Origin of the sequence: Paenibacillus sp. DP01, assembly GCF_044784315.1 — a bacterium.
Classification (GTDB): domain Bacteria; phylum Bacillota; class Bacilli; order Paenibacillales; family Paenibacillaceae; genus Paenibacillus; species Paenibacillus polymyxa.
Genome location: NZ_CP173059.1, coordinates 1,579,384 through 1,810,069, shown reverse-complemented (window position 1 = coordinate 1,810,069; position 230,686 = coordinate 1,579,384). Strand labels below are relative to the sequence as shown.

Below are 230,686 nucleotides of genomic sequence, written 5' to 3'. Positions count from 1 at the left end.
CAAGGCGCTGTCCAGCCCAGCGGGCAATTTCACCCACACATACATCCCACCAGATGGAATATGATACGTCACATCTTTCCAAAACGGACGCTTGAGCAGCTCTAAGAGTAATTGGAGCCGAGTTGAATATTCCTTGTTCAACATTGCCAAGTGCTCATGCCATTGAAAACGCGAATTGGTCAGCAATTGGAACAGCAGCCGTTGGTTCATCGTACTGGATTGCACGTCAGCCAGCTGCTTCAAGGCGTACATCCCTTCGATCAGCGGCGCAGGACCAGCCGCCCAGCCAGTTCGCAGTGCAGGGGCAACTGTTTTATTAAATGAACCGATATATAGCACTTGACCGCCCTGACCCGCATGATCCAGTGCGAATAGTGAGGGATAAGCCTCTGCAAACTTTCGGCTCTGGGCATGTGGACTCTTATCATGGGTTTCGTGTTTTTGCTTAAAATGCAATTCACCGTAAGAATCGTCCTCAACGACCAACACCTCATGACGCCTACAGAGGTCCAAAATTTCCTGCCGTCTAGCCGCGCTCCATAAGGCGCCTGTCGGATTCGTAAACGTTGGCGTAGCAAAAAAAAGCTTGGGGCGATAACGGATCATTAAAGCTTCAAGCTTATCGGGAATAACGCCCTCCCCATCCGATTCTACAGGAACGACCTGCGCCCCTTGCATAGATAGTACCTGTAAACACCCAGGGGATGTCGGGTTCTCGACCAATACCGGATCACGTTCATCCACCATCAGCCTTACGATCAAGTCAATGGCCTGCTGGCTGCCTGTGGTGAGAAGAATTTGACCTGGCGGTACTCTTACTCCTTTACGCTGCTCCCACTCTCCCGCAAGCCATGCCCGCAACGGAAAATAGCCCTCCGGTTCACCATACTGGAGGGCGTCAGGGCCGGAGCCAAACACATCATGAGCTGCTTCTTCCAACAGTTTCACCGGAAACAGCTCTTGTGCAGGCAATTCTTCAGCCAAAGATATAAAGGAATGTCTTCTCGCATTTTCCCGGATATGACGCACTGGAGAAGCCAACATCGCAGCCGTTCGTGAAGCAAAGGAATATTGCATGAACATCCTCCTTCTCCTGAAAAATAGTCATGATCTCCGGGCTGACACGTCAAGCATATAACTGCTTCATCTGACGCGCATATAAGGCATAACGTTCAATCGCCTGCGCCCGGCTGGACACACCTAATTTCGCATAAATTTTACGTAAATAATTATCAATGGAGCGCCGGCTAACTTCGATCTCGATAGCAATTTTGTCATATGTAATTCCTTGTACAATACGTTCCATAATAAAAACTTCGGTTTGCGTCAATTCGTCAAAAGGCTCAGAAGCCATTAACGGCATAAACGGCCAGTTTCCACAACGAATCCAATCCATTGGTAATGAAGCAAATCCTTCGCGCAAACCGTTGATCAGGTGAATTAACTGGCTCGGTGATGCCTGCTTGGATAGCATTCCATTTGCGCCAAGCGAGATTAACTGCTGGAACAACGTAATATTGTCCTCATCCGTCATAATAACAATATGGCTGTCCGGAGACAAGACCCGCATTTGTGTCAAAAACGGTTCCGCCGTTCCCTCAGGCAATCTATAGTCCATTAAAATAATTTCCGGGCGAATGGAGCAAACCAGCTCCAGGCCTTCTGTGCCGGAGGAAGACATCCCTCTCACAAGCAAATCCTGCTGGTCTTCCAAAATAAGCTTTGTTCCCAGCATACTTGTAGGATGGATATCTATGATGACCACCTGCCATACTTTTCTCATATCTAAACCTCCTGATTTACAAAAAAATACATATTTAGCGAAAGTAATCACAAAACTAGAGAGTGCTTATGTAGAAATTGCGTAAATGTGAACGTATAGGAAGCGAAAACGATTTAAGGAAATTGTATCCTAGGACTTCCTTCCGATGCAATCTCTTTTTCCAATATTTTTATATGACTATTTCGCTTTTGCGAAATAAATAGGCCCATGATAGAATTGGTACTGCAAATAAAGACTGGAAATTTGAATTTACACGGGAGTTGAAAATCACATGCAAGCTTCACCTGAACGTCCTCCTGCCGAAGCCCGGCGGAGCAATTCAAGAAAGGGGTTGCCCGTAAAGACTTTTCTGCTATTTTGGTTTCTTCTTATTATACTAGGTGCTCTCGCAACCTATCTGTATAGCAATCACTTAAAGCAGCAAATGCTAAACGAAATGCAAACCCATACAGACCAACAAATTCAAGTACTCAAATCTGACTATGAAAAGCAATTGACTGCACTTTCCAAGGAAGTTAGCGGATTGCAGGGCAAGGTTCAGTCCTTCAACGAACTACTGACCTTTACAAAGGATAATGCCAATAACAAGACCGATAATAGCAATAAACTGTATACTCAATTAAATGAAGTCAAGCAGCAGCTCAATACACTTCAGAAAAAAATGGACTTGCTAAAATGAATGTAGATGCAAAGCTAGTAAACCGGTTCTTTATGTTGGCCCTTGCTCCTTTTATCGGTTTGTTAGGGTCTATTTTGTTAGTGCATCCCCCTTTGAGCTTTCCTGAATCTACATCTCCGAATCTGCAAAAAGCCGAAATTACTCTACAAACGCAATCAGTAGGCAAGCAGCTTGATGAAGCCAAGCAAACAGCAACGTATACCTTATCTACGATTCGCCGGACGTCTGAGCTCTACAAACAAACGACCCAAACGATGAATCAGCTTGTCGTGACTGCCTCTGCGCAGTCCAAGCGACCCGCGGTTATCTATAATCGGCGCATCACTGCCAAACTGGGGGTTCCCTACTACCAGGTAGATAGCAACCGGATTACCATTGAATTGTTTAAAGTAAACCCGGGAATTTATCACGGATACGCTATGAAAGTCAAACTTAAAGATCCTACGGCAATGAAAATGTCTTTGGGAAATGACAAATTGGGTGGCTCAGAGACGACCATGCGTGCAGTCTTGAGACACGGAGCCATTGCAGGCATCAACGCAGGCGGCTTTGCCGATGGAGATGGCAAACGCTATCCATTAAGCACTACTGTCTTGAACGGCCGCTATCTTACTGGCTTTCAGTCGAGTTTTAAGGACTTGTCATTCGTCGGATTGAGTAACGACGGCAAGCTTATTGGGGGCAAATTTTACAATCAAAGTGCTCTTGACAGCTTAAAACCTGCCTTTGGAGCTACCTTTGTTCCCGTTCTGTTGCAAAGGGGACAAAAAGTGCCTATTCCTGACAAATGGAAAGTCTCTCCCAAGCGGGCTCCACGTACAGTCATTGGCAACTATAAAGATGATCAGTTGCTCATTATTGTCGTAGACGGCTACAATGAAAGCGGGGGTTCAGGTGCAACGCTCGAAGAACTCCAAGGGAAGATGTTCAATCTGGGAGTTCAAGATGCTTATAATTTGGACGGCGGCGGTTCATCGTCCCTTATACTAAACGGCCGAATCGTAAACAAACCGTCAGATGGTAATTTGCGTCCAGTCCCTACTCATTTTTTGTTCTATAAATAGTTAGGTGTAGTGTAGTTTACCATCCAATTAAATATATGCTGTTCAGGCATAGCTCTATCCGAAAAAAAGCATCACGAACGAATGTCGTGATGCTTTTGCCTCATTTAGGAGGAGTACTGTGTCATTTCTGTCAGGCATTGAGCACAAATATAACGTTCTTTGAAATCGTTCACTTGTTCTATTGAGCCGCAGAATACACATTTTGGACGATAACGCTCCAAAATAATATGGTCGCCCTGAACCAAAATTTCGACAGGATCTCCCTCATTCATTTGATATCTTTTACGCAATGACTTAGGCAGAACTATTCTCCCCAACTGATCAACTTTACGTACCACACCGGCAGGTTTCATCGTGATCGTACACCTCTCCTATTGAGTATTAGCTTGCAATTTTCTTTCCAGGCGAAAAACTAGGTACAAAGACACTATTCTTTATGTAGTATTCGCTGTCTTTTTGTCGAATCCTGCTGATCACAGGAAATTTTATTACATTTTTTCATAAAATCATGAACCATATCAAAGTATGGTACAGAATGTCTATAATATTTTTATCGACCGGAAAGCCAATTATCATTAGCCTTCACAGAGAATTTCCGCAAATTTATGACCATATATCCTTTATTTAAGCTCTACTGTCATGTACTTTCGAGCAATAATAGTGCAACTTTTATCAGCAACTAAGGTCCTGGTTCTTTATTCGCATTTATACTTGGTCGATTGATGTTCTTTACGATAAACCTGGAAAATCCAATTGTCTCAGCGCTTCATATACGATAATCGCAGCGGAATTCGACAAGTTTAGAGATCTTACTTTATCTGACATAGGCATCTTGATACATGTATCAGGATTAGCAGCTAACAGTTCAGGAGGCAAACCTTTCGTTTCTTTACCAAACACCAAAAAGTCTCCATCCTGAAATTCAATATCACTATACTGCTGTTTTGCCTTTGTTGTCGCATAAAAAAAGCGACCTTCTTGATATTTCTCTTGTACTTCAGCAAAAGAATCGTGATACTCAATGTGAACAGCATACCAATAATCAAGCCCAGCCCGTTTTAACGTAGCATCATCGGTACGGAAGCCCAGTGGCTTAACCAGATGCAGATGAGTTCCGGTTGCTGCACACGTTCTGGCAATATTCCCTGTGTTAGCTGGAATTTCCGGCTCGACAAGCACAATATGTAATGGCATCAGTTTTTCGTTCCTTTCATTATTAAATTCATTAGACAAATAACCTAAAGTCTAACTAAAATGTGTATACTGAAAACATACACTTTCTTCATTTTAACAAAATCAGAGGGATATAGACATCAAACGACAAAAAAATATCAATTTCCCTACACCACTAAAAGCCTTCCCCTATACACATTCAGGGAAGGCTTTATTTTTACTTTTTCGATATCAAATATCGTGTATCGAAATATATGTCTGTATAATCAACTGTTACGTTGCTTAAATCCATCCATAAACTCGGCTAATGCTTGACAGTTCTCCAGTGGAACCGCATTGTAGATTGAGGCGCGAAGCCCTCCTACACTGCGATGCCCCTTCAATCCGATGAAACCCGCTTGTTCGGATTCTTTAATAAATTGTTTTTCCAGATCCTCATTCGCAAGGCGGAAGGTTACGTTCATAATAGAACGATCAGCGCTGTCCACACAACCACGATAGAAGCCTTCGCTTCTGTCAATACGGTCGTATAGCAGATCAGCTTTCTGCTGATTCACACGCTCGATGCCTTCTAAACCGCCTTCATCCTGGATCCATTTGAGCACTTCATTCACCATGTATATGGCAAAGGATGGGGGAGTATTGTAGAGAGAGTTATTCTTTTCATAAGTACTGTAACGCAGCATCGTAGGAATATTGCCTGGTGAGGAAGCCAGTAGCTCTTCACGGGCAACCACGACCGTTACACCAGAAGGTCCCAGATTTTTTTGCGCACCAGCATAAATCAATCCAAATTGAGTAACATCAAAAGGCTTGCAAAAAATATCACTGGACATGTCCACAATCAGCGGTACGGAACCCGTATCCGGGAATTGCTTAAATTGTGTACCTTCAATCGTCTCATTGGACGTCATATGCACATATGCAGTATTCTCAGGCAAGTCCAAGGAATCCACATTCGGAAGACGCATGTATTTCTCATCAGCGGAGGAGGCGGCAATGTGAGCCTTGCCCAATAGCTTAGCTTCTTTATATGCCTTGTCCGACCAGCTGCCTGTCATTACATAGCTTCCGATCTGTCCTTCGCCTAAGAAATTTAAAGGCAGCATGGCAAACTGCGTGCTTGCGCCCCCTTGCAAGAACAACACCTTGTAGCCTTGTGGATTGCCCAGCAGAGATAGCAGACGTTCCTGCGCTTCATTATGGACAGATTCATACACGGCTCCACGGTGAGACATTTCCATGATGGACATCCCTGTCCCCTGGAAATCTACGAATTCAGCTTGTACACGTTCCAGTACTTTGAGCGGCAATGCCGCTGGTCCTGCATTAAAATTGTAGGCTCTCTTACTCAACAATTTCCCATCCCTTCTCTACTCTGGTGTGGATATTATCGCTATGATAGCAGTATTCATAAATGCGTTCAAGACTTGTATTAAAATGTTTCCGATTTCCTTTATGATGTGACAAAGCTGTGAATGTTAATATATTTAACATCTTCATTTTGTAGTATTTATCATAATGGTAAAAGGTCTCCGGCATAAGACCGGAGACCTATCTTGAACAACAACTATTCCCCGCAGGCTAATGAGTGTTATTCAAATCTGCTATGCTATCAGTGTAGTATTAGCAGTCAAAATACAAGCTGTATTCATGTGGATGAACACGGATGTTCACTGATTTAGCTTCAGAACGTTTGAACTCTACATAGTTATCGATAAAGTCCTTCGTAAATACGCCGCCTTCAGTCAGGAATTCGTAATCGGCTTCCAGAGCGTCCAGAGCTTCATCTAGTGTACCAGGTACACTGCGGATTTTGCCTTTTTCAGCGTCAGATAGCTCATAGATGTTAGTGTCGAGTGGACCATAGCCCAATTCGACTGGGTTCAGTTTGCGCTTGATGCCATCCAGACCCGCCATCAGCATTGCTGAGAAAGCAAGGTATGGGTTAGCTGTGGAGTCTGGTGTACGGAACTCGATTCGACAGCCTTTAGGCGTTACAGCCGCTACTGGAATACGTACAGCCGCAGAACGGTTACCTTTGGAGAATACCAGGTTAACCGGCGCTTCGTAGCCAGGAACGAGACGTTTGAACGAGTTGGTGCTTGGGTTGGTCAAAGCGATCAACGCAGGTGCATGGTACAGAATACCGCCAATGTAATGAAGAGCCATTTCGCTCAGATTAGCATAACCACCTTTTTCGTAGAACAAAGGAGTGTCGCCATCGAAAATAGATTGGTGAACGTGCATACCGCTTCCGTTGTCCCCGAAAATCGGTTTCGGCATGAATGTTGCCACTTTACCATATTGACGCGCTGTGTTGTGTACAATGTATTTATAAACGAGCAGGTTGTCTGCTGTTTTCTTGAGTGTATCAAAACGGAAGTTGATTTCCGCTTGGCCTGCCGTAGCCACCTCATGGTGATGGCGCTCAATTCTCAGACCTGCTTCTTCAAGCAAACGGCACATTTCACTACGAATGTCTTGCTGGGTGTCTACTGGTGCTACAGGTACATAGCCGCCCTTCACTCCCACTTTGAAGGCCAGGTTGCCGCCTTCTTCCTTACGGTTCGTGTTCCAAGCTGCTTCCTCGGAATCTACGAAGAAGGAGGAGCTGTTCATGCCACTTTCGTAGCGAACATCATCAAAGATGAAAAATTCAGATTCAGGTGCAAAGAATGCCGCTGTACCCACTCCTGCGGATTGCAGAAATTCCTCAGCTTTTTTGGCAATACCACGAGGATCACGGTCATATTTTTCGCCGTCTGGCGTAGCAATATCACACAGGATATTCAGTGTAGGATGCTGAGTGAAAGGGTCGATAAAAACCGCTTCTGGATCGGGCAGCATAACCATGTCGGATTCCTCAATGCCACGATAGCCGGGAATGGAAGAACCGTCGAAAGCAACACCGTTAACAAATGTTTCTTCATCTACTTCGGAAGCTGGCAATGAAATATGGTGAGCACGACCAGACAAATCTACAAAACGAAAATCTACCCACTCAATATTATTTTCCTGAATTGTTTTCAATACGTTTTCAACGGACATGTCTTCTTCCTCCCAATTTTTCCGAACATTAAGTCTTATACAACCCTGAAATGTTCATGATCGAATGTTTTTTTCTGTCGTCATTATAAATCTCAAACATGACACGGGTCAATAGCTATGTAAGGTATTTTTTAAACTAATGTTAGATATGCTTACGCCCTTGATAACATTTGAACAATACAAAAAGCCCGAAACATCGGGCTTTTAGGTGATTTTACTCTTATTTACTGCATTGCGGCAAAACTTTTATGCATTAATGTTAATAATTAGTTTTAAGATACAGCACTAGGTGTGTGGAATGTTTTCCCAATTGCAGGAGCCAACAATTCCAAATCTTTTAGTAAATCTGCAAATTGATCCGGGAATAGGGACTGTACACCATCACCCGTCATCGAGTTGTCAGGGTCTGTATGCATTTCAATAATTAAACCATCCGCTCCCGCTGCTACCGAAGCCTTCGTCATAGGAACAACCAGTTCACGTCTACCTGTGCCATGGCTAGGATCGGAAATGACCGGCAAATGGCTCAACTGCTGCAAAACAGGGATCGCGGACAAGTCGAGCGTATTTCTAGTGTAGGTTTCGAATGTACGGATACCGCGCTCACATAACATAACGTTCGGGTTGCCGCCTGCCAAGATGTACTCGGCAGCATTCAAAAACTCGTCATAAGTCGAGCTGAAACCTCGCTTGAGCAATACTGGCTTGCCGCAAGTACCCAGCTTGCGCAGCAAATCAAAGTTTTGCATATTACGTGTACCTACTTGCAGAATATCGGCGTATTCCGCGCAGATGTCTACGTATTCAGGTGTCATGACCTCTGTGATGGTCAAGAGATCGTGCTTCTGCCCCGCCTCAGCCATCATGATTAAACCTTCTACACCCGTTCCTTGGAAGCTGTATGGCCCTGTACGCGGCTTAAAGGCACCTCCACGAAGGACTTGCGCGCCTGCAGCTTTGACCAATCCGGCAATTTCATCGATCTGTGCGGCAGACTCAACAGCACATGGTCCCCCCATAACGACAAGCTCGCCGCCGCCGATATTTACACCTTTGATGGAGATCACCGTATTTTCCGGATGAAAATCACGGCTGGCCAATTTGTAGGACTTCGAAATTTTAACTACATTTTCTACACCCTTCATTTGGCGTAGATGTTCTGCCAGCTTCGGTTCTACGCTACCAATCAGTCCGATAATCGTACGATCCGATCCTCGGGATACATGAGCCTGCAATCCTTCTTTTTCAATCACTTCAACAATAGCTTGAATATGTTCTTCAGGTGTTTGAACACCAGCGATAACGATCATTTTTTTCTTCCTCTCTATAAACCATATTTTATTATCCACATAGAATAATATTATGACACTTAGACGCTTGTTCGCTTTTAAGCTTTTATCCGTTAAAGCAACTATACCTGTTTTAACTTGCCTCGTCAAGGCTTAATTATCCCGAATAGTTCTTTTTTTTGACTTAGTGAAGCTGATCTAATTGAATAATATCGGTACTTAAACAATTTGAAAAAAGCCGCTACCCGGATGTTTGTATCCGAATAACGGCTGTAATCAATGACATACTATTTCGTCGTTTTTGACTTTTCTCGTACAGGAGGCAGCAGTTTTTTCATATCAATGGTTCGCTGAATCTCCCATGTTTCCGGGTTATCCGCTTCATACTGTTCCAAATACGTAATGACCTCTTTGGTAATCAGCGTAGGTGTTGAAGCCCCGGAGGTCACAGCTACTTTGGCTACACCCTCAAGCCACTCCCTCTTCAGCTCCGTTATATCAGAAATACGATAAGCCGTAGTACCAGCTATTTCCTCTGACACCTGAGCCAATCGGTTGGAATTGTTGCTTCGCGGGTCACCGACCACGATTACCAGATCCGCCTGTCCTGCCTGCTCAGCTACCGCTTCCTGACGTACCTGTGTCGCCAAACAGATTTCATTGTGTATCTCGGCACCTGGGTACTTTTCTAGAAGCTTTTTCATTATGTGCTTGATGTCCCATTGACTCATGGTCGTCTGATTCGTAATGAGGATTTTGTCTGCTGACAGTGTAAGACTGTCAATCTCTTCTTCCTTTTCAATCAGATGAACATGGTCAGGAGCAATACCGATAGCTCCCTCTGGCTCTGGATGATTCTTTTTGCCAATATAAATAATCTGATAGCCTTCGGCAGACTTCTCCCGAATCAGATCATGTGTCTTCGTGACGTCAGGGCAGGTTGCGTCAACCGTAGTCAATCCCTTGTCTCGTGCCAGCTTGCGAACCTCTGGTGATACGCCATGAGCAGTGAAAATGACAGTACCACTCTCTACCTGGCTTAAAATCTCCATGCGGTTCGGTCCGTCCAATGTAATGATTCCTTCGTCTTCGAAGGAATTGGTGACATGACTGTTATGAACAATCATGCCTAGTATATAAATAGGCCGGGGTAAGTCCAAATTTCTGGCTGCCTGACGAGCCAATACCATGGCATCGACTACGCCGTAGCAGTAACCCCGGGGCGAAATTCTGAGTACCTCCAAAAATAGCCCCCACTTTCTTCGACACAGTATACAGCTCCAGTAACTGGACAGCTGCAGGCCTTTATGCCTCTACCGGCCAATTCTATGATGTAGTTCTCCTCCTATTATAGCCTATTCCAAAGGCGCGGAAAAGCTGACAGGAAGCCAAATGACAAAGGTTGTTCCTTCTCCTTGGCGCGTAACCACTTCCACAGACCCCTGATGTTCATCAATAATCCACTTGGCAATAGATAATCCCAAGCCAATTCCCTCCGTCACGCCGCGTGACTCATCTGCCCGGTAAAACCGGTCAAAAATAAAGGGAACCTCACTTTTGTCCATACCAATACCTGTATCACTGATCCGTAGCCCCACCTGACCCTGATAAACAATCGCATCAAATCGGACTGTGCCTTCAGGTGTATATTTAAAAGCATTATCAATGAAAATGAATAGCATTTGCTGCAAATAATCTTTGCTTCCGTCCATATAAATACCATTCAACAACGAAAAGTCGCCCACATTCCATTCGGCCGTTCGCTCCAAAAACTGAGCACGACGAGCAACCTCGTTTACGAGCGGCTCCAGCGCAACAGGCATCTTATCGAATGTTTTCCCCGTGTCCGCTCTTGCGAGTGACAACATATCGCTCACCAAGCGACTCATTCGCTTGCCTTCATCCGCCATGTCATTCAGCGCCTCCATGGAAAGCTCGCGAATCATGGCTTCATCCATATTCGGTCGCTCGCCCGGTTCGGTAGTCCACATTTTGAGCAGAAAATCAACGTTGCCACGAATCGTCGTCAAAGGTGTGCGCAGTTCATGGGAAGCATCGGCCACAAACCGGCGCTGCGCACCATATGCATCTTCAAGTTCCTTATAGAACACTTCTGTACGCCCCAGCATGTTGTTAACCGTCCCGATCAATTGTCCAATTTCATCTGGTGGTCCGTCATATTCAATCCGAACACTCAAATCATTACTCGATTGAATCTGATTGGCCCCCTCAATGACCTTAACCAGCGGCTTCATAGATTTACGAGCCAGGAAGAGACCAGAGGTCGCAGCAGCGAGTAAGGCAAATAGTGAACCGTACACAAGCACATTTTGTAACCTGTTCATAAGTCGGTCCTGAGAACCCGTGAATTGCCCTACCTGTAGCAGCCCGACCACCAAGCCCAACTCCTCGGATTTGATCGGCTGTTGAATAATCATAAAGGAATCACCATTTACGTTCACACGCCGAATTCCTTCATTTTGAACTGCTCCTGCCGCTGTAGACGGAACAGGGAAGGTGATACTGAGGTCTTTCATATTTTGGGTCGTTTTGGTTACACCGGACGTATAATTGTAAATTTGAACATAGAGCTGTGAGTCATCTATTCCACGCCCCTGCTCCAATCCCAAATCCAGATTAGGGACCTCAAACAATCCCCCTTTTATAATAAGGCGTAATTGCTTGTTAATCTGTGGCGCCTGAGTCATAAGCTGACTTTTCACTTCATTATATGTGTAGTAATATACTAGTCCGTAAATAGCCAGACCAAAAATGACAAGCACTATAGCCAAGATGCTCGAATACCAAGCTGTCAGCCGCCACCGAATAGACATATTACACATCACCTCTTAAAATATAGCCAGCTCCCCGAATGGTACGAATAAGCCGTTTGCCACCATCCTGCTCCGTTTTTTGTCGCAACATGGCAATATATACTTCCAGCACATTCGATTCTCCGCTATAGTCATAGCCCCAAATTTTATCCATAATCAGATCACGCGACAGAACGCGTTTTGGGTTTTGCATGAACAGATGGAGCAGTTCAAATTCTTTGGCCGTCAGTTCCAAGCGTTTGCCACCACGAACTACTTCACGTGATTCGTTATCCAGTTGTAAATCCTCGAAGGTAAGCCGATTCCCATTATTGTCCTGCTGTTCAGTTTTACGCCGCAAAAGCGCTCGTACGCGTGCCAGCAGCTCCTCCAGAGCAAACGGCTTCACGAGATAATCATCAGCCCCCAGGTCCAGACCCTTCACCCGGTTCTCCACCTCATCCTTGGCTGTAAGCATCAGGACAGGTACTGTGCTTCCCCCCTCCCGCATACGACGGCAAACCTCAAAACCATCGACCTGCGGCATCATTACATCGAGCACGACCAAATCAGGCTCAGCCGTTAGCATTTTATTTAATCCCTCTGCTCCATTGGCGGCTGTCAGCACTTCATATCCTTCAAAAGCCAGCCCTCTGCGCAGCATGGATACAATTTTTTCATCATCATCAATGATCAGAATAGTAGAGCGCATACACGATCAAACTCCTTTATCTCTTCTTCTTTTCCCTCTATTGTAGCAGGAGTAGACGCGTGTAGCATCTTGCCGCCGCATACAGCAAGAAACGGAAGGGTCGTCTTCCTTCCGTTTCTTACGTTCGTGTTCAATTCTAGAGTTGTTCTCTTACTGCTGAAGAGTCGAGCTAAAGTCATTTTTATTTCCTATTTTTAGTTGAATATCTTTTTTCTGACCGGCTCGTTCGATGTTAAGCGTAAGTGCTGTACCCACTTTTTGTTTTTGAATGAATTGAATTAACTCCTGTGATGTGCTATAAGGCGTGCCATTAGCTCCGATAATTACATCATAAGGACGTAGATCGGCCTGATATGCTGGTGATTTGTATATAATATCCCGAACAACCGAGCCTTCAGTCAGAGATGTACCCAATTCCTTGGCTACTTCAGGGCTCAAGTTCAACAGACTTGCACCAATGAAAGGTACAGGTTCTTTTGGAATAGGCTGGTTATTTTTCAGCTTATCGACGACTTCCAAAATCGTATTGGACGGAATTGCAAACCCGATCCCCTGTGCATCTGCACTAACAGCTACGTTCATACCGATAACCTGCCCTTGCAGATTTAACAACGGTCCGCCAGAGTTACCAGGATTAATGGAGGCATCCGTCTGAATGAGATGCTTGTATTGTGTCGGTTTTCCAGTTGACTCACTATTAATGGTGATGGTACGTTCTTTCGCGCTTAGCACACCGGCTGTTACCGAATGCTCAAAGCCTTCTGGGTTACCGATTGCAACCATCCACTCGCCGACTTTAGCGTTATCGGAGTCTCCCAAGGTTACGGTCGGGAAGTTATTTTTGCCTTCAATTTTAAGAACTGCCAAATCTAGATCTGCATTTTTGCCCAAAACTTTGGCTTCGTAAGGCTTGTTGGTTCCCTCTACTGTAACCTGTACCACACTCGCGCCTTCCACAACATGGTTGTTAGTCAGGACGTAACCCGATTTATCAAAAATAAAACCGGAACCAATACCCAGCGGAGTCAGCTGTCCACTGTTGCTGCCTTCATTTTCATTACTATTGCCGCTGCTGCCACTATCCCCATACTGGTTACCGAAAAAGTATTGATACAGCGGGTCATTGTAATAAGGGCTGCTTTGTCTGCCGCTTCCAGCACTAGATTGCTTGGCAAGTGTTTCAATTTTGACGACTGCCGGGCCAGCCTTGGCTACAACAGATTGAACATCAGCCGTACCTGAAGGCATCACAGCCGGAACTGCGCTTGGAGACGAGTTAGTGGTTCCCGAATTCGTCGTTTCTCCGCTTTCAGCTGCCGCCGAAGTCAACGCTGTCTCCGGTGTGAACATATTGGTTCGGTCAGCTGTATACATCAATACCGTAATGACCAGCATTCCGGCTAAAAAAGATAACAAAATCGTTTTTACCTGCGATTTGGGCTTATTCGGTTTAAATTGCCAGTTGCCGCTATTCCGACCAGAACCATCCTGTTGCTCAGGCATAGCACGTTGATAAGAGGAAGGAAGCGGTCTCACTGCCTGCGGTGGCGTAATCTCAACGTCCTCCACCGACTGCCCTTCCCTGCGTTGTCCGTCCGACTGCACTGAGGAGAAAGGGCCATAGGAATAGTAATATGAGGAACCATTTGAATCGTTTGGCCGAGTTGTTTTATCGTTATCAACCTGATCATTGTCGTTCCGGCGCCCGGAATTATTATTTTTAAATTCGTCCATTGTATATCTCCTCCCAAACCCTATGCTTCAAGGTGGTGTTGTTTAGCTGACTTTATTTTGCACTTTAAACCTTAATTCCACCTTAAAAAAAATTAAAAAGGAGATAAAACCTCAGACCTATTGTATCTAGCCACTTTTACTCAACACGAAATGCCCCGGAATTCAATCCGGAGCATTTCGTGTTGAGTATGCTTTTTATTTTGTGTTAAAGTTCTCGTCGAACTTTTCGTTCGGTGTTTGTGCATTGCTTTGAATTTTGCTGCGACTGGAGTTTTGAACTTTTTGCGCTACTGCACTTGTACCGCCTTGATCTGTTGCAAATTCTTCATCATACTTCTCATTTGGTGTTTGGAAGTTGTCTTGAATTTTATTTTGTTCAGACTGCTTCACCTTTTGAGAAACAACGCCTACCGTATCGTCCTGTGCAAATTCCGCTTTGAACTGATTTCCTGTGTTTGCCTTGAAGCCTTTGTTCATGAAAGAACTACCGCCTTGATTTGGCATATTCCTCGACCTCCCAGTATGGTTTGCGGGATAAGCTCATCCCGAAACATAGTATGTGAAGTCAGGAAAAACAATATTCAAGGATTATATGGAAGCATCCAGTGTCTCGGGCGGAATGGTCTTATGCGTTTCTATCGCCTTTTGCAGCGATTTTATCATTTTTTCGGTACACTTGCCGTTTCCTTTTTTTATGATTTGAACATCCACATCTTTCTTGCCCCATTCAGAATACACCTGCCGGATTGTTTTAAAATACAAGTCAATTTTATTGCCCTTAATCGCTGAACCTGTATCTGCTACAATCCCGTAACCGTAACCTGGAATGTACAATATGCTGCCCAAAGGAAACATCTTCGGATCAGCCGCAATCGTGGACAGTGTATTTTTGTCACGACGCACTTTTACACCGGAATACGTAATACCGTAACCGGGATGATTCGGCCGTTTGCCAGTGGATTCATACCCTGCTGTATAACCTGTTGCCGTGACTGTCATGGTCGTAATAACCTGCTCTTCGCGTGGAGCTATAACAGGTGCGGATTGCCATTTCTTATGCTGGACCGGTTCTTTGTGACCGTAAACCTCATTGCCGGATAATACCAGACAGATTGCGATTAACATGGTTCCCAAAACCCGTTTCCATACCAACATGGATCTCATAAAAAACCTCCCCTTGAGGCAAAGGCTTTCCAGAAATCCATGAGTTTATACGGACTATTAATTATTTTTGAACATCCTGCCCCGGATAAAGTCTGCTCAGCTTTACTTTGTCTTCAAAAATATGCAAGAGCGTCCGTACAATAGGGGTGTGCTCATCGTCTGTGTGCAATATAATGGAAGCAGGGGATATCGAAATAAGAGTGCTGACGATTCGATCCTCTACCTCCATCTCCAGTTCAATACCGGGCATTTCAACAATAATATCATCTGCATCAGGAGTCGGTATGGGCACCATGGCACTATCGAGAATGATAAAATCATGCCCGCCTTGGTGAAGTACATGCACGAGTGGAACTTTGCTCTCCTGAAAAAACACAAAATATTTAAGCAGCCCCATAAATTCTTCGTATTGCCGATCTGCCCAGAATTCTTCCATCGCATAGTCAACGATTTCTTCAAGCTCTTTTTTATACGCATGCAGTCTGAATTGAATAAGCCCTTCCAAATTGATTACACGAAGCTCCTTAAAGTCCTTTTCCAAGAGGGTGGTCAGCTTACCATGGCGCTTTAAACGTCCTCGGGGACCATCATCATTTAACAGTGAGCGAATCATGCTACGAATTTGTTCAACGTCCTCTTTCTCCAGCAACGAGCAGGCTTTGTTGAGAATATGATCGAGAATCCCCCACTCCCTGACTTCGATAATATAATCCGCTATTGCCGAAGACATGATGCTGTATACACAGGGAAGAAAGCTTTCAAACGCTGAATTGCTTTCAGTGCCCTTGCAGGTCCATGCCACTTTGTTGTCCAGCTGTCTGAAAGTGAATCGAAATCCGCGCCGTGACATATGTAGTCCCTTGGTTCTACTTTTGACCACTTCGTAAAAACGGTCGGTTTCTTGATCTCCGTCTGTATTGGTCCACACTGTAAACAGTTCCATTGGCTCACTCCTTTCGATCACTGCTTTCAGTATATGGCGGCCTCTGAAGGGTTATACGAAGTGAACGACTGGAAACAAAAAGACATATGCAAAAGAGGCTGATCAGGTTTCAAAGAGACGTTAAGCGTGTTATAAACAATTACCGTGATTAGGTAAAAACCGAAAGACGTTTGAATATTTAGGGCGGGGTATGTTAAGGTTATAGTGATATGAATTTTTCACAAGAGGGAGGAGATAAGATGTCAACGATGCTGAACATGCTGCGCACATTCATGATCGTCATATTGAGCCTCGTTCAGATTTTGTCCCTTCCTGTGACGTTTCACGCGGAAGATACCACTCAATCCCTTCAGTTTACTTCGGGATCTTCACTTATGCTTCATGCTGATGTTACTTCGTTAGAAACAGATTCTCACGGTCTGGAACATCATTCCAAACCAGCGGTGCGCAAATCCTCCCCATTACTGCATCTGGTGATCGCTGCGGCTAAATCACTTCCCTTTGTCATTCTGATAGCGCTTGTGCTGCTAATGAGCATTCCTAAGCTACGTCTGCCTTTTATTCCTGTCATCTGTAAGCTAAAGAAACAATTGTTTTTGTTCCCCATCAAATTTACCTCTAGTTATGTGGCTTAACCTCCTTTTAGCATGCATATCACCATATTTGCATGTCTCTTTGCTAACTTTTCCTATTCATCTACTGCGTAAAATTTAATTTTCCATTTTTATTTAAAATTTAATGCAATCTAATTTTTCATATGACTTCCAAAGTATGTGATTTATTTCCCATATCATTCACTTAAATAAACGTATTATACAGGAGGCTTTATAAATGGATATTCGAGAGTCTATTTTGCCAGGAATCGGAATTAAGTATCGAATTGATGCGGAGAGTGGCGACCGAATTGTCATTATTATTCATGATGATGGCAGACGTGAGCTATATCACTTTGATTACGAGGATCTGGAACAAAGCATTTCTATGACGACCCTGAATGATCAGGAAGCACGATTAGTAGCCTCCATCATCGGTGGTATGACTTATAAGCCCAAGCAGCTCGAAAGTGTAGAGATGACATTTGACGATTTTATTATCGAATGGTACAGAGTGGAATCCCACTATGCAAGTGTAGGCAAATCCATTGGGGAGCTCGATGTAAGGCAAAATTCGGGTGCCACGGTTATTGCCATTGTGGAGAAAAAGGGAAAAAAATATGTAAATCCTGGCCCTGAAGTGATTATTAGCGATGATGCCACTGTAGTTGTTGTTGGAGAACGTGACCAGCAGAAACGCTTTAAACAAATCCTTATGAACGGAAGCGGGTGATTGGATGGATCATCTGGTATTTGAGGTTGGATTGGCTATTGCTCTAATTGCTGCAGCGGGGCTGATATCCTCCAAACTGCGCTTCTCGGTCATCCCTTTTTATATTCTGATCGGAATGGCAGTTGGACCTCATGCGATGGAGCTATGGCATTTTGATTTTCGGTTTATCGAAAGCGCCCCGTTTATTGATTTTATGGGGAGAATCGGAGTGCTGTTTCTTCTCTTCTACCTAGGGCTGGAGTTCTCAGTAGGTCGGTTGATTAAATCAGGTCGTTCCATTGCTGTGGGCGGTACCATTTATATTGGCATCAATTTTACACTGGGGCTGGCTCTCGGCTTCCTGAGCGGCTTTCCTGTAGCCGAGACACTAGTTATTGCCGGAATTACGACAATATCATCCAGTGCGATTGCAGCCAAGGTGCTAGTCGATCTCAAGCGTACCGCTAATGCTGAAACAGAAATGATTTTAGGTATTATTATGTTTGAGGATGTTTTCCTCGCCGTCTACATCTCCATCCTCTCCGGATTGGTTCTTAGCGACTCTTCCTCGCTCGGGGGTGTACTGCTATCGGCACTCATCGCACTTGGCTTTATGCTTGCAGTTATTATTATCGGTCGAAAGGCCGTCCCTCTGCTAAATCGGATTCTCCGTATCCGCTCCAATGAGGTATTCGGCCTCGTTGTTTTTGGCTCACTGTTTCTGGTGGCTGGTTTTTCAGAAACGATCCATGTAGCAGAAGCTATTGGAGCCCTGCTGGTCGGTCTGGTACTGGCCGAAACGGAACACGCCAAACGGATTGAGCATTTAATTGTTCCTTTCCGCGATTTCTTTGGTGCCCTGTTCTTCTTCAGTTTCGGACTGTCCATTGATCCGCTGTCTCTAGGAGGTAACGCCATATGGCTTGCGCTGGCAGCAGTCCTTCTCACACTATTTGGTAACATTTGGGCGGGTATGCTGGCTGGGCGTACAGCGTCTCTATCTCCCAAAGCATCCGCAAATATCGGTTTGACTATTGTGGCGCGAGGCGAATTTTCGATCATCATGGCCAACTTGGGTAAAGAAGGCGGTTTGCTTGATATTGTTCAACCTTTTGCAGCCATCTATGTACTCATACTGGCCATTCTTGGACCGCTTCTGACAAAGCAGTCAAAGCCTATCTTTAATATGCTAAACAAAATATTCAAATTTAAGGACCCTCGCTTACGAAAGGAAGAAAGCAAATCGGCGTAACTGTAAAAGCTGGATACGACAATCCATAGGAGGGAAGGCTATGCCGCACGTTGTAAAACATGCCGAAACTTTATGAGGCGGCTTGTGAAGCCCGCTTCAGGAGATGCGAGCAGGTTCCCTGTCTTTTATACGATAATTGGCGGAATTACGGCATCCGTCGGTCTGGAATTGTTTTTACATCCGCATGATATGATCGCTGGAGGCGTTACGGGAATCTCCAGACTCATGTCGCTTTATACACAGGAGCATTTTGGGTCACTGCTATTTGTTTTGAACTTGCCACTAATGCTGCTGTATTCTTTGTCTACTCACAAACCCATGCTGCTTCGCGCACTCCCCGGCTTGTTTGCCTTTTCAGGCTCAGCCATCATTCTCTCGCCTTTTCCGGCAGTGAGTGGCCATCCGGTCGTATGTGCTTTGGGAGGCGGAATCTGTATTGGGCTTGGGGCAGCGCTGACAGCTCGTCACGGGGGGTTGCTTGATTCATTAGGACTCAGCGAATCTGACGATGGCCGTCCATCCACTTTGTTGCTAATTCATCGGAAAATTCCGTTAATACAGATCGTAATGTTGTGTAATGGCCTGCTGCTCATTACGGCTGGTTTTGTGTTAGGCTGGGAGCCAGCCCTCTATTCCGCCTTATCCTGTCTCGCTGCCTATGAAACGACTCGGCTGATGTTTACTGGTCTGAGACGCATGGTCTGTGTTGTCAGCAAAAAACAGCCAACTGTCGAAGATGCCATATATCGCAGGTTGCGTTTACACAGCACACCTATTGAAGGTTCTGCCGCCCAGATAAAGGGCAAGATTAAAAGCGAATCAGATAAAAAAGAACAAATGGTCATCATTTACAGTGTTCATCTTTTGGATTTGCAGCGCTTTAAGGCGGCCATCCAAATGGCAGACCCACAGGCTGAGATCATGTATATGAAGCGATGGGAAACGTAGCAAAGCCCAAATATATTAACCATAATAGAAAAAAGATTAAAGATATTGTAGTATTCACTCTTCCGCACAAAAACGCTTATCTTCACTATCCTTGTACATAGGATAGTGAAAGATAAGCGTTTTATAATGTACGATATTAGCTGATATTAATTTTGCATAATAAAGTCATGCTCAATACTGCTGGCACTGTCAAAAGTACGAATAATATCATAACGGGTATTGCGCTGTGCCGGAATGTGACCCGTCTCACGGATCAACTGTAAAATGGATTCGATGTTAACCTTATACGTTGCGCCTGCAGCGGAAACTACATTTTCCTCAATCATGGTGCTGCCAAAATCATCACAACCGTAGTACAGTGATTTTTTACCGATTTCCGGTCCCATCGTTACCCATGAAGACTGGATATGCTTGATGTTATCCAAAACAAGACGACTGATCGCTACAGTCTTCAAATATTCCTCTGGCGTCTGGCGTTCTTTCTTCAAATTCGTGTTGTCTGGTTGGAAGGTCCAAGGAATAAAGGCCAGAAATCCTTCAGAATTATATTTGTTTTCAATGCATTCGTCCTGAGCATCACGGACACGCAGCAAATGCAGCGCACGCTCCTCCATCAGCTCGCCAAATCCGATTACCATGGTAGCCGTTGTGTTCATCCCAACCTTGTGAGCTGTTTGCATGACATCCATCCAATCACGCCAGGAGCCTTTGAGACGGCTAATTTTGCGGCGTGTACGGTCATCCAAAATTTCTCCGCCTCCACCCGGCAGCGAATCCAATCCAGCTTCATGAATGGCTCGGATCGTTTCCTCCATGGATAGGCCGGATTTTTCCTTCATTTTGTGAATTTCAGCTGGTGAGAAGGAGTGCATTGTAATATCTGGAAAACGTTCCTTAATAGCTTTCAGCAAATCGGTATAATAGCTGAACGGTAGGTTTGGATTTACACCGCCTTGCATTAGGATTTCGGTGCCACCTACATCCTGCGTTTCCTTAATTTTTTGGAAAATCACCTCATCCGGCAAAACATAACCTTCATCGGAACCCGGTCTGCGGTAAAATGCGCAAAAGCGGCAGTATACGTCACACACGTTCGTATAGTTAATATTTCGTCCGATGACGAAGGTTTTTATGGGATCGGGATGCATGCGATTCATGACTTTATTCGCCGCATGACCTATTTTTTCAACCTCGTCTGATTCGAACAAAGCAACGGTATCCTCTAAATTCAGGCGTTCGCCGCGTAGGGCTTTATCTAAAATATGGTCGATTACACTCATGGTGTATCCTCCTTCGCTGTCACAGGGCGACGAAATGAAAGACAGGACTTATGAACGAGAATGCTTTCACAAACCTGCGTTCGAACCCTGCCGTAATGTATGTTCATGACTAGCCTTGTATGTTGTCTGTGCTATTTAGCATAGTAAAACCTAATGATAATACTAACATATCTTTTGGTAAGGAACCATACTTAGACTGAAAAGTGCCTTTTTTCACACTGTCTATCATGTCTTTCATATAGAAAACAGCAAGTCTCCTGAATACCGGAAACCTGCTGCTTAGGGCTGTACCTATTTGCTTCCTTCGTATAACGTTGAGATGCTATGGACGTGCTAACGTTCTAGCTCAGCGCCTCATCCAGATCACGGATCAGGTCATCAATGTCCTCCAGACCTACGGAGAAACGAAGTAGTCCGTCTGTAATCCCGCGCTCCAACCGTACACTTTGCGGCATAGCCGCATGTGACATCATTGCTGGGTACGACAAAATACTTTCCACAGCTCCCAGACTCACCGCCACAATGGGAATCCGTACGCGACTGAGAACCTCTTTGGCACGTTCACCCGAACCCACATCAAACGATATCACTGCACCATAACCGCTCGATTGACTCTCATGAATCACACGCCCTGGATGATTTTTCAGGCCCGGATAGTATACCGCTTCAATGTCATTGCGCTCGTTTAGCCAATTGGCAAGCTTAGCTGCACTTTTTTCGCTGTGAGCCATACGCGCCTCCAGTGTCTTCATACCACGCATGAGCAGCCAAGACTCTTGCGGTGCCAGCACAGTACCTAATCCATTCTGAAGCTGCTTGATTTGTCTCCCCAACGACTCGGTACGAGCTACCGCAAGCCCTGCCAGTACGTCGCTGTGTCCACCCAAAAACTTGGTCGCACTGTGCAATACAATATCGACTCCCTGCTCAATCGGACGTTGATAATAAGGTGTCATAAAAGTATTATCCAACAACGTCAAAAGTCCATTATCCCTAGCCCAAGAGGTTATTCCAGCTACATTGGTAATTTTGAGGGTCGGATTAGATGGGGTTTCCATATACACAGCCCTTGTATTTTCCTGCAACGCCTCTTTCACAAGGTTGAGATCCGTCATGTCAACGAAGGTCGTTTCGATATTCATCCGTTTCAAGATGGAGGTCAGCAGTCGATATGTTCCTCCATATACGTCCTCCGAAACAATGACATGATCACCAGCGGATAAGAGCATAAATGTAGTGGAGATAGCAGCCATACCTGATGCAAAGGCAAAACCACAAGCTCCACCTTCTAATAAGGCGATATAATCTTCCAATGCTTGTCGTGTCGGATTACCTGAACGGCTATAATCATGCTGTGGGGGATTAAAAATATCATGATGGTGAAAGGTCGAAGCTTGATAGATCGGGACACTCGATGCCCCTGTAACACTGTCAATTTCAGAGCCAAAATGCAGCAGCTTGGTTGCGAATTTCCGCCCTTTGTCCAGATCCTCTCCGATCTTCCTCGCATCCTCTATCATTGCTGCTCCCCTCCTTCTACTTCTTGACGTGCCGCTTCCAGTGCCGAACGCAAATCTTCAATCAGGTCATCTGTATGCTCGATACCTACGGAGAAACGAAGCAACCTGTCATCTACCCCGACTGCATCCCGAATTTCTGCCGGTATGTCCGCATGTGTCTGCACAGCAGGATAGGTCATTAGCGATTCCACACCGCCTAGACTTTCGGCAAACGCAATAAGCTTAATATGACGAAGCAAAGGCTCCACATAGCGAGCATCCTTTACTTTGAAAGAGAAAATACCCGTGTTTCCGCTGGATTGTTTATTTTGTATCTCACGACCTGGATGGCCCTCAAGCGCCGGGTAAAATACTTCCGCCACTGCTGGATGCGTCAGTAAATAATTAGACAACACCGTAGCATTATGCTCATGTCGATCCATACGTAGCGCTAACGTTTTCATCCCCTTCATCAACTGATAGCAGTCGCTTGGGGAAAGCACGGCCCCTATGGAATTGTGCAGGAAGGAAATTTCAGCTGACAGCTCTTTTCCTTTGCTTACAATCAACCCTGCCAGCACATCGTTGTGTCCGCCCAAATATTTGGTTGCGCTATGTACCACAATATCCGCACCAAGTTCCAATGGCCGCTGGAAATATGGTGTTAGCAGCGTATTATCTACAATAGTAAGCAACTCATGTTGTGATGCCCATGTAGCCACCGCTTGAATATCAGTAATCATCATTAACGGATTGGTAGGCGTTTCTATGAATACGGCTTTGGTATTCGGTCGACATGACTGTTGGAGTGCTTCGAGATCGTTTGTATCCACATAAGTTGCGGTCACACCAAATTTGGATAAAATACGCTCTAGCAAACGATAGGTCCCGCCATAAAGATCCAGCGATACAATGAGGTGGTCTCCCTGTCCAAACAAAGCAAATACCGTTTGCAGCGCTGCCATACCTGAGCTGCAAGCAAAGCCTGCATCACCAGATTCAAGTGCAGCAGCAGCCTCTTCCAGTACCTTTCGCGTGGGATTAATCGTCCGAATGTAATCAAACCCTGTGCTTTGACCCAGACGGGGATGGCGGAACGCCGTAGATTGGTAAATCGGGTAATTAACAGCCCCGGTTACTGGCTCCTCTACTGAACCGATTTGTGCCAATCTGCTTTCGATTCTCCACTGCTTATCACTCATATGAATCCTCCTGTTCACTTCCATAGTAGGTGCTATAACATATGCTGCAAAAATGGATGTCCAAGACTATACTGCTGCGCTACTGCAAGGTGGTACTGTATAAGGGTAAACTACAAGCCCATTTTTAAATCTGAGGTCCGATATCATAAGGTGTTTCTTGGTATACATAATAGTTAAGCCAATTTGAAAATAATAAATTGGCATGAGCCCGCCAGATCGAGGGCGGTATGCGTCCAGGATCATCATTAGGATAATAATTTTTGGGGACGTCAATATCCAGTCCTTTGGCTATATCGCGATCGTATTCCCATTTCAGCGAAAGTGGGTCATATTCAGAATGCCCTGTTACAAAAATTTGTTTACCATCAAGCGTGGCTACCAGGTACACTCCAGCTTCCTCGGATTCGGATAAAACTTCTAATTCGGCAATATGGTCAATATCTTCCCGCCGAACCTCGGTATGCCGAGAGTGGGGAGCATAAAACAGTTCATCAAAGCCGCGTAGCAGTTTCACTTTAGGTTTAATAACGGTGTGTGGGAATACCCCAAAGCATTTGGTATCGAGCCCGTATTTCGGAACATTGAAATGATGGTATAAGCCTGCCTGTGAGGCCCAACAGATATGCATGGTCGAAGTAACATTTGTTTTCGTCCACTCAAAGATTTGCCGGATCTCCTGCCAGTAGGTCACATCCTCAAACTCAAGTTGTTCTACGGGGGCTCCTGTAATAATCATGCCGTCAAAACGACTGTTCTTGATCTCATCAAACGTTTTATAAAACATGTTCAAATATTCTTGCGATGTATTTTTAGATACATGTGACTTCATATGCACCAACGTGACATCCACTTGTAACGGCGTATTGCCGACCAGACGCAACAGTTGGGTTTCCGTTGTTTCCTTCGTAGGCATCAAATTCAAAATGGCGATGCGCAACGGACGAATATCCTGATGATAAGCCAGGCTTTCGTCCATTACGAAAATATTTTCGCCCTCCAGTACTTCCTTAGCAGGCAGTGTATCTGGAATTTTAATCGGCATGTAAACTCACTCCTTGATCGGTAAGTTGTGCGAAAATCGTCTGGTAGAGATGCCGGGCATATAATAAAAAGACCTTTCTCGGTTAGAGAAAGGTCATATTTGTATCCATATGCGCCTCTCTCATCTGTCAGGGCTACGCTTCTTTGTACAAAGCGCGAGTCCTGCAAGAATTAGCACCGTGCGATAAAAATCGCCGGTTGCCGGGTATCATCGGGCTAGTCCCTCCACCTGCTCTTGATAAGATTTCGCTATATTCATTTTGGGTTCACAAAGTTCTTGTTGTTCACTTTAATGCATCGGCTGGGCTTCGTCAAGATGGACTTGTAAATTTGTGCCCTGCATTCACATTTTGTCTACCTTTTCCATAGGTTAAATCATATCCCCCCTTTCGCAGAAGCTCATATGACTGCTGTTGATTTAGCCCATGATTTTGCCCTTGAAAGGCCGTAGGCCGAGCGTTATACTATACAAGTGCTAATAGGCAAAAATACGGTGCAACAGTGTAGATTAGAGTGTTTTCTTCGATACTGTGGCAACCTAAAAAAGAACATATGTGAGGTGAATCCGGAATGGAAGGCGACCCGAGTCCGAATAGGCGGCGATCCCTGAACAACAGCATAGGAATGACTTCAGCTTGCCGAAAGACGGGACGCCAGGCTCCGCATGCTCCAAAAGCCTTCTGCTTTTGATGGTATGCACGCTTACCCGCACCGGCTAACTGGCTAACTGAGTCCATTCCTTATGCTTAAGGTAAACGTATTTCCGTTACGACGGAGCATAAGGAGTGACATATATGAAAATCCGTTTGGTTAACAACGGGGTTTTTACCCCTGTCGAAGAAATTGAAATGGCGCTCACTGCACCGGCAGAAGGCTTTTATTGGATTGATGCCGATGTCGAGGATCTGACAGTGCTTCAGCCCTTATTTTCTATGCATGATCTTGCAGTAGAAGACTGTTTGAGTGAAGAAGAACAGCGTCCAAAGATTGAAATTTATGAAAGCCATTATTTTATCGTTGTAAATAGTATTCGTTTTGATGATGAAGAAATATTTTTGCGTGCTTTGAACATTTTTCTCGGCCGCCATTTTATCATTACGGTGACCAAGCAGAAAATCAATGAGCTTCGTACTCTCAAGCCTATGCTGTGGGAGCAGGAAGTTAGCCAGCCTGACCGTTTTATGTATCTGTTGGTCGATTTGATCGTTGATAACTATTTTCTGGTTGGTGACCGGATTGAAGTTCGTATTGAAAAGCTGGAAGAAGACATTCTAATGCATACGAAAAAGTCGCACTTGAACGAAATCATCGGATTGCGCAGTGAGATTCTATGGCTAAAAAAAGTGCTCGGCCCGCAAAAGGAAGTCATCAATACCCTGAACAAACGGGATTTGCGGCTTATCGACGATCAACTACAAAAATATTTTAGCGACATTTATGAAAATGCTGTGAAAATTTCGGAGACTTTCGAAACTTATCGCGACTTGATGGGGAACCTTAGAGAAGCTTATCAGTCAAGTATCGCCAACCGTGCTAATGAAATCATGCGTGTGTTTACCGCCATTACAACCGTATTTATGCCGTTGACGGTCATTACCGGAATATATGGGATGAACTTTGATAATATGCCTGAGCTTCATACACGTTATGGTTATTTTGTCGTCATTGGGATTATGGTGGCACTAGGTGTCAGTATGTTCTGTATTTTCCGCAAGAAGGATTGGGTTTGAATTATTTGGTTTTCAAGCTTGGTCATCAAAAGCAGCAGCCGAGTCCTATGAGGAACTCGCTGCTGCTTTTTTATGTTGCACCTTATTTGTACTTTAGGACACTTTCAATCGTCTCTATATTATCCAACATGTCGGTCAGGTACCTCCTGATGGCGGAACCGTATACGAATCAGTCGCAGTCGCTCATAAATTTGATCCAGCCCTGCTTCCGTCGCTTTTTCTTCTCCATACACTTTTAGCATAATGGGCTTGAGCAGCGTATCTCCCAACTCTGCATAAGCAGACCAGATGGCTGCCTGCTCCTCCTCTGACACATGTGCCAATTCCTTGCGGATCAGCTTCTCCATATCCATTCCATCCCTATCCAAATGCTCCACAGCTTCAATCATTTCTCGACGGTGCAAGCCTGTCTTCATTCCGATATGCTCCAGTGAAAGACCGTCCGAAATGCCTTCGATAATCGCTCTAGTCAGGCTAAACTTATTCAGTTCCTGTCTGTACTGGTTTTCTTTTTGCTTGTACAGCCATGACAAAAAAACTTCTTCTTCAAGTGTCTCTGTTACCCAGTTCAGCGGAAAGGGCGTGGTCCGATCATTTTGTTTCGTTATAGCCAATAGCTCCGTCCCATATTGCGACACCTTACCCAGGCCCATACCAGGTAGTTCTAACAATTCTTCTTCGGTATGAGGAAGATAGACGCTGATGAGTCGAAGTAATCGATTCGTAGCGATAAAATAAGGTGCTTTTCGCTCAGTTGCTGCCTTTTGCCGTCTCCACATTGTTAATTGTTCATACACCTCATCACGCGGAAACAAATCACTATAGCAATACAGCTTTTGTAGCGTTTGTCCACGTCCTGATGATCCTTCTTGCTCATGAAAAACGCCATGAATTAGAGGCCTATAGCCCTCAGCCATCTTGAGTGCCAGCTCATGACGGTATACATGCAGTAATTCCTGCCACAAACTGCCTTCATACCAAAGGTCGTCTATACTTTCATCTGGGACATGATGTGTGCTCCAGCCTGCACTCCATCCCCCTTCATGTTGTCCGATCCATACCTGCGCAAAGTCCTCGCAGCCTTCTTCATTCTGTTTGGACAAGCGGTTTAAAAATACAATCTCCATGGTTCTTCCTCCCTCATAAGGTTAAAATGACTGACTCGCACAATACACAACGCAAAAAAAAGCACCTATCCTGCGTATTCGCAAGAAAGGTGCTTCCCTTTTTGATCCGTACTATGCTGTTGCCTATATGATAACCGGACCTTGGAGTACCGTCAACCATAAATTCTAAGAATTCAGCTTTTCCTTGGCCAAAGCCAGAGCACCGCACAATCCAGCATTGTCACCCAAGCCCGGAGATACGATATATTGCTCAATTTCTGTAGTCAGACTCGGATGCTGTACGTACCCATTTAAAAGTTGTTGAAGCTTGGTACGAATGAGCGGGAACAATTGATCCTGCTTCATTACTCCGCCGCCCATAATAATTTTTTGCGGTGACAGGATTAATACATAGCTCATTAAAGCCTGGGCCAGATAATGCGCCTCCATTTCCCAGGCCGGGTGATCCACAGAAAGCTCATGCCCTTTAACCTTCCATCTTTTTTCGAGTGCTGGCCCCGCTGCCAGTCCTTCCAGACAATCTCCATGATATGGACATGTGCCCTCATAGTGATCTTCTGGATGACGACGTACCAAAATATGTCCCATTTCCGGGTGGGATAATCCATGTACCAGCTTTCCGCCAACCAAAGCACCCGCTCCGATGCCTGTACCTATTGTAATATACAGACAGTTGTCCAATCCTTTAGCCGCACCCCAAATGGACTCACCCAGTGCTGCTCCATTCACATCCGTGTCAAACCCCATAGGTACATCGAAATGCTCCTTCAGTTTGCCAATCAGATTATAATTTCCCCAATGCGGCTTTGGCGTTGTTGTAATATAACCATATGTATCACTGCCTTCGATAGGATCAATCGGTCCGAATGAGCCTACACCCAGCGCTTCAATCCCCTTGCCTTCAAAAAATGCAATGACATTCTCCATGGTTTCTGCTGGAGTCGTTGTTGGAAAGCTTGCTCTTTCCAATACTTCTCCTCGTTCATTTCCAATTCCACATACAAATTTGGTACCGCCTGCCTCAATTGCTCCCAATACTGTCATAGCTGCTGTAATCCCCTCTCCATGATCTCTCTCCATTATATTCACCTGAAACGAGCCTAAGGTCAATCCCCTTATCACAATTGTATAAAATCCTTCACATGGTTATATACCTAAGCTGAGTTAGTTGTATACAAATAAGGACACTAACGCACCAAGCGCCAGTATCCCTATATAACTTAGTCCACCTGAAATGCACAGCACAAGCCTAACAGCTTCATTATGATCCGGTTGCGACACCCATCAACGTACACAAGCTCTTCATTTCAAGCTGCTCAAACTTATCGACAATTTGCACGTGATCCAGCGTCAACAGACAGCTGTCTAAAGCACACGCAACAGGCACATCACAGTGAATCTTAGCAAGTTTGCGTGAAAGATGCAGCATATCCAAATCACTCTCGATCTTTTTACGAACCGATGGAGTCAATTGATCCAGATTTTCCAGAATGCCTTCAATGGAGTCGTACTCCTGCACCAGCTTGAGGGCAGTTTTCTCACCGATTCCGCGTACTCCCGGGTAATTGTCACTTGCATCACCCATCAAGCCTTTGAGGTCGACCACTTGGCGCGGCTTAAGCCCTTTTTCTGACAGCAGGGTCTCCGGGGTATATACCATATAATTTCCATGCCCTTTTTTCATAATAATGACCCGTGTCCGCTCATCTACCAATTGAAGTAAATCATGATCTCCCGAGAGAATCATGACATCCATGTCCTCATTTTGCGAATAATGACGTGCGAGCGTACCGATACAATCATCCGCTTCAAAGCCTTCCGCCCCAATGTTGGGAATGCCGAGGCTGTCCGTCACTTCACGGATCAAAGTAAATTGAGGAATCAAATCATCTGGCGCGTCGGCACGGTTGCCCTTATACGCAGCAAAATGTTCCCCACGGAATGTCGTTCCACCCATATCCCAGCAGCAAATGACATGTGTAGGATTAAAGGTTTGAACTGCATCCCAAAAATATCGAATAAAACCATATATGGCGTTCGTTGGTACTCCAGCTTTTGTACGACGGATATAACCGTTTGCAGCGGTTGCATAATAAGCACGAAAAAGCAGGGCCATGCCGTCAACCAGCATTACGGATTGTTCATTGCGTTGTGTCACAGATTGTATTGCTCCCATTCATCATAATATTTAACCCTCACAGTATAACATAATGTGGGGGTAAATTGGGCTTTACTGAGCTCCCCATGTCCCCTCAAATGTTTCCTCTTTGAATCCTACGGTTACTTTATTCCCGTCAGTTACAATCGGGCGTTTAATTAATCTTCCATTCGAGGACAAAAGCGAAATTTGCTCTTCACGGCTCATGTTTCCAAGCTTATCTTTCAGCTTTAACTCTTTGTATACTTCACCGCTCGTATTGAAAAACTTTTTCAGTTCCAACCCGCTTTTTTTAATCAAGTCTTCCAATTCCTCCGGGCCGGGCGGTTGTTCAAAAATAGGAATCAGTTCCGTCTCATGCCCCTTGTTTTGCAGCCATTTCACTGCATTACGACAGGTGCTGCATTTAGAATACTGGTATACTTTCAGTTGGCTCATCGCTAGATTAACCTCCATTTGGTTTCAATCTTTGTTGAATATTTATTCTGGATATTGAGCCCTTAACAGCTCTTGCATTCCGATCATATCATCCGGTAGAGGAGCACAAAACATCATTCGCTCCCCGGTCACAGGATGCACCAAGGATAATTCTGAAGCATGCAGGGCTTGTCGAGGCATCTTGGCATCAAGCTGATCATATCGCTCACGTTGCACAGCGTCATCGGGTGTAATCCGGTACATTTTGTCTCCGATCAACGGGCATCCGATATATGTCATGTGAACCCGAATTTGGTGCGTACGTCCGGATTCCAATTTTAGACTGATGCGGCTTCCTTCGCTCCATACTTCCTCCAGCTTATATAGCGTAAGGGCAGGATAACCATCTGGAGTCACCATACGCAAATGCGGATTATCCGGGTTGCGGTCAATCGGTCCGTCCACCCTGCCTTCCTGCTGCTCAGGGCGCCCATGCACCAAAGCTGTATAGCGCTTGTCCACCGTTCCCGCAATCATCTGTTCGGAAATATGCTGGTGTACATACGGATTTTTAGCTACAACTAGCACGCCGGTCGTCTCCTGATCAAGACGATGAACAGGCCGAAACCGAAACAGCTCTCCCTTGGTCTGCCAATAATGCACAACCCCGTTCGCCAGCGTTCCTGTGTAATGACCGTGAGTCGGATGGACGATCATCCCCGCCGCCTTGTTCACTACTAACAGATGTTCATCCTCAAACAAAATCTCAAAAGGAATGGGTTCCGGTAAAATATCATCGGAACGCTCGCGCTCCATGCGGATCTCTACTCGATCCCCGGACTTCACCTTTACGCTGATATACACACGTATCCCGTTCAGCATGATCCCCTGTTCGGTCAGCTTGAGTTTGGATATGAGCTTGCGAGAAATGTTCATACGTTTTTGTAGAATGGTCTTCAGCAGCATGCCCTCCTCCTCAGGAGGGATCATATATACGATAGGTTCATAGTACAAGCTCATCACAAATTCCTGATTGCCTCCTTATTTGCGGAACACTTTTTTGCTGCGAACATATTCGACATCAGGTACACCCTGACGTACATTCGCAGTGCGAGCCACAACAAAGAAATAATCGGATAGGCGGTTCAAATACCGACGTACCGCAGGATTGATATCTGTGTGCTTACCTAGTGTAACAGCACGGCGTTCCGCACGTCGGCAAACCGTGCGGCAAACATGAAGCGTCGAAGATAATGTACTGCCTCCCGGGATAATAAAGCGTTCCACCTTCGGATTTTCCTCCTGGCATGCATCAATCCAGCCTTCCAGCCGCTCTGCCAGCTCGTCTTTGACCTTATATTTACTTTCACTGATTTTAACAAACGCCAAATCCGAGCCACAATCGAACAGCTCCTGCTGTATTTCTTCCAATTGAGTCCGAATGTCCGCAAACTTTTCCCCTTCGGCAAAGCTGATCGCTTGTCCTACAAAGCTGTTCAGCTCGTCAATGGTACCGTACGCCTCCACACGGTCGTCATCTTTAGACACTCGACCGCCGATCACAGAAGTTTGTCCTTCATCACCTGTTCTGGTATAAATCCCCATACTTTTTCATCCCCTTTATCATTCTGTGAGTGCTTTCAGCACCTTGATGGCTTCTTCCTTATTGCTTGTGCGTGGCGGTACGGTAGCAAATAATGTGTTTGAGTTATATTTTAGGTCCTTAAACATCTTCATCTGCTCCACCGGAATTCCGAACAAATGAGTTTCCTTGATGACATCCGTTCCTTCTTCCCCTTGCTCCTTTTTCTTAAATACGCCGCCTTCGAATACACCCCGGGCATATGTCTTCTTGTCAAAGGCATCATCTAAGGGTAGATTCGAACCATTTTGTCCATACAACTTCATGTCCTCTTCCGGCAAAAGAAACAAATCATGTTCTCCGGCCGCATATTCTACGACCAGCTTCTGCTGATTATACAGTGGGCTGACTGAAATCTCGATTGTCGGAGCCTGTTCGCCCAGCTTATCCTTAAGCTTTTGTGCCAGCTCGTCACGAATGACTGAAGCATCCCCTTTATCCATAATAAATATGGAGAAGCTGTCCTTGTCTCGCCCCCCACATCCAGCCAATAGTACAAGTGCTATGATTCCGATGATCCATGGCGATAGCCTTTTTAGCCCTGCTTTCATCTGTACGCCCCCTCTTCCATGCCACTAATATATCATAAGTTGTGAACGCAAAAAAAGAAGGCCCTGCGGCCTTCTTCGTAGCTATGGTGACTTCACACAGTTACACTCTGCATTCCGTACCGTACAGCTTCATGTATTCATTGATTTTCAAATCTAGTTTGCAGCTAATCTCGATGACAAGATCAGAGGTCAAGGACTGCTCTTCCTGAAACGTCCGCATCATCTCATTGCGCAGGAACAAAATTTCATCTTCCAGGGAAATGTCGTATCCTATTGAACTCGGCGAATTATATCCAACATATGACATGAGCACTCCTCCTGTAATTGAAAAATTGAACTTCCTGCTTCCGATTTCAAATTATAGCATAGAAATTTAGAAATAAAAGACTATTTTCTATGAATTACCCATAAAAAAATAAATTTAACCTTCTTTTTTCACTTTTTCTACAAAATGACCAATTCGATCCAAAGCTTCCGTCAGCTGAGTGACAGAAGTCGCGTATGAGCAACGAAGATACCCTTCGCCTCCCAAACCAAACACATTGCCCGGTACAGCCGCAACTTTGGCCTCTGCCAGTAGGCGCTGTGCAAATTCATCCGAGCTGAGGCCTGTGCTTTGAATACTCGGGAAAACGTAAAAAGCCCCTCTTGGCTCGTGGCATTCCAAACCAATGTCACGGAATCCCTCAACCATCAGACGACGACGCTGATTATAGGCTTCTACCATTCGATCTTTTTCACCCATACCATTTCGCAAGCCTTCCAAGGCTGCAACTTGGCCCATAGAGGGCGCACACATGACGGTGTACTGATGGATTTTGAGCATAGCAGCAATCAAATCAGGATGCCCGCAAGTATATCCAATACGCCAGCCAGTCATGGCGAAGGCTTTGGAAAAACCACTGACGAGAATCGTACGATCCATCATACCTGGTACCGAAGCAAAGCTGACGTGCTTATCGCCATAATTCAATTCGGCATATATCTCATCAGAGATGACGATCAAATCATGTTTTTCCACGATTTCCGCAATCGGAAGCCAATCTTCATAAGTCATCGTAGCACCGGTCGGGTTGCTCGGATAGCATAAAATTAGCACCTTGGATTTAGGTGTAATTTTGGCTTCCAGCGCCTCAGCCGTCAGCTTAAACTCGTCCTTGGCAAACGTTTCAATGCCGACCGGAATCCCGCCTCCAATCGAAGTGATTGGAGAATAGGAGATATAACACGGCTCAGGCACGAGAATTTCATCACCAGGTACAATTAAGGCGCGCAACGCAAGATCAATCGCCTCGCTACCTCCAACTGTTACGATAATCTCATTTTTAGGATCATAGCGGACGTCAAATTGCTCATTCAGATACTCACTAATCGCTTCACGTAGTTCTGGCGTTCCCGCATTAGATGTATAGCTGGTGAAGCCTCGCTCCAATGAATAGACACAGGCTTCCCGCATGTGCCAAGGGGTTGTAAAATCGGGTTCGCCTACCCCCAGGGTAATAATGTCCTTGTTTCCACCCACCAGGTCAAAAAACTTACGAATACCCGATGATGGGATCTCGCGTACCAATGGGGATAAATAAGAACTCATGGCTTTGTTGCTGTCGGTAAATGCTTCTGTTTTGAGATTCATCATGATCTTCCTTTACGGCGAAATCATCAGACGATTATCTTCCTCATGGTCCTCAAAGATAATTCCGTCCTGCTTGTATTTTTTAAGCGTAAAATTAGTCTTGGTAGACAAAACCGAGTCAATAGGCGACAGTTTCTCCGACACAAAATTAGCGACTTCACGGAGGTTTCGGCCCTCCACCTCTACCAGCAAGTCGTATGCTCCGGACATGAGATAAACAGATTTAACTTGCGGATACAAATAAATCCGTTCTGCAATCCCTTCAAATCCTCTTCCACGCTCAGGTGTAATCTGCACTTCGATCAAAGCGGTAACCTTTTCGTCGTCGACTTTGTCCCAATTGACTACAGCGGCGTATTTGACGATCACATGTTGGTCTTCAAGCTCTTTAATTGAGGTGCGTACATCCTGCTCGTCTACCCCCAGCATAGTAGCCAATAGAGTCGGTGTTCTTCTTGCATCTTCTTTTAACAATTCCAGCACTTTTAGTTTTAATTCATTCAGCTCTGTCATTCTACATAAGGCCTCCATCGAAAGAGATTACTATACATCATACAATACGCCCTTTAAACCTGCAAAGAAAAACCGTCCGCCCCGGTAAACCCGGCAGACGGACGGCTGTTATGGGAAATTGCTTCAAAAACGGAAAATCCCGTTTACATATAATAAGGGTTACTTTGGTGAGTAGACTGGCCTTGATGCATAGGCTGGCCATATGCTCTGGCGGATGATGACTTCTGCTGAATGAACTGTTGGCATTCCTGTTGGGTCTTGCGAGCTTCTTGAATCTGTTTGTCCAAATCAATGCGCAGTGCTTTCGTTGGGGCGGCGTACATATTGTTCTGGCTCATTAGATGATACAAATCACCTTGCATACGCAATGTATCATTCGTAAGGTCGGTGAACATCTGACGCACAGACGGACAATTGGATTCTGTCGTCGCTGTTGTGTACTCGCGTACTGTACGTTTCATATCAGCAAGAATGCTATAGAGCAAATCCTCTTCGGGCATAAATGACATATTGTTTTGTGAATACATCCTGTCAAACCTCCTTTTGTAGTAATTACTGCTGCGGTTGCATAGGAGCAAGCTGTTGATGTTGTTGAAGAGCATTGAAAAGTACATTCAAGTGGTGCTCATGAGTTTTCGCCAGTTGCAAACAGGCTTGTTGAATGGCAGGCTGCTGAATAGACGCCGCTGTTGCCGCACATTGTTTTAACAGGAGTTCCTCATTGGAAATGGAGTCAACGATGTACTCCAGTTCTTTGCCTGACAAGGGTTGCATGTTCATAGATTGCATAGTCTTTTTGTCCCTCCTTAAATGTTTTGTTGCACGCTGGTTATCTTGTCCGTTTGGCGAAATACTATGTACACATAAGAGATACTACATATTGCCTATGGGGAGTGCTATTTATATGGAATTAATAAGCGGGAATACGTATTGGCCGAGTACCTTGGAGCAAACGCTGGATTTTCCTCCTTTAGCTGAGGATATAAATTGTGATGTACTAATCATCGGCGGCGGGATGGGTGGATCCCTCTGCTCCCGGTTATTGGGAGAACGACAGGTCGACACTGTACTTATTGACAAGCGAAGGCTGGTACATGGAAGTTCTTCAGCCAATACTGGATTGCTGCAATATAGCAATGACAAGACTTTAACCTCTTTTATTAACACGTTTGGCGAGACCAACGGCGTACTGTTTTACCGTATGTGTAGAGATGCTCTGAATCAGCTAGATCAACTGGCTGCCACACTGGACAGAGACCCTTCCTTTATTCGCCGCAGCAGCCTGTACTACGCAAGTACTGCAGAGGATGTGCAGGTGCTGCAGGAAGAATATAAACAGTTAACCCGTTTTGGATTTCCAGTGGAATACTGGGATGAGCAACAGGTTGCTGCCCGATTTCCATTTCGAAAACCAGCAGCCTTGTATACGCACGAAGATGCCGAGGTTAATCCATTTTTGTTTGCCCAGGGACTGCTGCAATCTGCCAGCCGCCTCGGTGTTCGTTTATATGAGCATACAGAAGCTAAGCATTTTGAATTCAACGATAATGAGGTCGTTTGTCATACTAACGGTGGGATTATCCGAGCAAAAAAAGTCATTTTTGCAACAGGTTATGAAACACAAGAGATTAAAACAGATCGCGGAGCCGTGCTAGAAAGCTCTTATGCTATCGCCACCAATCCAATCGGAGATGCTCCCTTATGGCATGAGCAGTGTCTGATCTGGGAAACTGCTCGTCCTTATCTGTATATACGCTCAACACAGGAAGGACGTATTATTATCGGTGGTTTGGATGAGCCTGTACTGGACGCCAAGCAACGTGAAATCAGACTGTTACACCAACAGCACAAGCTGTTGCAAGCACTACAGGAGCATTTTCCCGGTGTCACATTTCAAATCGATTATGCTTGGGCGGCTGTATTCGGCTCTTCTCACGACGGCTTGCCGTATATTGGTCCACATCCGCGTTTTCCTAACTGCTACTTTTTGGAGGGTTACGGGGGAAATGGGACGGTTACGAGCATGGTGGCCGCACAGCTATTGGCTGATGAACTGACGGGCACACACCGACCTGAAATGGAGCTTTTTTCTCTGACCCGTCCCACCAAACCCTCGCCTGAGACTACAGAACCGATGATTTAAATGTGATACAAAAAGACCTCCTTTTCCTATATCAACGGATTTGGAGGCTCTTTTGTATTGAATTTTTCAATTATTCGGTTTGCTTGTGCAAGCGTCGTGCATGGGAATGAGACTTGCTTTGCTTCGTTTTTTGTTCCATTTTCAGCACACTTCGCATAAAAACCCATCCAATCACTGGCATTAATGCCAGCCCAATCAACAACCAGATCATCGCTGTAGGAGCCTTGCTGATACTTAGGACACCCAAGAAAATGAGTGTTCCTGTCAACCGACCTATCATTAAGCATAGTTCGCGCAGTACAACCAGTTCCACTCTCTGATTAGCATCTCCTTCACTCGTACCCATTAGATCAAAGCTCGCAGAGATCATAGGAATTAAATACAAGGGCATGAACAAAGCGGTGCCAATCCCCATAATCAGCAGCGTGCTATACTCCATACGCCACAATAATGGTAAAAGCGCGATCACCAACAGCACGGCACCCAACAACATACCAGCCGAGCGATAGTGTGGCTTGAGCCATTTTCCGACAGCCCAAAAGCTGAAAAATGAAACCCCCGATGTAATAAGTGAAAACTGTGCTAGCTTCCATTCCTGTTGAGTAACTACATACACGAGCAGCGTAATCAGGAAAGCAAACACTCCCTCACGGATGCCCTGTGTAACAAGTGATAACGACAACGGACGCCACATACTTCCTTTTTGCGACAATCGCTGCTTAGGCTCTTTCCAATTGTAATTTCCTGTCGGTTTACGCTTGCGAAGAAAGAAACTTAGCACCACTCCTACGACATAAAAGGCCAAAGAAATACTGAATATCACGCGATAACCCGCGTCATCCTCCATACGCGCAATAATCCAACCAGAGAGCCAAGGACCCACTATACCGGAAAACGAGCCCAGCAGACCCACCCATCCGTTAAAATGATCACGGCTTGCCTGATCCGTGACTTCGAAAAAGATGACATTAAACGCTAGCCAAAATAAACCTAAGGCTGCACCCAATAACATTCCGAGCGGCCATATGTAGTTTACAGCCTGCGGTCCTGTATACAACACGATGAGATAAAATAAGCCGGACAATGCGGTTCCCACGCGCAGGGCATTCATTTTATTATGTTCTTTGACCCACTTTCCAGCTACCCAGACCATAATTCCCAGCGCAATTTGTTGACTGACATTAAACCAGCCGATCATCGCGTAATCCTGCTTGCTTTTCCACAAATACACATTAAGAAATGTGCCGGACAATGCTGCTGCAAACACAAACAATCCATTCAAGCTTAATAGCAGAATGGATTGTCCGTTCAGGTTTGATTTCAATGCAGTTCCCCCTAACGGAAAAATCACCAATCAGCTTATTACGAGTCAGCTTGTTCAAAGATTTCTTTGATTTAACATGCCCGTATTGAGATGGGACCTATCCGGGGAATTGCCATTTAATTATTGGAAATACCGCTGAGCTTCTCCAGCATTCGCAGTCGGTCATTCTCTGACAAAGTCTGCTGAACATGGAAGCAGCTAGGACACACATAAACATTCAAGACGAACGGCAAGTCCAGAACAGGTTTGCCGAGCACCGGAGACATCGATGGTTCGAAGCCCTCTCTGGTTACGGTTTGTGAACCCGCATGCAGCATATACTCTCCACATTGGGAACATTCAAGAACCTCATCTTGTCTGTCGAGTAATTGTTCAGCACCTTGCTCATAAGCCATTAGATCCGCACCGCTTTCTTCGAATTTTTGTAAAGTATGCAGCACAGGCAGCTTATGAAGCTCATTATCCTGCAATAACGGTGCATCAGCTGGCTTTTCAGATACGATTTCATCCTCTGCCTCGTATAAAATATCCTGCTCCTCATCATCGCCGAGCTGAATACTTAATGTACGATAACCCTTGAGGTCTTCTTTTCCATGAGCGCCGAGCGCCGGACTTACAGAAACCGCATGATCGTGTGTCGCATCTTCATGCCCATCCGTATGTCTGTGAACAGATGGAGAAACAGACTCAGACTCCTCTTCGTCATCGGCTATGTCTGAGTATCCTTTCAGATCATTATGGCAATAAGGACACTCTTCTTCAGGTCCTAATTCTTCATCCCAAATAATTTCCATGTTACACCATGGACAAATAGTCATTTCCAAGCTTTATCATCCTTCCGTTCCGAAGCGTATACCAAGCTTTAGTATACAGGATGTGTCAAGTTACACTCGCACCAATCACATACGATAACGATATTGAAATAATCATAGAGAACAAGCCGACCGCACGGTTATCTTCTTTAATCTCTTGATCGATAGAAAATACCGGTGTCAGAAATTCAAAAAGAAAGTACGCCGCAAGTAGCAGTAAAAAACCAACGAATGACCAGATCATCGTATCATATACGCTGGATTTAGCCTCCATCGCAAAGCGGAGCACGTTGCAAATACCAAACATTTTCCCACCCGTTGCCATGGCTACCGAAACATTGCCTCGCTTGATCTCTTCCCAGCATTTATAACGGGTTACCAGCTCAAAGCAGGACAAAAATACAATCAACTCCAGCACCGCCACGGAGAAATAACCCAGCATCATCCCCAACGGATGTGATAGCAATTCATCAATCGCCATCTTCACCTCGTCCCTCCCGTTCTACCAAGCGTTCTCGGTCAGCAACCCATATCTATTCCAATTCAGCAACCGTTACACCCGTGCCGCCTTCATTGTAGTTACCGATACGGTAGCTTTTCACATGCTTATGCTTGCGAAGGTACTCCTGAATACCAGTTCTCAGGACCCCCGTACCTTTGCCGTGAATAATGTATACCTGACCCAGATTGGCTAAAAACGCTTCATCCATGAAGCGGTCCACTTCCATCAGCGCTTCCTCCACGTTTGCCCCCCGAAGGTCAAGTTCACTTCGCACGTTATCATCCCGTGTCCGCTTAACGCCAGTCACTGGCTTTTGGACCTTTGGAGTAGTCGTTGGGGCTGGTTGCAGCAGCTCCAGATCATCCAGACTGACCTTCATTTTCATGATACCCAGTTGAACGATAGCTTCCTTGCTGCCAGTTAGTTCAACCACATGGCCTTTTTTATTCAGACTGTGAACTGATACTTCATCGCCAGCCATGATGGAACGAGTACGCGGAGTCGCCGGACGTTTGACTGTACTTTTCTTACGTTGTTTCGGTTCTGCTTCATCCAGTTCTCTACGAGCTGCAATCAGCTTGTGCTCCTTCACCGAGGCTCCCTCTTCCTGAGCCAATTTACGCAAATCCGTAATGATTTTCTCTGCTTCACTACGAGCCTTATCCACGAGAACTCTTGCTTCGTCTTCGGCCTTTTCTAGCATACGGTCCCGTTGTGACTCCAGCTTATCTAGCTCGGTCTGATGACGTGTACGCAATACTTCCATTTCCTTACGCAGCTGCTCTGCTTTTTCCCGTTCTTGCTCAGCGGTCAAACGGTTCTGCTCCAGTGACGCAATCATGTGCTCGACGCGCTGGTCTTCTTCGGTTACCTCACCACGGGCATAGTCTAATATACGTCCTGGTAATCCCAATCGCTCGGCAATGGCAAAAGCGTTACTTCGCCCAGGTACACCAACCAGAAGGCGGTAAGTCGGGCTTAATGTAGCGACATCAAACTCCATACTTGCATTAATAATTCCTTTGCGCTCATAGGCATACGCCTTCAATTCACTATAGTGAGTCGTCGCCACCATGCGGCAACCCAGAGCATGTATATGCTCCAGAATAGATACAGCCAGGGCTGAACCTTCTGCCGGGTCCGTTCCTGCTCCCACTTCGTCAAGCAATACAAGACTTTTGGGTGTCATATTTTTCAAGATACTAATAATATTGGTCATGTGACTGGAAAATGTACTCAAGTTCTGCTCAATGCTCTGCTCGTCACCAATATCGGCATAGATTGCATCAAATACGCATAGCTGGCTTTCATCCTCAACAGGCACAAACAGTCCAGACATCGCCATCAAACTTAGCAGACCTATAGTTTTCAGGGTAACGGTTTTCCCCCCTGTGTTCGGTCCGGTAACGATAATGGAGGTGTACGAATTACCCAGTTCCACATCTATGGGAACGACCTGCTCCAACGGAATTAGAGGGTGTCTACCCTTTTTCAGCTTCAAGTACCCGCGATCATTCATTAAGGGAAGCGTTGCCTTCATTTCACGAGCGAGACGAGCTTTCGCAAAAATAAAATCAAGATTGCCTAAAATATCCACATCATACAGCAACATATCCGCTTGTTCTGCGACAAGTGCGGTCAGCTTTTGTAAAATGACTTCAATTTCACGCTCTTCTCTCAGCCTGGTTTCCCTCAGCTTGTTGTTCATGGTCACGATGGATTCTGGCTCGATAAACAAGGTTGCGCCAGACCCGGATTGATCGTGCACAATTCCGCCAAAATAAGAACGGTATTCTGCCTTGACCGGGATGACAAACCGATCTCCACGAATCGTAATCAACTGATCCTGAAGCATTTTGGACACAGTTGAGGAACGAATCATGGAATCCAGCTTTTCACGAATACGCACTTCACCGGAGCGCAGTTCCCGGCGAATTTGTGAAAGCTCTGTACTGGCAGAATCCAGTACCTCTGCATTTTCGTCAATACAGCCTTTAATGGAGTTTTCCAAACTTCTTTGTTCCGAAAGTTGCTCACTCCAATACAGCAATGTTTCAACCGGATTTTCCTCATGCAAACTTGTTACATACACCTGTATACGGCGTGCAGCTTGAACCGTTGTCCGAATACCATGTAACTCCTGCGGACTTAACGTTCCTCCAATACGGGCACGCTTCACCGTAGGAGTGATATCCACCACTCCGTTAAATGAAGGCACTCCTTTCAGCCGATCAGCAGCATAGGCCTCATCTGTACCTTTTAGCAATTTCTTGATATGCTCCAAATCATCGCTGGGCTGTAATCGAAGGGCTGTCTGTTGTCCCGTTGCCGTTTGGGCATAGTGACTTAGTTTATTTAGAATTTTTTGATATTCAAGGGTTTTAAAAATTTTAGAGTCCAACTTCACTGCTCCTTTCACTTATATCTATATTATACCGAAAGCAGCAAACTTACGCTATTTGCCAACTCTGCTTTACACATAAGAAAGCTCTTCATGCCACACACTAACCTTTGTCTAACCCTGTTAATTCAAAAAAACAAAGGAGGTTATTCCGTGAGCATTCTTGGGCACATTGTACGTTTCATCGTTGCCGCTCTGGTTCTGATGGTCGTAAGCTGGATCGTTCCCGGATTTAGTGTAGGCGGCTTTTGGAGTGCGCTGATCCTTGCCATTGTCATTGCCTTGATTGGCTATATCGTCGAGGCGATATTTGGTCGACGCGTTTCTCCATTTGGACGCGGTATCGTTGGTTTTCTAGTGAGCGCTCTGGTTATCTGGGTCGCTCAATATGTCGTGGCCCATGTTAGTGTTTCGATTATGGGCGCATTGCTCGCTGCATTGGTTATCGGGATTATCGATCTCTTCATTCCGGTATCGACACCATTTGAAGCCGGGCGCAAGGAAGGGAAATAATTTCGGCAAACACTTCCAGCATAGCTGTCCCGAAGCAGATTCATCTGCCAAAGGACAGCTTTTTGTCATTTATACTTCTTAGCGATACCATAAACAAACAATCCCCAGCCATGAGCAGCCGGGGATTGCCTTACATTTATAATCCGTATCTACTGATCCTGTTCGATAAGCTCAATCCATTCATTATACTCGGTTTGAAGCTTGGTGTATTCTTCCTTTAGTTGACGTAATTCTGTTGAAATCTTCTCTGCATTTTCTCGGTCTACGTCCTGTTGTACTTGTAGTAAACGAAGCTGATGAGCCGCCATTTCATATTTTTGACCTACTTCATCTAACTCAGACTGCAAGGCCATGCGTTCCTGCTCTATGGACTGCTGTTCTGCCTTTGCGGTGTTGGCAGCTTCAACCGCGGAACGAATCTCCTCCTGAAGCTGTTCTTTTTGTTCAATCGTTACCGCTATTTCCCGTTCCCAAGAAGCAAATTCTTCCTTGCGGGCAGCATCTTCAGCTTCCAAACGTTCCGCTTCAGCCTTCAACTGATCGTATTTAAGCTGCCATTCCACAGAGGCCTTCTCAGCACGTTCCAATTCACTTTGCCGGTCATGATTTTCCTGCTGGAGTTGCTTAATATGTTGCTCCAGCTGTCCAGCTCGGCTCTTCATGCTTCCATATTGCTCCTGAAGCGATTGATACGCCTTCGCACTCTCTTGCTCTCGGACTTGGGCTTTCTCAAGCTCGTCCTGAACACGAATCAGCTCAGGTGATAGCTCCTTGATTTTCGCTTCAAGTTGAACCAGCCGTTGCTGTTGTGAAGCATATTTATCATTAGCAGCCTCAACCTCAGCCACAGTCTGCTGTAGTTGTTCCTCTGTCGCTTCCTTCTGTTCACGCGCTTCCAGTAGGGAAAGCTCCAACTCATCGGCTGCCAACTGACGTTCTTCTGCAAGCTTCTTCCATGACTTCTCACTTTCAGCCAGCGTAGCCAGCTCGCTTTGCAGCTTGCGAGAAGATACATGAGCTTGCTCCAGCAGCTTCTGCATCCGGCGCTGCTCTTCCTCCAGCTTAGCCGCCTGCTGCTGCGTAGCCTTGGCTTCATTCACCAACTGATCATATCTGCTTTGCAGTTCTTCACGCGCAAGCGTATTTGCCTGCTCCCGCTCTTTTGCCGCCTGTTGCTGTGCTTGTAGCTGAGCCTCCAGCTCGGACTGTTGTTGCTCCAATGCTACAGCTTGCTCTCGAGCCTTCTCCAGACGAGAAGAAAGCTCTGCATTTCCTGCTTGTACTTGTTCTAATTGCTCCTGAAGCTCCTCCATCCGAATCTCCTGCTCCAGTGCAGCTTCTTCAGCACGTTTCTGTGCTTCCTCATGCTGGAGCTTTTCCTCATTTAGAGCCAATTCAGCCTGTTTACGTTCCTGCTCCAGCTGATCATTCAGCCCGGAGCACTTGATCTGCCATTCGCTTATCTTCTGGCTATGCTCTTGCTGCAAAGTAGATCGCAAATTGTCCAGCTCTATACGTTTTCGCTCCTGATGAGCCTTTTCCGCAGCGGAAAGCTTAGCTTCAGCCTGTTTAGCCGCTTCGGCTATTTCCTTCTTCAACTGCTCTTCTGTCTGCCGGACACGCGCATTTGCAGCCTCTTGCTGCTCTTTCAGCTTACGAGAAGCTTCTTGACGAGATTCCTCCAATTCACGCTTAGCTTGTTTTTGTGCATTTTCAAGTTCAGCCGCTTTTTTCTCCTGCTGTTCGAGCTTTGCCCTTAGTTCGGCAATTTCCTTGGCTGATGTAGATTCGGTCTCCACCAGTTTCTTCTGCGTCGTTTCTTTTTCTTCCCTCAATTGAACAAGGGCTTGGTGCATATCTGTATTTTTCTGCTGTTGTTCCCCTAGAGCCGTCTGGAGTTGGGCCAGATCTCCCCGGAGCTCCGCCCGTTCCGCTGCCAAGCGGTTCATATGGCTCTGAATCTCCTGAATTTGTACAGCTTCTTCAGCCATATGAACCGCAGCCAGCACGGCAATTCGGGGCATATCCAGACGCGAATGTGCTTGAGAAATGCTGTGCATACGTTCATCTACGTAATTAGCAACCTGCTTCATATAATCGCTATTGCTGCCGACAAGTTTATAAGAAGTACCGTAGATCTCTACAGTGACGCGAGTACGATCTGGTGTAGTCACAATTATGCCCTCCTTCAATACTACTGTATGTTGATTCTAAGGTGTGTCCGGTACTAGGGTAACCCGCCTTCCGTGAAGCGTTCAACCTTATTAGTCCGGCTTCCCCGCAGCGGGTGAATATCAGAGTAGAGAGCTTCTATGATGATAGGCCAAAAAGCCGTATCGAACCTCTGTCACTAAGATTCGATACGGCTTCCCGCATTTCCTGCTACTTTCTCAATTCCGCTCCAAAAGTTTGTTCTAGAGACGTAACGACAGGAGAATGCGCCGCATTAATCTCTTCATCCGTCAACGTATGCTCCCAATGACGATAGGTCAGGGAAATAGCCACGCTCTTCTTGTCTTCACCAAGCTTGCTGCCTGTAAATACATCAAACACCCGTGCATCCTGCAACAGTTCTCCGCCTGCAGCGTGAATAACACGAAGCAGTTCACCTGCCTCAACGTCTTTATTCACCACGAGGGCAATGTCACGTTCCACGGACGGGAAGCGAGCCAGCTCTCTGAACTGAATATGGGAGTTTGCATGCTCAACGAGCTGTTGCAACGCGATTTCAGCTACATACGTATCGTTCAGCCCATAGGACTGTTGCAGTTCAGGATGAATCTGCCCAACTGTACCGATCCGTTGGGAGTTTCCGTTCACATCCAGCCATACCGAAGCGGAACGTCCTGGGTGGTAGCTTTGCGGCTGGTCAGCCACATAGCGAATGCTGGCACTTAGTCCAAAATAGTCGAACACTGTTTCAAGCGCACCTTTAATATCAAAGAAGTCGACCTTTTCGGCTCCGATGTTCCATTGTTTTTCACGGCGCACTCCAGTCAGCAGCAGACTCAGCACTTGAATTTCCTGCGGCTGGCGGGTTAATGTTTGCTCTTCTGTATAGAATACAGTTCCCATCTCAAAAATCGCCAGATTATCTTGCTTCCGATTCATGTTGTACACCGCTGTATCCAGCATTTGCGGAATGATGCTTGTACGCAATACACTACGGTCTTCGCTCATAGGCATAGCCAAACGTACCGGATGGCTGCCTTCTGTCAGAGCATTAAATAAAGCTGTGCTTTGCGGATGCACAAAAGAGTAACTGATCGTCTCCTGCCAGCCACCAAGAGCCAGCAATCTGCGCAAGGAACGACGCAGGGACTGCGATGCCGTCAAAGCTCCTGGAGTTGTCGGTCCCTCAATCGGCGTGGTTGGGATATTGTCATAGCCATACAGACGTGCCACTTCTTCGATTAAGTCCACATCAATGGTAATATCTCCACGGCGTGTAGGTACTTCAACTTCCAGCACCCCTTGTTCTGCATCGCCACATCCAAAATGAAGTCTACCAAGAATCGTCTTCACCTCAAGCAGGGACAGTTCGGTTCCCAAATATCGGTTTATTTTATCTAGCGACAGCTTGATAATGTGGTTTTTAGCTTTTGCAGAAGCAGACTCTACGATGCCCTGGTGTACAGTGCCCCCTGCATAACGCTGAATCAGCGCAGCTGCACGATTTACAGCAGGTATAACAGCTCCTGGATCAACCTCTTTTTCAAAACGCAGACTTGCTTCCGAACGCAGTCCCAGTTGGCGGGATGTTTTACGAACGGTACCGCCGTCAAACTTCGCAGATTCCAACGCAATGCTAACCGTCGCATCCGTAACCTCAGAATTGGCTCCACCCATCACGCCTGCCAATGCAATCGGCTTTACACCGTCTGTGATCAACAGCATATGTGGTTCCAGCTTACGCTCCTGATCGTCAAGTGTAATCAAAGTTTCGCCTGTACGAGCAAGTCGCACCTCAATATTTCCATTTTCCAGCTTATCCGCATCAAAAGCATGCAACGGCTGACCATATTCCAGCATAACATAGTTCGTAATATCTACGATATTATTAATCGGACGAACACCTGCCGCCATCAGACGGTTTTGAATCCATAACGGTGAAGGGCCCACTTTAACACCTGTGATATAACGCGCTGCATAGTGTGTGCACAGTTCAGGAGTATCTACCTTAACGGACAAGTGATCTGCCGCAGCATCACTAATTTCCACCAGATCCTTAGCAGGGTCAGCGAGCGAAATGTCACGTCCTAGAATGGCACTTACTTCATATGCAGCTCCATGCATACTCAGGCAATCCGAGCGGTTGGGTGTCAAATCAAAATCCAGCACCTGATCATCCAGGGCAAGCAGCTTCGTAATTGGCGTACCAATTTCAGCATCCTCTGGCAGCACCAAAATGCCTTCCTGCAATTCTTTTGGCAATAGCTTATCATTCATGCCCAGTTCTTTGGCCGAGCAGATCATGCCCATGGACACAACACCACGCAGCTTGGCCTTTTTAATATGAAAATCTCCTGGTAGCTTTGCACCTACAACTGCAACAGGAACCTTTTGACCTGCATCCACGTTCTTGGCACCACACACAATTTGCAGGTCTTCTCCCTGACCCGCATCGACAATACACACATTCAGCTTATCCGCATCCGGGTGCTTTTCCTTGCTTTTGACATAGCCTACAACGACGCCAGTAATTCCTTGGTTACGATGTTCAACTTCATCAATTTCAATGCCCGAACGGGTGATTTTTTCTGCTAGCTCCTCCGCACTCACTTGATCCAGTGATACATACTCGGACAGCCACTCGAATGATACTTTCATATGGGTTCACTTCCCTTGATATAGTTGTTTATTGACGCGCAAACTGCTTCAAGAACGACAGATCGCTGTTATAAAAATGGCGAATATCGTCAATGCCGTATTTCAAAATGGCTATCCGTTCTACACCCATACCGAATGCAAAGCCACTGTACACCTCGGGATCAAAACCACCCATTTCCAGCACTTTCGGATGCACCATACCACAGCCCAAAATTTCAATCCACACGCGCTCGCCGTTTTTCTTCACAAAAGTCACGTCTACTTCAGCACTTGGCTCGGTGAACGGAAAGAAGCTTGGGCGCAAGCGGATTTCGGTCGATTCCCCGAACATTTCGCGTGCAAATTGCAGCAAGGTTCCTTTCAAATCACTCATACGAATGTCTTTTCCAATCACAAGGCCTTCAATTTGGTGGAATTGGAAGGAATGCGTTGCATCGTCATCATCACGTCGAAATACCGTACCCGGACAAATCACCTTAATAGGCGTTTCACCCTTCATCGCCTCCATCGCGCGAATCTGAACTGGTGACGTATGAGTACGCATCAACAGATCCTCGGTCAGGTAAAATGAATCCTGCATATCACGTGCCGGGTGGTTTTTAGGCAGATTCAATGCTTCGAAGTTATAATAATCGGTCTCTGCCTGTGGTCCCTCAGCCACTCGATATCCCATACCTGTAAAAATATCCTCGATTTGCTCGATCACTTTGTTAAGTGGGTGGAGCCCGCCTTGCGGCATTGCGCGTCCAGGCAACGTAACGTCGATTTTTTCTGCTTGCAGGCGCTCATTCGTTTCTGCTTTCGTGAACTCGTCCTGCTTACGGTTAACGACCTCTTCAATCGCCTCACGCACCTCATTGGCTACCTGGCCAACAACTGGGCGCTCTTCCGCACTCAGCTTGCCCATACCGCGCAAAATTTCGGTCAGTGCACCCTTTTTACCCGAATATTTAACTCGTAGATCAGCCAGCTCCTTGGGTGTTTCCACCTTCTCCAATACTTCCAGTGCTTCTTCCTTCAAGGCCAGCAAATGTTCCTTCATTTGGATGGTTTCGCTCATCGCCTGTTCAGTCCCCTTTCTTCATATCCAGCTTTTCAGACAACAAAAAAAGGTCTTTTCTCCCGAAAAGGGACGAAAAGACCGTGGTACCACCCTCGTTAGACAATGAAGTTCAGCTACCCGATGCATTGCCTTGTGGCAATCAGTACGGGTGATCATTCATGCTATGCATCATCATCTCGCTCTGCACGTTATAACGGTCGTGAACCGGTATCCCCTACTTGCACAACCGCCATTTACATGACGCTTGAGGTTCAAGGAACTGCTCCGGAGCGAACTTCAACAGCCCAATATTTGCAGAAACGCTCTCAATCCTACGGCGCTTCCTCCCTGTTCAATCGGACACTGCCTACTCTTCTCCATCAAGACATTTTCTAAATACGAACTATTGTTCATTATTATATGCAAACTACTGCACTTTGGCAAGCAGCGCCTATATTTCATTCCTTCAGATATCGGGATCATTCAACTGATCCAGCTTGTCACGAATGCGCCTGATATCGCTCAAGAGCTCCTCATTTGCTTCACTCGTCCCCGTCATTCCCATCAGTTCGGTAAGACGCAGCTGTAATCGTAGACGTTCCTCCCGCTCTCTCTGATCCTTTGGCTCTCGGATGCTTCTCCGTTCATCTTCTTGTTTTTCGTCGGCCGTCCCCTCGTAGATTTCATATCCGCCCCCCGGCTGCATATCGAGTAATCGAGTTGCCGTACAACGCACCAGCTCCCGGTCATGCGAGACGAGTACCAATGCCCCATCATATCGGCGTAAAGAGTCCTCTACAATTTCACGGGTTTCAATGTCAAAGTAATTCGTCGGTTCATCCAGCACCAGCAGATTGGCTCCACTAAAGTACAGACGCAGAAAGGCTACCCTGCATTTTTCTCCCATACTGAGCGTTCCGATCCTTTTGAATACATCCTCTTTGGCAAATAAAAAACAGCCCAGCACCGTTCTCGCTTCTGTTTGGGTCATGGTTGGGAGTGCAAGCAGACTGTCGAGCAACGTCTGATCCTCTGGAAGCTGCTCCAACTCCTGTGAAAAATACCCGATATTCAACTGTGGGTTGGCTGTGATTTTTCCCGTCTTCGGTTCAAGCTGACCTGTTAATAACCGAAGCAGCGTGGTTTTGCCAATTCCATTGGGCCCTCGAACAGCCAAACGATCCCCACGTGCAACGTTCAGATTTAGATTTTTCACGATGGCATGGTCGTCGTAGCTAAAGTCAACCTGCTCAGTACGCAGCAAATATTTAGCCTGAAACCCGCTGTCATTTAATTTCATGTGCAAAGACGGGGCTTCACGTGGTTGCTCTACCCTGTTAGCCTCCAGTCGCTCCAATTCCTTCTCCTTTGCATGATAACGGGAAATATTTTTTTTAGCCTTGGCCTTGTAAAAGCTCTGCGTAATGGCCATTTCAACCTTGGATGCGCTGCGATGCGCCTGATGAAACCATTCCCTGTAATTTCGAATCGTTTCCTCCAGCGCCTGTCTCGCCAGTTCCTGCTTCCGATAGCTCGCCTCCTGCTCTCGCAGTTCCCGCTCCTTCTGCGCTTTATATTCCTTATAACCACCTTTATAGCGCTCAATACCTGTGGATGTAAGCTCAACTATACTCGTAGCCAACTGATCCAAAAAGGCTCTGTCATGCGATACAAACAGCAGTGTTCCAGGATACGAGGACAGCCACTGCTCCAGCCAAAGCATACTTTCGGCATCCAAATGGTTGGTTGGCTCATCCAGTACCAGCAGCTTGGGTTGCCTGACCATCAGGCCAGCCAGTCGTACTCTCGTCTTCTGTCCGCCACTCAGATCACCATAAGCAATGGACCACGTCTGTGCAGGCATTCCCATTCGGGTGAGCGCCTTTTCCACCTCAGACTCCCAAGCAAAGCCTTGTAGGCGTTCGTATTCATCCATCAGCTCGCCGTAACGCTCCAGTTGCTGCTCCATATCCTTACCAGCGTCGGCTAGGTCAGCTTCCAGCTCTCCCATCGTTTGCTTGAGACGCCAATGCCTAGAGCTGGCCTGCTGTGCGGCCTCCAGTGCGGTTCGAGACCTATCCACTGTATCCTGCTGCTTCAGCCAGCCTCGCTCTTCCATGGGCAAATCATGTTCTACTTGACCGGAGGTTGGCGCTTCATCTCCCAGCAATATTCGTAATAACGTTGTTTTACCGGCTCCATTTCTCCCAAACAACGCGAGCCGTTCTCCTTCCGTCACATCCATCGACACATTCTCAAATATAGATGTCCCGTTCCATTCCTTGACTACATTGCGAACTCGCAAAATGGTTTTCATACCACGATCATCCTTTCCCAGCCCGGTTTTTACACCGGAAGCAATAAAAAAAGCCGCAGAAGGCTGCGGCTTGCATACAGGAAAATAGAATGACTGCTATGAATTATTTCAGAACTTATGCATATGAAAAATAACACCGCGAACGAAAAAAACAAATCCCGTTTCGGAAATATACGCATACGTCCCTACTTTCATTTCAGACACACTTCTCCCGTTGCAGCTTGCAGCCGCCTGCCAGTAACGTGCAGTTGAGTGGGAAAATCAGTGTGCTTACTTCATCGGACGTATGGTTACCTTCCTTTTTATGGGATACTTACTTGCAGTCAGTATAGCAGATCACAGTATTTTTGCAATACCAGTTTTATTTTCCAAATACCAACGTTGTATTGGACGAACCTGCATACTTAGTTACAAATTCTTTAGTATATTCAGGGGTTTGAACTTGATAACTGTAGTTCTTGCTCGGATTCCATCGGGTCACAGGCGATTTTTGGCTGGTGATGGCTGGAAAACTACCTACATCTTTAAATTCACCATTGGCTTTATCATCCAGAATACCGCCCTTTTCACTACCTTTTCCAAAATAATTATTTTCGGAATAAATTCGTGCATTGGTTGCTATTGTGTAAGCCAACTGAAAATTATTAATATAATTATTTTTTACATGGAAATATCCATATCTCATCAGACCTGGACCGCGTACAAGTAAGTTTTCAAAATAATTATTAGCAATTGTAATATGCGGCATGCCATCATAATTTTTATTGCTGTCATCTGGATAACCCAGAATAAGGCCATATTTATGATTAGCAAATTTGGAGTTGCTAATGGTTACATAATCAGCCAATTGCCCTATGTACAAAAGCTTGTCCAGATCCGAGCCATTTGCATTATAATTATGACCTGCAAAAGTAACATGATCAATCCAATAATTTGTGCCCGCAGTAAGATATAGCTGGATATCATCGTTACCATTAATGCTGGCGCTGTGCTCAAAAGTTAAATTTTGAAAGATCACATTTCCCGAGTTAGCTGTTGTTTTCAAATGAATATTGATTAGCTTATTTTGCGCATAAGAGCCGATTAGCGATTTGTTGGAACCAATATTGATCACGGTTTTAGAAGAAGCAGAAATATTCTTTTCGATGACCAGAATTTTAGGTGTTGAGTCCCCTAGCTGATTTTTCAATTCGTTTAGATTATTGATATAGATGACCTGACCATTTTTGCCCCCTGTTGTAGCAGGCTTTGAAGCTCCCGTTTCGCTTTTAGCCTGTCCAGCAAAACCAATCATGCCATTCGTCGACGTATTTGGGAAATCAGTCGCAGCGAACGTAGCACTTGCTGAAAAAGTAAAAAGCACAAAGGCTAAAGCTAAAAGAAAAGAGATTTTTCTCATCGCAGCTACACCATCCTTTTTTTATATTAAATTCCAATTACGAGACTATACTTTTTTCGCAAAATGGTAAATAGTTCTTTTTATCTGTTTATTTATAGCATATAAGAAAAATATTTAATATTGTATTATTTATCAGCGTGAAAATAGTTCGTAGGAACGCAAAAAGCCGGGATCCCCCATTGGTATCCCGGCTAAAATATATTCTTATTGCAAACAAAATAAAAACCCTTGAGTCACAAGGGTTTCGAAATTTTAAAAATCGTAAGCGGGTGATGGGAATCGAACCCACGCTATCAGCTTGGAAGGCTGAAGTTCTACCATTGAACTACACCCGCATTATATAACATCTTGATTCTTATGTATGACATGCACAAACCTTTGTCAACTAACTGAATCAGGATGGTATTTAGTATAACTTACCTTTTTGTAAAATGCAAGCATACTAGACGCCATCCTGAGCCAGCCAATTCACAGGTTTACGTAAAAACAATTTTTCAAAAACTTCTGCCGGAATGGGACGGCTAAAATAATACCCCTGACCTTCATGACAATCCTGCGCCTGCAAAAAATGAAGCTGCTCCTCATTCTCCACCCCTTCAGCCGTAACCTTCAGCTTTAAATGGTGAGCCATAGAGGCAATGGTAGATACAATGGCCGCATTTTTGCTGTCAACCAGTACCTCATTTACAAAGGACCGGTCAATTTTCAGACGATCAATCGGAAGATTTTTTAAATAATGCAATGAGCTATAACCCGTTCCAAAATCATCAATACTGATTGCAACACCAATAGCTTTTATTTTTTTCAACTGTTCAAAGGCCCGGTCCTTATCAAAAGTCATACTCTCGGTAATCTCCAGCTCTAAATAGCGTGCCTCCAGTCCCGTATCGGACAAAATGCCCCAAATGACATCAACCAGCTTTTTTTGCTGGAATTGGCGCATGGATAAATTGACCGAAATCGGAATCGATGGATACCCCAGCTCCTGCCACTGCTTATTTTGGAGACATGCCTCACGCAACACCCATTCCCCCAAGGGCACGATCAGGCCACTTTCTTCAGCTACTGGAATAAAATCACCCGGCATCACCATCCCGCGATGAGGATGATTCCAACGCACCAGCGCTTCCAAACTCGTTAGCTCGCCACTTTGCAGGTGGACACGTGGCTGATACACCAATGAAAATTCTTCATTTTCAAGCGCACGCCGCAAATCATTCTCCAACTGGAGTCTTTCATGCGCTCGCATCTGCATCGCACTAGCATACCGCTGAAAATTCACCCCTTGCTCCTTGGCACTATGTACAGCAGTATCCGCCTGTTGAATAAGTTGTTCGCTCTGATTCGCATCCGACGGGTACAAAGCTATGCCAACGCTCACCATCACATGATAAGACTCCCCATTAATATCAAACGGCTGATCGAACAGCTTCACCATATCATCAATACGATTTCTCATGACATCTGAATCTTCGTAGCCCATTAGAAGAAAGGCAAATTCATCTCCACCCATGCTAAAGACCGCTTCCCCTTCGCGGCAAAAATGCCCCAAGCGTTCGCCTACCGCATACAGCAAATAATTGCCTGCCGTATGCCCAAGCGAATCATTAATCGCTTTGAAACGATCAATATTTAGCACTAAAAGCGCTACTGTCTCATCAGATTTCAGTGAATTGCGCAATATTTTATCCAGGCGCTGGGAAAGACGACGGCGATTGGGAAGGCCTGTTATATCATCGTTATAAGCAATATGATTAAACTCAGATTCTGCCGCCTGTTTTTTCCGATAAGGAACCAGAACCATAAGCCGGACCAGACCGCTCAACAAATTATAAAATGCAATCACGTTAGTCAAAAGTCCTATAAGATGATTGATATCACTCATTTGCTCAGCAAATAAATAGAACAACTGGCTCACAACACACAGCCCAATCCCACGAACCATAAGCAACATGCCCAATTCCGCGGGGCGAACTTTCCGATATTTTCGTACTCCAAAAATAAATGTGAGTACCAGCAGTATCATGACAACCAGATTCAACGTCCAGCCCAGGTTACCTAATTCGTACCGTATACGTAGATCCGGTAAGCCTGCATCATATGCCTTAATAACTCCTAGAATCAGCAACGTGCAGCCTATCCCTGCCCACAAAGCCACTGTCTTGTATTCAGACTTCGTCTTTCTAAATGGAAGGGAACAAACGAATAAGAGCATGACCGAGGTAAAGGCACGATTTACAAACAGCAGCCACAACGAAATGCCCGGAGACAAAGCAAAGTCCGTCAGGCTTACGAAACTAAACGAAACGATATGAACAAGACAAAGCAGACCAGCCACCAAAAACGTTGGGGCAATAAGAAGTCTCTGCCAGGTTAACTGTTCCAGCAAAACGGACCAGGATTGATAAAAAATAGAAAAACAAATCGCCGCACAGGCAAATCCTATAATCGGATATAACAAGAAAAATACATTATAGGAGTATATTTTATTCAAAGTTACGTGAAATAACTGCACTAAGACAAATAAAACTATGGCGGCAATTCCAATGCCTATCGTTTTTTTTACTTCCAGCCGTATATTCATTCAGCCTCTTCAGCCCCCTGCATATCGGAGATTCCGATCATCTAAGACGTTTGACAGCTTTGGAAGCCGTTGTTTAAGTCTATAGTATCAAAAAAAATGTTGTATTCTGGTATATAATAGCATTTAATCTGTGAAAGGTGAATCATTTTTTTGTTCTATATTCATGAATTTATTTTCGCATTTATGCAAATGCACATGCTTACAGTACCAAAAAAGCGCATCATCTTTTCAGATCATGCGCTTCAGATGACATTTTTCAAATAGGTGATACCTATACCCCAACGCTGCACACCACAACAGAAATAGTATGTACAGGACCCCTCTGCGAAAATCTCATCATATTAGACTACAGGAAGTGTGATTTTAAATTGTGTACCGCTTCCATGTTTACTGTCTACATGAATGAAGCCTCCGTGATTTTTGATAATACGATAGCTCACAGCCAATCCCAAGCCGGTTCCACTTTCTTTTGTTGTAAAAAAAGGATCGAATAAACGCGCCAATGTATTGTGATCCATACCTAAGCCGTTATCCTCAATGCAAATGTGCACATAAGAGCCCTCAAGCACGGTATGGATATCAATGCATCCCTCTCGTTCCCCGCTGATGCTTTCAATGGCATCCATCGCATTTTTAATCATATTGAGGATAACCTGCTTAATCTGCTTCACGTCAATGGAAACCTTCATGAGTTCATCATTTTCATCCAGTGCGATCTGGCAGCCCTTCATCAACGCCTCGCTTTCTGTCAGCATCACTACTTCTTTCAACAGTCCCATCACAGATACTGCCGTTTTTTGCGGAGCCGAAGGCTTGGACGAATTTAAAAACTCGTAAATAATGTCGTTCGCACGATCAATTTCGGTTAAAATAATGCGGGCATACTCATCCCTGCCCAACTCCACCAAGTGCGGCCGAAGCAATTGAATAAAACCCCGGATTGCAGTAAGCGGGTTACGGATTTCATGGGCGATAGAGGCCGAAATACGTCCTAGCATCGCCAGCTTGTCGTTTTGATACGCCGTCTGCTCAATCTGCTTATAATCCGACACATCCTTTACACTAAACAAAAAATCGCCATCCATCTGATCACCGTAGGTCACTGTTATCAACCAATGCCGACCATACTCATCAATCAACTCATGATAGCGCTTTCTATGAAAGATAGTTTCTTTATAAATCCGCATGATTTTCTTCTTCTTAAACCGACTTAACTCAGGATGATGCAAAATTTGCATCAGGTTGCGACCCGCGAGCGAACTACGTGGTAGCTCCAGTAATCTCGCCATTTGCACGTTAATAAAGGTCAGTACCCCGTCACTGTCAAACAGCATGATACCACTATCCAGGTTCTCCAGTACATTTTCATACTTATTATTGGCGATCTGTGTGGAAGGGCAAGCTCCCACGGTATCAAGCAAGGCTTCTTGGAATTCACTGATCATGCCAGGCTTCCCCCTTGTATCGGAATGATAAACTGGCCGTATCGGACGTGTAATATTCTTGAAGAAGAGAAAGGGATCTATCGATCACCCTTCAAATGGTGTAAAAAACAGTTTCAATCAACTCCGACCATTTTTTTCGATTCGAGTCTTATTTTATGATAGACAAGATTAAGGATCACAGTCAATCGGAAAAAGTGTCGAATCCACATTTTTATCCTATTTTCTTTCGTCATAATATCTGCGCAACATTACAAAATAAAAAAATAAGTTAAAAATAAGCGCCCTACACACCAAAGAAGCTCTCCAGATTTGAGAGCTTCTTTGGTGTGTAGGATGTCAACTGCCGCTCTTATTATGTTGAAGCCGGGATCGTCTTTGACTCATAACAGCCAGTCTTCTCTTAAGCTCTCCCTGCCATTTCTCATCATTCATTTGTTTGGCTACCGTCAATAAATCCAGCGACATGTCAATTTGGCGCTTCACAATTTCAACTGCATCTTCACTCTCACGATTTACACAATTTTCAAATATCGTATCATCGTCTTCCATGACATAATCCTGAAAATCAATCTCGGATGCCCCATCTCCATGTGCATACTCAGCCAAAATTTCATACTCATTTTCGACTTTATAATGAACTTCAATGCGACGACATACCGGGCAAAACAGCAAAGGAACATTATGGACTTGGGTGCGGTAATGCTTCAGCGTTCCCTTGGTTCCTACCATGCTTGCTCCACAGCAATAACTCATCCGGGCTCAGCCTCCTCTGAACAAAACCTGTTCTGCCTTGTTTATCTTCTACAATACCTTATTCGCTTTCATCAGGCAAAATTCCTCCAGAACACAACAACATTTCCATAATTATTTGTTACTTCACTCTGTATTACATGATTCAGACAGGCTATTCCTATATCTCCGCTGCATAGCGCAGGCAAGCAAGCCCCCAACAACGGTAAAATAACCGCTTGTTGGGGGCTTGCTTGTTTAAGTTCAACTTGTAAAGCTAATATTACAGATTTTTATCGCCTGGTTTCCAGTTCATTGGGCACAAGCCACCGGATTGCAAAGCTTGCAGTACACGCAATGTTTCTTCTACACTGCGACCTACATCATTGTGGTTAACCACTTGATATTTCAGTTCGCCTTCTGGATCAATGATGAACAAGCCGCGCAATGCAACACCTTCTTCTTCGATCAGAACACCATAGTCGCTTGCTGTTTTTTTCGTGATGTCAGAAGCCAACGGGAAGTTCAGTTTGCCCAGACCGTTGTTTTCTTTAGCTGTGTTGATCCATGCTTTGTGGCTGTGCACGGAGTCTACACTGATACCCAAAATTTCAGTATCAAGCTCTTTGAATTGGTCAGCAGCATCGCTCAATGCCGTAATTTCTGTTGGGCATACAAACGTGAAATCCAGTGGATAGAAGAAAAATACGAGCCACTTGCCACGGTAATCGGAAAGTTTCACCGAGCCAAATTCTTGACCGTCTCCAGATACTGTTTCCAATGCAAAATCAGGTGCGGGTCTTCCTACCAATCTTTCTGCCATAATGTGAAATCCTCCTTTAAAATATGTAAGAAAAACACCAATTGTGCTTTCCTCAATCATCTGTATTGTAATAAACAACCTACTTGATAAATGTTATCATTCGCTGAAATCAAAGTCAATATTATAACCATTACTTTTTTATAATTATTTTAAACTAGCTTAAAAATTCACGATTTATTCACATTTGGAGTTTTCTGATACACAAGTAGCTCCTGATTGCTCAGGAGCTACGATGTTAATTATTTGCTGTAAAGTTATACTGTATAACCTCACTATATAATAGGAAGCTTTTTTTCAGAACAAGTACGTTTCCGGGGACTTTAGCGAATAGCTGCTGCGATCAAATCGCCCATTTGAGTTGTCGAGATCGCTTGTGATTTATCCACTGCGATATCTGCCGTACGGTGTCCTGCATCCAGTACCTCAGCTACCGCCTTCTCGATAGAGTCAGCTGCTTTCTCGTACCCAAAGGTGAGGCGGAACATCAAAGCAACGGACAAAATCGTTGCAATGGGGTTCGCCAGTCCCCGACCAGCAATATCAGGTGCTGAGCCGTGCACCGGCTCGTACAGACCGAAGCTGCCTTCTCCCAGTGATGCAGAGGAGAGCATACCGATGGACCCAGTCAGCATAGCTGCTTCATCACTAAGAATGTCACCAAACATATTTTCGGTTACAATGACGTCAAAACTGGATGGACGACGCAGCAATTGCATGGCACAGTTATCGACCAATACATGCTCAAGCTCGACATCTGGGTAATCTACAGCGACCCGGTTAACAACTTCACGCCATAGACGGGAAGTTTCCAGTACATTAGCCTTATCCACCGATGCGAGTTTTTTGCGACGTTTTTGTGCAATTTCGAAGGATTGACGAACAATACGCTCTACTTCTGTTACATTATATGCGCAAGTATCGACCGCTTCTTCACCCTGAGCACTCTCTCGTCTATACTTCTCACCGAAATAAATGCCGCCCGTCAGTTCGCGCACCACGATCAAGTCCGTTCCTTCCAGTACCTCTGGTTTCAAAGTAGATGCGTCCTTAAGACAATCGAAAACAACAGCAGGACGAAGATTTGAAAACAGACCAAGCTCTTTGCGAATACCGAGCAATCCGGTTTCAGGACGAAGCTCCTTAGGATTGTTGTCCCATTGTGGTCCTCCTACCGCTCCCAACAGCACGGCATCTGCAGATTGGCATACGGCCAGTGTTTCTTCCGGCAATGGAGTCCCTTTCTTATCAATGGCAATCCCGCCGAACAGCGCATGCTCTGTTTCAAATGAAAGGCCAAATACTTCTTCCGTACGTTTCAAAATTTTCTCTGCCTCTGCGACCACTTCAGGTCCGATTCCGTCTCCCGCTATTACTGCAATCTTTTTAACGTCTGCCATCACGTACACTCCTCTTGTTATACAGCCATACAGCCGTATTTCTCATACCTTCTTTGTAACATATAAAGCAGGGCTTTGACCAAGATATAGAATCTATCAATTCAATAGGCTCAGCCTATAAGCTGATTTTTTCATTAGAGAATAAGAAAACAGGACCGGTAACACCCGATCCTGTCTATATTCATTTCATAGGCTTGTATAAACTTAGGATTTATAATCTACGCGATTGCTGTAATTTTTACGCTTGTCGATCAAACCATTCAGTGCATCCACATAAGCTCGTGCACTTGCTTCCAAAATATCAGTGCTTACCCCGCGTCCCTGTACAGATATTCCGTTTTGAGTCAGCACCACATGTACTTCACCTAGAGCGTCCTTGCCATGGGTAACAGATTTGATGGAGTAATCAGAAAGTACAACACTCTCGCTGCTGGCTTGGTCAATCGCATTATAGATCGCATCAACTGAACCATTTCCTTCGGCTTCTGTCTCGATTACTTGACCTTCATCGTTAACCAGACGCACTTGTGCGGAAGGCGTAGCCTTGTTCCCATAAGTTACGAAAATGGTTTCCAGCTTGAAGACTTCAGGTGCATCGGCCAATTTTTCTTCCAGCAATGCCAAGATATCATCATCCGATACTTCCTTCTTCTTATCAGCCAAATCCTTGAACTGACCAAATGCACGATTCAGATCTTCTTCGTTCAATTCGTAGCCCAATTCGACCAAACGCTCACGGAAAGCATGACGCCCTGAATGTTTGCCCAGTACTAGCTTGCTTTCTTTCAGACCGATACTTTCCGGTGTCATAATTTCATAGGTCGTCTTTTCCTTCAGCATGCCGTCTTGGTGAATACCTGATTCGTGCGCAAAAGCGTTAGCACCCACGATCGCCTTGTTGCCCGGCACTACCATCCCCGTCAAACGGCTAACCAAACGGCTCGTACGTGCAATTTCAGACAGTTGCAGAGACGTTTTGGCCTGGAAAAATTCCTGTCTCGTCTCCAGTGCCATGGCGATTTCCTCAATGGCCGTGTTTCCAGCACGTTCACCGATACCGTTAATCGTTCCCTCAATCTGATCTGCACCGTTCAGGATGGCAGCAAGCGTATTCGCAGTAGCCATTCCCAAGTCATTGTGGCAATGTGCACTCAATTGAATCTTCTCCACATCAACCACATTTTGCTTGATATGTTTGAATATATTTCCGTATTCGTATGGTGTTAGGTAACCTACCGTATCTGGAATATTGACGACAGAAGCCCCTTCCTGTACAGCCATGGTGACCATTTCAACCACAAAATCAAGCTCCGTTCGCCCTGCATCCTCCAATGAAAACTCCACTTTTGGCAAATACTTCAATCCATAACGAATGGCTGCACGGGCCGTTTCCAGTACCTGTGCCTTCTCCATCCGCAGCTTATGCTGACGATGAATTGGAGAGGTTGCCAAAAAGATATGGATACACGGGTCCTGTGCTCCCTTAAGTGCCTCGCGAACCGCATCAATATCCTGTTCCCTTGCACGCGAAAGGCCAATAACAGTCGAATTTTTTACAGCTTTTGCTACTGCATTAACAGCCGCGAGATCACCCGGAGAAGCAGCTGGGAACCCAGCCTCCATACGATCGATTCCCAGCTTCTCCAACTGATGAGCGATCTCTACTTTCTCACGAGTATTCAAGTTCACGCCAGGTGACTGTTCTCCGTCTCTCAACGTTGTGTCAAATATATATATTTTGCGCAACCTAACGCACCTCCTCAGGATTTGGACCCTTAAATTACAATGCGGCTCACGCAATAAGCAGGGCCGCATTGTAATTAATATTTATAAATAATTCATATTGTCGAGCTTATAGTACAAAAGGTTATTACTTTTTGATCCAATGCATCATTTCACGCAATTGTCCGCCCACTACTTCAATCGGATGGTTAGCTTCATTACGACGAGTAGCCGTCAGGAATGCACGTCCAGATTGATTTTCAAGGATGAAGTCACGAGCAAATTTACCTTGTTGAATGTCAGTCAATACATCCTTCATGGCTTTCTTCGTATCTTCTGTTACCACACGTGGTCCAGTTACATAATCGCCATATTCTGCTGTATTACTGATGGAATCACGCATTGTTGCCAATCCACCTTCATACATCAGGTCAACGATCAGCTTAAGCTCATGCAAGCATTCGAAGTATGCCATCTCAGGAGCATAACCTGCCTCAGTCAATGTTTCAAAGCCCGCTTTTACGAGTGCGCTCACACCGCCACACAATACCGCCTGCTCACCGAACAGGTCCGTCTCCGTTTCTTCACGGAAGGAGGTTTCAATTACGCCTGCACGTGTACAGCCAATGCCTTTTGCGTAAGCAAGACCGATTTCTTTGGCTTGGCCTGTTGCGTCCTGTTCAATTGCGATCAATCCTGGTACACCAAACCCTTCCACATAGGTACGACGTACCATATGTCCTGGGGATTTTGGAGCAACCAGCAATACATCGCTATCTTTAGGAGCTACGATTTGTCCAAAATGAACATTGAAACCATGGGAGAACAAAAGTGCTGCGCCTTTTTTCAGGTTAGGTTCGATTTCATTTTTGTAGACAGAAGCTTGAGTTTCATCAGGCAACAAAATTTGAACCACATCTGCACGGCTTGTTGCATCAGCTACGTTCAGAACTTCAAAACCGTCGTTTCTTGCGACATCAGCTGATTTGCCTTCACGCAAACCAATAACAACATTTACACCACTGTCACGCAAGTTTTGTGCTTGAGCATGTCCTTGGCTACCATAACCAATTACGGCCACTGTTTTTCCTTTCAATACGCTGAGTTCTGCATCTTTTTCGTAGTACGTTGTAACTGCCATGGTTAATTTCCTCCTTTTAATTGGACCCTTCATAATGAGCGGGTACTCCAAGAGACTTCGCCTCATGATTGGTATCTAAAAATCTCTTCGAGCACCCGCTCTTATGCGGGCGGTTCTTTAATGATGTAATGCGCTATAAGCGGTAAATCGTTAAAGCTTTATATTATGCATTTCCACGTATCATAGCTGTAACCCCGGTTCGGGTCAACTCGCGAATACCGTAAGGCTTCAACAACTCGATCATCGCATCGATTTTTTCAGTATCGCCAATGACCTGAACAATCAAGCTTGTCGTTCCAACATCAATTACAGCTGCTCTGAACGTTTCTACCACGCCCATAATTTCTGGTCGCTGAGGCGGTTCAGCCTTTACCTTAATCATTGCCAATTCCCGAGCAACCATCGGCTTGGAACTGAGATCGATGACCTTGATCACATCAACCAGCTTGTAAAGCTGCTTTTCAATCTGCTCCAGGTTGTTCTCATCTCCTACAGTCACAATGACCATACGGGATAATCCAACTTCCTCCGATTGACCCACAGTTATGCTTTCAATGTTGAAGCCACGGCGACCAAACAGTCCAGATACACGTTGCAAAACGCCGGGATGATCATTTACCAGTACAGCAATGGTATTTTTTGTCGTCATTTTACTCGTCCCCCATCAGCATTTGATCAATTGTCGAACCTTGCGTCACCATCGGATATACATTCTCTTCCTTGCTGACTACAAACTCGACAACGACCGGTCCGGGTGTATCAAGCGCCTCCTGCCAAGCCCGACGTGCTTCTTCCTTATTCGTAGCACGCAGTCCTTTGACACCGTATGCTTCGGCCAGTTTCACAAAATCCGGGCTTCCAGCCAGGTCAATGTGACTGTACCGATTGTTATAGATCAATTCCTGCCATTGGCGAACCATTCCAAGTACCTGGTTGTTGATGATTACGATTTTGACCGGAATGTTATTGATTGCACAGATGGCTAATTCCTGCGAACACATCTGCATGCCGCCGTCTCCGTTAATCGATATTACCAATCTGTCAGGATTGGCCATCTGAGCGCCGATGGCAGAAGGGAAACCAAATCCCATCGTACCCAGTCCGCCAGAGGTAACCCATGAGCGTGGCTGATTAAATTTATAATACTGTGCTGCCCACATTTGATGCTGTCCTACGTCCGTCGTAACGATTGCTCCACCCTTGGTCGTTTTATCCAACAATTCGATAACCCATTGTGGCTTAAGCACCGTTTCAGAATCCTTATAAGAATAAGGCTTCTCTGCCTTCCATTGCTGAATTTGCGCTCTCCATGCATCAGCCAGGTCTGCGCGTTTCACATCCTGATTCAGCAATTCCAATACTGCTTTCACATCGCCTACGATTGGAATATCCGCGGCCACATTTTTTCCAATTTCCGCAGGGTCGATATCAATGTGTACGATCTTTGCCTGAGGAGCAAATCCATCCAACTTGCCTGTCACCCGATCATCAAAGCGGGCACCAATACAGATCAGCAAATCCGACTGTTGAATCGCCTGATTGGAAGTGTATGTTCCGTGCATTCCCGGCATCCCTGTCCAGAGCTCATGTCCACTTGGGAATCCTCCCAAACCAAGCAATGTTGTTGCAATCGGAATTTCCGTTTTACGAACAAATTCGTAAAGTGCTTCATGTCCACCGGAGTATACAACTCCTCCACCTGCCAGAATGAATGGACGTTCCGCTTCGGCGATAGCTTGAGTCAGCTTGTCTAGTTGAATTTTGTTGGGCAACACATTCGGGTTGTAACCCCGCATGGTCACAGGTTCCGTCTGTGGAACAAACAACGTCTGGGCTGCGGAGACATCCTTCGGAATATCAATCAGTACTGGTCCTTTTCTACCTGTATTGGCAATATGAAATGCCTCATGGATGATTCGCGGCAGATCCTCTACATCTCTCACCAGATAGCTGTGTTTCGTAATCGGCATTGTAATTCCCGTGATATCAGCTTCCTGGAAAGCATCTGTACCGATCAGGGAAGATACAACATTACCCGTGATGACCACCAACGGCACCGAATCCATATAAGCTGTCGCTATGCCAGTTACCAGGTTTGTCGCTCCAGGTCCGGAAGTCGCGATACAGACACCAACTTTACCGCTTGCCCGTGCATAACCATCTGCCGCATGAATAGCTCCCTGCTCATGACGAGTGAGGACATGCTTGAAATCCTTGAAGCCGTACATGGCATCATAGATATAAAGCACTGCACCACCTGGATATCCAAAGACACACTCTACTCCCTCCAGCAAAAGGCTACGGAGTAAAATTTCCGAACCTGTAATCATCTCAGGCTTCATCCACTTTTGACGTAATTCATCGGTTGACCTAAATTCAGGAATTTGTGCACTCATTGGTCATCCTCCTTTACAAAATTTACATACAGCTGACATTTGTAAAAACAAAAAAACCTTTCATCCCTAGAACAGACTTGCTGTTACTGAGGGACGAAAGGCTGTAGCTTCCGTGGTACCACCCGTGTTTGCCCGATATTTCGCAATATCGAACCTTGGCAGGTACAGAAATCACAAAGGATCTCCATATCTGGCGTCTGTAACGTAGACCGTACGATTTTCCCTAATAGGCGATTCGGCGCACCGTTAATATCATGGGGCCCGAATACTTTTCAGGAAAACAGCTCCAAGGTGAGCTCGTTAAAAAGGGATTTTGGTGAAGCTTGCAGCTAATGCCTCACTCTCTGAACAAAAGAGCCCTAATCACTTCGTCCTCTTCATTGCCGTTGTGTTCATGTCATTCTTTCAAATGTTTAGACACATTATATGTCCCCCATCTGGGATAGTCAATACCCAGATTTCATAAAAATTTATGTTTCTCTGCTTAAGCCCCTCTGAGCCGCACGCTTGTAAGAGGTACCCGCATATTATAAAAAAGACCGCACAGTGAGACTTTGTACTCCTCCAAAGCCATGACATATCTTGTTAAAAGGGTAAAAAAGGAGGCCCGTTTATGATTCGCAAACGATGCGCCCAAGATGACAACATGATCTTTCGTCTAATCGAGCAAGAGCTTGTCCCTCTATCGCATTTAAGTGCCCAAGAAATGGATCAAATACGTAAAGAATTACCCCGGCGCTTAAACCGGGGCATCACTTTTGTAGCTTGCAGACCGGATAATGCACAGGTTGTTGGCTTCATTCATGTTATGCTGCATGGAGAACTATTATACATTGATTTGATCGCAATTTCTTCGGCTCATCAAGGTAAAAGATACGGAAAAAAGTTGCTGGAGTATGCCGAGCAATACGGCCGACTGCGACGTTGCAAGCGGGCTAAAGTGATGGTGGACGAAGACAATGTGCGAGGGATCCATTTTTATCTACGCCATCAATACCACATGCTACGATATGTGGCTCTAAGCCGATGTCACGAACTCGAAAAGTCACTGTGAAAAGTATGGTTTTCAGGGTCGTGATTTTGTAAAACTAAAAAAAGTTAGGGTAAAAAGGATAGCCTACCCCTGGGTAGCCCCCGTCTGTGTACGGTCCATACTGTGGACCATATCCTGGCCCTCCATAGCCTGGTCCTCCATAACCTGGACCGTAGCCACCGTAGGCACCCACGTATGGAGCTGTGCCAATGGCAAGCAAATCAAAAAGCACCAGAGGAATAATCGCCTTCGTGTTTACTTTTTTCTTACGGTTTGGTTGGAGAATCAGTCGGTTACCTGAAATGCGAATCAGCTTGCCACTGACCCGGGAGCCATCCTTACGTGTAGCGAAGATGACTTTGCCGACAAGCTTCTCCACCTGCTTTCTGGTTACTGCCTGTTTCATCGTATTTCCTCCTTCTTTCTCAACGGATGGACAGATTGAACGGCTCCTTGATAGCTTACCACCACCACAAAATAGACTGGAGCTGACAGGGGCCGAGCGTCCGTCCAATCTGCATAGCACAGTCTATTCCATTCAAGCCATAAGCGTATGTTTAAATGCCTGCACAATGTAAAAAAATCTGGTACCTGCACATGCAGATACCAGATTTTCATATACACCAATATGTGTATTTAAAAACATTCAGTTGTCTATGAGTCATTAACGCTTGCTTGGATCATACAGTTGACCCAAAGCGGCCGGAGCGCGTGAACGTCCAACTGCCGCTACCAGCACAATAATTGTCAGGAGATACGGCAACATAAAAATAATTTCCTGGGGAATACTTTGCGACCATGCAAACAACTGCACATAGTTGCGAATTGCTTGTGAAAAACCGAAAAACACTGCCGCTCCAAAAGCACCGAGCGGATTCCATTTACCGAAAATCATAGCCGCAATAGCAATATAGCCCTGCCCTGAAACGGTATTATGTGAGAACATATTGGTTGTAGTCAAAGTGATCGTAGCTCCACCAATCCCAGCCAACGCACCACTAATCATAACACCGATATAACGAAGGCGATTGACCTTGATCCCCACGGTATCGGCTGCACCCGGATGCTCCCCTACTGAACGCAAACGCAAGCCAAACGGAGTTTTATACAAAGTAAAGTAGCCGATAATAACTAATAGAATAGCTAGATATGTCGTTGGATAGGCTTGGAAGAATGCTTTTCCTGCAATCGGAATATCCACAAGATAAGGAATGGATATCTCGTTAAAACCTTGAATTCGACCGGTGTCCCCATCACCCTCAAATAACAGCTTAACCATGTAAAGTGTACTACCTGCTGCCAAGAAGTTAATGACAATCCCGCTGATTACCTGATCAGCCTTGAATGTAATAGAGGCTACAGCATGAATTAGCGAAACCAGAATACCGAACACCGCAGCTGACAGCACACCTACCCAAGCCGCAGAGGTGCCACCTAATCCTGCTTGCTCAGCATAAAATCCGCCCACACCTGCCGCAAACGCGCCAAACACCATAAGACCTTCCAGTCCAAGATTCGTTACACCGGATTTTTCCGAAAAAACTCCGCCAAGAGACGCAAAAATAATCGCCGTCGCAAAAACGAGCGTTGTATGGATTAATTCACCAAGTGTTAACCAACTCATTTTACAACACCTTCTCTTTCTTCCGCTTGGAGTAGAGCGGCTTCACAACCCAACGCACAATACCTTGGGCCGCAATGAAGAAAATAATCGAGCCAATAACTACCCGGATAATTTCTGGCGGTACATCCGCGCTAAAGCTCATTCCCGCAGAACCATACGTGAGCGTTCCGAACAAAACAGAACCGAGCAACACACCGAACGGATTATTCATCCCGATCAAAGACACAGCGATACCGTCAAAGCCGGTTCCTGGTGATCCTGCCATGACAGATTGATAATGGAAAACCCCCAGCACCTCAAAGGCACCAGCCAATCCGGCAAAAACACCACTAATAAACATCGCTTTTATGATATTACGATTTACATTCATACCTGCATAGCGGGATGCATCCTGATTAAATCCGACAGCGCGAAGCTCATAGCCCTGCTTTGTTTTCCACATGAAAATATAGAAAAACACTGCCGCCAGCACAGCAATAACTGTGCCCCAATGAACCCGAGCATTCCCCATCATCTGGGACAGCCAATCAATGGAAATAGAAGCGGAAGGTTGGATATCCACAGAGCGATTTTCGCCTTCCATAAGTGCGAACTGATTAATTACCAAATTAGCCAAATACAGACCGATCCAGTTCATCATAATACATGTAATAACTTCGTTCACGCCTCGCTTGGCCTTCAAATAGCCAGCAATCGCAGCCCACAAGCCTCCGAAAACAGCTCCTGCGATCACAGCCAGCGGTGCATGAAGGATAGCAGGCAGCCCATGAAGTTTGATACCTACAATCGAAGCAGCTGTCATACCGACCAAAAACTGACCTTCGCCACCGATGTTAAACAACCCGGCACGAGCCGCAAAAGCAAATGCCAAGCCTGTTAAAATCAACGGTGTCATCTCACGGATCGCTTCGCCAAAATTGTAGGAATCTCCGTACACACGGCTAAACAAAGCGGAATAAGCCACAATAGGATCATACCCGCCAATCAACATCACGATAGCACCCAGAATGAGGCCTAGAATAATAGAGACCAGAGCCAGAACAAAGGAGTCTTTTGTGAATATTTTCAATAGGTTAGCCATTCTCTACTCCTTTCTTCACTGCACTTCCTGCCATCATTAGCCCCAGTTCCTGGTCATTCGTTTCTTCAGGCAGTACTTCCCCGACAATCTTACCCTCATAAATAACAGCAATTCGATCGGATACATTCATAATCTCGTCCAGCTCAAAAGAAATGAGCAGTACCGCTTTACCTTGATCCCGCTGAGCAATCAATTGTTTCTGGACAAATTCAATAGCTCCGACATCCAGCCCGCGTGTAGGCTGCGCCGCAATGAGAAGGTCTGGGTTTTTATCAATTTCACGCGCTATGATTGCCTTTTGCTGATTTCCACCAGATAGCGATCTTGCCTTGGTATGAATATCTGGTGTTCTAACATCAAACTTCTCAATAAGACTTTTTGCCTGTTTTTCTATAGCGTCCTTGTTCAAGAAGCCGTTTTTACTGTAAGGCGCCTGATAATACGTCTCCAGCACCATATTTTCACTCATGGAAAAATCGAGCACCAACCCATGCTTATGGCGATCCTCCGGTATATGTGAAACGCCTGCCTCTGAAATTTTGCGCGGTGGCTGATTTGCCAGTTCTGTTCCGAGCAAACGGATACTTCCACTATCCACCTTGCGCAAGCCTGTCAAAGCTTCTATTAGCTCACTCTGTCCATTGCCGTCTACTCCGGCAATCCCCAAAATCTCGCCGGCCTTGACCTGCAGGTTCAATTCATTCAGAACATGAATGCCATCCTTGTTTTTAGAAATTACTTTGTTCATTTCCAGTACAGTTTGTCCTGGTTGAGCAAGCTTCTTATCCACTTTAAAGGACACACGACGGCCCACCATTTTCTCCGCCAACTCATTTGGTGTTGTTTCAGATGTTTTGACCGTGTCAATAACTTTACCTCGGCGAATAATCGTAACCGTATCTGCAATTTGCATAATTTCTTTGAGTTTATGAGTGATAAGAATGATTGATTTGCCTTCAGCTACTAAGCGCTTCATAATGTCCAGCAACTCAGAGATTTCCTGTGGTGTCAGCACCGCTGTTGGCTCATCAAAAATTAGAATATCTGCACCGCGATAAAGCGTTTTGATAATTTCCACACGCTGTTGCATACCAACAGATATATCCTCAATTTTGGCATTCGGATTTACCTGAAGTCCGTATTGTTCAGACAACCGCTGTACTTCTGCGGCAGCCTTTTTATAATTGATTTTCAGACCCTTACGTGGCTCCGACCCAAGGACAATATTTTCGGTTACGGTAAACGGCTGTACGAGCTTAAAATGCTGATGCACCATGCCGATCCCCAGATCAATTGCATTATTTGGACTATCAATCTGTACGGGGTTCCCTCCCATTTCAATGGTCCCTTCATCCGGCTGATACAGTCCGAAAAGAATATTCATAAGCGTAGATTTGCCCGCGCCATTCTCACCCAAAAGGGCGTGAATTTCTCCTTTATGCAGCTTGATGCTGATGGAGTCGTTGGCAACGATGCCGGGGAATCGTTTTGTAATTTGCTTTAACTCAACGACGGGGGTCGCTGCATCCATGAGATCACCCTTATACACTTTATAGTATGTGCTCCAATGAGCTGATTTTGACCGTTATAATCTTATAACTCCAGACGTAAGAACAAGGCTAGTCTTATGAACCAGCCTTGTTGCCACCTTTATGTTCTTCACCTAACTTATTTCGAAGGAACTGTAATTTCGCCTTTAATGATTTTTTGCTTGTATTGTTCTACAAGATCAAGCACGTCTTTAGGAACGTTTTTCGTAGATGTATCTGCCAAACCAATTCCGTTATCCTTCAGAGCCAGTGTTTCGACACCGCCCTTAAACTTACCGTCAATTACTTCTTGGGATACGCGTTTTACTGCTTCATCTACGCGTTTTACCATCGACGTTAATGTTACTTCATCACCAAACTCAAGGGATTGGTCTTTATCTACGCCGATAACCCATACTTGCTGACCTTGCTGCTTACGTGCAAGTGCTTCGTTAAATACGCCTGTTCCTGATCCGCCAGCTGCATGGAAAATAATATCTGCACCATCGTTGTAGATCGTTGCTGCTGCAGCTTTACCTAAATCCGGCTTATCAAACGCACCCGTATAGTTCACAATCAGTTGTGCTTTTGGATTTACAGCCTTAATCCCTGCTTCAAACCCTTTTTCAAAACGTTTGATTAACGGGCTGTCTTGTCCACCCACAAAACCAATTTTGTTTGTTTTAGTAAGCTTACCAGCTACAACCCCTACCAGGAAGGAACCTTCATTTTCAGCAAATACAACCGATTTGACATTAGGCGCATCCACAACACTGTCAATGATCGCCAAATTTTTGTTCGGATTGTCTTTTGCTACTTGTCCAATCGCATTCGCCAGATTAAAACCGATACCCCAAGTCAGGTTAAAATCACCTTTAACGAATTGGTTCAGGTTAGGAATATAATCTTGGTCGGATTTACTTTGCAGGTATTTAACTTTAACGCCTGATTCTTTCTCAATAGCTTGAAGTGCCTCCCAAGCAGATTGGTTAAACGATTTGTCGTTTACTCCACCCACATCTGTAACCATGCCAAGTTGGACATTTGATGTTTTGGCAGAACCGCCTGCTTCTCCACCATTTGCGTTGGAAGCACCTTGATTTTTGTTACCGCAGCCTGCGAGAATGACCGAGATCGCCAGCAGCATAACCAAAGACATACTAAACAATTTCTTCATGCTGATACTGTTCCCCCTTAGTGTTAGATCCCTGGACTGTCTCTTTTCTTTAGAAAATGTATTTCATTTTCATGTCATTTACTGACGAGACAGATCGTACAGAAGACTTACTTTAGAGATTATACAATTATGATCGGCTAAAATCTAGACAATTAATAACCTTGGGTCAATTTTTTTTAGAATTCTAAAAATGTAAGCGTTACAAAGTTGAAAAAACCATACATTCTATCATCATACGTCATATTTATTCGTATTTTGAAGAAAATGAAGTCTTTTTTAATGTTAAGTATGTACAAAAAAAGGCGTCCCTACACAGCGTACTGCTCGGGACACCTTTGTTACCACTTTCGCGGTTTTCACGCCTTAATTAAGCGTTGATTTTGCCTTTAGCAACAGTTGCCAAAGAGTTGAATGCATTAATATCATTGACTGCAAGATCAGCCAAGATTTTACGGTTAATGTCTACACCAGCCAATTTCAGACCGTGCATCAATTTGCTGTAAGACAAACCATTCAAACGAGCTGCTGCGTTGATACGCACGATCCACAGTCTGCGGAAGTTACGTTTCGTCTGACGACGGTCACGGTATGCGTAAACAAGCGATTTCATTACCTGCTCGTTAGCTGTTTTAAAAATGCGGTGTTTGGAACCAAAATAACCTTTAGCAAGCTTCAATACTTTTTTATGACGACGACGAACGACGAATCCGCCCTTTACTCTTGCCATATCAAAAGACCTCCCAAATAATGTTTATACTTTATTTATTGCCGTGCTTATGCTATTTCAGGTTAGCAAGACCTTGTTTCAAACGTCTAACGTCCCCAGGTGCCATCTCAGGGTTAGTACCCAGAACGCGTTTTGCACGTTTGGATTTGTGGGAAAGCAAGTGGTTTCTGTAAGCTTTGTAACGCGTCACTTTACCAGTACCGGTAATTTTGAAGCGGCCTTTAAGGCTGCTATGTGTTTTCATTTTTGGCATTGAACTTCCTCCTTAATTTGTCATTGACTCTTTGGAGCCAATATCATAATCATGCTGCGTCCTTCGAGCTTGGGTTGGCGCTCCACGGTACAAAGATCAGCAACTTCCGTTTTCACACGTTCGAGAATTTTTTGACCCACATTAGCATGGGTAATTTCGCGACCACGGAAACGAACAGAGCATTTCACCTTGTCCCCTTCATTCAGGAACTTCACCACATTGCGAAACTTGGTTTGGTAGTCATGTTCCTCGATGTTGGAACGGAACCATACCTCTTTGATGTCAACGATCTTCTGGTTTTTACGGGCTTCCTTTTCTTTCTTTTGTTGCTCATAGCGGAATTTTCCGTAATCCATAATCCGACACACGGGCGGCTTCGCTTGAGGCGCCACGTTCACGAGATCCAAGTTTGCGTCAATCGCCATTTGCAAAGCTTCACGAGTCGGTTTAATCCCGATTTGTTCCCCGTTTGCACCAACTAGACGTACTTCTCTCACTCGAATCTCATCATTGATCATATGTTCCTTACTAATAACCCTCCACCTCCAGAACCTGTTATTGTTGTATTGTGTTTAAGCACAAAAAAGGGATGACGACTATGCAGCCGACATCCCTGTCTGATACTCAATTCATCATGAAAGTTCAATTCACAAATCATTGGATCATGACCAGCCGGCAATACCGGACAGGTGAGAAGTCGGTCCTTCTACTTGTTAATCCATACTTTTCAATTAACATACTCGAATATCATATCATGTTACTACTGAGTCGTCAACACTTTTATAAAAACAGTTGAAGCCCAGCCTCTGTAGGACACAAAGTTTTACTTTATCGTCCATTAACCTTGCTTGCTCTGAACCTCTTCCAGACGAACGACACGCGTATGCTGGGTGTGACTCCATTGCTTGTTGTTCTGTGTAAAGAACGCATAGAACGTAATCGGATACCACGAAATCAGATAGACCGGGAACAGCAGCAAGTACAAATATACTTTTTTGAACGTGACCTTTTCCAAGATCATCGCGATCAAAAAGGTAACAATATTCAGCCCCACAGCCACAAAACCGGTCCAAGCAGGGAATTGTACGTAGATATTTTCAATATTAGGTCCACCAAATAATGCAATATCTACCCACATCGCTACTGTCATCAAGAAGGTAAACAGTACGATATACACGTTTAGACCATAAAGAGCCATATCGAATTTAATCAGGCTTCTATGCTTGATACTCTGCCACAGCAACGGGAAGAAATAACGACGAGCAACCGTAAAGTGACCTTGCATCCAGCGCAGACGCTGTCTGGACGAAGCTTTGAACGTCAACGGCTTCTCATCATAAACCTTGGCATCGTAATTAAATCTTGGATATACGTTGCGTTGTGTACAACGCATAGTGAATTCCAAATCCTCTACCAGACTTGTTGCACCCCAGCCCATTTCCTTGAGCAGATTTGTTTCAAAGCACATGCCTGTACCACCGAGGAAATTAGCCATATTCAGGTTGTGACGTGACAACTGCCACAAACGGTTGATGTACCAATAAGATACCCCGTATGCGGCTGTGATCCAAGAGTCCTCAGGATTCTTAGTATCAATGTATCCCTGGATAACACGGGCGCCTGAGCACAAGTCATTGTTCATTTCGCTCAAGAAATTGGTATGCGCCAAATTGTCAGCATCAAACATGACAATGGCATCATATTGACGCGGCATAGCCCATAGCTCCTTGAGCATCCACTCAATAGCATAGCCTTTACCACGCAAATTCGGATTCGTACGTTCACATGCATTCATGCCGTGAGCACGAACGATGTCCGCTGTCTTATCTGTGCAGTTATCACAGATTACGAATACGTCGTACAGCTCCTTTGGATAGTCAAGCTGCTTGAGATTTTCCATCAATGCTCCGACAACTTGTTCTTCATTGTGGGCAGCGACTAAAATGGCAAATGATTTTTCTGGAGCCGCCTGCTCTTTCCTTTTCTTGCGAACCAATCCGAACAAGGAGAATGCAAACTGATAGACTGCGATCAACGCCAGTATAATCTGGAGCGTCACAAAAATAGCGTCTAACATGATCTCTTGTTACCCCCTTTTTATACCCCTTTAAAAATCTTGCGTTTGTCTGTTTTCTATCTGTGTAGCGCAAGTTGCGGCGCTTTGTGCGCCTTTTCTGTAGTTTTGACCCGACCCTTGCTTTCTTCTTTCGGCTCTGCGCAGCCCCCTTTTGGCTGACACAGGAATGCCATTACGATTTTCGTTGGTTTTCAATCTTTTGTCAAAGCCCCTAAACGGGTCTCAGCAGCAAAAAAACACGACAAATTCCCGTTTGAACCGAGAATGCGGCGCTGGACCTTTCATTCATGACGCTTAGGTCTTATTTTCATCCATTTGCTAACTTTTTATTTCTTTGGTCCCTCCTTTTTGTGGGCCAATTAGCAACCACTTCTAATCACTCTATCTTATTAGACGGATGAACGCAAAGAAAGTTATACAATACTGCTTATATTCCATTAACATTTTTGTGTAGAATTGAACCAGATAAGTGGTGATTCTTGAAATGAACAGCGTTTAAAAATATGATGAGAGCAAGAGAATAATTACTTAGATCTGATTCTGTCAAATGGATTCAAAATATTTGCCGACAGACCTGAACCGGCAACCGGAGGAAACCAAATGCAACGTCTAGTCGTAAAACTTGTAAATCTGGAGCAGCGATTGTTCAAATGGATCAACGGGCGCTTACACAACCGTTTTTTGAACTTTTGGCTGTACTATCTCACACATTTAGGCGGCGCTACCTTTACTATAGCCTCTACGCTTCTTATCTGGTGGCTCGCTCCGTATCCATGGAAAGATTCCGGCATGAAAGGAGCTATCGCTCTTGCGGTCAGTCACATCCCCGTGGCTATCGTTAAAAAGCTGTATCCGCGGATACGTCCGTACTTGGCGCTACCAGGTACGAATACATTTCGCAATCCCCTGTCGGATCATTCTTTTCCCTCAGGACACACGACCGCAATTTTTTCGGCTACCGTTCCTTTTATGCTGCAGTCACCCATGCTAGCACTGTTGCTGTTGCCAGTAGCGATAATTGTAGGTTTTTCTCGAATTTATCTGGGGCTTCACTATCCCACGGATGTACTTGCAGGAGCAGTCATCGGAACGTCTGCAGCAATAGGAACGGTTGCATTCTGGCCTTAAAGCCGATATGGTATGATTGAGAACATCCCAGCAGGAACAGGTGAAATGAGAGTGGCTAAAAAACGAGTGTTATTATTATCGGAAGGTTTCGGTGCCGGACATACTCAAGCTGCCTACGCGCTCTCAAGCAGCTTGCGGAAGCTTTCTCCGGATGTGCAGACAAGAGTGCTGGAGCTGGGGAGCTTTTTGAATCCGAGAATGGCCCCGCTCATTATTACAGCATACAAGAAGACTGTTGTATCGCAGCCTCGCCTAGTCGGATTGGTTTACCGTCATCAATACAAAAAATCATTAAACCGTCTTACAACGCTCGCTTTGCACCGTCTGTTCTACACACAGACCCGAAATATTCTTCGGCAGCTTCGTCCCGATTTGGTGGTATGTACTCACCCCATCCCAAGCGCGGTCATTTCACGTTTGAAGCGCTTAGGTCTACATGTCCCGCTGTGTACCGTCATAACAGACTACGATGCACATGGAACATGGATTAGTCCTGAGGTTGACCGGTACTTTGTATCTACGCCTGAAGTCATGCGTAAGCTGCGCGCGCGCGGAGTACCCGTATCAAAAATCCAGGTGACCGGCATTCCGGTGCATCCCAATTTTTGGGAACATCCAGGGCACGATGAAATCAGGGAACAATTTGGACTTAAACCCATCCCGACAGTACTTGTTATGGGCGGCGGCTGGGGCCTGATGAATGACGAATTTATACATCGTTCACTTACCGATTGGAGAGAAAAGATTCAATTTATTTTTTGTTTGGGGCATAATGATAAAATTCGTCGTAAAATGGAGCTAGATCCCCGGTTTAATCATCCAAATATTCATATTTTCGGATTCACACGGGAAATCGACAAATTAATGGAAGTATCGAATTTGCTCATTACCAAACCCGGCGGAATGACATGCACCGAGGGGTTGGCCAAAGGGATTCCGATGCTGTTTCACAAGCCTCTCCCTGGACAGGAGGAGGAAAATTGTCAGTATTTTACGGCTCAAGGCTTCGGAGAACCGATTACTTCGCTGGATGTTGTCGTTAAATGGATGAACCGGCTGCTATACGATTTTCCAGAAATCGTTCGCAAGCGACAGGAGCACATTCATAATATAGCGCGATATTATCCTCTTCAGAGCGCACAGAGTATTTTGGATATACTGGAACCAAACAGGGTGCTTTCCTAAAAGGAAGCACCCTGTCTTGTTTACTTTATTTATTTTGTCTGCTTTTACTTTCCGTATTTTTCAAGCCGTGTTTTTCCGTACTCTTCCAAAGCGTCTTTACCAATCAGCACCTCGACGCGATGAATATTCATACCTTTACCCATGAACTTTTGTTCATATTCCGTCATGACATGCTCCTCATTGATTCCATCACGATGAAGGTTTAACGAAATATTCGTCATTTGCAGACCGCTGTCAGCGAATGAATTCAGAGAAAACTCAAACAATGTCTCCGAATCTGTCTTAAAATGAATTTGTCCTCTGCTATTCAAAAGCTGACGATACTTGTCCAAAAAACGCGGATGCGTCAAACGACGGCGAGCATGCTTGGCTTTAGGCCAGGGATCGCTAAAATTCAGATAAATGCGTTCTACTTCCCCTGGTTCGAAAACATTCTCGATCTGTTCGATGTTTGCCAGTGCCAATTTGATATTGGGCGGTGTAACAACCTCTGAATCACTCCAGGCCAGGCGGGACTTTTCCGTAGCACGGCGAACCAGCTCATCATACATATCAAATCCGATATAGTTAACCTCTGGATTTCGGTAGCTCATTTGGCTTATAAATTGCCCTTTCCCCATACCAAATTCCACATGAATGGGGCGATCATTACCAAAAAGCTGCTGCCAATTCCCCTTATACTGTGATGGCTCCAAGATGACCAGATCTTTCTGTTCTTCCAGACTTTCACGTATTCCTTTTCTTCCGCGTAAACGCATGTTACTCCTCCATATGCTCTGTTATCAAGGAAAAAGGAATTCCACCCCCGCTTGAAGATACGGAAATGAAATTCCTTTTTCAATATATTTGGATTGGGGTCCAACTAGTTTAATTGTTCATAGTCTACCCCATCAGCAGGTGAAAAATCAATTGTCTTTTGGCAAGCGGCTCTGATTTTTTGACGTGCAGCCGTTCCAATCTGACGATCCTGCCCAAAACGGACACCAGTCAATGCTAACGCCTCATCAAAGGTTAACTCAACAGTAACTTTATCCATACGCGTCTTATCCTGCGTATTCATAAAAGATCACCTCACGGGTTATTTGTGATGGAACCGACGTGCACTTCCCCTAAAGCAGGCGATAGAAACAGCATAGCTGTCTCCCTGAAGAATAATCATTAGCGGCTGATAAGTTTTTATCTTCAGGATTAAAAACAGTCCTTTTATCATATGTCTGGTACCGCTTACAATATAACATATTGTGTAACCTTTTTCAATCCGGAAAGCGATAAAATCCGCACTTTTTAATGACTTTCTTGGTCAAGTGATTCCCATTTAAGATTGAATTTTGTTACAATAGGGTGATCGTAAAAAAAGGAGTCCTCCCATGAAAACAGATTTGTTGCCTGCTCCTCTCCTGTGGGGAGATAAACGGTTCCATACATGGAATTACGAAATGCGCGAGCAATTTCAAAATAAAGTGTTTAAAGTCATGCTAGATGCGGGTTTTACTTGTCCAAATCGCGATGGATCCATTGCCAAAGGGGGTTGTACCTTTTGTAGTGCACGCGGCTCAGGTGATTTTGCCGGACGTCGCCGCGATGATTTGGTCACCCAGTTCAATACGATTCGGGATCGCCAGCATTTAAAATGGCCCAATGCTAAATATATTGGCTATTTTCAAGCCTACACCAATACGTATGCCCCGGTTGAGGAACTACGAGAATATTTCGAGGTTATTTTGGAACAGCCCGGTGTTGTCGGTCTGTCCATCGCTACACGTCCCGATTGCCTGCCTGATGATGTAGTCGATTATCTAGCCGAGCTGAACGAACGCACGTACCTGTGGGTCGAAATGGGCCTGCAAACCGTTCATGAATCGACCTCTGAGCTGATTAATCGTGCTCATGATACTCAGTGCTATCTGGATGCTGTAGAAAAGCTACGTAAGCGGAATATCCGTGTGTGCGCCCATATCATTTATGGTCTACCGCAGGAGACGCATGAAATGATGCTCGATACAGGACGTGCAGTAGCTGCTATGGATGTGCAGGGCATCAAAATCCATCTCCTGCATCTCATGCGTAAAACGCCAATGGTCAAGCAGTACGAAGCCGGATTGCTACGCTTTCTGGAAAAGGACGAGTACATTAAGCTCATTGTAGATACCCTGGAGTTTTTACCCCCTGAAATGATCGTTCATCGGTTGACCGGAGATGCACCACGTGATTTACTGATGGGGCCCATGTGGTCGCTTAAAAAATGGGAAGTGCTCAACGGCATTGATAATGAACTAAAATCACGTGAAACGTGGCAGGGAAAATACTGGAGGAAGTCTTAAATGGGATTCCTGTCTGTTCTGAGCTATGCTCATCAATTAGTAGCTGCGCGGGTGCAGCCAGGCGATACTGCCGTAGACGCCACCGTCGGCACAGGAGCAGATACGTTGTTTCTGGCTAAAGCTGCTGGCAAACGAGGCCGCGTCTATGGCTTCGATATCCAGCAGGCAGCTTTGGATTACGCCCGTCGTCGGCTGGAAGAAGATACCTCCCCTTCATTAGCGGAAGTGTCACTATTGCTGCAAGGCCATGAGCACATGCGGGAGGCCGTTCCAGACCTGCTGCATGGTAAAGTGGCTGCGGCCATGTTTAACCTTGGCTACTTGCCGTCCGAAGGCGCCGATCTTACGGTCATCACACATACAGACAGCACGCTCGTCGCACTTGAAGCTGCCTTGCATTTGCTGCGCCCGCGCGGTATTTTGACTGCCGTATTATATCCAGGACACGCCGGAGGCAGGGAAGAAGCGGAAGCGGTCCTTCAATGGGCTTCTGCCCTCCCAGTCTCCAGCGGTCAAAGCATTATTTACCGTCAATTACAACGAGACGCTTCGCCTTACGTAGTCGCGGTTGAAAAGAAATAACGTCGGGTTGTTAAACTCGCATATTTGGTAATGAGCGACTTTCTTAGCCGCCTTACATATATTTTTAGCGCCATATGGGTCTATTCATCCTGGTCTATTGCCCAGCGGCACGTTTTGATTGCCTCATTCTGTTAGATCGTACTCATTACTCATTATGGAGGAGAGAAATCATGCTAAAGCCATACCCGCTGCAATTTCAACCTGAGTTCAAAGAGAGAGTTTGGGGTGGACGAGCCTTAGAACAATTTGGTCTGACCCCACCAGAAGGACATATTGGTGAAGGATGGATGATTGCTGATCATCCAAATGGAACAACAACGGTTATCAATGGCGAGCTGGCTGGAAAAGGACTGGATGAAATCCGCCAGACCTACGGACAGGATTGGCTTGGGGCAAAGGGCGTATCGAAAAAAGGCGGACGTTTTCCACTTTTGATCAAGCTACTGGATTGCAACGATGACTTATCCGTTCAGGTCCATCCGACGGATGATTACGCTGGACTTCCAGCTGGAGAATTAGGAAAAACCGAAATGTGGTACGTGCTTGATGCCAAGCCGGATGCCAAAATTATTTATGGTCTGACCGAAGGTGTAACCCGTGAAAGTCTGCGTACAGCTCTTGAAAGCGGAGATATCATGGGCAGTTTGCGTCAGGTTCCAGTTGAAGCAGGCGATACATTCTTCATCCCCGCTGGAACCGTGCATGCACTGTGTGCAGGTGTTGTGGTTGCTGAAATTCAGCAAAATTCGGATACAACCTATCGCTTATATGACTACAATCGCCCCGGTCTGGACGGCAAACCTCGTGAGTTGCACATCGAGGACTCCCTTAATGTAACTTCTTACGAAGGTGCAGGTGCAACAACGATGAAAACGGACGGCTTGCAGCCTGGAGAATGGCTCCAACTGGCATCCTGTGAGTATTTTGTTGTGGAAAAGGGTATCGTAGAGGGAAGTTGGACACTTTCTACAACGGAAGACAGCTTCACTATCCTTGTAATTTGCGAAGGCAGTGGAACCATAACATGGAACAATAATACGGAGTCTCTTTCCTGTAAAGCTGGAGATTGCTTTCTGCTCCCTGCCAATCTGGGCGGTTACACGCTGAATGACGGAATGACCGTACTTAGATCTTATCTTCCTTAAAGCTTAAAGGATGTGATGTCTAATCATGCGGGAATACACCTTCACCATCGCTGAAGATGACGGAACAGAGCTTTTTGCTTACCGATGGCTACCCGAGCAGAATGTTCCCGTCAAGGGAATCGTTCAAGTTTCGCATGGCATGTGTGAGACGTCCTACCGCTACATTCGGCTGGCCGAAAAACTTACCGCTTCTGGCTACGGTGTGTATGCCAACGATCATATCGGCCACGGACGCACAGCTGGTGATCCTGATAAGCTCGGTATGCCGGGAGCCGATGCATTCAATCGAATGGCAAAAGGCATGCTGGAGCTAGGCGAAATTGCGGCCAAGGAATTCCCTGATCAATCTCGTTTTTTACTGGGTCACAGCATGGGGTCCTTTTTAACCCAGAAAATTATGTATGATGATCAGCAGTCGTATCACGGGTTTATTTTATCAGGGACCAACGGACGACGTAGTCTGCTGAAACTCGGAGAGCAGGTTGCCCTGCTGCAAGCCAAACTGCAAGGAATGGATCATCGCAGCATGCTGCTCAACGCTATGGTCTTTGGCGGCTTTAACCGTGCCTTTCGTCCGGTGCGCACAGCGTTCGACTGGCTGTCCCGTGATCCTGAGGAAGTAGATCAGTTCGTGCACGACCCATTATGCGGAGCTATTTGCACGACAGGCTTTTTCCTCGATTTTTTCAGGCTTTTACAAGAAATCCACTGGCCTTCCTCGCTGCAAAACATTAATCCAAAACTGCCCGTTTATATTTTTGCCGGGGATCGTGATCCAGTGGGCTTGTTTGGAAAAGGTGTGTTGTCGCTAGTGGATATGTATCGAAGCCTGAAGCTTCAAGACGTGGAGTATCGCCTTTATCCTGACGGTCGCCATGAGATGTTGCATGAAACCAATCGTAACGAGGTAATGAGTGACATCGTGGACTGGCTCGACCGTCATATTAACACAGGAGCAACCTCTGTTTCGGTTTTGTCTGGAGCCTCCGAAGCGCCCTCTTTATCAGCTTCGCCCAAGTCATCATCCTAGTGAGGAATAAGCAAAAGAAACCTTTAAAGCACGATAAAAGTGGCTTTAAAGGTTTCTTTTGTATTCCTTTATATTTCATCAGAGCATCATTTTTAAGTTATTACCATGCATTTCGTTCTTTCAGGGAAGTAATATGAGCTATGTGATGTTTGCCATGCCAGGCATAGATGCCAATGTTTCGTTCCAGGTGGATCGTCTGGCCCGATTCAGGATGAATAAATGTTCGGTGTAGCTGATCTTCCCCTAACGAGCGTAACATGGTCACCCATCGTGCATGCAGTCCTTCCAGCAATTGCAACGAAGGTTCCAGTGGAAGCTCTCTGGCATCTGGTATTTCAGCCCAACGCCCTTCATCATAGGGTTTGATTGTCGGTGTATCCTCGGTCAGCGCCAGCTTAAAACGGATATAACTGTTCATATGGCTGTCTGCCAAATGATGAACAACCTGTCGAATTGTCCATCCTCCTTCGCGATAAGGCGTATTTAGTTGTTGCTCATTCAGTCCTTCGACCGCCTGACGCAGTTGTCCAGGCAATTCAGCAATGTCGTCGATCCATGTGATCAGCTGTTCTTCTGTAATGGTATCTGGAACCACGAACGGTCCAATCGGGTAGCGCAAGTCTTTGTCCAAAACAATTCCCGCCCTTCTCTATATCTGAATGTCTGCAATGCCTATAGCCTTATGTTAGTACTATGCAGGAAAAAAAGCAGACCCGCAAGAGTCTGCTTTTGTCATGCACGTACAGAGGAAATACACTCGCCTAATTTATTTTTATCCTTCCAGCAACAATGATTCGGGATCTTCCAGCAATTCTTTGACCGTTACCAGGAACCGGACCGCCTCGCTGCCATCAATAATACGGTGGTCATAGGACAAGGCGATATACATCATTGGACGATTTTCCATGCGTTCCTCGTCGATGGCAATCGGGCGAAGTTGGATTTTATGCATTCCCAAAATACCCACTTGCGGTGTATTCAGAATTGGCGTAGACAGCAGGGAACCGAAAATACCTCCATTGGTTATGGTAAAGGTTCCTCCTTGCAAGTCTGCCAGAGAAAGTGAATTGGAACGAGCTTTGCTAGCCAAATCGGCAATGCTCTTCTCAATTTCAGCAAAACCAAGACGATCCGCATCCCGGACAACGGGAACGACCAAACCTTCCTTAGCAGATACAGCAATCCCAATATCATAGTATTTTTTCAGTACGATATCATCGCCATTGATTTCTGCATTCACAGTAGGGAAGCGCTTGAGCGCGCCAACCACTGCCTTCGTAAAGAAGGACATAAAACCCAACCCTACATCGTGTTTCTCCTTAAACTTATCTTTACGGCGTTTACGCACATCAAGAATGGCGGTCATATCCACTTCATTAAAAGTAGTAAGCATGGCGGCTGTTTGCTGTGCTTCAACAAGACGCTTGGCAATCGTCGCTCTCCGACGGGACATCCGCTGCCGCTCCACAGGCTTGCTGTACTCTGTTTGAGCTGGAGACGGTGACACAGACTTGCTGGCAACGGGAGGCGCAGGTACAGATGCTGTACGTGATACTTCAGCACCATTATGCGTTTTTACGTCCTCCTGGAACACACGTCCAAGCGGGTCCTTTCCCTGTACCTGCTCCAGATTAATCCCGCGCTCACGCGCCAGCTTCCGGGCGGATGGTGATGCCGTCTGACCATTTCCGTCACTATTGGAGGGAACTGGCGGCGCAGACTTTTCTACTGCCTTACCGCTGCTTTCTACGGAAGTTGGTGAAGTTGCTACGGACGGCGCTTCAGGCGCTTGGGTCGCTGCGGCTTCTCCGGCACCGGTTGCTTCCGCGCCACTGCCGCTTCCGATCAAGCCAACAGCTTCACCGATAACCACAGTATCCCCCTCCTGACGAAGGATTTTCTGAACCACACCTGCTTCTTCCGCACTAATTTCCAGATTAACCTTATCCGTTTCCAGCTCCAGTAGAACATCTCCCTGTCCTACGGAATCTCCTTCCTTCACAAGCCATTTGGAGATTGTCCCTTCCGTGATGGATTCTCCCATTGCTGGCACTATAATGTCGCTCACAGCCGCTACCTCCCCAGTGTAATATTGTTTTTGGAATCCTGCTTCAACGCCGATTGAATAATTCGCTGTTGTTCTAGGCTGTGTACTTGCTGATAACCACTCGCCGGGCTGGAACGATCCGGTCTGCCTGCGTAGCGAATTTCCGCTCCCTGTGGCACAACCTCTCGCAGACGAGGCTCCATATAACTCCAGGCTCCCATATTTTTAGGTTCTTCCTGAGCCCATACGAACTCCTTAACATGTGGGAAGCGATTGAAAATATTCCGAATTTCCTCTGCCGGGAAAGGATAGAGCTGCTCCACACGAATAATATGCAAGTGCTCTTCTGCCTCATTCCCGTTCTTATCTTTCTCCAACGCTTCCTCCAGATCAATGGCAATCTTGCCACTACACAATACAATGCGCTCTACCCGATCTGGACGTGATCCCAGACCAGGTTGCTCCAACACAGGACGGAATGTTCCCTCACTGAATTCAGAAGCAGGCGAAGCAACACGATTGTTGCGAATCAGGCTCTTCGGCGACATCATCACCAGCGGGCGAGCTTCCTCACTTTCGCTTAATGCAGCCTGACGGCGCAGCAGATGAAAATACTGTGAGGCGCTACTCAAATTGGCGACAGTCCAGTTATTTTGTGCAGACAGCTGGAGGAAACGCTCCAGACGTGCACTCGTATGCTCAGGTCCTTGTCCTTCGCTACCATGCGGCAATAGCATCACCAGACTGGATTTCTGTCTCCATTTGGCACGACCAGCAGAAATGAATTGGTCGAAAATAACCTGCGCACAGTTGGCAAAATCGCCAAATTGCGCTTCCCAAATGACCAACGTTTCGGGAGAAAACACGTTATAGCCATACTCGAAGCCGAGGACTGACGCCTCAGACAATGGACTGTTATGAATACTGAACGAAGCACGCGCTTCCGGCAATGTATGCAGCGGGCAATGGGTACGCCCGGTTTCGGGCTCATGCAGCACAAGGTTACGGTGAGCAAAAGTAGCACGCTCCGCATCCTGACCTGTCATACGAATAGGCTTGCCGTCTGCTAGAATGGTGGCCAAAGCCAGCGTCTCTGCCAAGCTCCAATCTACCTTTTCACCCTCGTTCAGAGCTGTTTTTCTACGTTGTAAAATTCGTTCCAGCTTCGGATATACATGAAAAGCCTGTGGCCATTTGAGCAAGTTTTCATTGATTTGGCGCAGCTTTTTCAGTTCAACCGCAGTACGGACCGGAGAGCTCTGATTTTTTTTCCCCTTCACAGCTGTAAATTCAGGTTCCTCTTCTGGTTGATTCTTCACATGCTCATGTGCTTCCTTCAGTCGGTTTTGGACCTTCTCAATCAGAGCAGTACTAAATGCTTCATCAACTATGCCCTGCTTCATCAGCTTTTGAGCATACAATTTGCTAACCGTCGGATGATTCTTCACCTTACGATACACTAGTGGTTGTGTTGTTTCCGGATCATCGGATTCATTGTGACCATAACGACGGTAACCAATCAGATCAATCAGAAAATCCTTCTTGAAACGATTGCGGTATTCGCCAGCCATACGAGCCGCTGCAATACAAGCCTCGGGATTATCCGCGTTCACGTGTACAATCGGAATTTCGTAGCCCTTAGCCAGATCGCTGGCATAACGGGTCGAACGTGAATCAACACTCTCTGTCGTAAAACCCAGACGATTGTTCACAATAATATGCACTGTACCGCCATTACGGAAGCCACGCAAATTGGTGAAATTGAGTGATTCGGCTACGATACCTTCACCCGGAAACGCCGCATCACCGTGCATAATAATGGTAGCTGCCTTGCTGACATCCAGCTTCGGATAGCCTGCTTCACTGCGGTCTTCCTGCGCCGCGCGCGAAAAGCCTTGGACAACCGGATTGACATATTCTAGGTGACTTGGGTTGTTCGCCAACGTCAGACGGGCTTGCACAGCTTCCCCATCTTTTACAAAACGATCCGCGCCCAGATGATATTTTACATCCCCAGTCCAGCCGTAATTAATTCCCGTAGAACCTTCCGACGGAATCAGATCCTTATTCGGTGAGTGATGAAATTCAGAGAAAATTTTGCTGTAAGGCTTGCCCAGCACATGTGCCAATACATTCAGACGGCCGCGATGCGCCATCCCCATCAGGACATGACTTGCTCCTGCATTTGTGGTTAGACGAATAATCTCGTCGAGTACAGGGACAAGCACATCATTACCCTCGATGGAAAAACGCTTCTGTCCGACGAATGTTTTATGCAAGAACTCTTCGAACTGTTCTACTTCTACCAATCTGCCTAGCAATGACTTGCGTTCCTGTGTAGTGAGCGGCTTGGAGGACCAACCGGATTCAGCATAGCTATTCAACCAGCTACGTTCCTCCTCGTTATGAATATGACTAAATTCATAGGCAATCGGTCCTGTGTACGCTACACGTAGCCGTTGAATGGCTTCCCACCCGTTCAGTGTTCCCGCAGGAGCGTTATCCCATATTAAAGAGGCTGGAAAAGCCTTCAGGTCTTGTTCAGTTAAACCGTAAGATGCTGGATCAAGCAAACGTGTATCCTGCTCTGCATCCAGTCCCAGTGGGTCAATTTGGGCGGCCAAATGTCCGTATTCACGGATATTCCACACCATTTTGCCCGCTGTAACCGCTTTCTGTAATATGTTTGAATCAAGGTGCCCCAGAGCACTTGTAGGGGGGCCTTGCAACTTGTTGTCTATCATGGAAGCAGCCGAATATTCGGATTGTGGCGGCTCGCCCCATTGATCAAACAGCTCGCGGTAAGCCGGATCAACTGTTCCGGGGTCCGCTACATACTTTTCATACTGGTCCTGCACATAACCTAGATTAGGTCCGTAATACGTCTGCCAAGGTACCTGTCTGCTGCTCTCTTCCATTGTCATCTCGTTCCCTCCGTCAAATTTTGAAATTCATAGCTGGACGGAAATCATTTTCATTTTGATGTTTTGTTAAATCTTTAATTTGAGTAATTCACACTATGTTCACATTATATGAAATCCATCATCAAAAGTCGAATTTCACAGTGCTTATTTCTCTTCCATTGTATAAAGTTTTCTAGCTATGAGCATTTCCTTTTTCTCAACATATCCATGCGTAAATGAGATGAATCGGGTTGTTCTGTAATTCTGCAGCCTTGATCATTTAAAGATTAGAATGTGGTATAGAAGGATATCCTAATCAAAAAAAAGTTAACAACGCTTTCAGATCATACAACTTATCCGTAAGGCTTGTTATCGGTAATATGGGCAAAACCACAATGGAGACGATATTTAATTTCAGGAATCAAACACTTGGCAACTTAAATAACCAGCCACCGGATATCAACGGACGGCTGGTTATTTAAGTTATGTTGCTCTCATACTACGCCAAACGAGTTAAAAACAACTTTCCAGTCCAACCCACTATGATTATCGTTGACAGCAGAATAAAAATGGTAGATGGCCGTTACGATGCAAATTCAAACTTAAAGTGACATTAAAGTCACTTTTCTGTACAATTTTCCTACTTTTCACTATTATTTTACTTAGGCATCTAAAAACCGCTTTGAAAGCGAAAGGGATGGAACTGTGACTGGACTAAAACAAATACTCAGAAACAAGAATTATGTCAGGTTTTTTCTGGCAACCTTCGCCTCACAAATGGGGGGAATTATCGGGGTTACTGCATTCATGTTTTATTTGTTGAAACGGTTTACAAATCAGCCTTACTATGCAACACTTGCCGAGTTAATGTATTCGCTCCCGATGTTGGTAGTATTTCTCGTGGTTGGAGTGCTGGCAGATCGGATGGACAGACAAAAAATTGCTGTTAATTGTGACTGGATTAGCGCTTTTTTATCTTTATGCTTACTTATTTTTATTTGGGTCGATTCGATTCCTTTGGTATTTGCCCTTCTCTTCATCCGTAGTGCTGCCTCCAAATTTTTCTTCCCAGCCGAAAGTGCCATTATACAGGGGATATTAAACGAAGAAGATTACACCATTGCCGCAGGCCTCAATCAAATGATGGGGAGTCTTTTCATGTTATTTGGAGGAACTTTGGGGGCCGTCGTCTACTGGCACCTTGGAATTACTGGAGCCATCCTCATTGATGCTGTTTCTTTTATTGTGTCTGCACTGCTTATTCGTTCCTGCAAAATTCCCAAGGAAGTACGCCTTCCGAACGGGGCACATCAATTTAAACAATTAAAATTCAAACTTGTCATGATCGATTTTAAACAAGGGTTTCTTTACATATTACGTAACAGACTATTGCTTTGGTTGGTTTCAGGCTTTTTTATGTTCGGTATTTTAAATGGTGGCTTTAGCGTTTTACCGATGTTTATTCTTAAATATAAGCTAGCTCCAGGCAACTATGAGCAGTATATGGTTTGGACAGGTATTATTTTTGGGGCTGGTGTGTTACTTGGTACCCTAATCGCTTCGCTCATCTCCGCCAAGCTAAAGCTACACCAAATGATTGCAGCCGGAGTTCTGGTTGCCGGAATAGGTATGTGCATACTTGGATTTGTTAACCACCTCTATGCTTTTCTGATTATCAATTTTGTCATTGCACTGATCCTTCCGTTCATTAACATCGGCATAGGAGGATGGCTGCCTCGTATTGTAGATCCTCAAATGATGGGACGTGTGCAAGGTTTGATTAATCCGTTAATGATGCTGTCCCAGTCACTTACATTAGGTTTCATTGCTGTAAGCTTTCCTTCATTTATTTCAATTGAGCTTTTGTTTTTATTAGTTGGGGTCTGTACCGTTATGGTAGGCATATATTACACTATTGTGCTTCCCCGTTATGCTGATTACAGCACTTCTTCTAAGACCCTTCAGGAATCTCTATAGGTAAAATAAAAAGTCATAAATGGCAGCATTGAGGAATTGTTGATTTGCCACTTTTGCTTCCGAATCCCGTGCAGAAGTGGCTTCATCCTATCTCCCCTCAATACTTCACAAGTACATACATTTGTTGTCTACGACTAGCTCGTCAAAACCAAGTAGAGACAAAGACTGATAGAGTATGTAATAAACAAAAAAATGCCCGGCAGGTGCACTATCCGCACTAGCAGGACATTTGGATTATAATCGGAGTAGCGGGATTCGAACCCACGACCTCACCCACCCCAAGGGTGCGCGCTACCTAGCTGCGCTATACCCCGATGAAAAACCGCGGTGCATCAACGTTTTCTTTACGTTCGTCCAGCGGTCAACTACCGTATATTTCCTATTATAGCGGATAGGCGCGCACCCTTGCAATAATTAACCGCGCACACCTGCGCGATAATTCCCCACGGTTACACGAGTTTCCTATACACATACCGCCGCGCACCCTTGCGTAAATTTTTCCTTTGAATAACGCGCTGACATCCGGATATAATAGGAACACACGTTCTTAACACGGAGGCTCGCAACATGACTACGCAGATAACCGCAGAGGACCACGCACTCGTCCGTACATACTTATTATTACCGATGGTACTTACCGCTTTTGAACGCGACAAACGTATACTTTCCGAGTCAGCCGGATTACGCACGCCCGGCCCCTACGTAGAGGTCGTTGAACGGGCAATGAACGCAGTAAGCGCAGAACTAAAAGACATACGCGCCACTATGCGCAAACGCGGCGTTAAGGTATACGAAGAAACGCGGGATTCCGTCCAGGTAGTTGCGCTATATCAATGCCGTGGCTATCACGGACGCTTTATGATGCTCAACTCGTTCGTGGCGGCAGAGGCCGGAATACTAATGCGTAAATATCTCGGACTGGACACGCGCAAAGTAAACGCCGCTCGGAGTACGCTGCGGCCTTGAACGTACACAGAGTGTATAACGAAGAAAAAGCGCCTGCCTCCGAAGAGACAAGCGCTTAGTTTATCGTTATGTTAAATACAAGGCCGTAACGTAATAATCCGTACAAAAACCACAGGATGATTCCTCCGATTATGAAACCGGAAATTAGTCTTGCGTATAGCTTATCAAACGGAAACATGTCCCAAAAACTAGGGTCATCGTCTTCCTCTTCGGTCGCCTTGGCCGCTACTGCGGATTCTTGATCTTTCACACCAAATCTCCCCCGCCATCTCACGTTTACCTAAATAATACCATTGGACTAGTACGTTGTCACTAAAAGAAAAACGGACCCACTCACGCAATCTCCCGCGTAAATGAGTCCGCATATACTCGTATTACTTCGTTGTCTCTTCCGTCTTCTGCTCCGCTTTAAACGTCGAGTACACGCCTGTCCCGATCAACGCATACGAAACGATATCTACTCCGATCTGCCACGTTCCAAAATCCGGCGCAACTCCGTACTTTTCGAGGACTTGATACGCGAGGCCGACGACTGCTGCGATAAATAACGGATTAGTTAGACGTTGTTTCATTACGCTACACCTCCCTTCGTTTTAAATACGCCGGCACGGTCGAGTACGGTAATCATCCGATAGAAATCGTAAGAGCCGTCATTCGCGGTATCCAAAAGCCCGGCCGTCTTCGCGTTAACACACGCCTGCTCCGCCCATGCCGGCACCTTCGCGAGCTTATTCGTAGATTCCAGCGCAGTTACACGATCCTGCAACGCTCTAAAAGCGGCTTTCTCCTCCGTTGTCATCTCGTCATCATCCTCCGTTATATTCGTTTGAAGTGCGTCATTCTTCGCCATCGCTGCGTTAAGTTGCGTCTGGCTCGGGCGCTTGCCAGCGCGATAGTCTGCGGTTGATAATCCGAACGTCATTTCGAAATGCGGATAATCCTTAAATGAGCGCCAGTCTCCGCCCCAATTCCAACCGATCCGTTTTGCCTCCTCAACGACTTCGTCCCAGTCAGCAATGCCATCCCCGTCGCCGTCACGTTTCATATCCCACGATACGTTTTTCCCGTCCGGCAACAACAACGCAAAGTCGATCGCAACGCCAAAGTTGTGGTAACTGTAACCGCCGCGAGCATTCGTTACGATCTGACCCGGCTTGGTGCGACCTTGTGCGTAAAGTCCGTTCTGCTCGTCGATGGTGCGGAGCCCTTGCGTGATAACAATCGGAACTCCGCACGCGTAGGCAAAATCGATAAGCAACTCGGCCGCCTTGCGCTGTAGCTCGGACAGACCCGCGATTCGATTCGCTGACTTTGCGCGTACTTGCTCTAGCGCGAGTTTGTTCGCCATATTTACGTTAACCCTCCCGTTTAATTGCGGACTTGATATCGTTGACGTCAATCCGTAACGTCTCGTACTGGCCTGCAAGCGTTTCGAATTGCTGCGTAATGCCTTCCGCGAGTTTTAGCAAGCGGTCCTCCCGTTCCCGCGCTTCGGTATTGATGCGAAGTTCTCGCGCGGCTGCTTCGTCCTGGATACGAGATTCGCGCGCTTTGCCGTCGTCCTGGATGCGCCGGGATTCGCGTAGTTGATATAAAAAGAGCGCGACAAAAAGGACGGCGAAGATACCGTCCTTTAGTGCTGCGCTTATTAACGTTTGTTCCATCCGTTAGGCCTCCGTAACGAAAAAGCACGCCCCCGGATAGAGACGTGCTTAACGTATAGATTATAAAGATTTACTGAAAAAATCCGTAGCAACTTGCGTAGAAAACTCATGCGTTACACCACGCGGTGAGAGAAGAGATACGTTCCCTTCTACGCCTAATTGCGTATAGTGCTCTTTTATTTTAGCGTAAGAGACCTGTGCATCAGCGATAAGGAAGTGGTCCATCTCCCCGTTAACATATAGAGCCTTACGCGGTGCGATTAGATTACCAACGTCCCACATCTCACCTACGTTAAGGATGCCGCTAATGTTATTACAGATATCGTGAGTGCCGTCTGAGAACGTTTTTGCGTATGTGCCGAGATAGCCCTGAACGTACGCAGCGCTCACTCGATCGTCTAACGCAGCAACTAACATACTCAGAGCTCCGCCAGTAGATACGCCAGCAGTTCCAATTCGTTGTTTGTCTACGTATGGAACTTCGTTTACTGCTGCGCTCAGGTACAACGCGTCCGTAGTTATATCTCCGTACCACGAGCCGCCGTGCAAACGCGCTACTGCGTCAAGTACCAGGTGATCGCCCATCTTTGCAAGCTTGCCCATCCCTCTATTTTCCATCGCGTAAACGAGGTAACCATTTTTAGCAAGGCCTACTGCACCGGCATGTTGGTAAGACTCAGGCTTTGAAATAAGTTCTTCCATCTCACCGTGTCCAGAAAATACTAGGATTGTAGGATACTTATTATTTGTTTTAAAACCTTTCGGGTAGATTACTTCTCCAGGTATCTTTTCTCCATCAAAACTAGAAAAGGTTATATCTGTTACATCTAGTCCATCTACCTTTTTCTGTTCTCCGTTGATAATTTCCGGAGCATCCGGCAATTTTCCGTTATTCAAATGAATACCGTAAACAGATATAAGTTTCTGTTTAAATGTAGCCCCCTTATCAGCATAAGCAAAGGATGTAGTCATAATTAGGATCAGTGCCACCAACAAGAAACTTATCTTTCTGCGCAATATCAACTCAACGCCTTCCAAAAGGTATTTATTACTAGAGTACCCTCATCGCAGAAGACAAGTCAATGTAAAGTGAATACAAAATGTTCTCAAAACCCGTTGACGCAACAGCACTATCTATAAACGTAGCTGTTCGCATCTTGCCTGTGATTACATTGTCAGATAACGAAATGTTATCTAGTCTATTGGCTGCGTCGGTTACCAGATTAATCCCGATGCTATCTGCATTATTGAGCTTTATATGATTATTTTTAATGTTTGCGGTCAATATCGATGTATCTACGTCCTTCCCTATCGCATTTTGTCCTTTAGCAGTGTTCGCGCCAGTAATCACGTTACTTACTACATTTAAATTTTCAACAGTAGATTGATCATGCCCAAGTTGTAACACCAGTTCGGACATTGAGTTGATTTTGTTATTCTCTATAGTTATATTTTTTGGATTAGTTCCGTCAAGTAGCAACCCCCATATCCCTAGGTTTTTAGCTCGATCAACTTGGATTGTGGCCGTCCCATAGGTGTCTTGAAGATTATTACTGATAGAATCTCTCACGGTTATATTTCTCGAACCGCAAATGTCTACGAAATGTTGATCATGATTTAACGATTGGACACGCTCAATAAGTACATTATTCGCATGTCCCAACGCAATCAAGTCCCCGTAAGTCCTCGGCTTGGAGGTAACATCACCGTCTGTAATCGTGAAATTACGCAAGGTGATATTGCCGGCTGCTTTATATTCGCCTTTTGTGTCGTAACCCTTATTGACGAGAAGTATCCCGTTTTGCTTCCGTTCACTACTGAGCCTTTTGATGACGGTAGCACCCATACCGGAACCCTCGATTGTTACTCCCGCCGGAATTATAATACACGCCTTTTTATGGACGCTTTTAGCAAGACTTACTAGAAACGTACCTTTACCAAGAATAAGTTTACCGCCCCCAACCTTTCCTAAGTAGTCCAAAGCTGACTGTAAGGCTCGGGTCTGGTCTCTGCCATTACCGGTAGCACCAAACATAGCGGCTTTAACCACAAGATTCTTTCCTTTGTGCAATTTAGAACTATTACTAAAAGCACTAGCTGATGTAAAGGAAATTCCCATCGTTAAAATTAAAGCAACCATTACGCAAAACATGTGCATCTTAATGCGCATCATCTAACAACCTTCCCTTGTAATAGTAGATGTTAATACCTTACATATAATTGGGAAGTAAAGTCAATGATGCTGGTAAATTTACACTCCGATGCGCAACATTAAGTAGCCATTTGAACGTATAACGCCAGTATGGTTCGTAGGGTCTATTGCGATATTACATCCGTCCGCTCCTGTATTTATCGTAATAGTGTTTGCTACGCGCCCATTAGCATCATTTCCAAGTACGGTTTTGCTCAATGATATTCCTACTGTTTTTGTGGTAGACCCCTCAACCCAATAGGCTCCCCGTACCTCTTCCGTGTCTGTATTAAACGATGTAGGCGAGACGGGATTAAAAATAAAATCCCCTTTTTGTATATAAGCGGTTTGCGTTATTCCGCTTTTACGTATAGGGGATACGAACGTGTACGTCTTACCCGCTTGCACCGCCAATACGTGCCCCGTTGCCGAAAAACCGAGAGACTCGAAATTGACATACTGCACGTTGTTCGTTCCGTCGAGGCTCGGGGTGGACTCGTGGTAATGACCCTGCGTCGGGCTATCGTCGTAAACGTTATTTCCGGAAACCGTAGCTTGCAGGAAGTTTGAAACGTTAACGCCGCCGCGCTCCGAAATACCCCAACGATAGCCCGTACCGAGGACCATATTGCCGATAACCTTAGCCTTACAGTAAAGACTATTAGCTATTGCGGAATCCATTTCGATCTGAATACCGTAAAGCTGCGCGTCTTGTCGTGAGTTTGAGTCCGACATTATAACCTGGTTTGTACTGATGAGGATGTCTTTAAAAGAGTCCGCACGTATAATCTTAGCCTCCGCATAGTTCCCGCCTTGGCACGCGAACCTAACCGTATTGTTTACAATTGACGCGCTCACGCCGTTACTAACGCGGATAGCAGAGATATAATGTGTATTGACTGAATCCCTGATATCCATATCAACTGTGTTGTTGGTTATCAGTACGTTTCTAAAGTTTGCAAAGCTACTTGGCATGGTTGAGCTACCGACAAAGACAGCCGATCTCATCTTACCTGTGATAATATTGCTGGCTATCGAGATATTCTCAAATTTATTAGTAGGATCACCGACCAGGTAAACGCCAGCGCTATTGATATTATTGAGTTCGATTTGGTTGTCCTCGACATCCGCGGTGGATATGGATGTATCATCGTCGTTACCGATTGCAATCTGACCTTTATTCGTATTCGCGCAGACGATTATATTACCCACTACACTAATATCTTTTACGGTAGACGCGTCGTGCCCAAGTTGCAAAACCATGTCAGACAAGGATGTGATCTTGTTGTCAGATATCGCTATCTCTTCAGGGTTTGTATCATCCAATAGCAAGCCCCATATACCTAGATTTTTAGCTCGATCAACTTGGATTGTAGCTGTACCATAAGTATCTTGTTGGTTGTTACAAACGCAGTCTCGTATAGTCACGTTACGCGATCCGCAGATATCAACGAAGTGTTGATCGTGGTTCAGCGACTCTACACGCTCAATTAATACGTTATCCGTGTGTCCTAATGCGATTAAATCCCCATAAGTCCTCGGTGTTGCGGTGACAACCCCGTCAGTAATCGTAAAATTACGCAGTGTAATGTTACCCGCGGCCGTGTACCCGCCTTTGGTATCGTAGTTCTTATTTACGAGTAGTATACCGTCTTGTGTTCGCTCGCTCTCCAAGCGCTTGAGGATAGTGACGCCCATTCCGGAGCCTTCTATCGTTACGCCTGCCGGGATTACAATACAAGCCTTACTGTGCGTGCTTTTAGCGAGACTCAGTAGAAACGTACCAGCACCGAGGATGAGCTTCCCTCCGCCTACACTTTCCAGATAATTTAGCGCGTTCTGAATGGCTTGCGTTTGATCGGTCCCGTCCCCGTTAGCTCCGTACATATCTGACGTTACGACAAATCTCGTTACCTTGTCTAACTTGCCTTGAGTTGTACCTGCAAAGGCGTCTACTGCGCGCCAGTTTTCGTCCAGATACTTTTCTAAATCAAAATACGTTGTCGTTGGCGATGTACGGTCGATCTGATTTAATCCAAGATTCGGTGTCTTCTCGCTAGCCATCTTACGCGCCGCCCCCTAAGTATTTATCTTGTGTTGTATGTTCGTTTTCGTATATAGTCATCGCTTCGACTTCGGCAATAGTTAAGTAGCGGAGGTTGTACTCGATCGCCAAGTGAGCCGGGACGATATCACGAAGTGTAGCCTTCAATTCATTAATTTGACTTGGAAGGCCAAACACGCCAATAAACTTAATGATTACGGTATAGCGCGGAACGTCCGCAGATACCTCGACCTCACCGTTTGCATATGCGGCTGCTACATTTCGGATAAGTTCCGCAGTGACCTTGCCTGACCCACGCAATTTACCGCGCAAAACTTCACGTCGCTGTTCGTACGTCTTCGTTGTATCGGTAGGTACGCCGAACATAGTCTCCCATCGCGCTAGCCCCCACGTAGCTGTACCGATAAAAAACTGGTCCAATACGTCATATACTGCGGCGTCTATACGCGCTAGCCCATCAGCCTCACGATTTATTAGATTGCCGGCTAATAGCGATTCCTCGTAATACTTCGGGAGGTAATCGCGCATTGTACGTGCTATCTCGGTTGCTGTCCTCACGTGATCGACACCGTCCCTAATACGGCTACTTGGTCGCCAGATGTGATTATGTTACCAGTTCCGCCGTTAATCGTAAGATCCGTAAAGTCTAGTATCGGAGGGATATCAAGCAGTACGTTTGCAATTCGCGTAATGCGTACGATTGGGTCGCTGAAGGCGAGCGTAGAGAGGTACGTCCTTGTCCCGGCTTCTATTAACACGCGCACCTCGTCTAGCGTAGCCCCTGGTGCGATCTCTACGTTTGCCGAAATATTAATAGGTAGCTCAGTAGCGCCTACAACAGTAGTTATTGATCCGATCGGAGCCTGTCCCTCGCCCATACCGTCCTGAGTCGGGTCAATGTACTTTTGTGCTGCGGTGATTACGGCAGAGTCGGGCGAAGTTTTGTCGTCGCCGAGAAGTACTACCTTAACCGTCCCGGGTCCGTTCCCTATCGGATATATCTTAGCGTCGGAGACGCCCGGAACTTCAAGCGCCCACTGGCGATAGTGATTCGCGTTGCCAGATGTAATCGGTCGGCGGGCCCGCTCAAAGTATCTCTGCCTAAAGGCTTCGTCGCTCTCTTCGTCAACGCCGCCCTCGAAGTTAAGCACGTTAGACACTGCAACAATGCCAACTAAGTCTCCGACCATCGTATCTATAGCACCGATACTCACGTTACCACTGGCACCAGCCTCGAAGGCTTCCGCAGCAACAGACACGCCGGCGCCAACGATAGTCACATCCGCCTTTGTAACGAAATAAATGGGAACACCGACGCTTGTCGATGTGCTTGTTCCCTTTGGTACTACCGTACCCGCAGGTCCAGTAAACCGCAGTATCCCAGAAGCCTTTACTGCAATCTTCCGACTCATTCCGTAGTCGGCTGCGCGACGATCCAGATACATGCCGTAAGCAGTATCCGTAAATCCCACCTCTAACACCGTATCTAGTTCCGTATAAATTTTTGTCATCTCAATAGCCGGTGGACTCAATAAATCATTAGTCAGTGAGCCTTGCCGCTTGTCGATATCCTCCGGAGATGCGTCGAGCATTCGTTGTAGTATCGCGGCCTTCGTTTGATCCTCGTACATCTATAGCGTCACCTCCATCGGTATCGTCTCGGTATCTGTATCCACGTAAAAAGAGACGAACAAATCGCTCGCCTCCTGCGTAATTTCGAATCCATATACGTCGTCAATTCGGTCGTCGTAAATAAGTGCTTCGGTTATCACTCGAGGTATTTCTGTCTCAAGCAGTTCCATCGGAACATCCTGCCCGATCAAGTCTTCGAGCTCACATCCGTAGTCCTCATCGTAAATCGTAAAGTGAAAACGCGAGGTTAATATCGCTTTTAGGATAAACTGGCGAATTGCCTCGCGTCCGTCGATAATTCCGCCGACTACCCCGCTACCCAAATCTAGCGCATACGTCCGGCTCGGTTCTACGTCCGATTCGGTGACTACGTCTAAATCTTCGTCGAGATTGACGTCAACCTCCGGCAATGGACTAAGCGCCATCGGCCCCACCTCCTATTCGATCCAACACGATATAACGCTGACCTGCGCCAAACGACGCAACGGCCACGCGGTCGCCCGCCTTCAGCGTGTCATGAAACGTAATCTCGAATTCGCCCGATGTGAAGCCTCCGAAGTTGAACACGTCGCTGAACGCTTTCGAATTAACAGGCGCAGACGATTCGGTCTCCTTTGTTACGCGCGTATATCGGTTTAGTTCGAGCGTAGTCGGAGTCGTAGCTTTAACGGACACTTTCCGCGTATGTTCACGCAAATGTTCCGGTATAATTACGTCGCCTCCGTCGAGTTCAATCTTCATATTATCGACTTGTACGCGGAGAGCTGGCGGAGGAGCGAGGATTGTTGCGTATTCGATATCGACTTCAACGTTGTGTCCGAGTTGCTTAATGACGTCGCGGAATTGTGATACGCCGCCTCCGTCTATTCGTTCGATCATTTCTTCGCTCCTCCCCGTATCGATTCCATTTCAGAGACAACGTCTAAAACCTTCATCGGGCTGCCGCTACCGCTGTTATTTGCCTTTGAGGATTTTTTCTTCGCTTTCTTTTTCTTCTTCTTCGCTGCTTCTTTCTTCGGCTCTGATTCTTCGTACTCCAATTTCGGCAGGTCATCGGTTTTACTTAACGTAAGCGACATCGTGTGTATACCGTTTGTAAACGTATGAGTATCCGCATTTACGTAATAGCCGCCGACAATGTCCGTCATGCTCTCGAAGGCATAAACGGCAGTTCCCGCAACGACCTGCGTAATACCTAACGCATCTACCGACACGTCTTCGCCGACTTTACCGAGTTCCTTTAGTTTCGCTTTCGCAAGCTGCTGAATCTGCGAAGCGGTTGCGTCACTGTCCGCAGACTCTACGTGCTGCATCATTCCATATTTTTTAATCAACGCAGCGTCCTTCGCGGTAGACGTAATCGGCTTCTCATCCGTGCCGCCCTGCGCCTTGACCGCTGTCCGCATTTCCTCGATTGACTGAGACCGTCGAGCTGACGTAATGTTAACGCCATCCTCCAACATCCAGCGGACAATTTCGTCCTTTTTCTCACGCAAAAAAAGCTTACCCTCACGCGAGTAAACGATGAACTTACGGTTATTTTGCTTGCGTGTTTCCGTTAAGGCAGTCGTTATCATATCCCACAGCGACATATCACGGAGGATAAGCTTCGGGATAACGTAGCCCGTGTTTGCAACGGTACCGACCGGGATTCCGAACGATTTACAGAGCGAGGACACGATCGCGCCTGCGGTTTTACCTACGAACTTCTGCGTATCCACGTTTTTCGTCAAATACACATTTTCGTCATACGCTGTAATCGTCGTGTCACCTTTATCGTCGATATCGTACGTAAAAATAACGCCGCGGAAGAGACCAACATCGTCTACGTAAAAACGAAGTTCCTTCCCGAGCTCAAACGCAATCCTTTTGTCGTCCGCGTTCAGCGTATTGGAATACGAGATAGTCAGCGTACGGTGTGGCTGCGAGACGTCTCCGGACCATGTGGCGGATTTAACGAGCGGTTCGATCCAATACTTACCGTCGTACAACAATTTAATCTGCGCTGCGCCCGTTTCCATTACGGTATCACCAACTTCTGCCCCGGCTTGAGCACGTTAGGGTTCGGACCGATTGCGGACTTATTTTTCGCGTAAAGCTCACGCCAGCGGTCTCCGTCGCCGAGTACGTCCGCTCGTTGCGCGATCTTCCACAACGAGTCGCCCGCCTTGACCGTGTAGGAGTTCGCCTTTACGGTCGCGTTCGGACGCTTGGCTGAAGACGTGAGTTTCGGCATCGTCTTTGACGCAGCGCCCGTAAGCTTCTTGTTGTCCGATTTCTTCGCAATTTCGATAAATACGTGTTCCTTCAGCGACAGTGTATAGTAGATATCGCCAGGCTCACCGCCTCGCTCCTCGTATTCAAAACTTCGGATAGTGACCGCGAAATTAACGGAGGTCCCGGTGATAATAAACCGTGCGGGCTTGCCACTACGCATCCAACGTTCAATTATCGCTACGTACTCACGCGGCTCCTTGAGATTCGAATACGAACAGTAGCCGGCGTTGTAGTCACGCGGGAAAAACGATGAAAACGAGAACTCACGAAGGCGCTGATTGCCGATTATCGTGTACTCGCCGAGATTCGATATCTCTACGTCCTCATACCCGTGGGTCATCGTTGTTTTGATACTCTCGGGATTAACCGGGAGCCATAGGACTTCCGCGCCGTTATTGTACTTGAGCCAAAACTGCAAATCATCGCCTCCTATCTCGCAAGTTGTACCGCCAGTTGACGGGCTAGTTTATCGATATCCGCATCCTCGCGTATCGTAGTACCGTACATATTAATTACGACACCGCCATGTCCGCCTTTGCCGCGTTGCTGATCACGCCAGTCTGACGCTTCATGCTTCGTAAGGACCGCTTCGTCCTTGTGGAGACGTGCGGGCATTCCGTTGTACGGAACGGTATCAATACCGCTTGCGAACCCGGTTGCTCTGCGGAAATCCGCCCATAAACTTGTATCGTTAGGGTCGACTTTGCTCGACGGTGCTTTAAGCTCCGTAGGACCCTTAATTACTGGCGTGCCCTTCGGCGTGCTATTGAGTTGCGCATTATACTCCAGCAACCGCTCTCCGCCTGCTGCTCCGCTAACCTCACGCAATCCGGTCCGCAGGAAATCTATTGTTTTCTTAACCCACGGAGACGCCGCAATACCAAGCGCCACTGTAAGCCCAATCGGATTCGGCGCCTTCCCCGCAATAAATAAGCCGAGAATAAACGCAAATTCCGGGTTATTAACGATCGTACTCGCGAAGTTTTTACCGATAGCCATTGCGGATTCCTTACCGAACTGCGCGAACTTTTCGGACGCGCCTCCGTTCCACCATTCCGACAGCGTCTTCTTTACGTCGTCGAATACGAACGCAATTTTACTCTTAATATCGGGAAGCTTGTTAAACTCCGGATTGTTTATAAAATGCGTTTTTAGGTACGCCTTAGACGTATCAACCGCACGTTGAATGGCCGCCGTGATTCGCGGAGTATACTTAATCACAAGATTAGACATAGCGTCTGCAAGTTTAGCAATAATCGGCATTGTTGGCATCAAGGCTGAAATTTGCAATGTCTCTAGGGCTCCGGAAAATTGCTCCACACTTCCTGCTGCACCCTCCATCTTCTTCTTGGCAACTTGTAGCGCAGTGACATTCGCCATCTCTTGTTGGAACTTCTTAACGCCCGCTGCGCCCTCTTTGAAGAGGATGTTACCCGCGCGAATCGCATCGGACCCGAATATCTGATGCAAGTAGTATTGACGCTGTTCGTTCGTGAGTTTCCCGAATCGGTTCTTTAACAAGTCCGCTACTTGCGCTAGGTCTTTAATCTGGCCTTTATTATCGTAAAAAGCGGAATGTACGAGATTACTCGCTGTTAGGAACTTCTTCGTTTCTTTCGCAGCCTTAGACGTTCCGACCTTGAGCCCCGTCTGCGCTGCGACATACTTCTCAATGTCCTTCGTAACCGCCTGGACGGACGTGCCGGTCGACTTTATTCCCTTCTTGGACATAAACGCAAGAGCGTCCGTCGTGTTAACGGTCAAGAGGTTGAAGTCTTCGAACATACCGTACGCCTTGTCCGTCATTGGCACGAGGTTCGAAAGCATCGTTTTCAGCGATGTACCTGCGTCTGAACCTTTCAATCCGTTATTCGCGAACAAGCCTAGCGCTGTATTCGTATCCTTAAACGACTGCCCTACGCCGTCCGCAACGGAACCAACCGCGGCTAGTGAGTAACGTAAATCATGTACGTCCGTAGCTGAAGCGTTCGCAGTACCCGCCAAGATATCCGCAGCCTGCGCCGCAGTTAAGCCGTCTTTCTTAAACGAGTTAAGCGCGGTCGACATAATTTCCGCAGATTCCGCTAGGCCGAGTCCGCCGGCCGTCGCCAAGTTAAGCGCTGCGTTAAGACCGCCCGCTTGGACCTGCGCGGTGGACATGCCCGCCTTTAAAAGCTCTTCGATCCCTTGCGCGGCTTCGAGCGCGGAATATTTCGTTAATGCGCCTTGTTCGAGTGCGAGTTGTTGCATGGCCTTTGTTTGCTCGTCGGTCGCTCCGGTTAACGCCTGAATCGTCGACATCTGTGACTCGAAACTCATCGCTTTCTTTACGGAGTCAGCCGCAAACGCAATCCCCGTAGTTGCGACACCGAGTCCTGTCGCCGCTACACCGAACTTGAGCATTCCGCCCATCGCTCTACGGAGAGGACGAGACATGTCGTCGATAAGACGCAAGTGCCCGATTAAATCGAATGAAATCGGAATTACCTCCCTTCTGCGTTAGTTCTGCCGACCTTTCGCTTCCTTTTCGAGTTGCAGCATCATCGACGCGTACATAAACATCCGGTGTCTCCGGTTTTTTGCATAAACTTCGTCGGGCGGAATCCCGTGACGCTGAAAAATCTCGTGCAGCATGTACGCCTCGGGGTCGCCCGACTTAATTAGTTTTTTGCGTCTTGGATAAGCTCCGCGTCTCCTACGAAACCGGACAGCGCCAATACCGCCTGAATCAGACGTGCCTGTTCACCGGGTAGTAACGCTTTCTTCACGCAATCCGCTGCGTCGGACGCTTCGTAATGGTCTTTAAGCGCCTTATCGTTAAAATCCGGATCGGCTGCGCTCTTTACGATTAACAAGCGGTTAAGTAATGCGTCGTCTACAGAGCCGTCTTTGCCTGTGGTTGCCTGCGCGCGAGCCCGTTCGATCGCGTCCTCGTCCAGCGCCTTAATCGTGAAATGCGTCTTCAAACGCGGAATGTACACCTCTTCTTGCAAATCCGTCGTTGCTCCGAGTAACGCCTCAAGTCCTTTAGCCATCTATGCCAACCTCCGTTATTTTCGTAATTAAAAAGAGGCCCCGAAGGACCCCGTATGTTAAGCCGCGCGAATTTTATCCATAACCTCGTATCCGGAGAACAAGAACGTTAACTCCTGTTCGACGATCGAACCGACCTCGTAGTGAATAATCGGAATTTTATCGAATGTGACGTTTTTCAGCCGCACGCGATACGCACCGAACGATTCCGGATCGTCCAACTTAACGACAAGCTCCGTAGTAAATGCTGGACTCTTGTCGTCCGTAACCTGCGCCATTTTTTCGATCCATTCCGACGTCACCATGTAGCTACCGATTGAACCGGAGCCTTTGAGCGACACTACTTTATTTCCGGTCCAACGTGTACCGGCGAGCTTGACGTCCTCGAAGCCGATCTCGATATTCGCCTCACAAGAGTAAACGTTGGACATCCAGTTACCGTCCGCATCGTTCACCGCACCGTAAGCGCCAGAAATGACGCGTGTAGCATCTAGTACCATTTATTCTCACCGTCCTTAAACGTTTACTGTAATGAAGATGCGTTCCATACTGTCGACCTCAACGTAGCTGATCGCGAGAAATACCTGATCACCAACGGATGGGAAATTCGGATCAAGTCCGACCGCAGGCCCCGACAGTACGCCCGAAATCTCCAGCCGCTCCAGGTACGCTTTAATCGCAACCATCAACGTCGCTTGTCCGTCCGCGTTGTTGTTGAGCTTGCCGATGTAGTTGTCCTCAGCAGTCTTCGAAATGTCCGTAGAAATCGCCTGACGTGCGCGCATATTACGGACTTTTTGCTTCGACGTTACGAGCCCTTGTTTAACCTTGACTTTCGTCCCGTCGTTGACGAAAACGAACGAACCTGCCGTAAGCGCTGCGTCAAACTCCGTCTTGGTCAAACGCCGAGTAACGTCATCCGCCGGTACTTGCGCGTAAGTAGTCGAGCGATTAATCGCTGTACCCGCAATCAAACCGGCCACCCACGGAGCAAATGCAGACGAGTGGTACGTTTTACTACCGACGACTACGCCGCTAATCAAATTAACAATGTAGTTGTCCGCATTAAGTACGGACCGTGCGTTACCAAGCGCAGGATCGGCATCCGTAGCGGCATCACCGCCGATTACGGAGATAAAGTGCTTGCCTTCCGTCCGATTGCGGATTGTCCACGTTTTAGTCAACGCTTGCTCGTCCGCGTTAAACTCTCCGTCGAATACGAAAACGTTGAAATCACGTGCGTCGTATGCGTCTCGCATAGCGATGTAGTCCTCCGGCGCGGGTGTCTTCGGCAACGTATAGACGAGTACGTTTTTAGCACCGCCCTGCAACGCAAATAAGATCGACTGGATATTCGACGCTCCGAACAAATCAGATGCGGCTTTCTCCGTTTCGACCGTGTAGAACGTCTTAGCTGTCGCCTTTGCGCCGTAACTTAACAGCGGAATCGCGACCGTGCCGCGTGCGCCTCCGTTAATCTGCGCTGCGGCCGCTTCGACGTAGTTGATATAAAGACCCGGTTGAATAGGTAACGCAGTAGGGTCCCAGGAACCTCCGGCCATCTAAAAACCTCCTTTGGAAATAAAAAAGAGCGCCCATTTGGACGCCCTACACGTAACGAGGATGTATGTGATTGATCTTGTCGTACTGTCGTTGCGGCTTCATTTCGCGGACTGTCGTCTGTAAAACACCGACCGTCGCGTATATCTTGTTCTCCGTAAGAACCGGTTGCGCGAAGCCAAAGCCTTCGAATCGCATATGCACGTCAGGCAGTCCGCCCTCTGCGTAAATAGCCGCGCTCAGCTCGGACATGACCGGCATCGTCTCCTCCGGATACTTCGCGAAATGGATGACCTGATAATCGCGGTCAATCCGGTAATGCATCCCGGTTTCAAGCGTCCGGCCGTCACGCAAAAAGCGGACAACAAAAAGCCCCGGCGTAGGTTGCTCCGGGACTGTCTGCTTCTCGTATGTTGCGGTCGGGTATTTCCGCTTTATGAACGTCTCAATTGCTTCAATCTCGCTAATCAGCGCCATGTTACAGCCCCTTTCGCTTAATCGCGGCTTTGATCTCCGCCTCAATCTTACGTTGCCACTCGCGTTCGTTTTCCTCCGCCGGCTTATCCAGGAACCCCGGAACAGTGCCCGGCGTAGTTGGATTACGGAAGGAATCGCCGTGCTTTTTCGGATACACGTCGTTAAGATACGTAGCGTAATCGAATTTCCGCTTCCCCTTAACCTCGATTGCGGACGCACTAATTTCGCCGACCCACTTGTCGCCTTGTTTCGTAACGTCCGTTGAAATACTACGCCGCAACGTGCCTGTCTTTAGCGGAGCAATGTTCGTAGATTCTCGCCGCCACTCGTCCATAACGTCTTGTATTCCGGTCTTTGAACCGGAAGAAACTGCGTCTTCAAGTCGCGTACGATAACCCTTGAAGAACCGTCCGATAACGCGTTTAATAAACGGAGCCCCGCGTGTGGCGTCAAAATCAAGTCTGTTTACCGCCATCTATACGTTCACCTCCGTTATTAACGCCCTACCGGACAATCCCCGTTTAGGCTGGATCGCGATAGGCTTGCGTTTAATCGTCACGCCGAGTTCGTTCGTATACGTGATTTCGTCGTCGTACGATACGTCCGCCAGCTTGTCGATTAATATCGTCATGCTAGATACCGTCTCGTCTCCGAACTGATTCGTAACCGTCTTCGTCTGTTCGGATACACGTGCAGATACCGCTACTTCCGCTCCAGGCGATGTGTGACCCCATCCGCTACCTTTCGCAGCCTTCGTTATCGTTATTGTTTGCCGCATGGATACGAGTGGCACGTCACATCACCGTCCATTTCGCGGAGCGCTTCGATAGCTTCACGCCGTTTTCCGCGCCGATTAGGTCAAGCGCTGTTTGCGGGATAAACTTGCGTAGGTCATCGTAAGGCATTCCGGTCGAACCGTCTTTAAACGTGACGTTGAATACGCCAGTTAAGCCGAATGACGCTGTACCCTGGCGCTGAAGCCGCCCGGTATCGTTGTACAAAATCGAAAGTACATTCGCAAATTCGTAGGTCGCGGCGTCTGGAATGACGTATTTCGGATAAGCGATCGTGAGCGTTCGTCCTGCGACATTTAACATCCGTTGTTTTCTCGCGGCATCGCTCGCTTGCCAATCCTCTACGTCAAGACAGGACGCGTTAATGTACGCATCTGCCGCTAATATCGTAGTTGCCACGGTAACACCCCCGTTTATTCCTCGGAGGCTTCCGTCGTCTGCGCCTTCTTCGCGCGGGGCTTCTTCGGTTCCTCCGGTTCTTTCACGTCAATACGGCTAATCCACGTAGGCACTAACGCGTCCAAACGTGCAATCTCTCCGGCATCTTCGGTTACGTAAACGCCGCTTACGTCAAATTCAATACCATCAAGTGAGTACCGAGGACTTGCGTGATACTCCGCCATTATTTCGCCTCCAATGCCGCAATTCTAGCCGCAAGCTCTGCGAGGATACCCTGTACGTTTGTTGCGGTGCCTGGTGCGATTGCCGTAGCTGTTACAGCACTGGCCGCATGTGCGTGGTTGCCTGCCGCTGCGGTTGATGCGGAAGTACCGAGAGCTAGACTAGACGTTCCCGCCCCGATTGCCGTACGTGCTGCTGCCGCATCTGCTGCGGTCATAACGGACTTACCAACAGTACTTGCGTCCGAGATTTGTCCTGCGGTATGCGTGTGCGTTGCTGGAGCAAAGGTCGACGGCTTTCCGGTAATATCCGCCCATGCTACGGACGACGGTCCGCCACTACCTCCGGATTGAATAGATTGGATGATATCGCCCAATCCGATGTCATGCGCGGCCGGGCTAGTTAGATTTAGACGTTCTTTGTCGCGATCTGAAATCGCCATTTACGCAGTCACCTCCGTTAAAATTAAAGAGGAGCCGAAGCCCCTCCGATTAAGATACCGATGTGCTGATGTTGTCCAGGATAGCGATCTTCTCGCCTGCATTCTTGACGGTTACGCCGTACTCACCGCGAATCTGACGAGCAACGAAGTCAGCGCCTGGTACAGTAGCGTCCACGTCATGCAGCGCACGCCCATTCAGAGCGTCGATAGAGAGAATGTCGCGATCGAACAGCGCAATTTTATTTTTCGGGAAGTTCGGATCGACAATTACGGTCGCAACGGAGCCACCTACGATATCCGATACGAACGTTTGGATCTTATGACCGGTTGCGGTGTCTGTGCGCTCAGTGCGAATGGTGTCCGATGCGAATTTACTGATTTGGCGAGCACCCGCAGTATTAGTCAGGATCGTGTTGACCGATCCGCCACGCAAATAAACTTGTTCGGACAGGTCGTTAAGGAGCGCTGGGGTAATTTCCTTACCTTCCGCATTCTTCTTCGCTGCGCCTTTCTTATCAGCGAAATAGAGCAGGCCACCAGTTGTACGAGGCATACCAGGGGCACCGTCAATACGACGACCGTAAATCAACCAGTCATTCATTTCGCGTTGAATCTCTTTGAGGCGCAACTGCACTTGGTAGTTCAGCTCGTCCGTAACGTTATATGTCCGTACGTTTTGTTGCGTACCAGATACTTGCGCATAACGTTCGATGATCTGCGTTACGTTGTAATCAACATAGCGGTCGTGACCTTCATCTACGCCAGGCAAAGCGCCTTCCAACTGCGGGCGTGCTACGATTCTAATCTCGCCACCAGCGGTGATTGCCGCCGCATTTGTTCCGTCATAACCGCGGACTACGGTAATAACGTCACCAGCCACAGCAGTTACACGCATATACTCTTCGCCAGAAACTACGATCGCGTTGACGCGGAATTTGAGCCCGTCACCCTCGGCTACCGTGATCGATGTAGCGTCGGCTGCTGCAGCAGAAGCAGCAGTTGCGCGGTTAGAATTGAGGTTATCGGACATCCATTCGAACTTTGTCTGATACAGCGGATTGGAACCTAGCCCGATAAGACCGAGCAAGTTTGGCGCGTCGTCAATAATTAGCGAAATACCTGCTTCTAGCTGGCGTACTTGGTCCTGAAAATCGTAAGTTCTCAACATGTATAAATTTCCTCCTTAAATTTAGGAAAATAAAAAGCCTCGGATTTTCCGAAGCTTTAGCGTGTAAGTTTGTTAGATAATTCAATAACCTTTGCAAAGTCTCTAGCTCGTTTTGCCTCCGCGAGTTGCTGCTCAAGTGTGCGTGTCTCTTTGTCGTAGGGGTTTCCACCGGAAGGACCTCCGATCGGCGACGGTTCTTTTTTCGGTTGCTCAACGAGGAACGGTTTATTTTCGATCAACGCTTTTACTACGTCCTCAACGCCGTTGATACTTCCGTCATCTCCTACGGACGCAGAACTCAAGTCCGCTAAAACATACGCATCGTCGAGCGCATCAGGTCGGATATTTAGCTCGCGCGCCATCGTACGAAATTCAGCCTTGATAAGACGTTGATTAGCGGAGGTTAGCGCTTTGTCACGCTCAACTCTCGCGTCTTCGGCGGCTTTTAGCGCTGCCGCTTTCTCGGCTTCGAGCCGTTCTGTAACGGACATCTTCTCCTTCTCACGTTCTTCTTTCTCACGCTCGAAGTCAGACAGTTTCGTTTTTAGTTCATCGTAATCTGCGTACTTTTTGCGCTCACGAGCGATTCGATCCGCAATAACTTGGTCAAGCTCCTCCTGTGTAAAGGTCTTCGAAGGCGTCGGATCAATCGGCGGGTCCGGCGTTGGGTCTGGATCACCCTCCGCGAACAGCTGTAGATTTAGCGGATACTTAACGTTAGTGAATTTATTCATAATTCCTCCCGCGTTTAAGCGCCGCGTAGCGCATAGTATCCGTCAGTTTTAGGACGTATCGTAGGTCCGTAATTATTTCGGATTCCGCACGGGCATTAAGACGTGTCGGCAACGTGGATGAAATATCTCGCGCCGAGGTAAATCGCCGTAATACGGGTAATCGCCGGGGGCGTCCGGCGTAAGTTTTACAATCCGCCCCTCCCACTTACTGCAAGCGTCCTTTGCTCCGTGACTTGATATTTGCGCGTAATAAACACCACGACCGAGGGCCTCGTTTATCGTAGCCTGGCGCTGTGTTTCCGCCATTTTTGTACGGACGAGCATATCGACATAGGCTTCCGGCTTCCATCGGCGGCCTTTTGCGTCAATGATCCCGGTGTCGACCGCATCGCCGAGTAACTTTCGCATCCGGTCGAGCACGTCCCGCTGAAGCGTCGTGTTTCCGTTTATTCCTTGCGATAGGTTCGCGCGAAGCGACTCCGCAAGAGCCTGACGTATGGCCGCTTTCGTTTTACGGTCCATATTCGCAGTTACGGCGAGTACATCTGCGTGAGTATCGAGGATCGCAGCCGCCAACATATCGCGATTAGCCCGATTCAGCTTCGCTTTTTCAGCGGCCTCAAGCAGCGTTTTAGCAGCGCCAATGTCAATCAGCGCGCGCTTTACGCCATCCTGCGCAGCTTTCGTAAGGTTGTCCTTTACCCATTCCTTGGACTCCGCGTTCAGTTTCGCTAGAGCTTCGGACGCCTCTTTCGCGGCTGCTTCCGCCATCTTGCGGTTAACTCCTCGCGTAAATAAGCGACTGACGGCGGAGCCAATAGCCGAACGAGCACGCCGAAAAGCCCCGAGTAATTTAGACACGGGGCCGTCGTAATTCGGATCGTCCATTAGGCGTCACCGCCTGGGTCGTTAAATATCGAAGCGTCTACCGTTCCGGACACACGCTTCTCGTCTTCGTCAATCCTGCGCACAAGTTCGGATGCCTGCGCGTCATCAACCCCATCGAGGTCTTTGATTGCGTCAGTAACCGACCACGTAGGCTTACCGCCAGTGCGTAGGTTTGCAACCTCTGCCGCTTCCTTCTCGTCACGTGGAATCCCATCGCGCCAGGTAATCGTAGGGTACGTCGCTTCGTACGCTGTGAAGTCGTCGACGCCATCGTTGGCGTGGTTCTCCAGTTTCATCGCCTTCCATAACGCATTACGTAAACCCCGGTCAACATGCGCTCTAATGCGCTTTACCTTGGACAAAATCGGCATAAACCGGGCTTTAATCGCTCCAGCATCCGTATGCGACGTCCCTGTTCCGCCTTTATCTGAAGCGAGCGTCGTACCAAACAGCCATTGCGGTGTCTCGCTAATTTGGTAAACAAGTCCAAGAAGAATATCGAGCTCTTTAAACGCGCCCTCTAGTTGCGAATCCCACACCATGTAGCCGGGCGTTGCATCTTCCTTGGTCACGGGAATGTATCGTCCACCGCTGCGTACCGTCGCGTCGTCATCCTCCTGAAAATCGGGGCCATACGCAGTTGGGTCGCTGTGCTTCCAGAGGATATAGTCGATTTGGACGAGTCGATCGTTAATCGCGGCCAATACGCTCTCTAGCTTTTCTGTACCGCTCTCCCCGCGCCAATCTGCGTCCGTTGTCTTGTACGGAATATGCTCGACGAGCAGTTCCGGCATTCCGGTCGGTACAACGTCCTGTTTCCGTCCCGTCGGAACTTGCTCACCGATGTTATACGTTGGAATAGGCGCCCCCCATCGGTCATCGACGCCCCGTTCCGTAAGCTCATACCTTTCGTATACGATGTAGCCCGGTATATGACGCTCCACATTCAGGTACGGCGTCTCTGTAGTCGGGATTCCGGATAAGAACGACATGATTCGGCTACTATTTTCTATCTCCCACTCTACCCACGCGATATTCATAGCCTTAAACCGTTTTTTAGAGCCGCGCGAGAGCTCCGGAAATACAATCGAAGCGTCTACGGGTTCAATAATCGGCTCCAGCGGTGCGTCGGGCGCATCTAAACCGAGTTGAAGCGTCTCAGATACGTCAGCACGTTGTCCGTAGTACGTCTTTAGAAACGAATCGCCCCGAAAGCCTGCTCCGATTACAATCTCGTGAATCATCTGCGTTAGGTCGTTCTCTTCAACGATACGACTTAGCGCTGTTTGTTCGGGGGATTCCGGATCGTGTCCGGTCTCAAACGTAGGAGCCTCGCCGACCATCAAATCCGCGGGCTTCGTTAGCAACACGTCCATAAGATTAACCGCAATAAATAACGTTTTGAGCTGCGGCGCAAACGGCGTATCTTTTAGGAGTCCGGAGGCGCGATCGTATATCTCAACGTGGCGACCTTGGTAAATAGCCCGTCCGCGTTCATACTTCGCCAAGCGAGGAATCTCATAAACCGGCGGATATTGAGCTCCGGTGTAAAATAGTTTCGTTTCTTTTACGTCGTAAAACTCAGACATTGCGTTCCTCCTTTCCGTTACATCCATTTCGGCTTATTCCGAAGCTTCTTCCGTCCGGTCTTCGCAATACTTACGGCCATTTCGAGCGCATCCGGTAAGTCGTCATGTGACCCCGACCCGTACAGCTCGAATTGCTCAAGTAATAACGAATGTTTTCGCGTAAATTGAATAGCACCGCTCTCGATATCCGGGAGCAGCGCTTCTATACGGAGGTCTTTACGGGACCGTTGATGTATTTCCTTAACGCGAGTCTGTGCGGGATAGCCCGCAGCCCTTAACGCTTCCTTTAGCTTCTGGACGAAGAACTCCTGCGCCGCCTGCGCTTCAGCCGCGATTGCTGTCGGTTGGTACTTCAGCGTCTTATCGACAATTACACGCATAAACTCGTCCGGCTTAACTCGTTCCCCGTACGCATCAACTACGTACTTCGTACCGCTCTGTTTATGCCGCGCAATTGCAACGATCGCAGAATAGTCACCCCGAGTTTTACCCATCGCAAAGTCAATCCCGAGGTAAATATCGTAATCGGACGTGAAGAAGTCGCGATCCTCACGGTCCCAATATGTAAAGGACTCCGGATTGAAGATCATCGACTCCTCATCGACCGGGTTATTCATGTATTCCGTGTTGAACGCCTTCGTCCCGTTATCCCATTTCCACGTCATTAACTTCCATAGCGGCTGTGCTTCGGGCCAAAGTACGATAGATCCACGGTCCATTTCCTCGCGATTCATTTCGTACAGCGCTTTTGCATCCGCAGCTCGATTCGGATTGTCTCGATCGACGTAGACGAGACGGCACGCTTCCCATAGGTCCATACGCGCAGGCCATTCGATAACCGCGCGATAAACACGGCTCTTAAAGTCTGAACGCTTATACAGTACGTTAACTAGTAGCGCCTCATGATGAACCGTCGTTCCCATGTATACGAAGGCTGTACGCTTGCCTTTCGGATCACCGAGCGGTACGACGGTCTGTGCGAACCAGTCACGCATCTTCTGGCGGAGCTCCGGTGTGGCCGCGTTAGACTTGATGTCCTCCAAGTCGTCACATACGATCAAATCCGGACGGACACCGTTCCAGTTACGACCACGAAGCGCCTGGCCGGTAGATGCCGCTTCAACTTTCGTGAGCATTTTCGGTATTCCGCTGTCTGTCGGCTCCCACGCGATAAACTCCGAGCTGTTATCCTTCGGGTTCTCTTGTTGTTTCGGAGACAACAAAGGACCGAAATCCCTCCGCAGCTTCTCGTTATGCTTGAGCTGCATCGAAATCCAGTCCAGGTTGCCGCTTGATACTGCCGGCGTCTCCGATATGATAATTTCGTACTTACGTTTTCGGTAACAAATCTCACGAAGGGGAAACGCCTTGGAAAGATACGTAGATTTAGCGTGAGAGCGGGGCGCAGCGACCGCGACCTTGTCGTTTGTATTAACGTTAGATACATCGTCCATTATCACGGAGATTTCGCGGTGAAAATCAGGCGCCTCGTCTACGTCTGTTATGTCGAATCCGTCCCAATTGCCCGCGTTGCCCGGATTTTTAGCCTCGCTGAAGTATTCGAGAGCGAACGCAATCAAATCCGTTTCAGAATTGTGTATGGCCTCTAGTCTTTCCAGTTCGTCTTTTTTTGCTTTTATTGCAGTAGTGAGTTCTCCAGGGACAGCGGTATCCGTCGCCTTTAGCCTACTTAGCGTAGTTCGGGCCGTTTTACAAAAACCTCTTAACTCGTCCATCACTATCTGTCTTTCTTCCCTATAGAGCCATTTACCGTTAACCCAAGCGATAGATACCGCCTCCCCCTTTGTTTTGACGTGGATTTACCGTGAAATTAGCCCGTTTCGTACCTTACGAGTAGTCTCGTTAGGGCCGACGTGTTCAAAGGCTAATTTCACGTGATTTCTACGGGTTCGATTCGTACTTCATTCCGGAACGCGGGGCGCAAGCACTCACGCACCCACTTATCGTTATCATCGAGCGGTACAAACGACAGCAAGACGTTAGGGCGCATCCCGTAGTGGTTGAGGCCGCAAAATGCGTAGCCATAGTGATACGCCGAAATCCGAAGATCACTTGTAGCCAGTGGAAAAGCAGCGTTAAGGTCAGCGGCCTCTTCGCTCGTTTGCGTAATAACAACGATGAACTTGCGATCACCCATGCGTTAGCACCTCCGTAAAAATCAAAAGTTAATTTTGATACGCCGAAATTTCGTACACCAGATTCCGGGCCGCGCGAGGGGGCGCTTGGGGGTCCGGTCATCTTGCGTTGTATTAAAGCGTTAATCTTACTCAATTGAAGCGCAGACTCCCTTCTTCGTTCCCTAATCGTAAAGGTACCGATATACACCGGTATGCACGGACATGTTCACAAAACGCAGCTTTTGCGTATATGTCTGCGCCCGGAACCCGCGCCCTGCTTGCGTTCATTCACGCTGCATAAATCCACGTTATACATTGCATATACATTTCCAGCGCATAATACGGACAACCCGCGTTGTTATGCGGATTAGCCCCGTTACATACTGGAAGATTATACGTGTATTTCCCGTATCCCCTATCGCGTTTATGCACCGCTTATTCAGCGAACTAACGTTCGAAGCACGGTAGCCTATTCGTAGTGTAACGCGTTGTTACGGTGAAGCGTGCGGGCGTAAATCGGAAAGTTTCGGAGGGGGCTTGCGCCAGGAGCTTCGTGTAGGTAAAACACGCCCGATCCGAAAGTATCCGAAATAGCCTGCATGTGTTACTTCATATAATGCACCGCTATTCGCCCGCTTCGGGATCGTCGCCAAGCGCTTGTAATTGTAACAGCAGTTCGTCCACATTAATGTCCTCCGGACGCTTTGTAGTTACCTCGACACTCTCCGTAAGCATACCGCCCATTTGTAACGCGAGTTTAGCCATGGCCGCGTTACCATCTCGTATAGCAATGTCAACGAGCGAATCAACCAATTGTGGTAATTTATCGTCATTTACTCGCTTTACTTTACGTCTAAACTCCGCGTCAAACATTGGATTCTTTCGCCAATTCTCCAAAGTTCGTGCAGTAACCCCGCATAGCTTTGCGATCTCCTCATAGGTCTTTCCGCCTCTGTGCGGTTGTGACAGCCAGTCAATTGCTATGAGCTGCGCAGATGTTAATGTAATCGCCATCCCCTGCGTCCTCCCCTCGTTTGTTTTACGTGTTTTTAACGCAAATAACCGCATACCCTACGCTCAGGCAAGGCGTAGAGTAAAGCGGCTCATTTCACGTTATTTTACCGGGTATTTCAACGCTGTATATTCCGTAATCCTATCGACTCCAGAAGCGATATCAATCCGGTTAAGATTGTACGCATATACTCCGTTCTCGTACGTTTCATCGTAACCACCATCTGCGTTATGACTTACGAATACAAGCGTAGGAATTCCGTTGTTAAATACTAACGCAGGTTTACCGTCTACCTTCGTCCATATTGACCGTTCGATACTTACGCCCTCCTTCCGCTCACTGTACGTTCGCTTTACGCTAGATACCGTATTGTTCACGCTGATTCATAGTGAATCTACGAGAACTTAAAGGATACTGCGCGTCGCTTCGCTCCTTGCCGTCGCCTATCGGCTCCGAACGCGTATATAGATTATTGATTAATATACTTTTCTGCGTGATCCGCAAGGAACGAAGTGACGCAGCGCTTACCACGTAGTGTGTAAGATAAAGAGTTGCTCGACCCCTAAAACGGCTGAAACCCTTGGCGCTCTAAGGTGATCCCCGGTTTTGAACTATGCAGTATTTGATACCCTTTTGGCTCTAACTATGCAGTATTTGATACCCCCTAAAACGGAAGATCCTCGTCATCCCCGTCAAAAGCCGCTTCAGCAGCGCGTTTATTCTGCGCAAACTCGAACCGTACACTTTGCGTATACTCGTCATCGTCGAACTTCTTCCGGTACATAACGTCGGGATTCATGCGGATAACTACCGCACCAAACGCCTCAGAACGCATTACGAAACCATTCTTACTCAACTCACGCAAACCCCTGCGCGCAGTCTGTTCGTCAATCCCAATGATTCGCGCAAGTGACGCCTGCGTAATGTGATCGAGTATGTTTACATCTCTCTCGTCCGGATTCGTACAGAGGTAAAGCATTTCGTAGTGAACGTAAGGAATCATGCAATATAAAAGGCCCGCCGCCTGAACCGTTAAGTTCTTGACGTCGGACCTCGTTTTTGTTTGGTAAACTTTCGTAAAGGACTCGCCTTGTTTAAGCGCACGCCCGATCGAGTGATACTCCGAATCGACCGCGTATACTTTGCGTCTTCCCTCTTTGGCTTCCGTAAGAACTCCACACTTTGTCAGCGTTCCTAAAAGCGTCACAGTCCAGCGTGTAGCCTTTCCGATTGCTCTCGCTATCTCTGCGGAACCCATACGCCTACCTTCGTAATAAAGGTCGCCGCCTTTGTCCAGCCGCATGTACGGAAGCAGCTTCATAACCGCGCCTAGCTCATTTAGCGAAAGCATTGACGTAAGGTTGCGTACGCCGCCGTGATAGGACGTTACATAATGCTTCGTATTCCTCGAAGCTGCGTCTGCTCGCTGTGCGTATTCACGTTTCCTGGCGATATCCTCTTCGGATTCAACGCGGTAACCATCGACTGGAACCTCCTGGACCAAACGACCGTCATCGGTCAAATACGTTTTGATCTCGTTAGGCATCGGCGCGCACCGCCTTTTGCGCCGCTTCTAGTTCGCGTAATGCCTGCGTAGCCTTCTTTGCTTCGCGCTGGACCGCCTTCAATCCGGTTAGTGCTTCGGATACATCTACGTTAATTCGCGCGCTGATTTCGTTAGCCGCCATGTATACGTCATCCTTTCGTGTTCGCGTATTTACCGATGAGGCGTGCGGAGTGTACCCGCAACGTTCTACTTCCTCATAACGTATAGCCGCAAAACACCGTAAAAAACAACCAAATAACGCAAAAAGACGCAGGAAATCTGCACCAATTTGTCGAATTATTAGCGTAACCCAGTACGAAAGGACTACGTTATATGAAGAAGAATGGACGTTTTATGCGCACACTTACCGCGGATATTCATTTTTACACTGCGCAAATGGAAAGAAGTCGCATCGTTGTTTTTATTGAGAGCGAGATGATCGGCGGGGGTTTAATAAAGGAGATTACGCCTTACACCGTTACGATTAAGAACGAGCGCTTTATGCGTGAGAACTGTACGTTCAAGTATGCAAGTTAAACTAATGAGGGGGACTATCAATGATTTGCCCGAGCTGCACAACAAGCATCTTCTTTGATCCTATAAAAGAAATGGTCTTCGAAACATCTGGAGGTCATGGTAGAACATTCGAGGGAAGCTACTGTCCTGAGTGCAATGAGCTTATTGTAATTAGCTACACCGGCGAGCTTAAAATAAACCAAAACGGTGGCGGAACTTATATTATGCATTCAGGCGAAGAAGAGGCTATCGTCTTTCCTTTGAACAAAAATAGATATATCATCTCAAGCGACATACCAATTGAATATTCATCTGACTTTTCAGAGGCAATAAAGGTCCTCCAAATCAGCCCTAAAGCCAGTGCTGCACTCAGCAGAAGATGTCTTCAAAATTTCTTACACAATAAACTTAACATTAAAAAGAGTAGCCTTGCACTAGAGATAGATCAGTTTATCAAATCAGAAAAAGTTCCGAGCTATATACTTAATGCAGTAGATGCAATTCGAAATATAGGAAACTTCGCAGCCCACCCTCTAAAAGACACTCGAACGGGAGAAATAATTGATGTAGAGCCCGGCGAAGCCGAGTGGCTGCTTGAAGTATTAGAAATGTTATTCGACTTTTACTTTATATACCCTAGGAAGCTTGAAACTAGAAGAATAGAACTAAATGAAAAGCTGAAAGCCCTAGGAAAACCAATGATGAAGTAGATTAGATTATAAGATGAATTCCGTAAACACCGGTATCCGCAAGTTCCCTGCCTTAGTCCAGTTACGCATCTTTACGCGAGCCCTTATACGCGGCTCTACGTAAACAAACTCGCGATCCTCGTCGGTCTTTAACGGAGCCACAACGCCATAAAACGCCTTCTTGTGTGTTGGACTGGCTCCGTGCTCGATAATGCCGGCGGGACGCAGGTTACCGTGCTGATTAGGCACAGATACAAGCCATCCAAACTCTGCTTTACGATAACCCGTAATGTACACATCGGCATAGGACCAGTTAATGACCTTCTGCCAAGACGCTGATCGACGGCTGACATACGTACTCTCTTTACGTTTGGCGACCACGCCTTCCATACCGCGCGCTTCTATCTGCTCAAACAACGCCTCACCGGCGCCTTCAATATACGGAACAACCCCGAAACTAGGGCTAGTGAGCGTTAGACTAGCGAGTAAGGACTTTCGTTCCATAAGCGGAAGGCTCCGCAAGTCCTCGCCTTTAAAACTCAAGACATCAAAGACAACGAAAGTAGCCGGTAATTCAGCTACGAGCTTAGTAATCTTGTCCGCCTTCTTCGCCTGAAAGCGTGACATAACGGATTCAAAATCCGATACACCCGTTGTCGGATCAACGCACGCAATCTCACCGTCCAACACAATATCATGCGGAAATGTAACGCTAGCTATCTCCGGGTATTGGCCTGTGCAGTCGTTGTTATGGCGCGTGAATAAGCGTACAATTCCGTTCTGTTGCGAATATATTAAGCGGTGGCCGTCTATTTTCGGTTCGAAGATATAGCGCGAATCCGAAAAGGGAGCAGCCGCTGTTTCGAGTAACATCGGGGAGATAAACATAAAACCACCTCCCTCCGATTATAGCGCGTTGAGCAATCAGAAGAATCCGGTAAGTATTGGAGAGCGTACGAAAAAAGCCGGAATAGCTCCGGCCTAGTGCGATTTATAGTTATAATCGGCGTCTAGCACCGGTCTATGGTACTTCTCTTCCCCGCGCTTTCTTGCGGCTATGGCGTCTTCCTTACTGTCAAAGTAACCTAGATTAATCTGCTTTCCTTGAAACCCGATATGTGCCGTCCATTTATTCCGTTGCTCGTTATACCGAACGCCCTTTATTCCGCTCTTGTTGCCTTTGTGTAGACTGGCTATAAGAGCAGATTTTCGTGTGCCGTCAACGGTATCCGCTTTTATATGGTTGGCGACACCCTTGTCTCGTTTTTCAACGCGTTTGCAGCCGCAGCTTTTGTAATATCCGGCTCTCAAAGCTACTCCAGATACGTACGCCCTATCTCCACAGCTACATAAGCATTCCCATAGCCGGGTGCCGTTTTCGAGCTTCCTATCACTCAGTTGGATAACCGTAAGCTCTCCGAATTTTTTCCCGACCAGGTCTATACGTTTAGGCATACTAGGTTACCATTTCCATCTTCCCATCCGTTCACGTCATCCCCTGCGTCCAATGATTCGATAATATCGTCCATATTATCCAAGTCGGCGGGTGTTATTGTTGCGATTATCTCCCCGGACTGTACTACGTTAAATTCGTGCAAATCGTGATCAAACTCAACCTCTTCGACCGTATATCCTACTCGTTCCCATGTTCTCATCTTTAGATCCTCCATATGCCCGATACCTTTTAATATCCGCGGCGTTAAACCTCTGTTATTTGTTCCGAATCACTATAATCAATACTATAACCGAAGCGACCAGGGCTGCAATACTTATGACCCACGATACTAACTCCATACGATTACCTCCAATTCTTAATACGAGTTCGTGAGATTTATTTTATTTCACTCTTGTGTTATGATTGGGGATAGAAGGCGCTGTGTAAGCCGCCCTCTACCAAGGAATCGTTAACGTCTGCGCTGCCCGCGTCGTTTATTGATTCCTTTTTTCTTTTTGTTACGGCGATGTGTTTTCCAGATAGCAAGTGCTGTAGCCAGTTGTATGATTGCCGTAATCAGGTTTACCCAATCTTTCATAGTGCGTTTCTCCTTTCCGATGACTCTTTTAACGTGTCATCCTTATGTACTTATAATACCATGACTCGTTTAAGGTGTCAATAACTATTTGACACTTTTTTCGAGTCATTTTATACTGATGTCAGAGCTTCATTTTATTTCTCTCTAAGGAGGCGGGAAAATTGCTCATTCACTCGAATTTAAAGGCTATCGCAGACGATCGCGGTATAAAGGTACGACAAATCGCGCGTGATATCGACTACCGCTTCGAAAGTGTACGTACGATGTACAATGACGAAATGGAGCGTTATCCGCGCGATCTGCTCGCGAAATTATGCAGCTATTTGGACGTCGGCATCGACGAATTGCTCACGCTCCGGTAGACGGTCAAGAATACCAACACATTGCGTAAATTCTTCCGTTAGCTCTCCGCCTGTCTCGTTAAGATTATACGTTGTGACCGGACTAGGCGCAGTGTACCTCCGGTATCTGGCTGCGCGTAGCTTATTACGAATTTTAGCGTGCTCATCTACGAAAATAAGCTCCTTGATGCTACGCTTTCTGCGTTTAGGTACGCGGTAGTTACGTCCGTCTGCCCCGTATTCTTCCGCTACCTCTAACGGTACTTCGCGCTCCCGCCTCCGCTCAAACTGCCGCTCAGATAAAAACGGATATTCGTCATTACGTGCTTTCATCCGGTCGGTGTTCGTTAGTTCCTCGCGCAGAATGTAGTCAGTCAGGCGCTCAAGCTGTATTGTGTCGGGGTACTCTCCGTATCTCATAACGTAGCCCTCGGTGAGCGCGCTAACTGCCGCCATTCTCGCGTTCCGGTCTTCGATATCCTTCTTAATCAGCTCCGTAACCTCTTCCGCAAATTTCACTTTGTAGTCAATAATCATGCGCATTCCTCCGTATATTCGTCTTCGATCTCGATACCCTTATGAATGCGCAAGAACTCTGCACTTTCCTGTTCGTTTAGTAGCGGTATGAGGTTAGCCGCATCGTATTCCACTTCGACATCTCCGTAATCCCAACGCCGGTAAACTCCCGCAATCTTCTCCACAGCAGCATCGTACATTTTCGCTACGGCTTGCTGCGTAACCTTCATAACTGTCGCAGCTTGTTTTTGTGTAAGGTCGCGGCCAGACACCCATGCAACGACCTCCATTTGGGCATCGGTAAGACCGGCTGAATTAATTGCGCTGTGCAAGTCGATTAGGATATCGCTTGCCGCCGTATCGCCTCTAAATCTTGCGGAGCTGATCCGGTGACGGTCACGGAGGAGAGAACGCACCCCCGCCGCGTCGTTGAGTGCGTATTTTACCGCGTAGCTGCGGTCAGATTTTGCGATGTCTACTTTAACGTGTCCCATTCGATATACCTCCGTTTTAAGCCGATTTCTTCGGCTGTTTCCGTTTATCAACGCCCACGTCGTCAAATACGCACGGCTTCCATTCGATAACGTCCTCCAAGCGGTCAAGGACAGCCTCTTCCGTTTTCTCCGTTATAACTCCGAATCCGTTGAGTTCTTCGAGTAACTCTGCACGCGTATCCTCCGGCATCTCAGCGATCAAGACGCGGGCAAATCCGAGTTGAAACAGCATGGAACGGTACACCTTCGGAAACACTTCGCGAAGATACCGTAAGTAGCCTCGCCGTATCGGTATCGGACACGCCATACATCCCGTACGTGGCATAAACACGTTAAGTCCCTTTGCGACTAAGAACTCCGCAGTCACACGGTCAACGATGACGTCTTTTCCCGTGTAGGCGTCGTCAATGACGGCATTCATGTCGTAGATAGCGTTGTAAGGAAGATCGTGCTTACGGACGTAGTTCCATACGTCTTCTTGGCGGTTATTTCCGTAATTGAACGAGTCAGCAAGCGCAGTCCACCATAGGACCGGCCGACACACCCACGTCTTCCACGTATGAGACGAGTAGAAATAATCACCGTCACGGCGGGCGGACATCCAACGCTGACGAGACTCACCTGCGCGGACTCCGTTAAACATAATGTGCCAGCCGTTTTCCTTGATGGCTTTACGCATCGGCTTGTGTTTGAGCGATCCGCAGCACTTTTCGACTACAGGCTCCTTATTGCCCTCGTCGCCACTCCGATCACCCTTTCGCTTGAGCAGCGTATCTACTCCGTTTTCTTCGTATATCTTTCGAATCGTCGTATCCGGACGTGCCTCTACGAGATTAAGAGACCATTCTTCCGTTAATCGTTTTGCGTATAGGCGAGTTTGTGGGTATTCGTTAAGTGTGTTATTCCAAACGGTGTCGAACGAGATGCCAAGCTCCATCGACACGCGCCGAACGAGATGAAGAGTTAACAACGAATCGACGCCGAACGAGCACGATACAACCACCTTCAATGCGTCTCCGTATTCTTCGATTCCCTTGCGCAGTACCATACGTATGAGATTCAGTGCGCGCTCTTCTTTCCAATCGAGCGTAGCCGTTTTGTGCCACTCCTCCGCAGCCAAGACTGAGGTTTTCGGAAGCCGTGTGTTTACCGTAGTTAATGCGCTGTAATGTTCCAAACACTCGCCTCCCTTTTTCCGTAATGAGCGCAGCATCCAACGTACTTACGCTGCCTGTCCGCAAGTACGCCGAACCGCCGCTAACCTATTGTGAATTATTCATACGTTGATTTTTGCGAATACTAAGCCGCAGTTTCACGCGTGATTCCGAGTTCAGCCATCACGTACTCATTTTCGCAGTGTCCGATATGCGTCCTGTCTCCGTTGCTGTACGCTGTAAATTCATCGCCTGCGTAAATCTCGCCGCCACACCAAGCGCAGTAAGCGGAGATACGCGGTTCATCGCGTAGGCCTGGCGGCTGGAACCGATCCATCGACGTCATCCTCTCCGTCCTCCTTCCCGTAAACACTCCGCAGGGCAGCCGCATAACCAACCACATACCCTGCGTCATATCCACGTATATAACCGTTGTTAGCCGCTTCTTCTACCGCCTTACGTATGAGTTCGTTAATCATTCCGGCCACTCTCCGGACAAATACCCGACTATCTCGTCTATTTGCGCGTGAAGCTTGTCCAGGCTTCCGCTATTGTCTACGGTGAAGTCTGCTACATATCCGTCGAGCGCCGTTTCCGTACCATGCGCGAGGTCAGCGTAGTTAAACACGTCGCCGGATTTGATAGCGCGGTCGATGCGGACGGCGTCCGGAGCTTCTACGCGGATGAGTACGTAGCCGGCGGACTTGAGTGCGGCATACTCGTTTGGCTGCCTGCAATCGCTGACGACTGCGCGGAATGGACGAGCAGGAACGGAAAGTACGACCTCTCCGTTCGTTACGTACCCGTGTGCCCGCCGCAGATATTCCGGAATGCTGTCGCGGCTGCGCTCGATCGTTTCGAAACACTTCCGCACCCAAATGTCCGGATCACGCTCACGCATCGTCTGTCCGAACCATTGATAGAGTTCGCGCGGCTTCTCATCGGGCGCAGGCTCACCGAATAATTCGTGGGCATAACGCTTGAGTTCGCCACCGAATGCGAATTGCGTGTATCCGTAGTTATACGAAAGATAACGAGCTACTTCGTCCTTGCCGCTTCGGAGACGTCCGAGAAGTCCGATGTTAGGGAGCGTAGTCATTCGGCGGTCACCTCGCTTTCAGGACGCAATTCAAACGCGCTGATTACGTTATTCATGTTCGTCTGTGTCCGTGTAGTCGATGTCCCTTGCGTCAGATTGTCAACCCAGTACATTGACGCGTAAACTCCGCCTCCAGACGCGCCCGCCATCGCCTTCATAACGGTACTAAACCGAATTCGATCACCTACGCGCCAATCCCTAAACGTCTCTGCGCTTGTTTTACGGGTTATCGCGGTTATGACGAATACTTCGCTGTATAGTCGGATCATTACGCCGCCACCTCCTCGCGTGTATCGTCAATGACTTCAACGAAACGGATACTCTTGTAAATGCGTCCGTCTCGGCGGTTTGCTCGACTATGTTTAAAGAAAACGCCAGATGGCGAAGAATCTCCGTACGTAATCTTATCTACGTACCCCTTCACGCCCGCATAGATGCCCGAAGTAGAACGTACGGCATCGCCCTTTCGAACTTCCGTAGGCTGCGGTACGTTCAGGTACTCCGCAGGCACTTCGAGACCAAGCGCACGCCGTAGGCTTATTGCCTTACCGATGTGGGCGTTAAATACGTCACCCGACGCGCACTTTGCGATTCCGCGTGTAACATAGCCGTCGCAAGTACATCGGATGATTGCGACGACTGTCCGCTTGTTCAGGTTAACTACGAATTCTACCGTGTGTAACGGTTCGTAACTCATCGGTTGCTCTGTTAACGGCCAGAAGCTCACATCATCGTTCGGAATCGGCGTTCCTTTATACTTACGCAAATCCGCAACGTCAGCCTTCGCACGCTCAACAATATCGTCCCGGCGTTGTTGTCTCGCAGCATTTATGTTCTGCTGCGTAGTTCTGTGACGTGCGAGCGACGCGATAACCTCCGCAGGCGTCGCGGGTTGCGTCCTTGAATACGTTGTTGCCGCTTCCTTCAACGCAGCAACTCTCGCTTCGAGGTTGCGGACATCATGCGCAATACTCTCGTCCATGATATCGATATCTTCCTGTGCTACTCGTACGTCTATGCGCAGGCTCCGGACCGTTTCCTCTAGCGAATCCAATCGTAAGGCTAACGCACTGATCGTAGCTGCGGCTTGGTCTTGCGCGGACTGTTCGGATAGGAGAGGCGCGGTGGTTAGCGGTTCGAGTACGCGGTAGTCCCCGTCCAAAATGTACCAACCGTTAACAAGCGGGCGATCAGGCAAACGCGAATCTACGTCTCCAGCTTCGCCTATTTTGTGTCGGAAGGCACAACCGACTGACTTCGTTTTGTCCGAGCTGATGATGATTACACGTTCGCCCACCGTTGCCTTACGGTCGACCATACGGAGTCGTTCACCTGCGATTTGTACGACATTAGTCGGTTCGAGGACTGCGTATTCTTCGTCAAATACGTAGATATGCCCGTCTCCACCCCATCCTCCGGCCGTTTCGACCGTGTGTACTCCGACACATTCCGTGTTATAGACCGCCAGCACGTCGCCCTCTTTATAATCACCGAAAGATGCGATCGGGTTTACGATTTTAACCCGTTCACCCGTGGACGCTTTCCGATTGACTTCGCGATATTCGCGTTCGATGCCGCCGAGGGATACGTCGGGGAGTACAGTGATATTTGATAACATAAGATCACTCGCTTTCGTTAGTTGTAATAAAAGAACGAAGTTTGTCCGACATAGTAACTAAATAGAAAAGTATTGTTTGGAGGTAGCAATGAAGCCTGAAAAGGAAAGATTGGCATTAGAGAAACTAAAGGAATCAAAGCGGTACTATGCTAGGTTTAAAACAAAAGAGCTAGAACTACTGAAAGCAGGATACGAGGCAGATGAGGAAGACAATAAACAGACCGCAATAATAATTGCTCTAGTTACAATAGGTATTTCATTTATAAGCCTAGTGGCTAATCTCATGATGAAGGTTAATACGTATATCTTGCCTTTTGCTTTAGCGATTGTTTACATAATCGGAATAGCAGGGATTACTAACTTGGGCCGGATAGTGTCTATCCGGAATGTTGAAACAACGCGGACACGCAAGATAATCGACATTGTCCTAGCGGAGAGGGCCGCCGCCAAAGCCAAGCAGAACCCGCCTACTCCAACACCTTAACGCTAACCCGTTGCCGCCCGAATTTACGCGCTCTCCTTTCGGACGACACGAGCACGTCAATCTTACGCCCTTTAATCGCGCCGCCCGTATCTTCCGCAATCGCCTCGATAATGCGACCGTCAGCCGTACGGATAGTCAGTTGAGAACCTAACGGAACAACTCGCGGATCGACCGCTACGATACGCCTTCCTCGGTGCTTAACTGTGTGGCTGACATCGAGTCCCGTCGCGGTTACTCCGATGCATCCCTCGGAGCAAAACGCTGTATATGCGGTCGCCTCATACGTTGTCCACTCCGCTTCCACCTTCGTAGACTTGCCTGTTGCCTGCGAAGGTGTTTGCGTTACAGTGTCCGACATGTTAGGCGGTACGCCGTTTATTCCGCTCAACAACGTAGCTACTGCGATGATTACACTTAGCGAGACTACGCCACCTCCTTGAATTGCGCCTCAACTTGCGTGAGGATTGCGGCTTTCGCTTCGGCGGGCGTGAGTTTAACGAGTTGCGACTCAGTGTTCCACCAGTAAAAGTCCAATTCGTCGGAATCTAGCTCGGAATCTAGCACAGGTATGGTTTTAAATGGTAGTGAACTTTGATCATCAAACACGACTTTAACAATTTGCCCCGTAGCTACACGGCGCGCATAATCGCCGACCTTCAGCGTCTTCTCGTCCGCTAATTTCGCTTCAAGCTCCGCAATGGTCGCGGTAACCTTGGCGAGTTCTTCACGCTGGGCTGCAAGGAGGGTTTCGGTAGGAACTCCGCCTCTGAATACCACCAACCCATCGTAGTTTCGCTCGCTGAAATAAAAGACATCCTCGTCCACATCCAGTACGTATTCGTCTCCGTCCTCGTCAGCGTTAACTCCGTAAAACTCGTCAGCACGAAGGTAGTCCGATATGTCACCTCTAATCAGTACGATATCGCCCTTCCGAGCCCGCCCGTCTACTTTTACGTAGTCCTTTCCTTCGTAGCAAATTACGGTGCCGGCACTACCTACGCGCACTACTCCGCTTAATTCCGCCATTCTCCCACGCTCCTATTCGAATAAATTTACGTCAACCGTCTCGATAATACGCGAATCGTTCAAGTCGTTGACAAGCACGCCGTACTCGCGTGAATTGACGCCAACTGACGCCGTTAACGTATCCCCGTCGAGCCGGTCCGATCCGAGTCCTGCGATGATGACGCCGGCAATCTCACCGCGCCGAGCTGCGGCCGCCCAAGCTTCAAGTACGTCGGCGATTGCGTTCGGGAACGGGATGATTTCGGCTAATCGCGTTTCTTTTTCCGCCATGTTACGCCTCCTTTCGTCTTAGACCGCCACTGGCGCTTTAATTCCTTGATGTGGATCGTACCCTTCCAACGTAATGTCTTCGAAGGTGAACGAGTCAATATCCGTAATTTCAGGATTCAAGCGAAGCGTCGGCAAGGGTCGATAATCCCGCTCAAGTTGCGTTTTTACTTGCTCGATGTGGTTCGAGTAGATATGCGCATCACCTAACGTGTGAATGAACTCTCCTACGCCGAGCCCGGTTACTTGTGCAATCATGTGCGTTAATAACGCGTAACTTGCGATGTTGAACGGAACGCCGAGGAACACGTCTGCTGAACGTTGATATAGTTGACACGATAGGCGTCCGTTCGCTACGTAAAATTGAAACGCGAAGTGGCACGGGGGCAACGCCATTTGATCGAGTTCTCCGACGTTCCAGGCGTTAACGATTAAGCGTCGGCTATCTGGATTCGTACGGATTTGTTCGATTACGTTGGCGATTTGATCAACGGTTTGACCAGTAATGTATGTTGTGTCAAGCGCGTCGTCGTAATCAACATCGGCGATTTGCCAAGAGCGCCACTGCTGACCATAAACCGGACCAAGCTCGCCGTGCTCGTCCGCCCACTCGTCCCATATCGTTACGCCATTATCGCGTAGATACTGAACGTTAGTGTCGCCGCGTAGAAACCAAAGTAATTCGTGTATGACAGCCCGCCAGTGTACGCGTTTAGTCGTAATTAGCGGAAATCCTGCGGCGATATTAAAGCGCATTTGGTAGCCGAAAGTAGATAGCGTGCCCGTTCCGGTACGGTCCGTTTTCTCTACGCCATTTGATAGGATGTGTCGTAAGAGTTCGTGATACTGACGCAATTATTCGTCCTCCTTACCGTGGTAGTGCTTGTGTATCGTAATGAATCCGAAGTTGAATCCGTGAAAAATCAATGCGATCCCCGCAAGAAAAGCGAATATAGTTAACGCGGTTTCCATAGCGCACCTCCTAGCGTATAGCCTCGTGAATTACGTACGCCCAAAACAAAGCGCAGCCTGCGAGAACTGCTGTGCGGATGAATCCGATCGATGCTCGTTTCAATTAGCGGACACCTCCGCTGTAACCCCCGTATGTCCGAAGCCGCCTGTCCCACGCTCCGTTTCCGAAAGCTCCTCGTCCGTCTCGATGAGATTGACGTGAGGAATCGGGAGGATAAACGCCTGAGCTACACGGTCACCTTTACGGATGATGCATTCGCCACTGAGCAAATTAACCCCAACGGCCTCGCTCCCGTCAATAAACGTCGGCCATTCGTAATATTCGTCGATGGGCAACACGGTCTGGATGTTATCGAACATCATCGCAACCTCACCGCGATAGTCCGAATCAATCACGCCGATTCCGTTCGGTTGCCGCAGCTTCGTCTTCAGCGCAACCCCCGACCGCATCGCTACGATCATTACGTAACCTTCCGGAATTTCGAACGCGAGGCCGAGCGGAACTTTCTTCGTCTCGCCTGGCGCGATGATTACGTCCTCAACCGCTACAAGGTCGAAGGCGGCCGCGCCGGACGTTGCGTATTGCGGGATAACTGCGTCTGGATGTAGACGTTTGATTTTAACGTTCATTTACTCGTCCCCCTCGATTCCAACTGCTGCGAAAAATAAGATAACGATAAACAACGTCAGCACCGTACTGACCCGGTCCAACACGTAAGTCCCTGCGATGACTCTAACGAGGACACTCACCCAATACCCCGCACACAACCAACCAAATGTACGTAAAATCACTAGGCCGCAGCTCCTTCCGTAATAACGCTGTAGTCAACGTCGGTGTCGTCGATGACGGTTCCGTTACGTCCGTTCCACGAATGGAGCATTGCGCAATTTCTTAGATTGAAGTCCGCGGGGCTATCCGTAAGCTTACGCGTTTCACCGGATACGCATCTGATAAGCATGTTCGCTAACTTCTCCGTCGGTTTCGGCGCATCCGTATACTCGCTCGGTACCGCTAGGCCCAACGCGCGGCGGAGTGCGATCGCCTTGCCGATTTCTGCGTGGAATACGTCGTCAGGCGCGGCTTTTGCGATGCCTCTTGCGCGGACTGTCCCCGAGCTCCGACGCTTGATAACGGCTGTCACTACGCGTTTATCTCGATTTACGTGAAACTCTACGCGAGAGTACATCCCACGCTCTAACTCCGCTACGTCAGCGCGTGCCTTTTCGATAACGGCTGCGCGGGTTAATGCGGCCGGCTCCGTTTTGGTTACATCACCCAGAATTGCGCGGACCACATCGGCGTTGTCACGGATGAATTGCGTAAAGGCGTCTGAGATGTCCGGTGTATTTGTGGAAGCTACCGGCTCAAGTACGACGTATTCTTCGTGCCACACACCGCATCTGCGTCCGTTAATTTGGGCGAACACTCCGGATGTGCGTGTCTCTGTTACGCTACCTTCGTCGCCCTTTCCGTAGCCAATCGCAAGTTGCGGATTTACGATTTTAATACGTTCCCCTACGTTTGCCCCACGCTTAACCTCACGATAATTAACGTTTGCCATATTCCGAATCGCCTCCGTTTTAGTTTTGCGTTACTCGGCGGTCGCTTTTTCTGCGTAGCTGTTTCCGCCTTACACTTTATATAAGGACACGAATTTGCGGATTTGGGACATCGTAAATAAAAAAAAAACGGAGAAGCCCGTAGGCCCTCCGTTATGTACCCGTATGTCTAACGCGATCCCTTACCTCCGCTTGTTTTGCGCTGTTAAATCGCTGAGTATACGAACCCGTTAAATAGCCCGTAACGCGCCGAATACGTGACATCGGCACATCCGTTTCAGGCACGCCGCAAGACGGACACGTACTGCCGATAATCCCTTCGTAGCCGCACGCAGGACAGCGATCAATCGGATGGTTCACGCTGAAATAGCCGACGTCCTTAGCGAGCGCATATTGTACGATACGCATAAATGCCGCCGGGTTATTCCGTGCGTTCCCGTCGAGTTCTACGTAGGAGATCGCCCCTGCGTTACAAAGCACGTGGAATGGCGATTCTAGCTCGATTTTACGAGCAGCCGTGATCGGAAAATAAACGGGAATATGGAATGAGTTCGTATAGTAATCGCGATCGGTCACGCCTGGGATTTCGCCGAAGTCCCTACGATCCATCTTCGTAAACTTGCCGGCGAGGCCTTCCGCTGGCGTCGCGAATAGCGAGATGTTGAGGTCGTATTCTTCCGCAGCTTCGTCGCAGAAATATCGCATATGCTGAATAAGCGAAACAGCTCCGAGATGTACACCGTCGTCCTCTCCGTGGTGCTTTCCGTAGAGAGCCACTAAGCATTCCGCAAGTCCGATAAATCCGATCGAAAGCGTACCGTGCTTAATAAGTTCGCGGACTGGTTCGTCAGGACTTAGCGCCTTTCCGCCTTCCCATACGCCCTCGCGCATCATGAAATCGGAAGCCTTCGCAGGTTGTTGCGCTTGTATCTCGAAGCGGTGAAGAAGGCCGCGTAATGCAACGCCCAAACAACGGTCAAGCGCGTCCATAAAGCCGTCGAGGTCTGGCTCCGCGCGTTTTCCCGTAGCTATACCGTACTCAAGTCCGAGCCGTACGAGGTTAATCGTATTAAACGAGAGGTTACCCTTTCCGCTCTGATGATTGCGTCCGAACCGGTCAGCAATCGTACGCGTCCGACAACCCATCGTTGCAATAATCGTATTGGGATCACCGGCCTGATAATATTGCAGATTATATGGAGCGTCTACGTTGACGAAATTCGGATACATACGTTTGCTGGAACACTCGACCGCTTTGACAAATACGTCGTAATTCGGGTCGCCTGGCGCTTGGTTTACTCCGCACTTACACTGGAATATTTGCTGCGGGAATATCGGAGTTTCGCCTGCGCCCAGCCCGTTAATTGCCGCTTCCAGCAACGCGAATGATACGAGGCGGCCCTCGGTTGACGTACACATTCCGTAATTTAGCGACGTGAACGGAATCTGACCGCCAGCACGTGAGCTCATCGTATTGAGGTTGTGTATCAGCGACTCTGCCGCTTGATGCGTTTCGGCTTCCGTTTCACGGCGAGCGTATCCGTAAGAGGACGGAAACATTTCGGATAGGTCCGTGTTATCCAGGTACAACTCGCACTCCTCAACGTGCGCTTGTTCTCCGAAATAGTGCTGACCCTTTCGGAAGTGTTTCGCGAAAGACTTACGCACATATGGCGCGAGGTCCCAATCGATCTTATTGCCGGATACGCCACCGTATTGCGAGTTCTGCTGCGACTGAAATATGATCGCCACGAGCGCCATTGCAGACATAATGGAGTTAGGCGTACGTACTGATCCGTTGCCCGTATTAAACCCATTCGCGAGTAGTTGGTCAAACGGAATAAAGACGCAGTTTGTCGTACCTAACGCATATTGGTCGAGGTCATGAACGTAAACATAACCGCCGTCTATTGCGTCAACGAGTTCGCGCGGCATAACGTACTCACGCGCATACCATTTCGAATATTCCGAGCCGAACTTCGACATCTTCCCGCTGAAAGATTCCCCGTTTAAATTCGCATTCTCCCGCAGCAAATCCGTGTCCACTGCGGACAGTATCGTATCTCCTATCGTTTTGAGTTCGCTCAATTAATCGCCTCCCCTACGCAAAAGTCCGCATCTGTAAGCGGCACGATATTGACCGCCTTTTGGTATCCGTTTCCTTTTTTGCTGAAGAAATCGTGTATCTTCGTAGACGTGTCGATTCCGTTGAGTACAACCGGATTGATCTCCTCGTCAGGAAAATGCGTAGGTCGTCCGAGGTTCATAAGTGCGCGATTAAAGTTATAACGCAGGAACCGCAACACATCTTCCTCCAGCCCAATCGGTGCGTACAAGTCGACCGTATAGCCCGCCTCATTATCGTATAGACGGCGTAGCAACATCTCGACTTCGCGATCGAGCGCGGCCTGTGATTCTGGCGGAAGCTCTCCGTAAACTTCACGCGCTAACGTGCCGATATATTGACCGTGTACCGCCTCATCACGCATAATCAAGTCGATGATCTCGCCTGAAGCCGTCATCTTGCCATGGCCTGCGAGCAAGAGCGGATAATAAAAGCCGGAATAGAACAACGCAGACTCAAGGAACACGGAAGCCACCATCGCCATGTACAACGACTCGGGCGATTGGATATTCTGGTAGTAGCCGCTGATAATCGTACCTTTTCGCTGAATAAACGGGTTACTATCGGCCCACTCGAAGACTTTATCGGACTCCTCGGTGGATACGAGCGTTGCGAAAATGGAGCTATACGACTTGGCGTGAATATGTTCCATCGCGCCCATGATGCCGAGGACCGCCTTACGCTGCGGACTCTCTACGCGCTGCATAATAAGCGGCATTCCCTCCGCGCCTTGTTCCGTATCCAAAAACGTTAGGCCGCCGAGCACCTTTTTATATACGTCTTGCTCCGTGGGTGATAACGTAATCCAACTCATCTTATCGTCATCGAGCGGTATTTCGTGCTCGCGCCATATCTGCATAAAATTCTGATTCAAGAAGTCTTCCGTATATTCATCGTCCGGACGGTTCCAGTTTACCGCTTTAAGATTCGTCAAATTATCGTCTCCTCTCGTTTTAGACCGCGCAAGCCGTACATTCGGCAACGGACAGCAGCTTATTACGCGTATAGTACAGCGATTTAAGGCCACGTTTGTGTGCGTACAGATAGTAACGGACAAGCTCGTTAGTTGGCGTTTTGGAGTCCACGTAAAGTATCGTAGAAATGCCCTGGTCTACGTGTCGTTGAATCGTCGCAACCATGTCGATAATCCGATACTGATCCGTGTTAAACGCCGACGTGTAAGAAATCATATTCTCCCGTGTCAAGAACGGAGCCGGATAATACGTAGTCGAATTTGCGTACGTACGTGTTTCCATGACGTCACTTATCGGCAATACGCTGGATGTCGCGTTCTGGACGTATGAGATGGACTGCGTTGGTGCGATCGCCAATCTGTACGCGTGCCATAATCCGTACTGTTTTACGTCAGCAGCAAGGCGTTCCCAATCGTCAGGACTCGGCAACTCAATACCCGCGCTTACGAACAACCCCGCAACCTTTTCGAACTTCGGACGGAAGTCTTCTTCGAGATATTGCGTAAAGTACGAACCATTTGCATAGTCAGAGCGTTCGAATCCGTAGAACGTCTCACCGCGTTCCTTTGCGATCTGCATCGAACGTTCTAGCGAATAGAAGTTAACCGCAGCGAAGAAAGCATCCGCAAAGTCACGTCCGACCTCCGATTGGTACGATATGCGATTCTTAACGAGGAATCCGTGTAGGTTCATCGCGCCAAGCCCGACGCTATGCATACGTTCATTCGCCTTAACGATGCCCGGTGCGTTAGCGATCGAAGTCATATCGGATACAGATGTCAGCGAGTCCATCGCGGAATGCACGACACGACGCAGGTCTCCGGAAGCCATTGCGGTCACGACGTTGAGTGACGCGAGATTACACGAAATATCGAGGCCGATTTCGTCAGGCTGTCCGTAGTCATTAATGACCGACGTCTCTTGTAGCTGAAAAATCTCCGTACACAGGTTCGACATCTTAATCTGACCGAGCTCGCGTAACGGATGCGCCTGGTTCGCGTTATCCTTAAACATGAGATACGGATAACCCGACTCAAGCTGCGTTGTCGCAATCTTCGTAAGCATATCGCGTGCATTAAGCTCGCGTTTTTTGACGGCCGGATTTGCGACAAGTTCGTCGTACATTTCTGCGATGTTCATATCGTCTAAATGTGTACCATACGCTTTGAAAACGGTATGCGGCGCGAATACGTAATACGGTTCGTTTTTCTCCGCAAGCTCGATGAATTTGCTCGGAACGATAAGACCGATAGATAGTGTTTTGAGCCGTGACCGCTCGTCCGCGTTAATCTTTTTCGCGTCTAGTAGCTCCAGCACGTCCCATCCGAAAATGTTATAGTACACGGCACCGGAGCCTTTACGTTGGCCCATTTGGTCCGCGTAAGAGAACGCCATTTCGAGCTGCTTGGCGACCGGCACTACGCCCTTTGCGACGCCTTCCTCTTCCTTAATCGTTTCACCCCGTCCTCGTAGCTTCGAGAGATTTAGCGCAACGCCTCCGCCGATCTTCGAGAGTTGCATCGAAAGATTGTGCGCAAATCCGATCGCGTTTAGGCTGTCGTCAACTTCCGTAAGAAAGCACGATACCATTTCGCCGCGGCGTGCCTTACCCGCGTTAAGGAACGTAGGCGTTGCCGGTTGAACTCCGTTAATGTAACCCCACAGGAGCTCACGCGCCTTTTCGTAATCGCCCTGCGCCAAGTACAACGCAACAATCGCCAGGCGTTGCGGATACGTTTCGAGGTATGTCTGTTTATCGCGAGACTTAAGCGCGTAGTCACGGTAAAATTTCGTAGCTGCCATATATGATGCGTACGTAAGCCCGGCCGCGTCCACTTGGCGGTGAATTTCGGTAATCTGCTCCGACGTATACTGCGTGAGAACTTCCGGGTAGTAATAGCCCTCCGCAACCATATATCGGACACGCTCAATCGCGGAATCAAAACGCATGGACTTATCCGCTACCTCTCGAAGATATTCCGCTACAGCTTCGCGATCCTTTTCGAGTTGGTAAAATCCATCCTTCATCACGGTAACCTCGTTGTTCAATTCCACGTGTCTATACGTCAAGCGCGTCAACTCCTTCGATGAATTTCGCTGTGTCTGACGGCGTACCCGCGAGCTCGAATTTGCACACGATAGGTACGTCGTATTGCTTCGATATAATATCCGCTGCGGCTCCGTAATACGGACCAAAATTCCGGTTACCGGACGCAGCCACACCTCGTATAAGTCCGTTGTTACCCGCTAAGAACTGGCGTGTCTTCTCGGGAACCTCTCCGATTTTGTCCGTGTAAGTGACGAGGACAAACGGCTCAGACAGCCGTAAGCCCTCCGTAATTTTCACGTTACGATACGGCAGGCGATCAACGAATAGTTTAACGTTGCCCGTCCTGGATGCGTACGCTATTAGCATCGGTCAACCTCCGTTCTACTACTGCCAGCGCTGCCCGTGCCTCCGACAGTGCTTTCTCATACTCTGCGACATCCATTCGCTTGTACGCAAGCGCGTTGGTAAGCCTGCCGATCTGCTGGTGTAGGCTAAGTGCATAGCGTACGTAAACGTCCTCTTCATCCCGAGTCATGACAGCGCCACATCCGCATATTTGCGGATCAACGGGCGTATAACTCGTACAATTTCCTCGTCCGTCATTGCGTTTAACTCAGGTGTGTCCGTTAGTTCCTCGAACTTTGCGACTTCAGCTTCGGTAAGGACTTCCGACGGATCGCCTCCAAACTCTTGGAACGCTAAGGTCAATGCGCCGCAGATAATAAACGCGTGTAATTTTTCTCCAGTTAGTACGCTACTCATGCCGCAACCTCCTCCGTATCTATTAAGCCCTCACGTATCAAATAAGCCAGTGCCACCGCGCACGCGTCGCTATCATCGTAACCAGCCCGGAACGCGTAATCCTCTCCTAACCGTAGCAATCTTCGTACAGCCGCCGCCACTTCCGCCTTTTCTGCCTTTCCGTTACCCGTAACTAACCGCTTAACCGACGTCGGAGCCAGCGCAGGCTTTAAGTCAGCCGCCTGGTATCCGTAAGAATAAAGCGCACGATCCGCCGCAGCCCACGAGCTGAATATCGTTTGTGTAGCGCGTTTGTTTCGGCCGGCGGTAAAATCCTCGCGGACAACGTGGTCAAACGGCCGATATTCGCGTACAAATTGCGCTACGAACGACTCAACGATATAATTACGCACGGCATCCGGGTCGTCCGTAGATGTAGCAACGGAGGAACAAGCGACGAGGTACGGTTGCCTATTTCGTACCTCAATCGCAGCAATCCCGGGGCTTAGCGATAAGTCGAGCCCGAGCACACGTAACGGCTTAGGCCGCGTCGTCTTCGCCAATTCGCAACACCTCCGCTGATTTCTCGCGGATGAGTTCCGCCAACATCTCTAGCTGCTTCTCCGCGGTGTACGTCTTCTCAAGCCGCGCTCCGATATCGTACAACGTGTCCGCATCTGACTCGGGTAACAGTCCGCGTAAGTCTCCACCATGTTGGTCGTACGCTATCAGTAACGCAGAGATAACCAGGTACTCGCGTGTTTCATTCGTGGCTTCGACCTGTCTGCGCTCTTCTAGGCGTTTACGCGCTTCCTCTTTCTCTTGACGCGAGGCTTTGAATACTCCGCCATCCTTCGGTTTATCTTCAACGCTTCCGTCTACAAAGCCCGCTACGAAAGCCCAAATCGCGAGCAACGCGAAGAAGATACGCATCCACCAATCCGAGTCTTCCCCGAAGATTAACGCTAAAGCGAACAATCCACCGAGCAATACCGAGAACACCACACCTACGTACATAACTCCGTTACTGATTCTTCGCCCGTATTTCATTTACGCAGCCTCCTTCGTATGACTCTCCGTCATTTCCGCTCTAATCCGTATGATATCTGCCAACGCCTCGCTCGGTCCGCGCTTCTTCCAATCCGGCAATGACGAATGGTTCAGCGCGACTACCTTACGCTCCAACTTCGCAATTTCCGCCTCGGTGAGAGACAACGCGATCGTACGCTTGAAGTCGTTAAACGTCCACTTGTCGAGGTCGAGAGCTGGCGCGTCGCCCGTCTCGGCTGCGTGAACAATGCCCGCAAAATGGTCGAGTACGTCGTTACGCATCTCGTCCGTAATGTATAAGCCGAACGCCAAGATATCCGGGTTCTTCGCGAACTCATCTTCCGTCATATTCCACGACTTCTTCGAACCGTTGACGTAGAGGATCACGTAGTAGTCAACGCCGTACATCACCGAGTAACAGACGCACTGTTTAACGTGGTCCTCTTTCGGACCTTTTCGCGCAGAGAAACCTGACGTCATCGAATACGTTGTCTGTTTCGATTTGATTTCGAGACCGACGCGTAGCACTTCGCCATCCTCGGAAACGTAGAGCATAATACCGTCGCATGTTCCGTAGAGTGCGAACGTCTTCCCTCCGTGTCCAATCACGCGGCTAACCTTTGCGAAGTCCTCAAACATCGGCTCGCCCCGGTCGTTAAGTTCGAAAGCAAAACGCATGTTGCCGTGTTTCGCAGCGAAAAGAATATCGCGTTGGATTGTGTCTCCGATAGCCGTCCCGATGCGCGTCCATCGTCCCTGGTGCGCAGGCTGGCCCGTCTTCTCTTTCTTAGCCCCACGCATCTTTTCGTAGAGACCACGTGCATCCGCATTCGCCGACGATGGAGAGAAATACGGAATATCTCGCGGCGGCCATATCTTACGAGACTTGTCCGTTAGGAAATCCGCATACCACCGATGAATTTGTGCGTCGAGAGCATCGTCGTACACTTCGGGGCTCTTGTGCCAAGCGTTAAGGTGGAGCGTAAGGTCTTGCGCGATCTTATTTGCGAGTTGTTGCGACAGTTAAACCGCCTCCTTCGTTATTACCTTCCAGCCGTAAGCGGAGCCCTTCTTCGTTTCCTCTAGCGTACGGCTCGTCAATTGAGACCCGTTTATAAAATCAAATACATCGGACATATAAAGCGGATAACGCTGGCCGGATTGCGTATCCTCGACAATAAGTCCCGCGCTTGACCGCGAACTGAACCAGTCAACAATCGTGAAGTCACCGAAGACTTGGCGTTTGTCTCTCGTAGCCTTGCGACAGCGGCAACGGCAATCGTAGCAATATCCGCGTTCATACTCGTTGCCGCACGTTGGACATGCGTAGACGTTGATCTTTCCGTTAGCCACCTACGCAGCCCTCCCCGATACGTATCGGATTACCGTTACTTCCTGCGGAATGACTTCCTCGATGTTGACGGAAAAATCTCCGCCATCCTGCATTTCAGTTGCGGGAAGTTCACGCCACGACCTTTCCGTCATCTTGCGTAATGCGGTATACGTCCGTTTGATAGTTAGTCCATCGACCACCGTCTTCAAACGAAGAATCGACTCTCTCACTCGTATACCCTACCGGCTTGTAGCGGTCGAGGATCGCATCAACTTCCTCATGCGTCTCGTCCCACGCCTCACCCTCGTACTCGTTTCCGATCAATTCGCGCAGCTTCTCAATTACGTTTCCCATAATCACGCAGCCTCCTTCGTTTTTGGTTGGCAATTCCCGAAGTCCCAATCGCCCGCCCGTACCTCAATCATCCAACGGGGTTCAATCACCGTGTCACACTCAAGCGGACATGCGAACGTAACAGTATTCGTCATGATATCCGTATACAGTGCAACCGCATCCTCCGTAACATCCTCGTTCGGTACAGCGTGCTTCTGCTCGTCATGCAGCGTCAACGTAAATTCCCATCCGCGACCAAGCGTTAACTCGTAGTAACTGCGGATCATGCACAGTTTCAAAACGGCGGCACCACTACCCTGAATCCGATGGTTAAACGCAGCTCTCTCGTCGCGTCCAGTCAGGCGAATAAGTTGCCAGAACTCCGACCGCAGATTAGGCGATAACTTATACGACTTCTTACCGAGCTCCGGATCGTTCTTATCGCGGATGCCTGCGAGTCGCATAATCTCGCATAGACGGCGCCAGTTCTTCCGATACTCCGGAAAGCGGCGTTTCTGCCCCCACAACGTAGCCGTCCAGCCATGTTCACGTAGGTGTTCAAATGCCGCGTTAACCATCGTACTGAAGCCGGGCAGTATCTCATCGAACTTCGCATATGCACGCTTACCGGATTCCTCCGTAATACCGCGTTTGATCGCTGTTTTTACGAACTGATCCTCCGCCTGTCCGTACCCTTTCGCAAGAAACATGTCTTTCGTCAGCTTACGGTACGGAATCGGTGTGAGCCCGTCCTTGTACGCCTTTTCGAAACAAAGCTCACGGTCAACCTCGAACATGATAGATGCAAACTCTACATACGGATCGAGTCCTTTGCGATACATTTCCGCGAATATCTCATCGCCATGCTCAACCGCCATGATATGCGCTTGAAGTCTCGGCTCAATACTCGATAAGTCGCTACCGAGGAACGTGTGACCAGGCGGAGGAATGAACATCGTACGGACACGCTCGCCCTCTTTTGTTCGCGCCGGTATGTTTTGGATGTTGGTTCCTTTTGCGACGGACTTCTCCGCACATTCCACACGCATCCGCATCATGTCCAGATAGTTCTCGTCCGTGATCGGTTCGGTCTGCAACTCGTTAGGCTTCCCGCTGTATCCTTTTGAGGAATAGCGTCCGGTAGAAACGGTATCAAGCTGCGTATGCAAGCGCCCATCAACGTCTAGTGCTTCCGGTATCTTGTCGATATACGTGTTCAATAGCTTCTCGTAAGCAGACACATTAGCCAGCGGTTTGAGCGCTTCTTCCTCCTCAAAGTACCGATCGAGAACGTCTTTAGATACAGCGCGTGTCTTCGATTTATCCTTTACGATCTGCTTCGTACGGTCTTCGATACCGAGATAATCGTAAATTAAATAGCGCAGGTGATTGTCGTTGGTAAAAGAAAATTCCGTAACAAATGGCGGCGCGTATTCCGGCTCTGCTGGCGGCAAATCTTCCGCTTTAAGTTCCGCAAGCCTGGCGACGGCGTTCGTATACTTTTTTAACGTAGTCTTACCGGCCGCTTCACACTCAGTGATAATCGCACGTTGCTTCCGTTGTGCCTCTTGGTTACGCGCGATTTTCCTACGTTGTTTATCAACCCAATCCGTAATTTTCGATGCGTTTAACGTCCGATCCATTTTGCGTAAAAACTCCGGATCGGTTACGCCATATGCTGCGGTTACCTCTTCTTGAGCCTGCGCCAATTTCGGCCGCAATTCGTCACCCAACGCCTTGAGCCCGTCTAGGTCGATTACGAAACCAGTACGTTCGATTGCGACGTTGACCTCGGACAGATATTGTGTGATTTCGAAAAACGCTGTGGCGAGCTGGTCCGTTACGACGAGGTTATCTATCTGCCAACGCGTAAGCGCCCATCCTTTGAGTACGTCCTTAATCGCGTAGATGCCAACTACCTCGACCGGATGGATCATCGGAGACTCATTCCCGAAAAGGTCTTCGTATGTGAAATCGTCGATAGCAATTCCGATAGCCGATTTGTATTTCGTGAGCAACGGCTTCAGCGCGTATGTTGGCTCATGGTCGTTAAGTGTCCGCATTGCCTCCGCGGAATCGTATCGAACCCCCTGCGGCTTCAGACCGTCATTAAGCAACATCGCTAAGTCAAACGGCGCGTTATGAAACGATTTGATCTGCGAAGGCAACGACATAAACTTCGCGATTGCCCCGAGAGCCTTTGACCGCGTACATTGCTTCTCCCCCGTTAAATGTCCGTACGCTACGTAATAACCTTCGTTCAATAGCGGAAGCCATAACGAGTAGCCGCCGGTTAGGTCGATCATCTTGTCTAGTCCGGATGTCTCCGTATCCCATACGGTTAGTGACTGAGCGTCAGGAATCGTAATCCCACGCTCGGCCAATTTTCGTTTAATCAACGTATCGTTAAAGAGAACGAATACCTTACGGAACCACTCGTCGTCCTTCTGTAGCCGTACCTCTTCTCGAAGCCGTGCCATCATTCCGGGCAACTCCGCGTCATCCGTAATGATGTGGAAGTTATCCGGCTTCGTCCGTAACGTCTCCGCAATCCTTTCCGCCCTTTCCTGACGTTGCGCATCCGCCAAGATACGCTCGCCCGCTGCAACTACGTCAGCCTTCGTAATGGAGCCCCCGCCGGAGCGAAGTGTAATAGCGGACGAAGGATTGCCTGTTTCCCTCGTCAACACTACTTTTACCGCCTCGACCGCGTTACGTTCGCGCTCCGTCAAGGACATTGTGCTAATACGTTCGACTGCTTCGGCTGGCGTTTCCTCTGCGGCTTTCTTACGTTTGGCTGCGTCGGCTACACGCTCGGCTACGTCAGGGTCTGCGGTTGGCTGGCGGAGATTAAGCGTTAATTTAACGTCAGCCATAGTTGCGGCACCTCCTTACGCTGCGGCTTTCGCTTCTACCTCCGTAAGTTCCATCCGATCAAAGCGTTGTTCGACCGGAGTTACGAGTTTGACCGTCGCGAAATATGTTGTTCCGCCGTCGACATAAACGGAGGGAGCATCCGTACCGTCACCTTCGAAGACCTCTACGATTTGACCTACGCGTGTCTTCCCACCTAACGTATCCACAACCACCGCAAGGTCGCCCGCTTTAAACTCGTTTACTTTCCGTCCAATCGTCGCCCACTTCGCTGTTTCCGCGTCGACACGTTCGAGTTCGTCCTGCTTGTAATAGTGGTATGCACTTCTGTCAAGCAACGTTGATTTAAACGGATGATTGTCCTCGTCGTCTCGCACGACCTTCACGATAGATCTCATCGGAATGTCTTCTTTTGCAACGAGAGTACGCGCATATTCGCCAACTTTGAAACGTACGGACCCCGGTTGTGGCTGCGTCTTCTCTCCGTCAGTAACGAGGGTCAACTCGGACAGCAACGCATCCCAACGCGATTGTGCGGGAAATTCTACGCGAGCGGAATTTCCGTTAATACACGTCACCTTTCCGATAGCTCCGTTACTCACGCCGCCCCATCCGTACGCCGGTTTCTCGCCGTCCTTAATCGTAAGGCGAACGGTAGATCCGACTTCGATCGTGAGTTTAGCGAGCTGTTCCGGTTTTGCGTAGCCGTAAGGGATATCACCGCCTACAAGTTGAATGACAGCCCCGTGATCGTGCGGTTCGTAAAGTGGCGTATCAACTTCGTAAATCTCCCCGTTAGCATAACCGTTCAACGGATATTTCCCGCCACCGCTAATCAAACGTACCTTTTCGCCTTTTGCGAACTGGCTCCGCGGGTCTGGAGTCGTTTCAGCCGCAAGTTTACGTTTAGCATCTGCGACCTCTTCGTCGGTGGCGCGAACTACGTCACAGGCTACTTTCCAGCCTGCGATTTCTCCGTTAAGCTTGGCGAGTCGGTACGGAATTGAAGTCGAGTCGGTCTCGGCGATGACGTAGACCACTCCGGGATGAGTGCGACCGTTATCTCGAGTGACTTTCACGTGATCGCCGACCTTCAAGCGTTTTTGCGCAAGGAACTCCGCTTCGGTTGAGGGTTCGTATTCGCCCGGACCGAACCAGGACGCAATTCTATCCCGTCCGTCCGCGGTTTCGCCCTTATACGGAAGGTGCTCAGACTCGTCGTCCTTTACGATTTTTACGATCTCGCCGATTTTAAACTGATGGCCGCGACTCTCGCCCGTGATCTTAGCGTAATCACCAACGGTCAATCGCTTAGCTGCGGATTCCCTAGCACATACCGGCTCCAGCACCGCATATTCACACAGCGCTACCAATACCCTGTCCTCTGATTCAACTGTAACGCGTACATCACCGTCTCCGTCTGCGGAATCAACTACGAACTCGGCTCCGTTCTCGTAACGATCCTCCTGGGAGTCCTTACGCACAATACGGATGCGTTCTCCCGGCTCGGCCCAACGTTTTACCTCGCGATATTCTGCGGTCTCTGATACTTTCGCATACACTTCGAATCCCTCACCGCAAAGGTCGTGCTCGTCTCCGTCATTGTCTACGATTTGCGGGTCTCCGAATTCATCAATCCGTGTAACTTCGTAAAACGCGCCCGTCGTTACGTAGCTGGACTCGTCGTCCATATACCGAATGATGTCGCCAACTTGCGCGTCACGGTCAACCTTACGATACTTAACGCCGTTTACCTCTACGTCTACAGCCGGTACAGATACGTTCAATTTCGCCATTTATTCGGTCTCCTTTAGGGGCACGTTGGCCCGCGATTTATTTGGACTTACGTAAACTAAGCTACGAGTGCTAGCGTTGCTACTTCCGGTTCGGGTTCGTCGAGGTTTCGGTTCAGCGCGATAGACAGTTCGATCCAACGTTCGGACGCTTTCGCCTCGCTGCACCAGTATTCGCTCAGGCATCGGTTCTCGAACATGAACACGCGTGGAGTTTCGCCATCGACCGCCCATACGCCAACGATATAGTCAGCCTCGGATAAGTCGTACGTCGTACCGTTGCCTTTCTTCGCGTAGACTACGAGGTCAGCCACGCCGTCCCCGCGCTCACGATCCGAACGTCGGCGCACCGTTTTGACCTGAATCTTAACGTGGCGACCCGTAAGTGGCTCCGTCGCTAACACGTCGTAAGCCTCCGCTGTTTCCGCTGTATGGACGGTCCATCCGTTAGCTAACAGCGCAAGACGCGCCGCCAGCTCGGAGTATTTGCCGGTGATTTCCGTTTGATGTGCGATATTACTCACCTCCTTTCGTAGGTTAAAATGGCAGATCTTCTTCGCTGATGTCGACAGGCGCTTCCGTTTGTTGTGGCTCGGTCGGCGGAGTTTGTGCGGCTGCTCCGATAGACAAGCCCAAGCGCGAGATATCGAAGCCTGCCACTACGAGATTCTTAACCTGTTCGTCCTCGTCAGCTACGTACAGGCACGTTTCGAACGATTCCATATCGAACGGAGCATCCGCCAGCTTCTCGAAGTTCTTACGTTCCTCGTCCGTCAGGTCTTCGTCTGCGTCGATAATTGGAGACAATGCGACAACTGCGTTTGTACTCGTGCCTGTCTTCGATAATTCGAACGAGATCGTACCGAGCTTCTTCGCGTACTTTTCGATAACGGCTTTGAGCGTTTTTTCCTGCTTCGGACTCAAGTCGACTACGATGTCCTTGCCCGTCGTCAAATCGAAGAATGCACGCAGGAACCGTTGTTTGCCTCGATACAGATACGCTTCATCCGTAATCTTCTTGACTGCGTCCTCTCCCGCGCCGCTATCCTTCGCAGTCTTAGCATCGGCATACAGGAGTTCAGCCGCCTGATCCCACACCGTCGCACCGGATTCGATGTATCCGCGAGCGTTACGGACAGCTCCGTTTTTCGGCACAAACGTGTTTACCTTTTTGAACACGCTGTAACCGTAATACTCAGCTACGTCATTAACGGACTTGACTCCGACTTTGAACGTTGTACCGGACTTGAACGATACAATCGGACTCTCTTGCGCTCCTCCGTCATTGTTCGTAGCCGCCGCAGCCGCTTCGCCTTTACGTGTGAAAATGGACATTCAATCACGTTCCCTTCGGTTAGTTTTCGGATTTCAGATTAGCGTTGTTACACGCTTTATTCTTACGTCCGCTACACGGCATCATCGGCATAGCCTCACGTTGACACCGCGTAGCCGGCGTAAGAAATTCCGGCTTATATAAAGGAAGCGATTTTTCAAACGTAAGCAACAACGGACTTCATAAGGTTCGTTTTCTCGCGTTTAATCTCGAAAAGTTCACGCTCAAGATTTCGTAATTCCACGTCAATTTCGTTTACACGGGCGTTCATTTCTGCGATAACACGGTTGGATTCGGACTTGATGCAACGCAATTCTGCTTCCGCACGCTCGACCGCTAGTTCCGCTTTGCGGACGTTTATGCGTTTCGCTTCGCGTTTTTCCTTGCGTTCAGCGGCTTTAACTGCGCGTTGAATTAAGCGTTCAATCGGGTTGCGGATGACTTCGTTTGCCTTATGTTGCGGGTATAGCGTATAAACAGTAGATTCCGAGGGATGAACGATAAACACCGTACGCCGATACGCAAACATGCGACCAGGCTTGCCGTCTTCGTCGATAACGTGCTCGGATATCAGCGAAGACTTACGCAGCAAATCCATTACGTACATCGGAGCCTTCGCGCGTTCCACTCCGAAATGCTCAACGGCGCGGTCGCAAGCGTGCGGAGATACGAATATTTTTCCGATAAAATGCGTGCCGGCTTTCGGGTCAATTGCGATACTCATGCGATGCGAACCCCCTTTAACGTGGGTAGGCGAACATAGTCCGCAGGGTCTTCGTATGGAGCGGTCGATCCTTCGTAGTAAACGTGAGCATAACGCTCTGATATCGTATACTCGTTGTTAGACGCATATTTTTTATGCGATTTTTTACGTGTCATCGTAAGCACCTCCGGTTAATAACGTTGACAAGCGTTATCATCACTGGTAAAATGCTCATTGTGAGGTAAGCGAATTTCCAGTAAAAATACATACTCGCATAGTCAACCTTTTGTTTAGTTTGTTGACCATTGTGTTATAATGCATTTAGGGTTAGGTCGGGCCTCATGCCTGAAGCTCCGATCCCCCGAGAAGCACTCGACTGCCAAATCGAGTATAGCTTCGTGTCAATTAGCGCATGCCAGCGTTTTTTGACACTCCGATCTAAATCTTGTGATTGCCTTCCGGTGTGATTCTGGTTTTCCCCCAAGTTGCTTCGCCAAAAGCAATGCGGTGTCGGACTCACAGTATTCCGGTTCTGTCCAGGATTTCAAGATCGCCAATTTCCTTAGGTCACCGGCCGCCAAGCCGGTGATTCTTTCGTTAAGCATGATATTTCCGTCGACGATCGCCAAATCGTCTTTTATATCGTACTCCGCGTATCCCTCACTATCGGTATTTGCTACCAAAGGGATAACTACATTCTCTCGTGTTTTTATTAGGTGTCGTTTAACGGACCTTCCTAGTCTTCGTTTAATAAAGTTTACAATCAGTTGGGGTAAATCCCCCTTGTCAGGATCGAATCGTCTTACCGTGTCCTCGATTATCTCGAAGCACTCGTCCTCGAACCTGCTCTGACTTGTGAGCTTGTTTCTGTTGGCCTCGGACATCCTGTGAATTGTGTTTTGGAAATGAAACTTAATTTCCCACATCGAGGAGGTGTCTCCTGCCTTAGCTCTGATTGCTAAAGTATTCAGTTGTTCTTTATTCACCATTTATCAGCTCCTTGTTGGTTACATACTATATAAGGACATGAAAACTTAATATTGGGACATTGCCTAGATAATATTTTTAAAAAGTTTTAACGGAGGCATTTATGGCTGCTTATACGGTCACTAAATGCCTACTCGGTACCTTATTACGAACTGGTCCTAAGCCAATGAGCCAGGCTGAGTTATCGCGTCGCACGGGAATCAACAAAAGCCAGATAAGCGCATACGTAAATCAACGTTACGCTAACCCAATGGATCTGGCACACGCCCGTTCGATCGCATCGGCGTTAGAACTAACGTCTCCTTACGATCTCTACGAATGGTATGAAGAATTACCGAGTGGGCGCACGAGCGATTAAATCGTTCCGTGTGCTACTAATGAACGTGATTCACGTCCAACCGGTTCCTAATATTACATTATTCGACGCGATTTGCCAACGGGAAGTTGCACTCCGACGCAAAAACTCTCGCGTACCGCCCCCTCACATATCGCTCGCACCGTTTCCGCGTCCTGGATATCGTTAATATCCTTATGTTCGGGCGGTATCCTCACGTCATATAGCGCACAGCTTGAGGCCAGCCTTTCCCGTATTTGTGCTCGTAACGCACGGCCAGCACGGTCGTTATCTCCGCCGAGTAGCAATTCCTCAATCGGACTCTTCCGTATAATATCCGCCTTTTCCGCCGTAAACGACGAACCACCAACCGCAATCGCAGGCACTCCGCAGCTCCAGGCGTACAAACAGTCCGTCTCGCTCTCTACGAGTATAACTCGCTTAATCTTACGCTGATTTATGATATGGATACCGTAGACTAGCGATCGAATAGGCGCACCACCTTTACGATACCAGAACGTCTTATCTCTGACTTTTCTGTGCTTCAAATTCATTAAGCGTCCAGCAGCGTCGAACCAAGGAAACGTTACCGTTCGTGTATGTTGGTCGTAACCCGTTTGAAAAAGCGTTTGGATATCGTTTGTTATACGTCTATCAGATAGATACGTAGATGAAACCCGCTGATAATCGGCAAGTATTCCATTATCGAGCGGTTGTGGGCGTTTATTTACCGATGGGCCTTGAAGTCGCAGCGTTATGTAATCGGCCGGAGCGTCCCGACCGTCTTGGTGTAATAATTCGCGTGCTTCCTCCTCGGTTATGTTACGTAAAAATGCGACTAACTTGGCGGGCCCTCCCGATCGCCACTCCGGATCTTCCGCGCCTGGGTCAAACCAACATCCGTAATAAGGTCCGTCACGTAGATCGACGAAGAACGACGGAGTATCGTCCGTATCGCGGAATGGTGAACATGCGATGAATTTATCCGGCGTCCAGCGTGCGTTTACCCACTCGTGCTCTCCCATAACACTGAGAAAGTAGTCTGATGGCTTCGTATTAATCACCCCCGTTGTCCCAACTGATAATTCTACCTTGCTCGTCCCTATACTTTCTGTTTAGGCCTAACAGTTTTACCGTTTGAGCTTGGAGATCACTAAATGTTGACATCAACTTAAACAAAACCTCAAGCTGTTCCCGAGAAAAGTGGTCGCTAGTATCCAGGAGTCTTGAAATCTCCTCTACTAAATACGATGTCTCAACCTCTTTCTGAAGCTTATAGACCAATGGCAGGACAGTGTGAAACAGTCTACTCCTAGCTACTGCATACTCAATATCTTCTTCCGCCTCTTGGTCCTCATAGGTAGTTAGTGCGGCCTCAAATTCCGAAACATCTTTAGGGAATAACAACACGTTTCTAGGTGCTACTTGTTTCTTGATCACATGCTCACTTCTGGTTTTATCAAGATTCCAGAGTGAATTTTTAATAATGCTGTCCGAGAAGTTGATGCCTTTTGAAACCATCTCATCCCCAACCAGTTTAAAAAGTTCGACCTGCCGAAGACCTTCGGGATGCTTATCTAAAACCCTCACCGCAAGGTCCCGTACTTTGTCTTGAGTTGTCAGCTTAAGTTTCATGGGATAACACTCCTAAAGTTTTCTTTAAGTTTTCTTATAAGAAAGATTATAAATGCATGTTATCCCAGGCTTAATAAAAAGTCAACGTAAATTTTCCAACTCAAAATCCGGACACAAATTTCCCCGCATCCTCCACCGATTGAATCTCGCGTACGATCCCGTAATTCGGCAAGTACACGATTTCGACGCGCGCATCCTCGCCACCATTACGCCCCTTACCGAGCTCTATCACGCCTCGCCCTTCGTGGGCCAACGTATCGATACCGAACGTATTTGCAGCGTCTTCCAATACGGCTTTCGTCTTCTTGATCTCCGCACGCTTTGGCGGCTTCAACTCACGTACGCCATCGTCGCCTTTTTCGGACGGATTCTCGTCGGCTTGCGTAATTACGAGGATTACGCTCTTGGTGCGCCCAGCTAATAGACGTAACTTCTTGGATGTAGCTGCTGCATCGCCGCCCGCGGTTTTAGACGTGTTAGCCTCGTAATCCATATAGTAAATCGGATCGACGACTACCACACCCGCACCAGTTTCGAGAATATCCGCTTCCAGTTGGCGTACGGACTTATCGCGAAAATCCTCATCGTCCGTTGCTCGTAAGAGGATGCGTCCGGCTACTGATTCGTTTAGTTCACGGAGCCACTTGACAAGCCTTGCTTCGGACTCCTCAGGAAGTTTGCCCATCAATAGCGCTTTGTTGTCAAAGCCCGCCGCGTAATCAGCCCCATCAAAATTAGCATTGAACACGCCAGCCCTAGCGCTAAGGTACGAGTAGGCTCTCGCCAGCCACTCATACGCTGACATCTCTAGCGCCCACACGAGTACCGTTGCGCCTTGAATCGCCGCCTCTAACGCTTCAACCATGACGATAACGGATTTGCCCCGACCCGATCGAGCATAAAAAGTATAAAGATTTGACGAAAAATACCCGCCGATTTGCGTATTAATGTAAGGAAACGCGGATTTCCATATGCGAAAAGACTCACCGGATTTACGCGCTTGATACTCCGTTAGGAACTTCTCGAAGTCTAGTTTCACGTCCGTTGCCATTTGGTTACGAACGCTTGTTCTCATTGTAATGCCATCTGCTAATTCGCGCAAGTAATTCCCGAAATCATCAGGCGATTCTTCGCCAAATTTCTGCGCAAACTCCGACTCGTACTTACGTCCCGTCTCTACGTCTACATAGCCGTTAACTTTTTCGAGTATCATACGCCTTGCAGCCGCTTCTTTTATGCCTCGCGTAAGGTACTCGAAGCTATCCGTCACGCCCGGTATATACGTTATATCGGGACACTCTGCGGTTAACGTTGCGTAGGACGGGGCCTTACCTTCGTTTGAGTCGGCATATGCGAGTACGAAGTCATACGCTTGACGCCCTCCCGCTGTCGAGAAGTCTGTGCGGGCAATGCCGAAGCGAGTTAACGCTTTAACGTCGCCTGTATCGACAATCTTTGACAGTAGCTGCTCCTCATACACACTCATACCTACACCTCCTGTTTTACATCTAAATAACAAAGCGCGTCAAACACCAAATAGGACGATTTTACCATAATGTACTTTCGACATAACCGGAAAAGAGTACCACTTATTGGACGGATTTAGGAAATAAGTAGTTAAAATGCGAACAGATTTATGTCTATATTTGTCGAACAAAAGTGACATTTATGTGTCTATATTCTTAGCGCTCACTAATGCTCGTCTTTACGCCGTTTTACTCCGATTTCCGCTCCTTAATCCCCGTTTACTCCCGCCTACAAACGGAACCACTGCGCACATATCCCGAACACGATCCGCTAATCTTGCGTCAAACACCGTATTCAAGTCACCGATCGCGACGTTAGACGTATACACCGTCGGTAATCCGTTCGCCGTGCGGTAATTGACGATGCTGTGCAAATCCGCGCGGAACGCATCGGTTGCCGACCGTACGCCTATATCGTCCAAGACTACGAATGGCGTCACTTTGGCGCGCGATTCCATTGCGTAATACTCGGCGGCATGGCGTTCGGCAGTCTCGGCCGGAACATGACTACGGTTGAACCCGAGGAATAACGTTTGCCAAGCGTTAACATCGAGAAAGTATGCGCATCTTTCCAGAGGCTGCCTGTCCCGCTGGAGTGATCCGATATAATGGCGCACGATGTACTCGTGTAGTATTGCGCTTGCCGACGTAGTTTTTCCGGTGCCGGGAGATTCCGAATAGAGGTATAGCGATTTTATACGCTCTTCCGCAATATCGAATTGCCGCTTGAACGTATTAACGTACGCGTCCATAACCTTATAGGCCTCCGATTGATCCCCTCTTGCCGGAGAGTTTTGGAGCGTTACGCCCGCGTACTCTTTCGGTACGTCTGCCGCCGCAATCCGCCCACCCGCTCCGTTAAATCCGTGAACTGCGATCCAAGACGAACATAGGTTATTACAGCTTGGTCCGCCAGCCTGAGAGCAATGAGGCGAGAGTATGCATTTGTCTGCGTTAGACATTGCGTTCCTCCTTACGTAATTTATTATCTATCTATACATAGTTTTGTCAATCGGTGCTTTACAGCCAACTCGTAATTTCCTCCGCAGCCATCCCGCCATTAACTACGGTCTTCTCCGCTTTTTCCTTGAGCTGCCTGTCCGCAAGGATACGGGGAATTACCGTGTTTAGACGGTAGCTGATCGCGAACCCTGCCGTAAGTATCGGATAGTCCGATGTAGGCTTATATTCACGGAAGATTAACGTGAAAGCCTCGTGTAATACGTCTGCTCCGTGCTCTGTCAAAGCACGTTTAATTGCGCCCTGCTCGAAACCCCAGTTACGCATCGGTAGGTACGTTTCGACTCCGAAGTGCTCGCGGTTCAAATCGGCGAACATTGCGTGTACAGTTCGTACGTTCCACTGTGAGTGCGGTAATATGCGCCAGGCTGTACGGTCAATTTTACTCAATGACATGTATCCCTCTCCTTTCTTATGGTCTAAATAAGTGCAAGGAGTATTATAGCAACATTTCCTTTTTTTCGTAAAAGAAAAGGAAAAATAAAAGTTTCTGTCTACCGTCCCACATACGCATTATAATTTCACGTAGATGTTTTAGTAAAACCGTAAATTCGCCGATTTTTAGTATTGGTTAAGAGAGTAGTCTGATAAACTTTAATTGGTTTTTATGAACACAGGAATAGCATTTTTGAACACATTAAATAGACAAATGTACACAAAAATACACAAAACTCAGCCTATTGCAAATACTTAATTGATTATTTTTGATTTCCAATTAAGGCTATTAAGTCACTCATTCTCACTTATACTCTCGTTTTCTTACGATTTCATTTTTTCGTAAATATCGATCACTTTTCGCCCTACCCGTATACGCTCATTCCCGTTAACCTCTCGCATCAAATCCCGCCTATTCCGCCGTATCTGTCCCACGGATGGGAACACGCCTAGCTCCGTTAAAATCGTGGGCAAATAGCGGTTTTCCGTACGCAGAGTACGACAGCACTCCGTAGCGTCAACGCCGCCTATTATCACGGTAAAGTGACGGTAGAAATCGGTCTTCATGCGGACACATCCGAGAGGGCAAATCCCACGAATAATGCGCCTACCGATACGAGTACGCTATTTTCGCTCCCTACAACTACACAGACGAATATCGATAGTATAGATGCCGTTGTTAGCACCCTACCTGCGGTGTGTATTCGAATCACTCAGCGTTCACCCCGCTAACAGCTACACCGAGGGTGGTCAACGTGTAGTTAATTCCCGACGCAAATTCGGTTCCAAGTAGCTCGAAGTACGCCTCCCTAAGAATATCGTGTTTACGTTGCTCCTCCGTCAACTCACGTTCATAACCGTTGACTAAAGCGGCCATCAACGTATCATAAGAAATTGAGATCAACGCTGTGTAGTACGGGTTACCGATCCGCTCGCTACGCAATAGAATGCCACGATTACCCACGCCCTCCCCACGAAGCTCCTCAATCGCATCCGCAGTAGCTACAGGTATTACCGGCTTATTGACGTTTGACATTTATGTCGACCCCTTCCGTGTTTTTATTGTCTCGATACCATTCGAGGATATCGTCGACCGTTTCGAGCTTTCCGTTATTCATGTTTCGTTCAGCCTTTCGTTATAAATATCATAGCAAATAGCGTGCTGGAAATGGGTGGATAATTTGCGGGAAAAATGCGGGACAAATGCTGCCTAAATGATGAATTTGCTTCGATCCATACCAGCACTCCCTACGTAATATCAAGCGCATGAACGTTCTCAAACACGTACGCCTGCGAACCGTATTTACGCTGCGCCCACTCGCCCGCCTGTCCACGAGACTTAGCGTAAACAACCTCCTTGATTTCGGTTCCTACGTAAACTACGAACGTACCTGGTGCCATCGGTTTACCTACACGTATCATTTTCCCGTCTCCTTTACGTCAAATTAGCGCCTTTACTCGTTACCCTAGCGAATACCCTCGCCTAACCGTTACGCGCTTAATTTGACGGTAAATTGCGGGGATAATCCTGCGTTAACTGCGTCGGTAAGTTCCTGCGTAGTCTGCCGTAGGATTTCGCCGATTTCCATAAGGCTGGACGCATCTGATGCCGCGACAGTACGCATCCGAACCGAATCGAGCAGCGCAGTCAGGCCGCCGGAGGTTAACGGATAATAAGCCACGTCATCCCATCGTTCGCGGAGTTCCGGGACCGGTGCGCCCTCAACCGCTTTATAGCCGGGTGCCTTCGTAGGGTCGACGAGCTTACGTTGACTAACGATAAACTGCGTGCCGTCTGAGCGTAGTGCGTAATTAGCGGTTAGTTGTACGTTCATTTAGCGAAACACCTCCGATTGATTTGTGAGGAAACGTATACGCGTCGATTACACACGCGACGAGACCGAAGAAAGATAACGTTACGGATTATTTTCATACGCGATTACCTCCGTTTATAAATGCGTAATGATATAAGCTCGCGATTCACTTCGTTCATCCTCGCCGTCGACTGTCGTCTCCGACTTATTTTCATACGCGTATAGATATTAATAAGGTCTGATACGTCGCTAGGAATGAGGAACGAATGACGACGCGTAATGTTTATCTAGTTCTTAATGGCTTTTGTTAAAGGTGGTTATAGTTAGTGCCATGATTACCAAGTCAGTAATCTCCATGTCAGCAACCTTGTACTTGGGACTTATCAGCAGCACCGTAATTCCTTCTAATACGCTCTGTCTTGGCCCGATTGTAGGGTGGCTTAAATATTTTAATTGCGTAACTTTCATATATTTCTTGACACAAATGTCCTCAACGAAAAAACCTTTTACAGATTTAATTCTACTCGCTACCTGTCTTGTAGATTTTTCGTTACCAAGAAGGTGTATTGTTACGCGCTGATTTAGATTGACTGATCTCCCGATGTAAACAGGGCCTTCATCATTGTAGAGAAAATATACCCCCTCCCTTTTTCCACGGCAAGTGTGGTACGAGAATTTCATAGTATTTGTCAGTCTTGCTCTTGTCATTGCCTGCTGGGTCTACCTCTCCGACAACTGGTATATCAAAGTTAAAGTTTGGAAGCGTAATGTTGATCAACCTGGTTCCTCCTTTATCTGTTCTGCCTCAGCTTCGAAAATGGCGAGCTGGCTGATTGGCAGGACCGTATACCTCGTACTCTCCCACCGCCCGTTGTGCTTATCGCGTTTCCTAAGCGCCTGAATAACTGGTCTCCCTCGCCATCTATACGCAACTAAATTCTTCACGTATTTATTCGCCGTCTGTCGATTGACTCCGAGATACCTCGCGATCTGATCCTGCGTAGGGTAACAGTTGCCGGCCGCATCCATGAACGAAGCGATAACGCAGAGTGTCGTCCAATTTTGTGCGCCCATACTTGCGATGAGTCCGGCCTTTGCGGCGTCGACGTACATTTTAACGAAGATACGCGTTTCGGTGGCGCCTGATGTGATGGAATATTCCGTTTGGGTCTCTACGCTGACAAGGCGTTGTGTATCGGTCATGCTGCGCCCTCCCGTGGGATTAATTTACCGTTGTTAAACGATTTTTTCGAAGAGTTCTGCGCAATATTTCCGCTTAGGCGTTTGCCTGTTACGCCTAATTCTGCGAGTCGATGCATGAGTATTTCTTCGATACGATCGAACTCCGTATGGTTGATACGAATGAGTGGGATACCGTTAGCGAGACAATAGTCCGTTTTGATGCGGTCATTTCTCTGCGTCTCCGCGAATAACCTCTGAGCGTATGCCATACCCTTACCCGCAAAGTCAACCGGTCGAGTGTGCTGCTCTCCGTCGTACTCTATGGCGACAGCACCTACCCTAGAATAGACTGTAAAATCAAAAGGTAGGGGCAGTTTGTTGCGACATCCTTCGAAACGCTTCTGCATATCAAACGAACACCCAAGCGCAACCAGGCATTCACGAACCGCAACCTCACCTCTCGACTCTTGACAGTGAACACAACGACTGCCGCGAAGGATAGATATAGGAGTTACTTCGTATTCCTTCCCACACATAGTATGCCTAATCCGTATAGGCGTAAGACAGCCGAGGTATTCACCCACGACTACATATTCGTCGTCCACTAGCTCTTTGAGCTCGGTTTTAAATTTATCTGTGGTTTTCCGACGGAGATCTCCTGCCGACTTTGCCGTGCATTGTGGACAACGACTGCCGCGAAGGAAGTTGGTAGGAGTTACATGGTACCTATATCCACACTTTATGTGACACATAGTAATGTGCCTTCTGTTACTTAGGTAATCACTTTCGACCTCATACTCCCCGCCTACTATTTCTCTAACCTCGATCTTAAACTGTGCTGTCGTCTTTTTAGCGTTACCGCAGCAGTGAGGGCAGCGTTGGCCTCGTAAAAAGCAAGCAGGCCTCATGTTAAACTCTTTATTGCATCCTACGTGTAGATGTGAAACCGCAACGCCAGACACCACGTATGAACCCACCACAGCATACTCACCCGCCGTTGCCTCACTTACGTGTTTACTATATGACTCTGACGTCCAATGCCTTTTATTACCGATTTTCCTGCGGTCACGCCCACAGTTCGCACAGGCTGCGACTCTACCTTGGCCTCGAGCCCAAAACTCGGTCAACGCCTTTACCTCGCCACACTTCGTACACGCCTTCGCGTCAACCTCCGCACCGTCTAGGATTATCTTTACGATATCTACGCGCTTCCTTCTCGCCATGTCTCCGTCTCCTTTCCGCTTTGCTTCGTACACTTTATATAAGGACACGAATTATCGGATTTGGGACATCGACGCAAAAAAAAAATAACGCCCACCTCCGAAGAGATGAGCGTTGTATACTAACGTTTTCTTTTACGTTCCTTCTGTAACGGACCGATCACGTTATTCATGGGCGTAAACTGATCGTGTTTCTCCTTAATCGATTTATCCGATAAGTGTGTGTATTTCGCGACCATGCGCAGGTCCGAGTGCCCCATAATACCCGCTAGGTATCGTTCTGACCCGCCATTTTCAAGAAACATAGTTGCAGACGTATGCCGGAATAAGTGGGGATGTACACGCATCTTGAGTCCCGCTGCCTTTACGTAGCCTTTTAGCCGATCACGAAACCGGTCGTCACGAAGCGGACCTCCGTAATTCGTAAGAAATACGTACTCCGAGTCAAATTCTTCACATTCCTTCAGCAGCTCACGAATTAGTCTCGCAGTCCGTTGCTGTATTGGTACGGTTCTTCCACGTCGAGACTTAGTTATCAACTCGCTTAGGTATAGTACGCCCTCTTCTGTATCTACCTCCGTTTTCTTTAAGGTGAGAACTTCGTTTATCCGCATGAAGGAGTCGATCAATACATTAATGATAACGTAATCCCTGAACCCCGCATATGTCCGTTGGTCTGGTTGTGCAAGTATCTTCTTTAAATCTTCTGAGCTCATGATAGTTATATTTTTCTCTGGTTCCTTGACCTTCTTTATCTTTGCAGTCGGGTCGCGGTCAATATGACCTTCATCTTCCAAGAAACGGAACATTGTCCTTAACGACTTGAGCTTAGTATTAACAGTGACAGGCGAAAGCCCTATCGTCTTATCCCGCTCGTGTTTGTGCGGATGATTGTCAAACTTACGCTTGCTATGGAGTAAGTACGCGATATATGACCGTAATAAGTCTGGCGTTATCGCAGTCATCGACCGTTCAACGTTAACCTCATCCAGATAATCGCAGAGATAATTGTAACTTTCTTGATACATTTCCAACGTCCGTTTCGAGCGTCCTTCCGCTATTTTTGCGTGACAAAAAATGTCAAACAACTCGTCAAGGGACTTCGCTGACCCCCTCGTCTTCCTCTCGTTTTTATACCGTTTGCCTGTCCGATTATCCAAAACAAAAACGCCTCCTACCGTTAATTTATACGATAGAAGACGCAGACCCCTTGTAAAATTAGCCGCGCACACCTGCGCCCATTTCCGTCTCGTCCAGCGGTCAACAAACGTTGATATAACGCATACTTTACTACGTTAACGCGTTAGTTAGACCCCAAGGGTGCGCGCTACCTAGCTGCGCTATACCCCGATAAACCAGTGTATGTAAATCGTTGCTGTTATTTATCATTATAATATGGTGATAAAATGATGTAAAGGAATTATTTAGATTGATTGATAAAAAATATAACCTAAAATCTGAGATCACAGGAGCTAATCATGCAGAGCAAAAAAATAATCATTTCCGCAGTACTATTATTTTTTTTAGTACAATTAAGCATTCCTATGTGCTATACCTTTGCACAGGATGAACTTGTCATAGATCAAAAAACGAAAGAGAGACTAGCAGAGCAATATGGCTTGGAAGAACCTCAGCCACCTACATCTGAGCAACAGCAAAAAATATTATTCGGAGCTGATTGGGGATTTAGTTTTCCTGTTAGTGCTGTTGTGCAGGACTTAATTAGCTTAACTCACGACCCACTTATATTTATTAGTCATCAATTGATTCATTCGCTAAAATCATAAGCCTTTTTTCATATTTGGAAAATTCAATAATGTAAAACATTAGGATCATTTTTTTGTAGCAAGTTGCCTGCTGCCTGGAGTCATTTCATCCTTTTTTAAGAAGGTTTAATTCAATGGGGCCCCTACCATATAACCACAGCAGTTCATCGAATAAAAATGTCAGTCCATCCTTAGCGCGTAAGCGTTCGATAATCTCCGTGACAACTTGCATAACTTCCCCTTGTACACCCTCTGCCAGTTGCAAGCCTCCGCTCTCTCCATCCAGGTAAAGATGCGTATGATATGACTGCTCCACCTTCTTCACATGGCGCAAACACAGTATGCCATTTTCGAGGTAAAAGAAATATTGACAGTCATAAAGAACTCCTTCAAATATCTCATACATATGAGGGTAATCATACGGCCCCTGTACCATGGATACCCGCTCCAATTCTATTACCGATTCTGTCATACATCCTCGCTCCATTCCTTTGTTCAAAGTTTCTTATTTGCCAATAAGCTTTCTTTTACAGGTAGTTTTTCAAACTAGGCTGTTGAACGATAATTAATTGCTAATTGCAAAACCTTTTGATACGATAAGCATATTACTATGACGTTCACAAATAACATTTCAACAAACTAAATGCACATTACAGTGTTACTTTTGTTGTTTTCAGAATACATCCAACAGTGTTTATTGTCAATACTTTGATGTTTCTTTTTAACACTATAGAATGCATTAAGCTGGAGGAAAATATGATAAAGATTTATCTTTCCCGTATTATGGGTGAAAAACGGATAAATATTGCCGAGCTTTCCCGCATGACTGGATTACATAGAAACGGAATCACCAAACTTTACAACGAAGAAACAGACGGTGTGAAATTTGATACGCTGGATAAAATCTGTAAAGCTCTAGATTGCCATGTTCAAGATGTTATCGAGTATGTAGAGGATGATACAAATTAGTAAAATGGCACTTCTCTTGTTATGAGAAACTGTTTCAATTAGGTTTAGAACCTTGGCGTACTCCCTGGTGAACTGATCGAATACTTGCCAGAAGACGACGAAGAGAGCCGTTAACATGTTAAGGGCTCTCTGTTCTTTGTATAATATTTAAAATACTTTTTTACCGATCTTCCCACTCAATTAGATTTCACACCGTAATCCCTTTCTATAAGGTAATTTTAAATATATTTTTCCCACGTATGATAAATGTCCAATAAAGCATCAGGATTACGATCACCGTCTAAAACTCGATACATTTTATTCATTACGATCATGATCACATCCATATCCTTAGCTAAACCAATGTTAACAGGGCTATTTACACTAAAATAAGACTTTGGTTTCTGAATGTTCCTCTTCTAACTCCAAAGCACTTTTACTTTGAATCTGTACATCCCCTAGATACCATCCCCCAATATCTATGTGCAAAAAGGTGGTTGCATTAATTTATATTCCATTTCAAAATTCCCTTCTAGCTTTGCCATCTTAATTCGAAGAAAAATTCACGGTGACACCACCTGATACTAAGATCGTTAAAAGATCCATAAAATATTGCTGTGGTGAAAATCCATAACTTCTCTCTTCTTGATCCCATTCTTCCTCGAATCTTTCCAAGAAATAATGTGCGTTTTTCCAATGGATCGTGAACGGTCCTACTGCCCCAAAACCTCCACAGAGACAGTCCGATATACTGTCCAGGCTAAATCCATAGTACCCACCGGGCCCATTAATCGCTTCACCAAGTGCTATAAAAAATGTTGTAACATCAAATATGTATTCCCCGTCTAAGGTGTAGACTTCTCCTCGTTTATCCGGTCTGGCAAAATGATTAGATGCAGAATGTATTCTAGTCACATTTAGCCATCCAGACCGTTCTTCGTTAGAAAAGCCTTGCCATATATTATTTTCAAGCGACTGAGAGCACTTTAAGAACTCCCATAATCTTAATTCAACAGGAGAAGGCTTCGTTTCAAGTATACCGGTTAGTTCCAGATTGAAGTTTCCTTTATTGTAATTTAGTTTATGGATTATAAAGGATTCAGGTAGGTGATAATAATAGCTTCCAATCCCTTTTTCTTCGTCATTTAAAATCACAATGCACAAGTTGGATACAGATTGTTTTGTCTTTGCTATGTTTCTTATGAATTCCTCATTAAAGACAAATTGTTCAAAAATGACCTTTTCATACGTTTCGACCATAATATCACCCGTTAGCCCAACCACATCTTGACAATAACCAACTGTGAGCCCACTTTCATCATCCATGACAGCAAATCTCTGCCTCATTTTGTATCATATCTCCTCACAATAATTTTAAGGAATGTAGCATTTAAGGTATCATTTTTAGCTTCTTAGGTAGAATAATCAATTATTTTGAAGCCGATAAGGTTTAAAGTCCTCATGTAAAAAGCCCTAAAGACTCCAACAAAAAATCACGCTTATGTTTGTTTTTATGATCGGCCAGCTTTCTTCTTATCATTTGCCTACATAGTTCCTTTTGAGCCTCAGAGATTTTATCTTGCACGGTACTTATCAATTGATAGGATTGTCGCTTCAAAGGTATCATCCAGTAAATCTACCAGCGCCATAACATGAGTAGATACGTCAAAGAATCCTAGAGCATATAAAATTGTGCCTCTATTCCCCTTCGTCTTGGGATTTCTTAACAAGTCGAAAAGAGGCAACACCGCTTCATTGTCTCCTAGATCGGCTAACGTAACAGCGATTGCATTTCTCAGCAATATACTATCCGTCGTTACTAAATATCTCAATAATATTGGAGTGAATGTATGATCCTGCTTTTCACCCACATCCTCTATAATCCTTATCGCTTCCTTTAAATCTCCACTTTCTATGGCTTCTTCTAATCGCATTTTGTTCATAGTCCCCCGCCTTATTACAATATATAGAAACTATCCAACCTTATGCATTTCAACAATTTACATATGATAACAATCCTATATCTGTTTTGTATATAGCGAACATGTTCGAGATCCTAAAGAAATATCCACCCATTGATTTAAAATAAACAAAATGCTATATTGTCTATAAAATAATCATCATTTAATTGAGGTGTTTGCTAAAATGGACCATTCCGAACTATTCTGGAATGCTGGTATCGAAGAACTGAAGCGCGGATATATTCGCCAAGGGGAGCAGGTGGTTTGCCTGCTGGACGGACAACGATATGAACAAGGCATCATATATCAGGATCAAGGGGTATTTTATGACGCGGAGCGGTATATGCGTCTTCATATTGAGCGGACGTACGGTTCGGTCTTTGACTATTTGATCGGTCTGGACAAAAAGCTGACCGGACTGACGGATCACCAGAATCGGTTACTTCAGTTATTTTATCAAGGCATGGGTGATACGGACATTCAAAAGGAAACCGGAATCGGCAGCGCATCTACCATACGCAATCATCGCTTTGGTCTCAAGGAAAAAGAACGACAGGCCAAAGTATTTCTCACATTAATGGAACTGTTAAAGGAGAAAGACCATCACGCTCCCGCCATGGTAGAAGTACCCGTACGAGCACGGATGGTAGATGAACGCTACAACATTACGGAAGACGAGAGGCAAAAGGTACTCACGAAGTATTTTCCGAAGGGTACAGACGGGCGCCTAAAGACCTTTAAAATGCAAGAAAAGCACAAGCTGATTGTGCTGCGTGAAATTGCGGACCGTTTTGTGAAGGGACAAATATATCATGAGAAAGATATCAATGCGATTTTACAGGAAGTATATGACGATTATGTCACGGTGCGAAGATATATGATTGAATACGGTCTATTGGATCGCAAACCGGATGGCAGTGAATATTGGTTGAAGGAATCTTGAAGCTAGGCGCTTATAAAATCAGCATTTTGCATAATTCGATTCTCGACGCTCGTAGGTACAATATATAGACGAACTAAAGCGTTTCGATCTATACATTGCTGATTTGAAAACGCTCTTGGGATTTATGCAAAATGCTCAAATAGGAGGATTGGACAATGGATCGAAGAAAAGAACTAGTTCAGCAATACATGGAGATGAAGACAGAGGCAGGAATCTATTGTATTCGCAATACACGCAATGGGAAAATTTTTGTCGCTTCCACGCCGAATTTAAAGTCGCTGAATGGACGGCGTTTTGAGCTGCAAATGGGTGGATTTAAGAACAAACCACTACAACAGGAATGGAATGAATATGGCGAAGATTCGTTTGAATTTGAAGTGCTGGACGTTTTGAAGAAAAAAGATTCGGAATTCTTTGATGTCAAAGATGCATTGGCAAAGCTGGAGCAGACCTGGCTTGATCGACTCCAGCCTTACGGAGACAAAGGATATTTATAAACTTACTGCTTTACGGGAAACTCCGTCCGAAGATAGCCAAAAACAACAGCGTCAACAAACTGACCTTTTTCATAGAAGTAATCTCTCAGGTGACCCTCTTTAGTAAAGCCACTTTTGAGCAGCAGCCGTCTGGAGCCTTCGTTATCTGGATCAATGAAGGCTTCTATACGGTGAACCTGCGGCAATTGAAAGCCATAATCCACTACCGCTCTCAACGCTTCTGTCATCAGCCCTTGTTGCCAATATTCCGGCGCCAGCTCATAGCCAATTTCAATACGAGAGTGCTCCTTCTGCCAGTTATGAAATCCAATTGTACCCACCACCTGCTCAGGAGCTTCTTTTAACGTAATTCCCCAACGAAAACCCGCTTGCTTCTCGTATCTGGTTAGCATGGAACGAATAAATTTCTCAGCTTGCTCTACCTCCGTAAAACTTTCCAAATCATAATATTTTGTGACCTCATCTCTGGAAAAATAGGCAAATACATCCCTCGCGTCTCCTAATGTAAGCTGTCTTAAACGAAGCCGATCGGTTTCCAGAATCGGAAACGTTTCCATTGTCATCATTCATCTCCTCCTTCACATTCACAGAACCTACCTTGTCAACCACCAGCCGATCCCCACCATCAATCCATTGATGAAGAATAATGCGATACATGCTCTCCACTTGTTGATTTTACTTGTTTGAAAAAAGCCGGTTACCGTACTACGGCACATAAACAATGTAAACAATAAATTCCAAATAATACGCATACCATATTTAACGTAGTATAGAGCAGGGCTTAGCTGCACACCGCCTAACATTGGGGAGACATCGGGAATAAACAGAATTGCACACGCATAACGCATGGTCTCATATGTAAAATAAAATAATGCCAGCCACCAAGCCCACTTCTTACCGAACAACATACCAATACCGGCAGCCGTTCCTGCCAAGCCAAGCAACGCGATAAACCCTTGAAACATGCCTCTGCACATGCCTAATAACGTAGAAGCCTCATTTAGTGCATTGAGCGTCAATAGCTGTGTCACCAACAGCAGTGCTCCATTAAAAATTAGTAAAATAGCTGCAATGCTTACACCTAAAGGTCGTTCGAAAACCACGTTCGTTACATAATCTTCTACTTCTTTTTTCGTATACAAATCGGACACTTCTTCTACTCTCCTAACCCAATTATATACCTCCATTTTGCGGCGGGCATAATAACAGTGTGTTCTCGCCTCATTTCCATATATCGGCTTTTAGGAAAATATGGTTTAATCTTCCCTGAAAAATTCCGTTATCTATACAATAATTTATTATTCAGGGCAACTATGCTATCAAATTAACGTCATGGGAATCCCGATCATTAACAGAATCCCAAATAGAGTAATATCTATCCTTATACTACCATTCCAAGAGTGAATCTGACAAATGATTGATACTAGCACTTATGAATGTATACGCGTTATTTTCGTAGCTCTGTAACCTTTAGAGGACTCGATATACTCTACTTGATACCCCATTCGGGCATCCAAAAGCTCTTCCATGAATAGGAGACATGGACTGTAAATAAAGCTCCCTCCTGGCCGAATGGCTCTAAGCAATTCCATATATTTATGAGCGTACTCATGAATATTACCGTCTGTCTTCAGATGATGATGTATAAAATGATTGGAGAATGCCATATGTGAAACGATCGTTCCCCATGTACTTTCTTCATAAGTAGTCGCTAACCAATCTCCTCGGGTGATACAACCGTCTGTTTCAGCCAGCCGATCTGTTCCGTATGCCTCAATTCCATAGGCACGTAAATAAGTAACCAACCGTGCCTCTGATCCGCAGCCAACATCTAGAACAGGCTCTTGCAAACGAGCAATGTCCAATCCTAGCAGATTCGCTTGCAACTCCGGTGTATATTCCTCACAAGGTATCCAAAAGGTATATTCATTCTCTGCATACTTAGCGAACACTTCACGTCCATTGGTACGAATTAAAAAATCTCTCAAATGCCCATAATGCTGCTGGAGCAGTAAGTCCAGAGTTGCCCCTGCTATAGACTTCTTTTGGAACAGCTTTTCAATCCGGGTGAAGAATCGATCATACAGCTCCGCAAGCTCCCTCGCATGATCTGTGTGAAAATGTAGATACTGATTGGTATTTACAAACTGGGACAGTATTTGGGCCGCTACATCCTTCACAAAAACATGATATGTATGCTGGCGCTTCAAGCTTTTAAGCATGAGGATCAGTTCCGAGCTTCGCTGCGTCAGCCAGTACGTCATTTCCGTTGATGGTCCTAACAGAACAGAGCCCTCGCGCATATAAAATAAACTCCGATGCTGATTATGCAGGAGTTGACCGTTGATAAGATTATGAAGTTGAGCTACTGTCATACTACTTCCTCCTTAAAGTCCAGAACATTAAAGCCCCACCCAAGCCTAAGTCATGCTGGGTTTGGGTAGGGCCAGCTTATTTTCTGAGTATATCATTATGGAAATTCGGTGCTATTGCAGATTCTCCGTCTTTACATTTGAGGATAAAGGAATATTCAAGTCACGAACCCCTTGGGCTACCAAGCGGGCTATTTGCTCCGCACCATACTCCTGAAAATGTGTATCATCCTTCACGCCATCAGGAAATGCAGGAAACACACCTGGCTCCAAATGTAAAAACAGTGGAAGTGTTCCTTCCAGGCCTAGTGTATCATAGTAGGCTACACTCAATTGACTAAGATTGATCAGTGCTACCCCCGTCTCTGATGCTGTTTCCTTCATCGCCTGCACATATTCCGGGAAACTAATCCGAAACGAAGCACTTGCTGCATCATAATCGCGGCGGCCTACAGGAGTAATTAGCACAGGGATCGCACCGCGTTGGGTGGCTCCTTGGATGTACGTTTTCAAGTAAACTTTATAATCGGCAGGTGAAACATAACGCTCCTGATTATTGATCGCGGCATCATTATGCCCAAACTGTATGAACAGATAATCTCCTGGACGGATATTCCGTAAAATATCATCTAACCGCCCTTGAACCAAAAAAGTCTTCGTGCTACGTCCACCAATAGAACGGTTCACAAAAATAGTCTCATCTGTAAAAAATGGAGCAATCATTTGCCCCCAGCCTGCCTGAGGCTTCATCGAGGCTTTATAAGTTTGAACCGTAGAATCTCCTGCAAGGTATACGGAAGGATGCTCTCCAGCTGTTCGAGCCTCCTTGGGAGTGATAACCAAGGCGTTAATCTTCGCTTCATCTCCCGAAAAATACAATTCGAGCTGACCGTCGATGAGTGCTAGCTCAAACCCAGTCTCGACAAATTGTCCTGCTGTTTTGGCGGTAGGCTCTACTTTAACAATGGATTCGGCTTTAACCGTAATGTTCGTGTTTCCGGCAGTATCTCCGGCAATCAGAGAAAGCGTGTAATCCGCAGGCGGTAAATTGACGACAAATGATGAGCCTTGAACACGAACAAAATCTGAGCGGATAGCATCACTTCCCCCACGGTTCTCTTCATTTACCTTGGAAAGATCGGTAAATCCATAGCCACGCTCAGGCGTGTAAGCATCCTTGGCAGTGACCTGGGTGTAGCCGTCTGCTACATCCCCAGGGCCAAAATCAAAACGAAGAGGCGCCGCAAGCTGCTTTTCCGCTAATGCCTGCCCTGGAATAAGTATGGTTGCAAACAACAAGCTGAACCCTGCGCATAACCCAATCATCTTACCGAACAACCTGTGACGCTTTCTCTTTTGTTTCAAGCGCAACCCTCGCTTCTCAGATTATTTGAGTGGTTTGTCATCGTCTAACGTCTATTGATCCCCGCCAGCCTTTGGCAGCCTTGGTCCAATGCCCAGGATATCACAATACCGACCGTGTACCTAATCAGATCCACAGTCAGAAACCCTTTGCCAAGCACTAGCCCGCCCAGAGTGGTCGCCCGGATGTGGTTAATCCAGGGAGCTTGGTACATTTGACTGAACTCAATAGCAAAGCAAAACAGCACACTGCCCCAAAGGGCTACAGACAACTGACGATTCACCCACAACATTCTCAGCCCAAAATAAATCATGCATGCCCACAAGGCATCCCCAAAGTGATTGGCAACGAATGCAGGTAACCGGGTGGAGAAAGCTCTGCTTCCCAAGCCCAACAAGATCATGACCAGCACGGCAACCAGATACGCAGCGCGTGTCTTCCAGTGGAACTTTCCCTTTATTTCCCGATTAATTTCCCAATTGCTGCTCTTACGAAGTTTTCTCATACTAAATTACCTTTCCTGACACTGGAAATCTCCGCAATACTGCTGTAAACTTTGTCAATCCTTCTTTTGGGATAGCGCTTGCAAGATTGCTGAACCTTAAGCTGCTGTCATATTGTATGCACACCAACTTGTCTGTATTTTTCGTCATATTATGAATCATATAAGCTCCCGCAATATCATACAATCGCTTGCTAAAATTCAATACCACGCACTTTGGCAAAAACCATATGGTGTACCATATTCCCCTCTTCATCATACTCGACATTCCTTAAAATCCCCTCTAATGTAAAACCTGCCCGTTCCGCTACCTTGGCGCTGCGCGTATTTCTGGAATCACAAAGAATCTCTAACCGGTTAGCATGTAAATGCTGTATGGCAAAATCTGTAATACCGTGCACGGCCTCTGTTATAATCCCCTTTCCGGTCCATGAGGTTCTGAGCCAATACCCAATTTCGAATCTTCGTGCATCCCAATTAATTCGGTGCAGACCGCTACTGGCTACAAATTGTCCCGAAGCCGTATCAAATATATACAGCACCATGTCAGACCGATCCAGAAATTTAAGTCTGGCTTGGCGTGAACGGATTTCAGATTCCTCTACCGTAGGGAGATTTCTCGCAAAAGGAAGCCAAGGCCGCAGCTCATGTACACTCTCGCGTATCGCCTCATTGACCGCCGCACCATCGCCCCATTGCGGAGCGCGTATAGTCAATCGCTCCGTCTGGAATTGTTCCGGGAATGATAACAGAATGGGATTCGGTTGCTGCTCGATACTCATGATGCTCCCTCCTCCATATTCGATGGATAACTGAGACGATCCAGCCAGCCAGTGATTTCACGTAGGCTCTGAATCTGATGATCAGGTACAATGCCTGCTTCATTCCACGTCATAAAGCCTTCCAGCCAAATGGTATGCAATCCTGCACTTTGCGCCCCACGAATATCATTTGTCGGATGATCGCCTACATAGCAGGCATGACCAGGTTCGGCAATGTCCAGCTCATTCAGAGCCAACTCGAAAATACGAGGATTAGGCTTCTCGACGTTGACTCCGCCTGATACAATAATGGAATCCACATAATCTCTCAGCATCACTCGGTCAATCTTCGCCTGCTGTGTACGGAGTGAACCGTTGGTAATCATACCAAGCTTCAAGCCCCGAGACCGCAGTTCAGACAGCACTTCCTTCGCTCCGTCCATCAGTACCGTAAATTTATGAAATTCACCATACCAAAAGCCCAGCATCTCCTGTACTGTCGTATCGGGATTTTTCAGTTTCAGGTCTGCATGCAGCTCCGTATACAGCTCCCTTTTATCCCGGTAGCCGTCCTGATCTGCCAGACGTATTCGTTCAACGACCGCCGCACGGCTGGCCGGTTCTTCTGCCACAATAAATCGTTCTATAAACCGCTCCGTATATGCCGCGAATGCCAGTTTGCGGTTAATCAGTGTATTATCCAGATCAAAAATAATGGCTTCTATAGACATAACAAGCTCCTTTCTGTCCGTAAATTTATACCGATCAGCTCGAAACAAATTGAATAACTCCGATCATAATAAGCAAGAAAAAAATAGACAAGAAAATGATGATCATGTACTTTAAGATTTTGCTGGAAGTCGACTTTTGTTCCAGTTTGGTCTCGATCTGGGTCAACCTTTCTTTGATTTCTTCCAAATCCTGCTCCAATTTCACCTTAGTCTCTCCTTCCTTTATCTCGACTTATTTAATTTCCTAACGATTCGGCGATTCAGCTACATAAATCACTCCAAAAGCGAACTGTTTTTACCGCCTCAAAATTAATCTGTTCGTAAGTCTTCTCCCCAAATTCCAGCTTGAAATACTCCTGCAAACTTTCTCCATACACGATAATATCCGTTTGATACACTGAAAATACCGGATTTCCTTCTTCACATGGCTGCTCTGGGATATATCGGTGACCATAGACGGGGATCAGCTTGGGCACACGCAAAAACTCACGTTTACATGTATCAACGGCTTCCTCCAAATCTGTTGGTCTATTCCCCCATTCAGAATGCCAGAACATATTCTGTTCTACATCAAAAATCATACCTTCAAGCGGCCAATTCAGCCTTTGCTGAATGACACCCATCCGCTGTGGTGACGTATCTCTCCATGGGATGAAGCTTTTACCAACTGGAAGAACGTTCATCAGCAGCTCTCTTAAGTCGGGCGGAAAGTGAATATCATACCTGTCTTCGACCTCAGTAATCTCCTGGGTGGATAAGCCTGGGGTTAAGGTTACATCGTCTTTACGTAATAAATCGATAATATAAGCGATATCCATCTTGGCTTGAACACCTCCATTCGCTGTCTGACTGCACCTTCTGATTGATTTCTAGCAGTTAGTCTAGCGGATTGGTCAAGAGGCCTACCAGACTTGTAACTTCAACTTCACCGACTCGGCGTGGGCCTTCCATAAAATATCCCCTGGTTCCTACATGTATCCGGTGTCGGTGTACCTTTTCCCTCATTTCTCCAAACAAAATCCACATTCTTGCCTGACCTTCCCGGTGAACCGGGTGCCTGGTATCCATGATCAATTGACCCTCTTCATCTTCAAACTCAGGATGTATTGCATAAATTCCCGTTGTTGTAATATCGTCGCCCTCATAGGAAAAATCGCAGCGATAACCCTGAATAGGCAGTTGTTTCCTGCCTCCTTCTTCCGGTGTGTAAAATCGATATTTTACTATAAAATCGTGCGGATGCTGCCTACTATGTTCATAGGGATTCCACATTTCATATCATCCCCTCTGGTCTTTCCCAGAAATATGTACTTCCTTCTAGTGTAATCCAATAGGAAAAGAAATCCAAGACCTATCCGCAAGGCATTGCCGAATAAGCTTGGATGATATGAGAGTCTTTTTTTCAGAATATATGACTTTTATACTTGCTGTCCGTTCACCTGAATATCTACGTCTACCTGCTGTCCCAGCCAAGCCCGCATGCGATCCCACGAAAAAACCTGCTCCATGTGAAAAACACCATATGGAAGTTCTGAGCGATACAGAGCAAGCGCTGCAAAGACGGCAGCTTTAGCAGTTAAATCAGACTGATGATGTCCCCTTAGCCTGCATTCGACCCTCGTCTCCTTACCATTGAGAGTTCCTTGGGCGTCTACCTTGACCGCTACAGCATTTCCTCCAAAATGCACCTTGCCAAAGCTGCGAACTACTGCCTCACGAACCGTTGGCAGTCGGAGCAGACCTGATATTCCTATTGTCCGAAGCCCTGCCAGAAGCCGGGTGGTCAAGCGCGAATCGAAGCACAGGCGTGTGCTGACCGTAGGAACATCAAGTGTACGTGGAAGTGTCTGTTGATCCGAAAAAGGAAACCGATACGCCCGATGACGACCCACTCCTGCACCAAAGTCTGCCACTATGCCGTCGGTAAAGCTTCTTCGAGTCACTGGGCGTCCCTGTTCTATCACCTCCAAGTCGGTATGAATCTGATCTACAGTCCACTCAATCGCAGCCTGACCGTGTCGATCACCCAAGCCCAGCATCAATGATATGTTCAGTTCATCCGTTTGATCCATGAGCTGTGTCGCTTGCAATGCCAATAGATTAGTTAGCCCTGGAGCTAACCCTACACTTAGCAGCGCAGTGGCCTGATAAGCTCGGGCCTCCTGATGACACTGCTCCACCTGACTCAAAAAGGCCGCATTCGCAGTAATATCCATGTAATGCACCCCATGCTGAAGACAGGTGCGTACCAAGGCTGTATTGTCCTGATCCAGACACATAATAACCATTTTGGCTTGCTTTAATATCGACGGGTCCAGCGGTTCATGAATATTAAGCTGCAAGGGTCGTATCTTGCCATTCGATTGTTGGCTGAATGCAGTGGCACGTTCCAGACTGCGGCCTGCGGCAAATACCTTGCCGGGGAACATTTCACTTAACTCTGTACATACAATTTTTCCAACATGGCCATACCCGCCAATAATGATGATGTTATCCTTTGTCATAAGCCGTCTCTCCCTCTTTAACCGCAAACCATGCATTCACTAAAAAAGCACCATAATACCGGGTGATGTGGGTAAAGCCTGCATCTATCAACAGTTCCTGAATTGCTGCATTGGACACCGGGTTTGACTCACGGCCGATGGAAGCAGCGAATCGCTCCCAATCCTCCAGTGAAATGCCCTGACTCAGCATATGAGCTTTCCACGCCTGCATTTGAAGGGAAAAAGAAGGCTCCTGCGGATTCCCATTAATAGATGCTAGGCAAAAAGGTGCACCTGGCTTGAGTCGAGCGGATATCTGGTGCAACAATGCCTGTTTACTCTCCAAGCTCTGAAGAAAATGAAGCACCAGCAGGCAGGTAGCAGCATCATAGACTGCTTCTCTACATGACTCTTCGCCATGCTTTTCGAGCTGTTCTTCAGGCTGTTCTTCAGACAACTCTTCCAACGTACCTGCAACAAATGATATTTTTGAACTGATACCCGCTTGGGACACACGCTGACGCGCCAAATCCAGCATGTGCGCAGAGGGATCAACTGCCGTAAAAGACCATGTCTGATGCCGCCCTCCGAGCGTAATCAATTCCTGACCGCCCCCAGCTCCGACAATGAGCACATTCGGGTCGATCTTTCGGGTATGAGCCTGTGCTGCAACCTGTGCAGTTATCAAACAATCTGTCATCTCATACAGATGGGCATATCCTGGTATTTTTAAAGCAATCGTATCCGCGTATTTATGCACATTCGGATGATTCCAGCTCATCGGTTGATTTGAGTCGGTATTTCCAATATGAGGTTGTTTCATATATGCTCTCCTCCAAACATTTAGCCTTGATCTTCAGCGACCATTCGTTTATTGTAGATTTAATTAAGAATCATTCTCAATTATAAAGACAATACGAATATCCACCATCCCATAAATATGGGATTTAGGAAGAGGCACTTTAAGAATCTCCAGCTTTCACGATAGGAGTAAACGATGAACGCACATTATACTCAATTTGCACAGCTTAAGAATGATCAACAACCAATCATGGAAATGGGAAATAAATCACCCTCATCTCCTACATACAAGCACACGCTAATCGACCGCTTGCGTACTCAGATTTCTTTTGATGCGGCATGCTGTACCTCAGTAGATCCGCGAACGCTGCTTTCCACGGGTGCATTTACGGAGTCGGGTGTAGAGGACATTCATAGCAAACTGCTAGAATACGAGTATCTGCACGATGATATCATGAAATACGATCAATTGGTGCGAGAAGGGCAGTCCATCGCAACGCTTCATGAGTCTACACAAGGCCAACCGGATCGAAGTACACGTTTTAGAGATGTTTTGCAACCCGCTGGATTCGGCGATGAGCTGCGTATTCCATTTATGTACAAAGGAAGCTGCTGGGGATTTCTTACGTTGTTCCGCCACTATGGAAAGCCTGTATTCAGCACGGAAGAGCAACAACTGCTTGAAGCGTTAGCACCGCCCATAGCCTATCATCTGCGTCAAACCAGTGTCGGTGTATCTCCAGCCCCCGCTATGGCTATGGAACATGAACTTGAGCCAGGTGTTCTGACGCTTTCTGCTCAACTAGAACCCCTCTCGTCCAATATAGTAGCAGAGCAGTGGCTAAAGCTGCTTCGGCAGCAGGAGGGAATCCATGAGGACAAGCTGCCGGCCTCTGTTCGGGCGGTAAGCTTGCGAGCGCTATCCACTTCTACTGCACCAGCCAGACTATGTATCCCTGCCGCAGACGCTGAAACTCCTTGGGTCACGATCAGAGCCACTCTCCTGCAAGGCGGACGCGAGCATATGGGCGAGAAGCAACTGGCCGTATGGTTTGAGCCTACTAAAGCAACCGACATGTTGCCGCTTATGGCTGAAATCTACTTATGGACTGAACGAGAGAGACAGCTTGTCCGGCTCATTGTCCAAGGCTTTTCTACCAAGGAACTAGCAAGTGCACTTCATATTACGGCCTACACGGTGCAGGATCATCTGAAAGCCATTTTCTTGAAAACAGAGGTAAGCAGCCGTCGTGAGCTAGTATGGAAGGTATATTCCAGATTCAATTAATTATGTAAAAAAGACAGATGACCCGGTTAAGGATCATCTGTCTTTGCATCACTGCTCTATTGAGACGCAAGAGTTTTATTTCTGCGAAGAGGATTTCGTATCATCGTATGATACTGGTGAGGGCTTCGCAATCCATTCATCAGCCTCAGGCTCGATATCCACGCCATTGTCCAGCTTCGTTTTCTCCATCAAGGAATCTCCGTCCTCGTTCTTCTTGTTGCGGATTTTCGCTTCGTCTTGAGTGTGGTCGCTCATGTTGATTCCTCCTTTTTTAATTTCATCTGATGGTTGTACCTTACTCATAATTACCCATTGCCGTCCTGTACAAACCTCTACACCACCAGATGCCCTTTTTTCTCCGCCGGTCCAATGGTCGCCTCAATGCCAGCATTAAACTCCAGAAAGTCGCTCTCTACTCCATCACTAAAAATAACTCCATTCTCCGGCATCTGCGAAGCAATTCGCAGCGGTCTTTCAACGGCCACCTGTCCAAATACCAGCTCCGCAGCAGTCGTCCGACTGGGGAATGGTTCTCTCACTGTAAAATAAAGCGAGGGCGAGCTCCAGGTTGCACGATGATCCTGCCCCATTCCTTCTACTGTCCCCTCCTGACTAAAAGCAGCACCTGACACCAGGTGATCTGGAGTAAGCGAGACCGGATGCCGTGTAGCACTGCCGACAATACCGGCCGCTCCAGCCAGCACACTGGTCAACCAGCCTGTCGCCCCCAACCCGGTAGAAACAATAATACCGCTGGACGATTGCTGCTCTACCTGATCCTCCAATCTCAGCTCATATCTCGCAGAAACATGAGTTTTGCGCCCGATGAACAAATCGTTCACAGCATATATGGATTGGCCATCATTTAGTTGGGCCTTAGCCAGCGTAACCTCCTTAATCGGCCGTCTGTGCACGAACACATCCGGCACCACCCAGCGCAGATCAGATACAGTAAACGGCAGCAATACCCCATCCCAGCGCAATGGATCTGGATTTACGCCGATTAGCGGCTGCTCGGTCAAATATTTTAACGTGTTGGCTACCAACCCATCCTGACCCAGTACCACCACCGTATCCTGCTCACCAAAAATAAAGTTCGGCACATGTTCCCGCTCCACAATCTGGACACGCCCCAAGGCCGATAACTCGGACGTCGCCGTTGCCACCGCCCTGCGGTAATTTTCATCCTCCAGCACATAATCACTAAAATCCGCACCCAGCCGTTCCATAAAGAAGCGAGCCTGCTGCACCGTATTGTAACGAACAATCAGTTCCTCCAGTCGCGTTTTACGCTTCACCAAAATAATCTTCTGCTCAGTCATTCGGCTGCTCATCGTGATCTTCCTCCAGACCCTCTCGATCCTGCTGATCCACTTGTTCCCGTATCTGACATGAGACCTTGCAGCAGATCAGGCGTAATATTCAACTGGCCGATTTTCCCTGCATTTTCTGCGAGTTCCTGAAAGGCGATCGCAATCAGCTTATCCGGGCTCATATCCATGTTGGCCATAGCTTGAAGTACGTTAGGCTCGACATCCTGCAACGATTTCATCACCGCTGTCAGCTCATAGGCCTTGGCATCGGCTTCCGCCTTTTTATTCGTTACGGTCAGCTCAATCAGTTCGCGCTTTTTCTCTTCCAAGGCCGTGTCAAACCGCAGCTGCTCCTCCTTCATCTCACTTTGCTTTTGCTTTACGGAACGCTCGGCATCCAGTTGGGTTTCGCGGATCTGCCTTTTTTTCGTCTCCACCGCAATTTCCGTATTCAGCTCATTTTCCTTTACACGGCGCTCCTGCTCAATGGATGCGTTACGACGCTCATACAAAGCATGATCCGCACTGCGAAGAATTTCTTCTCTCGCCTGCGCTTCCAGTGCTCTCATCGTCTCCTTATTGGGTAAAATCGCCAAAATGGACAGCCCCATGACCTCAATGCCCAATTTCTCCATTTCAGTATGCTGAGCAATATCCTTCGTCATGTTTTGGGCCAGACGTTCACTGGACTGAACCGCTTCTTTGAGTGGGACACGTTCCAAATACTTTTTGGTAAGCACCTTGGCAATGTTAATCACCCGTTGGGCCAGCTTGCTTGGATCGTCCGAAATGTAGCGTCGTTCCTTCAAATCATACGTGTAGTTTAAAATCTGCGTCGTTCTGCGGTAATCCACGATCCGATAAGTCAGTTGCCCCTGCACGGTTACCGCCTGGAAATCATTTGTCATATCTTCAAACATAAACGGTACATCAATGGAAGAGACAGGCACGACAACGACCGAGGTGGTCGGCGCGTAGTAATAAAAAGATAACCCAACACCCTCTCGAACCACCTTCCCGTTCTTCACCTTCATGACATACTCACTGGGCTGAAATTTAACAAAATTAAATCCAAACATCAGCGCTTCCTCGCTTTCTTTACAGTATTTTTTTGTTATTTCTATATTGTTATTATCAATTTGTTATTAACAATAAAATAACATAGATAATCCATAATATCAATATGACATTTACAAAAAAAATAAAGGCCGCTTCCTCTCCGATACGCTCGGTTAAAGGAAACAGCCTCAGATTTCTTGCAATTTATTTTATAAGAGCACTTTCAAAAATTTTATACCTAACTGCATATTTACATAGAATCAGCAGCAAAACGAACCGCTCTGCTAACCAAGACCGGCAACACAGATATATGACCTTCGTCTGCAAATTCCCGGAACTCTACGTGTAGTCCTAGATCGTCCCTAGTCATTAAACGCGCAGCTAAGTCCCTGGCCTTTTCCTGCATGCCACTAAAATGTCCAGTCTCTAACTCCCCTACAGCAATCAGCAGCTTTTTATTCCAATGCTTCTGCGCAATGGAAGCTACAAACTGCTTCTCTTCAGCCATAATAACTTGTCCTCCCCAGTGTATAGACGGACTTCCCGCCACATACACCTGAAAAGAGTCTGGTCTTGTAAACAGGGTATGCAATACGAACAGTCCTCCAAGCGAATGCCCGAAGATCGTCTGTCGGTTGCGGTCGATAAGAAAATCACGCTCGATCATTGGCTTAAGCTCATCTTCAATAAATGACAAGAAATGCTCGGCGCCCCCGCTTTCTTTGGAGGCATCTTCATTTGGCTTTACCGGAAGCTCCACAGCCGTCCCAGGCAGTGTAAGATCGTAATATCGTGAAGGATGAAAGGGAGCCTCTGTTGGATAGCCTATTCCTACAATGATAGCTGGAACAACCCCCGTTTTGTCAGGTCGTCTCCCCTGAACGCGCACCGCTTCCACCATGGTTCCAAAAACAGAATTGGCATCCAGCACATAAATAACGGGATAGCCAGATACAGGAGGTTCCTCGGCAGGAATGGCAATATAAATATGATACTCACGGTTTTCAGCCTGCGAGTACATTACTCGATGCTGACTGCGAGGAACATACACAGCTCCATGTGCATCGCTGGAATGATAAGCTTGCGTAAATAGATCTTTAATGGGAACAACCTCCTTTAGAGCCCGAATTCGAATGAAATTAGGCCGTTTTTTTCATAAGCAAGACTACAAAATAAGGGACCCCGATCACCGCAATAATCAGTCCAACGGGAATTTCCGCAGGCGCAACCACCGTTTTGGCAACAAAATCAGACAACAGCACCAGTACCATACCGACCATACCGCATACGGGAATCACAAAACGATGATGAAGGCCAACAAGCCTTCTGGCGATATGAGGAGACAATAATCCTACAAAGCCTATTCCTCCAGAAACAGACACACAGGCACTCACCAGTCCAATGCTGGACAGCAAGAGAATAGACTTTTCCTTTTCGGTCGCAACGCCAAGACTTTTAGCTGTATGTTCATGTAATTGAAATAGATCCAGCACATACGATTTCAACCAAATAACAGGAATTAATATGACAAGCCATGGAATTACGGCAGCAACCAGCTTCCAATCAGCACTCCAAATACTGCCCGACATCCATACTGTCGCCATCTCGAAATCCGAGGCTTTCATTTTCAGCGACAGATATAAGCTTAAGGAACCGAAGCCAGAGCCAATCGCGATACCTACAAGTAGCAGTCGCTGCGAATCCAGACGTCCTGCTTTCCAAGCAAATAAATAGATCAGCAGCGCAGCTACCAAACCTCCAATCAAGCCGAAAAAGGGCATAGCCACCGCCGCAGTCCAGCCTGTCGTCTCCATCTGTCCTTGGTAAAAGAACATAAATATGACGATTGCTGCCCCTGCCCCTGCGTTAATGCCTAAAATGCCGGGATCGGCTAAACCATTCCGTGTAACTCCCTGTACCGCCGCCCCAGCTATCCCCAGACCTAAGCCGATCAAGGCCGCAATCACAATACGCGGTAGCCGAAAATGAAAAATCACCAAATCCAGCTGCGGAGTAGGGTGGATACGGAACAATGTCTGAATTACTTCCTGAAGGGTCATGTCGAACTCTCCATGGGTCAGACTAACATAGGAGGCTGCTAAAATAAGTGCAGCCCCACCTGAAAATACGAACCACAGCCGTTTCACACTGATTTTACGCATGCTCTCCCCCTCCTTTTCTACGTATTAAGTACAGAAAGAAAGGGATGCCAATGACCGAGGTAACCACTCCAATAGGTGTTTCAAACGGATAATTAAGAAAACGGCTCAACACATCAGACATGCCCAAAAAAACACCACCGATCAAACCAGAGCATGGAATGACCCAACGGTAATCTACTCCGATTAAATATCGGGTAATGTGCGGAATCAACAAGCCAACAAAAGCAATTTTCCCTGCCAGCGCAACAGAAACACCTGTCAGCAATGCTACACAGAGCATCGCCCCCAACTTGACTGGTAATGCCCGCTGTCCCAGACCTGTGGCCACGTCGTCGCCCAAAGACAGTAGTGTTATCGGCTTGGCCAGCAGCATTGCTCCTACAATTGCCACAAGAGCAAAGGGAATTGCCAATTGAATCATCCCGGGGTCCATTTGGTGCAGACGAGCGTTAAACCAGAAGCTTACATTTTGCGATACATTAAAATAAATGGAGAGAACGGCCGACAGGCTGCTTAAAAACGTGCCAATGATCGTTCCCAAAATGGCCATACGAACCGGGGCAAGACCGCCGGGAATTATCCAGGCTAAACCGAACACAATAGCCACCCCCAGAGCAGATCCCACAAAAGAACTTCCAATCAGGCCCATCGAAGTGGAGTTCGGTGCAAGGATCATCATTAAGGTGATCACAAACGCCGCCCCATCCGACACCCCCATAATTGAGGGTGAAGCCAAGAAATTCCGCGTCATTCCTTGCATAATGGCTCCTGAAATTGCGAGAAAAGCACCGATTAATATAGAGCCGACCGCTCTAGGCAGACGCGAGTTTAAAACGACCTGATGGTCCACGTTTCCAGCATCAAAATGGAAAAAGGTAGCAGTTACCGTCTCCCATTCTATCGTCTTGGCTCCGTACATCACAGACAGCAGTAACGTTAAAACGATAAACAAGGGAGAGACGAAGATTACAAGGTAAGGAGAGATCAACTTTTTTCCCATGTTCCTACCTTTACTGCGAAAGTCGGTTCATAACCGCTTCCAAAAAGGCAAGTTTGCTCCATGAAGTACCACCTTGAGCATTGGGATCTACAATGTTGACGAAGGTTTTCCCATTCTTGACGGCATTGATGCTGCTCCAAATCGGATTCTTCTCCAAATCTGCCAATGCCTGCGGCTGGTCCTTGTTCTCTCCTTCGGAGAATTGCACGAACAGATAATCCGGGTTCATATCAGCCAATTTCTCCAGAGAAACCGCCTCTTGTGCTTTAACTGTATTTAACTCTTCCGGTACCTTAGCTCCTAGATCAGCATACAGCGAAGGATTGAAATATACATCCGCAGGGTATACATACAGATTGCCTGTACGAATCCGTACCATGAGTACCTTTTTATTTCCCCATATTGGTTTGAGCTTCTGTTGGGCCGCCTCCGCATCTTGCTTGTACTTGTCCAGGATCTCCTTCGCCTTCGCCTCTTTGCCTGTAAGCTGTCCCAACATTAATAGATTCGCTTCCCAGTTCGTTGAAATATGGGATACTGGAACCAATGGAGCGACCTTCCCTAGCTGTTCTGCCACCGCAGGCCGAAATTTAGAACTCCCAAGAATCACATCTGCCTTCAGTTTCAGGATCGTTTCAGCGCTAGGCTGCATTCGGTCACCAACGTCTGCGGCTCCTTCCATCGCTTTTTCCATGAACTCAGGAAATTTTCCGCCCGAAGTAACCGCCCCAGTTGGTTTCACTCCCAGGACAGCTGCATCTTCCATCGCTTCCAGACTAGCTATAATAATATGATCCGTCTTGGCCAGCTTATAAGTCTTATCTAGATATGTAATCGTCTTGGCACTTTCTACGTCAGAAACAGACGTTTGTGTCGATGCATTGGTATTCTTTTGAGCTGAGCTATCCACCTCCTGCACCTTTCCACCACATGCCGTCAACAGCAAACTTGCCGATAATAAGGTACACATCCATATTGCAAACTTCTTCATAATCTGAAAGACTCCCCTCTATCTACTTGAATTTACAGATAATAATTATCATTATCATTGATAACTATTATCAATAGTAGGAGAGAAATCGGCGTATTGCAATATTTTTTCTAATATTTATTAAAAAGAGGGCTTTCTTCCCCCTGGAATCATTGCAATTAGGAAGCATCAGCCTTCCCTGTTTTGTTGGATATCATTCACATTCCATTCTTTATAAAACTGCTCCAAATACATTTCCATCCATTGATGCCGAACCTCCGCCAGTTCTCGGGCATAAGGGGTATTCATTAAATCCTTGAGCTTGAGCAGCTTTTCGTAGAAATGATATATGGCACTTTTACCTGCGGCGCGATAATCATATTGTGAATAGTCTTGATCCGGATCGTGCATGATACTGCCTTTTGAGCCTGCATACATAAAGGTTCTTGCAATCCCAATCGCTCCCAGAGCATCCAACCGATCTGCATCCTGTACAACCTGACCTTCCAGCGTTTCCATAGGCGGATTTTGTCCACCATTGTAGGACATTGTAGCAATAATGGTCATCACGTGTGTGATCACATCCGCATCGTTTACATGCAGATGCAGCCACTGCTCAACTTTATCCAGCCCCGCTTGTTTGGATTCATTTAATTTTTCATCCGCTACATCATGCAGCAGTGCTGACAGCTCGCACACGAACGGATCTGCACCTTCTTTTGCAGCAATTTCAACAGACAGCTTCCTCACCCGGTCAATATGCCACCAATCATGACCACTGTGGTCATGCTCCAACTGCTGCTGCACATACGGCTCTGCCTTTTGAATAATATCTTCCATCATCGCTTCCTGCTGCTCTGTTCGTCTCTTCATAAGTCACCTTTCAATCCCGTCCATATTTGCTATGTGAGGTTGGTTTATTTTTTTATATGCTTGTCCATTTGCTTAGCGCGAATCATCGAGAGCGCCTTACGGGCTGCTAGCTTCCCATTAGGGCTACCATGCTTCATCACTTCTTTTAACAATTCGGTCGCGGGTTCATACCCATGATATCCCAATAGAATACATGCACGTTCCTGTACATACATATCTTCATCATCCACATAAGGAAGCAATGAATCCGCCTCACTAACAGGTGTAATCGCCATTAAGCTGTAAAGAAGCTGGCACCTCACATCATCCTCCATTGATGAATCCTTTTCCAGTATAGCCTGCAATTCATGCATACAGCGAATATCTTCTGCTAGTTGTTCGGTGCTTATGTCGTTGTCAGACGGGTAATCCTGACGCAGCTGTTCCCAATCCAGCTCTGGGTTTTGCTCCAACTCTGCAATCAGCGAAGCTGTACTTCGGTACCTCGGTGACAAATCTGTTTCCTCGTGATTGATGTAACATAATTTATATGCTAGTGGCCCCTCTACATATAGACCTACATAATTAGAATGATCATCGGTCCATAGCGGGACGATATGTTTGAACACCTTGATCTGCGTCATCCACTCGATACTCTCGGCAAGCTCCTGTTCATTTAGCAATCGTAGCTGAACCTGCCGCCCTTCCTGCTTCTTGCTATGGATTAGTAAAGCTTCCAGCGTATCGTCAGGTAGATCAATCGCTTGGCGTTCAAGCACCTCTTGTAAGCTCATTTTTCCACACTCCTAATCTTTTCTACTCCAAATCTATTATCTAATCCCTGAAAAGGACAGGCTATCTCCATTTTATTCTATATGTGTATGGTATCCAACCTTAGGTCGACAAGTCCGTAACTATGCAAAAAAAAGAACCCCCTTAACCACATCAGCTGTAGTTAACGGAAGTTCTTTATTAAACTGATTCCCTTATTTTATTCCACGACACCCAGCTCGCGGTTTTTTTCCTTGAAGCGGCTGTTGTGAGAAGATACATATGCGGCTTTATCAGCTGTCGGATCAATGTACAACTTGGCGCTGTTGAGGGCAAGAGCAGCATCTGTGAACGTACCTGCAATCAGATACAGCTTGCTTCCATACTCGACAAAATCGCCTGCAGCAAAAATCCCCGGTAGATTCGTTTCCAGCTTGTCGCTCACGCGGGCATGCCACTCTCCCATATCCAGTCCCCAATCTCGCAGGGGGCCGAAATCGGATTTTAGGCCATGATTTACGATAACTGCATCAACATTCAGCATCTCTATTTCGCCCGTATCTACATGATTGATCGTCACCTGCTCAATCGTTTCTCCGTTGTTGCTATGTAACTGACTTACCGCATAAGGTGTGAGAACACGGACCGAAGAGGACTTCATACGGGCTACATTTTTCTCATGTCCGCCAAAATGATCCCGACGATGTACAACTGTCACACTCGCCGCAATAGATTCCAGCTCATTCGCCCAATCTACCGCCGAGTTGCCTCCACCGGAAATCAGGACATGCTTATCTCGGAACGGCTCCAGCTCTTGTACGGTATAGTGCAGGTTTGTAACCTCGTAACGGTCAGCGCCTTCAATCTCCAGCTTAGCCATTTTGAGAATACCATAACCTACAGCCAGAACGATCGTACGCGTCCAATGCTGTTCCCCTGTGGCAGAAGTCAGCAGGAACGTACCATCTTCTTGCCGATCCATACCTGTAATCTGTTGTCCCAATACAATGGTAGGCTCGAACGTTCGTGCCTGCTGCTCCAGCTGGTCAATCAGCTTTTCACATAAAATCGGAGTTACCCCTCCAACATCCCATATCATCTTCTCCGGGTATATGCGCATCCGTCCGCCTAGCTCATGCTTGGCTTCGATCAGCTTGGTTTTCATATCTCTCATGCCACTGTAAAACGCAGTATACATACCGGCAGGACCGCCGCCGATGATCGTTACATCATATAATTCCAAGGACTCTGTCACTCTGCAACTCTCCCTATCATAGCGTATTATGTCTGCTTCTATTATAAGTGATAATAATTATCAATATCAATTAAGAAATAAAAACATATCTGTGACAGAGGTATTAGTGACTTTGGAACTACGTTTATACAGTTATTTGGCTACTGCTTTCGTTAACCTTGTGGATTAGGCAGGGATTGCTGCACTATTGCACGCAATGCTTTTTCATTCAGCCCAGTCTGTACAAATTGAAAACGGTGACCTGCCAGCCTCTGAACTCGATCTATGATCTGACCCAGATGATAAGCCGTATGCTCCACCACATGGTAAACGTCATACATATTTATATCGCCTGTGTTGTCCAATGCTGCACAGAAGGAAGAAAAAGCATCTTCAACTTCCTCCATAAGCTGTTCTTTGTTTTGCACTGAAGGCTTGAAGCTATCCTCCATACCTTGCTTGTATGTAATCGTCGAATCCATGAGTTTGACTGCATTTCTACGCACATGCACCATTATATGATGGACAATTCCTCCAATACTGTTCTGTTCCGCTTCACCAGTGCCCCATAACATGGTTTCATCCAAAAGCTGGATGCATGCCCGCAGCTTAACCAAGTATTGATCGTACATTCTGTGCTTGGATATGATCTTAAATTCATGCATGGAAGAATTCATATGTTCATTTCCTCCTTTATCTTTTCAGGTGTATTTTTTGAAAAAGTCACTTCCGTGGATCATCCAATATCGTTCAGCAGGAGGGACCTCTTCCAAAAAGTTCAGATATTCCCCTTTCCACCCCACCGGGACATAGTGTTCGAAAGAAGCTGGCTCTGGAAATAGGGAGTAGAGAACTTTCTGGTCAAAATCAACATACAAAGCAGGACAGAATTCCAACACTTCATCCTTATGCTGGATTGCTTCATCTAGCATTTGGAGCATTGTAGTGAGTTCTCCCGCAGCCACCTTATATTCACAGATGTGTTCCAAAAATGCTCCGGCTGTGGTCTCATCCAAAATAGCGATGCCAAACCGTTCCTCCATCTCGGTATTCAAAAACCAATACTCTCTTTCCGTCACATACCAATTCCATTGTCCCTGAAACATGACACCGACAATGATATTTTGCGCATATTCAGGCCATATTTTCATGAGTTTTTGAGTTCCCCTCCCTCACTTACAGCTCGATCCAAAACCGGTTTACACAGTTGCCATCTTCCTCTATGTAATCCTTGTCCGGTATTCCGCCGTTTCGCAGAATCGTTCTTTTGGAACTGATATTATCGGAGTCGCATACGACGAGGGCTTTGGAAATACCCAACTCTTTTGCTTTCCCCAATGCTAAGGCCAGCATAGTCACAGCGTACCTGTTCCCTCGTGCAGAAGGACGGATACCATAACCGATATGACCGCCAGCGTTTAACAGATGCTCATTAAGATCATGACGGATATTCACTGCTCCGACGACCTGATCATCTGCATCCACCAGCCAGTAGGTCGAACTTTTAACCCAGCCTTCAGACAAGCCAATTCCATTTTTCTGGTGACTTAAAAGCGTCAGCATACCTTCAAAATCATACGGTTCTATAGAAATCACCCAAGGCACCATATGCTCCTGGTTTTTTTCCCATTCCTCATAAAATGAAAGATAAGCATCCTTCCAGCGCCGATCCGGCTCAACCAATCTGATGGCCTGCATCCTACTCACCGCCCCCTCATTAAGCACTCCATGTATCTACTAATGGTCTCGTCATCTCTACACCCCATAGTTCTTCATCGTTGCTTCCAATGTTTCATCCGTATCCGCCAGCCACACGGAGCTAACCTCAAACGTCCCTGGCTCGAAAAACAATGGGAACCTCCGCTTAAACCAATCCTGCATCGGCAAATTCAGTGCTTCCTTCATATCTACCCACAGTAGTTCTCCCTCAGGAGGATTTTTTAATAGCTCACCTTCCGTTGCTGTAGCCAAATAATTAAAGACCATATATCTCAGCCCTTGCCTTGGATCGCAATATTCATCGATTCCTTTAAATACAATTTCCGTAACCGTTAAGCCTGTTTCCTCTTTTACTTCGCGAATGGCTCCATTCACAATGCTCTCTGGGAACTCTACTTTTCCTCCTGGAGCAATATAACCCGGAAACCCCTTTCGATTGGGTCTGTTCACTAGCAATACCTTGTTTCCATCTTGAATCATGCACATGGTATATATTTTGTGTGTCACTTCTGTACTCAATCCGATCATACCTTTCTTTATTCACATTCTCTATGATCTAGCTTTTAACTTTCTCACCGACATATCTTGGTTGAATATGGTATTCACCATAGAACGATTACAGTCCCTCGTCAAACAACTGTAGACCTATGATTTCAAAGGCGACACCGTCACCCGCTTTAACGTGGATATCACCATTCAATTCGTCAGAATCCAAAACAAACGTAGCCTCTCCTACAACAATCTCCAAACAGTCTATCCCGCCTGCTTCGCCTTGTATCACTTGTTGTATCATCCCTTGAATCCAATAGTCACCTAGCTTGGGTTGAGGTTGAACAATGCCTGTCTTTTCCGTAGGCCTCAGTCTTCTGAACCCTTCTATACTGGATGGAGAAGTCTCGACCGAAATGACACAGCCGGGAATTAACTTTTCCAAGCTTTGTTCATACGGAACAACATACGCATATCCCGAGGTCAGTTCATGCCGAAAATATGTCCAGTAGCCGTATATCTTTTCCTCGCCAATATTACGAATGATAATCTTTTCATCTTGATTTACTTCCTTAATCTGTACGCGCATTTATGAAGTCCTCAGTAGATATTTTTCTTATAATAATAATGTTTAAAGCCTCTAGGAGCCTCATCAATGACACCGACTACTTCATACCCCTGCTTTTCATAGAATTCAGGTGCTTGAAAAGAAAAGGTATTCAGTTGTATCAAAGTACATCCTTTATCTCCAGCGATTTGTTCAATTTCACTAAGTAATTGCGAACCGTATCCCTTTCCTCTATGGCCCTGATCTACCCACAAAATATCAATCTCCACCCAGTTCCAACAAAGTACACTTAGAAGACCACCGATGACCTGACCTTCTCCATTTTTAAGCGTGAGATTAATCTCTTCATATTGGGTTTGAATATCTGCCGGGACGTGTTTTGCATTAAACTCAATCAACTTGTTTCTGACGAAACGAGCTTCATCCCTACTACTTCGACTCCATTGAGGTTCCAATGTCATGGCTTAAATCCTCCAATTAGAATGTATACTGACACTTACTGATACAATCTATAAAATGCTAAAGTTAAAAGCCTTCCATCTGCCCACTGTTATTTATTGTAATACTTTTTTAGGTTTAGTCACATGATTCATTTTGAATTAAATTAAAACGTGAAAAGCAGGCTCCCTATGTAACAGAGAGCCTGCTTTCTTTTCTATCCAACGTCTGGCTTACAGGAGAAGAGATAGGATGACTAAATAGAAATATCCAGTGATTTTCCAACCCCAGTAATATCACTGCCATTCGAGCTACTGGTACGAGTCATTTCCATATTACTTGGAGCGGACCTTTCCATTTTTGGTGTTGACGTGCTGCTGGATTGAGAACTTTGCTGTGCAATCTGGGCTTCAATTTGCTTAATTTGCTGCTGAAGCTGCTTCATTTTCGTTTCTTTTGTATCCTTATTATCTTTGCTTTGCTGGACCTTATTGTACTCTGCTTCAAGCTGGGCTTTTTGCTTTTCCAAACTGGCTGTATCGTTGGTACTGGATGAAGATGAAGTTGAAGTATTGGCAATAGATATAGAGCTACTAGATGTGGTTGAAATATTCACAGAAGGATTCTCCTTTTTAAAAGCTAAGTTTGAGTTACAAGTGTGGGCTAAGCGTTTTTAAGGTATGCTATTGCGCTCTAAAGATTATGACGAAGACGATACAGATTGTTCAAAAATCTTAGCAATTTTATCGAATAAAACTGATACTTCTTCATCTGTCGCATTCGATTCATCTGTGTTTCCCCAAGCGTTTTTTAATGCAGAAATCAGGTCTGTTTGCTCATCTGTTTCTGAAGATATGGAGCCAGATAGAAGATCGGAACTCAGGACGTTTTGCAAATCATTCAGTAAGGATCTTTTTTCATCTACGGTATGCTCTTCTTCAGATGTAGTGGTGTTATCCTCTTGATGAGTAATCTCCTGAATATTCCATGCGAATGGGGGCATAATTCCACCCATCGCCTGCATCATTGGAGGCAGACCGCTGCTATCAACCTCAGGTCGGAATGAGTCACCTTCAGGCGGCGGTGTAGGGCGGTTATTCTGGATCGTTTCAGCTACTTTATCGAATAAATCTGATACTTCCTCATCTGTTGCTGTCGAAAGATCCACCCCGGATAACAAGTCGCTGACTGTAGCCAAAGGATTGTTTGTACTGTTATTGATTTCATTCGTTTCAGATAAAGCACTTGAAGACGTCAAGTAACTTTGTAAATCTGACAATAACGCTTTCTGTTCGTCCATAGTCAGCGCCACAGTATTCTGGTCGTATTTGTAGCCATAACTGTAGTTTTCCGTAGGAAGCGGAGCCTGCATACCTCCGGCGTATTCCATAAATTCCGCACTTAATTCGAGTGAATCGCTGGATTTCTTGTGTGTGGTATGCCCCGCGTTATTTAGTCCATTCTCATTTGACTTCAGCGTATTCGAGTTATCGTAGGAAGTCGAAGTCGTGATGAGATGCCTGTTGATGGATAATGACAAAGTAGATCCCCTCTCAGTGTACATAATATTTTTAGCTGCCCACCTCTCTTTCATCGGTTGTAAAACTGAAGGCAGCCTGAGAGAATGCTGAATGATAACTGAATGAATTCGGACTGTCCCATACTGTACTCCTTTTCTTTCTTCCTAGACTATAGTCAAGGAAAATCCCCTCCGCAGGACGGGGAACCGAGCCCTACTCCAGACAGGAGCAAGTAAAGGGATAATTTGTTACTCTTAGCAGAGAATAAATGAACGCATTTTGAAAATTGAAGGTAGGGGAAAGAAGTATGATCCGTATTAGTCATTTAGTTCACGAGAGACTTATGTTCCTATTCAAATTTTTGTACTCGCCTGCATATGTGGGTAGCGTAACACCCAGTTCCAGATTTTTAGCTAAAAATATGATAGAATCCATTCCATGGAGTGATGTTCATGCCGTGGCTGAGCTTGGGGCTGGAACAGGCGCAATTACCCAATACATCCCGTCTACGACAAAAATTCAACCTAAGGTTTTGCTCTTTGAGAAGGACCCGACCATGCAGAAGAGTTTAAAAAGAAGATTCCCGAATTATCTGTGCTATTCCGACTCGCGTGAGCTTCAGCTTGCTATGAAAAATGCTCAAATTGAACAGCTTGACTGTATAATCAGCGGGCTGCCATTCTTCAACTTTCCACAAGCGATGCGAGATCAAATCGTAGAACAAATTCATCGGTCACTCAGGGATGGAGGGATGTTTGTCGCCTTTCAATACTCTAAACAGATGAAACAGCAGTTAGGTGAATGGTTTGATATTGAAGAAATCAAGTTTGTACCTATGAATGTTCCACCCGCATTCGTGTATGTATGCCGAAAGAAAGCTTAAGAAAGGAGTATGGGGATGGATGTTGAATATTTGATTTCCATTATCGAACAATATGGCTATGCAGCATTATTCTTCTCTCTATGGCTCGGAATTGTGGGACTGCCCATTCCAGACGAAGTTATAGTGATGACTGGCGGGGCCGTAACAAGCATGGGGATACTTCATCCGTTACCTGCTTTTTTAATTGTATATCTCGGGGTTGTATCAGGCCTATCCTTAGGTTATGTGTTGGGGAGAAGCTTGGGTACACCCATTTTGGATCGTTTGCGCCGGAAGAAGAAAATGGACAAGTACATTACTTTTTCAGAAAATTTAGTACATAAGTATGGAAACTTCACGATATGCATCAGCTACTTGCTACCGATCGTTCGCCACATTGTCCCTTATATTGTGGGGATCAATAAAATGAGTTTTAAGCGCTACGCTCTATTCTCTTATTCAACGGGCTTGATTTGGACGCTGATCTTCTTTTTGCTCGGACGTCTCTTTGGCGATCATGTACAAGCAGCAGGAGAATTGATTCATCGTTATGGCTTGCAGGTGGCACTGCTTCTCATCATGCTGACAATTATATTTTTTATAATGAAATTCGTGTGGGGGAAGAAAACAACGGAGGATTAGTCTGAGATAAAGCTCACCAAAGTCAAAAAGACGTTTTTAAGTATTTTATCACTTTGATTATTCCTTATTTATGGTATACTTTTCTAATACAATATGCGGCTATAAAGGGCGGTCGGCTAGTCTCCCAGAAGGGAGGTGATGCCCATGGAGGTCAAAGATGCTATCTCCTTAATGATCATGTTTGGTATGTTCATTTTGGCGTTACTTACCTACATGAAAAAGAAATAGACCGCCCTGACCAAAGGTAAACGGTCTATTCTCGACCATATCTTACGCGGCCGACTGCTCTTTATGCAGTTATTGTATGGTGGAGTCGTGTTAGCGCACGGCTCCTTATTTATTCTTACCTTATTATAACCGATTTTATTACGTAATTACATGTCTTTGTTACTCGAATTTCTAAATTAATGGATTAATTAAGGGTTCATACTGCGATGAATAAGCCCTCTCACCCTAGGCTATTTTTTTAATTGAAGCAGCTTAACCAGCTTATCATGAATGGCCGTATTCGGGTAATTCCCGCTAAATTGGGAGGAACCCGGACCCATTGCAGTTAGCGCTACATCAACGGATGTATGCCCTCCTGTGGTCCAGTCGATATAAAACTTCTCATCAGAGCCTTTTACGGTAAAAGGACCGTCTTCTTTGGAAACACCTTCACCGGATTCATCCTCTGCATCTTCGCCTTCAATGGCCAAACCGCCCGTTTCATGGTCTGCCGTCACTAACACCAAAGTATCTGGATGCGCTTTGGCATAGTCTTTAGCTACTTTGACAGCCTTATCCAGCTGCTGCCCGGCTTTGATGGTTAATTCACCTTCATTGTCGTGCGCCATCTCATCCGTTCCTTCTTCCTCTACCATCAGGAAAAAGCCTTTTTTGTTTTTGGATAGAACATCAATCGCTTTCGCTGTCATATCCGGTAAAGAAACCGTTGGGTTGTAAGAATTGCCTAGTTTGTTGTGAGCTTGGAACATTTCTTCATTGGCGAACAGCCCTAGTAATTTAGAGCCTTTGGCTGCTTTCATTTCAGCCTGGTCTGTCACATAGCTATAGCCCAACTTCTTCGCTTGTTCCACCAAATTTCCTTGAGTTCCCTTACTAGCTTCCTCAGGATCTTCTGTCGGTGCATCTGGATGTTTGCCTGCTGTTCCTGCAGGGTACCAGAAATCCTCACCCCCGCCCAGAATCACATCCAGCTTGCTTTTCTCAATATACTGCTTGGCAATCTCGCTTTGAGCAGAGCGCTTCTCAACATGCGCACCAAAGGCAGCGCCCGTCGCATCTGTCACTTGGCTTGTCGTCACTACTCCTGTAGACATGCCTGCTTTTTTAGCCAGCTCCATAATAGTTGTCACTGGTTTTTTATTCAAATCCATTCCGATCGCGCCGTTATACGTTTTCACACCTGTTGCAATGGCAGTCGCAGCGGCGGCAGAATCTGTAACCAGGTTGTCCCCTGAACTCGTGCTAACCAGGCCTGTTACAGGCATCTTGTCCATTTCAAGCAATCCCGATTTTCCAACCGTTGCTAAGCGAATCGCGTTACGACTGGCTTCTCCCATACCATCACCGATAAAAAGAATGACGTTTTTAGGAGTATCCGCTTTAGCCGATACAGCCTTCTGTGCCTTGGACTCTGCGACAGTGGACTTCGTAGGAGCCGCGGCTGCAAAAGCTTTAGGGATATCAGCAGATAATAAGGGTACAGTCAAAACAGTCACAGCACTCAACGCAAGGATACTCTTTTTCATGGAACGCTTTTTCACAAGGTCACACTCCAATAAATTTAATATTCATATATGATAAATTCATCATATATTGGTTTTGTAAAAAATCGTAAAGCACTAGGTTTCCCGAATGTAAAAAATTGAAGTGGTCATCTATATTTTATAAAAAAAGAAGACACCGACTCCTGGTATTCCAAGAGTTGATGTCTTCTGGTGTTTATATTAAATCGCGGCGATATTTTTACCGATGGGCATGGTGTAGTATAGCGGTTTTTGCTGTCCGTTTTGCTGATAAACTACAAGCAACAGTGTGCGGCCTTCGGCTGTTAATGGGCTACCACCACTCAGGATATGATCCAGACTGAACGGCAGGACATCCAGCACAGCGTGCTTTTGCAGTTCCTTTTCACCCAGCTTCAAGGAAGCAAAGGCTGGGATCATCTCGCGGTATGGCTGCGGCTGTTGACTAGCCACATCCATCTCATCCGTGCTTTCCTTGCTCACATCTGCCGCCGCAGGTGACAACAGCGCATCTGGGTGCTGAAGTACCATTTTCATATAGCTGGACCAATCGTCCTTCTCCAAGGTATGCTCCCACCAGATTTTACGCGGCTTATATTTATGGTTTAGGAAATAATCAAGCTTCATCAGCCCAAGTACCATGTCCATTCGCTTGGTTCCCCGCGATTCTAAAAAGGACTGGAGACGGGTAAACAAGTCTTCGAGCTGATGTCCGATTTTTTGCCAGCCCTGTCCTTCCCAATAGTCCCCGAATTCCTGGAAGAAGTCAAAGGCGGACGAGAATTCACGCTCAATCAGGTAGTTCACCGTATGGTCCATACGATGGGAGTTCCAGTATTTTTCCAATACATCTTCCAAGCGTTTGAGCCGTACGATGTCGGCAAAAGAAAGGACGTCATTGCTCAACATTTCATACGGCGCAACATCCATATACGTATAGTTATACTTATCAGCATCAATGCGCAGACCAGTACCACGCAGCATTTTGAGGAAGCCCAACTGAAGCTCTTCCGGGCCAAGCGCAAAAACGTCATTAAACGTTTTACGGAATGTATTGTAGTCCTCCAATGGCAATCCGGCGATCAGATCCAGATGCTGGTCGATTTTACCGCTTTGCTTGACCTTTGTAACGGTGCGTGAAAGCTTGGCAAAGTTCTGGCGGCGCTTAACCAGTTCATTGGTGGGATCATTCGTTGATTGGACACCGATCTCAAAGCGAAATACCCCCGGTGGTGCATTCTCCGCCAAATAATCCAACACCTCGGGACGCATAATATCTGCCGTAATCTCAAACTGGAAGACACAGCCACGGTGATTTTCAATCAAAAACTTGAACATTTCCAGTGCATAATCGCGTTTAATATTAAAGGTTCGGTCCACAAATTTAATCAATTTAGCCCCATTGTCAATCAGATACAGAATATCCGACTTAGTGCGCTCAATATCGTAATAACGCACCCCGACCTCAATGCTGGACAAACAAAATTGGCAACTGAACGGACAGCCCCGGCTCGTTTCAAAATAGACAACCCGTTTCCCGAGCTCCGGGATATCCTCTGCAAAACGATATGGAGACGGCAGCTCGTTCAAGTCCGCTTTAGGGCGACCCGGCATGATAATAACCTCTTCTCCCTTACGGTAAGCCAGTCCATATACAAAATGAAACTTGCGATCTCCTTCCAGTTCCTGCAGCAGTTGATGGAAGGTTTCCTCTCCCTCACCAACAACAATAAAATCCACATTCGCCAAGCGCTTCATCCAGTGCTCCGTATCGTAAGATACCTCCGGGCCACCCAAAACAATTTTGACCTCGGGCATAATCTTTTTCAACACATCAATGACTTTAATCGTCTCTTCAATGTTCCAAATATAACAGGAAAAACCGATGACATCTGCTCCCCGTTGAAACAGATCAGATACGATGTTCATCACCGGGTCCTTAATTGTATACTCCGCCAGCTCGATATCAAAATCCTTTTCACTGTATGCTTTGAGGCATCGGATGGCCAGCGAGGTATGAATATATTTTGCGTTTAACGTTGATAAAATGACTTTCATAGGTCACAACCTTCTATAAGTTTGCATGAACTCTTATATCCTTAGTATAGCTATTCAAAATCCTCGTACACATCGTCTACAAAAATCTCGTCCTCGCTCACCATTCCGCCGGTATTCCCCTGATTTTGAAAGAAATCAAGAAACGGCTTGCCATACTTGCGGAACTTCACTTCACCAACACCCTTGATCCGCAGCATGTCTGCTTCGGATTGCGGACTCGCTACGCTCATCTCTCGCAGCGTGGCATCATTGAAGATGATATAAGACGGTACATGCTCCTGAGCGGCCAGATCGCGACGGATTAAGCGCAATTGCTCAAACACAGTTTCGTTGACCGCAGCAGGGTAGGTATCGCGTCCCTTTCGTCCGCGTGAACCTGCTCCACCAGCAAATGCAGTGGCATGCCGCACCACACGCTGCATAACTTCGCGCTGCCCTCTCAGCACTTCAGCAGCAAGCTGTTGCAAGCGGACGACTGGATATTGCCCCTCGGACAGCATCAGATAGCCTTCCGAAACAAGAACATTGATAATTTCAGCAATTTCTTTCTCCGTTCGGTTGCCCATCACGCCATAGGTTGGCAGGCTGTCAAAACCATACTGCAGCACTTTTTTGTTACGCGAGCCTTTCAACACTGAGGCCACCATGGAAACCCCATACCGCTCCCGCATACGATGAATGCACGAAAAAATCTTTTGCGCATCTATGGTCATATCGACCAGTTCCCGCTCGTCAGTACATGAACTGCATATGCCGCAGGCTTCATGCTCCTCCGCTTCTCCGAAATACTCCAGCTGTGCTGAACGTAGGCAGCGAGTTGTGTAACAATAGTCAACCATCTGCTGGAGCTTACGGTAGTCGTTGCGCTTGCGGTCTTCATCCTGTGGATTTTGCTCAATCAGGAACTTCTGGGTCACAATATCTTGCGGTCCGAACAGCAAAATACATTGACTCGGGTCGCCATCACGTCCTGCGCGTCCCGCTTCTTGTACGTACGCCTCCATATTTTTAGGCATATTGTAATGAATGACATAGCGTACGTTTGATTTATCTATCCCCATACCGAAGGCATTGGTTGCGACAATGACACGGATATCGTCGTACAGAAACCCTTCCTGGCTATCTGCACGTTCCTGATCTGTCATTCCTGCATGATAACGTCCGGCTGCCATGCCAGCATCGCGCAGGCGTTGATATAAATCATCCACGTCCTTACGTGTCGCCGCATAAATAATGCCCGATTCACCCTCATGTTCACGGGCATAATTCAGTAAAAAGCTGCGTTTGTCCTCCCCTCGCAGCACACTGAAGGCCAAATTTGGCCTTCCAAGCCCCGTAACGAACGTTTCCGGTGAGCGCAAACGAAGCAGGCGTACGATATCATCCATAACCTGTGGTGTAGCCGTCGCCGTAAACGCAGCTACGATTGGACGTTCATACAGCCCGTCCACGAATGGAGCCACTGCCAGATAGCTGGTACGAAAATCATGACCCCACTGGGATACGCAGTGAGCCTCATCTACTGCAACGCAGGAGATCGGTAACTGAGCCATCTCATCCCGGAACCAATCCAGTTCCAGCCGTTCAGGGGCGACATACAGCAACTTCAAATCTCCGTTCCGTGCGGCGCGTATACGGTCATTGACTTCTCGACCGCTCAACGTGCTATTAATATAGGCAGCTGCAATCCCCATCGTGGTCAGCGCATCCACCTGGTCTTTCATTAACGAGATCAGTGGTGACACAACAATGGTCAGCCCCTCATGCAACAACGCGGGAATCTGGTAGCATATCGATTTTCCGCCACCTGTCGGCATGATGCCCAGCGTATCGTTGCCTTCCAGCATACTGGCCACAATTTTCTTTTGTCCCTCCCGGAAATCGGGATAGCCATAAAATTTTTGCAGCAAGTCCTGCGCCCGTTCCAATGTTGGTGCTTGTACACTCATAGTTTCAAAACTCCTCATATTTCTAGCGTCCTCGACGCATATCGGCTTTTCTTTCGTTACCTTATAGTTTACCGGGGTTAAGGGCAATGTTCAACCGCTGGAAGTCTGTCCATCGGGTTTTAGTCTCTTATGGCATTCGCTGTTTTCTCATGATATAGTGAACACGGTGCCGCAAATGGTCCACAACTATGAAGAGATACGGCTCCAAGAAGGAGAAAGAACCCATGAATAATCGGAAACCTCAAAGGAAAAATCATACAAAATCAACTTCAAACACAAGCCACTCCAGACGCAATCACAAACCCGCCGGAAAATCTGGCTCCTATAGACCGGAAGCTCAACGGAAAACCCATACTTTGGATAAATCCCCTGCCAAAACATACATCGTTCAGGAACCTGCAGAGCTATTGAGCTTTTTAGTTGAGCATGTGACTGGCATGGGTCGTAATTCCATTAAATCGGCATTGGCGCGTGGACAAGTTTCCGTCAACGGTATTCCTCGTACTGTGCATAATTTTCCGCTGGAGCAAGGACAGACTGTCGCGCTCTCCAAGGAAAAGGTAGCTCCTGTGGTGCCGCTAACCGGGCTGCGTATTTTGCATGAGGACGAAGCTATTATCGTTATCCATAAAGATGCTGGGCTGCTTTCTGTCGCTTCTGCGCAGGAACAGGAAGTCACAGCGTATCGCCAGCTTACAGCCCACGTACGACGCGAGCATCCGTACAACCGTATTTTTGTACTGCATCGTTTGGATCGTGATACATCCGGAGTGATGATGTTTGCGAAAAGCGAAGCCATACAGCAGGAAATGCAACAAGCGTGGAAGGAAGTTGTGTATGAACGAACATACATTGCTCTCGTAGAAGGACAGGTTAAAAAAGACGCGGGCACAATCACCTCATGGCTGAAAGAAAGCAAGACGCTGAAAATGTACTCCAGTCCTTATCCGAATGACGGCCAGCATGCCGTCACTCATTACAAGCGGCTTCAGGCCAATCGGCATTTTTCTTTGCTGGAAGTACGTTTGGAGACCGGACGTAAAAATCAAATTCGCGTGCATATGGAGGATATCGGTCATCCGATTGTTGGAGATAAAAAATACGGTTCCAAGAGCAAGTCGATTGGCCGCCTTGGTCTGCATGCACAGGTATTGTCGTTTATTCATCCCGTCACCGGAGTATTGCTGCGTTTTGAATCCGACATTCCTAAAAGCTTTTTGAATCCATTTCGGGAGTAGCCTGGAGTGAAGCACACGAAGAAGAGTGTAAAAACACAAAAGGAAATTAGGGGGTTGTAAAAAACAGCCCCCTTTTTTTGTTGGTTAAGCGGTATACCTCCGAACACCATCAGCCATTTTCATCAATTCATCCCATATATATATGGGTGAATTACACACTGGACATTCTACCCAGCCATTTAAGTAAGGTAACTGGGCAAGAAGTAATTTCTCATCTATTTTTTGAGCATATTCGTATAGCCACTGTATATTGGCACCTTTATGGTCCAAAGAACGGGGGCGAATCGGATAGGGGATTAGATTGCCTGAACTGACAGGGTCTTTATCATAGACAACGAGAGTGTCACCCTGTTCATCAGGCCAAATATAGAGCGGGGTACCGCAATGGGGACAATCCAGCATATATTCGTCACCTGTATCAAAAGTTTGTAGCATATAGGCTACGCAATGATACCCCTCAAAGGCGGCAGCCGCAGCGAGAACATAGCGCTTGCCGACATCTTCTTCGTGTTCTTTCGCATAGAGCACCATTTCTTCCGTCAATTCTTCAAGGCGAACGATGGCACTTCGATATTGCGTATAAATATATTCTGCCAGGCTAGAATCCACTTCCACCTGATCCCTTGCAAATTCCAACGGGATTTTAGTATGTAAGGGATTATTATTTTTCGCTTCAAATATTCCGCAAATGGTATATATATCTGCCCGAATCTCTATATCAGAACTTTTTAGCGCAATGTCTACTAGGTAAGGTACAGCCGCAAAAGTACAAGTATACAACGTATTTTGGTGATACAATTCCTCCCAATACAAGGTGTCAGCCATTTCGCCATCATATCCGGCTTGGAGCTGTTTTAACATTTCTGGAACGTATTGAGAAGAACCGTAGGGGCCTTGGAGCAGAGTCCAGGCCGGATCGGACAAAGCCAGCATCTTGATACTCCTTCCACCGTTTTTCTTACAGTCATGAGATAGGTTTATAAAATGAGTTTGCGATCAAAATTCATTTTAACTTCATAATTCTTAGCTTGTTACGTTTATTTCATTATACGCATATCAGTGGCTGAAGTTGCTTTTCTCATTTTATGCAATGTACAAAATCACTATTTTTTAGGGCCTATAATCATATTCGGTTAAGCTTTCAGCATTATGAAGGTAACATACATTAAATTCATGAATTACGAACCTAGATCTTTTGTTGTACTACGAACCTTCTGCCAATTCCGTTCCCTTCCTGTATACATAGTCCACATTATAAGCTCTGTTACTTAAAAATTGCTGAGTAAGAAATAAAGTATATTAACGTTTAATTCCCATACATGTAAAATCGAGAGGATCTCAAGTGAATCTGCCTGTTTTTAATGATACCAAACGGGTAAAACATACATGTTCAAGTCTTTATTTTATCCGCTACAAAACGGATTGCATGAATCGGTATATGAAAAGGCGCGTTGGGAATATTACGTATGAATACTGCGACTATAAGGGGAAATAGCCTATGACCATAACACCGGAACAGCGGATTACCCTGCACGGATTTAACAATTTGACCAAATCATTGAGCTTCAATATGTACGATATTTGTTACACCAAAACCAAAGAAGAACGCGAGGCGTATATTGAATATATTGATGAACAATATAACTCGGATCGACTGACAGCTATTTTAAAAAATGTATCTGATATTATCGGCGCCCATGTACTCAATGTTGCTCAGCAGGATTATGTCCCTCAAGGAGCAAGCGTGACAGTGCTTATATCAGAAGGGCCGATTGTGGAGGTACCGAATGAATCGTATGCAGAATCACCAGGTCCCCTACCTGAGTCTGTAGTGATACAGCTGGATAAAAGTCATATTACGGTTCACACCTACCCTGAATATCATCCAGACGAGGGGATCAGCACGTTTCGTGCAGATATTGATGTTTCTACCTGTGGGGAAATCTCCCCGCTCAAGGCACTTCACTATCTGACTCATTCTTTTGACACTGACATTATGACGATTGATTACCGGGTACGCGGCTTTACACGTGATACGAATGGTCATAAGCTTTTTATCGACCACGACATTGCCTCGATTCAAAACTATATTCCCGACGAAGTGCGCAATCAGTATGACATGATCGACGTAAACGTGTATCAGGAAAATATTTTCCATACCAAATGCAAGCTAAAACAATTTGATCTGGACAACTACCTGTTCGGCTACACAAAAGAAAGTCTGAGTGAAAAAGAGCAACAAAATATATCAACACGACTCAAAATCGAAATGGACGAAATTTACTACGGCAAAAATATGACGTAAACCAAAAATGGATCATTTCGTTATACAAAGGACGATTGCTTAGACTGGAATTCAGCCGGGCTTTCGTCTTTTTTGGATACAAGATCATATATATTACTCAGCTTGATCTGTACAAGTGGAAGAATGTTCACTATGATAGGGGAAGAAACCACTAATTTAAACTATCAGCCTAGATCTTAGACTTGCTCCCGATTGTAAGCGCAATCAATTGATCACTATTTTGTTTTAAAAGACAAAGGAGGAATTTGCATGCAAGGCGGTATTGGCGGTAAAAATATTATTTTACGACTGGAAATTTCCACCGAGCACATCCAGTTTGGTCAATTGATTACGTTGGTAAACGAACATGGCGGAGATGTCATCGCCATTGACGTCATCCGCACCTCTGAGAAGGCCACTGTGAGAGATATTACAGTCACCATTGCTGATCCAGCAGAAATCGACCGAATGATCGCCCGGATAAAAAAAGCACAAGGTGTAAAGGTACTGTCCATCTCTGATCGCACCTTCCTCTTACATCTCGGGGGCAAGATTGAAATGCAGCCTAAGGTCCCGATTCAAAACCGCGATGACTTATCCCGGGTATACACTCCTGATGTGGCACGCGTATGCATGGCAATTCATGAGGAGCCAGACAAAGCTTTCCGATTAACAATTAAGCGTAACACCGTCGCTGTCGTCTCTGACGGAAGCGCTGTCCTCGGACTCGGCAACATCGGCCCGTATGCAGCCATGCCGGTTATGGAAGGCAAAGCCATGCTGTTCAAGCAGCTTGGGTCCGTCGATGCCTTCCCAATCTGCCTGGATACGCAGGACACGGAAGAAATCATTAAAGCTATTAAGCAACTGGCCCCAGCCTTTGGCGGTATTAATCTGGAGGATATTTCATCGCCACGATGCTTTGAAATTGAACAGCGATTACGTGACGAGCTGGATATACCTGTTTTTCATGACGATCAGCATGGCACAGCTGTTGTTTTGTACGCAGGGCTGATTAATGCGCTCAAGGTGGTCGGCAAAGCTCTGTCTGACGTCAAAATTGTCGTCTGCGGTATCGGGGCTGCAGGTGTCGCCTGTACCAAAATTTTGCTATCTGCAGGGGCAGTGAACATTATTGGTGTAGACCGTCACGGTGCGCTTACAGCTGATGAAACCTATGAGCACCCGATGTGGAACTGGTATGCGCAGCATACCAACCCTGAGCGGCTGTCCGGCACGCTATCTGAGGTTCTGAAGGACGCAGATGTGTTTATCGGTCTGTCGGCAGGCGGAATATTGCAACGAGAAGACGTGAAGCGTATGAAGGAAGCTCCTGTCCTGTTCACCATGGCGAACCCGGTTCCGGAAATTAACCCAGAGGAGGTCGAGGATATTGCAGGGGTCATCGCCACCGGACGTTCGGACTATCCTAACCAGATTAACAACGTACTTTGCTTCCCTGGCATATTCCGAGCAGCACTGGACTGTCGCGCCCGTGAAATTAACGAAGAGATGAAGCTGGCAGCTGCAGAAGCCATCGCAAGCACAATCCGTCCCGATGAATTAAACAAACTGTATATTATCCCGGGTGTATTTAACGAGGGCGCCGTACAACAGGTGCGTAAAAAGGTGATTCAAGCTGCGATTGCGAGCGGTACAGCCAGAAGAGTTCCTAGAGATTTCAGATAGAAGAAAAAGATTGCTCCCGTAAAATGGGTGCAATCCTTTTGTATAGAAGGCTAGGTCTGTATTTCGATTCTCTTCACAGCAGTTATGACTTCCATTTAGAAAACAATTGACTGGCACGCTGGGCAAACTCCTCCAGGTTGATGCTGGAGTTGTCCAGCTTGTAATACCATTTTTTGATCGTATCTAAAATCCATGAAGGAACCTTAACCTCAGAGAAACCGGAATAGAACGTATGATACGCCCACACCAAATGCTCCCAACGCTTGTCATCGCCTTCTTTTACATATTCAGATACGTCTAATACCTTGGCGCGTCCGTCTTGCATGAGTACATTCTTGAGATGAATATCACGGGGATTCAGTCCCCTGGACCGAACAAATTCCCTCGCCTTTTCCACGTCCAAAATGACCTGCTCTGGCACCGGAATTCCTTGCAGCAGGCAATCTAGCAACGTAACACCAGATTCGTAACTAATGACAATATACTTATCGCCTTTTCCGTAATAATGAGGAAAAAAATCAGACCCTTGCAAACGCTCATATACATCGGCTTCTGCATCTTTTTTTTCGATCGCCATGTCTGAATACACCTTGAACGCGTAGCCTGGCAACGTATCGAGTGTAAATACAGCCGCATCTGTCCCAATGCCAATACAGCGTACGCCTTGGGTGGCTGTTTTAATGGTAACTGGGTCATTATCCTCCGTACTATATACGGTCACTTGACTTATGATGTCGTCTGCCTGCCTCCATGGTTCTACCATGCGCGGGTCCCTCCTTCTCTGTTCTACCCATTTCAAATGAAGTTAGATTTATAACAGATAAATAGTATTACGGACCAGCTTTTGAAATAGCTTCAAAATAGGTTAGATTCTTTTGGATAACACGATATGTACCGTGTCTAACGTGCGTCTGGCAGGAGCAGCTTTCTTAACTCTGTGTAACTTGCCGCGGTTTTATAAGCCCCCGACACATCAGATTCCGGGAAAGCGTTCCTGTGATTGAACCAAATGACCTGCCAATTTGCAGCTATAGCTCCCGCCACATCATTACGCCAGGAATCCCCAATGTAGCAGCAATGCTCTGCTAAAGTTCCTGTCCGTTCGTTCACTATTTCGAAAATGCGCGGATCAGGTTTAGCATAACCAACGGTCCCAGACACAAAAATATGCTCTGCTGCAACATGATTTTCCAGTGTCATGGCTTTAATTTTGCTCATCTGGTGTTCTTCAAGACCGTTCGTAATTAAACCAACCACATAGCCAGCCGAGCTCAATTCATCAATTAACGAAGTAGCCCCCTCAAAAGACTCAATTCGGTACTGACGATCCAAGTATTCTTGTTGGACATGCACTGCCTGCTCACGGGTAATATCTACCCCGAATTCTTGTAGAGCCAGAATAAAACGACCTTCCCTCATCTCATCCAGTTCTTCCTGCCCTGCTTTCCCCTCCAATAGTCCTCCTTTAGCCGATAGTAAATCGCTGTAATAGCGAATACGGTGGTAGACTTCCTCATATGGAAAACGCTCACTTAATCCTAATACTGTACGTAATGCATCACGTGTAGGGTGCAGATGATCGTACATCGTATCATCTACATCAAAAAAAACAGCCTTCTTTTGCAAGTTCATATGCCCACTTCTTTCTGTTAAATCTTTGGATGACACTTCTCTATACCTTGTCCTGATATTATACCCGTTGACCTATTACGTTGCACCCTGACCTACCCAGCCCGTATCTGTCATTCACCCTTCTCAGATAATAACATACACTGAAAAGACTGCATTTTGGCAAACTCACTTTACTTCACTACTGCGCTAACATAGGCATCTTGTCCTAATTTGAACGAAAGCGTTTTATTTTGATAGCACACGGGTAAAAGGTCACATTTTTGAAAATATTCGTCATACAGGTTTACATTTCGTGTAAAATCACGTACCTTTTAGGGATGAACGCTTTACAGATGTACTTGGATAAGGGAGGTATACACAATGGATTCCGGTTCTAACCTAGCCTATGGATCAGCCACACCTTTGATTGAGGCACTTATAGAGTTTGAACAGGAGCTTGAAGCGAACCGGCATTCTCTGAGTTTTGATTTGGGATTGATTATGGAACAAGGCCGCGCTCCGCGATATATGGCTACACCGCCTGATGTTATTCCTTTTGCCCACGCTGGAGTGGACGGGATACATTATGGCTTTTTAACCGATTTTGGTCTTGAAAAGGACCTTTCACAGGCTCCGATTGTATGCGTCTCTCCCGTCGATTGGACAGGGGTATGGGTGGTTGCCCGCCATTTGCAGGATTTTTTAAGTGTTGTTTATACAGAAAACAGTTCATTAAAACGATACTATGCCAGTGGAGCAGACTATTCTGGACATGCTGGTCAGCGTCCTCCGCAGGCTGTGGATGAACGTACCGCGTTTGTACGCAAATGCTTTCGGGAGCGCTTTGGCATTCTGCCGATTCAAGATATGGCCGCCTACATCGACAGCTTGCGAACAGAGCGTAAGCAAAATGAAGTTGCTCCTACACTGAATGGCTTGGGTATTCAGGCACCTTCTTCTTTAAAGCGTAGCTCTTCTATTGAGAGCGACTTCTTGAACGTAACGGAGCCATTCCTTTGGGAACAACAAGGTGAAGCTGTACGTGATTTGTTCCGCAGCGGTTCGCGTGAAGCCAGACTAGCTTTTATTCGGGATGCTCAGACACGGCATCTGTTCACCCATTCAGCCCTTCGAGCTTTTGTAACAGGACAGCTTAGGCTGATGGGCTTGTCTGAGGCCGCAACATACCTAGAGGAGTCCTACTATACCGTTATTCCCGATACGATAGAATCTCGATAAACTCCATAGATTCCCCCAATTTAACCGCCTCTGAAAAGGCGGCTTTTTGTGCTACAATAAATGAAAACAACAGGGTCGAACGACCTGGGGCGCATGAAAGAGAGCGAGCATGAATAATCATTCCTATCCTACTCCTGAAATCGTTGAGGTTTGTCTGCTAGCAGGCAAACTGATGATGCAAAATGGAGCCGAGACCTATCGTGTTGAAGACACGATGTCCCGCATTGCTTCAGCCTATGGCATATCCCAGTCCCATAGCTATGTAACACCCACTGGAATTTTTTTTGCCATTAATGATTCGGAACCTGCCAAGCTAATCCGGATCGTAGAGCGGACTACAGATTTGCACAAGGTGACCGAGGTGAACTCCATTTCACGTAAAATCAGCGCAGGCACTTTGTCTCCCAGCGCAGCCGTAAAAGAGCTTTCGGAAATTGAACGTGGTCCCCTCCGCTATTCCAATCGTGTACAACTGATCGCTGCAGCGTTGGCCAGCGGTTGCTTTATGATCATGTTTGGTGGAGTGTGGCGAGATTTCCCCGGAGCTGTGTTGTGCGGCGGTATCGGATTTGCAGCCTTACAATATTTCCACAGGCTCGTTAAGGTTAAGTTTTTCTCAGAATTTTCTGCATCTTTTCTAATCGGCTTGCTGGCGGCTCTGTTAGTGATTGTTGGCGGGGGTCAGATGATGGATAAAATTATCATTGGCTCCGTTATGCCACTGGTGCCGGGCTTGTTAATTACAAATGCCCTTCGGGATTTAATGTCCGGGCACCTAGTCTCAGGGCTTTCCAAAGGTGCAGATGCTTGCTTGACGTCTTTCGCCATTGGTGCTGGTGTTGCAGTTATCATTTCTTATATGTAATTTGGAGGAGATTCAAGCTTATGCTTGCACAATTATTCACAAGCTTTATTGCCACCGCTGCTTTCGGTATACTGTTCCACGCTCCTCGGCGTTCGCTGCTGCAATGTGGTTTTGTCGGTATGCTGGGCTGGCTTGTCTATTACTCAACCACGGATAGCATGGGACCTGTGAGCGCCAGCCTTTTAGCCACGATCCTTATCGGCATCGTCAGTCAAGGTTTTGCTAGACTGTACAAAATGCCTGTGATTATTTTCAGCGTGGCAGGCATGATTCCCCTGGTGCCAGGAGGAATGGCTTATAATGCCATGCGCCAGTTCGTACAACAACATTATCCTCAGGCACTGGAGCTGGCCATGAGCACACTCATGATCGCCGGGGCAATAGCAGTCGGTTTGGTGATCTCTGAGGTGCTTAATCAAATCTTTCACAACGTACGTTTTAAACCTCAGCGTTAAAAACGAAGAAATAACAAAGTAAAAAAGGCTGCTCCCAAAATCGCCACACTGACAGTGTATGAGACGATGGTGGGGACAGCCTTTTTGTGTAGCTCAATATTAATCTACTCGCTTACCTAATATAGCCAGATCTCGCTCTATGCTGTCCAGCACGGCAACACGTGGATAGTATCCCCACTGCTCAAAGCCAAACTTCCGCAGCAGCGCAATACTCGGTTCATTATGACCAAATACAAACCCCAACAACGTTGTAATTCCTAGTCTAGGACATTCATTTAGCAAATGCTGTACCAGACGGCTTCCAGTGCCGGTTCCACGAGAATCCTCATGGACATAAATGCTAATTTCTGCTGTACCGTTATAAGCTGGACGGCCATAAAAGGACTGAAGGCTGGCCCATCCGGCAATGTTCCCCTTTTGTCTTAGTACCCACAAAGGGCGGTGGTTTTCCTGATGAGCTTCAAACCATGGAATGCGGCTCTCCACTGTCACAGGCTCCAGGTCTGCCGTGACCATTCGTCCTGCAATCGTAGAATTATAAATATCCACAATATCGGGGAGATCCTCCCTGCATGCAAATTCAATGGAAAAAGATTGGTCCTTGTTCATTATCGTATCTGCCCCCTATTGTGGTGATTTATTTATTGTACAGGACAAGCGCCGGAACAGCCATATCGAGTTGTTTTGCGGATTAACCCCAAAGGGTCTTATAATAGAATTTGAAGATAAGCCAGCACTACATTAACCAATTTAACAACATGAGACGGGAGGTATGCTTCGGAGTCAAAGGAATCCGAAGCAGCTTAATATGAATATTGGAACTCAAATTTTGATTTTGGAAGTGTCTATGGGACCTTTTTTTGGACACTCGATCATTCATCCTGTACTGCTCAAGGACGAGGATGGACTTACATTGATAGACTCGGGCATGCTCGGCCAATTGGAGCCTCTGCGCAAGGCTATTTCAGATGTGGGTGAGGATATAAGCCGTCTGAAAAGAATTATTATAACGCATCAGGATATTGACCATATCGGAAATGTTCAAGCACTGCTGGACTTGCTACCGAACACTGCCCTGCTGGCCCATAAGGATGACATTCCATATATGACAGGAGAACGACCATTTATAAAGCTGACGCCGGAACGCATCAATCTGATGGAGCCTGCACTCAAGCAACAAGCAGAGGATATGATTCGCCGCCTGCCAGATTTGCGCTTTGCTCATATGCTTGAGGACGGTGAACATCTGCCTTATGGTGGAGGCATACAGATTATTCATACACCTGGTCACACGCCCGGACATATCAGCTTGTATGTGCCTGCACACAAGCTGCTGTTGGCAGCAGATGAACTGCGTGTAGTCGAGGGTGAGCTGGTCGGTCCCGCTGAGTCGGCTACGCCGGATATGCCGTTGGCTCTGAAGAGCCTCGATAAACTGACCGTATTGGATGTAGATAAGGTACTCTGCTACCATGGTGGTTACTATGATCAGAATGTGCAGGCACATCTGCAAGCATTAAGTCAGTCAAGAGAATAAGCCATATAAATTATGATGTAATAAGAGCTATAATGAATAAATGGACAGAAAGGAATGAGACTCTATGAATGATAAAATTACCAGATTGTATGATGAACTGAAGTCACAAGCTTGGGATGGCCTACTTGTGACCGATCCCAAACATATTTACTACCTGACAGGCTTCGCCAGTGATCCGCACGAGCGTTTTCTAGGGCTCGTGCTGCTTCGTGACCAAGAACCAGAACTAATTGTACCAGCCCTGGACGCAGAAGCTGCCCAAGCTGCTTCCTCGGTGACGCGTATATCCACCCACACCGATACGGACAATCCGTATGATCTGTTACGCCAACGCACAGGTACCGGAGTGAAAGCATTCGCACTGGAAAAGGAACACGTCTCCGTCCTCCGTTACGAACAACTACATACTGCCATTGGCGCTGCTCAATATGTTGACTTGGGTCCGGTGCTTCAAGACATGCGCGTGAGAAAAACTCCTGAGGAAGTACAACGTCTGAAGCATGCAGCTCGTTTGGTGGAAGATGCTCTTCGTCACGGCCTAACCCATGTTCGCGAAGGGGTGACCGAAGTCGAGTTGGTAGCCGAAATCGAATACCAGATGAAAAAACTCGGTGCAGATGGTCCATCCTTTGACACTACAGTGTTGTCTGGACCCAAAACAGCCTTGCCACATGGTGTCCCAGGGACCCGCAAGCTGCAACACGGTGATCTGCTCATGTTTGATATGGGTGTATATTCCGATGGTTATGCTTCGGATATTACGCGCACTTTTGCCTTTGGCAAGCTGTCAACTGAGTTGGAAACGATATATAATACGGTTCTTCACTCAAACGAAGCCGGAATTGCCGCCATTCGCCCGGGAGTTTCCTGCGCATCCGTAGATCAGGCAGCACGAGCCGTTGTTGAAGCCGCTGGATATGGCCCTGCTTTTAACCATCGGGTTGGACATGGTCTTGGTATGAGTGTTCATGAATATCCATCTGTACACGGAGGCAATAACGATCTGCTTCATGAAGGGTTTGTGTTCACGATCGAACCCGGCATCTACGTACCAGGTCTGGGGGGGGTGCGGATTGAAGATGACGTTCTGGTCACCTCTGAGGGTGTTGAAGTGCTGACTTCCTTTCCGAAGGAACTGACCGTGCTGGGGTAATCTATTGCTATTCTTTATATTGATATGTTAAAAGTACGAAAAAAAAGAGGGGCAACCCCAAGCCAATTAAGGCTTGAGGGTTTGCCCCTCCTCTTCTATCAAACGGAAATTACGTGCGATGTATAAAATCGGTGTACCTGCCGCAGTCAGTACAAATTTTAAGATGTAGGTGGTGAACAGCAGTTCGATCCATATCCCCCACGCATAGCCGTAAAAGGCAATGCTACAGAAAATGAGGGTGTCTATAAACGAGCTGATCATCGTGCTGCCATTGCCGCGAATCCAGAGCTGATGACGCTCCGGGAAAAACTTGCGAATCCAGGCATATAGACGCACGTCCAGCAATTGACTGACCGCATAGGCTGTCAAGCTGGCAAGCGCAAGCCTTGGCAACAATCCGAAGAGCTGTTGCATCGGTGTCTGGGCAAAATCGGTTGCAGTAGGCTCAAATAACAGCACCATCTGCATCGTGATCGTCGTCATAATCAGAGTAAAAAAGCCAAACCACACAGCTTTTCGCGCCTCTTTAGGCCCATATTTTTCATTTAGTAAATCGCTGGCCATATACATAGAAACATACATTGTATTTCCCAATGTCGTGGTAATGCCGAGCAGATCAATGGTTTTGGTTACCTGAATATTGGCCAATACAGTAGCAACGCCAATCCAGGCGTATAGCCCTTTTTTACCAAACAACCGATAACATAGCAAAAAGAACATAAAATTGACGAGGACAAATGCTGCCCCCCATAACAGATTAAACATGAAATCCTCCTAGTTTTGATAGCGCGGGATGGTTGCGAACCGCGGTTCATCCGAACAAGCCGGAAAAACATTATTTTAATGTATCATAGATTAGGATTTGTGAACAGCTATAATTTACACTGCCACCAGCCCAAAATAAAGAGCCGACCTTAGGGTAGGCTCTGAGTATGGAGGTGCACACTGCATGTGTTACATATACATATGCGATAAATGCGATATGAGGCTGCAGTGTATACCATTCGTCTATCTTTTACTTAAGAGTGTGCCGCTGCATCCAGATCCGTGCCATGGTTGTTGAACACGTCTTGATCGTTCTCCTTGAGTACTTTGCCAGAGATAAGGCCTGCGGTAATAGAATCATTAACATTCAACGCGGTACGGCCCATATCAATTAACGGTTCAACCGAAATGAGCAATCCTGCCAAGGCCACGGGAAGGTTCAGGGTAGAAAGCACGATCAGGGAAGCGAAAGTGGCACCCCCGCCTACACCTGCCACACCGAACGAGCTCACCGTAACAACCAGAATAAGTGTGAGGATAAAATCCCAGCTTGTAGGATCTATGCCCACCGTTGGAGCAATCATGACCGCCAGCATGGCAGGATAAATACCCGCACAGCCGTTTTGCCCAATGGTTGCACCCAGGGTCGCGGACAGATTTGCGATGCCGTCGGACACACCAAGCTTTTTCGTTTGTGTTTCAACATTTAATGGAATGGTCGCTGCACTGGAACGAGACGTAAAAGCAAAAACCAGCGTAGGCAATACCTTTTTCACATATGTCACTGGATTATAACCGAACAAGGCCAGCAAAATAAGATGAATAACGAACATGACCAATAAAGCCACATAAGAAGCAAGTACAAACTTAATCAGCTTCAAGATTTCATCCGGATTTGTCGTAGCTACAACTTTCGTGATCAGTGCTAAAATACCGTAAGGCGTCAATCTTAGCACCAGCGTTACAATCCGCATCACTACAGCGTACACTGCGTCGATCACTTTGCGGAAGGTTTGCGCCTGCTCCGGTTTTTTACGATCCAATCCGAGTACTGCCACCCCGATAAAGGCTGAGAAGATAACCACTGCCAACGTCGATGTACGGCGTGCCCCTGTCATATCTTCAAAAGGATTCGAAGGAATAAATTCCAGCACCTGCTGCGGAATAGTCATATCCTGAACTGTTCCCAGGCGTTCTTCCATCTTCAGTCCCTGCGCTTGCTCCTTTTCACCACTTTGAATCTCAATTGCTTTTAGATCAAAAGACAGGCTGGTTACAATACTTACGGAAGCTGCAATCGCCGTTGTAATCAGTAGCACTGCAATAATGGACACGCTTATTTTGCCTAGATTCTGTCTTCCCTTCAAATTCATAATAGCCGAAATAATCGACACCATGATAAGCGGAATAACGACCATTTGCAGCAAACGGACATAACCATTACCTGCAAGGTTGAACCAATCGACCGATTTGGTAATGACCTCTGAGCCAGCCCCATAAGCGTACTGAAGAATAGCCCCGTAGATCAGTCCGAAGCCGAGCCCGGTAAAAACTCTTTTTGTAAAAGAGATGCGCTTTTTCTGCATCCAGACCAACACGCCGAGCAGTGCAAGCAGCACGATAACATTTAAAATAATAAAGAAGGTATCCATATATCTTTTCCTCCAAACTTAAACGTAAGATGTTTTCTAAAGTGACCCTTCAATCCGAAGATTACTATATCACAAAGCCAACTATTTTTGTAGGTTTTATTGAAATAAAAATAATAAAACTGCTTCAGCCTTAGATTTTATGAAAACGACAAACAGCAAGCCTTCGTAAGATGAAGGCTTGCTGTTTGTTATCCTGAACACAACGATTCGTATTCAATGTATACGTAGATTTTTCGACTGTCAGACGATCACTGTATATAACAGTTCCTGTTCCTTAACGACTTTATGCTGATTCCCTGCGGGCTCCAATTCGCTAAACTGATCTACATTTGTAACAATAACAGGCGTTATCGTTTCGTATCCAGCCTTGCGGATTTCCACCAGATCAAACTCCAGTATAAGATCGCCTACCTTTACGCGATCTCCTGCTTTAAGATGAGGTGTAAAATGAAGTCCTTTTAGTTTAACAGTGTCCATCCCTACGTGAATGAGCATTTCAAGTCCTGAATCACTCACCAAACCTACAGCGTGCCCACTTTTGGAAATGGAGAACACTGTGCCCTCAACTGGGGAAACAACCCGACCTTCGGAGGGTTCAATAGCCCATCCTCTACCCATAATTTCTTGAGAAAATGCAGGATCATTGACTTCACTGAGCGGTTTAACTTCACCCACAATTGGGCTGAATACCGGGATTTTCTCACCTTTTGGCAGTGAGCTTATCGCAGATTGTGCTACTTCCTCAGTAGAGATCTCGCCAGCAGCATCTGCTGCTTGTGTCGCTTCTTCGTTCTTTTCATCTGTAAAACCGATCACATAGGTAACAATCGCAGCAACCACAAATGCAATAATGAGACCAAGAATTGCGTACAAGAAAGTCGGTCCAATAAACATAGCCAGACCAGGCAAACCAACGAGTCCCCCAACGACGTACGCTTTTGTACCAAACAAACTCATGAAGCCCCCACCGACAGCTCCGCCGATCAACGCTGCCGTAAACGGTTTTTTAAACCGCATATTCACACCATACATTGCAGGCTCGGTTACACCCATAATAGCTGTCAAGCTCGTGGAGAAGGCCACTGTTTTGACTTTGGCATTTTTGGATTTCAAGAATACGCCAAGTGTTGCACCAGCCTGAGCCAAGTTAGCTGCTCCCATAATTGGAATCATGTAATCATAGCCCAACGTTGCAATCGATCCGATCATAATAGGAACCAACGCGTAGTGCATACCTGTCATAATGATCAGGGAGAAGGTACCGCCCAGCAGCAGACCTGCAAGCGCACCTGTATTTTCAAACAACCAAGATATCCCCCCTGACAGGCCATTACCAATAATGGAGCCGAGCGGCCCTACAGCAATCAACGTCAATGGTACGATAATCAATAGAGTCAGTGTTGGAACAACAAGCAACTTCAGTGATGCATGAGTATACTTATCAATGAATTTTTCAACATAGGATGCCAGCCAGATCGCGATAACAATTGGAATAACGGTCGACGAATACGTAGCCGCTGTCACCGGAAGGCCAATAAAGCTAACCTTCACATTCGAAGCCAGTAATGCTGTAATGTCTGGATGTAAAATTGAAGCACCAATCGCCGCACCAATAAACATATTGCTACCGAGTTTTCTAGCCGCACTCACAGCCAAAATAATCGGCAGGAAGTAGAACGCACCGTCACCTATTGCGGCTAAAATCGTATAGGTTTGACTCTTGTCAGACATCCAGTGCATAGCTACCAATAGGGCAATGATCCCTTTGATCATACCTGCACCGGTGATCGCAGACAAAATAGGTGTAAACATACCCGCAATAAAGTCGAACAGTTGGCTGATCGGGTTTTGTTTTTTCTTGGATGCAGTGCTTGCGCCTGTTTCACTTTGCGGTGCCTTGGACATGTTGCTCACCAACGATTTATATACATTAGCTACATCATTACCGATAATCACCTGAAACTGGCCGCCACTCTCCATGACTCCCATGACACCATCCGTTTTTTGCAACTGCTCTTTTTGAGCTTTCTTATCATCATGAAGATTGAAACGCAAGCGCGTCATACAGTGAATGACCTGCTCTACATTTTCTTCTCCACCGACCAATGTAAGTATCTCTTTGGATAATTGATTTCGATCCATGAGGCATTCCTCTTTTCTATTTAAGGTATATAGTGTGAAATTTGGGAATAAAAAAAACCTGAATACAGAAAGCAGACAGCTTTATAAAAGCCAATCTTCTTTCAGCATTCAGGTTTTGCCTTCTGGTTTAGAAGTAGCAATCCTAAATCCCTGATCATCTATAAAATCATTGATTTTTAATGATGCGTTCGATATGAATCGTGAGATACAGCATCTCATCCTGGGATAAGCTTCGACCATAGATCTTAGACGTATAATCTCTTATTTTTTCCGCACAAGCATAAGCGTCCTTATATTGTACCTTAACCATATCATGAAGCGAATTATCTGTATTTTGTACAGGAGTTCCGTTCATAACCCGTTGGGCAAAAAATTTGAGATGTGTAATAAAGCGGTAATAGCTTAACGACTCTTCATCCAGCTCCATTACAAAAAAGCGGCTTACAATGTTTATGATATCCTTGACGATATTAGTCAGGGTTATCGTTTCACGCATTTCACTGTTAAGCTGTGCATTCACCAAATGTAAGGCAATAAACGCCCCTTCATCATCTGGAAGTGTAACCCCCAGCTTGTCCTGAATCATGTGTAATGCTTTGGTTCCAATCGCGAATTCTTTGCGGTACATTCGTTTGATTTCCCAGTAAAGTGCATTCTTGATGTCCATACCCAAACGATAACGCTCTATGGCAAAATGGATATGATCTGTCAGCGAAATATAGATGCTGTCATGCAACTCTACACCAAGTATCGTTTTGGCATATTGGATGATTTCATCAGAAATTTCAACATACTCAATAGGGATATCAGACATCAGGGTCATCAATTTACGGGAAACCTCGGTACTTTCAAGCTTGAAAATTTTCTCGATTTTCTCCTCTTCAATCTCATCGCCTGTGTTCTTTTTAAAAGCAATTCCTCTTCCCATAATGACTAATTCTTTCTGCTGTTCATCAATGACCGTTACGACGTTATTATTCAGCACCTTTGCTATCTTCATTCCATCACCTTAAGCCGCTTGGAGTAGTAAAAAAAAGGCAACACCAAAACTGACACAAAGTGCCTGTTTATGGTTTTGCCCGATATGCTCAGTAACAATCCATGATTGTGCAGTTTTGAATAACTGTCATCATAGTATCATATAAACACTGAGCTGACAAGATTTTTTGTAAACACTTTCATGATGTAATTAAGTGCTGTCGCTGCACCTTAACTGTTAGAGCTCTTTTCCACATTCAAATCCGAAGAAGCACTGATGCGGGATCGGATGCAATTTTGGATCGCTCCTCTTTTTCGTCCACAAAGCCCATAAAATACGTAATTACGCCAGCCGTAACGAACGAAATCAGCATGCTCAAAATGGCGTAAACAAATGTAGCGTCGGAAAACAGTGGTAAGCTAAGCAAGCCAGATAAGGCTGTAAAAGCAGTCAATTTCACTTCAAACAGACACATACACGCCCCGCCAACAGCCCCGCCGACCAGTCCCGCGATAAGCGGTTTTTTGAAGCGCACATTAACGCCGTATAATGCCGGTTCAATGATTCCAAACATAGCCAATATGCCTGTGGAAGCAGCTAGTGTTTTGACTTTGGCATTTTTGGATTTAACACATACACCAAAGGCCGCGCCTGCCTGAGCCATAACTGCTGCCCCAACAACAGGAGTAATAGAATCATAGCCATTCGTAGCTATGGATTCTATTATGTTCATCGACATCATATATTGCATGCCCGTAGAATTGAGCACAGGTATCGTCCCGCCAAACAGCAGACCCGCAAATACTTCCGCATCGTCAAACAGTGAAGCAAGACCATCTGACAAGTTATGAGCCAGGGTCGTCCACAGCGGACCAAAAACAAACAGTAATAAAGGCACAATAATGATAAGCGTCAATGTCGGAACGACCAATAGTTGAATAGAATAGCGGTCGAACCTACTCAATCCCTTTTCAATCTTTGATGCAAGCCAGACAACAATAAGGATCAGTATAAAAGAAGCAACATACTGCGGCTCCACCACGGGTAAATCGTCTGAGTTCATTTTTAGGCTGGATTGCAGCAGTTCTATAATGCCAGGATGAAATGAGCAGGCCGCAATTGCCGCCGCATTAAATAAATTGCTACCAAGCTTTCTTGCCGCATTTACCGCTATCATAACGGGCAAAAAATAATATACGACCCCACCAATGTACCCTAAAACAGTGGAAACTTGAGTATCAGAAAAAAAATCTAAGAACAATAAAACAGGCGCAATCACCTGAATGATTCCTCCACCAATTAGCAATGGCAAGCACGGAGTGAATACACCTGAGATAAAATCAAACAGGCGGCTGAACGGATTGCCTCCTCTATTCGCTTTATCTTTGTTTCTAGTCGGTTCCTGTTTATCTTCTCCTTCTACCTCCGAGTTTATTTCCTTAGAAAGTAATTCACGATCCATAACTGCCTTTACCCCTTTTATATGTATATTGAAGACCACATTCGAACGTACTAAAGCTAGCTTAGAAGAAGCTTGTAAAAAGTAGCATTCCTTATACTACTTATATTCCTTCTTTTTTACAATAGTTATAAAAGCACAGGTAAAGCATTTTAATTTTTTACTCCTGATAATTTACATCAAACTTACATCTAAACACCTAAGACCATAGTTATATATTTTTTGTTTGTTTTTGGGCAAATATGACTATTCAACCGTCTGTTAATTATGTAAAATAGGTCTAACCTACTTTTTAGTAAATCATGGATTACTTCCCTTTCTCATTCTTGTCCCTTGAATACAGCTGAAATATACATAGAATCCGAACATTTTCAGTCTTTTCTTCAAGCAAAGAAAGGAAACAAGTAGATCATGGCTGTCTAGTATCTCATTGGACAAGCGGCCTACATCAAGCAGGGCAATTCGTCTGTTTTATCACCATCATGTGAGAGGAGAATTTTCATGAAGCGTTTTAATCGTTCCCTTGGCGCAAAGCTACGAATTATGTTTTTGCTCATTCAGCTCTTTGCGTCTCTTCTGTTCAGCATCAGTTTTTATGCAGTTTCCATGAGTATCATTAATAGCAGTGTCATGCCTCAAGTAGACCAATTGCTAGAAACTGGGGCTAAAAATGTGTATCAGGATCTCAATATTTCCTTAGCTGTTCAAGCTGGGCAAGGAAGTGGGTCTGGTTCCAGCTCTGCTATGCAGATGGAAGCTTATCTTCAGGACAAGGTTGACACCCTCAAATTAGAATCCGCATATATTGCGGTGCTGAAGGATGATGGTAAGGCCGAAGTTGTCGCACGAAACGTAAAATCAGCATATAAGGTCAAGGATACCCTCGTTCCTGTTGAGGATATTAAAAAAGCCAAACAAGGCGAGATGAATATCAGTGGCATTTACAGCGACTCGCACGGAGTACACAAAACCGCCTTCTTTGCCATATCAGGCAGTAATCTGATTCTTGGCGTGAACGAAGATGTTGGATTCGTACAGGAAAAATCCCAACAAATTCTATGGATTTGCATAGGTATTACACTGACAACACTTATACTGGGCGGAGTTATTTCTACCCTTGTCATACGTAAAGTTGTACAGCCCATTGCCGAATTGGTTCGTCATAGCGAAAAAATTGCCCAAGGTGATCTTTCACAAGACACGAAGGTTCATGGAGTTAATGAAATCGCTCAACTTGCCCGCAGCTTCCAATCTATGTCTCATAACTTGAAAGAAATGATTGGCCATGTGCTTACTACATCAGGTGCAGTTGTTAAAGGGTCGGACGAGCTGCTTCGTCGGACTGAGGCTATGAGTGTAAAAGTGCAGGACTCTACAGCTGCCGCTGAAGAAGTAGCCAAGGGCAGCAACAGCATCGCTTCTGCTGCTGCTGAAAATGCGCAGGCTATGGAGGAGATTGCTCAAGGTGTTCAGCATATCGCTTCCTCTGCCAATGATGTATCTGATCAAATCAGTGAAGCGACGAAAGAAACGGTTAACGGTAATACGCTTGCTCAAAAAGCTGTAGCTCAAATGTCACAGGTAGGACATGCCGCTGATGAGTCGCTTCGATACATACATAGTATGAATGAACGCTCAGAAGCTATTGGTAGCATCGTTTCTGCAATTTTCGATATTACAAAGCAGATTCAAATGTTGTCCCTGAATGCCTCCATTGAGGCTGCCCGTGCGGGCGAGCATGGACGGGGCTTCGCTGTAGTTGCCGGGGAAGTTCGCAAGCTCGCAGAGCAATCCAAAGAAGCAACACAGGAAATTTCGGACTACTTGGTTACCATTCAGGAAGTATCGCAGCAATCTGTGGACTCTGTGACCCAGGTTAGCCGTGAGATTCACTCGGGAACAGAAATGGTTCAGCAGGCGAGTTTCGCTTTTAACCAGCTAAGTGAGCTCATGCAAAAGATCAACGCTACGATTCAAACCGTATCCGCAGCAACAGAGCAAGTATCCGCCAGCTCGGAGGAAGTATCTGCTTCCGTGGAAGAAACAGCTCTCATTGCTGCCAATGCACAGCATATGATTCAGGAGATCGGTTTAAATGCCGACGAGCAACTGAATGAAATGGAAAGCCACAGTGAGGTTGTTCGTCAATTAAGCCAACAAGCAACTGAGCTGCAAAAGGCGGTCCAAAAATTTAAAATTAAGTAAGCTGAGCTGCTAAAAAAGGTATCTCTCAGTCACAAAAATGACTGTAGAGATACCTCTTTATTTTTTAAAAGCGATTTAAAGGATCTTCCATGAAGAAGTTTATGAATCCATCCCCAGAATGCGATAAACTTGCTCCATATCTAAATGAGCGCGTACCACCTCTGCGACACGGTCAAACTCTTGTTCCTTGGCTTCACGTACAGTAAAAGTGCTATCTAAAGCTGCCAAGCCCTTGGCTTGTCGCAATCCATCCAACCAGGACCGGCGAAAACGGTCATTATCAAACACACCATGCAAGTAGGTTCCCCATACCTTACCGTCAATCGTGCCCCAACCTTCCTCAAAGGCGGCCCCTTCCCCACGCTTAATCTGGAATAATGTTTTCATATTCGTTGAGTCTGGAGTCCTGTCTATAGATACATGTGGTTCCGTGACATACTCCGTAACACCCATATGTATTTCATAACCTTCAATGATTGGCTTGGCGGCAGAATCTGAATCAGGTGCAGCGCTTAGCAAAAGCGGGCAATGATTAGACAGGGTTCCTTGAACACGCACGGTTTGCTTTTCCTTTAAGAAGGTCGTGGATAGAGCTAGCCATCCTAATCCATCTGCCTGCTGCGGCAACCCAGATTCGACGGCATCGGGGTCAAATAGCGCTGTGCCCAGCATCTGATAGCCCCCACAAATACCAACCAGTTGTGTGCGTCCCGTCTTCATGGCCTCTCGAATGTCTTCCTCCAGCCCTCTTTCACGCAATTCCAGCAGGTCTCCGATGGTGTCTTTGGTTCCCGGTAAGATAATAGCGTCCGGTACGCCCAATTGTCCGGCCTCTGTGACATAACGTACACTCACGTCAGGCTCTGCAGCCAAAGCATCCGTGTCCGTAAAGTTGGAAATACGCGGATAGCGTATCACCGCTATATCTAATTCTTTATCTTTTGTTGACTGCTTAGGCTTCTTGTCCAGTACGACCGAATCCTCTGCTTCAATGCGAATGTCCGGTAAATAGGGCAGTACACCGAGTACAGGAATACCTGTCCGTTCTTCCAGCCAGTCTAATCCCGGTTGAAGCAGGGACAAATCGCCTCTGAATTTGTTAATGATAAATCCACGGATACGCTGTACTTCATGGGGTTCCAGCAATTCGATAGTCCCTACCAGAGAGGCAAAGACACCGCCCCGGTCAATATCCGAAACCAGCAATACTGGAGCATCCGCCCAGCCTGCAAGGTTCATATTTACAATATCGCGGTCCTTTAAATTAATCTCTGCTGGGCTGCCCGCCCCTTCCATAAGCACAATATCATAGGTATCACGCAGCCGATTCAGCGCATCCATAACGGTATGCTTGGCTTGTGGCAAAAAATCCTTTCGGTAATCAGAGGCGCTCATATAGGCATAAGGTACACCGTGTACAACAATTTGTGAGTGCATGTCCTTGACCGGCTTAATCAGAATTGGATTCATATCGGTCGTCGCCTCAATACCACAGGCTTCGGCCTGCACACCCTGAGCACGTCCAATTTCCTTGCCGTCCTCAGTAACATAAGAGTTTAACGCCATATTTTGTGACTTAAACGGTGCGGGACGATAGCCGTCCTGCAGAAAGATCCGGCACAGTGCAGTCGTTACTACGCTTTTGCCCACATCCGACGCTGTTCCTTGAAGCATCAATATAGCTGCCGGGTTCGTGCGGGACGGTTCGAAAGTTGACAATTGCCTCTTCCCCTTTAACGAATTCATTTCAAATTGGGTCACAACCCGTACAAAATGACAATAAACAGCAACAAAACCGTCTCCAGCAATTCGTTCAAAGCTCCGTATATATCCCCCGTAAGTCCCCCAAGGCGGCGGTTAATACGGTTTGCAACAAAGGTTCCAGCTCCGTAGGCCAAAAGCGGAAGCAATGCAAATCCTAGCCAGATTGGAAAAGACCCAGAATTCGAAAGATGCATCTGTAAGTATGCCCCTGCTAACGATAGGCCCCCTGCTTCCTCTGTTACTGTAGCTAAACCTGCAAAGATATATTGCCCTGCAGCAGCGCATAGCGTCACTAATACTGCCCAGAATACGGCCAGTCCGACACGTTTACCGTTCATATCAGCAAAACGCGCCGCCAGCCCATCATCGTTACGGGCTTTAGGCCAGCGCCTCATCGCATGTACCATAAACCAACGGCTCCAAACCATCGGAAGTATCAGCAAGCCGGACGCATTTCGCTCAACCAGCACGGTATACAACAAAGAAGCCTTGAGCATGAGTAGCAGCACACAAGCAATAACACCCATTGCTCCTACACGGCTATCCTTCATAATTTCCAGCATCCGTTCACGGGACCTGTAGCTAAACAAGGCATCAGCCGCATCCATCCACCCGTCCAGATGCAGTCCGCCCGTCAACCACACCCAGACAGCAAGGGTAAGAATCGCACACGGCAGCGGTGGCAGCACCATAGCCGTAAGCGCCGCAATGCCCCAGACGATAATACCAATAATGACTCCAACCAGCGGATAATAGCTTGCACTGCGTTTCAGCAGCTCCGGGGAAAAATCCAGCTCCGCCTTGACCGGTAGACGGGTTAAAAATTGAAAAGCCGCAGCAACAGCCTGACGTTCGCGGCTCATAGCTTATATTCCAACTGTTTAAGTTCTACGGGAATGCCCGCCGTCACTAAAAAAACTTCGCCACAAACACGGGCTATCCGCTGATTCATAATCCCGCTCAAATCCCGGTACAGCCTTCCAAGCGGATATTCTGGTACAATACCGTCACCGACCTCGTTGGTTACGATGACGAGCGATCCCGGATACTGCTCCACAGCTGCCGCCAGTTCATCCATGGCGGCTCTGGCCGCAGCTTCGCCGTCCTCACCTGCGGCCAGCAGCACGTTCGACAGCCACAGGGTCAGGCAGTCGACCAGCACCATAGGCGCAGGCTGCAACGCTTGATCGTCGCCAAGACGCCGCAGCAGCTCCGGCAGCGCCTGCGCTTCCTCCAGCGTCTGCCAGTCATACCCGGCAGAATCGCGCTGGAGCCGATGAAGAGCGATACGCTCCTTCATCTCCACGTCATAGGCTTGGGCCGTTGCAATATAGCAGGCGCGCGGAGCGCGCGCCATGCATAATTGCTCGGCAAAGCCGCTTTTTCCGCTGCGTGCCCCGCCGGTCACGAGCGCCTTCATAGCTGCGCGGCTCCCTGACCGTCCGATACGCCTGCATCGGCAAAGGTCGCCATTTCGCGCATAATGCGGCACGCCGCATCAATCAGGTGCAAGCTCAGCGCACCGCCCGTGCCCTCACCGAGCCGCATGTCCAGATGGAGCATGGGCTCTAGCTTGAGCTGGCGAAGCACCGCCGCGTGTCCACGCTCGTCCGAGGCGTGCGAAGCAAGCATGTACGCCGCGCTCGCAGGCGCAAGCGCGCGTGCAGCAAGGGCTGCCGCGCCGGAAATAAAGCCGTCCAGCACCACTGGACAGCAATGCGCGGCTGCGCCGAGGATGACGCCTGCCAGAGCGGCAATCTCCAGACCGCCGACCTTGGTCAGCACGTCCAGTGCGTCATTGGCATCCGGCTGATTCACATCCAATGCGCGGCAGACAACGGCTATTTTACGGGTAAGCCCCGCCACATCTACACCCGTTCCCCGACCCACGATCACTTCCGGCTCAAGTCCGGTGAGCGCACATACAACCGCAGCGCTGGCTGTCGTATTCCCGATGCCTAGCTCTCCGGTAACGAATAGCCGTGTGCCACCTTTAACCGCTTCTGCTACGGCTTCAGCTCCGGCCAAAACCGCTTGTTCCGCTTCCGTACGCAGCATGGCTGGCCCTTTAGCCATATTCGAAGTGCCCATACGCACCTTACGATTCACCAAATCCGGGTGAGCAACGTCCGCATTCACGCCAACATCTATTACCTGGACATCAGCGCCTGCATGACGTGCCAGCACATTAATTGCTGCGCCGCCTGACAGCATGTTATACAGCATTTGCTGCGTAACCTCAGCTGGAAAGGCGCTAACTCCCTCTTCACACACCCCATGATCCGCAGCCATGACCATCACCGTTTTACGATCAAATTCAGGCTTGTCCACGCCAGTAATTCCTGCTAGCTGGATGGCCAAGCTCTCCAGCTTTCCAAGACTTCCAGGTGGCTTTGTTAATTGGTCCAAATGTGCTGACGCTGCCGAAGCCGCCACTCCATCCGGCTGGGCTATGCTATCGATCAGCTGACGCAGCTTGTCGTTCATACCTTCCACTCCCTGCTCTTTTTAGTATGTTCCCAATCTCCTATTGATCTGCTGTAGACGCAGCGCTTCTGCGCAGCAAGAGCTGCGGCACACCGCTATCGGGATGCGGAAGCATCACAGGCTCCACACCATATACACGCCGAATCCGGTCCTCTGTTAGCAAATCCGATGAACTACCCAATCCTTCAACCATTCCATCCTTAAGTACAAGCAAATTATCGCAAAATTGTGCCGCCAAATTAAGATCATGCAGGACAGCAATGATCGTCACGCCCGTTTCTTGGCGCCATTCTGCCAACAACTCCATAAATTCAAGCTGATAGCGCAAATCCAGATAGGTCGTAGGTTCGTCCAGCAGCAATATCTGTGGTTCCTGCACCATCACCTTTGCCAAAGCTACACGCTGTCGCTGCCCTCCACTCAAGCGGTCCAATGTTCTGTCGGCCAGTGAAGTTAGACTCAATCGCTCTAGGACCCGATCCGTAATCGCCTCCACATCAACTCCCTTTTCCCTGCCTAGCCAGTCCTGATGAGGAAACCGCCCCATTTCTATAACTTCCCTGACCGTGTATCTCACTGGAGGAATGCCCTCCTGCTGGAGTACGGCTACAAGTCGGGAAAGCTCTTTTCTGCTGTAGCTACCGACCTTTTTGCCATAGATATGAACACTTCCAGAAGTCGGCTGATCTACGCCAGAAAGCAGATGCAGCAACGTCGATTTACCACTCCCATTCGGACCAATGATCCCCCACCAAGCTCCTTCGTCTACGTTCCAGCTAATATTCTTCAACACATGGAACTCTCCATAAGCACGGGTAAGACCTGCTACCTCTAGCGCCCGATCATCCACCTTCTGTGTTTCACTTTGTTCGGTCACAACAGATCCCCCCTGCGCAGCTTCTTGTTCCGGTACAGGAGATACGCGAAGAACGGCGCCCCAACAAAGGCCGTCATAACGCCCAGAGGAATTTCCGTTGGGGCCAACAACGTGCGAGCCGCCGTATCTGCCCAAGCCATAAAAATAGCTCCACCCAGTGCAGATAACGGAACAATCATCCGGTAATCGGGACCTGTCACCAGACGAATGATATGTGGTACAACGAGTCCGACAAAGCCAATGACTCCGCATACTGAGACAGCGGCAGCTGTCAGCAAGGTAGATATGATCAGGACAGATAGCTTCGTCGCATCTACATGAACCCCCATATGAGCCGCTTGACGTTCACCCAAAGCCAGAATATTCAGCACCCGTGCCCGGTTCCATAGAAACACCAGCCCAACGATCACGTAAGGTAAAAGAATTCCCGTATATGACCAACCTCGCAGACTAAGACTTCCCAACGTCCAGTACAATATTTCATTGACTGTTTCCTTCGACATGGCTGCCAGAAAAGAAACAATGGCTCCCCCAAAAAATTGCATCACCACACCTGATAAAATGAGGCTTTGGGTCGGAATTTTCCCACCTTCACGCGCCAACGTCAACACCATCCACAGCGTCAGCATGCCGGTTATAAATGCGACTAGCGGAAGGGTCCATATACCCACAAATGAAAATTGAAGCCCCCAATAAATCAGCACTGCCGCTCCTACCGAAGCTCCCGAGGATACCCCAAGGGTATAGGGATCAGCCAAGGGATTACGCAACACACCCTGAAATCCAGCTCCCGCCAGCGCCAGCGCTGCTCCGACCAACATTCCCAGTAACACTCTTGGCAGTCTGACCTTCAAAATAATCTGCTCTGCAGATGTATTCCAATCCGGTGTAAACGTATCATCTAACCACGGTAGGTGGTTGATCAAAATACCTGTGATCTGGCTGACCGGAAGACTGACCGAGCCGATGCCAAGACAGAGCAGCAGCGTCAGCAGCAGCAAGACAAGACCAGTCCCCCCAAAACCGATCAGTCTACGGTTCATTTGAAAATTTCAGGGTACACGCCCTTGGCTACTTCCTTGAGTCCTTCTGTTACGCGTGGACCTGGACGGCTAATCAAATTATCATCCACGGCAAATACACGATTGTTACGAACAGCCGATATTTGATCCCATCCACTACGAGCTTTTATGATATCGCCGAGGGACTGGCCTGTTTTGTCATCCTTCACACTTTTGCTGTATAAAATCACGTCAGGGTTGGCAGCTATAATATTTTCCTCACTGATTTGGTACCAGCCCTTCTGCGTGGCACCCACGTTTTCGCCGCCCGCCAATGTGATCAGTTCGTCCATAAACTCGCCTTTACCCACTGTCCAGCCTGGTGAAAATTCGACGTATACCCGTAGCTTCTGCCCTTTGCCGATATTTTTAACTCCTTCTTTCACTTCCGCTACATCTGCTCTCATCTTGTCGGTCACCGCTCTCGCTTCTTTCTGATGATCGGTGATTTTCCCATACAATTCGATGTTAGCTGTGACATCTTCAACGGTTTTCGGTTCCGTTTTAAAAATCATAATTCCCATGTCACGCAGCTTAGTCGTAGCCTGTTCACTAAGTGAAATTCCTGCAAAAACAACTTCCGGGTTCGCAGCAATGATCGCCTCTTCGTTCGGTTTCATAATACCGCCCACTTTAGGCTTTTTCGTAGCTGCCTCTGGGTAATCAGAGTAGTCGGATACACCAACAATTTCCTTATCCAATCCGATAGCGAACAGCGCTTCAGTTTCTGCCGGGGAGACGGAAACAATCTTGTCCGGTGCCTTTTTAAATGTAAATTCCTGTCCTGTTGCATCCTTAACCGTTAGCGGGTAAACCGTTTTGCCCGGAGGCTCTTGTGCGGTTACGGTCTGTCCCGGCTGCTGTGAAGAAGCTTGGCCCTCTTTATTTTCTACATTTTTTCCATTCGCGCCACATGCACTCAGCACAACTGCCAATATCAGCGCCAATAGACCTGTTGTCCATACCTTTATTTTTTTGCCTGCCATGATTTGCACCCCTTCATACAAAAATCGTTAAGAGCGTTACTTGAACATCATCCGATATTTTCCTCATTCCAGCCTTCTTTTCCTATCAAAAACCCCCGCATCCTCATATCAGGATACAGGGGTCACGTTAGCACAGATCGTGCGCAGGCGGGCAGCTTCTTTCCGCATGGACAGTCACTGCGAACACGTCATCCTTTCCTCGAAGGATTATGGTGACAGGCGGACGGGCAGGTATCCTGACTTATGGAAGAGGCATGCCCTGATATTCTTTCACATGCTTGGCGGCACATGTAACAGGGCTAATGAGCATGTTTCCATTTACAGTGGCGGGACCGCGTCGGACTCACACCGACTTCCCTTTTAACAGCGCAATGAAGAAAAGCAAGTTCCCTCACACGGCGCCGACCTCGTCTGCTGGATATTTGATGTAGTGTAGTCAAGCCGTTCTTTTACTTGATGATTATAGGTTAAAAAGAGTTAGCTTACAACCCAAACAGCTGCTTGATTCGCCACAACTACCCTAGTGAAAAAGCAATTTTGCTATACAATTGTGCAGTCCTGCCAGCCTTAACTGAAGCCTAATCGCTTCTCCCGGTTTTGGATTCAGACTCCAAAAATCATGACCTGGTATCAGCATACAAACCAATTGGCGAATTACTCCACCATGCGTGACAACCAAAACAGAGGGCGGTGCAGCATTCGACTCTATTGGCTGAACCTTCAAAGCAATGCGCCACGCAAACAGAGAGTCAAGGAATTCACGCAGACGATTCACAAAATGGACCCAGGACTCTCCTCCAGGCGGGGTGATTCGTTGCGGCTCATCAATCCAAGCGCGATACAACGCCACATCCTTAAGCATGTCATACGTTTTTCCATCCCACTCGCCAAAGTGAAGTTCTCGCAGACGTGGTTCCATCATGGGAGGCATAGCAGATAGGAAACGTTCAGACGTCTTTGCTGACTCCGGCAAAATGATCTGCAAGGTCTGGCGACATCGCATCAAGTCACTGCAATAGATTTGAGCAAAGGACTGGCCCTGTAATTTTTCCCGTAAAGGCTTTAATTCCTGCTCTGCTCCAGACAGCAAACTCAAATCGGCATGTCCCAGATATCGACGTTCCTTATTCCATAAGGTTGTGCCATGACGAACTAGCACGAGCTCCATGTCCCACTGCAGATCTTCTTTAGCATCATTCGGCTCACTATCCTGTTGTGGGTTCGGACTTAGTCCACATTCTCGCACTCTTTTCCCTTCTGTATTTTGTTTCAAAATAATGTCACTCCTCACCGCATCCATCCCAAGGCAAAACACCCCGCAGCTCCCAACAAACACAACCCTACAAACATAGTGGATACGGCGAACATCAGCCGGATGGTATGCCGGATATCCTTCGACTCCAGTGGTCGTATCTCTTCGCCCATATATGCTCGAAACGAGCGTATGCCATGATACACGTTATAGCCACCAAGACGAATCCCCAAGGCACCTGCCACCGCTGATTCGGGAAATCCGCTGTTTGGACTGGGGTGCAGACGCGCATCCTGCTTGACTGTGCGCCAGCTTCTTGCAGCATCCAGCCGATACAACCACGCCGCTATCACAAGCATAACTGCTGTCAGGCGAGCCGGAATGTAGTTAGCTACATCATCCAGACGTGCCGAGGCCCAGCCTAAATGCAGATACTTTTCATTTTTGTAGCCAACCATCGAATCAAGCGTATTTACAGCTCGATATGCCAGTGCCAAGGGAGCTCCCCCGATCAGGGCATAAAAAAGCGGGGAAATAATGGCGTCCACGATATTTTCAGCGACTGTTTCGACGGTACCGCGTACAATTTCAGGCTCGTCAAGCTGCTGCGTATCCCTCCCAACAATCATGCCTAGCTCCCGACGTGCCACAGTCAGGTCATTCGCCTGCAACGCTCGGTATACGGCCATCCCTGCGTCCTTTAGTCCTTTGGAAGCAATTGTGGTTGCAACCAGAACAATTTCTACGACGACAGACAACCATGGGTGAATCCAGGCAAGCACACGCAATAGCCCCCAAGCAAGCCCAAAGGAGCCTCCTGCCACAATGAGTGGAAGCAGTATACCCGCACGTTTCAATCCCCGGTCACTGCGGACCTTACGACGAATCGCTTTTTCCAATGCTGAAATGGCATGTCCCATCCCAATGACTGGATGTGGCAACCATCTCGGATCGCCGATTAGCCTGTCCAGCAAATAGGCTGCCATTATGATCAAGCTAACTATCACGCCCCTGCTCCTCCTCCAGCACTTCACTGAGTGCGGACAGCAGCATATTATTGGCTTCGGCGTCCTTGACTGCAATTCGAAAATGGCTCGCCGACAGCCCCGGATACATGGCACAGCTACGTATAAGAATCCCACGTTGTCCAAGCGCCTGCTGAATAGCCGATGAACTCCACGTTCCCGGCGCCCTTGCTAGCACATAATTGGCTTCGCCGGGAACGACACCGCAGCCCCATTCCGCTAAGGCAGTCAGCAAGCGACTGCGCTCCGTCGCAATTAGTTCCTGTGTGCGGCGCTCATAAGCTTGCCCACTTCTCAGACACGCCTCTCCAGCCAGCAACGCCAATCCATTAACACTCCAGGTCACCTGTTTGGCCGTCATTTGCCGGATATAGTCCGGATGAGCAATCGCATAGCCCAATCGCAAGCCAGGAATGGCATAAAATTTGGTCATCGATCGGATCAAAATCACATGAGGATAGCGATCCAGCACAGGCAATAATGAGACTTGCCGTTCCAGTGGGATAAAATCAATAAAGGCCTCATCCACCACCAGCACGGTACCCGTTCTGCCAGCCGCCTCTGCCAGTTCATATAGCTCCTGCTCACCATATTGCACACCGTTCGGATTATTCGGTTGCCCAAGGAACAATACATCTACCTGCTCCATGAGCTGAAGGATGTCCTCCACGTCTGCCTTCCATTGAAGCGAAGCCTTCCCGTATACCCGGTGGATCTCGGCTCCAAATTTGCCAGCCAGCTCGGCATATTCCGAAAAACACGGCTCCACTGTGCCCACACGCTTGGGAGCCAGGCCCAATAGCAGCAGCGCCATGCTTTCAGCAGCGCCGTTACCGATGCTCAGCGACTCCGGTGGAACGTGCAGCCGCCGTGCCAGCATATTTTTAAAGTGGCGATGCCCAGGGTCAGGATAGCGAATCACCGTGTCCAATGAGCTTTGCAGTGCCTCAAGCACCTCCGGTGGCGGACCAAGCGGATTAATATTTGCACTAAAATCCACAAAATCCGCCGCAGCTCCGCCAAATGTCGCGGCAGCTGTTTCCCTGTCCCCGCCATGACCGTAAACCTCTATCATTGCCTCATATCCTTTCCGCCCGTTTTCAATCATTTAGCTCCATTATGAGGCTGCTTTTTGCGTCCCGTCAATGCAAATGAGCTTTTGTACATGGCTCACTTGGGTTACAATAGGGGGAGGCACACATAAAATACACAGTTTGTATATACGGAGGAATGGACATGCTGTTCATCGACAACCAGGGCATACACGATCCAGCCATTAATCTTGCTATTGAGGAATACGCACTCAAGCATCTACCGCTGGACGACAGCTATCTGCTGTTTTACATTAATCAGCCTTCTATTATTATAGGCAAGCATCAAAACACCGTTGAAGAAATCAATGCTGAGTTTGTGAGAGACAACAATATTCAAGTCGTTCGTCGCCTGTCCGGCGGCGGAGCTGTATATCATGATCTCGGTAACTTAAATTTCAGCTTCATTACCAAGGATAACGGGGAGTCCTTTCATAATTTCCTCAAATTTACGCAACCTGTGATTGACGCCCTCCGCCAAATGGGAGTAGAAGCCGAAATGACAGGACGCAACGATCTGCAAGTCGGAGAACGTAAAATTTCAGGAAATGCTCAATTTGCCACACGTGGACGTATGTTCAGCCATGGTACATTGATGTTCAACCTGAATCTGGACAATGTGGCTGCATCGCTGCACGCCAATCCCGAAAAATTTAAATCCAAAAGCACAAAATCCGTCCGTAGCCGCGTGGCTAACATCAGCGAACTGATGGACCGTGAGATGACCATAGAACAATTTCGCGAGGAACTGCTGCGGTCCATCTTTGGCTCAGAATTGGATCAGGTGCCTCAATATAAGCTCACCGATGCGGATTGGGCTAAAATCCATGAAATTTCCAAAGAACGCTATCAATCGTGGGATTGGAACTATGGTCTATCCCCTGAGAGCAATATCAAGCACACACGTAAATTCCCGGTCGGTATTATAGATATCCGCATGGATCTGAAGGAAGGCTACATCCGTGATATTAAAATCTACGGGGATTTCTTCGGTGTAGGTGATGTCGCTGATATTGAAAATATCCTGCGTGGCAAGCGTTATGATGAAGGTGAGGTCCGTCAAGCCTTATCCTCTCTCGATTTGAAGCATTACTTTGGTAATATTGAGCTGGACGACTTTGTTGGACTTGTATTTCTGGAAGACTAAGCGTTACTTTTTTCCATGGTTTCAAGCCAATACTTCAGTGGTTATAAGGGGACAGGCTCTTATGGGCGTCGTCCCTTTTTCAATGCGATATTGTCATTTTGAATATTATAAGATACAATTTTAATATTGCCCCATGATAGAGATAAAGGAGAGAATACCGATATGTATAAATTAATTGCCATTGATATTGATGATACTCTCATTAATGACCAGAAAGAAGTTACTCCAGCGACACAACAGGCATTGGAAGCTGCTGTAGCTAAAGGTGTGGTGGTTACTCTCGCTACTGGACGAGCTTATGCCTCCGCGCACAAAATTGCACGCCAGACGGGGTTGAACGTTCCGATCATTACGTACCAAGGAGCTTTGGTTAAAAACCTGCTGGACGAAAACGTGCTGTATGAGCGTTATGTTCCACTCGTAGCTGCACGTCGTCTGTATGAATTCTGCGTGGAACGCAATCTGCATTTGCAAACGTATATAGATGACAAATTGTACACTCGTGAAGATAATCAAAAAATTAAAGATTACACCGAGCTGAACAACACAGAATATTTTGTAGAGCCTGTGTTCAGTAAAGTTATTGAGCAACCAGCTCCTAAATTGCTGATTATCGACGAGCCGGAAGTGTTGGACGAATTAATTCCCGAACTTCGCGAATTGCTTGGCAGTGAAGTGCATATTACAAAATCCAAGCCTCATTTCCTGGAAATTATGCATCATGAAGGCACCAAGGGCCACGCTCTTGCCTTCCTTGCAAACCATTTTGGCTGTGATCTGTCGGAGACCATTGCGATCGGCGACTCTTGGAATGACCATGAAATGCTGGAATGTGCCGGTCTTGGCATAGCGATGGAGAATGCGATTCCTGATTTAAAAAAGCTGGCTGATTACATTACTCGCAGTAATAACGAAGACGGTGTAAAGCATGCCATCGACAAATTTGTACTCAATGTTGAATAAGCAGAAAGTGACTGTACCCATAATACTTAAATAAAGTATTACAACAACAAAGCCTCCAAACGCCGCATGTTTAGTAATATACGGCAGTTTGGAGGCTTTTTCTATCATATTACATCATATTCTAACAACTTCGAAATATCAGGCAGCAGAGCGTACTTTGCGTCTGTTCACTAGACGGATGATTCCGTTATTCATACACATCAACCCGGTCACAATGAGCAGCACCCCTGCCAGCATCCACCAGCTTACATGTTCACCATATAAAAAAGCACCCAGGCCTACAGCAATCGGTGGTGAAATATAGAGCCATGTGGTCGGAAACAATGGATTCGTACGCGCCATAAGCCAGTAAAATAGTGTTTGCGCAATCATGGAGCCAAACAGGATCAAATAAAACAGAGAGCCCATGGCAGGCAGCAGATTCCATCCCTCAGAATTCCAAGGCTCAGTGAAAGCCGACAGTACTAGCAGCATCCAACCACCATGGAACATTTGAGCTGCATTTAAGGCAATCGGATTCGTATCACGAAATGCATCCATGACTCGCTTGGAATACAGGGCTCCACCCGAATAGCATAGCTCACCCAGCAAAATGGCTATGCAACCTGCCAACCACAGGCCGCTGATTTGAACCGCTAAGCCGGGCAATACCACCAGCACGACCCCGAGAAAGCTGATCATACAGCCCATGAGCGTAATTCTCGTCGTTTTTTGCCGCAGTATTGCAGACTGCATCAGCACAATCATCATCGGTCCGGTGGCTGACAAAATAGCGCCGATCCCCGAGCTGACATATTGCTCTGCCCAATACAGTGTTGAGAATGTGCCGAAGGTCGTTCCCGTCCCAATCAGCAGCATTTCCTTACGCCATAATAACGACCACCGAACCTTTCCCGACAGCCTCATCGCAATAAACAAGATCGCCCCTGCTGCCATAAAACGTGCACCTGCCGATAGAAACGGCGGAAGTCCGGCTTCCACTCCCACTTTGATAGCCAAAAATGTGGTGCCAAAAATAAGACACATAACTGTAAAGGCGATACCAATCATGACACTTCTCTCTCCCTTCTGTTATTCACAAGCATACAAGGAGACAGACAGAACAGATGGGCAACCACAGAACAGTTGTATACGTTTTTGAAGTGCTGTATAGTACAATACACACAAAGGAGCGTGGACAGCATGGGCAAGGTTAACAGCGAATTATTGTTTTCAACAGAAAATAACTCGGCCGATCCGAGCTTAAAGCTGTATGAGCAGGTCGTCCATTACGTAAATGTGCGGATTGAGCGCGGGGACTGGCCAGCAGACGTTAAATTGCCGTCGGTGCGAAGTCTGGCTCAGGAGCTGGGTGTGCATCGGTTAACCGTATTCCGGGCATATCAGGAGTTAAAGCAACAAGGACGCATCTATGTAAAAGATAAATCGGGATATTACGCTCATGCTTCCCATGCAGCAGAATTGGGAATATGTACTGCCTATTCGGAACGATCATCCACAAAGCGGATCTTCCAATCGGAATCCACTTACATGGCAGACGATCCGTCTGTTTCCGTCTGGAGGGGGCTGGATGGACTCACCCAGGTTCATGCCGTGAACGCAGACTTCCAATTTTCCAAGGCCCTGATTGATCCCTCTCTCCTGCCTAACCGATACTGGAGAGAATTAATGATGCAGGTGTTTGAAAAGCATCCAAAAATCGCAGCTACCTATTCTTCTGTACAAGGAGACGCTGAGCTTCGTGATGCCATGGCGCAGCATTTTAGCACAGATAAGCATTTTGCAGTATCAACGGACGAAGTACTGATTACCTCCGGCGCACAGCAAGCCATCGATTTGGTTTCCCGATCTCTGATCCGTACAGGAGACCGTGTATTAATCGAACGTCCGGTCTATGGTCCCGCCATGGAAATATTCCGTAGACAAGGCGCCCGCCTAACTGTAACTGATATACGGCCAGAAGGTTATGATATGGATCAGATTGAATGGTGCCTGAAAACGGAAAAACCGCGTCTCTTTTATGTGAATCCGACCTTTCACAATCCGACCGGCTTTACGATCCCCGATGAGCAGCGCAAACGTCTGCCCGAACTGGCCGAGCGCTACGGCTGTCTTATTGTCGAGGATGACAGCACCTATGATATCAGCTTTGGGCAAAAGCCGCCTTCTCCGATTTTCTCCTATGATATCTCGGGGAGCGTCGTCTATATTCGCAGCTACAGCAAATATGTCGCACCCGGTCTGCGAATCGCAGCCGTAACCTGTAGGCCTCAGCTCATGGACAGTCTACTGAGCGTCAAAGCGCTAGTGGACAACGGATCGCCGCTGCTGAATCAAAAGCTGTTTTTACAATACTTTCAATCCCCACGTATGCAGCAGCATATTAAAAAGCTATGTATTGCGCTCCAGATTCGTAAGGAAACGATGGAGACCAGTCTCCGCGATTCCGGCTGGACATGGACCAGCCCGGCGGGAGGACTCAACCTGTGGCTCCAGCTACCTTCTACGATACAACCTAATGAGCTGCTTGCCAAAAGTATACAAGAGTCCGTTTCCTTTGTCCCAGGCAATGTATTTGATCCCGTCGGTGCAGAGGGTAAAACGCATATACGGTTGTCCTATTCTTACGCCAATGAGCTGCAAATTAAAGAAGGGATCTCCACACTTCTACGCATCAGTCGAACGATGTAAAGGTAAAACCATCGTTATTCTAACGGTAAACTCATACCTGTATGTGCCAAACTGATCCCTTCCAGCAGCCCGTAGTTGTGTGTGATATCCACATCATGGGACATATGTGTAAATACCGTGCTTCCGGGCTTCAGTCTTCCTACAAGTTCCTGAGCCTCCAGCATGTCATATACCGAGCGGGTGGTATACTCCGCTTCCTCATGGTAAAAGCTCGTCCCCAGCACGAGTAAGTTCAGATTATGTAAAGGTAAAATTTCCGCCTCATTCAGTCCAATCGAATCCGAACAGTAGGCCCATGAGAAGCCGTCTTTTTCTAAACGATATGCGTAAGCATATCCATTCTTCCCGTGATTCACACGCCATCCTCGGATGTTCCACCCGCCAAGTTGGACTCCCTGATCTACTGGAATAAGATCCAGGTTTCCAGGAAGCCAGGAAAATTGACGTAAGATCGTGTCGATCACTTCCTGTGGAGCGAACAAGCGCCCTCTATTACCGGTCCAGCGACAGGCATCCGCCCATTCTGGCAATCCTCCAATATGATCAAAATGTGCATGTGTCACGAGGATCGTAGGGATAAAACGCAAACTGCGCAATTCTAACTGTCTACGCCAGTCGGGGCCACAATCAATCATAAAATCCTCTGTCTCGCTTTCGATCAGCACAGACGATCTCAACCTTACATTCGTTCCTATCGTGCGGGCCTCTGTGCACACAAGACAATCACAATATACACGCGGAACCCCCATTGCATCCCCTGTGCCAAGAAAAATAAGCCGATTCATGATTTAACTCCTATCTATCTGGGTGTTTTTACTCCTATTATAACGAACATATCAAGCCTGCGTAAATCACCCCAGCGACCAACGACAAAAGGAGCATGTCCAAAGCCGTAAAACAGGCCAGACACCCCCCTTATATGTGATCTTTTTATTTTCAAATGATAATAGGCATGGGGTCTTCCTTCAGGCGATTTTCCACCATCCAGCTAGACTCTTCATTATATAGATAGGCCCGATGCACCAACACTCGCACCTGCTGACCAGGTTCCAGCGTAGACTTTTCCAATGAACGGTATGTCATGAGACGCTGATCCCCGACCTGGACTTCAACCATCCATTCACTCCCACGAAAATGTAAATGCTTCACAATGCCTTCCTCGGTTGCCGACAGGAGCGCAAATTCCTCACTCGGTCCGACATCAATGTACTCCGGACGAATCAAGGCACGTGTTCCCACTCCGGCAGCTTCCTCAAAGCCCTTGAGACTACTCGCCTGTTCAATCACCGTGGATTCCCCAATAAAGGAAGCTACAAACGGAGTCCCCGGTTTTTTATAAATATCCCAAGGCGTTCCCTTCTGCTCCAGCCGTCCTTGATTAATCACCATAATCTCATCCGCTACTTCAATCGCCTCGTCCTGATCATGGGTGACGAAAATGGAGGTAATACCTACCCGCTCAATCAACTCTCGCAACCAGGTGCGCAGCTCCTGACGAATCTTGGCGTCAATAGCCGCAAATGGCTCATCCAGCAGCAGTAGTTGAGGCTCCGGTGCCAAAGCACGCGCAAAAGCAACCCGCTGTCGCTGTCCACCTGACAACTGATGCGGATAACGATGCTCAAAGCCTTTGAGCCCCGTGAGTTCGACCAGCTCAGTGACCCTTTCCTTGATGCGGGCTTTGGAGCTTTTTTTCACTTTCAAACCAAAGGCAATATTGTCGTACACGCTCATATGCTTGAACAAAGCATAGTTTTGAAATACAAATCCGATTCCACGCTCCTGTGGTGTCAGCTCGTTTACCCTTTTTCCGTGAAAGCGGATCTCTCCTGCATCCGGTTGCTCCAGCCCCGCCAAAATGCGAAGAATGGAGGTTTTCCCCCCGCCACTTGGACCGAGCAAACCAATAAGATGACCCGTCTGAATATCAAAAGATACGTCCTTTACCGCATGAAAATTACCGAAATGCTTGTTTAATCCTCTTACTTCCACATGCATATCCGTACACTTCCTTTCCGCTTCTGGACCAGTTCAGGAACAGCAGCAGCCTTGCTTATCGCAAAGCACGCACCTCATTTGAAAACATTCAATTATTCCAATAAACTTACTTTGTTTTTCTTATGTGATACTTTATCAAAGGAAAGTAATTTTCGTCAACTCTATATATTATCTTAAGAATGAAAAGGGTAAAGTAATACATAGAAAGGAGATGGATTTATGTTGCATACTTTTGAATTATCCACTACACGGCGAGATGAAATGCGTGATATTACACGTGAGATTGCAGCACTCATCGAAAAAAGCGGGGTGCAGCAAGGAACAGCTCTAATTTATTGTCCCCACACGACAGCCGGCATCGCCATTAATGAAAATGCCGACCCAGATGTCAAACATGATGTCATTTTAAGGCTGGATGAGGTTTATCCCTGGGAACATCCCCAATATCGTCATATGGAGGGAAATACGGCGTCCCACCTAAAATCCATTACAACAGGCCCATCACAAACAGTTATCATCCATGATGGAAAGCTGTTGCTTGGACGATGGCAGGGTCTTTATTTTTGTGAATTCGACGGCCCACGCAGACGCCAATACCATGTGAAAATTATGAAGGGCTGACGGAGGCATGCAAAAAAACAGACGATGATGTTCTCCCTCTGGATACATCATCGTCTGTTAAATTCTTAGTCGCTTTCGCAAAGTACCGTAATGATAAGTCACCGTCATGAAGTGCAAACACCCAAAAAAGCGCCCTACATGTTCATGGCTGAAGCGTATGAATGCAGGTACGCTCATAGGTGTCTGCACAGCAGCTTTACATGTGCTAAAGCAGCGGGCCTGATCTCTTCAAATGTTAAACCGTCCTGAATATAAAATGACACAAAGCCATGCATGGATAAAAACAGACTTTTCGGTACTCTTGAGCATTCTTCCTCCGAATGTCCCTGACCATTCAATTCCTGGCGAATCATAGACGCAAATAATTCCACACAACGGTTTTGCTCTGTCCGACAGTATGCAAATAGTTCTTCATCGTGCATCATGAACATAATTTCGTACTGATATGGATTTTCCAAGCCAAAACGGATATATTCCAGCATCAGGTACTCCAATCTGCTCAAGCCATCATCAGGCGTGCCTGTTGCTGCTTGCAGTAGAATCCCTCGCAATGTATTGAAATCTTCAATCACAATGGCGTAGAACAGTTCAGCCTTCTCTTTAAAAT

The 230,686-nt window shown here is 46.8% G+C and carries 248 protein-coding genes, 2 tRNA genes, 1 pseudogene and 2 riboswitches (2 of these 253 running past the window's edge); of the genes and pseudogenes, 44 read left to right on the top strand and 207 right to left on the bottom strand.

The genetic code is table 11. From position 1 onward, the window contains the following. A protein-coding gene (locus ACH59B_RS08040; protein WP_016820497.1) for a PLP-dependent aminotransferase family protein crosses the window boundary here: on the bottom strand, positions 1-1,077 show its 5' portion. The gene continues 177 nt to the left of window position 1, outside the view; 1,077 of the gene's 1,254 nt are visible here — the first part of the coding sequence; the start codon lies at positions 1,075-1,077; its stop codon lies beyond the left edge, outside the window. Positions 1,078-1,126: 49 nt separating this feature from the next. Next, on the bottom strand, positions 1,127-1,783 hold the full coding sequence (locus tag ACH59B_RS08035) for a response regulator transcription factor (RefSeq protein ID WP_016820498.1): 657 nt from the start codon (positions 1,781-1,783) through the stop codon (positions 1,127-1,129). 271 nt (positions 1,784-2,054) lie between these two features. Between ACH59B_RS08035 and ACH59B_RS08030 the strand changes: the two genes are divergently transcribed. Both ACH59B_RS08030 and ACH59B_RS08025 read left to right on the top strand, forming a co-directional pair. Beyond that, positions 2,055-2,462 carry a hypothetical protein gene (locus ACH59B_RS08030; protein WP_016820499.1) on the top strand — a complete coding sequence of 136 codons (408 nt, stop codon included), beginning with the start codon at positions 2,055-2,057 and terminating at the stop codon, positions 2,460-2,462. Beyond that, positions 2,459-3,526, top strand: a complete 1,068-nt coding sequence (locus tag ACH59B_RS08025) for a phosphodiester glycosidase family protein (RefSeq protein ID WP_404303608.1) — start codon at positions 2,459-2,461, stop codon at positions 3,524-3,526. The genes ACH59B_RS08030 and ACH59B_RS08025 overlap by 4 nt, the downstream gene beginning before the upstream one ends. 104 nt (positions 3,527-3,630) lie before the next feature. On the opposite strand, the gene ACH59B_RS08020 is transcribed toward ACH59B_RS08025, so the two are convergent. From ACH59B_RS08020 to ACH59B_RS07965, 12 genes are all read right to left on the bottom strand, one after another. After that, complete coding sequence (locus ACH59B_RS08020) at positions 3,631-3,879, bottom strand: AbrB/MazE/SpoVT family DNA-binding domain-containing protein (RefSeq protein ID WP_014599574.1); 249 nt, start codon at positions 3,877-3,879, stop codon at positions 3,631-3,633. Positions 3,880-4,255: 376 nt separating this feature from the next. After that, positions 4,256-4,720, bottom strand: coding sequence for a tRNA (uridine(34)/cytosine(34)/5-carboxymethylaminomethyluridine(34)-2'-O)-methyltransferase TrmL (gene trmL, locus ACH59B_RS08015; RefSeq protein WP_017426659.1), 465 nt, complete (start codon positions 4,718-4,720; stop codon positions 4,256-4,258). A gap of 245 nt (positions 4,721-4,965) precedes the next feature. After that, positions 4,966-6,057 (bottom strand): 3-phosphoserine/phosphohydroxythreonine transaminase, encoded by a 1,092-nt coding sequence (gene serC / locus ACH59B_RS08010; RefSeq protein ID WP_404303606.1) that lies wholly within the window; start codon positions 6,055-6,057, stop codon positions 4,966-4,968. A gap of 268 nt (positions 6,058-6,325) precedes the next feature. Next, positions 6,326-7,750, bottom strand: a complete 1,425-nt coding sequence (gene glnA, locus ACH59B_RS08005; protein WP_016820503.1) for a type I glutamate--ammonia ligase — start codon at positions 7,748-7,750, stop codon at positions 6,326-6,328. Positions 7,751-8,022: 272 nt separating this feature from the next. Continuing rightward, positions 8,023-9,060 (bottom strand): 3-deoxy-7-phosphoheptulonate synthase, encoded by a 1,038-nt coding sequence (gene aroF, locus ACH59B_RS08000; protein WP_017426658.1) that lies wholly within the window; start codon positions 9,058-9,060, stop codon positions 8,023-8,025. A 266-nt stretch (positions 9,061-9,326) separates the two neighbouring features. Then, complete coding sequence (locus tag ACH59B_RS07995; RefSeq protein WP_017426657.1) at positions 9,327-10,283, bottom strand: 4-hydroxy-3-methylbut-2-enyl diphosphate reductase; 957 nt, start codon at positions 10,281-10,283, stop codon at positions 9,327-9,329. 111 nt (positions 10,284-10,394) lie between these two features. Continuing rightward, the gene (locus tag ACH59B_RS07990; RefSeq protein ID WP_017426656.1) at positions 10,395-11,873 is read right to left on the bottom strand and encodes a cell wall metabolism sensor histidine kinase WalK; all 1,479 of its coding nucleotides are present in this window, start codon (positions 11,871-11,873) and stop codon (positions 10,395-10,397) included. A 1-nt stretch (position 11,874) separates the two neighbouring features. Further along, on the bottom strand, positions 11,875-12,564 hold the full coding sequence (locus ACH59B_RS07985) for a response regulator transcription factor (RefSeq protein ID WP_016820507.1): 690 nt from the start codon (positions 12,562-12,564) through the stop codon (positions 11,875-11,877). 150 nt (positions 12,565-12,714) lie between these two features. Then, entirely contained in the window at positions 12,715-14,298 is a 1,584-nt protein-coding gene (locus ACH59B_RS07980) for a S1C family serine protease (protein ID WP_019686771.1), read from the bottom strand. A gap of 195 nt (positions 14,299-14,493) precedes the next feature. Next, positions 14,494-14,802: a hypothetical protein gene (locus ACH59B_RS07975; RefSeq protein WP_016820509.1), complete on the bottom strand. Its 309-nt coding sequence runs from the start codon at positions 14,800-14,802 to the stop codon at positions 14,494-14,496. Between the two features lie 84 nt (positions 14,803-14,886). Next, positions 14,887-15,462: a 3D domain-containing protein gene (locus ACH59B_RS07970; RefSeq protein WP_016820510.1), complete on the bottom strand. Its 576-nt coding sequence runs from the start codon at positions 15,460-15,462 to the stop codon at positions 14,887-14,889. A 61-nt stretch (positions 15,463-15,523) separates the two neighbouring features. After that, a complete protein-coding gene (locus ACH59B_RS07965; RefSeq protein WP_016820511.1) occupies positions 15,524-16,405 on the bottom strand; it encodes a putative sporulation protein YtxC in 882 nt (293 codons plus the stop codon). A 239-nt stretch (positions 16,406-16,644) separates the two neighbouring features. On the opposite strand from ACH59B_RS07965, the gene ACH59B_RS07960 reads away from it, so the two are divergent. The 4 genes from ACH59B_RS07960 to ACH59B_RS07945 all read left to right on the top strand — a co-directional run bounded on the left by ACH59B_RS07960 (position 16,645) and on the right by ACH59B_RS07945 (position 19,910). Next, the gene (locus tag ACH59B_RS07960; protein WP_016820512.1) at positions 16,645-17,040 is read left to right on the top strand and encodes a hypothetical protein; all 396 of its coding nucleotides are present in this window, start codon (positions 16,645-16,647) and stop codon (positions 17,038-17,040) included. A 196-nt stretch (positions 17,041-17,236) separates the two neighbouring features. Continuing rightward, the gene (locus tag ACH59B_RS07955) at positions 17,237-17,731 is read left to right on the top strand and encodes a cation:proton antiporter regulatory subunit (RefSeq protein WP_017426654.1); all 495 of its coding nucleotides are present in this window, start codon (positions 17,237-17,239) and stop codon (positions 17,729-17,731) included. 4 nt (positions 17,732-17,735) lie between these two features. After that, positions 17,736-18,962: a cation:proton antiporter gene (locus ACH59B_RS07950; RefSeq protein ID WP_017426653.1), complete on the top strand. Its 1,227-nt coding sequence runs from the start codon at positions 17,736-17,738 to the stop codon at positions 18,960-18,962. 84 nt (positions 18,963-19,046) lie between these two features. Then, entirely contained in the window at positions 19,047-19,910 is an 864-nt protein-coding gene (locus tag ACH59B_RS07945; RefSeq protein WP_404303605.1) for a YitT family protein, read from the top strand. 146 nt (positions 19,911-20,056) lie between these two features. Here ACH59B_RS07945 and mqnC read toward each other — a convergent pair whose 3' ends face one another. The 4 genes from mqnC to metA all read right to left on the bottom strand — a co-directional run bounded on the left by mqnC (position 20,057) and on the right by metA (position 24,933). After that, on the bottom strand, positions 20,057-21,190 hold the full coding sequence (gene mqnC / locus ACH59B_RS07940) for a cyclic dehypoxanthinyl futalosine synthase (protein WP_016820516.1): 1,134 nt from the start codon (positions 21,188-21,190) through the stop codon (positions 20,057-20,059). A gap of 341 nt (positions 21,191-21,531) precedes the next feature. After that, the gene (locus ACH59B_RS07935; RefSeq protein WP_404303604.1) at positions 21,532-22,710 is read right to left on the bottom strand and encodes an aminotransferase class I/II-fold pyridoxal phosphate-dependent enzyme; all 1,179 of its coding nucleotides are present in this window, start codon (positions 22,708-22,710) and stop codon (positions 21,532-21,534) included. Beyond that, positions 22,707-23,891, bottom strand: a complete 1,185-nt coding sequence (locus ACH59B_RS07930) for a PLP-dependent transferase (protein WP_016820519.1) — start codon at positions 23,889-23,891, stop codon at positions 22,707-22,709. The genes ACH59B_RS07935 and ACH59B_RS07930 overlap by 4 nt, the downstream gene beginning before the upstream one ends. A 124-nt stretch (positions 23,892-24,015) precedes the next feature. After that, on the bottom strand, positions 24,016-24,933 hold the full coding sequence (gene metA, locus ACH59B_RS07925; RefSeq protein ID WP_017426648.1) for a homoserine O-succinyltransferase: 918 nt from the start codon (positions 24,931-24,933) through the stop codon (positions 24,016-24,018). A gap of 117 nt (positions 24,934-25,050) precedes the next feature. Continuing rightward, positions 25,051-25,177: riboswitch (SAM riboswitch) on the bottom strand. A gap of 549 nt (positions 25,178-25,726) precedes the next feature. Between metA and corA the strand changes: the two genes are divergently transcribed. Continuing rightward, positions 25,727-26,662, top strand: a complete 936-nt coding sequence (gene corA, locus ACH59B_RS07920) for a magnesium/cobalt transporter CorA (protein ID WP_013370115.1) — start codon at positions 25,727-25,729, stop codon at positions 26,660-26,662. Positions 26,663-26,781: 119 nt separating this feature from the next. On the opposite strand, the gene ACH59B_RS07915 is transcribed toward corA, so the two are convergent. The 12 genes from ACH59B_RS07915 to ACH59B_RS07860 form a co-directional block, all read right to left on the bottom strand. Then, a complete protein-coding gene (locus tag ACH59B_RS07915; protein ID WP_153794718.1) occupies positions 26,782-27,789 on the bottom strand; it encodes an HRDC domain-containing protein in 1,008 nt (335 codons plus the stop codon). 165 nt (positions 27,790-27,954) lie between these two features. Further along, a complete protein-coding gene (locus ACH59B_RS07910) occupies positions 27,955-28,833 on the bottom strand; it encodes an ROK family protein (protein ID WP_031463162.1) in 879 nt (292 codons plus the stop codon). Positions 28,834-29,050: 217 nt separating this feature from the next. Next, a complete protein-coding gene (locus tag ACH59B_RS07905; RefSeq protein WP_017426645.1) occupies positions 29,051-29,947 on the bottom strand; it encodes a 5'-3' exonuclease H3TH domain-containing protein in 897 nt (298 codons plus the stop codon). A gap of 72 nt (positions 29,948-30,019) precedes the next feature. Next, the gene (locus ACH59B_RS07900; protein WP_153794717.1) at positions 30,020-30,385 is read right to left on the bottom strand and encodes an arsenate reductase family protein; all 366 of its coding nucleotides are present in this window, start codon (positions 30,383-30,385) and stop codon (positions 30,020-30,022) included. A gap of 42 nt (positions 30,386-30,427) precedes the next feature. Beyond that, a complete protein-coding gene (locus ACH59B_RS07895) occupies positions 30,428-31,384 on the bottom strand; it encodes an RluA family pseudouridine synthase (protein WP_404303942.1) in 957 nt (318 codons plus the stop codon). 21 nt (positions 31,385-31,405) lie between these two features. Further along, entirely contained in the window at positions 31,406-31,969 is a 564-nt protein-coding gene (locus ACH59B_RS07890) for a cob(I)yrinic acid a,c-diamide adenosyltransferase (RefSeq protein ID WP_016820526.1), read from the bottom strand. Positions 31,970-31,987: 18 nt separating this feature from the next. Next, positions 31,988-32,557: a hypothetical protein gene (locus ACH59B_RS07885; RefSeq protein ID WP_016820527.1), complete on the bottom strand. Its 570-nt coding sequence runs from the start codon at positions 32,555-32,557 to the stop codon at positions 31,988-31,990. Between the two features lie 100 nt (positions 32,558-32,657). Next, positions 32,658-32,864 carry an aspartyl-phosphate phosphatase Spo0E family protein gene (locus ACH59B_RS07880; RefSeq protein ID WP_016820528.1) on the bottom strand — a complete coding sequence of 69 codons (207 nt, stop codon included), beginning with the start codon at positions 32,862-32,864 and terminating at the stop codon, positions 32,658-32,660. Positions 32,865-32,978: 114 nt separating this feature from the next. After that, entirely contained in the window at positions 32,979-34,190 is a 1,212-nt protein-coding gene (locus tag ACH59B_RS07875) for an aminotransferase class I/II-fold pyridoxal phosphate-dependent enzyme (protein WP_016820529.1), read from the bottom strand. A 12-nt stretch (positions 34,191-34,202) separates the two neighbouring features. Continuing rightward, positions 34,203-34,703, bottom strand: a complete 501-nt coding sequence (locus ACH59B_RS07870; RefSeq protein WP_193190544.1) for an Lrp/AsnC family transcriptional regulator — start codon at positions 34,701-34,703, stop codon at positions 34,203-34,205. Positions 34,704-34,846: 143 nt separating this feature from the next. After that, positions 34,847-35,230 carry a spore coat protein gene (locus tag ACH59B_RS07865; protein ID WP_016820531.1) on the bottom strand — a complete coding sequence of 128 codons (384 nt, stop codon included), beginning with the start codon at positions 35,228-35,230 and terminating at the stop codon, positions 34,847-34,849. Between the two features lie 25 nt (positions 35,231-35,255). Continuing rightward, a complete protein-coding gene (locus ACH59B_RS07860; RefSeq protein WP_016820532.1) occupies positions 35,256-35,492 on the bottom strand; it encodes a hypothetical protein in 237 nt (78 codons plus the stop codon). Between the two features lie 115 nt (positions 35,493-35,607). Here ACH59B_RS07860 and ACH59B_RS07855 point away from each other — a divergent pair, with 115 nt between their 5' ends. Further along, positions 35,608-36,846: an FAD-binding oxidoreductase gene (locus ACH59B_RS07855; protein WP_193190542.1), complete on the top strand. Its 1,239-nt coding sequence runs from the start codon at positions 35,608-35,610 to the stop codon at positions 36,844-36,846. Between the two features lie 70 nt (positions 36,847-36,916). Here ACH59B_RS07855 and ACH59B_RS07850 read toward each other — a convergent pair whose 3' ends face one another. The 4 genes from ACH59B_RS07850 to ACH59B_RS07835 all read right to left on the bottom strand — a co-directional run bounded on the left by ACH59B_RS07850 (position 36,917) and on the right by ACH59B_RS07835 (position 41,885). Further along, the gene (locus tag ACH59B_RS07850) at positions 36,917-38,170 is read right to left on the bottom strand and encodes an MFS transporter (protein ID WP_404303603.1); all 1,254 of its coding nucleotides are present in this window, start codon (positions 38,168-38,170) and stop codon (positions 36,917-36,919) included. A 116-nt stretch (positions 38,171-38,286) separates the two neighbouring features. After that, complete coding sequence (locus ACH59B_RS07845) at positions 38,287-38,994, bottom strand: hypothetical protein (protein WP_016820535.1); 708 nt, start codon at positions 38,992-38,994, stop codon at positions 38,287-38,289. Between the two features lie 55 nt (positions 38,995-39,049). Next, positions 39,050-39,463, bottom strand: coding sequence for a DUF350 domain-containing protein (locus tag ACH59B_RS07840; RefSeq protein ID WP_014599569.1), 414 nt, complete (start codon positions 39,461-39,463; stop codon positions 39,050-39,052). A 52-nt stretch (positions 39,464-39,515) separates the two neighbouring features. Continuing rightward, positions 39,516-41,885: an endonuclease MutS2 gene (locus ACH59B_RS07835; protein ID WP_404303602.1), complete on the bottom strand. Its 2,370-nt coding sequence runs from the start codon at positions 41,883-41,885 to the stop codon at positions 39,516-39,518. A gap of 153 nt (positions 41,886-42,038) precedes the next feature. Between ACH59B_RS07835 and ACH59B_RS07830 the strand changes: the two genes are divergently transcribed. Continuing rightward, the gene (locus tag ACH59B_RS07830) at positions 42,039-42,398 is read left to right on the top strand and encodes a phage holin family protein (protein ID WP_016820537.1); all 360 of its coding nucleotides are present in this window, start codon (positions 42,039-42,041) and stop codon (positions 42,396-42,398) included. Positions 42,399-42,547: 149 nt separating this feature from the next. Here ACH59B_RS07830 and ACH59B_RS07825 read toward each other — a convergent pair whose 3' ends face one another. From ACH59B_RS07825 to ilvB, 15 genes are all read right to left on the bottom strand, one after another. Further along, positions 42,548-44,572 carry a DNA repair protein gene (locus ACH59B_RS07825; protein WP_404303601.1) on the bottom strand — a complete coding sequence of 675 codons (2,025 nt, stop codon included), beginning with the start codon at positions 44,570-44,572 and terminating at the stop codon, positions 42,548-42,550. 208 nt (positions 44,573-44,780) lie between these two features. Then, complete coding sequence (pheT, locus tag ACH59B_RS07820; protein WP_102997715.1) at positions 44,781-47,228, bottom strand: phenylalanine--tRNA ligase subunit beta; 2,448 nt, start codon at positions 47,226-47,228, stop codon at positions 44,781-44,783. A gap of 28 nt (positions 47,229-47,256) precedes the next feature. Further along, positions 47,257-48,288: a phenylalanine--tRNA ligase subunit alpha gene (pheS, locus tag ACH59B_RS07815; RefSeq protein ID WP_016820540.1), complete on the bottom strand. Its 1,032-nt coding sequence runs from the start codon at positions 48,286-48,288 to the stop codon at positions 47,257-47,259. A 448-nt stretch (positions 48,289-48,736) separates the two neighbouring features. Beyond that, positions 48,737-50,587: a ribosomal protection-like ABC-F family protein gene (gene abc-f, locus ACH59B_RS07810; protein ID WP_242210695.1), complete on the bottom strand. Its 1,851-nt coding sequence runs from the start codon at positions 50,585-50,587 to the stop codon at positions 48,737-48,739. A 361-nt stretch (positions 50,588-50,948) separates the two neighbouring features. After that, positions 50,949-51,986 (bottom strand): polysaccharide lyase family 1 protein, encoded by a 1,038-nt coding sequence (locus ACH59B_RS07805; RefSeq protein ID WP_242210694.1) that lies wholly within the window; start codon positions 51,984-51,986, stop codon positions 50,949-50,951. Between the two features lie 264 nt (positions 51,987-52,250). After that, positions 52,251-52,321 (bottom strand) — tRNA-Gly (locus tag ACH59B_RS07800). Between the two features lie 107 nt (positions 52,322-52,428). Further along, entirely contained in the window at positions 52,429-54,570 is a 2,142-nt protein-coding gene (locus ACH59B_RS07795) for a bifunctional diguanylate cyclase/phosphodiesterase (RefSeq protein WP_017426634.1), read from the bottom strand. 341 nt (positions 54,571-54,911) lie between these two features. Beyond that, positions 54,912-56,015, bottom strand: coding sequence for an ATP-binding protein (locus ACH59B_RS07790; RefSeq protein WP_016820545.1), 1,104 nt, complete (start codon positions 56,013-56,015; stop codon positions 54,912-54,914). 336 nt (positions 56,016-56,351) lie between these two features. Further along, positions 56,352-56,768 (bottom strand): hypothetical protein, encoded by a 417-nt coding sequence (locus tag ACH59B_RS07785; protein WP_016820546.1) that lies wholly within the window; start codon positions 56,766-56,768, stop codon positions 56,352-56,354. A gap of 259 nt (positions 56,769-57,027) precedes the next feature. Next, positions 57,028-57,567, bottom strand: coding sequence for a peroxiredoxin (locus ACH59B_RS07780; RefSeq protein ID WP_013370083.1), 540 nt, complete (start codon positions 57,565-57,567; stop codon positions 57,028-57,030). A gap of 320 nt (positions 57,568-57,887) precedes the next feature. Further along, positions 57,888-58,964 carry a 3-isopropylmalate dehydrogenase gene (leuB, locus tag ACH59B_RS07775; RefSeq protein ID WP_404303600.1) on the bottom strand — a complete coding sequence of 359 codons (1,077 nt, stop codon included), beginning with the start codon at positions 58,962-58,964 and terminating at the stop codon, positions 57,888-57,890. 204 nt (positions 58,965-59,168) lie between these two features. Further along, positions 59,169-60,710, bottom strand: a complete 1,542-nt coding sequence (locus tag ACH59B_RS07770; protein ID WP_013370081.1) for a 2-isopropylmalate synthase — start codon at positions 60,708-60,710, stop codon at positions 59,169-59,171. A gap of 124 nt (positions 60,711-60,834) precedes the next feature. Then, positions 60,835-61,827: a ketol-acid reductoisomerase gene (gene ilvC / locus ACH59B_RS07765; protein ID WP_013309387.1), complete on the bottom strand. Its 993-nt coding sequence runs from the start codon at positions 61,825-61,827 to the stop codon at positions 60,835-60,837. Between the two features lie 163 nt (positions 61,828-61,990). Further along, a complete protein-coding gene (gene ilvN, locus ACH59B_RS07760; RefSeq protein ID WP_013370080.1) occupies positions 61,991-62,476 on the bottom strand; it encodes an acetolactate synthase small subunit in 486 nt (161 codons plus the stop codon). 1 nt (position 62,477) lies between these two features. Next, positions 62,478-64,223 (bottom strand): biosynthetic-type acetolactate synthase large subunit, encoded by a 1,746-nt coding sequence (gene ilvB, locus ACH59B_RS07755; RefSeq protein WP_242210692.1) that lies wholly within the window; start codon positions 64,221-64,223, stop codon positions 62,478-62,480. A 613-nt stretch (positions 64,224-64,836) separates the two neighbouring features. Here ilvB and ACH59B_RS07750 point away from each other — a divergent pair. After that, the gene (locus ACH59B_RS07750; protein ID WP_013370078.1) at positions 64,837-65,277 is read left to right on the top strand and encodes a GNAT family N-acetyltransferase; all 441 of its coding nucleotides are present in this window, start codon (positions 64,837-64,839) and stop codon (positions 65,275-65,277) included. Between the two features lie 34 nt (positions 65,278-65,311). Here ACH59B_RS07750 and ACH59B_RS07745 read toward each other — a convergent pair whose 3' ends face one another. The 9 genes from ACH59B_RS07745 to ACH59B_RS07705 all read right to left on the bottom strand — a co-directional run bounded on the left by ACH59B_RS07745 (position 65,312) and on the right by ACH59B_RS07705 (position 73,724). Further along, positions 65,312-65,662, bottom strand: coding sequence for a hypothetical protein (locus ACH59B_RS07745; protein ID WP_013370077.1), 351 nt, complete (start codon positions 65,660-65,662; stop codon positions 65,312-65,314). Positions 65,663-65,920: 258 nt separating this feature from the next. Beyond that, positions 65,921-66,880 carry an ABC transporter permease gene (locus ACH59B_RS07740; protein WP_010349245.1) on the bottom strand — a complete coding sequence of 320 codons (960 nt, stop codon included), beginning with the start codon at positions 66,878-66,880 and terminating at the stop codon, positions 65,921-65,923. 1 nt (position 66,881) lies between these two features. After that, a complete protein-coding gene (locus ACH59B_RS07735) occupies positions 66,882-67,961 on the bottom strand; it encodes an ABC transporter permease (protein ID WP_016820564.1) in 1,080 nt (359 codons plus the stop codon). Continuing rightward, a complete protein-coding gene (locus tag ACH59B_RS07730) occupies positions 67,954-69,492 on the bottom strand; it encodes an ABC transporter ATP-binding protein (protein ID WP_242210690.1) in 1,539 nt (512 codons plus the stop codon). The genes ACH59B_RS07735 and ACH59B_RS07730 overlap by 8 nt, the downstream gene beginning before the upstream one ends. A 137-nt stretch (positions 69,493-69,629) precedes the next feature. Then, complete coding sequence (locus tag ACH59B_RS07725; RefSeq protein WP_016820568.1) at positions 69,630-70,667, bottom strand: BMP family protein; 1,038 nt, start codon at positions 70,665-70,667, stop codon at positions 69,630-69,632. Positions 70,668-71,034: 367 nt separating this feature from the next. Then, positions 71,035-71,394, bottom strand: a complete 360-nt coding sequence (gene rplT, locus ACH59B_RS07720; protein WP_007429517.1) for a 50S ribosomal protein L20 — start codon at positions 71,392-71,394, stop codon at positions 71,035-71,037. 52 nt (positions 71,395-71,446) lie between these two features. Beyond that, positions 71,447-71,647, bottom strand: a complete 201-nt coding sequence (gene rpmI, locus ACH59B_RS07715) for a 50S ribosomal protein L35 (RefSeq protein ID WP_007429516.1) — start codon at positions 71,645-71,647, stop codon at positions 71,447-71,449. A 20-nt stretch (positions 71,648-71,667) separates the two neighbouring features. Further along, on the bottom strand, positions 71,668-72,165 hold the full coding sequence (gene infC, locus ACH59B_RS07710; protein WP_007429515.1) for a translation initiation factor IF-3: 498 nt from the start codon (positions 72,163-72,165) through the stop codon (positions 71,668-71,670). 320 nt (positions 72,166-72,485) lie between these two features. Next, the gene (locus ACH59B_RS07705) at positions 72,486-73,724 is read right to left on the bottom strand and encodes a glycosyltransferase family 2 protein (RefSeq protein ID WP_017426627.1); all 1,239 of its coding nucleotides are present in this window, start codon (positions 73,722-73,724) and stop codon (positions 72,486-72,488) included. 600 nt (positions 73,725-74,324) lie between these two features. Here ACH59B_RS07705 and ACH59B_RS07700 point away from each other — a divergent pair. Then, the gene (locus ACH59B_RS07700; protein WP_013370069.1) at positions 74,325-74,852 is read left to right on the top strand and encodes a phosphatase PAP2 family protein; all 528 of its coding nucleotides are present in this window, start codon (positions 74,325-74,327) and stop codon (positions 74,850-74,852) included. Positions 74,853-74,897: 45 nt separating this feature from the next. After that, on the top strand, positions 74,898-76,037 hold the full coding sequence (locus ACH59B_RS07695; protein ID WP_026065399.1) for a UDP-N-acetylglucosamine--LPS N-acetylglucosamine transferase: 1,140 nt from the start codon (positions 74,898-74,900) through the stop codon (positions 76,035-76,037). A gap of 44 nt (positions 76,038-76,081) precedes the next feature. On the opposite strand, the gene trmB is transcribed toward ACH59B_RS07695, so the two are convergent. Both trmB and ACH59B_RS07685 read right to left on the bottom strand, forming a co-directional pair. After that, positions 76,082-76,795 carry a tRNA (guanosine(46)-N7)-methyltransferase TrmB gene (trmB, locus tag ACH59B_RS07690; RefSeq protein ID WP_404303599.1) on the bottom strand — a complete coding sequence of 238 codons (714 nt, stop codon included), beginning with the start codon at positions 76,793-76,795 and terminating at the stop codon, positions 76,082-76,084. A 104-nt stretch (positions 76,796-76,899) separates the two neighbouring features. Continuing rightward, positions 76,900-77,097 carry a hypothetical protein gene (locus tag ACH59B_RS07685; RefSeq protein WP_013370066.1) on the bottom strand — a complete coding sequence of 66 codons (198 nt, stop codon included), beginning with the start codon at positions 77,095-77,097 and terminating at the stop codon, positions 76,900-76,902. A 307-nt stretch (positions 77,098-77,404) separates the two neighbouring features. Here ACH59B_RS07685 and ACH59B_RS07680 point away from each other — a divergent pair, with 307 nt between their 5' ends. The 4 genes from ACH59B_RS07680 (at position 77,405) to ACH59B_RS07665 (ending at position 81,115) form a co-directional block, all read left to right on the top strand. Beyond that, positions 77,405-78,358, top strand: a complete 954-nt coding sequence (locus ACH59B_RS07680; RefSeq protein WP_013370065.1) for a TIGR01212 family radical SAM protein — start codon at positions 77,405-77,407, stop codon at positions 78,356-78,358. Then, the gene (locus tag ACH59B_RS07675) at positions 78,359-78,940 is read left to right on the top strand and encodes a class I SAM-dependent methyltransferase (RefSeq protein WP_017426626.1); all 582 of its coding nucleotides are present in this window, start codon (positions 78,359-78,361) and stop codon (positions 78,938-78,940) included. Between the two features lie 170 nt (positions 78,941-79,110). Next, positions 79,111-80,085 carry a type I phosphomannose isomerase catalytic subunit gene (locus ACH59B_RS07670; protein WP_016820580.1) on the top strand — a complete coding sequence of 325 codons (975 nt, stop codon included), beginning with the start codon at positions 79,111-79,113 and terminating at the stop codon, positions 80,083-80,085. Positions 80,086-80,110: 25 nt separating this feature from the next. Then, entirely contained in the window at positions 80,111-81,115 is a 1,005-nt protein-coding gene (locus ACH59B_RS07665) for an alpha/beta fold hydrolase (RefSeq protein WP_290403745.1), read from the top strand. A 100-nt stretch (positions 81,116-81,215) separates the two neighbouring features. On the opposite strand, the gene ACH59B_RS07660 is transcribed toward ACH59B_RS07665, so the two are convergent. The 3 genes from ACH59B_RS07660 to ACH59B_RS07650 all read right to left on the bottom strand — a co-directional run bounded on the left by ACH59B_RS07660 (position 81,216) and on the right by ACH59B_RS07650 (position 86,086). Then, positions 81,216-81,746: a YfiT family bacillithiol transferase gene (locus ACH59B_RS07660; RefSeq protein ID WP_404303598.1), complete on the bottom strand. Its 531-nt coding sequence runs from the start codon at positions 81,744-81,746 to the stop codon at positions 81,216-81,218. Positions 81,747-81,887: 141 nt separating this feature from the next. Then, entirely contained in the window at positions 81,888-83,183 is a 1,296-nt protein-coding gene (gene odhB, locus ACH59B_RS07655; protein WP_045243985.1) for a 2-oxoglutarate dehydrogenase complex dihydrolipoyllysine-residue succinyltransferase, read from the bottom strand. Positions 83,184-83,188: 5 nt separating this feature from the next. Continuing rightward, a complete protein-coding gene (locus tag ACH59B_RS07650) occupies positions 83,189-86,086 on the bottom strand; it encodes a 2-oxoglutarate dehydrogenase E1 component (RefSeq protein ID WP_016820587.1) in 2,898 nt (965 codons plus the stop codon). 684 nt (positions 86,087-86,770) lie between these two features. On the opposite strand from ACH59B_RS07650, the gene ACH59B_RS07645 reads away from it, so the two are divergent. Further along, positions 86,771-88,042 carry an MFS transporter gene (locus tag ACH59B_RS07645; protein ID WP_016820590.1) on the top strand — a complete coding sequence of 424 codons (1,272 nt, stop codon included), beginning with the start codon at positions 86,771-86,773 and terminating at the stop codon, positions 88,040-88,042. A 240-nt stretch (positions 88,043-88,282) separates the two neighbouring features. Here ACH59B_RS07645 and ACH59B_RS07640 read toward each other — a convergent pair. Then, positions 88,283-88,356, bottom strand: a tRNA-Pro gene (locus ACH59B_RS07640). Between the two features lie 253 nt (positions 88,357-88,609). Here ACH59B_RS07640 and ACH59B_RS07635 point away from each other — a divergent pair. Next, entirely contained in the window at positions 88,610-89,008 is a 399-nt protein-coding gene (locus tag ACH59B_RS07635) for a hypothetical protein (protein ID WP_404303597.1), read from the top strand. 55 nt (positions 89,009-89,063) lie between these two features. Here the strand turns inward: ACH59B_RS07635 and ACH59B_RS07630 are convergent, their stop codons facing one another. The 33 genes from ACH59B_RS07630 to ACH59B_RS07470 all read right to left on the bottom strand — a co-directional run bounded on the left by ACH59B_RS07630 (position 89,064) and on the right by ACH59B_RS07470 (position 114,981). Further along, entirely contained in the window at positions 89,064-89,258 is a 195-nt protein-coding gene (locus ACH59B_RS07630; RefSeq protein ID WP_045245292.1) for a hypothetical protein, read from the bottom strand. 124 nt (positions 89,259-89,382) lie between these two features. Further along, complete coding sequence (locus tag ACH59B_RS07625; protein WP_404303596.1) at positions 89,383-89,580, bottom strand: hypothetical protein; 198 nt, start codon at positions 89,578-89,580, stop codon at positions 89,383-89,385. Further along, on the bottom strand, positions 89,580-90,356 hold the full coding sequence (locus ACH59B_RS07620) for a M15 family metallopeptidase (protein WP_404303595.1): 777 nt from the start codon (positions 90,354-90,356) through the stop codon (positions 89,580-89,582). The genes ACH59B_RS07625 and ACH59B_RS07620 overlap by 1 nt, the downstream gene beginning before the upstream one ends. Positions 90,357-90,363: 7 nt before the next feature. Beyond that, positions 90,364-90,672, bottom strand: coding sequence for a BhlA/UviB family holin-like peptide (locus ACH59B_RS07615; RefSeq protein WP_045245296.1), 309 nt, complete (start codon positions 90,670-90,672; stop codon positions 90,364-90,366). Positions 90,673-90,732: 60 nt separating this feature from the next. Beyond that, positions 90,733-91,662: an acetylxylan esterase gene (locus ACH59B_RS07610; RefSeq protein WP_404303939.1), complete on the bottom strand. Its 930-nt coding sequence runs from the start codon at positions 91,660-91,662 to the stop codon at positions 90,733-90,735. A 61-nt stretch (positions 91,663-91,723) separates the two neighbouring features. Beyond that, a complete protein-coding gene (locus ACH59B_RS07605) occupies positions 91,724-92,845 on the bottom strand; it encodes a hypothetical protein (RefSeq protein WP_404303594.1) in 1,122 nt (373 codons plus the stop codon). 78 nt (positions 92,846-92,923) lie between these two features. After that, entirely contained in the window at positions 92,924-94,927 is a 2,004-nt protein-coding gene (locus tag ACH59B_RS07600; protein WP_404303593.1) for a hypothetical protein, read from the bottom strand. Between the two features lies 1 nt (position 94,928). Beyond that, positions 94,929-95,486, bottom strand: coding sequence for a putative phage tail protein (locus ACH59B_RS07595; RefSeq protein ID WP_404303592.1), 558 nt, complete (start codon positions 95,484-95,486; stop codon positions 94,929-94,931). Beyond that, positions 95,483-96,520, bottom strand: a complete 1,038-nt coding sequence (locus tag ACH59B_RS07590; RefSeq protein WP_404303591.1) for a baseplate J/gp47 family protein — start codon at positions 96,518-96,520, stop codon at positions 95,483-95,485. Before ACH59B_RS07590 ends, ACH59B_RS07595 begins: the two co-directional genes overlap by 4 nt. 39 nt (positions 96,521-96,559) lie before the next feature. Next, positions 96,560-96,985, bottom strand: coding sequence for a DUF2634 domain-containing protein (locus ACH59B_RS07585; RefSeq protein WP_404303590.1), 426 nt, complete (start codon positions 96,983-96,985; stop codon positions 96,560-96,562). Next, the gene (locus tag ACH59B_RS07580; RefSeq protein ID WP_404303589.1) at positions 96,975-97,439 is read right to left on the bottom strand and encodes a DUF2577 domain-containing protein; all 465 of its coding nucleotides are present in this window, start codon (positions 97,437-97,439) and stop codon (positions 96,975-96,977) included. Before ACH59B_RS07580 ends, ACH59B_RS07585 begins: the two co-directional genes overlap by 11 nt. Further along, positions 97,436-98,581 carry a hypothetical protein gene (locus ACH59B_RS07575; protein WP_404303588.1) on the bottom strand — a complete coding sequence of 382 codons (1,146 nt, stop codon included), beginning with the start codon at positions 98,579-98,581 and terminating at the stop codon, positions 97,436-97,438. Before ACH59B_RS07575 ends, ACH59B_RS07580 begins: the two co-directional genes overlap by 4 nt. Then, entirely contained in the window at positions 98,581-99,255 is a 675-nt protein-coding gene (locus tag ACH59B_RS07570; RefSeq protein WP_404303587.1) for a LysM peptidoglycan-binding domain-containing protein, read from the bottom strand. Before ACH59B_RS07570 ends, ACH59B_RS07575 begins: the two co-directional genes overlap by 1 nt. A gap of 11 nt (positions 99,256-99,266) precedes the next feature. Next, positions 99,267-101,240: a phage tail tape measure protein gene (locus ACH59B_RS07565; protein WP_404303586.1), complete on the bottom strand. Its 1,974-nt coding sequence runs from the start codon at positions 101,238-101,240 to the stop codon at positions 99,267-99,269. A gap of 257 nt (positions 101,241-101,497) precedes the next feature. Next, entirely contained in the window at positions 101,498-101,872 is a 375-nt protein-coding gene (locus tag ACH59B_RS07560) for a phage tail assembly chaperone (RefSeq protein WP_025365262.1), read from the bottom strand. A 57-nt stretch (positions 101,873-101,929) separates the two neighbouring features. Beyond that, on the bottom strand, positions 101,930-102,370 hold the full coding sequence (locus ACH59B_RS07555) for a phage tail tube protein (protein WP_193190890.1): 441 nt from the start codon (positions 102,368-102,370) through the stop codon (positions 101,930-101,932). 15 nt (positions 102,371-102,385) lie between these two features. After that, positions 102,386-103,240, bottom strand: a complete 855-nt coding sequence (locus ACH59B_RS07550) for a phage tail sheath subtilisin-like domain-containing protein (RefSeq protein ID WP_404303585.1) — start codon at positions 103,238-103,240, stop codon at positions 102,386-102,388. A gap of 238 nt (positions 103,241-103,478) precedes the next feature. After that, the gene (locus ACH59B_RS07545; protein WP_404303584.1) at positions 103,479-103,907 is read right to left on the bottom strand and encodes a hypothetical protein; all 429 of its coding nucleotides are present in this window, start codon (positions 103,905-103,907) and stop codon (positions 103,479-103,481) included. Position 103,908: 1 nt separating this feature from the next. Further along, positions 103,909-104,382 (bottom strand): HK97 gp10 family phage protein, encoded by a 474-nt coding sequence (locus tag ACH59B_RS07540; protein ID WP_263560471.1) that lies wholly within the window; start codon positions 104,380-104,382, stop codon positions 103,909-103,911. After that, the gene (locus tag ACH59B_RS07535; protein ID WP_404303583.1) at positions 104,383-104,685 is read right to left on the bottom strand and encodes a hypothetical protein; all 303 of its coding nucleotides are present in this window, start codon (positions 104,683-104,685) and stop codon (positions 104,383-104,385) included. It lies immediately after the preceding gene. A gap of 16 nt (positions 104,686-104,701) precedes the next feature. Further along, complete coding sequence (locus ACH59B_RS07530) at positions 104,702-105,100, bottom strand: hypothetical protein (RefSeq protein ID WP_404303582.1); 399 nt, start codon at positions 105,098-105,100, stop codon at positions 104,702-104,704. A gap of 14 nt (positions 105,101-105,114) precedes the next feature. Beyond that, on the bottom strand, positions 105,115-105,324 hold the full coding sequence (locus ACH59B_RS07525; RefSeq protein ID WP_167440736.1) for a hypothetical protein: 210 nt from the start codon (positions 105,322-105,324) through the stop codon (positions 105,115-105,117). Beyond that, the gene (locus ACH59B_RS07520) at positions 105,324-105,764 is read right to left on the bottom strand and encodes a hypothetical protein (protein WP_404303581.1); all 441 of its coding nucleotides are present in this window, start codon (positions 105,762-105,764) and stop codon (positions 105,324-105,326) included. Before ACH59B_RS07520 ends, ACH59B_RS07525 begins: the two co-directional genes overlap by 1 nt. A 49-nt stretch (positions 105,765-105,813) precedes the next feature. Then, positions 105,814-106,932: a DUF5309 family protein gene (locus ACH59B_RS07515; RefSeq protein ID WP_404303580.1), complete on the bottom strand. Its 1,119-nt coding sequence runs from the start codon at positions 106,930-106,932 to the stop codon at positions 105,814-105,816. A gap of 56 nt (positions 106,933-106,988) precedes the next feature. After that, a complete protein-coding gene (locus ACH59B_RS07510) occupies positions 106,989-107,666 on the bottom strand; it encodes a scaffolding protein (RefSeq protein ID WP_404303579.1) in 678 nt (225 codons plus the stop codon). A 72-nt stretch (positions 107,667-107,738) separates the two neighbouring features. Next, the gene (locus tag ACH59B_RS07505; RefSeq protein WP_404303578.1) at positions 107,739-108,554 is read right to left on the bottom strand and encodes a phage minor capsid protein; all 816 of its coding nucleotides are present in this window, start codon (positions 108,552-108,554) and stop codon (positions 107,739-107,741) included. Further along, on the bottom strand, positions 108,554-110,143 hold the full coding sequence (locus ACH59B_RS07500; RefSeq protein WP_404303577.1) for a portal protein: 1,590 nt from the start codon (positions 110,141-110,143) through the stop codon (positions 108,554-108,556). Before ACH59B_RS07500 ends, ACH59B_RS07505 begins: the two co-directional genes overlap by 1 nt. Before the next feature lie 17 nt (positions 110,144-110,160). Next, complete coding sequence (gene terL / locus ACH59B_RS07495) at positions 110,161-111,879, bottom strand: phage terminase large subunit (protein WP_404303937.1); 1,719 nt, start codon at positions 111,877-111,879, stop codon at positions 110,161-110,163. A 155-nt stretch (positions 111,880-112,034) separates the two neighbouring features. Beyond that, a complete protein-coding gene (locus ACH59B_RS07490; protein WP_404303576.1) occupies positions 112,035-112,301 on the bottom strand; it encodes a hypothetical protein in 267 nt (88 codons plus the stop codon). Between the two features lie 604 nt (positions 112,302-112,905). After that, positions 112,906-113,295, bottom strand: coding sequence for a phBC6A51 family helix-turn-helix protein (locus tag ACH59B_RS07485; protein WP_216974434.1), 390 nt, complete (start codon positions 113,293-113,295; stop codon positions 112,906-112,908). A 99-nt stretch (positions 113,296-113,394) separates the two neighbouring features. Next, positions 113,395-113,670, bottom strand: coding sequence for a hypothetical protein (locus ACH59B_RS07480; protein ID WP_404303575.1), 276 nt, complete (start codon positions 113,668-113,670; stop codon positions 113,395-113,397). A 287-nt stretch (positions 113,671-113,957) separates the two neighbouring features. Continuing rightward, complete coding sequence (locus tag ACH59B_RS07475; RefSeq protein WP_404303574.1) at positions 113,958-114,839, bottom strand: hypothetical protein; 882 nt, start codon at positions 114,837-114,839, stop codon at positions 113,958-113,960. Beyond that, the gene (locus ACH59B_RS07470; RefSeq protein ID WP_193190863.1) at positions 114,832-114,981 is read right to left on the bottom strand and encodes a hypothetical protein; all 150 of its coding nucleotides are present in this window, start codon (positions 114,979-114,981) and stop codon (positions 114,832-114,834) included. The genes ACH59B_RS07475 and ACH59B_RS07470 overlap by 8 nt, the downstream gene beginning before the upstream one ends. A gap of 191 nt (positions 114,982-115,172) precedes the next feature. Between ACH59B_RS07470 and ACH59B_RS07465 the strand changes: the two genes are divergently transcribed. Both ACH59B_RS07465 and ACH59B_RS07460 read left to right on the top strand, forming a co-directional pair. Next, positions 115,173-115,376 (top strand): hypothetical protein, encoded by a 204-nt coding sequence (locus tag ACH59B_RS07465; protein ID WP_404303573.1) that lies wholly within the window; start codon positions 115,173-115,175, stop codon positions 115,374-115,376. Positions 115,377-115,396: 20 nt separating this feature from the next. Further along, complete coding sequence (locus ACH59B_RS07460; protein WP_404303572.1) at positions 115,397-116,065, top strand: DUF4145 domain-containing protein; 669 nt, start codon at positions 115,397-115,399, stop codon at positions 116,063-116,065. A gap of 6 nt (positions 116,066-116,071) precedes the next feature. On the opposite strand, the gene ACH59B_RS07455 is transcribed toward ACH59B_RS07460, so the two are convergent. The 4 genes from ACH59B_RS07455 to ACH59B_RS07440 form a co-directional block, all read right to left on the bottom strand. Then, complete coding sequence (locus tag ACH59B_RS07455) at positions 116,072-116,932, bottom strand: RNA ligase family protein (protein WP_404303571.1); 861 nt, start codon at positions 116,930-116,932, stop codon at positions 116,072-116,074. Between the two features lie 93 nt (positions 116,933-117,025). Further along, the gene (locus ACH59B_RS07450) at positions 117,026-117,499 is read right to left on the bottom strand and encodes an AP2 domain-containing protein (protein ID WP_193190858.1); all 474 of its coding nucleotides are present in this window, start codon (positions 117,497-117,499) and stop codon (positions 117,026-117,028) included. Further along, the gene (locus tag ACH59B_RS07445) at positions 117,484-117,699 is read right to left on the bottom strand and encodes a hypothetical protein (protein WP_193190856.1); all 216 of its coding nucleotides are present in this window, start codon (positions 117,697-117,699) and stop codon (positions 117,484-117,486) included. Before ACH59B_RS07445 ends, ACH59B_RS07450 begins: the two co-directional genes overlap by 16 nt. Before the next feature lie 249 nt (positions 117,700-117,948). Continuing rightward, positions 117,949-118,077, bottom strand: a complete 129-nt coding sequence (locus ACH59B_RS07440; protein ID WP_264300048.1) for a hypothetical protein — start codon at positions 118,075-118,077, stop codon at positions 117,949-117,951. Between the two features lie 161 nt (positions 118,078-118,238). On the opposite strand from ACH59B_RS07440, the gene ACH59B_RS07435 reads away from it, so the two are divergent. Continuing rightward, positions 118,239-118,439, top strand: coding sequence for a helix-turn-helix domain-containing protein (locus tag ACH59B_RS07435; protein WP_404303570.1), 201 nt, complete (start codon positions 118,239-118,241; stop codon positions 118,437-118,439). Here ACH59B_RS07435 and ACH59B_RS07430 read toward each other — a convergent pair. The 8 genes from ACH59B_RS07430 to ACH59B_RS07395 form a co-directional block, all read right to left on the bottom strand. Then, positions 118,389-118,955, bottom strand: coding sequence for a hypothetical protein (locus tag ACH59B_RS07430; RefSeq protein ID WP_404303569.1), 567 nt, complete (start codon positions 118,953-118,955; stop codon positions 118,389-118,391). The genes ACH59B_RS07435 and ACH59B_RS07430 overlap by 51 nt on opposite strands. Next, positions 118,952-119,428: an RNA polymerase subunit sigma gene (locus ACH59B_RS07425; RefSeq protein WP_404303568.1), complete on the bottom strand. Its 477-nt coding sequence runs from the start codon at positions 119,426-119,428 to the stop codon at positions 118,952-118,954. Before ACH59B_RS07425 ends, ACH59B_RS07430 begins: the two co-directional genes overlap by 4 nt. Positions 119,429-119,444: 16 nt before the next feature. After that, positions 119,445-120,605 (bottom strand): phosphoadenosine phosphosulfate reductase family protein, encoded by a 1,161-nt coding sequence (locus tag ACH59B_RS07420; RefSeq protein WP_404303567.1) that lies wholly within the window; start codon positions 120,603-120,605, stop codon positions 119,445-119,447. Between the two features lie 122 nt (positions 120,606-120,727). Further along, on the bottom strand, positions 120,728-120,928 hold the full coding sequence (locus ACH59B_RS07415) for a hypothetical protein (RefSeq protein ID WP_404303566.1): 201 nt from the start codon (positions 120,926-120,928) through the stop codon (positions 120,728-120,730). Continuing rightward, complete coding sequence (locus ACH59B_RS07410) at positions 120,885-121,061, bottom strand: hypothetical protein (RefSeq protein WP_404303565.1); 177 nt, start codon at positions 121,059-121,061, stop codon at positions 120,885-120,887. Before ACH59B_RS07410 ends, ACH59B_RS07415 begins: the two co-directional genes overlap by 44 nt. Beyond that, positions 121,058-121,681: an adenylate kinase gene (locus ACH59B_RS07405; RefSeq protein WP_404303564.1), complete on the bottom strand. Its 624-nt coding sequence runs from the start codon at positions 121,679-121,681 to the stop codon at positions 121,058-121,060. The genes ACH59B_RS07410 and ACH59B_RS07405 overlap by 4 nt, the downstream gene beginning before the upstream one ends. Beyond that, positions 121,678-121,950 carry a hypothetical protein gene (locus ACH59B_RS07400; RefSeq protein WP_404303563.1) on the bottom strand — a complete coding sequence of 91 codons (273 nt, stop codon included), beginning with the start codon at positions 121,948-121,950 and terminating at the stop codon, positions 121,678-121,680. Before ACH59B_RS07400 ends, ACH59B_RS07405 begins: the two co-directional genes overlap by 4 nt. Next, the gene (locus ACH59B_RS07395) at positions 121,950-123,299 is read right to left on the bottom strand and encodes a hypothetical protein (protein ID WP_404303562.1); all 1,350 of its coding nucleotides are present in this window, start codon (positions 123,297-123,299) and stop codon (positions 121,950-121,952) included. Before ACH59B_RS07395 ends, ACH59B_RS07400 begins: the two co-directional genes overlap by 1 nt. 88 nt (positions 123,300-123,387) lie before the next feature. Between ACH59B_RS07395 and ACH59B_RS07390 the strand changes: the two genes are divergently transcribed. Beyond that, entirely contained in the window at positions 123,388-123,783 is a 396-nt protein-coding gene (locus ACH59B_RS07390; protein WP_404303561.1) for a hypothetical protein, read from the top strand. On the opposite strand, the gene ACH59B_RS07385 is transcribed toward ACH59B_RS07390, so the two are convergent. The 25 genes from ACH59B_RS07385 to ACH59B_RS07265 form a co-directional block, all read right to left on the bottom strand. Continuing rightward, positions 123,767-124,171: a 3D domain-containing protein gene (locus ACH59B_RS07385; protein ID WP_404303560.1), complete on the bottom strand. Its 405-nt coding sequence runs from the start codon at positions 124,169-124,171 to the stop codon at positions 123,767-123,769. The two genes, ACH59B_RS07390 and ACH59B_RS07385, sit on opposite strands and share 17 nt — an antisense overlap. A 35-nt stretch (positions 124,172-124,206) precedes the next feature. Then, positions 124,207-124,809 (bottom strand): hypothetical protein, encoded by a 603-nt coding sequence (locus ACH59B_RS07380; protein WP_404303559.1) that lies wholly within the window; start codon positions 124,807-124,809, stop codon positions 124,207-124,209. Positions 124,810-124,821: 12 nt separating this feature from the next. Next, a complete protein-coding gene (locus tag ACH59B_RS07375) occupies positions 124,822-125,079 on the bottom strand; it encodes a hypothetical protein (protein WP_404303558.1) in 258 nt (85 codons plus the stop codon). Between the two features lie 18 nt (positions 125,080-125,097). Continuing rightward, positions 125,098-125,931 (bottom strand): thymidylate synthase, encoded by an 834-nt coding sequence (locus tag ACH59B_RS07370; RefSeq protein WP_404303557.1) that lies wholly within the window; start codon positions 125,929-125,931, stop codon positions 125,098-125,100. Positions 125,932-126,147: 216 nt separating this feature from the next. Further along, on the bottom strand, positions 126,148-126,678 hold the full coding sequence (locus ACH59B_RS07365) for a dUTP diphosphatase (protein ID WP_404303556.1): 531 nt from the start codon (positions 126,676-126,678) through the stop codon (positions 126,148-126,150). Continuing rightward, the gene (locus ACH59B_RS07360) at positions 126,679-126,840 is read right to left on the bottom strand and encodes a hypothetical protein (RefSeq protein WP_404303555.1); all 162 of its coding nucleotides are present in this window, start codon (positions 126,838-126,840) and stop codon (positions 126,679-126,681) included. Next, positions 126,840-127,610 (bottom strand): hypothetical protein, encoded by a 771-nt coding sequence (locus ACH59B_RS07355; RefSeq protein ID WP_404303554.1) that lies wholly within the window; start codon positions 127,608-127,610, stop codon positions 126,840-126,842. Before ACH59B_RS07355 ends, ACH59B_RS07360 begins: the two co-directional genes overlap by 1 nt. A 151-nt stretch (positions 127,611-127,761) precedes the next feature. Beyond that, positions 127,762-129,696: an anaerobic ribonucleoside triphosphate reductase gene (locus ACH59B_RS07350; RefSeq protein ID WP_404303553.1), complete on the bottom strand. Its 1,935-nt coding sequence runs from the start codon at positions 129,694-129,696 to the stop codon at positions 127,762-127,764. Further along, positions 129,693-130,667: a class 1b ribonucleoside-diphosphate reductase subunit beta gene (gene nrdF, locus ACH59B_RS07345; protein WP_404303552.1), complete on the bottom strand. Its 975-nt coding sequence runs from the start codon at positions 130,665-130,667 to the stop codon at positions 129,693-129,695. Before nrdF ends, ACH59B_RS07350 begins: the two co-directional genes overlap by 4 nt. A 19-nt stretch (positions 130,668-130,686) precedes the next feature. Further along, positions 130,687-132,777 (bottom strand): class 1b ribonucleoside-diphosphate reductase subunit alpha, encoded by a 2,091-nt coding sequence (gene nrdE / locus ACH59B_RS07340; RefSeq protein ID WP_404303551.1) that lies wholly within the window; start codon positions 132,775-132,777, stop codon positions 130,687-130,689. Next, the gene (gene nrdI, locus ACH59B_RS07335; RefSeq protein ID WP_404303550.1) at positions 132,767-133,123 is read right to left on the bottom strand and encodes a class Ib ribonucleoside-diphosphate reductase assembly flavoprotein NrdI; all 357 of its coding nucleotides are present in this window, start codon (positions 133,121-133,123) and stop codon (positions 132,767-132,769) included. The genes nrdE and nrdI overlap by 11 nt, the downstream gene beginning before the upstream one ends. Beyond that, on the bottom strand, positions 133,086-133,292 hold the full coding sequence (locus ACH59B_RS07330; protein WP_404303549.1) for a hypothetical protein: 207 nt from the start codon (positions 133,290-133,292) through the stop codon (positions 133,086-133,088). The genes nrdI and ACH59B_RS07330 overlap by 38 nt, the downstream gene beginning before the upstream one ends. Beyond that, a complete protein-coding gene (locus tag ACH59B_RS07325; protein ID WP_404303548.1) occupies positions 133,289-133,519 on the bottom strand; it encodes a hypothetical protein in 231 nt (76 codons plus the stop codon). The genes ACH59B_RS07330 and ACH59B_RS07325 overlap by 4 nt, the downstream gene beginning before the upstream one ends. Continuing rightward, the gene (locus ACH59B_RS07320) at positions 133,516-134,061 is read right to left on the bottom strand and encodes a crossover junction endodeoxyribonuclease RuvC (RefSeq protein ID WP_404303547.1); all 546 of its coding nucleotides are present in this window, start codon (positions 134,059-134,061) and stop codon (positions 133,516-133,518) included. Before ACH59B_RS07320 ends, ACH59B_RS07325 begins: the two co-directional genes overlap by 4 nt. After that, a complete protein-coding gene (locus tag ACH59B_RS07315) occupies positions 134,039-134,548 on the bottom strand; it encodes a hypothetical protein (protein ID WP_404303546.1) in 510 nt (169 codons plus the stop codon). The genes ACH59B_RS07320 and ACH59B_RS07315 overlap by 23 nt, the downstream gene beginning before the upstream one ends. Continuing rightward, positions 134,549-135,496, bottom strand: coding sequence for a hypothetical protein (locus ACH59B_RS07310; protein WP_404303545.1), 948 nt, complete (start codon positions 135,494-135,496; stop codon positions 134,549-134,551). Positions 135,497-135,571: 75 nt separating this feature from the next. Next, on the bottom strand, positions 135,572-135,901 hold the full coding sequence (locus ACH59B_RS07305; RefSeq protein ID WP_338532613.1) for a hypothetical protein: 330 nt from the start codon (positions 135,899-135,901) through the stop codon (positions 135,572-135,574). A gap of 109 nt (positions 135,902-136,010) precedes the next feature. Then, positions 136,011-136,235: a hypothetical protein gene (locus ACH59B_RS07300; protein WP_404303544.1), complete on the bottom strand. Its 225-nt coding sequence runs from the start codon at positions 136,233-136,235 to the stop codon at positions 136,011-136,013. 2 nt (positions 136,236-136,237) lie between these two features. Beyond that, positions 136,238-139,090 carry a DNA polymerase gene (locus tag ACH59B_RS07295; protein WP_404303543.1) on the bottom strand — a complete coding sequence of 951 codons (2,853 nt, stop codon included), beginning with the start codon at positions 139,088-139,090 and terminating at the stop codon, positions 136,238-136,240. Between the two features lie 15 nt (positions 139,091-139,105). Then, positions 139,106-140,884: a hypothetical protein gene (locus tag ACH59B_RS07290; protein ID WP_404303542.1), complete on the bottom strand. Its 1,779-nt coding sequence runs from the start codon at positions 140,882-140,884 to the stop codon at positions 139,106-139,108. A 56-nt stretch (positions 140,885-140,940) separates the two neighbouring features. Beyond that, positions 140,941-141,405 (bottom strand): hypothetical protein, encoded by a 465-nt coding sequence (locus tag ACH59B_RS07285; protein ID WP_404303541.1) that lies wholly within the window; start codon positions 141,403-141,405, stop codon positions 140,941-140,943. Positions 141,406-141,418: 13 nt separating this feature from the next. After that, the gene (locus ACH59B_RS07280) at positions 141,419-142,216 is read right to left on the bottom strand and encodes a hypothetical protein (RefSeq protein WP_404303540.1); all 798 of its coding nucleotides are present in this window, start codon (positions 142,214-142,216) and stop codon (positions 141,419-141,421) included. A 155-nt stretch (positions 142,217-142,371) separates the two neighbouring features. Next, positions 142,372-142,938, bottom strand: coding sequence for a hypothetical protein (locus tag ACH59B_RS07275; protein ID WP_404303539.1), 567 nt, complete (start codon positions 142,936-142,938; stop codon positions 142,372-142,374). Next, positions 142,935-143,093: a hypothetical protein gene (locus ACH59B_RS07270; RefSeq protein WP_404303538.1), complete on the bottom strand. Its 159-nt coding sequence runs from the start codon at positions 143,091-143,093 to the stop codon at positions 142,935-142,937. Before ACH59B_RS07270 ends, ACH59B_RS07275 begins: the two co-directional genes overlap by 4 nt. A gap of 225 nt (positions 143,094-143,318) precedes the next feature. Beyond that, the gene (locus ACH59B_RS07265) at positions 143,319-143,906 is read right to left on the bottom strand and encodes a hypothetical protein (protein ID WP_404303537.1); all 588 of its coding nucleotides are present in this window, start codon (positions 143,904-143,906) and stop codon (positions 143,319-143,321) included. A 101-nt stretch (positions 143,907-144,007) separates the two neighbouring features. On the opposite strand from ACH59B_RS07265, the gene ACH59B_RS07260 reads away from it, so the two are divergent. Continuing rightward, positions 144,008-144,262 (top strand): helix-turn-helix transcriptional regulator, encoded by a 255-nt coding sequence (locus ACH59B_RS07260; RefSeq protein ID WP_134904562.1) that lies wholly within the window; start codon positions 144,008-144,010, stop codon positions 144,260-144,262. A gap of 53 nt (positions 144,263-144,315) precedes the next feature. Here ACH59B_RS07260 and ACH59B_RS07255 read toward each other — a convergent pair whose 3' ends face one another. The 14 genes from ACH59B_RS07255 to ACH59B_RS07190 all read right to left on the bottom strand — a co-directional run bounded on the left by ACH59B_RS07255 (position 144,316) and on the right by ACH59B_RS07190 (position 154,230). After that, the gene (locus tag ACH59B_RS07255) at positions 144,316-145,302 is read right to left on the bottom strand and encodes a toprim domain-containing protein (protein WP_404303536.1); all 987 of its coding nucleotides are present in this window, start codon (positions 145,300-145,302) and stop codon (positions 144,316-144,318) included. After that, complete coding sequence (locus ACH59B_RS07250) at positions 145,295-145,873, bottom strand: hypothetical protein (protein WP_193190810.1); 579 nt, start codon at positions 145,871-145,873, stop codon at positions 145,295-145,297. Before ACH59B_RS07250 ends, ACH59B_RS07255 begins: the two co-directional genes overlap by 8 nt. Positions 145,874-145,973: 100 nt before the next feature. Beyond that, a complete protein-coding gene (locus ACH59B_RS07245) occupies positions 145,974-147,359 on the bottom strand; it encodes an AAA family ATPase (RefSeq protein ID WP_404303535.1) in 1,386 nt (461 codons plus the stop codon). Between the two features lie 219 nt (positions 147,360-147,578). Next, positions 147,579-148,361 carry a DNA replication protein gene (locus ACH59B_RS07240; RefSeq protein WP_404303534.1) on the bottom strand — a complete coding sequence of 261 codons (783 nt, stop codon included), beginning with the start codon at positions 148,359-148,361 and terminating at the stop codon, positions 147,579-147,581. Between the two features lie 58 nt (positions 148,362-148,419). Beyond that, the gene (locus ACH59B_RS07235; RefSeq protein ID WP_404303533.1) at positions 148,420-148,815 is read right to left on the bottom strand and encodes a hypothetical protein; all 396 of its coding nucleotides are present in this window, start codon (positions 148,813-148,815) and stop codon (positions 148,420-148,422) included. Positions 148,816-149,178: 363 nt separating this feature from the next. Beyond that, entirely contained in the window at positions 149,179-149,421 is a 243-nt protein-coding gene (locus tag ACH59B_RS07230) for a hypothetical protein (RefSeq protein WP_404303532.1), read from the bottom strand. A gap of 142 nt (positions 149,422-149,563) precedes the next feature. Further along, the gene (locus ACH59B_RS07225; protein ID WP_216974390.1) at positions 149,564-149,890 is read right to left on the bottom strand and encodes a DUF1642 domain-containing protein; all 327 of its coding nucleotides are present in this window, start codon (positions 149,888-149,890) and stop codon (positions 149,564-149,566) included. A gap of 212 nt (positions 149,891-150,102) precedes the next feature. Further along, a complete protein-coding gene (locus tag ACH59B_RS07220; RefSeq protein ID WP_404303531.1) occupies positions 150,103-150,276 on the bottom strand; it encodes a hypothetical protein in 174 nt (57 codons plus the stop codon). 68 nt (positions 150,277-150,344) lie between these two features. Next, entirely contained in the window at positions 150,345-150,689 is a 345-nt protein-coding gene (locus ACH59B_RS07215; RefSeq protein WP_404303530.1) for a hypothetical protein, read from the bottom strand. A gap of 273 nt (positions 150,690-150,962) precedes the next feature. Next, on the bottom strand, positions 150,963-151,349 hold the full coding sequence (locus ACH59B_RS07210) for a GIY-YIG nuclease family protein (RefSeq protein WP_404303935.1): 387 nt from the start codon (positions 151,347-151,349) through the stop codon (positions 150,963-150,965). Continuing rightward, the gene (locus tag ACH59B_RS07205; RefSeq protein ID WP_404304025.1) at positions 151,288-151,446 is read right to left on the bottom strand and encodes a hypothetical protein; all 159 of its coding nucleotides are present in this window, start codon (positions 151,444-151,446) and stop codon (positions 151,288-151,290) included. The genes ACH59B_RS07210 and ACH59B_RS07205 overlap by 62 nt, the downstream gene beginning before the upstream one ends. Next, a complete protein-coding gene (locus tag ACH59B_RS07200) occupies positions 151,443-151,871 on the bottom strand; it encodes a helix-turn-helix domain-containing protein (RefSeq protein ID WP_404303529.1) in 429 nt (142 codons plus the stop codon). Before ACH59B_RS07200 ends, ACH59B_RS07205 begins: the two co-directional genes overlap by 4 nt. Beyond that, on the bottom strand, positions 151,868-152,257 hold the full coding sequence (locus ACH59B_RS07195) for a hypothetical protein (protein WP_404303528.1): 390 nt from the start codon (positions 152,255-152,257) through the stop codon (positions 151,868-151,870). The genes ACH59B_RS07200 and ACH59B_RS07195 overlap by 4 nt, the downstream gene beginning before the upstream one ends. 935 nt (positions 152,258-153,192) lie before the next feature. Next, complete coding sequence (locus tag ACH59B_RS07190; protein ID WP_404303527.1) at positions 153,193-154,230, bottom strand: tyrosine-type recombinase/integrase; 1,038 nt, start codon at positions 154,228-154,230, stop codon at positions 153,193-153,195. A 318-nt stretch (positions 154,231-154,548) separates the two neighbouring features. Here ACH59B_RS07190 and ACH59B_RS07185 point away from each other — a divergent pair, with 318 nt between their 5' ends. Further along, positions 154,549-154,857 (top strand): hypothetical protein, encoded by a 309-nt coding sequence (locus ACH59B_RS07185; RefSeq protein ID WP_031463148.1) that lies wholly within the window; start codon positions 154,549-154,551, stop codon positions 154,855-154,857. 85 nt (positions 154,858-154,942) lie between these two features. On the opposite strand, the gene ACH59B_RS07180 is transcribed toward ACH59B_RS07185, so the two are convergent. Beyond that, the gene (locus ACH59B_RS07180) at positions 154,943-155,308 is read right to left on the bottom strand and encodes a hypothetical protein (RefSeq protein WP_019686635.1); all 366 of its coding nucleotides are present in this window, start codon (positions 155,306-155,308) and stop codon (positions 154,943-154,945) included. Between the two features lie 284 nt (positions 155,309-155,592). On the opposite strand from ACH59B_RS07180, the gene ACH59B_RS07175 reads away from it, so the two are divergent. Then, positions 155,593-155,805, top strand: a complete 213-nt coding sequence (locus ACH59B_RS07175; protein ID WP_045243986.1) for a helix-turn-helix transcriptional regulator — start codon at positions 155,593-155,595, stop codon at positions 155,803-155,805. A 525-nt stretch (positions 155,806-156,330) separates the two neighbouring features. Here the strand turns inward: ACH59B_RS07175 and ACH59B_RS07170 are convergent. After that, positions 156,331-157,131 carry a barstar family protein gene (locus tag ACH59B_RS07170; protein ID WP_045243987.1) on the bottom strand — a complete coding sequence of 267 codons (801 nt, stop codon included), beginning with the start codon at positions 157,129-157,131 and terminating at the stop codon, positions 156,331-156,333. Positions 157,132-157,358: 227 nt separating this feature from the next. Then, the gene (locus tag ACH59B_RS07165) at positions 157,359-157,727 is read right to left on the bottom strand and encodes a HEAT repeat domain-containing protein (RefSeq protein WP_230681846.1); all 369 of its coding nucleotides are present in this window, start codon (positions 157,725-157,727) and stop codon (positions 157,359-157,361) included. Positions 157,728-157,929: 202 nt separating this feature from the next. On the opposite strand from ACH59B_RS07165, the gene ACH59B_RS07160 reads away from it, so the two are divergent. Both ACH59B_RS07160 and ACH59B_RS07155 read left to right on the top strand, forming a co-directional pair. Next, positions 157,930-158,688, top strand: a complete 759-nt coding sequence (locus ACH59B_RS07160; RefSeq protein ID WP_045243988.1) for a DUF2087 domain-containing protein — start codon at positions 157,930-157,932, stop codon at positions 158,686-158,688. A gap of 155 nt (positions 158,689-158,843) precedes the next feature. Next, positions 158,844-159,185, top strand: coding sequence for a GIY-YIG nuclease family protein (locus ACH59B_RS07155; protein ID WP_016820599.1), 342 nt, complete (start codon positions 158,844-158,846; stop codon positions 159,183-159,185). 2 nt (positions 159,186-159,187) lie between these two features. Here ACH59B_RS07155 and ACH59B_RS07150 read toward each other — a convergent pair whose 3' ends face one another. The 12 genes and pseudogenes from ACH59B_RS07150 to ACH59B_RS07095 form a co-directional block, all read right to left on the bottom strand. After that, entirely contained in the window at positions 159,188-159,748 is a 561-nt protein-coding gene (locus ACH59B_RS07150; protein WP_025364380.1) for a GNAT family N-acetyltransferase, read from the bottom strand. 30 nt (positions 159,749-159,778) lie between these two features. Next, positions 159,779-160,336 (bottom strand): hypothetical protein, encoded by a 558-nt coding sequence (locus ACH59B_RS07145; RefSeq protein ID WP_016820601.1) that lies wholly within the window; start codon positions 160,334-160,336, stop codon positions 159,779-159,781. A gap of 279 nt (positions 160,337-160,615) precedes the next feature. Next, the gene (locus ACH59B_RS07140; protein WP_123796947.1) at positions 160,616-161,560 is read right to left on the bottom strand and encodes a class I SAM-dependent methyltransferase; all 945 of its coding nucleotides are present in this window, start codon (positions 161,558-161,560) and stop codon (positions 160,616-160,618) included. Positions 161,561-161,671: 111 nt separating this feature from the next. Beyond that, positions 161,672-162,883: a rhamnogalacturonan acetylesterase gene (locus ACH59B_RS07135; protein WP_123796981.1), complete on the bottom strand. Its 1,212-nt coding sequence runs from the start codon at positions 162,881-162,883 to the stop codon at positions 161,672-161,674. A 60-nt stretch (positions 162,884-162,943) separates the two neighbouring features. Further along, a pseudogene (locus tag ACH59B_RS07130) lies at positions 162,944-163,425 on the bottom strand (DUF2809 domain-containing protein). 191 nt (positions 163,426-163,616) lie between these two features. After that, positions 163,617-164,204: a GNAT family N-acetyltransferase gene (locus ACH59B_RS07125; RefSeq protein WP_019686624.1), complete on the bottom strand. Its 588-nt coding sequence runs from the start codon at positions 164,202-164,204 to the stop codon at positions 163,617-163,619. Beyond that, positions 164,201-164,914: an HAD family hydrolase gene (locus tag ACH59B_RS07120; protein ID WP_123796945.1), complete on the bottom strand. Its 714-nt coding sequence runs from the start codon at positions 164,912-164,914 to the stop codon at positions 164,201-164,203. The genes ACH59B_RS07125 and ACH59B_RS07120 overlap by 4 nt, the downstream gene beginning before the upstream one ends. 34 nt (positions 164,915-164,948) lie before the next feature. Further along, complete coding sequence (locus ACH59B_RS07115) at positions 164,949-165,119, bottom strand: hypothetical protein (protein WP_016820608.1); 171 nt, start codon at positions 165,117-165,119, stop codon at positions 164,949-164,951. 55 nt (positions 165,120-165,174) lie between these two features. After that, complete coding sequence (locus ACH59B_RS07110) at positions 165,175-165,732, bottom strand: hypothetical protein (RefSeq protein ID WP_045243993.1); 558 nt, start codon at positions 165,730-165,732, stop codon at positions 165,175-165,177. A gap of 58 nt (positions 165,733-165,790) precedes the next feature. After that, positions 165,791-166,186, bottom strand: a complete 396-nt coding sequence (locus ACH59B_RS07105) for a hypothetical protein (RefSeq protein ID WP_045243994.1) — start codon at positions 166,184-166,186, stop codon at positions 165,791-165,793. A 146-nt stretch (positions 166,187-166,332) separates the two neighbouring features. Beyond that, a complete protein-coding gene (locus ACH59B_RS07100; RefSeq protein ID WP_123796944.1) occupies positions 166,333-167,418 on the bottom strand; it encodes a saccharopine dehydrogenase family protein in 1,086 nt (361 codons plus the stop codon). Continuing rightward, positions 167,405-168,220, bottom strand: coding sequence for a class I SAM-dependent methyltransferase (locus ACH59B_RS07095; RefSeq protein WP_123796943.1), 816 nt, complete (start codon positions 168,218-168,220; stop codon positions 167,405-167,407). Before ACH59B_RS07095 ends, ACH59B_RS07100 begins: the two co-directional genes overlap by 14 nt. Positions 168,221-168,394: 174 nt before the next feature. On the opposite strand from ACH59B_RS07095, the gene ACH59B_RS07090 reads away from it, so the two are divergent. Further along, positions 168,395-169,486 carry a LuxR C-terminal-related transcriptional regulator gene (locus tag ACH59B_RS07090; RefSeq protein WP_123796942.1) on the top strand — a complete coding sequence of 364 codons (1,092 nt, stop codon included), beginning with the start codon at positions 168,395-168,397 and terminating at the stop codon, positions 169,484-169,486. A 75-nt stretch (positions 169,487-169,561) separates the two neighbouring features. On the opposite strand, the gene ACH59B_RS07085 is transcribed toward ACH59B_RS07090, so the two are convergent. The 18 genes from ACH59B_RS07085 to ACH59B_RS07000 form a co-directional block, all read right to left on the bottom strand. Further along, positions 169,562-169,741, bottom strand: coding sequence for a hypothetical protein (locus tag ACH59B_RS07085; protein ID WP_013370039.1), 180 nt, complete (start codon positions 169,739-169,741; stop codon positions 169,562-169,564). A gap of 77 nt (positions 169,742-169,818) precedes the next feature. Beyond that, the gene (locus ACH59B_RS07080; RefSeq protein ID WP_123796941.1) at positions 169,819-170,820 is read right to left on the bottom strand and encodes a sugar kinase; all 1,002 of its coding nucleotides are present in this window, start codon (positions 170,818-170,820) and stop codon (positions 169,819-169,821) included. Further along, complete coding sequence (locus ACH59B_RS07075; protein WP_090887899.1) at positions 170,817-171,878, bottom strand: SPFH domain-containing protein; 1,062 nt, start codon at positions 171,876-171,878, stop codon at positions 170,817-170,819. Before ACH59B_RS07075 ends, ACH59B_RS07080 begins: the two co-directional genes overlap by 4 nt. Before the next feature lie 230 nt (positions 171,879-172,108). Next, complete coding sequence (locus ACH59B_RS07070; RefSeq protein WP_123796980.1) at positions 172,109-172,879, bottom strand: alpha/beta hydrolase; 771 nt, start codon at positions 172,877-172,879, stop codon at positions 172,109-172,111. Positions 172,880-172,997: 118 nt separating this feature from the next. Further along, the gene (locus ACH59B_RS07065) at positions 172,998-174,020 is read right to left on the bottom strand and encodes an iron ABC transporter permease (protein WP_123796940.1); all 1,023 of its coding nucleotides are present in this window, start codon (positions 174,018-174,020) and stop codon (positions 172,998-173,000) included. Beyond that, positions 174,013-175,020 carry an iron ABC transporter permease gene (locus ACH59B_RS07060; RefSeq protein WP_123796939.1) on the bottom strand — a complete coding sequence of 336 codons (1,008 nt, stop codon included), beginning with the start codon at positions 175,018-175,020 and terminating at the stop codon, positions 174,013-174,015. Before ACH59B_RS07060 ends, ACH59B_RS07065 begins: the two co-directional genes overlap by 8 nt. A gap of 10 nt (positions 175,021-175,030) precedes the next feature. Next, complete coding sequence (locus tag ACH59B_RS07055; RefSeq protein WP_123796938.1) at positions 175,031-176,011, bottom strand: ABC transporter substrate-binding protein; 981 nt, start codon at positions 176,009-176,011, stop codon at positions 175,031-175,033. 168 nt (positions 176,012-176,179) lie between these two features. Continuing rightward, complete coding sequence (locus ACH59B_RS07050) at positions 176,180-176,863, bottom strand: HD domain-containing protein (RefSeq protein ID WP_017426598.1); 684 nt, start codon at positions 176,861-176,863, stop codon at positions 176,180-176,182. A 44-nt stretch (positions 176,864-176,907) separates the two neighbouring features. Then, complete coding sequence (locus tag ACH59B_RS07045; RefSeq protein WP_404303526.1) at positions 176,908-177,636, bottom strand: HEAT repeat domain-containing protein; 729 nt, start codon at positions 177,634-177,636, stop codon at positions 176,908-176,910. 197 nt (positions 177,637-177,833) lie between these two features. Further along, positions 177,834-178,868, bottom strand: coding sequence for an NAD(P)/FAD-dependent oxidoreductase (locus ACH59B_RS07040; protein WP_016820622.1), 1,035 nt, complete (start codon positions 178,866-178,868; stop codon positions 177,834-177,836). A 152-nt stretch (positions 178,869-179,020) separates the two neighbouring features. Beyond that, positions 179,021-179,524 (bottom strand): DUF1572 family protein, encoded by a 504-nt coding sequence (locus tag ACH59B_RS07035; protein ID WP_123796936.1) that lies wholly within the window; start codon positions 179,522-179,524, stop codon positions 179,021-179,023. Positions 179,525-179,548: 24 nt separating this feature from the next. Then, on the bottom strand, positions 179,549-179,998 hold the full coding sequence (locus ACH59B_RS07030) for a hypothetical protein (RefSeq protein ID WP_107733959.1): 450 nt from the start codon (positions 179,996-179,998) through the stop codon (positions 179,549-179,551). A gap of 25 nt (positions 179,999-180,023) precedes the next feature. Beyond that, on the bottom strand, positions 180,024-180,545 hold the full coding sequence (locus ACH59B_RS07025; RefSeq protein WP_123796935.1) for a GNAT family N-acetyltransferase: 522 nt from the start codon (positions 180,543-180,545) through the stop codon (positions 180,024-180,026). Positions 180,546-180,602: 57 nt separating this feature from the next. Then, on the bottom strand, positions 180,603-181,094 hold the full coding sequence (locus ACH59B_RS07020) for an 8-oxo-dGTP diphosphatase (RefSeq protein ID WP_404303525.1): 492 nt from the start codon (positions 181,092-181,094) through the stop codon (positions 180,603-180,605). Positions 181,095-181,182: 88 nt separating this feature from the next. After that, positions 181,183-181,644, bottom strand: a complete 462-nt coding sequence (locus ACH59B_RS07015; RefSeq protein ID WP_044785840.1) for a hypothetical protein — start codon at positions 181,642-181,644, stop codon at positions 181,183-181,185. A gap of 11 nt (positions 181,645-181,655) precedes the next feature. Continuing rightward, entirely contained in the window at positions 181,656-182,084 is a 429-nt protein-coding gene (locus tag ACH59B_RS07010; RefSeq protein WP_151255275.1) for a GNAT family N-acetyltransferase, read from the bottom strand. Between the two features lie 233 nt (positions 182,085-182,317). Next, the gene (locus ACH59B_RS07005; RefSeq protein WP_090887917.1) at positions 182,318-182,677 is read right to left on the bottom strand and encodes a FlxA-like family protein; all 360 of its coding nucleotides are present in this window, start codon (positions 182,675-182,677) and stop codon (positions 182,318-182,320) included. 84 nt (positions 182,678-182,761) lie between these two features. Beyond that, positions 182,762-183,601, bottom strand: coding sequence for a hypothetical protein (locus ACH59B_RS07000; RefSeq protein WP_151255396.1), 840 nt, complete (start codon positions 183,599-183,601; stop codon positions 182,762-182,764). Between the two features lie 287 nt (positions 183,602-183,888). On the opposite strand from ACH59B_RS07000, the gene ACH59B_RS06995 reads away from it, so the two are divergent. The 3 genes from ACH59B_RS06995 (at position 183,889) to ACH59B_RS06985 (ending at position 185,313) form a co-directional block, all read left to right on the top strand. After that, a complete protein-coding gene (locus tag ACH59B_RS06995; protein WP_404303524.1) occupies positions 183,889-184,464 on the top strand; it encodes a class I SAM-dependent methyltransferase in 576 nt (191 codons plus the stop codon). 15 nt (positions 184,465-184,479) lie between these two features. Beyond that, positions 184,480-185,085 (top strand): DedA family protein, encoded by a 606-nt coding sequence (locus tag ACH59B_RS06990; RefSeq protein ID WP_016820632.1) that lies wholly within the window; start codon positions 184,480-184,482, stop codon positions 185,083-185,085. 138 nt (positions 185,086-185,223) lie between these two features. Next, on the top strand, positions 185,224-185,313 hold the full coding sequence (locus ACH59B_RS06985) for a putative holin-like toxin (RefSeq protein ID WP_305954445.1): 90 nt from the start codon (positions 185,224-185,226) through the stop codon (positions 185,311-185,313). Between the two features lie 230 nt (positions 185,314-185,543). On the opposite strand, the gene ACH59B_RS06980 is transcribed toward ACH59B_RS06985, so the two are convergent. The 3 genes from ACH59B_RS06980 to recQ all read right to left on the bottom strand — a co-directional run bounded on the left by ACH59B_RS06980 (position 185,544) and on the right by recQ (position 190,843). Next, a complete protein-coding gene (locus ACH59B_RS06980; protein ID WP_404303523.1) occupies positions 185,544-186,854 on the bottom strand; it encodes an alkaline phosphatase in 1,311 nt (436 codons plus the stop codon). 183 nt (positions 186,855-187,037) lie between these two features. Next, the gene (locus ACH59B_RS06975) at positions 187,038-188,894 is read right to left on the bottom strand and encodes a B12-binding domain-containing radical SAM protein (protein WP_404303522.1); all 1,857 of its coding nucleotides are present in this window, start codon (positions 188,892-188,894) and stop codon (positions 187,038-187,040) included. Positions 188,895-188,944: 50 nt separating this feature from the next. Beyond that, positions 188,945-190,843 carry a DNA helicase RecQ gene (gene recQ / locus ACH59B_RS06970; protein ID WP_025364353.1) on the bottom strand — a complete coding sequence of 633 codons (1,899 nt, stop codon included), beginning with the start codon at positions 190,841-190,843 and terminating at the stop codon, positions 188,945-188,947. A 224-nt stretch (positions 190,844-191,067) separates the two neighbouring features. Between recQ and ACH59B_RS06965 the strand changes: the two genes are divergently transcribed. Further along, positions 191,068-192,081, top strand: a complete 1,014-nt coding sequence (locus ACH59B_RS06965) for an RluA family pseudouridine synthase (protein ID WP_404303521.1) — start codon at positions 191,068-191,070, stop codon at positions 192,079-192,081. An 84-nt stretch (positions 192,082-192,165) separates the two neighbouring features. Here ACH59B_RS06965 and ACH59B_RS06960 read toward each other — a convergent pair whose 3' ends face one another. Continuing rightward, positions 192,166-193,014, bottom strand: a complete 849-nt coding sequence (locus ACH59B_RS06960) for a hypothetical protein (RefSeq protein WP_404303520.1) — start codon at positions 193,012-193,014, stop codon at positions 192,166-192,168. A gap of 565 nt (positions 193,015-193,579) precedes the next feature. On the opposite strand from ACH59B_RS06960, the gene speD reads away from it, so the two are divergent. Continuing rightward, entirely contained in the window at positions 193,580-194,386 is an 807-nt protein-coding gene (speD, locus tag ACH59B_RS06955; RefSeq protein WP_058711818.1) for an adenosylmethionine decarboxylase, read from the top strand. A gap of 249 nt (positions 194,387-194,635) precedes the next feature. Continuing rightward, positions 194,636-196,054 (top strand): NAD-dependent malic enzyme, encoded by a 1,419-nt coding sequence (locus ACH59B_RS06950; protein ID WP_404303519.1) that lies wholly within the window; start codon positions 194,636-194,638, stop codon positions 196,052-196,054. Between the two features lie 82 nt (positions 196,055-196,136). On the opposite strand, the gene ACH59B_RS06945 is transcribed toward ACH59B_RS06950, so the two are convergent. Next, positions 196,137-196,817 carry a serine/threonine protein kinase gene (locus ACH59B_RS06945; RefSeq protein WP_016820640.1) on the bottom strand — a complete coding sequence of 227 codons (681 nt, stop codon included), beginning with the start codon at positions 196,815-196,817 and terminating at the stop codon, positions 196,137-196,139. A 137-nt stretch (positions 196,818-196,954) separates the two neighbouring features. Beyond that, positions 196,955-197,686, bottom strand: coding sequence for an HAD family hydrolase (locus ACH59B_RS06940; protein WP_016820641.1), 732 nt, complete (start codon positions 197,684-197,686; stop codon positions 196,955-196,957). Between the two features lie 360 nt (positions 197,687-198,046). Here ACH59B_RS06940 and ACH59B_RS06935 point away from each other — a divergent pair, with 360 nt between their 5' ends. The 3 genes from ACH59B_RS06935 to ACH59B_RS06925 all read left to right on the top strand — a co-directional run bounded on the left by ACH59B_RS06935 (position 198,047) and on the right by ACH59B_RS06925 (position 200,224). Further along, the gene (locus ACH59B_RS06935) at positions 198,047-198,904 is read left to right on the top strand and encodes a hypothetical protein (RefSeq protein ID WP_017426580.1); all 858 of its coding nucleotides are present in this window, start codon (positions 198,047-198,049) and stop codon (positions 198,902-198,904) included. Positions 198,905-199,013: 109 nt separating this feature from the next. Beyond that, positions 199,014-199,769, top strand: a complete 756-nt coding sequence (locus tag ACH59B_RS06930; RefSeq protein ID WP_016820643.1) for a threonine/serine exporter family protein — start codon at positions 199,014-199,016, stop codon at positions 199,767-199,769. Positions 199,770-199,789: 20 nt separating this feature from the next. Beyond that, positions 199,790-200,224 carry a threonine/serine exporter family protein gene (locus ACH59B_RS06925; protein ID WP_017426578.1) on the top strand — a complete coding sequence of 145 codons (435 nt, stop codon included), beginning with the start codon at positions 199,790-199,792 and terminating at the stop codon, positions 200,222-200,224. Between the two features lie 99 nt (positions 200,225-200,323). Here ACH59B_RS06925 and ACH59B_RS06920 read toward each other — a convergent pair whose 3' ends face one another. Continuing rightward, the gene (locus ACH59B_RS06920; RefSeq protein ID WP_017426577.1) at positions 200,324-200,833 is read right to left on the bottom strand and encodes a GNAT family N-acetyltransferase; all 510 of its coding nucleotides are present in this window, start codon (positions 200,831-200,833) and stop codon (positions 200,324-200,326) included. Positions 200,834-200,996: 163 nt separating this feature from the next. Between ACH59B_RS06920 and ACH59B_RS06915 the strand changes: the two genes are divergently transcribed. Together ACH59B_RS06915 and ACH59B_RS06910 are read left to right on the top strand one after the other, a co-directional pair. Beyond that, positions 200,997-201,761 (top strand): MBL fold metallo-hydrolase, encoded by a 765-nt coding sequence (locus ACH59B_RS06915; protein WP_019686607.1) that lies wholly within the window; start codon positions 200,997-200,999, stop codon positions 201,759-201,761. A 64-nt stretch (positions 201,762-201,825) separates the two neighbouring features. Then, on the top strand, positions 201,826-202,914 hold the full coding sequence (locus ACH59B_RS06910; RefSeq protein ID WP_164964819.1) for a Xaa-Pro peptidase family protein: 1,089 nt from the start codon (positions 201,826-201,828) through the stop codon (positions 202,912-202,914). A 66-nt stretch (positions 202,915-202,980) separates the two neighbouring features. On the opposite strand, the gene ACH59B_RS06905 is transcribed toward ACH59B_RS06910, so the two are convergent. The 5 genes from ACH59B_RS06905 to ACH59B_RS06885 all read right to left on the bottom strand — a co-directional run bounded on the left by ACH59B_RS06905 (position 202,981) and on the right by ACH59B_RS06885 (position 209,914). Next, positions 202,981-203,679, bottom strand: coding sequence for a queuosine precursor transporter (locus tag ACH59B_RS06905; RefSeq protein ID WP_016820648.1), 699 nt, complete (start codon positions 203,677-203,679; stop codon positions 202,981-202,983). 254 nt (positions 203,680-203,933) lie between these two features. Next, a complete protein-coding gene (locus ACH59B_RS06900; protein WP_016820649.1) occupies positions 203,934-205,331 on the bottom strand; it encodes an L-cystine transporter in 1,398 nt (465 codons plus the stop codon). A gap of 240 nt (positions 205,332-205,571) precedes the next feature. Continuing rightward, entirely contained in the window at positions 205,572-207,473 is a 1,902-nt protein-coding gene (locus ACH59B_RS06895) for a beta-glucoside-specific PTS transporter subunit IIABC (RefSeq protein WP_404303518.1), read from the bottom strand. Between the two features lie 166 nt (positions 207,474-207,639). Next, positions 207,640-208,473 (bottom strand): BglG family transcription antiterminator LicT, encoded by an 834-nt coding sequence (licT, locus tag ACH59B_RS06890; RefSeq protein ID WP_404303517.1) that lies wholly within the window; start codon positions 208,471-208,473, stop codon positions 207,640-207,642. A gap of 235 nt (positions 208,474-208,708) precedes the next feature. Further along, a complete protein-coding gene (locus tag ACH59B_RS06885) occupies positions 208,709-209,914 on the bottom strand; it encodes a PTS transporter subunit EIIC (RefSeq protein ID WP_049789177.1) in 1,206 nt (401 codons plus the stop codon). A 498-nt stretch (positions 209,915-210,412) separates the two neighbouring features. Here ACH59B_RS06885 and ACH59B_RS06880 point away from each other — a divergent pair, with 498 nt between their 5' ends. Beyond that, entirely contained in the window at positions 210,413-212,116 is a 1,704-nt protein-coding gene (locus ACH59B_RS06880; protein WP_019686603.1) for a methyl-accepting chemotaxis protein, read from the top strand. Between the two features lie 99 nt (positions 212,117-212,215). Here ACH59B_RS06880 and ACH59B_RS06875 read toward each other — a convergent pair whose 3' ends face one another. The 10 genes from ACH59B_RS06875 to cobD form a co-directional block, all read right to left on the bottom strand. After that, complete coding sequence (locus ACH59B_RS06875; protein ID WP_019686602.1) at positions 212,216-213,835, bottom strand: cobyric acid synthase; 1,620 nt, start codon at positions 213,833-213,835, stop codon at positions 212,216-212,218. A 38-nt stretch (positions 213,836-213,873) separates the two neighbouring features. Continuing rightward, entirely contained in the window at positions 213,874-214,743 is an 870-nt protein-coding gene (cobS, locus tag ACH59B_RS06870) for an adenosylcobinamide-GDP ribazoletransferase (protein ID WP_404303516.1), read from the bottom strand. Then, positions 214,740-215,300: a bifunctional adenosylcobinamide kinase/adenosylcobinamide-phosphate guanylyltransferase gene (gene cobU, locus ACH59B_RS06865; RefSeq protein WP_126666666.1), complete on the bottom strand. Its 561-nt coding sequence runs from the start codon at positions 215,298-215,300 to the stop codon at positions 214,740-214,742. Before cobU ends, cobS begins: the two co-directional genes overlap by 4 nt. Next, positions 215,297-216,367 carry a nicotinate-nucleotide--dimethylbenzimidazole phosphoribosyltransferase gene (gene cobT, locus ACH59B_RS06860; RefSeq protein ID WP_126666667.1) on the bottom strand — a complete coding sequence of 357 codons (1,071 nt, stop codon included), beginning with the start codon at positions 216,365-216,367 and terminating at the stop codon, positions 215,297-215,299. Before cobT ends, cobU begins: the two co-directional genes overlap by 4 nt. A gap of 40 nt (positions 216,368-216,407) precedes the next feature. Then, positions 216,408-217,244, bottom strand: a complete 837-nt coding sequence (locus tag ACH59B_RS06855; protein WP_039276927.1) for an ABC transporter ATP-binding protein — start codon at positions 217,242-217,244, stop codon at positions 216,408-216,410. Further along, positions 217,241-218,287, bottom strand: a complete 1,047-nt coding sequence (locus tag ACH59B_RS06850) for an iron ABC transporter permease (RefSeq protein WP_107733972.1) — start codon at positions 218,285-218,287, stop codon at positions 217,241-217,243. Before ACH59B_RS06850 ends, ACH59B_RS06855 begins: the two co-directional genes overlap by 4 nt. Next, positions 218,284-219,291 carry an ABC transporter substrate-binding protein gene (locus tag ACH59B_RS06845; RefSeq protein ID WP_107733973.1) on the bottom strand — a complete coding sequence of 336 codons (1,008 nt, stop codon included), beginning with the start codon at positions 219,289-219,291 and terminating at the stop codon, positions 218,284-218,286. Before ACH59B_RS06845 ends, ACH59B_RS06850 begins: the two co-directional genes overlap by 4 nt. A 208-nt stretch (positions 219,292-219,499) precedes the next feature. After that, positions 219,500-219,716, bottom strand: a riboswitch (cobalamin riboswitch). A gap of 95 nt (positions 219,717-219,811) precedes the next feature. Continuing rightward, a complete protein-coding gene (locus ACH59B_RS06840; RefSeq protein ID WP_107733974.1) occupies positions 219,812-220,564 on the bottom strand; it encodes a histidine phosphatase family protein in 753 nt (250 codons plus the stop codon). Positions 220,565-220,578: 14 nt separating this feature from the next. Next, the gene (gene cbiB / locus ACH59B_RS06835) at positions 220,579-221,550 is read right to left on the bottom strand and encodes an adenosylcobinamide-phosphate synthase CbiB (RefSeq protein WP_025364341.1); all 972 of its coding nucleotides are present in this window, start codon (positions 221,548-221,550) and stop codon (positions 220,579-220,581) included. Then, positions 221,540-222,643, bottom strand: coding sequence for a threonine-phosphate decarboxylase CobD (gene cobD / locus ACH59B_RS06830; protein WP_126666668.1), 1,104 nt, complete (start codon positions 222,641-222,643; stop codon positions 221,540-221,542). Before cobD ends, cbiB begins: the two co-directional genes overlap by 11 nt. 161 nt (positions 222,644-222,804) lie before the next feature. Between cobD and ACH59B_RS06825 the strand changes: the two genes are divergently transcribed. Next, positions 222,805-223,806 carry a lipoate--protein ligase gene (locus ACH59B_RS06825; protein WP_013369984.1) on the top strand — a complete coding sequence of 334 codons (1,002 nt, stop codon included), beginning with the start codon at positions 222,805-222,807 and terminating at the stop codon, positions 223,804-223,806. A 162-nt stretch (positions 223,807-223,968) separates the two neighbouring features. After that, positions 223,969-224,769, top strand: coding sequence for a Cof-type HAD-IIB family hydrolase (locus ACH59B_RS06820; RefSeq protein ID WP_016820665.1), 801 nt, complete (start codon positions 223,969-223,971; stop codon positions 224,767-224,769). A gap of 138 nt (positions 224,770-224,907) precedes the next feature. On the opposite strand, the gene ACH59B_RS06815 is transcribed toward ACH59B_RS06820, so the two are convergent. Then, positions 224,908-225,819: a DMT family transporter gene (locus tag ACH59B_RS06815; RefSeq protein WP_126666669.1), complete on the bottom strand. Its 912-nt coding sequence runs from the start codon at positions 225,817-225,819 to the stop codon at positions 224,908-224,910. Between the two features lie 132 nt (positions 225,820-225,951). Between ACH59B_RS06815 and ACH59B_RS06810 the strand changes: the two genes are divergently transcribed. Further along, a complete protein-coding gene (locus ACH59B_RS06810) occupies positions 225,952-227,460 on the top strand; it encodes a PLP-dependent aminotransferase family protein (protein ID WP_126666670.1) in 1,509 nt (502 codons plus the stop codon). Between the two features lie 14 nt (positions 227,461-227,474). Here ACH59B_RS06810 and ACH59B_RS06805 read toward each other — a convergent pair whose 3' ends face one another. Further along, complete coding sequence (locus ACH59B_RS06805) at positions 227,475-228,245, bottom strand: MBL fold metallo-hydrolase (RefSeq protein WP_016820668.1); 771 nt, start codon at positions 228,243-228,245, stop codon at positions 227,475-227,477. 151 nt (positions 228,246-228,396) lie between these two features. After that, on the bottom strand, positions 228,397-229,458 hold the full coding sequence (locus tag ACH59B_RS06800; RefSeq protein WP_017426561.1) for a sulfate/molybdate ABC transporter ATP-binding protein: 1,062 nt from the start codon (positions 229,456-229,458) through the stop codon (positions 228,397-228,399). A 219-nt stretch (positions 229,459-229,677) separates the two neighbouring features. Here ACH59B_RS06800 and ACH59B_RS06795 point away from each other — a divergent pair, with 219 nt between their 5' ends. Further along, positions 229,678-230,079 (top strand): secondary thiamine-phosphate synthase enzyme YjbQ, encoded by a 402-nt coding sequence (locus ACH59B_RS06795; protein WP_031463130.1) that lies wholly within the window; start codon positions 229,678-229,680, stop codon positions 230,077-230,079. 173 nt (positions 230,080-230,252) lie between these two features. Here the strand turns inward: ACH59B_RS06795 and ACH59B_RS06790 are convergent, their stop codons facing one another. Then, positions 230,253-230,686, bottom strand: the 3' portion of a protein-coding gene (locus ACH59B_RS06790; protein WP_016820670.1) for a TetR/AcrR family transcriptional regulator. Its footprint extends 148 nt past the window's final position; only the last 434 of its 582 coding nucleotides appear in the window; the start codon falls outside the window, past its right edge — the gene reads right to left on this strand; the stop codon is at positions 230,253-230,255.

Excerpts from the sequence above, each read along its gene's own strand:
- ACH59B_RS07935 (WP_404303604.1), bottom strand. The coding sequence starts at position 22,710 with ATGATAGAGGATGCGAGGAAGATCGGAGAGGATCTGGACAAAGGGCGG.
- ACH59B_RS07230 (WP_404303532.1), bottom strand. The coding sequence starts at position 149,421 with ATGAAGACCGATTTCTACCGTCACTTTACCGTGATAATAGGCGGCGTT.
- ACH59B_RS07975 (WP_016820509.1), bottom strand. The coding sequence starts at position 14,802 with ATGCCAAATCAAGGCGGTAGTTCTTTCATGAACAAAGGCTTCAAGGCA.
- ACH59B_RS06985 (WP_305954445.1), top strand. The coding sequence starts at position 185,224 with ATGCCCATGGAGGTCAAAGATGCTATCTCCTTAATGATCATGTTTGGT.
- licT (WP_404303517.1), bottom strand. The coding sequence starts at position 208,473 with ATGAAGATAGCAAAGGTGCTGAATAATAACGTCGTAACGGTCATTGAT.
- ACH59B_RS07105 (WP_045243994.1), bottom strand. The coding sequence starts at position 166,186 with ATGTGGAATCCCTATGAACATAGTAGGCAGCATCCGCACGATTTTATA.
- ACH59B_RS07965 (WP_016820511.1), bottom strand. The coding sequence starts at position 16,405 with ATGGAACTGTTTACAGTGTGGACCAATACAGACGGAGATCAAGAAACC.
- ACH59B_RS07355 (WP_404303554.1), bottom strand. The coding sequence starts at position 127,610 with ATGGCAAACGTTAATTATCGTGAGGTTAAGCGTGGGGCAAACGTAGGG.
- ACH59B_RS06885 (WP_049789177.1), bottom strand. The coding sequence starts at position 209,914 with ATGGATCGTGAATTACTTTCTAAGGAAATAAACTCGGAGGTAGAAGGA.
- ACH59B_RS07625 (WP_404303596.1), bottom strand. The coding sequence starts at position 89,580 with ATGAAACAACGTCTAACTAATCCGTTATTTATCGCAGCAGTCGTCGGC.
- speD (WP_058711818.1), top strand. The coding sequence starts at position 193,580 with ATGACCATAACACCGGAACAGCGGATTACCCTGCACGGATTTAACAAT.
- ACH59B_RS07275 (WP_404303539.1), bottom strand. The coding sequence starts at position 142,938 with ATGAGTATCGCAATTGACCCGAAAGCCGGCACGCATTTTATCGGAAAA.
- ACH59B_RS07440 (WP_264300048.1), bottom strand. The coding sequence starts at position 118,077 with ATGAAAGATTGGGTAAACCTGATTACGGCAATCATACAACTGGCTACA.
- ACH59B_RS07650 (WP_016820587.1), bottom strand. The coding sequence starts at position 86,086 with ATGACAATGGAAGAGAGCAGCAGACAGGTACCTTGGCAGACGTATTAC.
- ACH59B_RS07805 (WP_242210694.1), bottom strand. The coding sequence starts at position 51,986 with ATGAGAAAAATCTCTTTTCTTTTAGCTTTAGCCTTTGTGCTTTTTACT.
- ACH59B_RS07015 (WP_044785840.1), bottom strand. The coding sequence starts at position 181,644 with ATGCGCGTACAGATTAAGGAAGTAAATCAAGATGAAAAGATTATCATT.
- ACH59B_RS07885 (WP_016820527.1), bottom strand. The coding sequence starts at position 32,557 with ATGAAAGCAGGGCTAAAAAGGCTATCGCCATGGATCATCGGAATCATA.
- ACH59B_RS06950 (WP_404303519.1), top strand. The coding sequence starts at position 194,636 with ATGCAAGGCGGTATTGGCGGTAAAAATATTATTTTACGACTGGAAATT.
- ACH59B_RS06900 (WP_016820649.1), bottom strand. The coding sequence starts at position 205,331 with ATGGATACCTTCTTTATTATTTTAAATGTTATCGTGCTGCTTGCACTG.
- ACH59B_RS06880 (WP_019686603.1), top strand. The coding sequence starts at position 210,413 with ATGAAGCGTTTTAATCGTTCCCTTGGCGCAAAGCTACGAATTATGTTT.
- ACH59B_RS07725 (WP_016820568.1), bottom strand. The coding sequence starts at position 70,667 with ATGAAGAAATTGTTTAGTATGTCTTTGGTTATGCTGCTGGCGATCTCG.
- ACH59B_RS08030 (WP_016820499.1), top strand. The coding sequence starts at position 2,055 with ATGCAAGCTTCACCTGAACGTCCTCCTGCCGAAGCCCGGCGGAGCAAT.
- ilvC (WP_013309387.1), bottom strand. The coding sequence starts at position 61,827 with ATGGCAGTTACAACGTACTACGAAAAAGATGCAGAACTCAGCGTATTG.
- ACH59B_RS07080 (WP_123796941.1), bottom strand. The coding sequence starts at position 170,820 with ATGAGCAGCCGAATGACTGAGCAGAAGATTATTTTGGTGAAGCGTAAA.
- ACH59B_RS07415 (WP_404303566.1), bottom strand. The coding sequence starts at position 120,928 with ATGACGTCGATGGATCGGTTCCAGCCGCCAGGCCTACGCGATGAACCG.
- ACH59B_RS07085 (WP_013370039.1), bottom strand. The coding sequence starts at position 169,741 with ATGAGCGACCACACTCAAGACGAAGCGAAAATCCGCAACAAGAAGAAC.
- ACH59B_RS07245 (WP_404303535.1), bottom strand. The coding sequence starts at position 147,359 with ATGAGTGTGTATGAGGAGCAGCTACTGTCAAAGATTGTCGATACAGGC.
- ACH59B_RS07430 (WP_404303569.1), bottom strand. The coding sequence starts at position 118,955 with ATGATTATTGACTACAAAGTGAAATTTGCGGAAGAGGTTACGGAGCTG.
- ACH59B_RS07910 (WP_031463162.1), bottom strand. The coding sequence starts at position 28,833 with ATGACAGTATTGGGAGCAATTGAGGCAGGCGGTACCAAATTTGTATGT.
- ACH59B_RS06960 (WP_404303520.1), bottom strand. The coding sequence starts at position 193,014 with ATGCTGGCTTTGTCCGATCCGGCCTGGACTCTGCTCCAAGGCCCCTAC.
- ACH59B_RS07615 (WP_045245296.1), bottom strand. The coding sequence starts at position 90,672 with ATGGAACAAACGTTAATAAGCGCAGCACTAAAGGACGGTATCTTCGCC.
- ACH59B_RS06910 (WP_164964819.1), top strand. The coding sequence starts at position 201,826 with ATGAATGATAAAATTACCAGATTGTATGATGAACTGAAGTCACAAGCT.
- ACH59B_RS07135 (WP_123796981.1), bottom strand. The coding sequence starts at position 162,883 with ATGATTGGGTTATGCGCAGGGTTCAGCTTGTTGTTTGCAACCATACTT.
- ACH59B_RS07300 (WP_404303544.1), bottom strand. The coding sequence starts at position 136,235 with ATGGGAAACGTAATTGAGAAGCTGCGCGAATTGATCGGAAACGAGTAC.
- ACH59B_RS07670 (WP_016820580.1), top strand. The coding sequence starts at position 79,111 with ATGCTAAAGCCATACCCGCTGCAATTTCAACCTGAGTTCAAAGAGAGA.
- ACH59B_RS07455 (WP_404303571.1), bottom strand. The coding sequence starts at position 116,932 with ATGTTTATCTCCCCGATGTTACTCGAAACAGCGGCTGCTCCCTTTTCG.
- ACH59B_RS07685 (WP_013370066.1), bottom strand. The coding sequence starts at position 77,097 with ATGAATACGCAGGATAAGACGCGTATGGATAAAGTTACTGTTGAGTTA.
- ACH59B_RS07125 (WP_019686624.1), bottom strand. The coding sequence starts at position 164,204 with ATGAGTATCGAGCAGCAACCGAATCCCATTCTGTTATCATTCCCGGAA.
- ACH59B_RS07160 (WP_045243988.1), top strand. The coding sequence starts at position 157,930 with ATGGACCATTCCGAACTATTCTGGAATGCTGGTATCGAAGAACTGAAG.
- ACH59B_RS07520 (WP_404303581.1), bottom strand. The coding sequence starts at position 105,764 with ATGGCGATTTCAGATCGCGACAAAGAACGTCTAAATCTAACTAGCCCG.
- ACH59B_RS07510 (WP_404303579.1), bottom strand. The coding sequence starts at position 107,666 with ATGAATAAATTCACTAACGTTAAGTATCCGCTAAATCTACAGCTGTTC.
- leuB (WP_404303600.1), bottom strand. The coding sequence starts at position 58,964 with ATGGCAGACGTTAAAAAGATTGCAGTAATAGCGGGAGACGGAATCGGA.
- ACH59B_RS07505 (WP_404303578.1), bottom strand. The coding sequence starts at position 108,554 with ATGGACGATCCGAATTACGACGGCCCCGTGTCTAAATTACTCGGGGCT.
- ACH59B_RS07075 (WP_090887899.1), bottom strand. The coding sequence starts at position 171,878 with ATGTTTGGATTTAATTTTGTTAAATTTCAGCCCAGTGAGTATGTCATG.
- ACH59B_RS07120 (WP_123796945.1), bottom strand. The coding sequence starts at position 164,914 with ATGTCTATAGAAGCCATTATTTTTGATCTGGATAATACACTGATTAAC.
- ACH59B_RS06975 (WP_404303522.1), bottom strand. The coding sequence starts at position 188,894 with ATGAAAGTCATTTTATCAACGTTAAACGCAAAATATATTCATACCTCG.
- ACH59B_RS07895 (WP_404303942.1), bottom strand. The coding sequence starts at position 31,384 with ATGAGCTTGTACTATGAACCTATCGTATATATGATCCCTCCTGAGGAG.
- rplT (WP_007429517.1), bottom strand. The coding sequence starts at position 71,394 with ATGGCAAGAGTAAAGGGCGGATTCGTCGTTCGTCGTCGTCATAAAAAA.
- ACH59B_RS07955 (WP_017426654.1), top strand. The coding sequence starts at position 17,237 with ATGGATATTCGAGAGTCTATTTTGCCAGGAATCGGAATTAAGTATCGA.
- ACH59B_RS07250 (WP_193190810.1), bottom strand. The coding sequence starts at position 145,873 with ATGAAACTTAAGCTGACAACTCAAGACAAAGTACGGGACCTTGCGGTG.
- ACH59B_RS07050 (WP_017426598.1), bottom strand. The coding sequence starts at position 176,863 with ATGAAGAGACGAACAGAGCAGCAGGAAGCGATGATGGAAGATATTATT.
- ACH59B_RS07090 (WP_123796942.1), top strand. The coding sequence starts at position 168,395 with ATGAACGCACATTATACTCAATTTGCACAGCTTAAGAATGATCAACAA.
- ACH59B_RS07730 (WP_242210690.1), bottom strand. The coding sequence starts at position 69,492 with ATGGATGCAGCGACCCCCGTCGTTGAGTTAAAGCAAATTACAAAACGA.
- ACH59B_RS07235 (WP_404303533.1), bottom strand. The coding sequence starts at position 148,815 with ATGTCATTGAGTAAAATTGACCGTACAGCCTGGCGCATATTACCGCAC.
- ACH59B_RS07010 (WP_151255275.1), bottom strand. The coding sequence starts at position 182,084 with ATGACATTGGAACCTCAATGGAGTCGAAGTAGTAGGGATGAAGCTCGT.
- ACH59B_RS07485 (WP_216974434.1), bottom strand. The coding sequence starts at position 113,295 with ATGGCGATTACATTAACATCTGCGCAGCTCATAGCAATTGACTGGCTG.
- aroF (WP_017426658.1), bottom strand. The coding sequence starts at position 9,060 with ATGATCGTTATCGCTGGTGTTCAAACACCTGAAGAACATATTCAAGCT.
- ACH59B_RS07030 (WP_107733959.1), bottom strand. The coding sequence starts at position 179,998 with ATGAAAATATGGCCTGAATATGCGCAAAATATCATTGTCGGTGTCATG.
- ACH59B_RS07325 (WP_404303548.1), bottom strand. The coding sequence starts at position 133,519 with ATGAGTAGCGTACTAACTGGAGAAAAATTACACGCGTTTATTATCTGC.
- ACH59B_RS07915 (WP_153794718.1), bottom strand. The coding sequence starts at position 27,789 with ATGGAGATTGTATTTTTAAACCGCTTGTCCAAACAGAATGAAGAAGGC.
- ACH59B_RS07175 (WP_045243986.1), top strand. The coding sequence starts at position 155,593 with ATGATAAAGATTTATCTTTCCCGTATTATGGGTGAAAAACGGATAAAT.
- cobU (WP_126666666.1), bottom strand. The coding sequence starts at position 215,300 with ATGAAGGCGCTCGTGACCGGCGGGGCACGCAGCGGAAAAAGCGGCTTT.
- ACH59B_RS07060 (WP_123796939.1), bottom strand. The coding sequence starts at position 175,020 with ATGGGAAAAAAGTTGATCTCTCCTTACCTTGTAATCTTCGTCTCTCCC.
- abc-f (WP_242210695.1), bottom strand. The coding sequence starts at position 50,587 with ATGAAAACCATTTTGCGAGTTCGCAATGTAGTCAAGGAATGGAACGGG.
- ACH59B_RS07540 (WP_263560471.1), bottom strand. The coding sequence starts at position 104,382 with ATGGCGGTAAACAGACTTGATTTTGACGCCACACGCGGGGCTCCGTTT.
- metA (WP_017426648.1), bottom strand. The coding sequence starts at position 24,933 with ATGCCGATTAAAATTCCAGATACACTGCCTGCTAAGGAAGTACTGGAG.
- ACH59B_RS07290 (WP_404303542.1), bottom strand. The coding sequence starts at position 140,884 with ATGGCGAAATTGAACGTATCTGTACCGGCTGTAGACGTAGAGGTAAAC.
- ACH59B_RS07890 (WP_016820526.1), bottom strand. The coding sequence starts at position 31,969 with ATGGGGATTTATACCAGAACAGGTGATGAAGGACAAACTTCTGTGATC.
- ACH59B_RS07045 (WP_404303526.1), bottom strand. The coding sequence starts at position 177,636 with ATGAGCTTACAAGAGGTGCTTGAACGCCAAGCGATTGATCTACCTGAC.
- ACH59B_RS07295 (WP_404303543.1), bottom strand. The coding sequence starts at position 139,090 with ATGGCTGACGTTAAATTAACGCTTAATCTCCGCCAGCCAACCGCAGAC.
- cobT (WP_126666667.1), bottom strand. The coding sequence starts at position 216,367 with ATGAACGACAAGCTGCGTCAGCTGATCGATAGCATAGCCCAGCCGGAT.
- ACH59B_RS07545 (WP_404303584.1), bottom strand. The coding sequence starts at position 103,907 with ATGGCGCTGATTAGCGAGATTGAAGCAATTGAGACGTTCATAAAGCGG.
- ACH59B_RS07020 (WP_404303525.1), bottom strand. The coding sequence starts at position 181,094 with ATGATCGGATTGAGTACAGAAGTGACACACAAAATATATACCATGTGC.
- ACH59B_RS07035 (WP_123796936.1), bottom strand. The coding sequence starts at position 179,524 with ATGAATTCTTCCATGCATGAATTTAAGATCATATCCAAGCACAGAATG.
- ACH59B_RS07315 (WP_404303546.1), bottom strand. The coding sequence starts at position 134,548 with ATGAAATACGGGCGAAGAATCAGTAACGGAGTTATGTACGTAGGTGTG.
- ilvN (WP_013370080.1), bottom strand. The coding sequence starts at position 62,476 with ATGACGACAAAAAATACCATTGCTGTACTGGTAAATGATCATCCCGGC.
- ACH59B_RS07865 (WP_016820531.1), bottom strand. The coding sequence starts at position 35,230 with ATGTATTCACAAAACAATATGTCATTTATGCCCGAAGAGGATTTGCTC.
- ACH59B_RS06895 (WP_404303518.1), bottom strand. The coding sequence starts at position 207,473 with ATGGATCGAAATCAATTATCCAAAGAGATACTTACATTGGTCGGTGGA.
- ACH59B_RS07680 (WP_013370065.1), top strand. The coding sequence starts at position 77,405 with ATGAAAACAGATTTGTTGCCTGCTCCTCTCCTGTGGGGAGATAAACGG.
- pheS (WP_016820540.1), bottom strand. The coding sequence starts at position 48,288 with ATGAGCGAAACCATCCAAATGAAGGAACATTTGCTGGCCTTGAAGGAA.
- ACH59B_RS07330 (WP_404303549.1), bottom strand. The coding sequence starts at position 133,292 with ATGACTCGGGATGAAGAGGACGTTTACGTACGCTATGCACTTAGCCTA.
- ACH59B_RS07675 (WP_017426626.1), top strand. The coding sequence starts at position 78,359 with ATGGGATTCCTGTCTGTTCTGAGCTATGCTCATCAATTAGTAGCTGCG.
- ACH59B_RS07185 (WP_031463148.1), top strand. The coding sequence starts at position 154,549 with ATGCAGAGCAAAAAAATAATCATTTCCGCAGTACTATTATTTTTTTTA.
- ACH59B_RS07095 (WP_123796943.1), bottom strand. The coding sequence starts at position 168,220 with ATGAAACAACCTCATATTGGAAATACCGACTCAAATCAACCGATGAGC.
- ACH59B_RS06905 (WP_016820648.1), bottom strand. The coding sequence starts at position 203,679 with ATGTTTAATCTGTTATGGGGGGCAGCATTTGTCCTCGTCAATTTTATG.
- ACH59B_RS06935 (WP_017426580.1), top strand. The coding sequence starts at position 198,047 with ATGGATTCCGGTTCTAACCTAGCCTATGGATCAGCCACACCTTTGATT.
- ACH59B_RS07600 (WP_404303593.1), bottom strand. The coding sequence starts at position 94,927 with ATGGCTAGCGAGAAGACACCGAATCTTGGATTAAATCAGATCGACCGT.
- ACH59B_RS07780 (WP_013370083.1), bottom strand. The coding sequence starts at position 57,567 with ATGGCAGAAAGATTGGTAGGAAGACCCGCACCTGATTTTGCATTGGAA.
- terL (WP_404303937.1), bottom strand. The coding sequence starts at position 111,879 with ATGGACGAGTTAAGAGGTTTTTGTAAAACGGCCCGAACTACGCTAAGT.
- mqnC (WP_016820516.1), bottom strand. The coding sequence starts at position 21,190 with ATGAGTGTAATCGACCATATTTTAGATAAAGCCCTACGCGGCGAACGC.
- ACH59B_RS08025 (WP_404303608.1), top strand. The coding sequence starts at position 2,459 with ATGAATGTAGATGCAAAGCTAGTAAACCGGTTCTTTATGTTGGCCCTT.
- ACH59B_RS07870 (WP_193190544.1), bottom strand. The coding sequence starts at position 34,703 with ATGACAGAGCTGAATGAATTAAAACTAAAAGTGCTGGAATTGTTAAAA.
- pheT (WP_102997715.1), bottom strand. The coding sequence starts at position 47,228 with ATGAAAGTATCATTCGAGTGGCTGTCCGAGTATGTATCACTGGATCAA.
- ACH59B_RS07400 (WP_404303563.1), bottom strand. The coding sequence starts at position 121,950 with ATGATCCGACTATACAGCGAAGTATTCGTCATAACCGCGATAACCCGT.
- ACH59B_RS06990 (WP_016820632.1), top strand. The coding sequence starts at position 184,480 with ATGGATGTTGAATATTTGATTTCCATTATCGAACAATATGGCTATGCA.
- trmL (WP_017426659.1), bottom strand. The coding sequence starts at position 4,720 with ATGCCATTACATATTGTGCTTGTCGAGCCGGAAATTCCAGCTAACACA.
- ACH59B_RS07960 (WP_016820512.1), top strand. The coding sequence starts at position 16,645 with ATGTCAACGATGCTGAACATGCTGCGCACATTCATGATCGTCATATTG.
- ACH59B_RS07260 (WP_134904562.1), top strand. The coding sequence starts at position 144,008 with ATGGCTGCTTATACGGTCACTAAATGCCTACTCGGTACCTTATTACGA.
- ACH59B_RS07700 (WP_013370069.1), top strand. The coding sequence starts at position 74,325 with ATGCAACGTCTAGTCGTAAAACTTGTAAATCTGGAGCAGCGATTGTTC.
- trmB (WP_404303599.1), bottom strand. The coding sequence starts at position 76,795 with ATGCGTTTACGCGGAAGAAAAGGAATACGTGAAAGTCTGGAAGAACAG.
- ACH59B_RS07070 (WP_123796980.1), bottom strand. The coding sequence starts at position 172,879 with ATGTACTCGCAGGCTGAAAACCGTGAGTATCATATTTATATTGCCATT.
- ACH59B_RS07365 (WP_404303556.1), bottom strand. The coding sequence starts at position 126,678 with ATGAACGTTAAAATCAAACGTCTACATCCAGACGCAGTTATCCCGCAA.
- ACH59B_RS07390 (WP_404303561.1), top strand. The coding sequence starts at position 123,388 with ATGAAGCCTGAAAAGGAAAGATTGGCATTAGAGAAACTAAAGGAATCA.
- ACH59B_RS07930 (WP_016820519.1), bottom strand. The coding sequence starts at position 23,891 with ATGAGTGATAAGCAGTGGAGAATCGAAAGCAGATTGGCACAAATCGGT.
- ACH59B_RS07980 (WP_019686771.1), bottom strand. The coding sequence starts at position 14,298 with ATGGACGAATTTAAAAATAATAATTCCGGGCGCCGGAACGACAATGAT.
- ACH59B_RS07280 (WP_404303540.1), bottom strand. The coding sequence starts at position 142,216 with ATGTCCATTTTCACACGTAAAGGCGAAGCGGCTGCGGCGGCTACGAAC.
- ACH59B_RS07665 (WP_290403745.1), top strand. The coding sequence starts at position 80,111 with ATGCGGGAATACACCTTCACCATCGCTGAAGATGACGGAACAGAGCTT.
- ACH59B_RS07795 (WP_017426634.1), bottom strand. The coding sequence starts at position 54,570 with ATGAATATACGGCTGGAAGTAAAAAAAACGATAGGCATTGGAATTGCC.
- cobD (WP_126666668.1), bottom strand. The coding sequence starts at position 222,643 with ATGATAGAGGTTTACGGTCATGGCGGGGACAGGGAAACAGCTGCCGCG.
- ACH59B_RS07880 (WP_016820528.1), bottom strand. The coding sequence starts at position 32,864 with ATGTCATATGTTGGATATAATTCGCCGAGTTCAATAGGATACGACATT.
- ACH59B_RS06850 (WP_107733972.1), bottom strand. The coding sequence starts at position 218,287 with ATGAACCGTAGACTGATCGGTTTTGGGGGGACTGGTCTTGTCTTGCTG.
- ilvB (WP_242210692.1), bottom strand. The coding sequence starts at position 64,223 with ATGAGTGCACAAATTCCTGAATTTAGGTCAACCGATGAATTACGTCAA.
- ACH59B_RS07735 (WP_016820564.1), bottom strand. The coding sequence starts at position 67,961 with ATGGCTAACCTATTGAAAATATTCACAAAAGACTCCTTTGTTCTGGCT.
- ACH59B_RS07635 (WP_404303597.1), top strand. The coding sequence starts at position 88,610 with ATGACTACGCAGATAACCGCAGAGGACCACGCACTCGTCCGTACATAC.
- ACH59B_RS07575 (WP_404303588.1), bottom strand. The coding sequence starts at position 98,581 with ATGGAAACGGGCGCAGCGCAGATTAAATTGTTGTACGACGGTAAGTAT.
- ACH59B_RS07555 (WP_193190890.1), bottom strand. The coding sequence starts at position 102,370 with ATGGTACTAGATGCTACACGCGTCATTTCTGGCGCTTACGGTGCGGTG.
- recQ (WP_025364353.1), bottom strand. The coding sequence starts at position 190,843 with ATGAGTGTACAAGCACCAACATTGGAACGGGCGCAGGACTTGCTGCAA.
- ACH59B_RS07515 (WP_404303580.1), bottom strand. The coding sequence starts at position 106,932 with ATGTTGAGAACTTACGATTTTCAGGACCAAGTACGCCAGCTAGAAGCA.
- infC (WP_007429515.1), bottom strand. The coding sequence starts at position 72,165 with ATGATCAATGATGAGATTCGAGTGAGAGAAGTACGTCTAGTTGGTGCA.
- ACH59B_RS07535 (WP_404303583.1), bottom strand. The coding sequence starts at position 104,685 with ATGCGGCAAACAATAACGATAACGAAGGCTGCGAAAGGTAGCGGATGG.
- ACH59B_RS07195 (WP_404303528.1), bottom strand. The coding sequence starts at position 152,257 with ATGCAGAAGCGTTTCGAAGGATGTCGCAACAAACTGCCCCTACCTTTT.
- ACH59B_RS07150 (WP_025364380.1), bottom strand. The coding sequence starts at position 159,748 with ATGACAATGGAAACGTTTCCGATTCTGGAAACCGATCGGCTTCGTTTA.
- ACH59B_RS07605 (WP_404303594.1), bottom strand. The coding sequence starts at position 92,845 with ATGATGCGCATTAAGATGCACATGTTTTGCGTAATGGTTGCTTTAATT.
- ACH59B_RS07560 (WP_025365262.1), bottom strand. The coding sequence starts at position 101,872 with ATGGCTAAAGGACTTGAGGCGTTACTCGGAGCAACGACGGATTTGCAA.
- ACH59B_RS07445 (WP_193190856.1), bottom strand. The coding sequence starts at position 117,699 with ATGAGAACATGGGAACGAGTAGGATATACGGTCGAAGAGGTTGAGTTT.
- ACH59B_RS07375 (WP_404303558.1), bottom strand. The coding sequence starts at position 125,079 with ATGGCGGAAAAAGAAACGCGATTAGCCGAAATCATCCCGTTCCCGAAC.
- ACH59B_RS07220 (WP_404303531.1), bottom strand. The coding sequence starts at position 150,276 with ATGATACGTGTAGGTAAACCGATGGCACCAGGTACGTTCGTAGTTTAC.
- ACH59B_RS06845 (WP_107733973.1), bottom strand. The coding sequence starts at position 219,291 with ATGGCAGGCAAAAAAATAAAGGTATGGACAACAGGTCTATTGGCGCTG.
- ACH59B_RS07215 (WP_404303530.1), bottom strand. The coding sequence starts at position 150,689 with ATGAACGTACAACTAACCGCTAATTACGCACTACGCTCAGACGGCACG.
- ACH59B_RS07450 (WP_193190858.1), bottom strand. The coding sequence starts at position 117,499 with ATGCCTAAACGTATAGACCTGGTCGGGAAAAAATTCGGAGAGCTTACG.
- ACH59B_RS07500 (WP_404303577.1), bottom strand. The coding sequence starts at position 110,143 with ATGTCTGAGTTTTACGACGTAAAAGAAACGAAACTATTTTACACCGGA.
- ACH59B_RS06930 (WP_016820643.1), top strand. The coding sequence starts at position 199,014 with ATGAATAATCATTCCTATCCTACTCCTGAAATCGTTGAGGTTTGTCTG.
- ACH59B_RS07475 (WP_404303574.1), bottom strand. The coding sequence starts at position 114,839 with ATGCCTAACGAGATCAAAACGTATTTGACCGATGACGGTCGTTTGGTC.
- ACH59B_RS07025 (WP_123796935.1), bottom strand. The coding sequence starts at position 180,545 with ATGCAGGCCATCAGATTGGTTGAGCCGGATCGGCGCTGGAAGGATGCT.
- ACH59B_RS07950 (WP_017426653.1), top strand. The coding sequence starts at position 17,736 with ATGGATCATCTGGTATTTGAGGTTGGATTGGCTATTGCTCTAATTGCT.
- ACH59B_RS07410 (WP_404303565.1), bottom strand. The coding sequence starts at position 121,061 with ATGATTAACGAACTCATACGTAAGGCGGTAGAAGAAGCGGCTAACAAC.
- ACH59B_RS07200 (WP_404303529.1), bottom strand. The coding sequence starts at position 151,871 with ATGACCGATACACAACGCCTTGTCAGCGTAGAGACCCAAACGGAATAT.
- ACH59B_RS07705 (WP_017426627.1), bottom strand. The coding sequence starts at position 73,724 with ATGTTAGACGCTATTTTTGTGACGCTCCAGATTATACTGGCGTTGATC.
- ACH59B_RS07240 (WP_404303534.1), bottom strand. The coding sequence starts at position 148,361 with ATGTCTAACGCAGACAAATGCATACTCTCGCCTCATTGCTCTCAGGCT.
- ACH59B_RS07180 (WP_019686635.1), bottom strand. The coding sequence starts at position 155,308 with ATGACAGAATCGGTAATAGAATTGGAGCGGGTATCCATGGTACAGGGG.
- ACH59B_RS07745 (WP_013370077.1), bottom strand. The coding sequence starts at position 65,662 with ATGAAACAGGCAGTAACCAGAAAGCAGGTGGAGAAGCTTGTCGGCAAA.
- corA (WP_013370115.1), top strand. The coding sequence starts at position 25,727 with ATGAAAATCCGTTTGGTTAACAACGGGGTTTTTACCCCTGTCGAAGAA.
- ACH59B_RS07585 (WP_404303590.1), bottom strand. The coding sequence starts at position 96,985 with ATGGCGCTTAGTCCATTGCCGGAGGTTGACGTCAATCTCGACGAAGAT.
- ACH59B_RS07140 (WP_123796947.1), bottom strand. The coding sequence starts at position 161,560 with ATGACAGTAGCTCAACTTCATAATCTTATCAACGGTCAACTCCTGCAT.
- nrdI (WP_404303550.1), bottom strand. The coding sequence starts at position 133,123 with ATGCTAATAGCGTACGCATCCAGGACGGGCAACGTTAAACTATTCGTT.
- ACH59B_RS06925 (WP_017426578.1), top strand. The coding sequence starts at position 199,790 with ATGCTTGCACAATTATTCACAAGCTTTATTGCCACCGCTGCTTTCGGT.
- ACH59B_RS07590 (WP_404303591.1), bottom strand. The coding sequence starts at position 96,520 with ATGCTCGACGCATCTCCGGAGGATATCGACAAGCGGCAAGGCTCACTG.
- ACH59B_RS07785 (WP_016820546.1), bottom strand. The coding sequence starts at position 56,768 with ATGAGTTATTGCTGTGGAGCAAGCATGGTAGGAACCAAGGGAACGCTG.
- ACH59B_RS06915 (WP_019686607.1), top strand. The coding sequence starts at position 200,997 with ATGCTTCGGAGTCAAAGGAATCCGAAGCAGCTTAATATGAATATTGGA.
- ACH59B_RS07985 (WP_016820507.1), bottom strand. The coding sequence starts at position 12,564 with ATGCGCTCTACTATTCTGATCATTGATGATGATGAAAAAATTGTATCC.
- ACH59B_RS07580 (WP_404303589.1), bottom strand. The coding sequence starts at position 97,439 with ATGATCGAACGAATAGACGGAGGCGGCGTATCACAATTCCGCGACGTC.
- ACH59B_RS06995 (WP_404303524.1), top strand. The coding sequence starts at position 183,889 with ATGATCCGTATTAGTCATTTAGTTCACGAGAGACTTATGTTCCTATTC.
- ACH59B_RS08035 (WP_016820498.1), bottom strand. The coding sequence starts at position 1,783 with ATGAGAAAAGTATGGCAGGTGGTCATCATAGATATCCATCCTACAAGT.
- ACH59B_RS07270 (WP_404303538.1), bottom strand. The coding sequence starts at position 143,093 with ATGACACGTAAAAAATCGCATAAAAAATATGCGTCTAACAACGAGTAT.
- ACH59B_RS07170 (WP_045243987.1), bottom strand. The coding sequence starts at position 157,131 with ATGAGGCAGAGATTTGCTGTCATGGATGATGAAAGTGGGCTCACAGTT.
- ACH59B_RS07900 (WP_153794717.1), bottom strand. The coding sequence starts at position 30,385 with ATGAGCCAACTGAAAGTATACCAGTATTCTAAATGCAGCACCTGTCGT.
- ACH59B_RS07525 (WP_167440736.1), bottom strand. The coding sequence starts at position 105,324 with ATGGCGGAGTATCACGCAAGTCCTCGGTACTCACTTGATGGTATTGAA.
- ACH59B_RS07565 (WP_404303586.1), bottom strand. The coding sequence starts at position 101,240 with ATGCTCAAGTTCGGTGTAGCGGCGACAGGACTCGGTGTCGCAACTACG.
- ACH59B_RS06825 (WP_013369984.1), top strand. The coding sequence starts at position 222,805 with ATGCTGTTCATCGACAACCAGGGCATACACGATCCAGCCATTAATCTT.
- ACH59B_RS07875 (WP_016820529.1), bottom strand. The coding sequence starts at position 34,190 with ATGAATCTCAAAACAGAAGCATTTACCGACAGCAACAAAGCCATGAGT.
- ACH59B_RS06940 (WP_016820641.1), bottom strand. The coding sequence starts at position 197,686 with ATGAACTTGCAAAAGAAGGCTGTTTTTTTTGATGTAGATGATACGATG.
- ACH59B_RS07970 (WP_016820510.1), bottom strand. The coding sequence starts at position 15,462 with ATGAGATCCATGTTGGTATGGAAACGGGTTTTGGGAACCATGTTAATC.
- ACH59B_RS07210 (WP_404303935.1), bottom strand. The coding sequence starts at position 151,349 with ATGAAATTCTCGTACCACACTTGCCGTGGAAAAAGGGAGGGGGTATAT.
- ACH59B_RS06920 (WP_017426577.1), bottom strand. The coding sequence starts at position 200,833 with ATGAACAAGGACCAATCTTTTTCCATTGAATTTGCATGCAGGGAGGAT.
- ACH59B_RS07740 (WP_010349245.1), bottom strand. The coding sequence starts at position 66,880 with ATGAGTTGGTTAACACTTGGTGAATTAATCCATACAACGCTCGTTTTT.
- ACH59B_RS07395 (WP_404303562.1), bottom strand. The coding sequence starts at position 123,299 with ATGTTATCAAATATCACTGTACTCCCCGACGTATCCCTCGGCGGCATC.
- cobS (WP_404303516.1), bottom strand. The coding sequence starts at position 214,743 with ATGAGCCGCGAACGTCAGGCTGTTGCTGCGGCTTTTCAATTTTTAACC.
- ACH59B_RS07110 (WP_045243993.1), bottom strand. The coding sequence starts at position 165,732 with ATGGATATCGCTTATATTATCGATTTATTACGTAAAGACGATGTAACC.
- ACH59B_RS07405 (WP_404303564.1), bottom strand. The coding sequence starts at position 121,681 with ATGACTACGCTCCCTAACATCGGACTTCTCGGACGTCTCCGAAGCGGC.
- ACH59B_RS06815 (WP_126666669.1), bottom strand. The coding sequence starts at position 225,819 with ATGATTGGTATCGCCTTTACAGTTATGTGTCTTATTTTTGGCACCACA.
- ACH59B_RS07990 (WP_017426656.1), bottom strand. The coding sequence starts at position 11,873 with ATGTCTATTCGGTGGCGGCTGACAGCTTGGTATTCGAGCATCTTGGCT.
- ACH59B_RS07750 (WP_013370078.1), top strand. The coding sequence starts at position 64,837 with ATGATTCGCAAACGATGCGCCCAAGATGACAACATGATCTTTCGTCTA.
- ACH59B_RS07055 (WP_123796938.1), bottom strand. The coding sequence starts at position 176,011 with ATGAAGAAGTTTGCAATATGGATGTGTACCTTATTATCGGCAAGTTTG.
- ACH59B_RS07225 (WP_216974390.1), bottom strand. The coding sequence starts at position 149,890 with ATGTCAAACGTCAATAAGCCGGTAATACCTGTAGCTACTGCGGATGCG.
- ACH59B_RS07155 (WP_016820599.1), top strand. The coding sequence starts at position 158,844 with ATGGATCGAAGAAAAGAACTAGTTCAGCAATACATGGAGATGAAGACA.
- ACH59B_RS06800 (WP_017426561.1), bottom strand. The coding sequence starts at position 229,458 with ATGCATGTGGAAGTAAGAGGATTAAACAAGCATTTCGGTAATTTTCAT.
- ACH59B_RS06810 (WP_126666670.1), top strand. The coding sequence starts at position 225,952 with ATGGGCAAGGTTAACAGCGAATTATTGTTTTCAACAGAAAATAACTCG.
- ACH59B_RS06820 (WP_016820665.1), top strand. The coding sequence starts at position 223,969 with ATGTATAAATTAATTGCCATTGATATTGATGATACTCTCATTAATGAC.
- ACH59B_RS06805 (WP_016820668.1), bottom strand. The coding sequence starts at position 228,245 with ATGAATCGGCTTATTTTTCTTGGCACAGGGGATGCAATGGGGGTTCCG.
- ACH59B_RS07100 (WP_123796944.1), bottom strand. The coding sequence starts at position 167,418 with ATGACAAAGGATAACATCATCATTATTGGCGGGTATGGCCATGTTGGA.
- ACH59B_RS07465 (WP_404303573.1), top strand. The coding sequence starts at position 115,173 with ATGAAGAAGAATGGACGTTTTATGCGCACACTTACCGCGGATATTCAT.
- ACH59B_RS07840 (WP_014599569.1), bottom strand. The coding sequence starts at position 39,463 with ATGGCGATTGATGAATTGCTATCACATCCGTTGGGGATGATGCTGGGT.
- ACH59B_RS07695 (WP_026065399.1), top strand. The coding sequence starts at position 74,898 with ATGAGAGTGGCTAAAAAACGAGTGTTATTATTATCGGAAGGTTTCGGT.
- ACH59B_RS06965 (WP_404303521.1), top strand. The coding sequence starts at position 191,068 with ATGAATAATCGGAAACCTCAAAGGAAAAATCATACAAAATCAACTTCA.
- ACH59B_RS08020 (WP_014599574.1), bottom strand. The coding sequence starts at position 3,879 with ATGAAACCTGCCGGTGTGGTACGTAAAGTTGATCAGTTGGGGAGAATA.
- ACH59B_RS06945 (WP_016820640.1), bottom strand. The coding sequence starts at position 196,817 with ATGGTAGAACCATGGAGGCAGGCAGACGACATCATAAGTCAAGTGACC.
- ACH59B_RS07470 (WP_193190863.1), bottom strand. The coding sequence starts at position 114,981 with ATGGCGGCTAACGAAATCAGCGCGCGAATTAACGTAGATGTATCCGAA.
- rpmI (WP_007429516.1), bottom strand. The coding sequence starts at position 71,647 with ATGCCAAAAATGAAAACACATAGCAGCCTTAAAGGCCGCTTCAAAATT.
- ACH59B_RS07460 (WP_404303572.1), top strand. The coding sequence starts at position 115,397 with ATGATTTGCCCGAGCTGCACAACAAGCATCTTCTTTGATCCTATAAAA.
- ACH59B_RS07165 (WP_230681846.1), bottom strand. The coding sequence starts at position 157,727 with ATGAACAAAATGCGATTAGAAGAAGCCATAGAAAGTGGAGATTTAAAG.
- ACH59B_RS07855 (WP_193190542.1), top strand. The coding sequence starts at position 35,608 with ATGGAATTAATAAGCGGGAATACGTATTGGCCGAGTACCTTGGAGCAA.
- ACH59B_RS07380 (WP_404303559.1), bottom strand. The coding sequence starts at position 124,809 with ATGGCGGAATTAAGCGGAGTAGTGCGCGTAGGTAGTGCCGGCACCGTA.
- ACH59B_RS06795 (WP_031463130.1), top strand. The coding sequence starts at position 229,678 with ATGTTGCATACTTTTGAATTATCCACTACACGGCGAGATGAAATGCGT.
- ACH59B_RS07790 (WP_016820545.1), bottom strand. The coding sequence starts at position 56,015 with ATGATCAGTGAATTCCAAGAAGCCTTGCTTGATACCGTGGGAGCTTGC.
- ACH59B_RS07860 (WP_016820532.1), bottom strand. The coding sequence starts at position 35,492 with ATGCAATCTATGAACATGCAACCCTTGTCAGGCAAAGAACTGGAGTAC.
- ACH59B_RS07490 (WP_404303576.1), bottom strand. The coding sequence starts at position 112,301 with ATGGGTGATCGCAAGTTCATCGTTGTTATTACGCAAACGAGCGAAGAG.
- glnA (WP_016820503.1), bottom strand. The coding sequence starts at position 7,750 with ATGTCCGTTGAAAACGTATTGAAAACAATTCAGGAAAATAATATTGAG.
- ACH59B_RS07065 (WP_123796940.1), bottom strand. The coding sequence starts at position 174,020 with ATGCGTAAAATCAGTGTGAAACGGCTGTGGTTCGTATTTTCAGGTGGG.
- ACH59B_RS07620 (WP_404303595.1), bottom strand. The coding sequence starts at position 90,356 with ATGGCGAACAAACTCGCGCTAGAGCAAGTACGCGCAAAGTCAGCGAAT.
- ACH59B_RS07265 (WP_404303537.1), bottom strand. The coding sequence starts at position 143,906 with ATGGTGAATAAAGAACAACTGAATACTTTAGCAATCAGAGCTAAGGCA.
- ACH59B_RS07425 (WP_404303568.1), bottom strand. The coding sequence starts at position 119,428 with ATGGGACACGTTAAAGTAGACATCGCAAAATCTGACCGCAGCTACGCG.